The sequence below is a fragment of the Streptomyces sp. NPDC002018 genome (genome assembly GCF_042890865.1).
In the GTDB taxonomy this organism is placed as follows: domain Bacteria; phylum Actinomycetota; class Actinomycetes; order Streptomycetales; family Streptomycetaceae; genus Streptomyces.
This window is the reverse complement of the sequence record NZ_JBIASO010000018.1, coordinates 1-175,048: the sequence shown is the minus strand read 5'-3', so window position 1 is coordinate 175,048 and position 175,048 is coordinate 1. Positions and strand designations below refer to the sequence as shown.

Below are 175,048 nucleotides of genomic sequence, written 5' to 3'. Positions count from 1 at the left end.
GCCGCCACCGGACTCCTCAACCCCATGATCGCCGGAGCCGCCATGGCCCTCTCCTCCCTCTTCGTCGTCGGCAACTCACTCCGACTCCGAGGGTTCAAGGCCTCGTAAAACGGTCCTTACAAGGACTCACAGGCCGGGCAAGGGCTCATCGGCCGGGCGAGGGCTGATGTATCGGGCCCGGGACGATGCAGCCCGCGCCGGGCCCTATGGTCGTCCCATGTCCGCCCCCGACCCCCGCGACCCGCGCGGCCTCGACCTGCGCGACCGCTTCGCCGCCACGCTCCTCGCCCTGCGCGACGACAGCGCACCCGACCCGTACGTGTACGCCGACGACCTGCTCACCCGCTGGGCCGAACCCCAGCGCCGCTACCACACCACCGCTCATCTGCTCGCCGTCCTGGACCACATCGACACACTCGCGGAGTACGCCGACGACCCCGGCCTCGTACGGCTCGCCGCCTGGTTCCACGACGCCGTCTACCGCCCCGACCGCTCCGAGAACGAGGAACGCTCCGCCCGTCTCGCCGAACGCGCCCTGCCTGAGGCCGGTTTGAGCGACGACCGTACGCACGAGGTCGCCCGGCTCGTCCGCCTCACCACCACCCACGCCGCCGGACCCGGCGACCGTAACGGCGCCGTCCTGTGCGACGCCGATCTCGCCGTCCTGGCCTCGGCCCCCGAGGCGTACGCCACGTACCAGGCGGCGGTACGGGAGGAGTACGGATTCGTCCCGGACGCGGACTTCCGCGCGGGCCGGGCGGCCGTGCTGGAGCAACTGCTCGCGCTGCCGGGCCTGTTCCGTACCCCCTACGCCGTAAGGGAATGGGAGCGGCGCGCCCGCCACAACCTCGCGGCGGAGCTGGCGGAGCTGAGGACGGAACCGTAGCCGAGAGCGCGGGCCATGACCGAGGCCGTCGGACCGGAACGCGACCACGGCGGACCTCCCCGCGAGGCAACGCAAGGAAGCACAAGGCAACGCGAGGGCGCGCAAGGCGGCGCAAGGCAACGCGAGGCAACGGCCGACAACGGGAGGCAACGCGAGGGAATGTAACGCCCTACCCCCACGTTGGCACCTGTCATGCCAGACTCCGCCGGTCGACGCTCCCGCATGCCGCTCGCCGTCTACATCCTGGGCCTCTCGGTCTTCGCTCTCGGCACGAGTGAATTCATGCTCTCCGGGCTGCTGCCGCCACTCGCCGACGACATGAACGTGTCCATCCCCACCGCCGGACTCCTCATCTCGGCCTTCGCGGTCGGCATGGTGGTCGGCGCGCCCGTGCTCGCCGTGGCCACCCTGCGGCTGCCGCGCCGTACGACGCTCATCGCCCTGATCTCCGTCTTCGGCCTCGGCCAGGTCGCGGGCGCGCTGGCCCCGACGTACGAGTTGCTCTTCGCGTCCCGGGTGATCAGCGCCTTCGCCTGCGCCGGGTTCTGGGCGGTCGGCGCGGCCGTCGCCATCGCAATGGTCCCGCTCGACGCGCGCGCCCGTGCCATGGCCGTGATGATCGGCGGACTCTCGATCGCGAACGTGCTCGGCGTACCGGCCGGCGCGCTCCTCGGCGAACACCTCGGCTGGCGCTCGGCGTTCTGGGCGGTGGGCGCGGCCTCGGCGGTCGCGCTGATCGGTGTCATGACGCTCATCCCGCGCATCCCGGTGCCGGCCGAGAGGCCGCAGCTCAAGCGGGAGATGACCATCTACCGCGACCGCCAGGTCTGGCTCTCCATCGCCGTCACCGCGCTCTCCGCGGGCGGTGTCTTCTGCGCGTTCTCGTATCTCGCCCCGCTGCTGACGGATGTGGCGGGGATGGACAGCGGCTGGGTCCCGACCGTGCTCGGGCTCTTCGGCCTGGGCGCGCTGGTCGGTACGGGGCTGGGCGGCCGGTACGCGGACGCGCATCTCTTCGGTGTCATGCTCAGCGGTATCACCGCCTCGGCGGTGCTGCTCGTCCTGCTGGCCCTCACCGCGTCGAACCCCGTCGCCGTGGTCACGCTGACCTTCCTCCTCGGTGTCTCGGCGTTCTACACGGCGCCCGCTCTCAACGCCCGGATGTTCAACATCGCCGCCGCGGCCCCCACCCTGGCCGGCGCCACCACCACGGCCGCCTTCAACCTGGGCAACACGGGCGGCCCCTGGCTGGGCGGCGCGGTCATCGACGCGGACTTCGGCTACGCCTCGACGGCCTGGGCGGGCGCGGCGCTCGCGGTGGTGGCGATCGCGCTGACGGCCGTCTCCCTGCGCTTCCACCGCAGGACCACAAGCCGAGTGGTCACGGGCTCCCCCGTCCCCCCGCCCACAGATTCCCCCGCCCCCGTTCCCGCCGCCCTCCCCATCCCCGCGGCCCACGCCGTCCCCGCCCAGTCCCCCGCCCACGACCACACCCCCGAAGCCGCCCACAGACCGTGGCCGGGTCCTGACCGGGTCCCGGCCGGGTCACGGCCGGGTCCTGACCGGGTCCTGACCGGGTCCTGACCGGATCCTGACCGGATCCTGACCAGGACCTGAGCGGCGGACCTGTCAGGGGGTCGGGGTGGGGGTGGGGCGGCCCTTGGGGCGGCGTAGGCCTGCTTCGGTGATTCTGCGGACGAGTTCCTTGGAGCCGATCTCCACCGCGCCCGCGCGCACGACATCGCCGTAGCGGTCCGACGGTACGTCGTAGTGATCGCGTTCGAAGGCGCGGCGCGGGCAGCCGACCGTTGCCGCGAAGGCGTGGAGTTCGTCGAACGAGACATCGCTGACCAGGTGCGACCACATACGGCCGTGCCCCGGCCAGATCGGCGGGTCGATATAGAGGGTCACACGGCCCCCGCCCCGCCGAAACCGCCCGCCCCACCGAAGCCGCCCGGCCCGCCCGGAGCACCGGGATCGCCCGGACCACCTGGATCGCCCAGACTGCCGGGACCGCCCGGGTCGCCCAGGTCGCCCGAGCCGGCCGCCGGGTCCTCCGGAGCCGCGCCGACGCCGCCCGCGGCGTCCCGGCCGCGCAGCGAGCCCACCGCCGCGACCACCACGCCCGCCTTCCCGCAGACCCAGTGCGGATCGGGCCCCAGCTCCGGTTCCACGTCCAGCGCGTGCGGCTCGGCCTCCACCCCCTCGACCTCCGGGCAGACCGGGCAGAGCGGCCAGCGCCCGTACCGTTCCATCAGCGCGTCCTGGACGTCCTGGGCGACCAGCCCCGCCACATACGCGGCGCCCTCGGGCCACTGCTCGACCCACCAGCGCCGGTGCGCCACCGAGTCCTCCACCAGCGACACGACCTCGGCCCGCGCCACATCGCCCGCGATCAGATCGGCCAGCACCAGCGCCCGCGCGGAGTGCAGCGCGCGCTCCAGCGGGTCCACACGGGGAGGTGCCGCGTCCGTGCGGTCGTCGTGCTCACCGCGCTCGTCGCGGTCGTCGGTCCGGTCGTCCATGGGGTCGTCCATCCAGCCATTGTCAGGGACGGCCGGGGGTTGACGGCCGGCCGAAGCCGAAAATATCTTTCAGAGGTGACCCAAGACGTGAAGGAAATTTTCAGCGGGCCTCCCCCCGCACCCGCCGCGCTCGCCGCCAAGGTGCGGACCCTCGCGCCCACGATGACGCGCTCCATGCAGCTCGTCGCCGAGGCCGTCGCGGGCGACCCGGCCGGCTGCGCCGCGCTCACGGTCACCGGTCTCGCCGAGCTGACCGGCACGAGCGAGGCCACCGTGGTCCGCACCGCCCGCCTCCTCGGCTACCCCGGCTACCGGGATCTGCGTCTCGCCCTCGCCGGCCTCGCCGCACAGCAGCAGTCCGGCCGCGCCCCGGCCGTCACGGCCGACATAGCCGTGGACGACCCCATCGCCGATGTCGTCGCCAAGCTCGCCTACGACGAGCAGCAGACCCTCGCCGACACCGCCGCCGCGCTCGACACCGTCCAGCTCGGCGCCGTCGTCACGGCGGCCGCCGCCGCCCGCAGGATCGACATCTACGGCGTCGGCGCCTCGGCCCTCGTCGGCCTGGACCTCGCGCAGAAGCTGCTCCGCATCGGGCTGATCGCCCATGCCCACTCCGACCCGCATCTCGCCGTCACCAACGCCGTCCAGCTCCGCTCCGGCGACGTGGCCATCGCGATCACCCACTCCGGCTCCACCGGGGACGTCATCGAACCGCTCAGGGTCGCCTTCGACCGGGGCGCGACGACGGTCGCGATCACCGGCCGCCCGGACGGTCCCGTGTCGCAGTACGCCGACCATGTGCTGACGACCTCCACCGCGCGCGAAAGCGAACTGCGCCCGGCCGCGATGTCCAGCCGTACGAGCCAGCTCCTCGTGGTCGACTGCCTGTTCATAGGGGTCGCCCAGCGGACGTACGAGACGGCCGCGCCCGCCCTCTCCGCGTCGTACGAGGCACTCGCGCACCGGCACAGCCCCCGCAGTACGAGCCGCTGACCCGGCAAGAACCGCGAAGAACCGCGTACAGGCACAGGCACCCGCACAGGCACAGGCACCCGCACAGGCCCCGCAGCCACACCCGCACAGGCACCCGCACAGGCACCCGCACAGGCCCCGCGGCCACACCCGCACCCGCCGGCTCGGCCGCCACAGCCGCCATCGCACCCCGCCCGCACGGCCGTCGGCACGGCCGTCGGCGCACCCGCACCCGCACCCCCTCACCACGCAGAAAGAGCCGTTCCTTCATGACCTCTCCGTACGGCGAACTCCGCGCGCAGCTCGACACCCTCACCACCGAGGCCTTCCGCCCCGAGCTGGCGGAGATCGACCAGTTGCCCACGCTCGACATCGCCCGGCTCATGAACGGCGAGGACACCACCGTCCCCGCCGCCGTCGCCGCCCAGCTCCCCAGCATCGCCGCCGCCATCGACGCCACCGCCGAGCGCGTGGCCCGCGGCGGCCGGCTGGTCTACGCGGGCGCCGGCACGGCGGGCCGGCTCGGCATCCTCGACGCCAGCGAGTGCCCGCCCACCTTCAACACCGACCCCGACGAGGTCATCGGTCTGATCGCGGGCGGCCCCGGCGCCATGGTGACCTCCGTCGAGGGCGCCGAGGACTCCAGGGAACTCGCCGCCGCCGACCTGAACGCGCTGAAGCTCACCGCCACCGACACCGTCGTCGGCATCTCCGCCTCCGGCCGTACCCCGTACGCGATCGGCGCGGTCGAGCACGCCCGCTCCCTCGGCGCGCTCACCATCGGGCTCTCCTGCAACCGGGGGAGCGCCCTCGCCGCCGCGGCCGACCACGGCATCGAGGTCGTCGTCGGCCCCGAGCTGCTCACCGGCTCCACCCGCCTCAAGGCCGGTACGGCACAGAAGCTCGTCCTCAACATGATCTCGACCATCACCATGATCCGGCTCGGCAAGACCTACGGAAACCTCATGGTCGACGTACGCGCCTCAAACGAGAAGCTGCGCGCACGCTCCCGCCGGATCGTCTCGCTCGCCACCGGCGCCTCCGACGAGCGGATCGAGTCCGCCCTCGCGGCCACCGACGGCGAGGTGAAGAACGCCATCCTCACCATCCTCGGCTCCGTCGACGGCCCCACCGCCGCCGCGCTCCTCGCCGATTCCCAAGGCCACCTGCGCGCCGCGCTGAAGGCCGCCCGCACCCGCTGAAAGACCCGCCGGGCGCTCCCGCACGCCAGGACCGGCGGGCGGCGCCCCACGCACGGGGCGCCGCCCGCCGGTCTCATGAGTCCGGGCTCAGGCGTGTACGTCACCGTCAGGCCTACGTGATCGTCGGGCCTGCGTTCATCGTCGGGCCTACGTTCATCGTCAGGCCTGCTCCAGTACGGCGCCGAGCCGCAGCGCGGTGCCGAGATCGCAGCGTCCGAGATCGATCAGCGGTACGGGCGCCTCGCCCAGGCACGAGGCCGGCACGATCCGCAGCCCCGGCAAGGTCACCCCCGCCACCGCGAGCCCGGCCCGCAGCACCTCCACCGCGTCCTCGGCAGCCCGTACGTGTGCGGCGACCATACGTCGCCCTTCGCTCATGTCGTAGGTAACCATGATTTGTCGTCTCCACGCTCTGTATCTGCTTTCACCACACAGCGTGGCCGTCAGTGGCTAGCCTGACCAGACACGGCAGACCAACACCGCTACGTGTTCCGCAGGAGCCCCTATGCCCCAAAAGCCCAAGCCACTTGATCCGTCGTCATCACCACGCGCCATGCTCGGCGCGGAACTCAGGTATCACCGCGAGGAAAAGGGCATGTCCCAGGGCGAGTTGGGACAGCCGTTGTTCGTGAGCGGTGCGTTCATCGGGATGTTGGAGATGGGCGTACGCAGGATGCAGCCGGAGTTCGCCGTCAAGTTCGACGAGATCTTCGGTACCGGCGAGTACTTCTTCCGCAACTGCGAGGTGCTGAAGAAGTCGAAGTACCCGGACCACTTCGCGGAGGCGGCGGAGGCCGAGGCGACGGCATTGGTGATCAAGGAGTACGCGCCGCTGCTGATTCCAGGTCTGTTGCAGACGGAGGCGTACGCAAGGGCGGTCTTCCGCGCGTACCGCCCGACAGCCACGGAAGAGGAGATCGACGAGTTGGTGGCCGCGCGACTGGAACGCGCCAAGTTGCTCAAGCATCCAACGACCCCCGTCGTTTGGGGGGCATTGGACGAGGCTGTCCTGCGCAGACCGATCGGTGGAACAGCGGCGATGGCGGAGGCACTTCGTCACATCACAGCGCTGATCCGAAGGCACCGAATCATCGTTCAGGTACTGCCGTTCGCCGCAGGTGCGCACTCTGGGCTGAATGGCTCACTCAAGCTGATGGAGTTCGAGGAGGCGCCCACCCTTGCCTATCTCGAAAGCATCGGATCGGGCCAACTGGTGGACGATCCGGCGTCGGTCAGGCGATACGAACTGACCTACGATCTGCTGGGGGCCACCGCATTGTCACCGGGAGCATCCTTGGCCCTGATGGAATCAGTGGCGGAGGATTTCGAGCATGCAGAGCAGAAGTCATGAGTACGACCTCGACCTGGGCGCCGCGTCTTGGCACAAGGCCAGCTACAGCGGCGGGGACGGCGGGAACTGCCTGGAGGTCGCCGAGGGCCTCACCGGTATCGTCCCCGTCCGCGACTCCAAGCGTCTCGCCGGCCCCGTCCTCACCTTCCGGGCGACCGCCTGGTCGGCGTTCCTCACGCAGGTCAAGGCGGGTTAGCCCCGTCGCACCACCATCCACACCAGCACCCTTCCTCCCCTATGGTGGAAGTGTGCTGGAGTGGAGCGACCACGACGTGGACGGGCTGCTGGTCCGCGAGGCCCGGGACCCCACCGTGGAGGAGCGCGGGCGGATCCTGCTGGTGCCCGGGATCATGCGGGGCTGGTGGGCGTTCGAGCGGTGGATGCCGGTGTTCGCGGAGGCCGGCTGGACGCCGCTGGCGATGTCACTGCCCAACCACACCGGTTCCCGTTCGCTGCCCGAGGCGGAGTTCCTGGCGTGCACGCCGGAGGACTACGCGGCCGAGGTACGGAACGTCCTGACGAAACTGGCCCCCTCCATGGGCCGCGCCCCGGTGCTTCTGGGGCACAGCATGGGCGGGCTGGTGGCGCAGCTCGTGGCCCAGAGCTACCCCCTGCGGGCGCTGGTCCTGGTCTCGACCGTGGGGCCCGGCCAGCTCGGCCCGATGCGCTCGACGGCGTACCCGAAGGACCGTCCGGTGACGGTGGACCGGGAACAGGCCCGGGAGGGGTGGTTCCGCCATATCTCGGAGGAGGACCTCGACGTCCTGATGGACCGCCTCACCCCCGAGTCGCCCACCGTGATCAACCACTACAGCAACGGCAGCGTCGCCGTCGACACGGAGGCCATCCGGTGCCCGGTCCTGGTCGTCGGGCCGGAGAACGACCGTACGCCCGTCCATGACACCCGTACTGTCGCGGAGCTGCTGGGGGCGACACCGGTCCTGGTGCCGAACGTCGGCCACGACATGCCGCTCGAACACCAGGGGCTGCCCGCGGCCTCGACGATCGTCGCCTGGCTCGACGCCGACGCCATGCCCTGACCGGCGCCTCAGATCCCCGTCGGCGGGGGCGGTGACGACGGGGACGGCCGGGGCGGGGACGGCCGGGGCGAGGACGGCGGGGGCGGGGACGGCCGGGGCGGGGACGCGTGCGTCGGGGGCGGTGTGGACGGGGTCAGGGCCGGTTCGTAGTGGCGGGTGAAGAGGGTGGCCACCAGGTCACGGCGGCTGCGCACCCCCGTCTTGTCGAAGACCGACTTCAGATGGTCCTGCACGGTGTGCGGTGACAGCCCGGCCAGGTGGGCGATCTCGGCGGTGGAGTGGCCCCGCAGGACGAGCTGGGTGATGTGCCGTTCACGGGCGGTGAGCCCGTACGCGGCGACGATCAGGCCGACGTGTTCGCCGGGGCCCGCCGGTTCGACCACGACGGCGACCCGGGCGCCGGACAGGCCGTCCATGCGCCAGGCGTGCAGCCGCACCTGGCCCCGGGTGCGGCTGTGCACCCAGGAGGTGAGGGAGCTGTCCGCGCCCGGCGCACGGACCGCCGCCGCGACCGCGTAGACGGCGGGAGGCAGGACGTCTCCGGGCGGAGGACCGGAGTCGGAACGAGCCGGTCCGGCGAGCGAGACGGCGGGTCCTCCCGGCAAGACCGACGGTCCGGTGAGCGAGGCCGCCGGTCCGCCGAGCAGGGCGCCGGAAGGGGACATGGTGTCGAACCACATGGGAATGGTGGGCGTCATGTGCACCACCCCGTACTCCTCGTCGAGCAGCACCATGCCCGGGGCCGTCGGTGAGGGGTCGTCCTGCGCCTGGCGGGTGAGATGCAGCCGGCGCAGCGCGTTCCCCAGGGGCTGGGCGAGCGCGCCGGCCAGTGCCAGGTCGACGGGTTCGAAGGCGGGGGCGTCGTGGCCGCGGCCGAGGACGAGGGCGCCCCAGGCACCGTGGCGGTCACGGAGCAGGACCCGTAACTCGTCGCGGAAGCCGAGGGGGCCGGCGATGTCCCGGTAGCGGGGGCTGTGTTCGAGGCGGCCGCCGACCTCCTGGCTGAGCAGGCCGACGGGCACGGGTCTGCGGGCCAGATCGGGCAGGGCGTTGACGTCGCCCTCGCGGTACTCGATGTCGAGCATCCGTGGCATCAGCGCGGCGGGCACGGCGTCGCGGTAGTTGCCGCCGGTGTTCATCAACGTCTCCGGATCGACGGTGATACCGGCCCAGATGTCGAGCCGCAGCGCGGGGACGAGCGCCCCTGCCACCCCGTCGAAGAAGTCCTCGACACTCCGCGCGGACACCGCCGCGCGCACGGCCGCGTCCCGGACTCTGCCGGACCGCGCCATTCCCCCCAAGCCCCCCATACAGCCAGGTTAAGGGCGGCCGGGCGCCTCCGGGGAGGGGTTGCGCGGCGTGGCTCGGCGGCACCGCACGACACGGTCCGCCGGGACTACGGTCCGCCGGGACTACGGCCTGATGATCCACCGGGACCGAGCCCCGCCGCCCTCGGTCCACGCCGCCCTCGGTGCACGCAGCCCTCGGTGCACGCAGCCCTCATCCCGCGCCCTCAGCCCCGCAGCCCTCGGTGCACACCGCCCTCATCCCGCGCCGCCCTCAGTCCACGGGGCCCGGCACCAGGGTCCCGGTGTATCCCCCCTCGCTGCTCCAGCTCAGCTCGGCGGCACCGGTCCTCCTGACCTCCACGATCTCCGGGCAGTAGGCGGCGCCGTCGAAGACCGTGCCCGGCATGGTGTTCTTCCGGGCCACCGGGCGGAAGACCAGGGTGCCGTCCCCACGGACCTGGGGGCCGCCCAGGCCGGCGGTGCATCCGCCGTCGCCCTTGACGAACAGGGTGCCGGTGAGGCTCTCCAAGCGGGGTTCGGGGTCCCCGGAGGAGAGGGCGAGAAGTACCTCGTAGCGGGGTCGCGGGCCCGAGCCGCCGGTGATCTCGCCGCCCCAGGGAGCCATCAGGGCGTACACGTCGTCGGTGGTCGGCTCGGTGGGCGGCGCCGAGGGTGTCGCCGTGGCCGAGGAGGACGCCGTAGCCGAGGACGACGCCGTGGCCGACGGCGGGACGGCCGGCCGGGTGCTCGGCAAGGTGCTCGGCCGGGTGCCGCCGGTCGGGGCCGCTCGCGAGGCCGTGCCGGACGGTTCTGCGGAGTTGGTGATCAGGCCGGCGGTGTGGATCGGCCCGTATCCGTAGAGGGCAGGTATGACGACCCGGCCGCCGAGTGCGGCGCCGCTCCCGAGGTAACCGTCTTCAGCGAAGGCCCGCAGGCGGTGCGACGTCCACGTCCCTCCGTCGCGGGACACCCAGAGGGCGGGGCGGAGCAGTTCGTTGATGACGACGCTGCCCGTGGCCACGAACGTGTCGCCGGACAGGATCAAGTCGTCGACCTTCCCCGAGCCGGGCTTGGCGTCCTCGGGCACGGGCAGGTTTTCGGCCTCGGCCCAGTGCGCTCCGCCGTCCTCGGACCGCAGGAGCATCCCGCGGGCGGGCGGCACGGCGGGTCCGTCGCCCGCGAGATCGCCGCCGTCGGGCGGCGGCGGAACGGCCTCGGCCTCCTCCCCGGTCAGGACCTGGTAGGCGGCGGCCACCAGGGTGTCGCCGCGCACGGCCACATCCGTCAGGGGGCCGATCAGACCGTCCGGCATGGTGCCCGCGAGGTCCCGGACGGTGGACGCGTCCTCGCCGTCGGCCCGGTACAGGGCCGGACGCGTGTTCTCGTTCGGCGCGCAGGTGCCGGTCAGCAGCAGACCCTCGCCGCCCGATGTCTCCACCCGGCCGGTGAATCCGCAGCCCTCCGGCGCGGTGATGCCGGTCCTCTCCCAAGGGCCGTCGGGGGAGGCCAGCCGCCACAGGGGGGTGTCACCGAACGAGGCGTAGGCGTGTGTGCCGTCGGTGTGGACGGTGAGGCTGCCGCCGGCGGCGTCCCGCGGCGGGTCCAGAGGCCGCCAGCTCCTGCCGTCCTTCGAGGTCCAGACCGGGCGGTCGGAGGCGGATGTGGTGGGCAGCGCACCGGAGTTGTCGATGCCCTTGCCCACGACCAGGAAGCCGCCGTCCCAGGCCATCAGGTCGAGGAATTCCGTGTACCAGCCCGCTCCCCGGCTCACCGAGCGGAGATCACCGGTGTGCCAGGTGACACCGTCCGTGGAGTACCAGGCGTCGAGGTTGTACCCGTCGCCGGCCGGGTCGGGGGCGTCGCCCACGGCGACCAGCAGTCCCCGGCCGCCGACCACGGAGCGGGGGTTGAAGTCCGCCCCGCCGTCGACCGCGAGGGCGCTCACCGGGGTGTAGGACCAGTCGTCCAGCCCCGGCCCGTCTCCCCGGTCGCGGAACTGCGTGAACCACACCAGGGCGCCCGCGCCCAGGGCGAGCACCAGGGTGACGGCCAGCGCCGCGATCACGGCCGGACGCGCCGTGCGCCGCTCCATGGCCTCAGCCCTCCCCGCCGCAGCCGGCCTCGGTCACGGTCCCGGTGTCCACCAGTTCGCGGCCCAGTCCGCTCTCCGACGGTTTCAGGTCGTAGACCGGGATGCCCTCGACGCCGCCCGCCGAGCGGAACGGGCCGAGGGCCGTCGTCTTCCTGTCGGTGCCCTGCCGGTATTCGATCTCCAGGGTCCATGTGTACGACGCGGTGCAACTGCGCACGTCGAAGTTCGCGTACAAGGGAGATCCCTTCTTCACGGTTTCCCCGGTGAGCAGTGACCCGCCCTCCTCGCTCCGCACTTTTTCCTTTCCGCCCTCGATGCTGACCAGCCGGTTCTTGTCGAGGTCGAACCGGAGGAAGCTGGGGTCGTCACCGCCACCGCACGAGGTCGTCTTCCGCAGCACCCAGTCGTAGGACACGGTCGTGCTGCGGCCCAGGATGTGCGGGCGCACCGCGCTGATCGAGATGGCCTCGGCGCCCTCGGTGCTGAAGGTCAGGCTGAGGATGCCGTCCTGCCAGGACGCGCCGTCCTGTTCGGTCACCAGGGTGCGCGGGTCCTTCTCGAAGTCGTCGATGTCCAGTTCGGTGATCGGCGGGCCGCCCTTCACCATGGCCGCCGCCGTCACCAGATCGCATCCGTCGGCGGCGGGCCAGCCTGCGTCCGCCTTCAGGCCGCTCGGAGGACCGGCGCTCACCTTGGTCTTGAGCAGGCCGTAGACATCGGTCAGCGCGAGTGTCACCAGGGCCACGGCCACCGGGACCGCGACGGCCGCGATCCGCACCCACCACCGCTTCCACCACGGCTGCGGCGCCGCCGGTGCCTCTGCGCGCGGCCGCCGCGGTGGTCTCACCAGTCTTCTCGCCATGTTGCGCCCCCCTGATCCCCTGGTTCTGTATCTGACCGGAAGAAGAGATGGGGAAACGCCGGAATCCCGGAAATCAGTGTGTTTTTCCGGCTTGTCGGGAGGGCCTGACGGGCACTCAGAATCTGATGCGGGCGGCGACGGGCAGATGGTCGCTGCCCGTCTCGGGCAGGGACCAGACATGGGTCACGGTGCCCGGCCGCGTCATGACCTGGTCGATCCGGGCCAGGGGAAAGGACGCGGGCCAGCTCAGCGCGAAGCCCGAACGCGGGGGGTTCAGCAGCGAGCTGACCGGGGCCAGTCCGCGGTCGTCCGTCGTGCTGTTGAGATCCCCGAGCAGAATGACCCGCTCCAGAGGCTCGGCGGCGATCGCCGCACCGAGGAGGGCGGCGCTCTCGTCGCGCGGGGCCGAGGTGAATCCGGCCGGACCGATACGGACCGACGGGAGGTGGGCGACGTACACGGCGATGTCCCCCTGGGGGGTCCTGGCGGTCGCGCGCATCCCGCGGTCCCAGCCCTCCCCGATGCCCCGCGGCCGGATGTCGACCCGCCGTACGTCGACGAGGGGGAACACCGACCACAGTCCGACCGTTCCCACAGTCGCGTGATGGGGGTGGCCGGGGGCCAGGACCGCCGCGAAGTCCGGCAGGACGGACGGTGTCAGCTCCTCCAGGGCGATCAGCTCGGCGTCCGCGTCGAGCAGTGCCCGAGCGGTGCCCGCGGGATCCGCGTTCACGTCGCTGACATTGTGCTGAAGCACCGTGAGGTCGTACGCGGAGCCGGGACGGGAGACCAGCGGACCGCCGAAGAGAGCGGCCCAGCTCACGGCGGGCAACAGCGACGCGCACAGCACGACGGCCGAACGGCGCAGCAGGGCGACCACCACCAGCACCGGGACGGCCAGCCCGAGCCAGGGCAGAAACGTCTCCAGGAGACTGCCCAGGCGGCCGACGCCGTTGGGTACGGCGGCATGGAAGGTCAGCAGACACGCCACCAGCACGGACGCCAGCACCAGGACACGGTCCCACCGCCCCTGCCCACGCACCCACGACCGCACCCGCGCACCCCGTGCCCCCATACCGCCCTCTCCCCCACCCACCCCACCGGCCCCAGCGGCCACACCGGCCCCGGCCACCTCCGTACGACGACGCCACCCCCCGCCCCCCGGTTCCCACCCCGTAACGCACGGGCCGACGCACCACTCACCACGCGAAGCCGGGGTGACCGCGGTTCAGGTCCGATGGCGGGTATGTCCGCGAGCGCTGCCACCTGCCTTGACCGGCAACGCCCTCAGAAGTTGATGCAAGTTCGTTCCTGCGTGGACGACACGGGTGGCCGAGGGAGGCAAGAAGCCCGCATGGCTCATCGGCCCCTATCGGGTGATGCGCACGGGGGTTTTTGCTTTTCTGATCACACCGCTACCCATGGAGGGGTCACGATGCGCGCACGCTCATAGAGATTTCGGGCAGCTTGATTCTTAAGGTAGGGGCGAATCCGAGCCTGCATCGTGGAGATTGCTTTATCGCACTGCCCTGATTGAACGTGAGGATAGATCTCCACAACCTTGAGCCATGTGGCACATGCGCTTTCAAGATGGCCGATCTCTAATTGACGTTCGGCAAGCATTGAAAGATAGCGAATTCGATTCCTCTTGAAGGAGCTGTGCCGTAGCCTATCGGACTCCTTCAATTCCTTGACCGATCCGCGAATGTCGCCCAGTTCGTAACGAACCTGGCCCGCGTGATAGGTGAGTGAAGAAGGGTTGTAAGAGCCGAACGTCTTCGTTTGAGACTCGGCTTTTTCCATCGCCACTTCAGCCTCTCGGAGGTACATGAGCGCCCTCGTGCGGTCGCCAAGCTGCGCGGATGCGTGTGCTTGCTGCCCGCCAAGAAAGCGCGCATTCGAGGGCCAGCCTGCCGCGAGGCAGAAGCAGCGGCGTCAGCGAGGCGCATAGCAGCTTTTCCATGCCGCAGATCGACGGCTTGGACGCTCATTCCCCGTAGCGTAGTGCAGTAGGTGAGATGGTCTTCCGAAGCCCCTGCTAGTTCTAGCGCTTTTAGGTAATACTGTTGCGCCAGGCCGTGAACCCCCTCGTCAACAGCCATGTATCCGGTGAGGTAGCAGAGATCGGAGGCGGCCGACATCATCGCCTTGCGGACTTCCTCTGTGGCGTCGGCTCGGAGGTAAGGGGCGACCGTATTCACGAGAAATGCCGCTGCCATCGGACGGGCGTGCCGTCCTCCGAATTGGTCATCCAAGTCGGATACGCGCTCCGTCATGGCGATGACCATATTCACATCGGCCATTCCTATGCGCTGGGTCTTTCCAATCTGAACCGCTTCCATGCGGCCCACGACATCCGGCCATCCGGGAACGGTGAGCGCCACGGAGAATAGTCCTGCGCTCAGGATGCTTCGGCGCGAGGGGTCCATGTCTTGCCTCCCGAGGTCAATCAGCCCTTCCACGGTAGTCGGGTGGCTGTTCGACTCTTCCGGGGGCGCTGGAAATCCCGCCTCGGTGTGGGTGATGGGCCGTAGCAGTCTCCGGGCGAGCGCTTCCAGAATCAGCGGTCGGACGGATTCCTTCGGCAGGTGACCACTCAACCACTGGTGGACTGAGGGCTGTTGGTACTTCAGGGGGGTCCCGCGTTCGGTCCCTATGCGGTTGACCTCTTGGGCGAACTGCCTCAGGGTCCATCCGCTCTCGCGGTACAGCCGCTCAAGTCCGGCGTTCGGCTGTCGTGTCGTCAATGGCCCCAACTCCCGTGCTCTGACCGCTTAACGCTCTTAACTCCTGCCGCCTTCCCAACGGTACCGCTGTACGTGGTCGGACGGTTGCCTAGTGCGAGCACGGCCGCCGCAAGAGACGACACCGTAAGGAGGGCCCGGACATGGAGACGCACGTACGAACGGCCACGGGGAACCCCGAGCGGTCCGGCGCGGGAATACCGGCGGGCTACTGGTGCGAAGCGCTCGCGGAAGGAGAGGTGTACGGGACGCGCGAGACAGTCCCGTACGTCCTCGGCACTTTCCAAACGATCTCGTCGAAACTCGCGCTGCGGTGGTTACAGAGCGAGGCCGAGCGCATCGCGGACCGGCTCGACCCCGACCCGGAGCGCTCCGCATGGGTGAAACCGTGGATGCGGGTGGGCACGGTGCCCTTGCCCGACTGTCCTACGGAATTCCGGTTCTGGATCGAGGACCCCGAGAAGCACCAGGCCGCGCGGGACCAGCTCAAGGACGGGGCACCCCTGTCTGTGGTCATCCCTGACAAGGGGTGCCGCTTCACCTTGACTGTCTGGCCCGTGGCCGTGTTCTCGCCCGGGTCCGTCACCCCACTGCCCGCCGATGGCAGACAGTCCACAAGCCCCCGGCCTGGTCACACGAGCCACAGGAAGCCCCGCCGCACGTCGGGGTGGCTCGTCTCCTTTCTGTGACCAGGGCGGGCCACGATTTCCGCCCCCGGCGGGGACCTCCCGGGGCACCGGTACCCCTCACGGCCGGTAGCCCAGGGGGCGGATCGCTCGACCACCGCGCGACGAGCGAGGCGGAGTCGAGCACCCCGGGCCCAACCGCGCAACACGACCGAAGGAGAACAGCCGTGACCAACCTTTTCCACGCCGAGCGCACCGCAGAGCGCGCTCGGGAGATCCTGACGGCCGTTGAGGCCGATCCGGAGTTCGCCGCGTTCAAGGCCGCGAGCCTGCGCTACGACGAGGACTGGACCTGCTTTTCCGGCGGTCCGGTCATCAGCGAGTACGACCAAGCCGATGACGCGGCCCCGCTGTTCACCGAGGGGCTGCGGGCGCTCTGCCTCAAGGCCGCCGTATTCGAGGCGACCGGCGACGAACGCGCGGCAGAAATCCCCGTCGCCGTACCCGTGGACGAGATGACGCACGCCATGATCGCTCAGCCGCAGATCCTCGCCCGGATCACGGCTCGGGTCGGCGCGCAGATCATCCACCAGACCGACCAGGAGCACACCGACTGGACGCGGGACGACTACACCCACCAGGCGTACCGTGCAGCGTGGGGTGAGCCGCCTGCCCGGTACTGGATCGCGCACGACGAGGTGGCTCGACGGCTCGGCATCCTGCGCGGGATGTACGAGGCTGCGGGCTTCCGCAGGATGGGTCTCGCGCACAGCATCACGTTCGAGCCCGTACCCGCGTAGCGGATAGGATCTTTCGTTTGGATCTGGCGAGCCCAGCAAGATCCAAACAAGAGGCCCTAGCTGAGTGCCTGCCGCATGACTGTGAGCGGGTCCAGCTCAGGAAAGTGCTGCCGGACCTGCTGCTGTGCCTGGGAGATCAGGTCATCGAGTAGGACCGGTGCCGCGCCGTACAGCACGTCATGAAGGTAGGACACCACTTCGGAAGGGTCGGGCGGTAGTTGCAGCTCGACCGTCAGCGGGGCGTTTTGGCTCTTGTAGCGCCGTGCGGGCAGACCGACCTTCTCGGGGTGGACACAGACCGGCGTTCCGTCGCTCAAGTACCTATGGCCATCAGCCTTGTTGAACGGGCATTCCGGGGTCGGGCGCTCGAACACGTCGAATTCACCAACAGCGTGGAACCGGGACGGACAGATGCCGCACGCGCGGTGGTGTACGTCGCCGTTCACGAAAGGCTCGGGCATGACCAGAGCCTAGCTCTCACCAGCACCACAGACGCCCGTTTCGTGTCGCACCGCCCCTCCGGGGGGAACGAGCGCCGGAACAGGTTGCGGGATCCGTTGCGGGGCCGCTGGGCGCGTTCAGCAACGGATGAGGGACCAACCCACGGTGCGCACGGTGCAAGGTTCCGCCCGCCCCGTCCGAGTGCTACCCCCCGTGGCGCACGGGCGGGGCGTCCCTTTCCACCCCGCGTAGAAAGTTCAGCCGCACCCGTGCTCGTTCCCTGCGTCGCCGCATACAGCAACGAGCTTGGCCCCCGAGAGTGAGCGGACTCCCGGGGCGCTACTGCTCCCGCCGTTGCGCGACCCGCGAACGCGTGGCGGCCCACCGCCGCTCCCGCGCCTGACCGGACCCGCCCCGGGCCGCGGGCCCGCCCGGTGTGTCACCGTGGCTCGCCCCCGGGCGCCGCGATGTTCGCCCCGTGCGCCCGGACGTCGACCCGGTGCGCTGCGGCTCACCCCGTGAGCCGCAGCGCCTTCCGTACCGCCGGGCTCAGCGGGAGCCGGTTCTCCGGGCCGGGGGTCGCCCGGCCGTCCCGGCCGACTCCGTACCAGCCCTGCATGGTGGTCACGAGGTAGTACCGTCCGGCGCGCGACTCGTCCTCCGTGAGCAGGAAGACGTACTCCTTCCCCTCGCTCAGCGGGGCCGTCTCGGCGTAACCGCCGGCGGCGCCGGGGTACGACAACTGGAGCCGCCCCCCGGGCACGTCGCCCTTGGCCGTCGCCGTGACCTCCACGCGTGCGAGCGTGTACGCGCTGTCCCCGCGCCCGGCCTCCGGGCTCTCCGCCCGGCCGGGCCCGAGCCGGCCCCGTACGATCACGTCGGCCGCCGCCTCCAACTGCTCGGTGGTCCCGTAGTACGACTGGTCCGCGATGGCGCCGCCCCCCGGCGGCCGGCCGCCCGGACCGTCCCCGTCCCCGCCGACGAGAAGCGCGGCGCCCGCGACGACGGCGGCCGTACCAGCGGCGAGAGCCGCCACCAGAACGGCGCGCCGGCCAGGACCCCGGCGCCGGGCCCCGGCCGGTCCCGCCCCCGGTCCCGCCATCGCTCCCGGTCCCCTCTCCGCCCCCGGTCCCCTCTCCGCCCCCGGTCCCGTCTCCGGCCCCGGTGCCGACCGCGATCCCGTCACCGTCTCCGGCCCCGGAACCGGATTGGCCTGCTGGATCAGGGACTTGACGCGCATCACGCCGACTCCTCGGGCTCGGGCTGTACATAAAGGTCTCGGAACGCCTTGCGGGCACGGTGCAGCCGGACCCAGACCGCCGGTCCGCCGCAGCCGAGGACCTCCCCCGTCTCGGCGGCGCTCAGCCCGTCCCAGTAACTGAGCATCAGCACCTCCCGGTGCCGCTCGGGCAGCCGGTCGAGGGTTTCGAGTACGGCGGTGTCCTGCCCGGACGCCGGCGCACGGTCCAGTTCGTCGGAGATGCGCCGGTGCAGTTCGGTCAGGCGCGCCGTCCTGCGGTAGTGATTGCCCAGCAGATTGCGCGCGGTGACGAACAGCCAGCCGCCGCCCGTCTCCTGGCCCGCCGCCATCCGCTCCCACGCGGTCCTGAAGACCTCCGCGGTCAGCTCCTCCGCCGCGCCCCGGTCGCCCAGCCGCCGATAGACATAGGCCGATACGCGCGGGTGCTCACGCGCGTACATGGTCGTGAACCGCTCGGAGCGATCACCGGCGGGCGCACGGCCCCCGTCGCTCCCCGTCGTCCGAAAGGTTTCCACACCTGTCCTATGTCCTGGACCCGGCACATCCTTACAGGGCCCGGCGGACGGGCAGGGGCCCCGGCGGAAACGGACACAGGGCGCGGCGGACGGACCCGGGGAAACGGACACGGGGAAACGGACACGGCGAACAGGTCCGCGCCCGGAAACGCCCGGGAGCGGCACCCCCCGCGGGGTACCGGGCCCGGAAACGCCCGAGGGCGGCACCCCCTGTGGGGTACCGCCCTCGGTCAGGACCGGGTCCGGGGCGCCGGGCTCGGTGAGCCGTCGGCCTCGGCAGAGCCGTGAAGGCTCAGAAGTCCATGTCACCGCCCGGCATGCCGCCCGGAGCGGCCGCGCCGGCCTTCTCCGGCTTGTCGGCGATGACGGCCTCGGTGGTCAGGAACAGCGCGGCGATGGAGGCCGCGTTCTGGAGCGCGGAACGCGTCACCTTCGCCGGGTCGATGATGCCCTCGGCGATCATGTCGACGTACTCGCCGGTCGCGGCGTTCAGACCGTGGCCGACCGTCAGGTTGCGGACCTTCTCGACGACGACGCCGCCCTCAAGACCACCGTTGACGGCGATCTGCTTGAGCGGGGCCTCCAGCGCGAGCTTGACGGCCTGCGCACCGGTCGCCTCGTCGCCCTCCAGCTCCAGCTTCTCGAAGACCGAGGACGCCTGGAGCAGAGCCACGCCGCCACCGGCGACGATGCCCTCCTCGACGGCGGCCTTGGCGTTGCGCACCGCGTCCTCGATGCGGTGCTTGCGCTCCTTCAGCTCGACCTCGGTCGCGGCACCGGCCTTGATGACGGCCACGCCGCCGGCCAGCTTCGCCAGGCGCTCCTGGAGCTTCTCGCGGTCGTAGTCCGAGTCGCTGTTCTCGATCTCGGCGCGGATCTGGTTGACCCGACCGGCGACCTGGTCGCTGTCACCGGCACCGTCGACGATGGTGGTCTCGTCCTTGGTGATGACGACCTTGCGGGCGCGGCCCAGCAGGTCCAGGCCGGCGTTCTCCAGCTTGAGGCCGACCTCCTCGGAGATGACCGTGCCGCCGGTGAGGATGGCGATGTCGTTGAGCATCGCCTTGCGGCGGTCACCGAAGCCCGGGGCCTTGACGGCGACGGACTTGAAGGTGCCACGGATCTTGTTGACGACCAGGGTCGACAGCGCCTCGCCCTCGACGTCCTCCGCGATGATCAGCAGGGGCTTGCCCGACTGCATGACCTTCTCCAGCAGCGGAAGGAGGTCCTTCACGTTGCTGATCTTGGAGTTGACGATCAGGAGGTACGGGTCGTCCAGGGACGCCTCCATACGCTCCATGTCGGTGGCGAAGTACGCCGAGATGTAGCCCTTGTCGAAGCGCATGCCCTCCGTCAGCTCAAGCTCCAGACCGAAGGTCTGGGACTCCTCGACGGTGATGACGCCTTCCTTGCCGACCTTGTCCATGGCCTCGGCGATGAGCTCGCCGATCTGGGTGTCGGCGGCGGAGATGGAGGCGGTCGAAGCGATCTGCTCCTTGGTCTCCACGTCCTTGGCCTGCTCCAGCAGGGCACCGGAGACGGCCTCGACGGCCTTCTCGATACCGCGCTTGAGGGCCATCGGGTTGGCACCGGCGGCCACGTTGCGCAGGCCCTCGCGGACGAGCGCCTGGGCGAGCACGGTCGCGGTGGTCGTTCCGTCACCGGCGACGTCGTCCGTCTTCTTGGCGACTTCCTTGACCAGCTCGGCGCCGATCTTCTCGTACGGGTCCTCGAGCTCGATCTCCTTGGCGATGGACACACCATCGTTGGTGATCGTGGGGGCGCCCCACTTCTTCTCGAGGACGACGTTGCGACCCTTGGGGCCAAGGGTGACCTTGACGGCGTCGGCGAGCTGGTTCATCCCGCGCTCGAGACCGCGCCGTGCCTCCTCGTCGAACGCGATGATCTTGGCCATGTGAAGTGGTCCTCCCGGACTGGGGTGGATTGCTCCGGACCGCGCTGGCGCCCGCGACGGACGGCCTGAGAGCCGTGCGGTTCCTTGCCCCACCGGCTCTTCGGGCCTCACCGACCCGGTCCTTAAGTTGTCACTCTCACTCGCAGAGTGCTAACGCCAATGATTAGCACTCGACCCCTGCGAGTGCAACCTTGCGCGGCCTTCTCACCCCCCGCGAACCCACGGGTGAACACCTTCGCGACCCCTCACGGGTCCCTGGGTGAACGTCTTCGCGACGGGAGGCGGGCGCGTGGATGAACGTCTCCACGACGCCGGAAGGGGCCCGGCGGCGGTGGCGGGGGCGCGGCCCGGCGGGCACGGCCTCACGGACGTACGGGCGCACCTCGGCGCGCGGCACCCACGCGGGCGCCACCTCACGGACGCGCGGCCCCGGCGCACGCCGAACGCACCGCGCGCCGAACGCACCGCGCGGACAACGCACGAGGGGTCCGTATCCCATCTCTGGGATACGGACCCCTCGGCGTGAGCTGAGTGCGTCGGTGGCCGATCGCGCCGGGATCAGACGGCGAGCTTGACCATGTCCGCCTGCGGACCCTTCTGGCCCTGCGAGATCTCGAACTCCACTCGCTGACCTTCTTCAAGGGTGCGGTAACCGTCCATCTGGATCGCGCTGTAGTGGACGAAAACATCCGCACCACCGTCGACCGCGATGAAGCCGTATCCCTTCTCCGCGTTGAACCACTTGACGGTGCCCTGAGCCATGCCTAACTCCCCTATTACTGGCCCTTCCAGGGGGCCACACTTCGCGCCGGAACGCGTCGACCGCGGCTGAATGTATCTGCCCAACTGCCCTCTGCAACAGGTCAATCGGACGAGAATTCTGGGCATGGCTGAACACGCATAGCGACGAATCCACTGCGTTCCCGGGCAAGTCGGGCCGGGCAAAGCGCACCTACCGCGCAAACAACACCACGACTTCGGCTCCATCTTGTCGCGTTCTCATACACGCGCGATCTGGGGAGCGGAGGGGCGTTCCCACACTCTATCGCGTTCAACCATAAAGAATGGCTCCCTCCGCTTCTCTTGCGGAGGGAGCCATACCAGTTACCGGATGCCGTCGTGCGAGGCTCAGCCTCCGGCGACCGCGGGAATGATCGAAACGCCGGCGCCGGCCGGGGTCGCGGTCTCCAGACCCTGCTCGAAACGGACGTCGTCGTCGTTCACATAGACATTCACGAACCGGCGCAACTTGCCCTGGTCGTCCAGGACACGCGCGGCGATACCGGGGTGGCTGGCCTCCAGCGACTGGATGACCTCGGAGAGGGTCGCCCCCTCGGCCGCGACCTCGGCCTTGCCGCCGGTGTACGTACGGAGAATGGTGGGGATGCGGACATTGACGCTCATAGTGGTGTTCTGCCTTCCGTCTTCCGTGACGTCCGTGGGGATCAGTGGGCCAGGCCCGCGTCGCGGAACGCGTCCAGGCTCGGGCGGATGGTGGCGGTCGGGCCCGTCGTCGGCGCCACCGCGTCCAGAGTCTTCAGTCCGTCACCCGTGTTGAGGACCACGGTCGTCAGCGCCGGGTCGAGCACACCGGCCTCGATCAGCTTCCTGGTCACACCGACGGTCACCCCGCCCGCGGTCTCCGCGAAGATGCCCTCGGTGCGCGCCAGCAGCTTGATCGCGTCGACGATCTGCTCGTCGTCCACGTCCTCGACCGCTCCCCCGGTGCGGCGGGCGATGTCCAGGACGTAGGGGCCGTCGGCCGGGTTGCCGATCGCCAGGGACTTGGCGATGGTGTCCGGCTTCACCGGCCGTACGACATCGTGCCCGGCCTTGAAGGCGGCGGAGACCGGCGAGCAGCCCTCGGCCTGGGCACCGAAGATCTTGTACGGGCGGTCCTCCACGAGCCCCAGCCTGATCAGCTCCTGAAGTCCCTTGTCGATCTTCGTGAGCTGCGATCCGGAGGCGATCGGGATGACGATCTGGTCGGGCAGCCGCCAGCCGAGCTGCTCACAGATCTCGTACGCGAGGGTCTTGGAGCCCTCGCCGTAGTACGGGCGGAGGTTGACGTTGACGAAGCCCCAGCCCTCGCCCAGCGGGTCGCCGATCAGCTCCGAGCAGAAACGGTTCACGTCGTCGTAGGTGCCCTCGATGCCGACGAGTTCACCGCCGTACACCGCCGCCATGACGACCTTGCCCTGCTCCAGGTCGTGCGGGATGAACACGCAGGAGCGGAAGCCGGCACGGGCCGCCGCGGCGCCGACCGCGCCCGCCAGATTGCCGGTGGAGGAGCAGGAGAGCGTGGTGAAGCCGAAGGCGCGGGCGGCCTCGACGGCAATCGCGACGACACGGTCCTTGAAGGAGTGCGTCGGATTGCCGGAGTCGTCCTTGATGTACAGGGAGCCGGTGACACCCAGTTCACGGGCGAGATTGTCGGCCTTGACCAGCTTGGTGAAACCGGGGTTGATGTTCGGCTTCGAGGCCACATCGGCGGGGACGGGCAGCAGCGGCGCGTACCGCCAGATGTTGTCCGGGCCGTCCGCGATGCGCTTCTTCAGCTCTTCGGGGGTGCCGCTCGGCAGGTCGTAGGCGACTTCGAGCGGCCCGAAACAGCTCGCACAGGCGAAAATGGGGCCGAGGTCGAAACGCTCTCCGCATTCGCGGCACGAGAGGGCGGCGGCGGGTCCGAGGTCGACGGTGTCGCTGGCGTGGTCGACAGTCTGCACAGCCATGATGGCGAGGCCCTTTCTCCTCATCTTCCTTACGACGCGTTTCGCCGCAAGACGGAATTGGCACCTTCCCCACCGTGACCTCGCGGTCGGCGGGAGGGTTGCCGGGACTTCAACGGGCCGTTCCCTCAGTCCCTCTGGATGAGCGCTATGGCGCCGGACCCTGGGTCCGGTGCGTTTTTTCACCTACCGACCCCGGCATGCGGTGGTCAGTCGTGTTGTTCAAGACTGTAACCGAAGGAGCGGACGGTTGAGATAGTGGTCCGCACCGCGAGATGGATCACGTTCGCCCGGTTCGCGGGCCGCGTCCGAGGATCACGTCAGGGAGTACCGACCGTGCTGGAAGAGGTGGAACGCTGGCTGACCAGGCGTTCCTGGTCAGCGGCCGACCGTACGCTCGACCGGCTCCTGGTGGCGAAGGCCGCGCGCGGCACCACCGTGAGCGTGGTGCTTCCGGCGCTCGACGAGGAGGCGACCGTCGGCGCGATCGTCTCCGTGATACGGCGCGAGCTGATGGAGCGGGCACCGCTCGTCGACGAGCTGGTGGTGATCGACTCCGGCTCCACCGACCGTACGGCGGAGGTCGCCGCGGCGGCGGGCGCGCGGGTGGTGCACCGGGACGCGATCCTGCCGCGGCTGCCCGCGCTGCCCGGCAAGGGCGAGGTGCTCTGGCGGTCACTGCTGGTGACGAGCGGCGATGTGGTGTGCTTCGTGGACGCCGATCTGCGGCACTTCTCGGCGGATTTCGTGTCGGGGACCGTGGGGCCGCTGCTCACGGACGCGGACGTGCACTTCGTGAAGGCGATGTACGACCGCCCGCTGCGGGAGGGCGGCCCCGACGGCGCCCGCGCGGACGCCACGAGCACGAACGGCGTGGGTACGGGCGGGGCGGATACGGGCGGGGCGGACGGCGCGGGCACCGGCGGCGCGGGCACCGGCGGGGTGAGCGGTCAGGGCGGACGGGTGACCGAACTGGTGGCGCGCCCGCTGCTCAATCTGCACTGGCCGCGGCTGGCCGGCTTCGTCCAGCCGCTGGGCGGGGAGTACGCGGCCCGGCGCTCGCTGCTGGAGCGGCTGCCGTTCCCCGTCGGGTACGGCGTGGAGCTGGGCCTGCTCGTGGACGCGCTGCACACGGTGGGCCTGGACGCGCTGGGACAGGTCGACGTGGGGGTGCGGCACCATCGCCACCAGGACGACCGGGCGCTGGGCCGGATGGCCGCGGCGATCTACCGTACGGCTCAACTGCGCCTGTCCCGGGGACACTTGGTCCGGCCGGAGCTGACACAGTTCGACCGGGGCGAGAACGGCTTCGTACCGCGCACCTACTCGGTGGACACGGAGGAACGGCCGCCGGTGCGGGAGATCGCGGAGTACACGTCCGGACGCGCGGCGTAACCACGGATCACCCTACGGATTGCCTACATTGCGCCCTTATGAGGGCAAAACATCTGATTATCTGCCGATTCGTCGGGGTGCTGGTCGGAACGCTGGTGCTGCTGGCGCCGGGGCAGGCATCGGCCATGACGTCCGCACCCCTCCAGGGACCCCCGCGCGCGCCGCTCCAGCCGGTGCTCCATCCCTCCATCCCCTTCCACGAGCTGTTCCACCAGCCCCCGCACGAGCCCCTGCCCGGGTCGCTTCCCGGGCAGCTCGCGGACACCGGAGGGGCCGCCGAACGGCTGTGGCTGCTGGGCGGCGTGGCGCTCGCGCTGACCGGCGCGGGAGCGGTGGCACTGGCCGCGACCCGTGGCCGCCGCTGAGGCGCGCGGGACGGCCGGCCGGTGGCCGGCCGGGGACCCGCCGGGCGCCCGGCCGCCGGGTGACCGCGCCGGTGACCGGCCCCTGACCGGGCGTAGGCCACACCGTCCGTACGTTTGAGCGTTTACATGACGGGCTAGGTTTCGGCACATGGTTACCGAGCCGCCCTCCCGGGCCCAGGTCCCCCCTGCCCCGGCCGTCTCCCGGGCCCAGGTCCTCGTCGCGTCCAACCGCGGCCCCGTCTCGTACACCGTGCGCGACGACGGCACGCTGACCTCCAAGCGCGGCGGCGGCGGTCTGGTGTCCGGCCTGTCGGCCATCGGCTCCGGCGCGGACGCCGTGTGGGTCTGCGCGGCGCTCGGGGACGGCGACCGCGAGGCGGTCCGGCGTACGGGCGGCCGGCTCGACCCGGCCGACACGGGCGGGCAGCGCGTGCGGATGCTGGGGATCGCGCCGGAGGTCTACTCGGACGCGTACAACGGCGTGGCCAACTCCACGCTCTGGTTCGTCCACCACCTGCTCTACCAGACCCCGCTGGAGCCGTCCTTCGGCCCGGAGTTCCGCCTCCAGTGGGCGTCGTACGAGGCTTACAACCGGGCCTTCGCGGAGGCGCTGGCGGACGAGGCCGCGGAGGGCGCGGCGGTCCTGGTGCAGGACTACCACCTGGCGCTGGTGCCCGGGATGCTCCGGGCGCTCCGCCCCGACCTGCGCATCGGGCACTTCTCGCACACGCCGTGGGCCCCGGTGGACTACTACCGCCTGCTGCCCGACGACATCGGCCGCCAGTTGCTGCGGGGCATCCTCGGCGCGGACCGCGCGGCTTTTCTGACCCGGCGCTGGGCGGACGCCTTCACGGCCTGCTGTACGGAGCTGCTGGGCGGGACGGGCAACACCAGGATCGGGGTGCACGGTCTGGGCTCGGACGCCGACTTCCTGCGGGAGCGCGCCCACCGCGCGGACGTGGACGAACGGATCGTCACCCTGCGCGAGCAGATCGGCCGTTCGACGAGCACGGGCGAGGTCCGGAAGACCATCGTCCGCGTGGACCGTACGGAACTGTCCAAGAACATCGTCCGCGGCCTGCTCTCCTACCGGCGGCTGCTGGCCGACCACCCGGAATGGCACGACCGGGTCGTCCATGTCGCCTTCGCCTACCCCTCCCGGCAGGACCTGGAGGTCTACCGCGACTACACCGCCGAGGTGCGCCGGGTGACCGACGCGATCAACGACGAGTTCGGCACGGAGGACTGGTCCCCGGTCGTGATGCACGTCCAGGACGACTTCGCCCGTTCCCTGGCCGCGTACCGGCTGGCCGACGTGGCCCTGGTCAATCCGATCCGCGACGGCATGAACCTGGTCGCGAAGGAGATCCCCGTCGTCTCGGAGCGCGGCTGCGCGCTGGTGCTCTCGCGGGAGGCGGGAGCGTACGAGGAGATGGGCGAGGACGCGCTGGGGGTGAACCCGTACGACATCAGCGCCACGGCGAAGGCCCTCCACGAGGCGCTGAGCATGCCGCTCGACGAGCGTACGGAACGCGCCAAGCGGCTGGCCGCGGCGGCGACGGCGCTGCCGCCGCAGCAGTGGTTCCTGGACCAGCTCACCGCGCTGCGCGCGCTCTGAGGCACCGGCCCCCGGGGCGCCGGCCCCCGGGGCACCGGCTTCCGGGGCATCGGCCGCCGAGGGACCGACCCGCCGACCGCCGGACCCGGGAGGTCGGGCGGCGGCGTCGGTCCGGAGGCCGTCAGTCCTGGGGCCGCGCGTCCAGGGCCTGGGCCAGTGCCGCCAGGAAGTCCACCACCGCGGCGGGGCCCGGGAGCCGGAGATCGGCCCGGTCCGCGAGTTCGGGAACCTCCGAGCCGCTGCACACCAGCAGGCCCGGGTGACCGTCGGAGCGGAGTTTCTCGACCGCCCCGAAGGCGGGCAGGTCGCCCAGGTCGTCGCCCGCGTAGAGGACGGCCCCGCCGCCCACCTCGCGCACGTACTCCAGCAGCGCCGCGCCCTTGTCCACGCCGGGCGGGCGCAGCTCCAGGACCATTCGGCCCGGTTCGACGATCAGTCCGTGGCGGGCGGCGAGTTCGCCCAGCGGCTCGCGCAGGGCCTCGAAGGCGGCCTGGGGGTCGGTGGAGCGGCGGGTGTGGACCGCGACCGCCTGGCCCTTCTCCTCTATCCAGGTGCCGTGCCAGGCGTCGAACCGGTCCAGGAATCCGGGGAGTTCGGCGCGGACGGCCGCGACGCCCTCGTGCGGGGCGGGAGCGCGGACCGTCCCGCTGACGGCGTCCCAGCGCTCGGCGCCGTAGTGTCCGAGCACCACGAGATGCTCCAGACCGGGCACCCCGGCGAAGCCGCCGTAGCGGACGGCGACGCCGGCGGGCCGGCCGGTGACCACCGCGACGGACGCGACATGCGGCGCGAGGGCGGCCAGGGCGGTGACGGCGCGCGGATGGGCGCGGGCCTGGTCGGGGTCGGGGACGATCTCGGCGAGGGTGCCGTCGAAGTCGAGGGCGACGACGGCTTCGCCCGGCCGGGCGAGAAGCGCGGCCAGGCCGTCGGCGCCGGCGGGAGTGGTCGGTTCCGGAAGGGGGACGGGGTACGGGTTGCTGCCCATACCCCGACCCTATCGGCGTACCCGCCCCGACGGTCCGGAACCGATCGTTCCGATGCCCCGCGCACCCGCCCGGACCGCCGCGACGAGGCCACACGCGGCAAGGCCGCTCGCGAGGGGTCCGCCACGAGGGATCCGCCACGACAGGTCCACCACGGGGGATCCGCCACGACAGGTCCACCACGAGGGGTCCGCCACGGCGGCGGCGGTCAGCGGCTCTCGCGGCGCGCGTTCCTGACCCGGCGCAGTCTGTTCACCGTCACCGCGTCGTGCTCCGCCGCGCGCGGATCGTCCAGCAGCGCGCCCAGCAACTGGTAGTAGCGGGTCGGTGAGATGCCGAGCTGCTCCCTGATCGCGCGCTCCTTGGCACCGGGGCCCGGCCAGCCGCGCCGCTCGAAGGCGAGCACGGCGCGGTCCCGTTCGGACAGCCCGGCGGCGCCGCGCGGCTCACCGGAGCCGCCCGCCCCGGTGTCGGGGCCGGCGGGACCGGTGGCTTCGGCGGGGTCGGGTGTGGGCGCGCTCATACCCGTGACGCTACTCGGCGACCTCCGCGGCCGTCGCGTCCCGGGCTATCCGCCCGAGGATGGCCGCCGGGTTGCCGCCGGGCGCGACCGCCTCGCCGATGTGGTCCTTGATGTCCTGGCTGACGCCTCCCCAGGACTTCTTGCCGGACGGATACAGCTCGGCGGTGGGCAGCACCTTCTGGAAGGTGCTCAGCTCCTTGAAGCCCGCGTCCGCCGCCATCGCGTCATTGGCGCTGTAGGTGACCGGCAGCAGGTCGTACTGCCCGACGAAGTCGAGGACGTTCTTGTCCTCGTAGACATAGTCCAGGAACGTGCCGATCTCCTTGGCGTGGCCGTTCTGCCGGAAGGCCATCATCCAGTCGGCCACGCCCATCGACGGCTTGTCCTTGCCGTCGAAGCCGGGCAGCGGCAGCATCCCGACGTCGATGCCCGCCTGCCGCGCGTCGAGCAGCAGCGTGGGATGGCCGTTGAGCATGCCGACCTGGCCGCTGGTGAACGCCTTGAACGCGGTGGTCCTGTCGAGTTTCGACGGGGCGATCGGACCGGTCAGGCCCTCTCCCACGAGGTTCTTCTTGAGCCACTCGAAGGTCTTGATGTTCTGGTCCGAGTCGATGTCGTACGAGTCGTCGGCGTTGTCGATATAGCCGCCCCCGCCGCTCAGCAGCCACATCATGGTCTCGCCCTGCGCCTCCTCGGAGCCCAGCGGAAGCGCGATCGGAGTCGTCACCCCCGCCGCCTTGAGCGCGCGGGCGTCGGACTCGATGTCGTCCCAGTCCTTGGGCGCGCTCACACCGGCCTGGGCGAAGAGCTTCTTGTTGTAGAAGAGCAGCCGGGCGGAGGCGATGAAGGGCAGTCCGTACTGAATGCGATTGACCTTGCCCGCGTCCGCGAGCTGGGACAGGAAGTTCGCCTGTGTGGGTACGGAGACCACTTCGTCCACGGTGTAGAGCTTGTCCTGCTTGGCGTAGTCGGCGTAGGAGCCGATCTGCGCCATGTCGGGAGCCTTGCCCCGCTTGACCATGTCCGCGACGTCCTGGTCGACGGTCTTCCAGGAGCGGACATCGACATCGATCTTGATGCCGGGGTGTTCGGACTCGAAATTCCTGGCCACCTCGGCCCAGTATTTGTCGGATCTGTTGGACGATCCATTGCCGTAGTCGGCGGCGACGAGTCTGAGGGTGACGTCCCCCGAACCCGCCGTGCTGCCACAGCCGGCCAGCGCCATTGTCATACCAAGTGCGGCTATCGCCGCCGTCGCTCCCCGAAAGCGCTGCTGCACAGCTCTGTTCCGCCTCTGTTCTTCAGTGTCGTTCGGCGTTCTTCGGTGTTCGCCGGTGATGCTTCAGTGCCGCTTCGATGCTCTTATGAATCTGTGATTTTCCCCTATCCGGAGGTTTACGGTCCATGTAAGGCCGGTTTCGCTTCGGCAACGTCTGGCCCAAGAGCCCGCGCGGATCCCCTCGCCCTCCGCCGGGGATCCGCCGTTTGTATGGACACGCAACAATCCAGGACAGTGGACTAGACCTTTCATGGGTCCACGCGCGAGACTGTCTCTGTGAGACACGTCATCGCCCTGGATGTGGGCGGCACCGGTATGAAGGCCGCCCTGGTCGGGGCGGACGGCGCCCTGCTGTACGAAGTGCGGCGGGCGACCGGCAGAGAGCGCGGCCCCGACGCCGTCGTGGAGACCATCCTCGGATTCGCGGCCGAACTGCGCGCCTACGGCGCCGAGCACTTCGGCGAGAGCGCCGTGGCGGCGGGGGTCGCCGTCCCCGGGATCGTCGACGCCGAACGCGGTGTCGCGGTGTACGCCGCCAACCTCGGCTGGCGTGACGTACCGATGCGTGAGCTGCTCGCCGAGCGGCTCGGGGGCGTACCCGTCGCGCTCGGGCACGACGTGAGGACCGGCGGTCTCGCCGAGGGACGGCTCGGCGCCGGCCGGGGCGCCGACCGGTTCATGTTCATACCGCTGGGCACCGGGATCGCCGGGGCCATCGGCATCGGCGGCGTGATCGAGGCCGGCGCCCACGGCTACGCGGGCGAGATCGGCCATGTCGTGGTCCGTCCCGACGGCCCCGAGTGCGGCTGCGGGCAGCGCGGCTGTCTGGAGACGCTCGCCTCGGCGGCGGCCGTGAGCCGCGCCTGGGCTGCGGCGAGCGGCGATCCCGGGGCGGACGCCGCCGACTGCGCCAAGGCCGTGGAGTCCGGCGACCCCGAGGCGGTACGGGTCTGGCTCGACGCGGTCGACGCGCTCGCGGCGGGACTGGTCACCGCGCTCACCCTGCTCGACCCCCGCACGCTGATCATCGGCGGCGGTCTGGCCGAGGCCGGGGAAACGCTGTTCACGCCGTTGCGGGCGGCGGTCGAGGAGCGCGTGACGTTCCAGAAGCTGCCCGAGATCGTGCCGGCGGCCCTCGGGGACACCGCCGGATGCCTGGGCGCGGGACTGCTGGCCTGGGACCTGCTGGCCCGGACCGGGTCCACCGCCCCGGGCAGCGAAGCGGCACCCGTCACCACGGCATCACCCGCCACCGAAGCGTCACCCATCACCACAGCACCCCCTGCCACCGAAGCGTCGCCCATCACCACAGCACCTGTCACCACAGCACCTGTCACAGCGTCACCCGTCACCGATGCACCGTCCGTCACCGATGCACCGCCCGCGACCGGATCCCGTGTCGCCCATCCCCCCACCGATCCACTCGCCCCGGAGGTAAGCGCCTGATGGCCGCACGCGCCGAAAGCACCGTTCTCACCGGGGCCAGGGTCGTACTGCCCACCGGAACCGTCGAGGGCGGGCGGGTGATCGTCGAGGGCCGCCGGATCGTGGGCGCCGCCCCGGACGACGCCACCACCCTCGATCTGCCGGGCCACTGGCTGGTCCCCGGCTTCGTGGACATGCACAACCACGGCGGCGGGGGTGCCTCCTTCACCTCGGGCTCCGTGGACGACGTCCTCACCGGCATCCGTACGCACCGCGAGCACGGCACCACCACGCTCGTCGCCTCCACCGTCACCGGTGAGATGGACTTCCTCGCCCAGCGCGCGAGCATCCTCTCCGAACTGGTCGAGCAGGGCGATCTCGCGGGCATCCACTTCGAGGGACCGTTCATCTCCCCCTGCCGCAAGGGCGCCCACAGCGAGGCGCTGCTGCGCGACCCCGACCCGTCCGAGGTGCGCAAACTGCTCGACGCGGCGCGCGGCACGGCACGGATGGTGACGCTCGCCACCGAACTGCCCGGCGGTATCGAGTCCGTACGGCTGCTGGCCGAGCACGGCGTGATCGCCGCGATCGGGCACACGGACGCCACGTACGAGCAGACCGTGGAGGCCATCGACGCGGGCGCGACCGTCGCGACGCATCTCTTCAACGCGATGCCGCCGCTCGGGCACCGCGCGCCGGGTCCGATCGCCGCGCTGCTGGAGGACGAGCGGGTCACCGTCGAGCTGATCAACGACGGTACCCATCTGCACCCCGCCGCCCTGGAGCTGGCCTTCCACCGCGCGGGCGGGAACCGGGTCGCCTTCATCACGGACGCGATGGACGCGGCCGGCTTCGGCGACGGGCTCTACCAGCTCGGCCCGCTCGCGGTGGAGGTCAAGGAGGGGGTCGCACGGCTGGTGGAGGGCGGCTCCATCGCGGGTTCCACGCTGACACTGGACACGGCGTTCCAGCGGGCCGCGACCGTGGACCGGCTGCCGGTCGAGGACATCGTCCGGGCCGTCTCCGCCAACCCGGCGAAACTGCTGGGGCTGGACGACCGGGTCGGCTCGCTGGAGCCGGGCAAGGACGCCGACCTGGTGGTCCTGGACGCCGGCTTCGCGGTCAAGGGCGTGCTGCACAAGGGCACATGGGTGGTCGACCCGCGCGTCGGATGAGTGCGGCGCAGGCGTCGGCAAGCCCTTGCGAGCAGGGGCGGGCCCGGAGGAAAGCGGTCGGTCCGAAGTCTGGGCCAACCGCTTTCTTTTTGACATGATCGCTGCGTCAAATCGGTCGCTCGGTCGCCTCATCGGTCGCGCGTGCGCATACCCCGGGAGTGACGGTGATCCTGACGGTGACCCTCAACACCGCGCTGGACATCACCTACCGCACCCCCGCGCTCGTCCCGCACACCACGCACCGCGTCGGCGAGGTCGTCGAACGCCCCGGCGGCAAGGGCCTCAATGTCGCGCGGGTGCTGGCGGCGCTGGGCCACGAGACGGTGGTGACGGGGTTCGCGGGCGGCCGTACGGGTGATGTCCTGCGCGAGCTGCTGGCGACCACACCACTCTCCGCACGGCCCGGCGCGGGCGGCGGCCCGGGACACGGCGGCCCCGGCGGACACGGCACGCACGACGGCCCCGGCGGACCGGGGAGCCGTCCGGGACGCGGCGCGCCGAGGAGCGGTACGGGCGGTACGGGCCCCGTGCCCCGGCACGGCCCCGCCGAGGGACCGCGTGCGCGCCCGGGACACGGCCCCGGCGCCGCGCCGGGCGCCCCGGGCGGCGGGGAGAGCGGGGCCGGCAGGCCCGGCGGCGGCCCGGCCCACCGGCCCGGCGGGCGGTACGGACACCGGCCGGGCCCCGGCGCGGAACGCCGCTACGGCGCCGGACCCGGCCACGGCGCGACCCGCCCCGTGGACGCGCTCGTACCGATCGCCGGATCCACCCGCCGCACGATCGCCGTCGTGGACGGGACGAGCGGTGACACCACCCAGTTCAACGAGCCGGGACCGACCGTCTCGCCCGCCGAGTGGAACACCTTCCTCCGGATGTACGAGCGGCTGCTCACCGGGGCCGGGGCCGTCGCCCTCTGCGGCAGCCTGCCGCCGGGCATCCATGTCGGCGCCTACGCCGAGCTGATCCGCCGGGCCCGGAGCGCGGGCGTGCCCGTGCTGCTGGACACCAGCGGCGAGCCGCTGCGCCGGGGCGTCGCCGCCCGCCCCGACCTGGTCAAGCCGAACGCCGCCGAACTCGCCGGGCTCACCGGCTCCCGCGAACCGCTGGACGCCGCCCAGGACGCCAGACGCCGTGGAGCCCACGCGGTCGTCGCCTCGCTCGGCCCCGACGGCATCCTCGCGGCCACCCCGGACGGCGTCTGGCGGGCGGCGCCGCCCGTACCGGTGAGGGGCAACCCCACGGGCGCGGGCGACTCCGCCGTGGCCGGACTGCTCTCCGGGCTGGTCGAGCGGCTCCCGTGGCCGGCCCGGCTGAGCCGCGCGGTGGCCCTCGCCACGGCGACGGTGCTGGCCCCGGCGGCGGGCGAGTTCGACACCGGGGCGTACGAGGAACTCCTGCCGCGCGTCACGGTGACGGAGCGACCGCCCGCGTAGCAGGCCGCCCGCGCAGCAAGCACATCGGGCCGGACGGACGGCCCGGGGAACCGGGGAGCACATGCCACTCGTCAGCACCGGCGAACTCGTCACGGCCGCCGCGGCCCGGGGCCACGGGATCGCCGCCTTCAATGTGATCACCCTGGAACACGCGGAGGCGATCGCCGAGGGCGCCGAGCGGGCCGGCGCCCCCGCCATCCTCCAGTTGTCGGAGAACGCGGTGAGGTTCCACGGCGGACGGCCGGGACCCGTCGCCGCCGCCGCGGCGGCCGTCGCCCGCGCCTCCCGCGTACCGCTCGCGCTCCACCTCGACCATGTCGAGTCGGAGGACCTGCTGCGGCAGGCGCCCGGAGCGGGCTTCAGTTCGGTGATGTTCGACGCGTCGAGGCGGCCGTACGCGGAGAACCTCAAGGCCACGGCCGACGCCGTGCGCCGGGGCCACGCCGACGGGATCTGGGTCGAGGCCGAGCTGGGCGCGGTGGGCGGCAAGGACGGTGAACCGCCGCTCGGCGCGCACGCGCCGGGTGTCCGTACGGACCCGGCCGAGGCGGTGGTCTATGTCGCGGAGACCGGTGTCGACGCGCTGGCGGTCGCGGTCGGCTCCTCCCACGCGATGACCCGGCGCACGGCGGTGCTCGACCACGCCCTGATCGGGGCCCTGCGCGCGGCCGTCCCCGTACCGCTCGTCCTGCACGGCTCCTCGGGCGTGCCCGACGAGGAGATCCGCCGGGCGATCGCGGCCGGCATGGTCAAGATCAATGTCGGTACGGCCCTCAACACGGCCTTCACCGGCGCCGTACGGGAGTATCTCGCGGCCCGTCCGTCGACCATGGACCCCCGGAAATACCTCGTCCCGGCTCGCGAGGCGATGGCCGGGACGGTGGCGGGGTTCCTGCGGGTGATCAGTTCTTCGGCGGCGTGACTTCCAGCCAGTCGAGGATGGCGTCGCACTGGTTGCCCTGCTCGCAGGAGATCTTGATGGTGTTCTGACCCGACTGGAGCTCGACCGGCGCCCAGGTGGTCTGCCAGTTCTTCTCCCAGTTGGGATCACTGGAATTGATGAAGTTCTTCAGACCGATCGGATTGGAGTTCGCCTTGCCGTTGACGGTCAGGGTCGCGTTCGCGTCCTTGGCCGGGATGGCGTAGCGCACCGAGAGCGCGTACGAACCGGCCTTCTCGATGTCGGCGGTCCAGGTCACGGAGGCGCCGACGGCGTTGAAGCCCGTCACGTACGAGCCGTTCGTGCCCTCGGCTCCCTTGATGTCCGTGGCCAGGGCGGCCGGCGGCCCGAGCTTGAGGGTGGCCGCGTCCTGCTTGGGGAGCTGGATGCCCTCGGCGGGCTTCTCGGACGCGCCGTCGCTCGGCCGGTCGGCGGGCTGCTCGGAGGCGGGGGCCGACGCGCCGCCCGACGGGGCCGCCTCGTCGCCCTCGTCGTCGCCGCTGGAGAGCAGGGCGACTGTGATGGCGATCACGACCACCACGACCACCGCGATCGCGCCGATCAGCAGTCCCCGGGTGTTGGGGCCGCCGCGTCCGCCGCCGTGCTGGGCGGGCACCTGACGGGTGGCCGGGCCGCCGGAGTGGGTGTCGGGGGCCGTGTGCGGGGCGTTCGGCTGCTGGCCGTAGGGCGCCTGGCCGTACCCGGCCTGCTGGCCGTACTGCGGCTGCTGGCCATAGGCCTGCTGCTGACCGTAGGCCTGCTGCGGCGGGACCTGTGGCTGTCCGTACTGGCGCTCGCCGACCGTTCTGACCTGGTTGTACGACGTCCTGGGCACGCCCGGCTGCGCGGCGGGACCAGGGTAGCCGTAGCCGCCCTGGCGCCGCTGATTGCCGCCCTGCGCCTGTCCGTCCTCGTACAGATAGCCGAACGGATCGTCGTCTTCGGGCGTGCTCGCGCCGTTGTTCCCGGCCGTCATCCCTGAGTCACTCCTTACCATCTCGCCAGCGTCGCCGACCGGCCGAGCCTACCTCGAATGAGCAAGCCTATGGACGGCTCTTGACCGTGGACTGCCACTGTGCGACCCCTGGGTGAACAACGCGTCGCAGCCGTGTCCCAGCCCTGTCCCGGTTGTGCGCCCGACGGCTCCCGGACACCGGACGGACTCCGGGATCCGGCTCGTCCCCGACCGCGCACGGGGCTATCCGGCCCGCCGGTGGACCGTCTTGCGGGAGCGCTTCTCGACATACATCCGCTGGTCGGCGGATTGCAGGACTTCCTCCACGGACATCCCGCACGCCGCCCAGCTGATGCCGAAGCTCGCACCGACCCTGACCGCGCGTCCGTCGACCCTGATCGGCGGAATGATCGCGTTCCGCAGCCGTACGGCGAGGTCCGCGGCGTCCGCCGAGCCCAGGCCGTCCGCGAGGACGACGAATTCGTCACCCCCGAGCCGGGCCACCGTATCGCCGTCCCGCACCCCGGTGGTCAGCCGGTGCGCGACCTCGATCAGTACCGCGTCACCGGTGTTGTGGCCGAAGCGGTCGTTGATGGACTTGAAACCGTCGAGGTCGCAGAAGAGGACCGCGAGGCCCTTCGTCCCGTCGTCGCTCTCGCCGTCGCCGGTGGGCGCGGCCATGTGCACATGGTGGTCGAAGGCGCCGGCCGGGCCGGGGACGCCGTGCGCTCGGCCGCCGCGTCCGGCCTGCTCCTCGTACCCGTCGTAACCGTCATAGCCGTCGTACGCGTCGTACCCGGGCTCGTACAGGACCGTGCCCTCGTACCCGCCGTACGCCGCGTCCAGGGCCTCGACCGCGGTCTCGCGCAGGGCGTGGGGGCGCGAACAGAGCCGGGAGCTGAGCCGGGAGCGCAGCTCGGCGCTGTTCGGCAGGCCGGTGAGCGAGTCGTGCGAGGCCCGGTGGGCGAGCTGGAGCTCGCGGCTCTTGCGCTCCTCGATGTCCTCGACATGGGTGAGCAGGAACCGGGGGCCGTCCGCGGTGTCCGCCACCACGGAGTTGCGCAGGGAGACCCAGACATAGCTGCCGTCGCGGCGGGTGAGCCGCAGCTCGGCCCGGCCGCCCTCGGCGGAGGTGCGCAGCAGCGTCCCGATGTCCTCGGGGTGGACGAGATCGGCGAAGGAGTGGCGGCGCATCGCGGAGGCCGGGCGGCCCAGCAGCCGGCACAGGGCGTCGTTGGTCCGCAGCAGCCGCCCGTGCTGGTCCCCGCCCATCTCGGCGATGGCCATACCGCTGGGCGCGTACTCGAATGCCTGACGGAAGGATTCCTCGCTGGCCCGGAGCGCCTGCTGCTCGCGTTCGAGCCGTACGAGGGCGCGCTGCATGTTTGCTCGCAGCCGGGCGTTGCTGATCGCAATGGCGGCCTGCGACGCGTACATCTGGAGGGCTTCCTGCCCCCAGGGCCCGGGACGGCGGCCACCGCGCGGCCGGTCGACCGAGATGACACCGAGCAGCTCCCTGCCGCCTCCCGACCCGTACATCGGGGCGTAGAGACGGTCCTGGGGGTGCCACTCGTCCTCGAAGCGGGGATCGGGGCCCTCGGTGTACCACTGGGGGACGTCGTCCTCCAGCAGCACCCAGCCCTCGGTGTGCGGTATGAAACGCAGGTCGCCCCAGCTCTCACCCATCGCGAGCCGGCGCTCCCAGGAACCGCGGGAGCCGACCCGGCCGGTGATCAGTGCCTCGGCCGCGGCGCTTCCGGAGAAGGCGGCGACGACGAGATCACCGTCGGCCTGGACGACATTGACGCACGCCAGCTCGTAACCGAGTCCTTTGACGACGCCGTCCGCGACGGTCTGGAGGGTGTCCGCCAGGCTGCGGGCGGTGTTGAGTTCGGCGACGGCCTGGTGCAACTGCCGCAGGGTCGCAAGACGGACATACGGCTCCGACTCGGTCTCCATTGCTCGCTCTCCCCGAGACCTCGACAGCAACTCCTGGGTTCTCATCGGCTCTCGTGTTGCCTTCTCGTCGCCACTGAATCACAGCGAGCTGTGCGCCCGGTACACAGGGTCAGCAAATATTGCACTCTGTGACTCAAGTCACATCATCTGAAGAATGGGAGGAGCGCCTGCTGAAAGCGCTCCCTGGCTTTCTTGAACGCAAATCGGGGTGAGCGGATCGGGGTGACCTGTCACGGCACCGACGGGTAGGGAAGACCGGGGTCGGGCGCTTTGTGAGGCCCGGGAGCCGGTCGGGGGTCGGGGCCCAGGAGGCCGTCCTCCGAAGATCTTACGACGTGCTCCGCGCTTCCGGGGGCCCTCCGGACGATCGGTACTGCCAGGACCCCGGCCCCGTCCGGTCGGCCAGGGCCTAGGACCGGTCCTGGTCCGCAGGCCCGATGCGGGCGGGCGGCGGCGCGGTTAGCGTTCGGCCGTGTCCCAGTTCCAGACGACCCAGTTCCAGACGACCCAGTTCCGGACGAGCGCGTCCGAGCCGGCCGCGGCCGCGGCGGCGACTGCCTCCGGGGCGGCCGAATCCGAGCCGGCCGAGTCCGAGTCCGCCGCGGCCGAGTCCGCCGCGGCCGGGGTGGGCGGGGCGGCCGGGAGCCCGGCGGCCCCCGTTCGCCGCGCCGAGGCCATCCCCCATGCTGAGGGGGTGAGCAACGACGAGTTCCGCGCCGCCCTGTCGCGGCTGGCCGCGGGCGTGGTGCTGGTGACCGCGCACGAACCTCCCCTGAGTGCGACGGAGGGCCCGCGCGGCGAGGACGCCGGGATGACGGCGACGGCCTTCATGTCCGTGTCCCTGGAACCGCCGCTGGTCCTGGTCAGCGTCCGCAACGGCTCCCGCATGGACGACCTGCTCGCCGAACAGCCCCTGTGGGCGGCCTCCCTGCTGACGGAGAGCCAGCGGCACATCGCGGGCCGGTTCGCGATGAAGGGCCGTATCAGCGACCGGCTGCTCTTCGAGGACATCCCGTACCGGCGCGGAGAGGTGAGCGGCGCCCTCTTGATCGGCGGCTCACTGGCGACCCTGGAGTGCCGCACGGAACAGCGGGTGGAGGCGGGCGACCACACGCTGGTCATCGGCCGGGTACTGGCGGCCGAGCTGCCGAGCGCGGAGGGCGGCCCGCTGATGTACTTCAAGGGCCGCTACCGACTGCTCGGACAGAACTGAGGGCCGCCTGTCCGCCGGGGGATCACGACCAGTCGCGGCCCGTGCGGCCCCGTTTCGTCTCCGCGCGCTGCTTCTTCTCCCGCAGCCTGCGCTCATTGATGCCGCGTGGGACCTTCGACTTCCTGCGCGCCCGTGGCGGCGGCGCCGTCGCCTCGGCCAGCAGGGACGCGAGCCGTACCGCCGCGGTCTCGCGGTTGCGCCACTGCGAGCGGTGCTCCGAGGCGCGTACGGAGACCACCCCACCCACCAGCCGGTTCGCGAGCCGTTCCAGGGCGCGGTCCTTCCAGACCTGCGGCAGCGCCTCCGTCTTCGCGAGATCGAAGCGCAACTCGACCTGGGAGTCGCTGGTGTTGACATGCTGCCCGCCGGGCCCCGACGAGCGCGAGAAACGCCACATCAGTTCGGCCTCCGGCAGGGAGACCGAACCACGGATGACATAAGGAGGCCCGGACATACCCCCATGGTCCCGTGTCCACGCCCCTGGCGTCACCCTCTTTTTCCGCCCCGGCGCGCCCGCGTCTCCCGCTCCGTCCGGCCCGCGACGGGCCGCGCCCGCCGCCCTCCCGGGTAAAGAAAGTAAAGAGGGACGGAACCTCCCGGTCCTCTGCCTGCGTTATGCCGGGTGACGGTAACTTCGGGACGACCCGAAGTCCGCACATGACAACGAAAGGGACATCCCCATGGCTGTAAGCCTGTCCAAGGGCGGCAACGTCTCCCTCACCAAGGAGGCACCGGGCCTGACCGCCGTCACGGTCGGCCTCGGCTGGGACGTCCGTACCACCACCGGCACCGACTTCGACCTCGACGCTTCGGCCATCGCGGTGAACGGCGGCGGGAAGGTTGTCTCCGACAGCCACTTCGTCTTCTTCAACAACAAGTCGACGCCGGACCAGACGATCGTCCACACCGGTGACAACCGCACGGGCGCGGGCGAGGGCGACGACGAGGCGATCAACGTCAACCTGGCGGGTCTGCCGGCCGACGTCGAGAAGATCGTCTTCCCGGTCTCCATCTACGACGCCGAGTCCCGCAGCCAGAACTTCGGCCAGGTGCGCAACGCGTACATCCGCATCGTCAACCAGGCCGGCGGCGCCGAGATCGCCCGCTACGACCTGAGCGAGGACGCCGCCACCGAGACCGCGATGGTCTTCGGCGAGCTGTACCGCAACGGCGCGGAGTGGAAGTTCCGCGCCGTCGGCCAGGGCTACGCCTCGGGCCTGGTCGGTATCGCCACGGACTTCGGCGTCAACCTCTGACACGTCCGACACGTTTGACACGTCCCACGTGTCCGACGCGGACGCATCCGACCGAACGCCCCCGCGAGCCTCTCGCGGGGGCGTTCGGCCGTTCGGGGCCCGTCTCCCGCGCATGGCGGCACCGATCGGGCAGGGGCCGGCCGTTCCGGGGAGTGGCGCCGCCAGTCGGCCGGGCCCGCCAGTCGACCGGGGCCGTCAGTCGACCGGGGCCGTCAATCGAGCGGGGGCTTCTCGTCGCCGTACAGCCAGGTGTCCCAGATCTCGCTGAGGTCCCGGCCCGCCTGCCGCTCCACATAGGTCGTGAAGTCATGGGTGCTCGCGTTGCCATGACGGTGCGTCTCCAGCCAGCCCCGCACGATACGGAAGAAGGCCGCGTCGCCCACGGTCTCCCGTACCCGGTGGACGACCATGGCGCCACCCCCGTACACCGGCGGGTCGGAGATATGGGCCGCGGAGGACGGCTCGGCGGGCGGGAACGCCCAGTTCTCCTCGGTCTCGTACGCGTCCTCGAAGCTCTGCCGTACCGGCACCCGCTCGGTGCGCTCCGCCCAGAGCCACTCCGTGTACTCCGCGAACCCCTCGTTGAGCCACATGTCCTGCCATGACTTGGGGGTCACGGAGTTGCCGAACCACTGGTGGGCCAGCTCGTGCACCAGGGTCGCGACGCTGGTGGGACCGGGGAGGAAGGGCCGGTTCTGGGTCTCCAGGGCGTACTGGGCATCGCCCTTCCGTCCGATGATCACTCCGGTGGAGGAGAAGGGATACGGCCCGAAGATCTCCTCCTGCCAGGTGACGATCCCGGGCAGTTCGTCGAGGAGCCGCGCGCTGCCCGCGGCGACGGCGGGGTCGACCGCGGTGTAGATGGGCAGCGGCGCCAGGGCCTTGCCCGCCTTTTCCGGCGTCTCCCCGGCCTGTCCCGCCTGCTTCTCCCCGGCCTGTCCCGGCTTCTTCTCCTCCGCCTTCTTCTCCTCCGCCTTCTTCTCCTCCGCCTGCTTCTCCTCCGCTTTTCTCTCCCCGGCCTTTCTCTCCCCCGCTTTACGCTCCGCCGCCTGCCTCTTCGCCGCTTTCCTCTCCGCCGCCTGCTTCCGCGCGATCCGCTCCGTCCGTTCCGTCTTCTCCGTCTTGTACGGACCGATGGCGACGGTGGTCAGATAGCTGGCCATCGGCTGGGCGCAGTGCCAGACGAAGGAGGTACGGCCGGCCGTGGTGCGCTCGCTCTTCAGCTCACCGTTGGAGACGGCTCGCACCCCCTCGGGCACGGTGATCTCGATGTCGTACGAAGCCTTGTCGCTCGGGTGGTGATTGCCCGGGAACCACGCCATCGAGCCGGTCGGCTCCCCCAGCCCCACCGCCCGCTCGCCCGATCTGAGCCACCCTTCCTCGGATTCATCGGGATCCGTGATGCGCAGCGGTACGCCGGAGTAGTGAACGACCGTACGGAAGGTGTCCCCCCGGCCGATGTCGTCACGCGGCCGGAGCGTGAGTTCCGTACCGGCCCGGTGGAGTGCGGCCTGCTCGTCGTCGACGGTCACGGAATCGACCTTCATCCCCGCGAAATCGAGATTGAAGGCGCTGAGATCCTGGGTGGCGCGCGCGGTGATCTCGGCGGTTCCTTCGAGCCGTCCGGTGGTGGGGGCGTAGTCGAGGGTCAGACCGTAGTGCTGGACGTCATAGCCGCCATTGCCCAGCCGGGGAAAGTAGGGATCCCGCACGCCCGCGGCCCCCGGCCGCCCGTGCACAGCGCCGTCACCGGTGCACCCGGTGAGAACAAGAAGGGTGAGGGGAAGGGCGAGACGCTTGTCCACCCCATGATCGTAGGTCTCCCGCTCAGAACTCGCTGGTGTCGAGCTCGAACCCCAGCGGTTCGGGAAGCGGAACCGTTTCGGAGATCTTGTACGAAACCTTGCGCGAGTACGCCTCACCGACGGGCAGTGTGCACAGCACGGCCTGCCCGGCTTCCCGGTCGATGAGGAGATAGACGGGAATGCCGGCACGGGCATACCCCCGGATCTTCTTGACCCGGTCGTTGTCACCGGTCGAGCGCGAGGTCACTTCGGCGACAAGGAGCATGGAGGCGGGGTCGTGGTATTCGAACTCGTCGGTGAAACTGCCCTTCGGCGCGATCACCAGGTCAGGCACGATCTTTCCGCTGACCGACGCGCCCGGGACAAACAACCCGAGGCCGGTGTAACCGCGCAACCGCGGATCCTTACGCCGTACGGCCACCTGCCCGTTCAGCTCCGAGACAATCTCTTCGTGCTCGCCATCGACGAGAGGTGTCACGTGGATCTCCCCTTCGATCAATTCCACGCGCCACCCCTCCGGGGCAGCCGCATCGAACACGTCGAAGGCCGCTTCGACCGACATGGCCGGGATCCTTCCCTTCACCCGCCTGAGCAGACGCTCATATTCGGGTGCGCCGTCATCCGTTCCGTACGGCTCATACGGCTCGCAGGACTCATACGGGTCGTATTCCGGCTCGTATTCGGGAACAGGCAGTGCCACGACGGACCTCCTTCGCGCAAGCGACACTGCCAGCGCAGCCGCGCGGCGCGAAAGGAAGCCGCGACCCTTCACTCGAACGTGCGAGCGGTGACGTTTCCGCGGTGCGGGAAGGTGACGCGCCGGGCGCCGTCAGATGGTGGTGCGGCAGGCGCGGTGTCCGCGGACGCGGTGTCGGTGAACGCGGGACCGGCCACCGCGCGCGTCCGCCCGCGGCGGCCGTGACACCATCGGCCCCGTGCTCGACATCGGTTACTCCCTCTCCCGCCGCTTTCCCGATCCGCCGCAGACCGACTACCGGCTCGCGGAGGTCCAGGCACTGCGGCACGACCTCTTCTGCGGGGACGTCTATCTCGCGGACACCAAGGCGGACCGGGAACTGTCCACCGCCTGGGGATGGGTGCCGGTGCTCGACTTCGCCTGGGCGCTGTGCGACATCGTCGAGCGGCTCGACCTCGATCCGCGCGGCAGCCGCGCGGCGAAGCCGCAGTACGCCGAGCTGGACTTCACCGAGTCGGCGGACCGCATGCTCTTCCAGCGGCGGTTCGGCTGGGTCGATGTGGAGGCCGACTGGATGCCCGGTGACGAGCCCCCGCTGACCTTCAGCCACCGGCTGCTCCGCCGTGAGGCACGCGACTTTCTGCACGATCTGATCGCGGACCTCGCCGATATGCACGAAGGTCTGGCGGACAACCCGATCATCTGGGACCTCCAGGCCCGCTTCCCCCGCGTCTGACCCGGCCCCTCCCACCGGCCGCCCCCTGCCGCCCCTCCCTGCCGCCCCTCCCTGCGGCCCCGTCTGCCGTCTCCTGCCGCTCCCACCGGCCGCCCCCTTGCCGCCCCCACCTGCCGTTACGTCACGGTCACAGACCCGGCACAGCACCCGCGCATCGTTTTCCGGATTGCCAGGCGTACATCCCGGAACGTCGGGCAGACGAGAAGTGCCGGGGCACCGCCGGGAACGGGTGACCGTTCCCTCCCCCCACAGAGAAGGCGTGCCCCCGGAGCACCACGAAGGCCCCGGCCCATCCCCCCAGGCCGGGGCCTCCGGTCTGTCCGCACCACCCGACTGCCCGGCACCGCCCCGCCGCCCCGGCCCGCCCCCGCTTCGGCTCCCGCTCCGGCACCCGATCCGGCTCCGGCTTCGGGTCAGTCCTCCACCCGTACGCCTATCTGCGCCGCGAACGCCGGTGCCAGATCCAGCAGTTGCGCCGAGCTGATCACCGCTCCCGCCAGCCGGTCCAGACCGCGCGCGATATCCAGCTCCGCGACCGTACGCAGATCGACGTCCTTGAGCCGCGCACCGCTCAGATCGACCCGCTTGAGCACACAGTCCCGGAACTCCACCCGCTCCAGCACCGCGTCCCCGAAGTCCGGCTCGGACAGGACACAGCCGTCGAAGACCACATCCTTCAGCCGGGCCTTCCGCAGATTCGCGTAGTCGATCTTCCCGCCCCGGATCAGCACCCGCTCCAGCACGGCGCCATGGAGCTGCACCCCGCCCAGCCGCGCGTCCACCACCTCCACATCGCGCAGTGACGCACCCGCCAGATCCGTGCCCACCCCCCGGACACCGCTCAGCACGGAATCGATGAACCGCGCACGCCCCAGGGACGTCTCGTCGAGAACGCACTCCCGCAGCGCGCAGTCGATGAACCGGGACCCCGGCCCGTCCTGCCCCGTCAGGACGAGGTCCTTGAACTCCAGCCCGTCGTAATCCCCGTCCGGCTCCAGCCCCCCGCCGTACGGACTGAGCGGCGGCAGCCGCACCTCCGCCCGCCTCGCCTCCATCTGCCTTGTCGGGCCCCCGCCCGCACCGCTCTTCGTCGTCTTCCTCGCCATGTGCCCATGGTGACGTACGGCACTGACAACACGCCGATGTCACATCGAGCTGTCCGGTATCCGTCACAGCGGTGAGAGCCGGAGCCGGTGAGAGCCGGAGCCGGCGAGCGCGAGCCGGCAACAGGCCGGAGCGAGCACGGACAAGCACAGGCCGCAGCGAGCACGTACGGCGGGCACGCGCGGACAGGCACGTACGGACCAGCCCAGGCCGGACCATGAAGGGGACCCACCTCTATGCGTACGCATCCCAGGAAGCACATCACGGTCGTCGGCGGCGGCCTCGCCGGACTCACCGCCGCCGTCACCGCCGCCGAGTCGGGCGCCGCCGTCACCCTCTACGAGGCCCACCGCACCCTCGGCGGCCGGGCCCGCACCGCCGAGGGTCCTTATCTCACCAACGAAGGGCCGCACGCCCTCTACCACCACGGTCCGCACTGGGCCTGGCTGAGCCGACGCGGTCTGCTCGGCCCCATGGCGAGCCCGCCCGCGCGCGAGGGCGTCCGCTTCCGCTTCCACCGCGACGGCGCCCTGCGCAGGACCCCGCCCCTCGGCCTCCTCCGTCTCGCCCGCCACAAGGCCGAACACGCGCCGGTGGACACCGACTTCCTGACCTGGGCCACCGAGCGCGAAGGGGCCGCCGCCGCCCGCGCCGCCGCGCACTACAGCGCGGTCGCCCTCTTCCACCACGACCCCGGATCCCTCTCCGCCGCCTTCGTCCAGGAGCGTCTGCGGCGCGCCGCCGCGCTGCCGCCCGAGGCCCGCTACCCCGTCGGTGGCTGGGGCGAGCTGATCGACCGTATGGCCGGGTACGCCGGGAGCCTGGGCGTACGGACGGAGACGGCGGCACGGATCGACACCGTCCCCGAGAACGGCCCCGTGATCGTCGCGACCTCCCTGGCCGCGGCCCGCAGGCTCCTCGGGGACGACCGGCTGCACGGGACCGGCGGCCGTACCGCGCTGCTCGATCTCGCGGTCCGTACGAGCCGGGGCGACGCGTTCGTCGTGTCGGACCTGGACGCCCCCGGCTGGCTCGAACGGTTCACCGCGCAGGACCCGTCCCTGGCCCCGGCCGGGCAGCAGCTCCTCCAGGGGCACTTCCCGGTCGGCCCCGGCGAGTCGGGGGCCGACGGCATCGCCCGCGCCGAGCGCCTGCTCGACCTGGGGTTCCCCGGCTGGCGCGAACGGACGCTGTGGCGGCGGGACTCGCTCGCGACCGGCCGCACCGGCGCGGTCGACCCGCCGGGCACCACCTGGCGGGACCGGCCCCGTATCGACCGGGGCGACGGGGTGTATCTCGCGGGTGACGAGGTCGCGGCGCCCGGCGTGCTCTCGGAAGTGTCGTTCACCAGCGGGATCGGGGCGGCCTCACTGGCCCTTCGGCAACTGGACCTGCCGGGCGGGGAGAGCCCGGCGGGCCTTGACCTCAAGCACGCTTGAGGACGGACGCTTGTTCGCACACCGTGCCCGCCGGACGAACCGCGCGGGACGAACGCGAGGGAGCCCGCCATGCACGCCGTCCGCCTCCATGCCTTCGGCCCCGCCGAGAACCTCACGTACGAGCGGACCGAGGACCCCGTGCCCGGCCCCGGCCAGGTCCGGATCGCCGTGGCGGCGGCCGGGGTCCATCTCCTCGACACCGCGCTGCGCCAGGGGATGCGGGGCCCGCGGGCGGCCGCCGTGGAACTGCCCACCATCCCGGGCCGCGAGGTGGCCGGTACGGTCGAGTCGCTCGGCGAGGGCGTGGCCGCCGACTGGCTCGGCCGGCGGGTCGTCGCGCACCTGGGCATGGTGCCGGGCGGTTACGCGGAACTCGCCGTCACCGACACCGCCCGGCTCCACGAGATCCCGGCCGGGCTCGACGAGGCCGAGGCCGTCGCCATGATCGGGACGGGCCGTACGACCATGGGCATCCTCCAGTTCGCCGAAGACCTCGGCCCCGGCGACATCGTCCTCGTACCGGCGGCGGCGGGCGGGATCGGCACCCTGCTCGTCCAGTACGCGAAGAACGCCGGCGCCACCGTCGTCGGGCTCGCGGGCGGCCCCGCCAAGGTCGCCCTGGTCGCCGCGAACGGCGCCGACCTCGCCGTCGACTACACCCTGCCCGACTGGTCCGCCGAGGTCCGCGGCCATCTGCGCGAGCGTCACGGCGGCCGGGGCGCGACCGTCGTCTTCGACTCCGTCGGCGGCGCGACGGGCCTGGCCGCCGTCGACCTCCTCGCCAAGGGCGGCAAGCACATCGTCTTCGGCTGGTCGGGCGCGGGGCTGCACGACGGGTCCGCGCTGACGTTCACCGAGGAGGAGCTGGCGGAGCGCGGGATCACCTCCGAGTCGGTGCTCGGCCCGGTGATGCTCCAGAAGGCGGGCGGCGACGTGCGGGTGCTGGAGGAGCGCTCGCTCGCCGAGGCCGCGGCGGGCCGGCTGCGCCCCGCCGTACAGCGGTTCCCGCTCGCCGACGCGGCAGGGGCCCACCGGGCGCTGGAGACCCGCGGAACCGTGGGGAAGGTCGTACTGGAGCCGTAGTACGACGCAAGAAGCGAAAACACCCGATTCATGGTCTTCTGTGCAGAGGCCGGACAGAGATCAGGGAGATCGAGAGATCGAGAGACCGGGAGAGGAGAGAGGGAGAGGTACGGACAGAGACCGGCCCGGCCCCCGACCCCGACTTCGGCTCCGACCCTGCCCCAGGCCCACGACCGGCACGGGCCGGGCCGGCAGGGGTCCACCGGCAGAGGGGTCCACCGGCAGAGATCCATGTGAGGGAAGACCTGGGATGAGCGACCCGGCGAACAGCGACCCGGCGAACTCGGGGAGCCGGCCCGGCTCGCCCGCCGGCCCGCGCCCCCGTCCGGAACCCGGCACCGAGGCCGACACCCACCGCTGGTGGGCCCTGGCCGTGATCGCGACAGCCCAGCTCATGGTCGTACTCGACGCCACCATCGTGAACATCGCCCTGCCGTCGGCCCAGCGCGACCTGGGTCTCACCAACGGCAACCGGCAGTGGGTGATCACCGCCTACACCCTGGCGTTCGGCGGGCTGCTGCTCCTGGGCGGCCGGATCGCGGACCTCGTCGGCCGTAAACGCACCTTCGTCGTCGGCCTCATCGGATTCGCCGCGGCCTCCGCGATCGGCGGCGCGTCCAGCGGCCCCGAGATGCTCTTCCTCGCCCGCGCGCTCCAGGGTGCCTTCGCCGCTCTCCTCGCGCCCTCCGCGCTCTCCCTGCTCACCACCACCTTCACCAGCGGCCCCGACCGCGCCAAGGCCTTCGGCGTCTTCAGCGCGATCGCGGGGGCCGGCTCCGCCATCGGTCTGCTCGTCGGAGGCGTCCTGACCGAGTATCTGAGCTGGCGGTGGTGTCTGTACGTCAATGTCCCGATCGCCGTGACCGCCGTCGTCGGCGCGTTCACGCTCCTCAGCGACCGGGCCGGGAGCCGCGGGGCCCGTCTCGACATCCCGGGCGTCATCCTGGGCTGCGGCGGTCTGGTCGCCCTCGTCTACGGACTCAGCGAGGCCGAGGCCGAGGGCTGGACCGCACCGCTCGTCCTGGGGCTGCTCATCGGCGGTGTCGCGCTGCTGTGCGCCTTCGTGGGGTGGCAGAGCCGCACCACAGGACCGCTGCTGCCCCTGCACATCGTCCGCGACCGCAACCGCGGCGGCTCGATGCTCATCATGTGCCTGACGACCGTGGGGCTGTTCGGGGCGTTCCTGTTCATGACGTACTTCCTCCAGAACATCCTCGGCTACTCCCCCCTCAGGACCGGGCTGGCCTTCCTGCCGATGACCGCCTCGATCGTCATCGGCTCCACCCAGATCTCCGCCAGGCTGCTGCCGTACGTACCGCCGCGGTTCCTGCTGGTGCCCGGACTGCTGCTCGGCGCCGGCGGCCTCTACTCGCTGACCTCCATCGACATCCACTCCAGCTACCCGACGCACATCCTGCCCGGCACCGTGCTGCTGGGGCTCGGCCTCGGTCTCACCTTCATGCCCGCGATCTCCACCGGCACCTCGGGGGTGGCGGCCAGGGACGCCGGTGTCACCTCGGCGACCGTCAACACCGCGCAGCAGGTCGGCGGCTCCATCGGCACGGCGCTGCTCAACACCATCGCGACGACCACCACGAGCGCCTATCTGGCCGTCCGTCTCGCCGCGGCCGAACGGGAGGGCGGGCTCACCCCGGCCGAGCGGACGGATCTCGTGAACACCGGCACGGTCCACGGCTTCACCGTCGCCATCGCCTGGGCGGCGGTCATCCTGGTGGCCGCGGCGATCGTCGCCGCCCTGGTCGTCACCGGCGCCTCCCCCCGCACCCGCGAGGCCGAGGCCGCCAACCCCCCGCCCCCCTGACACACTCGCCACTCCGCCACTCCTCGGCCCCACCCGGCAGCGGCCGAGGCCCCCACGGAGACACGGCCGAAGCGCCCGCGACCGGTTACGTCGGATCCCGAGAATCATCGCGAATCGAGCAGGACAGGAAGGCTCTGACCGTTCCATCCTGATCGGGACTTGTCCGGTGGTGGGAGGGGAACGGCAATGGCACGGCGACTCCGGTTCATCGGTACCAATTCCGGCAACGACGGTTGCCCGACCCTGTACGAGGATCTGAACACCGGGGAGATCCTGGTTCAGGGCGACGCGGTGACCGACCCCGACGATGTGGCGCAGCTTCGGAACATCAAGAATGGAGAAGGGTTCGTGGTCGTGCCCCGTGTCCTGCTGGCGGACTTCGCCCCCAGGGACGTGGAGAGGACGCCCGTGCTGATCGGCTTCAAGGAGTTCGAGGGGATGTTCCGGACCTTCGAGCACACCGCCTGGCGTCTGGAGAGCCGTCGCCGCTACCGGTCCGACGAGGAGACCGAGACGTACCGCCGGTTCTCTCGGGGCGAGGACGCCGGCTGGGACCTGAACGACCCCTGGTGTGTGTCCCGGCGCGAACAGTCCGCCCTGGGAAAGCGCTTCGAGCCGGTGCGTATCACCGACGCCCCGCCCACCCCCGGCCAGCGCTACCTGCTCGACAACGCGCGTCGCAACAGCGCGGTGGGCGAGGACATCCGCAACCTGTGGCGCGCCGAAGCGGAGCGGCTGCGCCTCCCGGACGACGATTTCTGGATCTTCGACTCCCGGGTGATCGCCCGACTGCACTTCGATGACGACGATCGGATGACCGGCGTCGAAGTGGTCACGGACCCCGTGGAGGTCGCCCGTGCCTGCCAGGTCAGGGACGCCGCGTGGCACCGCGCCGTTCCGTACGAGACCTTCGCGGACGAGGTGCCGTCGGCCGGGTGAGCACCGACTTCCAGCAGGCGAGGGTCGCCCTCGGTACGCGGCTTCGTGAACTGCGCACCGACCGGCGGCTCACGGGCCGCCAGTTGGCGGTCCGGCTCGGCTGGCCCCAGTCCAAGATCAGCAAACTGGAGACCGGGCGCCAGACCGCGACGGCTGACGACCTGCTGGCGTGGGCGAACGGCACCGGTCGCCCAGAAGCGGCGGAGGAGCTGATCACCCGGCTCCGGAGCCTGGAGTCGCGCTCCCGTGCCTGGCGCAGACAGCTTTCAGCGGGCCACAGGCCGATTCAGGACACGCTGACAGCCGAGTACGAACGCACGACGACCTTTCATGTCTGGCAGGGCTCCACGGTCGTGGGAGTACTCCAGACCGCCGACTACGCCCGCCACGTGTTCAGGCGCTACGCGGATCTCCATCAGTCCGTGCGCGACACCGAAGACGCCGTACGAGCCCGTGTGAAGCGCCAGGAGATGCTGTACGAGCCGGGCCGCAGATTCCACATCGTGATGTGGGAGGCAGCGCTCCGGGCTCTCGTATGCCCCCCTCCCGTGCTTGCCGCACAGCTCGACCGCCTGGCGGGCGCCCTGGGGCTGGACACCGTCTCCCTGGGCATCGTCCCGTTCGGCGCCTCGCTCAAGATTCCCCCGGCCAACGGCTTCTGGCTGTACGACGACCGGTTGGTGATCGCGGAGGACTGGCACGCGGAGCTCTGGCTGGACGACGCGGACAGTGTCGGCGTCTACCGGAAGGTGTGGCGGACGCTCTCCGACTCCGCGGGGCCGGATACCACCCGGTGGCCGTCATCGGGGATGGCTCCCAGGGCCGGCCGGAGTCCGCTCCGTACGACCGGGTGTTGATCACGGCCTCCCTCCGCGAGATCCCGGCGGAGATCATCCGGCAGACCCGGCCCGGTGGGATCATCGTCTGCCCGTACGCCACGGAGTACGGCGGGAGGCCGTCGTCCGGCTCACCGTCCGGGAGGACGGTAGCGCCACAGGTCCTTTCGTCGGCTCCTCCGCCTTCATGCGGCTCCGACAACAACGCGCCCACCGAACACACGTCAAGGAATACCTGGGCGGCAAGCCATGGCCGGCCGACGGCCGCCGTACGGTCACCTCCCTCTCGCCGGAGCACGTGGCTCCCTGGCTCCCCATGTTCGCCATCGGGCTCCAGACAGAGGGGATGTTCCCCTACCCGGAGCGGTACGACGACGGGAGCTACACGCTCTGGCTCCGGGACACCAAGGTGACCTCCTGGGCATCGATTGACTTCGTGCCCGCGGCAGAGGAGTTCGAGGTCCACCAGTCCGGACCGCGGGACCTGTGGGGCGAGGTCAGGGCTGCCTACGCCTGGTGGAACGAACAGGACCGGCCGGGGTTCGAGCGGTTCGGCCTGACCGTGAGTCCCGGTGGCATCCGCGGTGCGTGGCTCGACTCGCCGGGGCATCCGGTCCCCGCCGTCGGATAGGCGGAGACAGCACCCGCCCGGCCGTGTGTCTCCTGCGGGGCACGCGGCCGGGGCCGCTCGGCGGGCTTGGTCGGGCTGGGGTCTTTCGTGTGGATCAGGCTGAGCCCAGCACGATCCACACGAGAGGCCCTAGCGGTCCGTGGCCAGGTCCTTCAGTGCGTCGTCCGTCAGGCGGAAGACCGTCCAGCCGTCCTGGGGGCGGGCTCCCAGCGACCGGTAGAACGCGATCGACGGCTCGTTCCAGTCCAGGACCGACCACTCCAGGCGCTCGTAGCCGCGCTCCGCACAGATCCGCGCCAGTTCCGTCAGCAGCGCCTTCCCGTGGCCGCCGCCGCGCCGGTCGGGGCGTACGTACAGGTCCTCCAGATAGATGCCGTGCACCCCGCGCCAGGTCGAGAAGTTCAGGAACCAGAGGGCGAACCCCACCGGCTCCCCGTCGTCCGACTCCGCGACATGGGCGAACGCCGCGGGCCGCTCCCCGAACAGCGCCTCGTGGAGCTGCTCCTCGGTCGCCCGCGCCTCGTCCAGGCACTTCTCATACTCCGCCAGCTCCCGGATCATCGCGTGGATCACCGGGACATCGGCGGCGGTGGCAGTACGAATCATGACCGCAGCCTGCCTCCTCCCCGCTCACCGTGTCAGCAGTGACCGAGCGATGGACACCTGATCGGGATCAAGTTCCCACTCACCGTCCTTGATGTGCCACAGGCTGTTCTGGAGCACCCGTCCCAGAGTCCAGGCGCGCGCCCGCTCCCGGTCCAGACCGAGCGTCTCCGTCATCAGATCGAAGCGCCACAGGGTCTCCGCGGCGTCGAAACGGTTGATCAGCGCGGGCATCAGCTCGAACCCGGGATCGCCCGCCAGCGGCGTCGGATCGATCGCCAGCCACGGCTCCCGGTCGGCGGCCATGACGTTCTCGTAGTGCAGATCCCAGTGCAGCAGCCGGTCCCCCGGCTCGCCCGCCACCTCGCGCACCGCCGCCGCGCAGTCCCGCAGCAGCCGCCGCTCGCCCTCGTCCACCAGCGACTTCTCCAGTACCGGCACATCGTCGAGCATCCGCGCCGCGACATCGCCCAGCCCGCGCAAACCCGTAGGAGCCGCGGCCGAGGTCAGCCGCGCCAGCAGCTCCGCCAGAATCCGGACCGCCTCCCGTGTCGGCGTGCCGGTCAGATCCCGGGCCCGCAGCCGCTCCAGCAGCAGCGTGCCCGTCGTACCGTCGTACCGCAGCAGCCGCACCGCCCCGTCGCCGTCCCAGGCCCGCAGCGCCACCGGCTCCCCGGCCGACTCGTCGTCGAGGTGCTGGAGCTTGAGCACCGCCGCCGTACCGTCCGGGCACTCCACCGGGAGCACCAGCGCGCACATTCCGTACATCGAGGGACCGGTACGGCGCAGCTCCCACCGCTCCAGAAAGTCCGCCGCCCGGCCCGGCAGCGCCGCGATGAACGCGCGGCCGGCCTCGCCCAGGAACTTCGACTGTGTTTCCACCAGCTCCACCGGAATGTCGATCACGCTCCCGATCGTAAGGCCGTGCGTGAATCGCCCCATGCGCCGCATTCTCGACCCGGTCCGCACCTGGATCACGAGCGCCCCCGGCACCTATCTCTGGCTGGCCGCCCTCTTCGTCACCACCGTCGCCCTCCATCAGATGTCCCCCCAGTTCGAGAGGGAGTTCCTGCTCCAGCGCTCCACCAACATCCACGAACTGTCCACCGACCCCGTCCGCGTCCTCGTCGCCAGCGCCTTCTGGATCGACGGCGGCACCTGGCTCCCGTGCGCCGTGCTCTACACCGTCTTCCACGCCCCCGCCGAGCACTGGCTCGGCACCCCGCGCTGGCTCGCCGTCGCCGCGCTCGCCCATGTCGGCGCCACCCTCATCAGCGAAGGTGTCCTCGGCTGGGCCATCCACCACGGCCACGCACCGCAGTCCGCCGCCAACACCCTCGATGTGGGCGTCAGCTACGCGCTCGCCGGAATCGTGGGCGTCCTCACCTACCGTGTGCCCGCGCCCTGGCACCTGCCGTATCTCGCCGCCGTCCTCATCTTCTACGGCGTTCCCCTGATCATCGGCCGTACCTTCACCGACCTCGGCCATCTCGCCTCGGTCCTCATCGGCCTCGCCTGCTACCCCCTCACCCGTGCCGACCGGCCCCGCCGATACCTGGACAAACGTACGAGGAGCGGTGTACGAACACCCTCATGACCAGTGCGAACAACGGCGGACCCCCCGGCGGACCCACCGGCAGAGGCAGCGGCGGAGGCAGCGGCACAGGTACAGGCGGCGGCACCGGGCACGGGACAGGGACCGGGACCGGCGGCGGCACCGGGACCGGGCATGGGACCGGGACCGTCAACGGTGGGATCTCCTTCTGGTACGCGCAGGACGGCATCCCGGCCCCACGGCAACCGCTCCCCGGCGACACGACCGCCGACGTCTGCATCGTCGGCGGCGGCTACACCGGCCTGTGGACGGCCTACTACCTCAAGAAGGCCGCCCCGTTCCTCGACATCACCGTCCTGGAAGCCGCGTTCTGCGGTTACGGCGCCTCCGGGCGCAACGGCGGCTGGCTCTACAACGGCATCGCGGGCCGCGACCGTTACGCGCGACTCCACGGCCACGAGGCCGCCGTACGCCTCCAGCACGCCATGAACGACACCGTCGCCGAAGTCGTACGCGTCGCGGCGGACGAACACATCGACGCCGACATCCACCGGGGCGGCGTCCTCGAAGTCGCCCGCACCCCCGCCCAGCTCGCCCGCCTCCAGGCCTTCCACACCGCGGAGACCGCCTTCGGCGAGACCGACCGCACCCTCCACGACGCCCGCGAGACCGCCGAGCGCGTGCGCGTCGCCGGAGCCCTCGGCTCCACCTGGACCCCGCACGGCGCCCGGCTCCACCCCGTCAAACTGGTCAAGGGGCTCGCCGCGGCCGTCGAGGCACTCGGCGTCACCCTCCATGAATCGACGCCCGTCACCGAGATCAGGCCCAAACACGCCGTCACGCCCCACGGAACCGTCCGCGCGCCCTATGTCCTGCGCTGCACCGAGGGCTTCACCGCGAGCCTCAAGGGCGCCCGGCGCACCTGGCTCCCCATGAACTCCTCCATGATCGCCACCGAGCCCCTGCCCGCCGGGATCTGGGACGCCATCGGCTGGGACGGCCGCGAGACCCTCGGCGACATGGCGCACGCCTATATGTACGCCCAGCGCACCGCCGACGACCGCATCGCCCTCGGCGGCCGTGGCCACCCGTACCGCTACGGCTCGCGGACGGACAACGACGGCCGCACCCGGCCCGCCACCGTCGAGGCGCTGCGCGACCTCCTCGTCCGCTTCTTCCCCGCCACCGAGGGCGTCCGTATCGACCACGCCTGGTCGGGTGTCCTCGGTGTTCCCCGTGACTGGTGCGCCACCGTCACCCTCGACCGCGCCACCGGTCTCGGCTGGGCCGGCGGCTATGTCGGCTCGGGCGTCGCCACCACCAATCTCGCCGCCCGCACCCTGCGCGATCTGATCCTGCGGGACTCGGGGCAGGCGGGCCCGACCGAACTGACCACCCTGCCCTGGGTCGGCCACAAGGTCCGTAAGTGGGAGCCCGAACCCTTCCGCTGGCTGGGCGTCCACGGCATGTACGCGGCCTATCGCACGGCGGACGCCAAGGAGGCCACCGCCGCCACACCCCGCACGCATCCCATCGCCCGCGCGGCCGACCGCATCGCGGGCCCCTGACGGCCGCATCGCAAGCCGCTGACGGCCACGGGAGCCGGGGCCGCCGCGGGACCGCCTCCCCCTGGGCCCCTGGGACGGGTCGGACGCGGCCCGGCCAGGCGGCGCCGGATCCCGTGCGCTCACCAGCTCCAGCGGAAACCCGCCGCCGCGTGCTCCAGATACGGGAGGAACCGGTGGACGGACATCGCCCCGTCCGACGACTCGTCCAGAAGGACGGGGGTCTCGCCGAGGCGCCTGCCGTCCGTGTGGTCGTCCCACAGCGTCCACCACACCCGGCGGGGCGGGTGCCGGACGGCGAACTGGACGACGATGTCGACGTTCTCCGCGCGCGCGTGCGCGACCCTGCGGTATTCGAGCGCGGGAGCCGGTCCCGGCCAGAAGGTCACCTCGTACTCCAGTGAGGCCACCTGCCCCGCGGCGAGCGGGCTCGGCAGGGTGAGTTCCACGACGGGAGTGCTGCCGGGGAACTCATGACGGGCGGTGATCCGGGCGCCGCGCAGGACCGTCACCTCGCGGCCTCCCGGTGGCAGCCGGTACGGAAAGACGTCCACGCCGTCCTCGCACGCCGTGATCGCGCGCGTCGTACGGTGGCGCAGCCGACCGCCGTCCGGGCCGATCGTGTGGCACTCGAACACCGAGACCGTACGGTGGCGCTGACGCAGCGGCAGATACTGGGGGCCGCGCAGCGTGTGCGAGACGGACGCTCCCCCCGCCGACACCGGCCCCGCCGCCGACACCGGCCCCGCCGTCGACACGGCCGTCGACACCACCGCCGGGACCGCCGCGGACCCCGGCCCCGGCACCGACCCCGGCACAGACACCAGCCCGGTCACAGGCACAGGCTGCGTCCCCGTCACCGTCCCGGTCACAGGCCCCGGCACAGGCACCAGCTCCGTACCCGTCCCCGTCACAGATCCCGGCACCGGCATCGGCATCGGCACCGTCGCCGGTCCTGGCACAGCCATCGGCAGAAATCGTGCCGCGCGCAGGCGGTCCGCGTCCTCCTCGGTCATACGGAAAGCGCCGATGAACCAGTCGAGGGTCTCCGGGCTGATCACCTCCCCCGCGAGCGCCCTGTGCACCCGGTCCTTCAGCACCCGCGGCAGATCGGTCGCCGTGTCCGGCCGCTCGCCGGTGTCCCAGAGATGGAGCGCGACCACCCGCGCGACGGCGGACTGGCTCACCTCCACCTCGCCGTCGGGGCCACGCCGTGTCCGGTGACCGAGCCGCTCCCACCGGAGGCGGTACCGCTCCCGCCGCACGAGCAGGGTGCGCAGCAGTTCCCCGGCCGCCCGCGTGCCCGCGTGCCCGTTTCCCCCGCCGGTCATGGTTCCGCTCGTCATCCCAGGCCCCCGCCCCGATGAGACACACCTGCGACAGACCGTTGCTGCACTGGTCCGTCGGGTAGTTCCTGCCCGTCTCCGACGGAGGCTATAGGTGAGCGGACCCATGGTTCAGACGTTTACGGCAATACCGGCGCCCGGAGGTCTCAGCGCCGCCGAGCTGAGGGTTTGGGAGGCCTATCCGCGCGGGGCCGCCGTCGATCTGCGCCCGCCGGAACCGCGCCCGGCCGGGGCCACCGTCGTCGGCGCCACCGTCGGCGTCACCGGCATCACCACCGCCGTCGCTCCCACCACCACCGTCGGCGCCACCGGCATCACCACCGCCGTCGCTGCCAGCACCGCAGTCGCTCCCACCACTGCCGTCGCTCCCACCACCGCCACCTCCACCTCCGCCGGGCGGACCGTACGGGCGGAGGTCCTCGCCGCGCTGCTCCAGGGCGGGCACGACCCCGGCGGGGCCGCCGGACCGTATGCCGCGCTGCGGCTGCGCGGCGCCCGCGTGACCGGGTCGCTGTCGCTGGCCGGCGCCGTGCTGGAGGCGGCCACCGTCTCGTTCGCGGACTGCGAGTTCGAGCGGCCCGTGTCCTTCGCGGACGTCAGCGCGCGCGGACTGTCGCTGACCGGCTGCCGGCTGCCCGCGTTCAACGGTGACCGGCTGCGTGTGCAGGGGGTGCTGGAGCTGCGGGACTGTCTCGTACCGGGCGGCGTCCGGCTGGAGCGGGCGCGGGCCGAGACCGATGTGCTGCTGACCGGCACGGTGCTCGGCCGGGGCCGGGACGGTACCGCGCTGGCCGCCGAGGGGCTGTCGGTGGCGGGCGCGCTCGACTGCGACCGGGGCTTCCGTGCCACCGGCGCCGTACAGCTCAGCGGGGCCAGGATCGGCGGGCGGGCACGGTTCGACGACGCCGTCGTACGCAACCCCGGCGCCCACGCGCTGATCATGGACCGTACGGTGCTCAGCGACCGGCTGCTCGGCCGCCGGCTGACCGTGGAGGGCGGGTTCCGGCTCTTCAACGCGGACATCGCCGGGAGCGTGCAGCTCACGGGGGCGCGGCTGCACCACCCCGCCGGTACGGCGCTGGGCGCGTCCGGCAGTACGGTCCGCGGCGGATTCTGGTGCTCGGGGCCCTTCACCGCCCGGGGCGAAGTACGCCTGACCGGTGCGGAGTTGCGTGCCAACCTGAATCTGTCGGGGGCCTCCCTGGGCAACGGGCACGGGCCCGCGCTCCGGCTGGACCGGCTCTCCGCCGGGGACGTCGACGCGCGCGGCCTGACCGTCTCCGAGGGTCCGGCGAGCGCCATAGGTCTGCATGTCCGGGACACGATGGATCTGCGCGGCTGCCGTCTGGACAGCCTGGACCTCTCGCACGCGCGCATCGGCGTGCTCGTCGACGACCCCGGCCACTGGCCGCGCCGGCTCGGCCTGGACGGTCTGGTCTACGAGGCGCTGAGGCCCGTCCTGCCCGCGCGCGACCGGCTGGGCTGGCTGCGGCGCGACCCCTCGGGCCCGCTGTCGCAACCGTACGAGCAGCTCGCGGACTGCTATGCCCGCCTCGGCCGGCCCGCCGAGGCGCGCCGGGTGCTGTACGAGGCCCAGCGCGGACGCCGCGGGCCGTTGCCGCCGCCCGCCCGGCTCTGGGACGCGGTACTCGATCTCGCCGTGGGCTACGGATACCGGCCGTGGCGGGCGCTGTGCTGGCTGGTGCTGCTCGTGGCCACGGGGACGGCCGTGTTCGGCACCGTACGGCCGGCCGCGCTGGATCCCGGCAGGGAACCCCGCTTCCAGCCGGCCGTCTACACGCTCGATCTGCTGCTGCCGCTGGTCGACCTCGGGCAGGAGCGCGCGTACCAACCGCTGGCCGGCACCCAGTGGTTGGCGTACGCGCTCGTCGCCGTCGGATGGGTGCTCGCCTCGGCCGTGGCCCTGGGCCTGGGCCGGACCCTGTCCCGCGCCTGAGACACAGGCGCGACACAGCGGTGGTTCCCTCACGGGACGGGACCCGGTGCCTCTCCCGGCACCGCACGGCGACCGGCCGTCCCCGCTCCGACCCCGGAAGGACGAGATGCCCGAGAACGACGGCCAGGACCACGGGCGCGTGGCCGGCCCCGACCTCCGCGCCCTGTACGCGCGCGACGGCAAGGGCCCGCTCGTACGCGGCGACCGCATAGCGACGGAACACGGAACAGACAGGACAGATGGAACGGCCGGAACGGCCGGAACGGCCGGAACAGATCGAACGGCCGAGGAGGCCGGAGCCGTGGTGCTCGGCATGGCCTTACGGAACGGCCGGGAGACCCTGCTGCTGACCGGCGACGAGAATCTGGAGACACCACCGGACCGACCGGTGCCGGGCACGCACCACGACGGCGCGGACGACGACGGCACAGGCCACGACGGGGCGCAGCACGACGGCACACACCACAGCGCGCACGGCGGTACGGGCGCCAAGGCGCACGGCGGTACGGGCGCCGACGCGTCCGACGGTACGGCCAACAGCCAGGCCGAGGTGGTCCGTTCGGGGCCGGGGCCCGTCGAACGCTGCGCACCGGGGTCGCTGCACCGCGCGGAGGAAGTGGCCCCCGGCCTGCCCGCCGCCTTCGAGCGCTGTCTCGCCGAGGCCGGTCAGGAAGGCGCGTTCATCGGCACCCTGATGGATGGGGTGGGCCGCGACGGACACGAGTTCTGGCTGATCGGCGGTGCCACCCGGGACCTGGTCGGACAGGGGCCGGCCGCCCGCCCGAACGACCTGGACTTCGCGGGTACGGTCGGGCCCGCCGGCATGCGGCGGCGCATCGACGCACAACAGGCGGCGGGCGATCTCGGTGACTATCTGCTCGCCCTGAGCCCGCAGAGCCTGGTCGTCTCCCTGGCCCGCCCCGAGGACAGGGGCGCCAGGATCCTGGAGTACAAGGCGCTTTCGGTGACCGGCTTCCGGTTCCCCGCGTACGGAGCGGATCTGCCCGAGGACGTCCTCACCCGCGATCTGACCATCAACAGCCTGTACTACGACCACCGTCGTGAGATCGTCGCCGACCCCACGGGCGCCGGGGTCGCCCATCTGCGCGCCCGGCCCCCGGTCCTCGCCACCCGTAACCTGGAACGCGGCCCGGCGCAGCGGGCGCAAGTGCTGCTGCGCTTCCTGAAGTTCGCGCTCCGGATGCCCGACGCCGACACATCCGCGTTCACCGACTGGGCGGCGGAGCTGCCCGGCACGCTCCCGGCCGAGCTGTCCCCGGCGGACTGGCGTGCGCTGCGCGGCTCGTGGAAACGCTCTGTGGCCCCGCAGGACCGCGAACAGGCCGTACGGATCGCACAGGACCTCGGTCCGGTGGCGTACACGGTCGTGGACCAACTCACCAGGCCCCCCGAGCACCCGCCCACACCCACACCCGTGCCCACACCCGCACCCACATCCACCTCCGCACCCGCACCCGCACCCGCACCCGCACCCGCACCCGTATCCACCTCCGCACCGCAACCGCAACCGAGACCGGCACCGGCACCGGCACCGGCACCGGCCCAGCCGGAAGGGGACCTGGCATGACAGCGACACACAGCCCGCTGAGCAACTGGGTCGTGGACGCGATCCCGACGGCCGACGCCCTGACCCCCGACACCATGGGCGACAACACCATGGGGGACGACGGCATGGGGCACGACACCATGGGCGACAACGCCATGGGAGCCGGCACCACAGGGGACACGCCCACGCCCGATGGCCCGCGCTGGCGGGCGGACGGCTGGATCAACGACGGCGACGAGCGTGCCGACGCCCGCCGGATGCCCCGCTTCGCCGACGGCTGGCAGCGCCGCTCCCTGACCACCGAGGACGGGACCCCGGCCCTGGGCCTGGTGCACCCCGCGTCCGGCACGGCCGTCCTGGAACTCACCGAGTCCGGGGAGCCCGTCCCGGCGACCGAGGAGACCGCCGCGGCCGTGTCCGCCCTCGAAGAGCGCTGGCCGCCCGCACAGCTCACCCGATACGAATCCAGCGTTCTCGCAGAGGCCGATCCCGCGCTGCGGTACTCGCTGCTGACCCGGCTGGTCTCGGAGGGCGATCCCCGCCCCGACAGCTTCCACATCCTGCCGTGGGAACGGGTGGAGAACCTCGTCGACGAGGTCACCGCCACACTGCGCCGGGGACCGGACGCGCTCCCCGCGGTCTCCCCCGCGATCCGGCTGCGCCACCATTTCGCCCCGGCCGGCTCGCGGTTCACCGCCTCCCTGGAACAGCTCGACGCCGGGCTGCGCGCCGCCGATCCGGTCGTCGCCCGGGTCGGCGCCACCCGGCTGTGCTCACGGCTGGCCACCCTCCGGACCGACCGGCTGCCCGACACCACCCGGCTGCGTCTGTCAGGTCTGCTCCTCGCCCTGCCCACCGTCCATCCGTTCCTGCGCGGTGCGGCACGGATCGCGGCGGCCCGTCTGGGAATTCCGCTCTCCGGTGAGGGTCGCTTCGACGACCGGTCCCTCATCGACGAGTTCTTCCGTGACGGGGGCTTCACCTCGGGTCCGCCCGCGATGCTTCCCACCGATCTCGCTCCCGCGGCCGGGAGCGACGACGAGGCCCGGCAGGCCGAGGCGCGGGTGGTGCGCGAACCGTTCACGATCCGGCTGGCCGTCACCTCCACCGGGCGGGCGGAGATCGAGGTCGAGGCACCGCTGACCGAGACCGCGGCGGAAAGCGTCGCCACGAGCTACGGGGTGCTGCTGCTTCCCGTGCGGGTGCTCGGCGTGGTCGGCGGCACCGACTTCTACGTCCTGATGGAAGCCGACGAGGATCTGCTGCTGGGCGAGCTCGACCTCCCGGTCGGCCGGGGGCGGTTCGTCAGTGTCGACCAGTCCGGGCCCCCCGTGGGCCGGGCCGAACTCGCCTTCCTCGGCGTGGCGGAGGTACGCGCCACGATGCGGGCCCTGCCCACCCGTTCGGACCGCGAGCGCTGGCTGGACCTGGTCGGCACGCTCCCGGCCGGCCACCCCGTGCGTACCGCGGTGGAGGAGGAGACACAGAGATGACGACAAGGACGCCACCCGCCACGGCCGGGAGCCCCGACGGCACGGCGGAGGACCCCTGGGAACTCCTCAAGCGCTATCTGGAACCGGACACCCGGCCGCGCAAGCGGGACGCCAAGCGGCTCAGGGCCCGGATCACGGCGGTGAAGAGCCCCGTGGCTCCCTGGCTCACCGCTCTGGTGCGGGCAGGCGACGAGACGTCCTTGCGGCGCGTGTACGCGGAGCGGGCGCCCTTCCACGAGGTGATGGCCGACTGGCAGGCACGGACGGAGGCCTCCACGACGGCCCGGCAGAACACCTCCACGACAGCCCGGCCGGGCACACCCACGACAGCCCGGCAGAACACCTCCACGACGAACACCTCCACGACGGCCCGGCTGCGGGAGGTCTCCGGACTGTCGGACGTCTTCGGCGCGGACGAGCCGCTCGGGCTCCACGCCGTACGGGTCATGGCCGGTCTCGCACTGGAACTGGTCACGGCCGACCCCGAGGAATCCCGGCTGCGCACGGCCCTCGTCTGGTACGAAGCGGCCGGCTCGTCGCCGGTCTCGGCGCGCGTGGCATGGACCCCGGAGGCGCTCGCGGACGGGAACGAGCGGCTGCTCGCGGTGCTGAAGCGGCTGGTGGACGTCGCGGGGGAGGAGGCCGCCGGCGGAGCCGCGTACACGACGGCCGTCGTGCTGTACCGGCTGGCGACGGGCTCGATGCCGGGGCGCGGGCGCGAGCCGGTGAGCGTACGGGTCCTCTTCGACCTGGGCGGCAGGGGCGCGGTGGGGCAGCTCCAGGCGACCTATCTGCCCGGTGGGCCGACCGCCCTGGTACCGCACCCGGAGACGATTCCGCTCTTCTCCGGCGACGCGGCGTTCCGCGGCGCTCTGGACGTGGCCTGGACGCTCGCGGGGGCGGACCGGCTCTGGGGCACGGTGCTGTGGACGGTGCAGGACATCGGCGTCGTGGAACAGGACCCCACGCCACAGCACATGCCGCAGCACATGCAGCAGCAACCGCCGCAGTCCCCGAACACGCCCCGCACACCACCCACACCACGCACACCACGCGCACTCCGCGCACTTCGCGCACCCCGCACACCACGCGCACTCCGCGCACTCCGCGCACCCCGCGACGGTGGCCCGGACGTCGCGAAGGCCGCGGTCGCGGACCCGCGGACCGCTTCCGGCACGTCCGCCCTGGCCACGCTGCACGAGACCCTCAGCTATGTGGAGGGCCCCTCGCTCGGTGCCGCCTTCGCCGTGGTGCTCCGCGAGATCCGGCGGATCAGACCGCCCGCCCTCACCCCGCGCACGACTCCACGCTGGGCGGGCACCTGGCTCTGGCAGGCCGTCGCGCCGACGCGGCTGACCCTCCTGAACGCCGTGACGGGCGCGGTCGACGAACAGGGCGTGCTGCGCCCCGTCGGCGGCTACCGGGTCAAGCTGGAGGCGGCCCGGCGGACGGCACGGCTGGTGGTTCCCTCCTATGACGGGGAGGAGGCGCGACAGGCCGCGGAGCGTCTGCCGGAGGGGGTACGGCCGCAGATCGTGCCCGTACTGCACTGGCGTCAGGCCGCCCGCAAGGCGCGCCGCCGGAGCACCCAGGCGATCCTCAAGGCGGTGACGGTCCCCGCGCTGATCGCGGCACTGGTGGCGGGCGGCCTCTGGTACCAGGCCAGAGGCGCCGCGGAAGCCGAGCGCACCCAGAAACAGGCCCGTGCGCTGCTGAACGACGCGGTCGCGGCCCGCGATTCCGATCCCGCGCTGTCCCTGCGTCTGGCGCTGGCGGCCGAGCGGCTGGACCCGTCGGAGGCGAACCGTACGGCCCTGCTGGAGACCCTCCTCGTCAGCCGCTACCGCGGCGAACTGCCCACGCGCGCCGACCAGACCACGCGGACCGGTTCGGGGGAAGCACGGACCGGCTCCGGGGAAGCACCGACCGGCCCCGGGAAAGCACCGACCGGCTCGGGGGAAGCGCCGGCGCTCCACGCCCTCGGCTACACCAACGGCGGTCGCACGCTGCTCACCAGGGACGCGGAACGGATCACCGCCTGGGACGTGGCGGGCCGACGCACCGTCTCCTCCTTCGTACCGGGCCCGCGCCCCGACTCCGAGCTGTTCTACCGCACGACAAGGGCGGTGCTGGAGCCCGACCCGACGAGCGCGACCGTCGTGGTGGGCACGCTCACCAAGGGCGCGGAGCTGTGGACGTTCGACAACCCCGCGCGTCCCCGCCGTCTGGCCGCGCTCCCCCTCCCGGGCGTGCTGGACGCCCGGTTCAGCGGGGACGGGGAGACCCTCGTCACGATCAGCTCAGCACCGGCCCTGGAGCTGGATCCGACGGCGGACGAGCCGGACGTGGTGACGCTGTGGGACACCTCCGACCCCGCCCGGCCGAAGAAGCTCGCGCCCCTTCCGCCCCGGGAGGAGGGAGCGGACGAGGTGTGGGGGGTCGCTCTGGACGCCACGGGGAGCAGGCTCGCCGTCGCGGAGCAGATCCAGGTGGATGTGTACGAGCTGGGCCCGCACGGTGAGGCGGAGCGGCTCACCCGGATCGACCCGAACGCCTCGCAGGCCAAGGACCATCTCCGTCCGTCCGGTGGCGGACAGATCAACCCGACGGAAGATGTCGCGTTCTCCGCGCGGGACAACAACATCGTCTACACCGCGACCTCCCGCCCGCTGGCCGCCGGCGCCGGTCTCGCGGACAACTTCGTGAACGCCTGGGACCTCACCGAGGGGAAGGGGAGCCCGTACGAGCTGGCGGCGGTGTACGAGGGCAGCATCCAGGTCGTGCCGGGTCCCGCCGGAGGCGTGGCGACCTACGCCGCCGACGGTTCCGTGATCGTGAGCAAGGAGGTGCGGATCCATCCGGACGGCACGGAGCAGAAGAAGACCCGGCCGCGCACGCCGGACCAGGACCAGAACCCGGGTCCCGCGACGCGGTTCGCCTACAGTCCGGACGGAAAGACCCTGGCCACCTACGGCACCGGGCGGACCGTACGGTTCTGGGACGTCGCCGACCGGCGGTGGACACCGGACGCGGCACCGCTGATCGACGCCGAGCACGCCGCGTACAGCGCGCGCACCGGGGTGCTCGCCGTCGTGGGCCATCGCAGCCGTGCCGTCGGCGCCCCGAGGGAAGTGGCCCTCTACGACACGGCCAGGGGTCTTCCCTACGGGCTGCTCGGGGTGCTGCCGCAGCGCGCCGAGACCGTTGCCTCGCTGGCCTTCAGCGCCGACGGAACGATGCTGGTCGTGGGCGGTTCGGACGAAAGCCGACAGGGCGGTGGGGGGACGCCGCCACCCTCGGACGAGCCGGCCGGCCAGGTGTTCGGGAATCCCGGCGACGCGCTGTACGAGGACGGGGCGGCGGAACAGGCCGACGGGACGCGGGACGACGGCGCGCAGGACGGTGTGATCATCCGATGGGACGTCCGCACCCCGTCATCCCCCCGGGCGCTGCCGGGCACCCTGCGGACCACCGGGCCCACCGTGACATCCGTGGCCGTCAGCGACGACAAGCGGGTGATCGCGGCCACGAACGGCAGCGGACAGGCCGTGGTGTGGTCGGTCGCCGGGGACCGGGTGTCCGGGCCCGTCGTGCCGGCCGTCTCCGGCGCGCTTCCTTCCGAGGACGGCGGCGGGGACGCCATGACGGAGGCGGGCTCCCAGCTGTCCCTGGGGGCGCGCGGAAAGCTGCTCGCGATCCACAACGGCCGCGGCGAGGTGTCGCTGTGGAATCTGGACGATCCGTCCCGGCCCCGGAGACTGTCGGCGGTCTCCGCCGCCGGCGACGGCAGCCCGCGGCTGAGCGCCGACGGCACCTCCCTGTGGGTGCGCGAACAGCGCTGGGACCTCTCCGACCCCCGGAGACCCGAGCCCCTCCCAGCGCTGCCCGTGCCCACCGGTCGCACCGGCCTGCGCCTGACGGAAGCGGGCCCCTGGGGCGCGCTCCTCACCACCGAGGACCGGGACTCGTCCCTGTGGTTCGTACGCCCGGGAATGGCTCCCGTATCCCTCGGCACCAACCAGTTCTACAAGCCCGTGCGCGCCTTCGCGATGGCACCCGGCCAGGTCCTCCTGGGCAACTTCGAGTCCGCCCGCGTGATCGACGCCTCCGCCACCGTCCGTCTGGCACAGGACCCCCGCCGAGCGGCCTGCGACCTCGTGGGCACCGGCCTGACCCGAGCCGAGTGGAAGACCTACGTACCCTCGTCCCCCTACCGGAAGAGCTGCGACTGACCACCCGGTCCCGCGCTTCGACGGCGCTTCCGGCCAGCCACGCCCCGGCCTGGTACGCCGCGCCCCTCACCCCATGCACTCCGCATGCACTGCGCATGCACGGCTTCGCGCGCGGTGCAACAGTTGATGTACGAAGACGGAGCGGACCGAGCTCACGGAGTTCCCCATGTCAGAGATCCGGTCAGATCTTGTCCTCTCGGAGTCGGCATTCCATGCCGTGATCAACGCACCGATCGAGCGGGTCGACATCGCGAAGTGGCTGTTCGCCCTGCCTGAAGCCGAGTACCAGCGCTGTGCGCCCCCGGACCACATCGCGGCGGGTTACACCACGACGGATGACGGTCAGCCGATGTCGATCAATGTCGAGATGATCGGAACCGGCCTTACGATCCAGCATTACGTGGCGGAGACAGCCGGAAGAGACCATTGCCACATGGTGTCGACGTCCGACGTGTTCACCCCCAACGGCCCCAGCAAGGTGCAGGTGATCTGGGACCTCAGCGCGAAGCGGACCGACGACACCCACTGCGAGTACACCAACTCCGTGATCGCGCACCCCACCGACGAGTTCCTGGTCTTCCTCAAGGAACACGGCGTGTCGTTCGAGCAGGCCGCGAAGGAGCGTCAAGCCGCGGGCAGCGACCACAACAGGCGCGAGACGCCGCTCTACGCGGCGAGTATCGAACGGGCCGCTCTCACGACTCAGCCCCAGTCGTGATCCCCCGGAAGTAGCACCATGTTGTGGGCACCCAGAATGTCCACCAGCTCATGCAACTTCTCGTCCGGCCAAGGTGCCGGCCTGCCGCCCTTCTCCCCGTAGGCGAGCCCGGCAAGGCCCGCCGGAACGACAGGCCGGCCGGAAGCCCGTGCCGCGGGGGAGTCAGTGGGGGTTCGTGCCGCGGATCTCGCGGACGAAGTCCGCCACCGCTGTGCCGATGCTGTGGGGGTTGTCCTCCTGGACGAAGTGCAGGCCGGGCACGGTCACTTCGGTCTGGTTCGGCCAGGACCGGCAGAACTCGCGCTGCGGGCCGATCAGGATCGCGCCGGGTTCCGCGTTGACGAACAGTTTGGGCACGGTGGACCGGGCCAGCCACCGGCCGTAGTCCTCGACGGTCTTCACCACGTCACGGGGCTCACCGTCGATCGGCAACTGGCGCGGCCAGCTCAGCGTGGGCCGGCGGCTTTCCCCGGGGACGCGGTAGGGCTCGCGGTAGACCGTCATCTCCTCCTGCTCCAGTTCACGGAGGACCGCCCTCGGCAGCACTTCCTCGACGAACAGGTTGTCGGTCAGCACCATGGATTCGCCGGCGTCCGAACGGAAGCCCTGGAAGGTCCCCCGTGCGGGTTCCCGCCAGTCCTCCCAGCGCATGGGGGCGACGATGGCTTCCATGTAGGCCAGCCCCGCCACCCGGTGCTGGTGGTGGAACGCCCAGTCGAAGCCGAGTGCGGAGCCCCAGTCATGGAGGACAAGTACGGCGTTGTCCCCGATCGCGAGGTGCTCCCAGAGCGCGAACAGATGATCCCGCTGTTCGCGGTAGGAGTAGCGGTCCGGACCGGAGGGGTGGAGCCTGCCCGAGTCACCCATGCCGACCAGGTCGCAGGCGATGAGCCGGCCCATTCCCTCCAGGTGCGGCATGACGTTGCGCCACAGGTAGGAGGACGTCGGATTGCCGTGCTGGAACAGGATCGTGTCGCCTTCTCCTTCATCGATATAGGCCATGCGGACGCCGTTGATGTCGGCGAACTTCTTCTCTGCGTAGGGGCGGATCGTCATTCCCGGGTCTCCTGATTCCTGGATCTCCTGGTGAACGGGACAGCGCGGTTTCGGTGACCGCGGGCCGGGGCGGCCGTGACGAGAGTCCGCGACGCGGCGGTTCGGCCGGCGCGAACGGTTCACTCGATGCTGATGTCGGTGAGGTCGACGGTGATGCCGGGGCTGGACAGGGTGCGGCCGTCAATGACGGGCAGCACGTAACGGTGCGTCGGGAAGACGAGACCGGCAACGGACCGGTGCGCCTCGGCACGGTGGACAGCCGCGCGGCCGCCCACGACGAACGCCGCGTAGTCCTGACGCCGCAGCAACCCGGATCCGTCGTAGTAGAAGGTCTGTTCCGTGCTGTGAGTGGCGATGTGCGGGGGGAAGGTCACATGGAGCCGTCGCCACTGCTCACCTGCCTCCTGCCAGGGGTCCAGCTCCCGGGTCCGTACGCCCGGCAACGTCAGCAGGTGGGGAGTGGTGAGGTAGTTCCACAGGCCGTACCCGCCGAAATACAGCACGTGCAGCTGGTCCCAGGGGGTGGTGCGGTCGTGGCCCGCGTAGGCCTCCCGCGGTGCGTGGCGTTCCCGGAGGACGTTTCCGTCCCGATCTTCGACGGCGACGCGGTCGGGGGTGAACACCCCGCGCAGCCCGGGGGCGGTGAAGTCGGTGAAGACCAAGTGCTGCCGGTGCACATCGACGGCGACGCCAACCTTGGACAGGGTCCCTTCCTGGCCGCGTGACGCCCACATCGGACCGCCCATGTCGACCGTGGCGTAAATCGTCGTGGCGTCGCTCCAACGTCGGAGGCCCCCGTGAGCCTCAAGTACGAAGTCCAGCAGTTTCGTCATCTTCGAACTCGCCCTTCGATTCAGTGTTGTGCGTGGGGGTGGTTCGGAGCGGTTCCGGCGCGCGGAACCGGACCGTCGCCCAGATCTGTCGCGCCGTCGGCGCAGTCCGTCGCCGTCTGCCGTGTGCTGGTCATGGGCTGCGCCCGACGTGGCGGTGGTGCGCGCACGAGTCCCGCCCTAGACGGTGAGGACCACGCGGAAGCGCGCGTCCCCGCCGATCATGTGGTCGAACGCCGCGGTCGCTTCGCTGAGCGGCCGGGTCTCGGTCATCGCCCGCACTCCTTGGTTCACGGCGAATCGGAGGTTGTTCTCGTTCTCGATCGCACTCCCCGAGAGGGACCCGCGTACCTTCACGTCATCGAAGATCAGCTGCATGGGGGTGACCTTGACCGGTTCGTCGGACGCTCCGACGACCACGAGTTGTGCGCCGCTCGCGAGGCCGCCCAGCAGGGGGGAGATGTCGCCGCCGGCAGCTGTCGCGATGACGACCTGTGCGCGCCCCAGCCTGACGAGTTCCTCTCCCGGATCCGTCGCGGCCGAGTCGATGTAGTGGTGCGCACCGAGCTCACGGGCGAGCGCCTCCTTGGCGGTGCCACGTGCGATGGCGACGACTCGCAGGCCCATCTTGGCCGCGTACTGGACACCCAGGTGTCCGAGGCCGCCGATGCCCTGGACAGCCACCAGATCGCCGGCCTTGGCGTTCGCCTTGAGGAGCGCGTTGAAGGTGGTGAATCCCGCGCACAGCAGCGGCGCGGCCTCGACCGGGGTCAGCTCGTCCGGGATCGCCACGAGAGCGCTCGCCCGCGCGTGGATCACTTCCGCGTAGCCGCCGTCGACGGTCATTCCGGTCCACGGCTGGTTGGTGCACGCGACGAAGTTGCCCAGCCGGCAGGGCTCGCAGACACCGCAGTGCCCGCCGAGGAACCCGATCCCGACCCGCTGCCCCGTCGACCACCCCTCCACGCCGGCCCCGAGCGCGTCGATCACCCCGACGACTTCGTGGCCCGGAACCCGAGGCGTCTGGGCGGGATCGTGCGGCCGCACGCTGAAGCTGTCGGTGTGGCAGATCCCGCACGCCTCGACACGAAGTCGGACGTGTCCGGCGGTCGGCTCGGCGAGTTCGCGCACCGCTGGTCGCAGTGAACCGTCGGGGGCGACCTCGATGACCTTGTAGGTGGACATGGCAGTGAAACCCTTCCTGGTCGGATGAACCTGTGTTCGGCTGTGATGAGTTCGCAGGCGGGCAGGATGGTCGGCCATCTTGCGGCCGAGTCGTCGAGAAGCGGCGTTCGCTCAGGCATCCGTCGGCGCAGGGCATGGCGGACCGAGGCGTCAGCCCACGCCTGTGCTCCGCCGGGTGTTACCGCGGAGAGCCGGCACCGGTGCGGGCCGATCAGGCGTCGTCCGCCGCCCGGGTCACCGGCTGTCCGGTGTCCGTTGCCGTCGGCGCCACTCGCGGACGTGCTGGGGCGTGCCGCACCGGGCCATGTCGTGCCAGACCCGGGTGCCGCTCTTGGACCGGTCGTAGAAGACCACGAGGCACGCCGGGTTTCGGCATACCTTCAGGCGGCGCAGCAGGTCGTGCTCCTGTGCGAGCAGCAGCTCCGAGCTGACCGCCGAACGCAGCCAGTTCGCACCCGCGCCTTGGGGCAGCAACTCGAAGCGGCCCGCGTTCCACGAGACCTGCAGCGGTGCCGACAGGGCCTCTGCTGAAGGGGGCGCGTCGCCGAGCAGACCGCGGACGTCCGCCCGTAGCTGTTTGACCGACCGGATGGTGCCCGTCTTCGCCGTGATCGGCGGCACGGTGGTGCCCGGATGACGTGCACGCCACTCCCGCAGCACGGAGTCCATCCATGCCTGCGCCGACGCCGGGTCGTCGAGCATCTCCATCTCGCTGAAGGCCGAGGGACCGAAGGAGTTCAGCAGAGAGTGGGTCAAGTGCAGTTCGGGTGGGGCGGGCTCGACGCTGTAGCGTTCGATGGCCTCCCGCCAGACGATGTCCATGCGTAACTCCTCGACGGTCGGGCCCGCTCGGCCAAGGCCTGGTCGGACCCGGTACCGGCTACGAAGCGGAGAGCAGTTCAGCTACGGTCTCATTGATGAAGGCGGCCGCCGGTCGGGCCGGCTTGCCGAGAAGGACGTGCGTATCGCCGTGCACCTGGCTCATGATTCCCTCCCGCGTGAACTGATCGAGGCCGAGCAGAACGGCGACCTGCAACGGCGGGAGTCCGAGCCCGGTCAGGAACGACTCGTTCTCCGACTCCGCGCGCTCGTGGTGACGCACTTCGCGGCTCACCGCTGTTGAGATCAACTCGGCCACCTGGGACATCGACACCGCGTCGGGGCCGGTGAGCGTGTAGGCACGCCCGGCGTGCGCCTCCGGTCCCTGCCGAAGCAGGGAGGCGAAGACCTCGGCCACATCACGGGTGTCGACGAACGTGCAGACACCGTCGGCGCTGTTCCCTCCCCAGGCGTCCTGCGGGATGAATTGCGAGGCGATGCTCACGATGGTGTCGATGAAGGTGGACGGTCGAACCAGGGTCGACGGGATGCCCGAATCGGCCAGATGGCCCTCGACCGCGCGGTGCACGTCAAGGATCAGATTCTCCGTGCCGGTGTCGACACCCTCGCAGGAGAGTTTGACCAGATACTCGACTTCGGCCGAGGCCGCGGCGTCGATCAGCGCGTTCTCGTCCTGCACCTGCGTCGGCGAGCCGCCGAGGCCCACGAACACGCGGTCCCCCTTGCCGAAGCCGCCCACGAGCCGGCCGGGATCGGTCAGATCGATCTGGAAGAACTCAAGCCCGTCCTGGTGTCCGAGCCGTTCGGCGGCGCGCTCGGCGTCACGGGTGAGCACACGCACCTGATGGCCCTGCCCCAGCAGCTCTCGCGTGATCTTGGAACCGACCGTGCCGGTCCCGCCTGCGACAACGAAACTCATCTCTGTTCCTCCCTCGGGGAACCCCCGTGCTGTTATCACCATTCAGCTTATGCCAATAACGGCGTGGATGCACGCCACCCGAGCGAGGAAGCATCGGCGGCCCGCCGCGCCAGCCGACCAGCACGCCCGCGCGACTCGACTGCTCCGGTCGCCGTCAACCCGGCGAACCATCGGGCTGACCCGGGCCTCTGGCCTCGGGCTGTCACGGGGTGGTCCGTCCGAGGGGTGATCGAAAACGCGAGAAGCGCTCCGTCCGCATCGAGGCGAGGGCGGCGGCCGGACGGTGGTCGCCAGGCCGGGCGCGTGCGACCCGACCGTCTCCGGCCTCATCGACATTTTGGCCGCGGTCGGCCCGCAGGCTCTGACGCGATCCGGTCAGCACGGGCCGAAGTGCGCAGCCCCCGCACCTCAGCACCACCCCGACCGGAGCAATAGGGTGGGTGTGGGTGGTTTGCGTGCGACGGCCGCATAGGATGCGGCGCCGGAGCCGCATAAAGGTCGCGGTGCCGGCCGTGCCCGTGCGAGGTGCCACCTTCGCCGTGTCTCTGGGCGCACCGGTGGCCACGGGCGACGCACGGTTCCTTGCCCGTTCGGCCACCGCCCGGCCACCGGAGCTGTCCCGACGAGAGCGCCCACACAGGCCTACGCGGACCGGAAACCCGGGAGATCACAAAAGGCCCAGACCGGAGCATGTCCGACCTGGGCCTTCACGGAGCCCCCTGTCGGATTCGAACCGACGACCTACGCATTACAAGTGCGTTGCTCTGGCCAACTGAGCTAAGGAGGCGTGCCCGAGCAGTGTAACCGCCCCGGATCGCCTCCCGGCCAGGAATTTCGCCAGGGCCGGAGTACTGACAGATCGGGAATCGCCAGGTAGCGTCACCTGCAGTTCACCCAGGTGGACTAGACCCATCCTCCGCCCTCCGGCGGGGGAACCATTCCTTTACTCGGATCGTCCGGCACGTTCCTGCCGGTGGAGGGACACATCACCATGGCAACTGTCTCGTTCGACAAGGCAACCCGTGTCTACCCGGGTTCCACGAAGCCCGCCGTCGACCAGCTCGAGATCGAGATCGCGGACGGCGAGTTCCTCGTCCTCGTCGGTCCCTCCGGCTGCGGCAAGTCGACCTCCCTGCGCATGCTCGCGGGTCTTGAGGACGTCAACGGCGGCGCCATCCGCATCGGTGACCGCGATGTCACGCACCTGCCGCCGAAGGACCGGGACATCGCCATGGTGTTCCAGAACTACGCGCTCTACCCGCACATGTCCGTCGCCGACAACATGGGCTTCGCGCTCAAGATCGCCGGCGTGAACAAGGCGGAGATCCGCAAGAAGGTCGAGGAGGCCGCGAAGATCCTCGACCTCACCGAGTACCTGGACCGCAAGCCGAAGGCCCTCTCCGGTGGTCAGCGGCAGCGTGTCGCGATGGGCCGCGCCATCGTGCGTGAGCCACAGGTGTTCCTCATGGACGAGCCGCTGTCGAACCTCGACGCCAAGCTCCGTGTCTCGACCCGTACGCAGATCGCGTCGCTCCAGCGCCGTCTCGGCATCACCACGGTGTACGTCACCCACGACCAGGTCGAGGCCATGACGATGGGCGACCGGGTGGCGGTCCTCAAGGACGGTCTGCTCCAGCAGGTCGACTCGCCGCGCAACATGTACGACCGCCCGGCCAACCTCTTCGTCGCCGGCTTCATCGGCTCCCCGGCCATGAACCTGGTCGAGGTCCCGATCACCGACGGCGGTGTGAAGTTCGGCAACAGCGTGGTGCCCGTCTCGCGCGAGGCGCTCGCCGCCGCCGCGGACCGGGGCGACAAGACCGTGACGGTCGGCGTCCGCCCCGAGCACTTCGACCTCGCGGAGGAGAGCGGCGCCTCGGGCGCCCTGTCCAAGGACGCGCCGGCCGGTCTGGCCGTCACCGTCAATGTCGTCGAGGAGCTGGGCGCCGACGGCTATGTCTACGGCACCGCCGACCTCGGCAGCGAGAAGAAGGACATCGTCGTCCGCGTCAACGGCCGCGCCGTGCCGGAGAAGGGCGCCAAGCTCCACGTCGTGCCGCGCGCCGGCGAGACGCACGTCTTCTCCACCTCGACCGGTGAGCGCCTGACCGACTGAACTCACGGAGTTCACGGAGTTCACGGAGTTCGGTGACTTCACTGACCGGCTGAATCGGCCGAGTCTTCGCGCGGCCCCGCACCACGGTGCGGGGCCGTTCGCGTAGGCGCCGCGCGTCGGGTGTCGATAAATACCCTGACACACAGGCCATTTCGGACAGGCCCGTCAACCCTTGATTCGAAAAGGACGATCGACCATCCCTCGGGAGAGTGACTAAATGTCGCCAAATCATCACTGGCCGCTACGCTCGCCTGCGTGACCCACTCAGCCCGCCGTATCGGCCGAACTCTCGCTCTCGTACTGCCCGTCGTCCTGGTGCTCTCCGGGACCCTCGCGGTCGCCCGTGTTCCGTGGGCGTCCAGCACATCCGAGTCGCAGGTCCTGACCGCCTCCTCGGACACCGCCTCGGTGCGGGCCAAGTCCCGTACGCCCCAGGATATTCTGCGCGAGCAGCTCCTCGTGGAACTTCAGGAGAAGGATCCGGGCATCGCCCTGACACATCTCCAGCGGCAGGTCGAGGAGCGTCCGTCGCTCGCCAGGCACTGCATGTCGATCGCACGGGCCCTGGGCCGGGCGGCCGTGGCGACCTACGGTCCCACCCGCGCGCAGTCCTTCTCCCGCCCCGTGTGCGACACGTCGTTCGCGTACGGCGTCTCCCAGCAGGCCGCCGGAAGCTGACGACGGGATTCACTGCTGAAGGCCGGCCGCACGCCGGCTGATCCCCGGTCGCGGCCCCCTCGCCGTTCCGTCCCGCCTATCGTTCACGGCATGCATACGTTTCCGACGCAGGCCGTGGTCCTCGCGGGCGGCCAGGGGTCGCGGCTGCGCCCGTACACCGACGACCGTCCCAAGCCGATGGTCGAGATCCCCGGCACGGGGACCCCGATCATCGGCCACCAGCTCGCCTGGCTCGCCGCCGAGGGCGTGACCGACGCCGTCGTCTCGTGCGGGCATCTCGCCGAAGTCCTCCAGGAGTGGCTGGACTCGGCCGATCTTCCGCTGCGTGTCACCACCGTGGTGGAACCCGAGCCGCTGGGCCGTGGTGGCGGTCTCAAGTACGCGGCCGCCAAGCTCCCTTCCCCCGAGCAGCCCTGGTATGCCACCAATGGCGACATCTGGACACGTTTCTCCCTGCGCGAGATGGCCGCGTTCCATGACGAGCGTGACGCGACGGCGACACTCGCCCTCGCCCGCCCCCGGATCCCGTGGGGAGCCGTCGAGACCGACGAGTTCGGCCATGTCCTCGACTTCATCGAGGCGCCCCCGTCGCCTTATCTGATCAACGCGGGTGTGTATGTGTTCTCCCCGCGCTTCGCCGAGTTGCTGCCGGAGCGCGGCGACCATGAGCGGACGACGTTTCCCCGGCTGGCGCGCGAGCGCAGCCTCGCGGGCTTTCCGCTGCCGCACGGGGCGTACTGGCGGGCCATCGACACGGCGAAGGACCTCACGGAGGCCGCCAAGGAACTGGCGTCGGGCCGCTGACACGAGCACCGCCCACACGGGCACCGTCCACACAAGTACCACCCACACGAGCACCGCCCACACAAGTACCACCCACACAAGTACCGCCGACATGAGCGCCGCCGGTATGGACGACGCCCCGGTCCCGACCCGCGTACGGGGTCGGGACCGGGGCGTCCAGTGAAGGTCTCCGTCTGCACACAGCGGTGAGCGCCGAGCCGGCCCGCGTCGAGCGGGTCGGTCGCCCACTCCCCCTCAGCCGAGAAGGCCGCCGATGGGGTTGTGGTTGCCGCCGCCCCCGCCCGAGGACGAGCCGCCCGTGCTGGAGCCGCCGCCGTCGCCGCTGCCCGCTCCCGTGCTTCCGTCACCCGCGCCGCCGCCGGTCGTGGACGGTCCCTGGCCGCTGGAGGACGGCGGCGGGGCCTGCTGGGCCGTCTGCGGGGGCTGCCGGCCCGTGCCCTGGGTCTGGCTGGGCGCCTGCTGCTCGTTCTGGCCGGTGCCGGCCGCGCCGCCGCCCGTCTCGGGGACGGTGCCGTCGCCCGTGGCGGGCTGCTGCGCCTCCGGGGTACCGGACCGGGTCGCGGACGGCTCGGAGCGCGGGCCCTCCGCGGTGCCGCCGCTGCTGGGCGTGCCGGACGCGCTGCTGCCGCCGCGGCCCGGCTTCTGGGGCAGCGGTTCGCCCGGGAGCTGGTTGACCGGGTCGACGTTGGGTCCCGGCACGGTCACCATGTCCGAGGACCGTACGGCTCCGCCGAGGACCGAGCCGATCAGCAGCGTGAGACCGATGACGACGGTGGCGACCACGGTGCCCCTGCGCAGTACGCGACGGCGCAGGTCCCAGAGCTCGGAACGCGGTCCGAGCGTGCGCCAGGCCTCGCCCGCGAGCCGTCCGTCCAGGGAGTAGACCGGGGCGCCCGCGATGATCAGCGGGGACCAGGCGGCCAGATAGATGATGTCGGGCGCGTCGTACGCCGGAACGGTCCGCCAGCTCACGGTGAGCAGCAGCGCCGCCGAGAGCAGCGCGCCGAAGCAGGCGGCGACCCGCTGCCAGAGCCCGAGGACGGTGAGTACGCCGGCCACGATCTGGAGGAAGGCGACGCTCAGGCCCGCGCCGACCGGATGGGAGAGCGCGAAGTCCCGCAGGGGTTCCGCGAGCGCCCAGGGGTGCAGGGAGTTGAGCCACTTGACCATCGACCCGCGCTCGCCGCCGTCGAAGTAGACGGGGTCGCAGAGCTTGCCCATCCCGGCGTAGATGGAGATGAAGCCGAGGAAGACGCGGAGCGGGAGCAGCACCACACCGAGGTTCATCCGGCGGCCGGGGTAGTACGCGTGCCGGACGCCCGCGTCGGCGGCCCGGTGGCTGGTCGCGCCGTAGCGCCGGGTGTGCGGCCGGTCGTCGTCGGTGTCGGGGTAGGGCTCGGCGTACGGCTCCAGATCCAGGTCCGGATCCAGGTCCTGATCCAGGTCCGCCCGCGGATCGAGTTCCTGCTCGTGCGTGTCGTACGCGCCGACCGCCCGCCGCATGGGCGGCAGCAGCGGGGTGACACCGGTCCGGGGAGCGGCCCCGGTCCCGGCACGGGAGCCGGCGCCGGAACCGCGGCTCTGGCCGATGACGGGCGTCGGCCGCGTGGTCTCGTCGTCGAGGTCGAGCCGCGGGATGACCTGGGTGACGCCGGTGTCGTATCCCCTCTCCGGCACGCCGGGCCGCCCGGACACGCCGGACACCCCGGGAACCCCGGACCCGCCGGGCACGCCCGGCACCCCGGGCCGGCCGGCCGCGGACCGCACATCACGCGCGTCGCGGTAGCCGCCGCCCGTGGGCGGCACGGAGGAGTTCCGTACGGCCTGGAGGAGCCCGGTCGCCCCGGGGTCGCCCGGGGCGGACTTGCCGCTCCAGACGACGGGGGCCCTGCGACGGCCTCCGCCCCCGCCGGAGGCGGCGCCGCCAGTGGCGGGGAAGCGCGCGGTGTCCGCCGCACCGCGCGCGGGGCCGGTGCGCTGGGGCGATGCGAGCTTCACCCGGAAGCTGGCGTGGTTCACGATGACCTGCGCGGGATCGCAATCCACCTTGAGCATGCTCAGCGGGGGCTGATCGTCGAACCCGGGCCGGGGCGTTCTGGTGTCCACACTCATCTAACCGAGTGACTTGTGTTTAGGACACTGCCTTGACGCGCGCGAAATGTCCGAGACCCGTCAAGATCATCGGGCGCACCCGCCCGGACCCCCGCCACACCACGCCGCGAAGCGACGCCCGGGGCCCGGGACCCGGAACGGCCCGGGACCCGGAACGGACAGGCCCGGGCCCAGAACCAGACAGCCCGGGGCCCGGGACCGTGAGGGCTCAGGCCCGGCGGCGGGCCGCCTCGTACAGCACCACTCCGGCCGCGACCCCCGCGTTCAGCGACTCCGCGCCGCCCGGCATGGGAATCCGTACCCGGAAGTCACAGGTCTCGCCGACCAGCCGCGACAGGCCCTTGCCCTCGCTGCCGACGACGATGACGACGGGCCCGCCGAGCGCTTCCAGATCGCCGACCTCGGCCTCGCCGTCCGCCGCGAGCCCGACGACCACCAGACCGGCCTTCTGGTACGACTCCAGGGCGCGGGTGAGATTGGTCGCGCGGGCGACCGGCGTACGGGCCGCCGTTCCCGCCGACGACTTCCAGGCACCGGCGGTCATCCCCGCGGCGCGCCGCTCCGGCACCACCACCCCGTGGCCGCCGAAGGCGGAGACGGACCGCACGACGGCGCCGAGGTTGCGCGGGTCGGTGACCCCGTCGAGCGCGACGATCAGCGGGTCCTCACCGTCGTCGAAGGCCGCCGCGGCGAGGTCCTCCGGGTGGGCGTATTCGTACGGCGGGACCTGGAGGACGAGTCCCTGGTGGTTCAGGCCGTTCGTCATCCGGTCCAGCTCCGGCTTGGGGGCCTCCATGAGATGGATGCCGCCGCGGTCGGCCGCGAGCTGGAGCGCCTCACGCACGCGCTCGTCGTTGTCGATGAACTGCTGGACGTAGAGGGTCGTCGCCGGTACGCCGTCGCGCAGCGCCTCGAAGACGGGGTTGCGGCCGACGACCATTTCGCTGGTGCCCTTGCCGCCGCGCCGGGCGATCTGGCGCCGGGCGGCCTGCTTGGCCTTGGCGTTGGCGGTGCGGTTCTGGACATGGCCCTTGCGGGCGGACGCGGGCGGCGTGGGGCCCCTGCCCTCCAGCCCGCGGCGTCGCTTGCCACCGCTGCCGACCTGCGCGCCCTTCTTGTTGGACGTGCGGCGGTTCCTGCGCTGGCTGTTCCCGGCCATGACCTACCTGTTTCGTTGCTTCAGACTGCTTGAGAATGCTGGGGACCGCTCGATTGGTGCGGGATGGTGCGGACTGCTTGCTGCGGACTGCTTCTGCTTTCCCGCCGCGGACTGCATGAGCCAGCGTACGGAAGGACGCAAGTGTGCCGCCCGGAGGGACCGGGCGGCACAGGGATCGGTGGGCGTCAGCGCGGTCCCAGCGTCCAGCGCGGTCCCGACGGTCCGTCCTCGATGACGAGTCCGGTCTGCTGGAGCTGGTCCCGGATGGCGTCCGCCGTGGCCCAGTCCCTGCGTGCGCGCGCCGCCTCGCGCTGCTCCAGCACGAGCCGTACGAGCGTGTCGACGACACCGTGCAGATCCTCACCGCGGTCGGCCTCACCGGCCCAGTGCGGGTCGAGCGGGTCGAGTCCGAGGACGCCGAGCATGGCCCGTACCTCGGCGAGCCGGGCGACGGCCGCCTCCTTGTCGTCGGCCGCGAGCGCCGAGTTGCCCTGCCGTACGGTCGTGTGGACGATCGCGAGCGCCTGCGGAACGCCCAGGTCGTCGTCCATGGCCTCGGCGAAGGCGGGCGGGACCTCGTCCGCGGCCTCGACGACTCCCCCGGCCTTCTCCACGACGCGCTGGACGAAGCCCTCGATCCGCGCGAACGCGGACTCGGCCTCGCGCAGCGCCTCCTCGCTGTACTCGATCATCGAGCGGTAGTGCGGGGTGCCGAGGTAGTAGCGCAGCACGATGGGACGCCAGTGCTTGACCATCTCGGAGACCAGCACCGAGTTGCCGAGCGACTTGGACATCTTCTCGCCGCTCATGGTGACCCAGGCGTTGTGCACCCAGTACCGCGCGAACTCGTCGCCGTACCCCTTGGCCTGCGCGATCTCGTTCTCGTGGTGCGGGAAGATCAGGTCGATGCCGCCGCCGTGGATGTCGAAGACGCTGCCCAGGTACTTGTGGGCCATGGCCGAGCACTCCAGGTGCCAGCCGGGCCGGCCGCGGCCCCAGGGCGTCTCCCAGCTCGGCTCGCCGGGCTTGGTGGCCTTCCACATCGCGAAGTCGCGCTGGTCGCGCTTGCCGGTCTCGCCCTCGCCCGAGGGCTGGCGCAGATCGTCCAGGTCCTGGTTGGACAGCTCCAGATAGTCCGGGAAGGACCGGACGTCGAAGTAGACGTTGCCGTCCGCCTCGTACGCGTGGCCGCGCTCGATGAGGCCGCGCATCATCTCGATCATCTCGGTGATGTGGCCGGTGGCGCGGGGCTCGTAGGTGGGCGGCAGGCAGCCGAGGACGTCGTAGCCGGTGTTGAAGGCCCGCTCGTTCTCGTACCCGATGGCCCACCACGGGCGGCCCTGGACGGCCGACTTGGCGATGATCTTGTCGTCGATGTCGGTGACGTTCCGCACGAACGTCACGTCGTAGCCGCGGTAGGTGAACCAGCGGCGCATGATGTCGAAGTTCAGCCCCGACCTGATGTGCCCGATGTGTGGCGCGGACTGCACGGTGGCGCCACACAGGTAGATCGAGACACAGCCCGGCGTGAGCGGGTTGAAATCACGGATCTGCCGGGCGCCGGTGTCGTACAGCCGAATAGTCACGCGACAAGGGTAGTGCGCCGGGGGTAGTGCCCCGCGACCCTTTGGGCCACGGGGACACAGAAGCGTGACGTTCATGCCCGTCCGGCAAAGTCCCCGGTCGAATTTCGCGATGTTTGCGAGGTTTGGTCCGATCGGGTCAACCGGTCCTCGCCGACGGTCCCTGCCGGATCCCGGCCGGATCCCGGACGGTCCCGGCTCGCGGCCCGGGTCGCGGCCCGGCCGATGCGGAGGCGGTCCCCGTCGTACGGGTGTGACCCCCGCCTCCCGGAGGTGACCCCGCCCTGCGGACGCGGTCCCCGCCGTACGGGCGTGGTCCCCGCCGGTTCCGGACCGGTTCAGATACGGCCGACGACCTTGCGCGGGGTGATACGGACGACCACGCGCGGGGCGTCCTCGCTGGACGCCGGGTTGAACTCCGCGTACGGCTTGCCGGTGTACTTGAGGGACAGCTCGTTGATCAGTTCCTGGCCGCCCTCGGTGGTGAGAGTCGCGGAGCCGCGGATCTCGGCGTAGAGGTACGGCTCGTCGGCGGGCTGTACGACGATCGAGACCCGGGGGTCGCGCCGGAGGTTCTGCTCCTTGCGGCGGCCGACGGTGGTGGAGATGAGCACGTCGTCGCCGTCACGCTTCACCCAGACCGGCGACACCTGGGGGCTGCCGTCGGGCTGGATGGTGGCGATGTCGACGAAGACGGGGCCGTCGAGGAGTTCCTTGAGCTTGTCGGAGAGTGCGGCTGCCATGACTGCCTTTCTGATGCCTGGTACTCGATGCCCGGCCACCGGCGCGTGCGCACGTGGTGCCTGGCGCGCGTGGTGCCCGGGTACGCGCGCGTGGTGCCCGGCGCCCGACCTGATGCTGACGGGCTGACCTGGTACTGACTGGTGCTGATCTGACGCTGGTGCTGATCTGACGCTTCTGACGCTCCCTCAGCCCGGAGGCCCCGGAAGCTGACATTCCCTCAACCCGTACCCCCCGCAGCCTATTTCGATCAGCCGGTACGGGCCACCGGCGCTCAGCCGGTACGGGCGCCCCGCTCAGGCGGTACGGGCGACCAGCGCCGTGGCGATCGCGGCCAGCCCTTCGCCACGGCCGGTGAAGCCGAGCGCGTCCGAGGTGGCCGCGGACACCGCGACCGGAGCACCGACGGCCGCGCTGAGCACCTTCTGCGCCTCGTCCCTCCGCTTGCCGATCTTCGGCCGCGGACCGACGACCTGCACGGCGACATTGCCGATCGTGTAGCCCGCGTCGCGCACGATCCTGGCCGCCTCCGTAAGGAGGGTGAGCCCGGAGGCCCCGGACCACTCCGGGCGCCCGGTGCCGAAGTGCGCGCCGAGATCGCCGAGGCCGGCGGCCGAGAACAGCGCGTTGCAGGCCGCGTGGGCGACGACATCCGCGTCGGAGTGCCCGGCCAGACCGGGGCCCTCGCCCTCCCAGAGCAGCCCCGCGCACCACAGCTCGCGGCCCTCCTCGAAGGCGTGGATGTCGGTGCCGATGCCCACCTGCGGCAGGAGCACGGGCCCGGAGTGCCCCGGGCCGGCCGCGCCCGAAGGCCCGGGAACCTCAGAAGCCATCGTTGGCCCTCCTCCGGGCGAGAACCGCCTCCGCCAGCACCAGATCCAGCGGCCTGGTCACCTTGAACGCCTCCTCGTGTCCTGGCACGACCACGACGGGCGCGCCGAGCCGCTCGACCATACCGGCGCAGTCCGTCGCGCCCTCACCGACCGCCGCCACCGTCTCGTGGGCGCGCTGGAGCGTGGCACGGTCGAAGCCCTGCGGGGTCTGCACGGCACGCAGCAGCGCCCGCTCGGGCGTGGCGACGACCGGCTCGGGCTCGCCCTTCCCGCGCGGCTCGACCTGTTTGACGGTGTCCGCGAGCGGCAGCGCGGGCACCACGGCCGGCGCGCCGTCCCGTACGGCCTCGACGACGGCGTCCACGGTGTCGACGGGCACGAGCGGCCGCGCCGCGTCATGGACCAGCACGGCCGTGATGGAGTCGGGCAGGGCCTCGATACCGAGGCGTACGGACTGCTGGCGCGTCTCACCGCCGGGCACGACGAGATAGTCGGTGCGCCGGGGCAGCGCGTGCTCGTCGAGGAGGTGTTTGACCTCGGCCGCGCCGTCGGGCGGTGCGACCACCACGACCAGCGAGACGGCGCGCGAGGCGGCCATCGCGCGGACGGCGTGGATCAGCATCGGTGTGCCGCCCAGCGTGCGGAGGGCCTTGGGGGCCCCGGGGCCGAGCCGTACGCCCCGGCCTGCCGCGGGGATCACCGCTGCGGTGTGGTGGGGGCGGGCTTCGTCTGACATCGGTTGCCCTCCGGCAGGTTTGTTTCCTCGGCCGACATGGGTATGGCCACACCGTGCCGGGCGCGATGCCTTGACCGGACCCTTCCGTGACAGACGGTCGAGACGGATCGCACCGGCTGCCCCGGGGACGGGCATGCCCGGATCCGCCCCGGGCAGGGCGGAATCCCGGGTGACGGCCCGGCGAGTCCCCGCGCACGAGGGGTGTGAGACCTCGGGTACGGGGAGCTCAGGGACCGCGGAGAGCTGGTGCACCGCGGACCGCGGGACTGGTTCTCCGGGACCGGTCCCGGGGGCGGTGCAGAGGCACCTGGGCACGGGTGTACGCGTACGGGGTGTACGGGTACGGGGGATGTGGGCCGGATGTCGTACGAGGTGCGGGTGTACGGACATGCCGCAGCGCCCGGCGACACAGCATTTCCCTCATAGCTGGTCAGCGGGCACCACGGCATTCACTGCGTTGTACGGCATGCGCCGCCGGCACACGGCGGCGTCATGATTCAGGACGCGAGTACCTCGTCGAGCAGAGCCTCGGCCTTGTCTTCATTGGTGTTCTCCGCGAGAGCCAGCTCGCTGACAAGAATCTGTCGTGCCTTGGCGAGCATGCGCTTCTCACCTGCGGAGAGTCCACGCTCGCGCTCCCGACGCCACAGGTCGCGCACCACTTCAGCGACCTTGATGACATCGCCGGAGGCGAGCTTCTCGAGATTTGCCTTGTAGCGACGGGACCAGTTCGTCGGCTCTTCTGCGTACGGTGCCCGGAGCACCTCGAAGACCCGGTCCAGCCCGTCCTGACCGACCACATCGCGCACGCCGACGAACTCCGCATTGTCCGCCGGTACACGCACTGTCAAGTCGCCCTGAGCGACCTTGAGCACCAAGTAGGTCTTGTCCACGCCTTTGATCTGGCGAGTTTCGATGGCCTCGATCAGCGCGGCCCCGTGATGGGGATAGACCACGGTGTCGCCAACCTTGAACGTCATGTGACAGGTACCCCTTCCGTGGCTATCCAGGGTAACACGAGAATGGCATCTTCTGAATGGCGTTTTCGCAGGTCAGGACGGTTCTCGGGGCTTGACAACTGCGCCAGGAACGTGCTGCGGACGGCTTCCGGAAGGAGGTATTCGCAGGTCGGAGCGGCTGCGCGGGCGCACGGAAACGCGCCCGTTACCCATCGCGCAACACCCTCAGGAGAGGATGAACGTCCCGATTTGCCGGATTTCAGGTGTCAAACTTCCCGTAGTCCGTTCGGATGTCGATCACTCGTACGGATGGACATGGGAAAGATTTGAATTTGATCACCCCGTGGCCCCTGGGCGGTATTAGCAAGGAATGTGCGGTGCGCGGAGGAATTGATCACCGGCATTATGTGAACGGCGTGCGAAACGACGGGATCGAGCAGGAAATCGGATACGGAATCCGGGTCCGCGGTCCGGGTCCCGAAGGGCACGAGGACCGGCCGGATTCAGCCTCCGGATACGGGCTGGACACGGCACCGGACGGAGCCCGGCGCGGCGCCCGGCGCGGCACCTGATACCGGGCCTGGTACGGGGCTGGCACGCGTCCTGATACGGGCGGGAGGACCGGCCACGACGGGCCCGCAACCGCGCGGGAAGGACCCCGGGAAGGACCCGGGGAGAGCTTCGAAACGGCCTGGGGAGGGCCTCGGAACTGCCCGGGGAGGGCCGGGAGCGGCTGGAGGCGGGTCGGGTGCGGGGCGCCGACGACGGCTCGGTAACCTAGGCCCGCTGAAAGCCTTCAGTCCGCATCGGGTTCTCAGCGTTGTCCAGCACCGCGTTGTCCAGCACCGACCCCCTCCGTCCGTACGTCCTAGGAGTTGCCGCCGCCGTGAGCCGCAGCCTTCGACGCGGCGTCCTCGCCGCTTCTGCCCTCGTGTTCTCGCTTGCCCCGCTCACCGCGTGCGGCGCCGGCAACAACGCGCAGACGCTCGGCGTCAAGCCGGACAACGCCGCGACCTCCGTCGGCGACATCTCCATCCAGAACGCCACGGTGATCACCCAGCCCGAGGCCGACGCGGAGGGTCCCGCGGTCGTCACCGGCACGGTCTTCAACAACGGCAGGAGCGGGCAGACCCTCGACTCGGTCGAGCTGCCCGGTACCGGCGCCGAGGTGAAGCTCTCGCCCGCGAAGGGATCGGGGCCGATCACCGTACCGGCCGGCGGCTCGGTCCAGCTCGGCGGCAAGGGCAACGCCTCCGCCGTGATCGAGAACGGGCGCGAGGCCGCGAAGAACGGCGACGCGCAGCAGGTCGTCTTCACGTTCAGCGAGACCGGCGACGTGGCTCTGCGCGCCTTCGTCTTCCCGTCGAACACGTACTTCAAGGGCGTCGGCCCGAGCGCGCTGCCGTCGCCTTCGGCTTCCGCGTCGCCCTCCCCGGGCGCGTCGGAGTCGCCGGTCGGATCGGTCTCCGGGTCCCCGTCGGGCTCCCCGGCCGAGGGCCAGTCCGGCGAGGCCGGCACGCCCGCCGGGTCAGGGCTGGAACCCGTCACGAACCCGTCGGACTCCGCGTCCGCCTCCACCTCGACCCAGCACTAGGGTCTTTCGCGCGGTGGCGGGCGGTTCCGGGCACACCGGATCCGCCCGGCCGGCGTGCGCCGACCGGGGCCTTCACCATGGGGGCCCTGCGAGGAGTCGTGGTGAGGTGATCGGCGGCCGTGTCGCGACACCGGCCGTACGACCAGCGCCCGTAGTCACGAGCGGCGCCCGTACCAACCTCGGCCGCGCGATCGGGTACGGGACCGGTGCGATCGGCGGCCGATGGCCGGACGGTTCCGTCCGGCCGACATGGGGGGCCGGGCCGGTTTACGGCTCGAACTTGTAGCCCAGTCCCCGCACCGTCACCAGATAGCGCGGAGCACCCGGGTCCGGTTCAATCTTCGCGCGGAGACGCTTGACGTGAACGTCGAGGGTCTTGGTGTCGCCGACGTAGTCCGCGCCCCAGACCCGGTCGATGAGCTGCATACGGGTCAGCACCCGGCCCGCGTTGCGGAGCAGCATCTCCAGCAGGTCGAACTCCTTGAGCGGGAGGTCCACCTTGCCGCCGGAGACCGTGACGACATGGCGGTCCACGTCCATCCGGACCGGCCCCGCCTCCAGCGCGGCCGGCGTGACCTCCTCCGGCTCGCCCCTGCGGCGGAGCACCGCGCGGATACGGGCGACCAGCTCCCGCGAGGAGAAGGGCTTGGTCACATAATCGTCGGCCCCTATCTCCAGGCCGACGACCTTGTCGATCTCGCTGTCCTTGGCGGTGACCATGATCACCGGGACATTGGACCTGCCGCGAAGCTGACGGCAGACCTCGGTGCCCGGCAGGCCGGGCAGCATCAGGTCGAGGAGGACGAGGTCGGCGCCGTTGCGTTCGAACTCGTCGAGCCCCGCGGGCCCGGTGGTCGCGATCGCGACCTCGAAGCCTTCCTTGCGGAGCATGTAGGAAAGGGCGTCGCTGAAGGATTCCTCATCCTCGACGACGAGCACTCGGGTCACGGAAGGACCTCCGGGGCAGGAAGCACGGTCGGGGTATCCAGCTCAAGGCCGGTATCGGTGTCGGTGTCGGAGTGGTGGGCGGTCCGGTCGTCTTCGTCCGGGCCGTTGAATGTGCGATCCCGTACGGCGCCCGCCTCGGGCAGCCTCAGGGTGAACGTGGAGCCCTGACCCTCGGAGCTCCATACGGTGACCTCCCCGCCGTGCGAGGCGGCCACATGCTTGACGATGGCCAGGCCGAGCCCCGTACCGCCGGTGGCTCGGGAGCGGGCCGGATCGACGCGGTAGAACCGCTCGAAGATCCGCTCACGGTCCTTCTCTGAGATACCTATTCCCTGATCGGTCACGGCTATCTCGATGAGGTCCCCGCCGGTGGCGGAGACCCGGTGCGCGGCGATACCGACACGCGTACGGGCCGGGGAGTAGTTGACGGCGTTCTCGACGAGATTGCCGAGGGCCGCGGCGAGCTGGCCGCGATTGCCCCACACATGGAGATGGACGGTGCCGCCCGACGCCATGGTGATCTGTTTGGTGGACGCGGCGTGCCGGGACCGGTCGATGGCCTCGGCGACGAGTTCGTCCACGCGTACGGGCTCGGCGTCCTCCAGCGGGTCGTCGTTCTGCACCCGGGAGAGGTCGATGAGCTCCTGTACGAGATTGGTGAGCCGGGTCGCCTCGATCTGCATCCGGCCGGCGAAGCGGGTGACCGCCTCGGGGTCGTCCGAGGCGTCCATGACGGCCTCGGAGAGCAGAGAGAGCGCACCCGTGGGGGTCTTCAGCTCGTGGCTGACATTCGCCACGAAATCCCGCCGTACGGCTTCGATCCGGCGGGCCTCGGTGAGGTCCTCGACCAGCAGGAGCACCAGACGGGAGCCGAGCGGGGCGACCCGCGCGGAGACGGCGAGCGCCTCGCCCCGGCCCGTACCGCGCCTGGGCAGATCGAGCTCCACCTGCCTTATCTCGCCGTCCCGCCGGGTGTCCCGCGCCATGTGGAGCATCGGCTCGACGGCCAGCTTGCCGCCCCGGACCAGGCCCAGCGCGTACGCCGCCGAGCTGGCCTTGACCACGGAGTCGCTCTCGTCCAAGACGACGGCGGAGGAGCGCAGCACGGAGAGCACGGTGTCGACGCCCGGAGGCAGCACGGCGTCCGTGTGCAGGGAGGTGCGGGTGGGTCGCGCCTGGTCGCGTTCGCTCCAGCGAAACGCCAGCATGGCGATCACGCCGGTGCACACCCCGGCGATAGCGGCCAATGCGGCGACCGCCGCGTTCACGTCCATGCGACCAGCGTATGCGCGGCCCAGGACACTCTCCCAGCGGTCGAGGTGTCTCCTCCGACACTCGTCGCCCAGAGTTCACCGAGGGGATGGGAGCGGTTCATTTGTGCGGGAGGCGCCCGTCGCGCAGCGGACAGAACGTGGGAATGTGGGGGGCCACACCCCCTGTCGTACCACCGGTCACAGCCCCGGTCGCACCATCGGTCACAGCCCCGGCATCAGCCCCCGGGCTCCGGGCAGAAACGTCAAGAGAGGGACAACCCCATGCGGGACGCGTACCACGAGGAACTGGACTCGATAGGCGAGGACCTGGTCGAGATGGCCCGGCTGGTCGGTTCCGCCATCGGCCGCGCCACGACGGCCATGCTCGACGCCGATCTCAAGCTCGCGGAGAGCGTGATCGCCGCCGACCAGCGGGTCGACGACCTCCAGCACGACCTGGAGGCCAGAGCCATCGCCCTGCTGGCCCGGCAGCAGCCGGTCGCGACCGATCTGCGGATCGTGGTCACCTCGCTGCGGATGAGTGCCGACCTGGAACGGTCGGGCGACCTGGCGCAGCACGTCGCCAAGCTGGCCAGGCTCCGTTTCCCGCAGTCGGCCGTGCCGCACGACCTGCACGCGACGATCCTGGAGATGGGCCAGCTCGCGCAGCGGCTGATGGCGAAGACGGCTGAGGTCATCATCACCAAGGATGTCGAGCTGGCCCTTCAGCTCGAACAGGACGACGACGAGATGGACCTGCTGCACCGCACGCTCTTCCAGCACCTGATGGACGACCGGTGGAAGCACGGCATCGAGACGGCGGTCGATGTGACGCTGCTCGGCCGCTACTACGAGCGGTTCGCGGACCACGCGGTGGCGGTCGCCAACCGGGTCGTCTATCTGGTGACGGGTGAGCACGCGGACGAGATCCAGCCGGCGGAGACCCCGGTCGAAGGAGCGTAGGCGACGCGAGAGCACCGTCACCGAACCGCGCGGAGCCGGGCAGGCCCCCGGCCGGAGACGGGCGGGGCGCGCGCGGGCATGGGCGGGGCGCGCGCGGCGGGAGAGCCGACGTGGGCGGCCGGGCGCAGATGCCGGCGGCGAAATCCGAGGCACCGGCCGGGGTCGGACACCCGTGCCGTACCGGGGGCAAGGGCCAGTGGCAGATGCCGGCCCGGGTGCACGCGAAGGACGGACCGGCGCACGGCGGTGTTTGCGCGGATGCGCCGGAGATGCGCCGTTGATGCGCCTGCCGGGGAGGGCATGCAATGGGACAGGCGCCATCCGTGCGCGCCTTTGAGGAGGATCCCATGGCCGATTCCCCTACGACCGACCCCCGTCCCGAAGCCCCGGCCGAAGCGCTGCACCTGCCCGTACTCGGCGCCTGCGGCTGCGGCTCGGGCTGCGGCTGCGGCTGCCAGTCGGGCGGCTCATGCCAGTGCGGCGGCGGCTGCTAACCAGCCACGACGCGAAAGATACGCGCGAGCGAAGGGCCCCGTCCGAACCCCGGCCGGGGCCCTTCGTACCGGTGCCACCGAGACCTCCGGCGCGTAGGCCCGCCGATGCCCGTAGCGCACCCGTAAGGCCGTGGCTTCTTCGATCACCGGTGAGAAGCGCACATGGTGAAGACCGGTGATACAGAAGCCGCATAGTCACGGTGAACAGTTCGGACAAGACCTTCTCCGAACTACGGGATCCAAAGTTGATTGGATAAGAGGCCCGTGAGACATTGGCTTCCGAGATCTAGTTAGCTCTAGATAGCTCGCGAAAGTTCTAGGAGACTAGAACGACCGAGGACCTGGATCCGGCGGCAACCAGATCCAGGCCCTCCAGCAGTCAACGAGCCCGGTCGCCTACGAGCAGACCGGGCTCGCTGCGTGCACAGCGCCCGATCTCGACCGTTCTCGCGCGTGACCCGCTCATCGAGCGGCCTGCATCACGCCGGTAGCGATGGTCACCAGTAGGCCGACACCCGCAAGCCAGACCTGCCACTTCTCGGCGCCGGTCCACCTACGAGGCCTGTCCTTCTCAAGACTCACCTCTACCACCTCCCTTCTTCCTCCGACCGGCCCGCTGCTCGGGCCGGCGCCTTGGAACTCGCGTGCCCGCACACGGAGTTCAAGGGAGGTTCAGGTAAGGCGCGATCAGCATACCGGTCGCACCGACAACGACCGAGACTCGCGAGCACTCTTGACACCGGCCCCAGATCTCTTTCACAGCCCGGGGACGGCCCGAGCCCGCCAAAAAGCCCCCTTCCCGCGAAAAACCGCGGGGAGGGGGCTTGCTGACGTCGGGTTACTTCTTCTTGCCCTGGTTCTTGACGGCCTCGATCGCGGCGGCCGCCGCGTCCGGGTCGAGGTAGGTGCCGCCCGGGGTGAGGGGGTGGAAGTCGGCGTCCAGGTCGTAGACGAGGGGGATGCCGGTGGGGATGTTCAGGCCCGCGATGTCCTCGTCGGAGATGCCGTCGAGGTGCTTGACCAGGGCGCGCAGGCTGTTGCCGTGGGCGGCGACCAGGACCGTACGGCCGGTGAGCAGGTCCGGGACGATCGCGTCGTACCAGTACGGCAGCATCCGTACGACGACGTCCTTGAGGCACTCGGTGCGCGGGCGCAGCTCGCTCGGGATCGTGGCGTAGCGGGCGTCGTCGCTCTGCGAGAACTCCGTGCCGTCCTCAAGGGCGGGCGGCGGGGTGTCGTACGAGCGGCGCCACAGCATGAACTGCTCCTCGCCGAACTCGGCGAGCGTCTGCGCCTTGTCCTTGCCCTGGAGCGCGCCGTAGTGGCGCTCGTTCAGCCGCCAGGAACGGTGGACCGGGATCCAGTGGCGGTCCGCGGCCTCCAGCGCGAGCTGCGCGGTGCGGATGGCGCGCTTCTGGACGGAGGTGTGCAGTACGTCGGGCAGCAGGCCGGCGTCCTTGAGCAGCTCACCGCCGCGGACTGCCTCCTTCTCGCCCTTGTCGGTGAGGTTGACGTCCACCCAGCCGGTGAACAGGTTCTTCGCGTTCCATTCGCTCTCGCCGTGGCGGAGGAGGATCAGCTTGTACGGTGCGTCGGCCATGGGCCCGAGCCTAATGGACCCGCCCGGAGCGGCTGGAGGCCCTGTCGGGATTGGCCGCAGCGATCAATTGACTGGCGTCTGCCGGGCTCCCGTACGTAAGGTGCCGTTGACTGCTCGGCCACTTACCGGCCGTGCGAGCCTGCCGTGCGAGGGGCCGTCCCTTCGCCCAGGCCCGCGCAGGTCGCGGGCCGCGCGGGTCCCGTAACCATCCGGTGCACGCGGGCCACGCGGTCCCACGCCGCCCACCCATGTCGTCCGGCCCCTGATCGGGCCGCTGAACCGGCCGCCCGGCCCCGCGCCACGGCCTCGGGGGAAACGTATGTCCGTCGCCATGTCGATGGCCGGTGTCAGACGCGCCGTACGGGAGAGCGTCTCGGGACTGCCCCGGGAATTCTGGTGGCTGTGGACGAGCACACTGGTCAACCGGCTCGGCGCCTTCGTCGCCACCTTCATGGCGCTCTATCTCACCCTCGACCAGGGCTACTCGGCCTCCTACGCCGGTCTCGTCGCCTCGCTCCACGGACTCGGCGGGGTCATCTCGTCCCTGGGCGCGGGGGTGATGACCGACCGGCTCGGCCGCCGGCCGACCCTCCTGATCGCCCAGGTGTCGACGGCCGCCTCCGTGGCGCTGCTCGGTTTCATGCGGGACCCGGTCTTCATCGCGGCCGTGGCCTTCCTGGTGGGCATGGCCTCGAACGCCTCGCGCCCCGCCGTGCAGGCGATGATGGCGGACATCGTCAGGCCCGAGCACCGTGTGCGCGCGTTCTCGCTCAACTACTGGGCGGTCAACCTGGGCTTCGCGATCTCCTCGGCGGGCGCGGGCTTCATCGCGCAGTACAGCTATCTCGCGGGCTTCCTGGGCGAGGCGGCGATGACGCTCGCCTGTGCCGTGCTGATCTTCCTGAAGCTGCCGGAGTCCCGGCCGGAGCGTACGGCCGGTACGGGGAAGGCGGGGGCGGGAGCCATGGCTTCGGGTACGGACATCGGGCTGGGGACCGTCCTGCGGGACGGCCGCTTCATGGGCGTCGTCACCCTGTCCTTCGTCGTGGCGCTCGTCTTCCAGCAGGGTTTCGTGGGTCTGCCGGTGGCGATGGGCGCGGACGGTTTCACCAGCGTCGACTACGGGACGGCCATCGCGGTCAACGGCGTACTGATCGTGGTTCTACAGATACCGGTCACCCGCTACATCCAGCACCGGGACCCGCGCCGGCTGCTGATCCTGTCGTCGGTGCTCGCGGGATACGGCTTCGGGCTGACGGCGTTCGCCGGGTCGCTCGCCGTCTACGCGCTGACCGTCTGCGTATGGTCCCTGGCCGAGATCGTCAACGCCCCTACGCAGACCGGGCTGGTGGTACGTCTCTCCCCCGTGCACGGCCGCGGCAGGTACCAGGGCATGTACACCATGTCCTGGTCGGTGGCGGGCCTGGTCGCCCCGCTGATGTCGGGGCTGATCATCGACCGGCTCGGCTCGGGGTGGCTGTGGGGCGCGTGCGCGGCACTGGGGACGGTGGCGGGACTGGGGTACTGGCTGCTGATGCGGGGCCTGTCGGAGGACGAGGGGAAAGCGGAGCGCACGGGGATCGAGCGAACGGTCACGGAACGGACGGTCACGGAACGGACGGAGGCGGAGCGAACGGAGGCGGAGCGAACCCGCCACGAAAGCCCTGCCGCTCAGATGTGACCGAAGGACAGGCAGGCCGCGAGGTAACGGTCGGCGAGACCCTGGTTCTCGCGTCCGTGGGACACAAGAGACCACCGAACGGTCTTCCCTCAGCGAAAAAGGGGACAGCCGACACCAACCAATGCCCCATATGCCCCTGTTTGGCGACCTGTTGAGGGCACTCGGGGCCGGGCACTCGGGAGCCGGTCATGTGTCCTCCGTAGCGATACCCCGTCCCCGTCCGCCGGGACGTACTGACGACCCACCCGGACCCGCCCTCCTTCCGAATGCCCCCGCCCGACCCACCACCCACCCACCGTCCGCGAGCCGGGAAACGACCGGTCAGGCCACCGCACCTCCCCCGGGGACCCCTTCCCCCGGGCCGCCCCTCCCACGAAGCCGCAGTTGCGACGGAGGGGCGGGGGTCAAGGGTGGAGCGCAGCGGAATCGGCGCAGCCGACGCGACGAAGGAGCGCCCTTGACGCCCGCCCCTCCGTCGCCAAACTCAAACCAGAGGGGCGGCCCCACCCGAGACGAAACCACCCGAACAGGGACCCCTGCCGCGAGTCGCCCGCACAACTCACCCCCGTGCTCATGTTCGGCGTCACTCGCCCCCGATACGGGCAGGGCGCGCGGCTCGTTGTGCCTGGCGTAGGGACGTAGACCGTCACCCCGCACCGTCACCCCGCACCGGCGGACCGCCGCTTCGACGCGGATCAGCCATGAGTGGGACCAGCGGTGGGAGTTGGTGACGACCTCCGTCACACAGAGGCGGGCGTCGTCGGCGAGGCCGGGGTGGTCGGTGATGCGGAACAACGACCTGGCGTGGCATCGCCCAGGGCTGCCGAGATCCGAGCGCACCCCAAGGCGTGCCCCGGCGACGGCACTTCGGCCTCCGCGTACCGGCCCATTCCGGTGCCTCAACCGGATGACAAAAACAGACGGTGACACCGACAGACGGTGACGCCGAGAGACCGTGACCCCGACAGACCGTGACATCGACAGACCGTGACCCCGACAGACACGACGCCGAGCACAGAACAGCTGAGCACGGAACAGAGGAAGTGACATGCCACCCAGGGACAATCCGACCGCCCGCCAAGCACGCCTCGGTGGGGAGTTGCGGAAGCTACGGCTCCGTGCGGGCAAAGCGGCCCGCGAAGCAGCCGGCTTCCTCTCGACCGATCAGGCCAGGATCAGCCATATCGAAGCGGGTCGTATCGGTATCAGCGAGGAGCGGGTCCGCAGGCTGGCGGTCTTCTACGCCTGTGACGACTACGCACTGATCGACGCTCTCTGCGCCATGACGCACGAACACCGCGGTCAGTACTGGTGGGACGAGTACCGGGGCATTCTCGCTCCCGGTTTCCTCGATGTCGCGGAACTCGAACACCATGCGAAGTACCTGCGGTATCTGCAACCCGTCACCTTCCCGGGCATCCTCCAGACAAAGGAATACGCGCGAGCGCTCTTCGACAGCGTGCTTCCGAAGCTTCCCCCCAAGGATGTGGACGCACGGGTGGAGCACCGCACGAGGCGGCAGGGAATTCTGGCGCGCGGAAATCCTCCGGAAGTGGAGGCCATCGTGCATGAGGCTGCCCTGCGCATGCGTATCGGCGGGCGGAAGGTCGCACGTCAGCAGCTTGAACATCTCATGGAGGTGTCCGAAAAGCCGGATGTGATGCTCCGGATCATTCCGTTCACCAATGAGGATTTCATCGATCTCACCCAGACCGTGCTCTACACCGGAGGAACCGTCCCGCAACTCGACTCGGTCCATATCGACAACCGCTTCGGCGGACTCTTCGTCGATGCGGAAACCGAGCTGGAGAGCAATCGAACACTGCTCGACTTCGCCGAGCAGGCCTCTCTGGAACCCGCCGAGTCGCGCAGCTTCATCCATCACATCGCACGAGATCTGTGAGAGCCCGAGGAATGAGCAGAGAGATAAACTGGCAGAAGTCATCCTTCTCCGGCGAAGGAGCCCAGTGCGTCGAGGTCGCCGAACACGGCGGCCGGATACAGGTACGCGAAAGTGACGAGCCGAATGTCGTCGCCACCACGAGCCGAGCCAATCTCGCGGCATTCATAGCGGGCGTCAAAGCGGGCGAGTTCGACCACTTCGCCGATTGACCTGTTCCGCCGACGCCGACACCGACGCCGACGCCGAGGGCCCCGGGCCCCTCACTCCACGAACGAGGGGCCCACGGCGCAGGCCACGAATACAAGCGCTCCGGCCCACGCTTGCCGCCGAGCTTTTCGTAACGATAACGTCGCGGTGCGTGGCCATCTCGGGGTACTTCCTCGGCATCGGCTGCCCAGGGCGGCACAACTCTCCTGGCTCCTGGTCCAGTTAAGAGAGACAGCGCGGCCGACAGCCCAGGGTCCTGCAGAACGGGTGAATTCATGAACGTACAGCTCGCAGTGCCTGTGATCGACACCCATGTCTTCCTGCGCGACGGGGACAAGCTCCTGCTCTCGCAGCGTGGCGGGCCGTACGGGTACGGGCGGTGGCACGCGCCGTCGGGGAAGCTCGACCAGGGGGAGACGCTCAGGAGCGGGGCCGCGCGGGAGTTGTACGAGGAGACCGGCGTACGGGTCGATCCCGGGCATCTGCGCCTTGTGCACACCGTGCACCACCGGCAGTCCCCGGAGACCGAGCGGATCGGGTTCTTCTTCGAGGCCAGCGAGTGGGAGGGCGAGCCCGAGAACCGGGAGCCCGAGAAGTGTCTCGATCTGCGGTGGTTCTCGGTGCACGAGCTGCCCGAGGACATCATCGAGTACCCCGCCGCCGGGCTGTACGGCTACCTCGACGGCGGGACCACGCTCACCGAGCACGGCTTCTCCGCAGACGCCGACACCGACGCCGACGCCGACGCCGGGAGCCGTAGCGGTAGCCGGTAGCGGTGTCCGGGGCGGGCAGGGTGGGCCGGCGGGCGGTGGCTTGTGAGGGACGGCAGGTGGAGCGCATGCCGTGCTTCCGGGCGGATGCCGGACGTACAGTCGATTCATGACAGTCCACGTCACCATGCTTCCGGCAGCGGTCACGCCGGGCCTTGAGCAGTCCAGTCGCATCACCTCCTACGAGGATCACGACGGGGTGCGCTACCGATACCTTCTGCATGACAGCGGGGCCCTGGTCGTGAGGCGTATGCAGTCCGATGAGGAAACCGTCACCGAGGTCGTCTACGGGCCCTCGGCCTGGGAGGGCGTGCAGGGGGACGGATCGATCCAGCCCCATATGTGAGCCGGCCGACCGGCGCCGACCCGGCCGACCGGCGCCGACCCGGCCGACCGGAAGCAGCCCGGCAGACCGGTACCAGACCGTTTAGTACCAGCGCGCCTAGTACGTGCGGAGCCCGTACCCGTACCCCCGCGCTCGTACCTCGCCCCGTACCCCTGCTCGCGCCCCGCGCCCCGCGCCCCGCGGCCGTCGGCGTCAACTCACGCCGCGCTGCGCCTCGTACAGATTGCGCGGCCTCAGGTCCTCGGGACGGCCGTACGCCTCCAGCCGCGCGCGCAGCTCGCCCGTGAAGTCCGGTACGTCGATCTGGTCGAACTCGCGGACCTCGCTGATTCCCGCCGTGACGCTGTACGGAGCGATCTCGTCGATCTTGATCAGGCCCGCGCGCCCGTTGGTGACGGTGACGTTCCAGTGCGCGAACCGCGCCCCGTACAGCGGGCCCGCGATCGCGTCGCCGCCGTGCCGGCCGTCGTTGGTCACCGTGATCTCCGTCCGTACGTTGGCGAACGGCATCCCCCGGTGCGTGTCGAACGTCCCCATCTCCATCAGCCCGCGTGACCAGACGTTGTAGCTGGACAGACCCTCGACATTGATCCCGTGGAGCTGGGTGCCCGCCGGCGCCGGGGCCGTGCGGCGCTCGATGACGAAGTCCTCGATCAGATTGTCGTGCGAGCCCTCGCGGCAGTAGTACGGATGGTGCACACCACGGCCCGCGACCCGCGTCCGGCTCAGGGTGCAGGCGGACGCGGCGATCAGCCCGAAGCCGTTGTCGACATGGCGTACGACCACGTCGTCGGCCCAGCAGTCGTACGCGCACTGGAACGCGACCCCGTTGTACCCCTTGTCGAGCAGATGCGGGGACTGCGGCGTCTCGACCGCCTCCAGCGTCAGCCCCTCCACGCCGGAGCCGGTCAGCGGCGTGACGAGCGTGGTGAGCCGAGGGTCCCACTCCGGGCGTAGGTCCAGCGGGAGCGGACGTTCCAGGGTGATCTTCCTCCCGCGTACGGCCGTGACGCGCACCGGCCACTCGTACGGAACGTAGGACGTCAGCTTGGTCATGGCGTCCCAGTCGTACGCCTCGGTGCCGGGGCCGCCGCCCGCCATGTGCTCCAGGAGGGTGTGGTCCGCGTCGTTCACGAGCCGCAGCAGGACGAGCTGTCCGCGCCTGAGCCCGGAGGCGTCCTGGACGGTCACGGTCCGGTCGCCGCGCCGGGCACGGCCGACGCCGGTGAGGGTCCGCCACTCGTCCCGCTTGTTGCCCGTCCAGCCCTCGAAGGGCCAGGCGCGCTCCTTGACGGCGGTGGTGAGCGTGTTCCAACGCTCCTGCGGACAGAGCCAGATGAGACCGCCGGCCCATGACCAGCTCGATTTGTCACCGCCGTAGCGGCTGCCGTAAGGGCCGATCAGCTCGGTGAGGTTCTTGGTCGCGTACAGCGTGGTACGGCCGCTGCCCGCGCCCCGCAGGACGACATCGCTGTGGCCGATCCGGATCACGTCGTCGATCCGGTAGGTGCCGGGCGGGATGGTGACCGTGCCCCCGCCGCGTTCTCCGGCGGCGGCGAGGGCACGGTTGATGGCGGGGGCGTCGTCCACCGAACCGTCGCCCTTGGCGCCGTACGCACGGACATCGGCCACGACGCGGTGGCGGGGGAAACGGTCGGCGCCCGCCCGCTGCCCGGCCTTCCCCACGTACGGGATCTGGGGGTGGGTGTACGGCGACTCGGCGAACTCCCGCCAGAGCGTGGACGTCCGGGCGGATCCCGCAGATCCGACGGACCCGGCTGATCCGGCGGACCCGGCGGACCCGGCAGATCCGGCGGTCACCCGTGCCCCGTTCGCGGCGGCCGCGGCGCTGCCGCCGAGAGCGGCGCTCATCGCGCCGGCCGCCGCGACACCGACGGCACTGCCGAGCAGGGTCCGCCGACCGAGCGGGGTCCGCCGACCGAGCGGGGTCCGCGGGCCGACCGCACGCGCGGCCCGCTCCTGCGGCTCCGGCGGCCCTGGCTGTTCCTTCTGCTCCCGCTGCTCCCGCGACTCCACGATCCCGCCTCCATGTATGTGAACGACGTTCAGGTGTGCGTGTGGAGGTGAGCATGCCACGGGCTTGGCCGCCCGGGAAGACGCCGGACGCCGAGTGCATCGAGATCAGGAGGAAGGGGAGGCCTGGGTCAGATGCGCGAACGCGTCCAGATTCCGGGTGGACTCGCCCCGGGAGACCCGCCAGGCGTACTCCTTGCGGATCGCGCTCGCGAACCCCAGCTCCAGCAGGGTGTTGAAGGAACCGTCCGCCGCTTCGAGCACGGAGCCCAGCAGCCGGTCGACCGCGTCCTCGGTGACGGCGGCCAGCGGGAGTCTGCCGGTCAGATAGATGTCCCCGAGCCGGTCGACCGCGTAACTCACCGCGTACAGCTTGAGGTTGCGCTCCAGCAGCCAGCGGTGCACACCCTCGGCGTTCTCGTCCGGGCGGCGGATCACGAAGGCGTTGACGGAGAGCGTGTGGCGGCCCACCAGGAGGGAGCAGGTGGTGGAGAGCTTGCGGGTGCCGGGGAGGGTGACGACGTACGAGCCGGGCGCCGGGCTCTCCCACTCCAGCTCGGCGGCTTCCAAGGTCTGTTCGATGACACGCGCGGGGTCCCCGGCGGACCGCTGTACGTCAGCCATGGTGCGAGCGTACGCGACGGCGATGATCGTGCAGGGCGGCCAGATACACCTCCGCCGTCGCCGAGGCCGCCGCGTCCCAGCCGAAGGACCCCGCGTGGCGCGAGGCCGCCGCGCCCATCCGGCCGACCAGTTCCGGGTGGTCGACGAACTTCCGCAGCGCCCGCGCGTAGGCCTCCGGATCGTGGCCGGGGACCAGGAACCCGGTCTCCCCGTGCCGTACCGCCACCGGCAGTCCGCCCACCGCCGCGGCCACCACCGGGGTCCCCGCCGCCTGCGCCTCTATGGCGACAAGGCCGAACGATTCGCTGTACGAGGGCATGACCAGCACGGACGCCGCACGGAACCAGTCCGCCAGCAGGTCCTGGCCGACCGGCGGCCGGAACCGCACCACATCTGCTATCCCCAGGCGCGCGGCCAGCTTCTGGAGCCCTTCCGGCCTGGCCAGACCCGTACCGCTCGGACCGCCGACGACCGGCACGACCAGCTTCCCGCGCAGCGACGGGTCCTGGTCGAGGAGGACGGCCACGGCCCGCAGCAGCACGTCCGGGGCCTTCAGCGGCTGGATACGGCCCGCGAAGAGCGGGATGAAGGCGTCGGACGGCAGACCGAGGCGGGCACGGGCGGCGGCGCGGCCGTCCCCGGGACAGAAACAGTCCAGGTTCACCCCGGGGTGGACGACGGCCGCCTTCCCGGGCTCGGCGTCGTAGAAACGGACGAGGTCACCGGCCTCCTCCGCCGTATTGGCGATCAGCCGGTCGGCGGCGCGCACGATCTGGGTCTCGCCGATCACCCGCGCGGTGGGCTCGGGGCTGTCGCCCTCGGCGAGCGCGGCGTTCTTGACCTTCGCCATGGTGTGCATGGCGTGGACGAGGGGCACGCCCCAGCGGTCGGCGGCGAGCCAGCCGACATGGCCGGAGAGCCAGTAGTGGGAGTGGACGAGGTCGTAGTAGCCGGGGCGGTGACCCGCCCAGGCCTGCATCACACCGTGTGTGAAGGCGCAGAGCTGCGCGGGCAGTTCTTCCTTGGCCAGACCCTCGTACGGGCCGGCGTCGACATGGCGTACGAGCACCCCGGGGGCCAGTTCCACGACGGGATCCAGACCGCCGACCGTGGCCCGGGTGAAGATCTCCACCTCGATGTCGATGGCGGCGAGACGCTTGGCCAGCTCGACGATGTAGACGTTCATACCGCCCGCGTCGCCCGTACCCGGCTGGTGCAGCGGGGAGGTGTGGACGCTGAGCATGGCGATACGGCGGGGCCGACGGTGCTGGCCGGGGAGCCGGAGGCGGGGGGTTCGCGTCGGTCCTACGAACGTGCCGGCGATACGGGACACGTACTGGCTCACGTCTACGGCCTCTCGCTCGGGGAGCCGCTTTGGGGCACGGCAAAGAGAGGGTGTGCGAAGCCCTCCGAAGGCCGTCAACAGCGGAATGGGCTCCTTCATTTCCGCCGCCGTTTCCACTTTGCCAAATCATTACGGTGGACGGCTCAACCCTGCCGGGCACCGAGGGGTGGGGGGCCTGCCGTCCCACTGCCGTGGCGGGCGGCCTCCCGTCGCCGCGCGCCCTCCCGTCGCCGCGCGCACTGCCGTCGCCGCGCGCACTGCCGTCGCCGCGCGCACTGCCGTCGCCGCGTGTCGTTCCGTCGCGACGTGTCGTTACGCTCGTTCCCATGGTGCCCCCGCTCCCCCCGTCCCGCTCGTCCCGCCCGGTGGGCACCGTGACGCGTGGCACCACGCACCAGAACCGGCTGCGCCGTATGGACCGCTGGATCACCGCCGTACACGGACCCGCGCTGCGCCGCTCGGTGAACGCCCCCGTCGTGGTGGACCTGGGGTACGGCGCCGCCCCCTGGACGGCGGTCGAACTGCTGCTGCGGCTGCGTACGGCCGATCCGCGTACCCAGGTCGTCGGGATCGAGATCGAACCGTCCCGGGTCGCCGCCGCCCTCCCCTACGCGCGTGACGGCCTCCGCTTCCGGCACGGCGGCTTCGAGATGCCGCTGGACGGTGGTGGCGTACGGCCCGTGCTCGTACGGGCGGCCAATGTGCTGCGGCAGTACGAGGAGGGCGAGGTCGCCGCGGTCTGGGCGCGGCTGTGCGCGCGCCTCGCGCCGGGCGGGCTGCTGGTGGAGGGGACGTGCGACGAGATCGGCCGTCGGCATGTCTGGGTGGCGCTCGGCCCGGAGGGACCGCGCACGGTCACCTTCGCGACCCGGCTCGGCTCGCTCGACCGGCCGTCCGATCTGGCGGAGCGGCTGCCCAAGGCGCTGATCCACCGCAATGTGCCGGGCGAGCCGGTCCACGCGTTCCTGCGCGACTTCGACCGGGCGTGGGCGGCGGCGGCTCCGTACGCGTCGCTCGGCGCGCGGCAACGGTGGGTCAGGTCCGTACGGGAACTGGCGGCCGACTGGCCGCTCGTGGACGACGCGCGGCGGTGGCGACAGGGCGAGGTGACGGTGAAGTGGGCGGCGCTGGCGCCCCGTTCGGGTGCGGCGGCGGTCCCGGGGGACAGCGCGGGTGACCGGCGGGGGTGACCGGCTGGGGTGACCGGCGCGGGTGACCGAATGTGACAGCGGGAACACCACGAGGTGCCCGTTCGTCCACAGTGGGGTGAATGAGTCCTGTGAGGTGCGGGACGCCTCTGTCCCTTTGCCGGAGGACATGACACGATCGCGGCGGCGGCAGTACTTGCTGACGGTACGTCGGAAAAGAACACAGAAGGACAGAAAGAGACCGAGAAACACCGAGAAGCACGGAGAAGGACCAAGAGGGGCGGAAGAAGCAACGGAAGCGCGCGTCCCACGCTTTGGCTGCTTCGAGGCACCTCGAAGGCGCGCACGTACGCAGGCACCCCAGGTGCCCACGTACCCCAGGTGCCCGAGTACCTCAGGCGCGCCAGGCACCTCAGGCGCCGCGAACGCCTCGGCTGATGGATCGACCGGGTTGGCTCGGAAGGGGAGTTTGTGAACCGACGTCGCAGTGCCGCTGCCGCGATCACCGTGGTGTGCGCCCTGGCCGTCCTGATGTCGCCGGATCTGCTGAACCGCGCGTACGCGACCCCGATGCCGCCCCCCGCGCCGGTGGTCCCCCTGGCCGTGCCCGCTGCTCTCGCCGCGCCGTCCCCGCCGGCCGTTCCCCCGCCGCCGGTCGAACTCCCGCCGGGGGTCTCGTCGGTCACCCGGGACGGGAAGTCCCTCGACGACCTCCGCAAAGAGATAGAGCGCCTCTACCAGAAGGCCGCGTCCGCCACCGACGCGTACAACCTCGCCGACGAGCAGGCCAAGAAGCAGTCCGCCGAGGTCGTCTCGCTGGCCGAGGACCTTGTCCAGGGCCAGTTGCGGATCGACGCGCTCAAGGACCGCGCGGGTGCCGCGGCCCGCGCGCAGTACCGCGGCGGAGGGCTGCCGCCCGAGGCCCAGCTCATACTGACCGACGACCCGCAGCTCTTCCTCGACGGCGTCGGACGCATCCAGCAGGGCCAGAAGGCCACCAAGGACCTCATCGCCGAACTCACCACGGCGCAGGAGGACTTGAAGGCGTACACCTCGGACGCGAGTACGCAGTGGGACCGGCTCGAAGCCAACCGTGTCAAGAAGGAAACGGCGAAGAAGGAGATCACCAAGCAGATCTCCGCCGCCAAGAAGCTCGAAGCGAGTCTGGAGAAGGAGGAGCGGGCGCGGCTGGCGCAGTTGGAGAGCGACGCGGCGTTCCGGGCGCAGTCCGCCTGGCTGGGCTCGGGCGCGCTCACGGAGATCAACCGTCAGACGAGCGCGACGGGCAAGAAGGCGATCGCCTTCGCGACGGCGCAGATCGGCAAGCCGTACGTGTGGGGCGCGGAGGGACCGTCCTCGTACGACTGCTCCGGGCTGACCTCGCAGGCGTGGGCGGCGGCCGGCCGGCCCATCCCGCGCACCTCGCAGGAGCAGTGGCGGCTGCTGCCCCGGATCCCGGTCGAGGACATGCGGCCCGGCGATCTGATCATCTACCACCAGGACGCCAGCCATGTGGGGATGTACATCGGCGACGGCGCGATCGTGCACGCGCCGCGGCCGGGCCGGAATGTGACGCTGGCGGGCGCGGGCTCGATGCAGATCCTCGGGGTCGTACGCCCGGACAAGTAGGGCGATAGCGGCGGTAGCGGCGATGGCGGGGAAAGCAGGGAATGTCCTGTTTACGCCACCGCCTCCCGGCGGGGGCGCACACCCCGCGGGGGCGCACACACCCAGCAGGGGCGCACGCCCGGCAGGCACGCACGCACGCCCGGCAGGCACGCACACCCGGCAGGTACGCCGCACACCCGGCAGGCGCACACCCGGCGGGGCGCATACCGGACTCGCGTCGGGCCACAGGGCCGCGTCTGGGGTGCTTCATGGCTGTTCGACGGCATATACACGGGTCTTTCCCGCATGCTCCCCGTGTGACATGACCCATGTCCGGACGGGCGGCGACCACGCCCTTACGTGATGTATGTCATGGCCATCGATGCCCGAATCGCACCGGATGCGGTGTGGCGGACGGCATATGACGGTGGCTCTTCATCGCCGTGGCATTCCACTGGGGTGCGCGCTACCGCTATGGTCCCCGTCTGGTGGAGCGTCGATCGTCGTTCCATCGCGCCCTCGGGGGGAGGGAAGGAAACCCAGACCGATGCCGACACCCGTCCCGGTACCCGTACCGCGGCAACGCACAGGTTCGACCGTGGAGTGGCAGCCCACCGCCGAGACCGCCAAGACCGGCGATCTCATACTGCTGGTGATCGAGGACGACCCGGCGGGCACGTTCACCGCTCCGGAGCTGCCGGAGGGGGCCGGTACCCGCGTCCGTATCCGTACGGCCCGTAATCTCACCGAGGCCGAGCGGCTGCTCACGGACGACATCCACTGCATCCTCGTGGACCTCGCGCTCCCCGGGTACGGCGACAGCGACGATCTGGCCCCGCTGAAGCACGTACTGCGGCTGGCGCCCCGCCATGCCGTGCTCGCGCTGGCGGCGGAGGGCGATGTCGAGCGCGCGGCGGCGGCCGTACGGGTCGGCGCCCAGGACTATCTCTTCCGCGGCGAACTGGACGGACGGCTGCTCAGCCGCGCCATCCGCTACGCGGTCGAGCGCAAGCGCGCGGACATCGCACAGCGCCAGCTCACCGAGTCCCGGCTGCGCGCACAGGAGAACGCCCGACTGGAACGGGGTCTGCTGCCCACTCCCCTGCTCCAGGGCTCGGACCTGACCTTCGCCGCCCGCTACCGGCCCGGCAGATCACGGGCCCTGCTGGGCGGGGACTTCTACGACACGGTCCGTACGCCGGACGGCACGGTCCATGTGATGATCGGGGACGTCTGCGGCCACGGGCCCGACGAGGCGGCGCTCGGTGTGGAGCTGCGGATCGCCTGGCGCGCGCTGACGCTGGCGGGCCTCTGCGGCGACCGGCTGCTCTCCACGCTCCAGCAGGTCCTGGAGCACGAGCGGGAGAGCGAGGAGATCTTCGCGACGCTCTGCACGGTCGACATCACGCCGGACGGGAGACGGGCCGGACTCTGTCTGGCCGGTCATCCCTCGCCGCTGATCACCCGGCACGGCCGGGCGGCGCAGTTGCTCCCGTACGAGGAGGGCGGCCCGGCACTGGGGCTGCTGCCACGTGCCCGCTGGCCGCGTCGGCAGGTCGAGCTGGGCGGGACGTGGAGTCTGATGCTGTACACGGACGGCCTGATCGAGGGACGTGCGGCGCCCGGTGCCTCCCGGCGTCTCGGCCAGGAGGGCATGGTCGAGATGATCAACGCGCAGCTCGCGCGGGGGCTGGACGGCGACGACCTCCTGGAGGCGGCGGTCGCTCAGGCGCGGGAGCTGAACGGCGGGGAACTGACCGACGATGTGGCGGTGCTGCTGCTGGGCCGCGGCGGCACATGACCGCGGGGACGGGCCGGTCGTACTCACTCCCCGTGAGGTGCGCGAAGGAACCTGCCGGTCGCGACGAGCCTGCCGTCGCCAATGAGCCCGCCGCTCGCCAATGAGCCCGCCGTCGCGAACGAGCCCGGCGGTCGCTTCAGCGCCCGCCGTTGTACGGACCGTAGGGGCCGTCGCTGCTGGAGCCGCCGCCACGGCGTCCGCCGCCGCCGGAGATCTGGTGGACGGCCGGCCGTACGTCGACCATGAACACGATCGTGGCGACCAGCCCGGCGATCTGGAGGAACAGCATCGGCACGATGAGGTTCACGGCGACCGTGATCCCCAGAATGATGACCCAGAACTTCTTGGTCTGCTTGTCGGCGGCCCGGTAGGCGTCCTCACGGGCCGTCGCGGAGAGGAACAGCGCGACCACGGCGAGGACGAGCATGGCCAGATTGAGCAGCCAGAGGAATGTGCCGAAACCCGAGAGCAACATGCTGACACCGCCTGCCTGATAGGTGGGTGACCCAGTGAGTGGAGGGGATACCTCACGGCCCGTACGCCAAGGTACCCGGACAACGGACCGGACACCCGTGAGGTGCCCGGCCCGTTACCTTCCCCGCAGACCGCAGACCGCAGACCGCTGGCCACTGGCCGCAGACCGTTGGCTACTGGCCGCCGCCGCTGTCCGATGGCCGCCGACCGCTGGCCACCGGCCACCGGCCACCGGCCGCTGTCCGCCGGGGTGACGTCTCGCGGGTTGTGTCGCCCGCGGGCGTCCGTCCTGTGTCGCGGGATTACTTGGCGGACGGCGGGGTGTTCTTCCTGGCCGTCGTCTTGCGCGGGGTGGCCGCGGTGGCCGGAGTGGCCTTCTTGGCCGTGGCCGGCTTGGCGGTGGTGGACTTCGCCGCGGCGGGCTTGGGAGCGGCCTTCGGCTCGCTCTTCGGCGCCGGCCTGGGCGCGGCCTTCGTCTCGTTCCTCGGGGCGGCCTTGGGCTCGCGCTTCGGCTCGGGCTCGACGGCGACGGCGATCTCCGTGAGCTGCTCGGCGCCCTCGCCGCGCCAGGTCCGTACGGTCTGCTCGCCGCGCTCGGCGACCTTCTCGTACGTCTCCCGCGCCTTCACCGCGTACTCGGCGGCGACACCGAGGCTCCGCAGCGCCAGGTCCTGGGCGCTCTCGCCCAGCTTCTTCAGATCGGTGTCCAGCGATCCGAGCACCTCGCTGACCTTGGCCTGCACGGTCGCCTGGGCTTCCTTGGCCTGGATGGTGACCTTGTCCTGCACGGCCTTGGGGTCGGAGTTGCGTACGGCGTCCAGCCGCCCAGGCGCCTCGGCCCGGAACTGCTCGATCAGGCCCGGCACCTTCTTGGCCTTCTCCACGGCGATGTCGGCGGTGCCGGCCGCGAAGTAGAGGGGCGTCGGGTCGGTGAGGGTCTTGCGCAGGTCATCCACGATGGCCATGACTGGTGTCCTCCCGGGATCAGTTCAGTGTGAGGGTTCTGCGGGTGACGTGGCGGCACCACCATCGGCCGTGGGGCCGTCAGCGGCGGTGTCCTGGAAGCCCCCGGCGGCGGCGACGTCCGCACCGGCCGTCCGCTCCGTGGTCTTCCTGCCGTCCGTTCTCTTCTTGCCGTCCGTACTCTGCGTACTCTCCGTACTTTCCGTGTCGAGCGCGTTCTCCTTGCGGAACGACTCGTAGATCTGGAGCAGCACCTGCTTCTGCCGCTCGTTTATCGAGGGGTCGGCGAGGATGACGGCACGCGTCTCCAGCTCCTCCCGCTCCCGCTCGTCCAACATCCCGGCCTGCACGTACAGCGTCTCGGCGGAGATCCGCAGCGCCTTGGCGAGCTGTTGCAGGATGTCCGCGCTCGGCTTGCGCAGCCCGCGCTCGATCTGGCTCAGATACGGATTGGACACCCCGGCGGCATCGGCGAGCTGCCGCAGCGACAACTGCGCACTGCGCCGCTGCTCGCGCAGATACTCGCCGAGATTGCCGACGTTGAGTGATGCCATACCCCCATGCTGCGCGCCGCCGCTAACTATTGCAAGCGCATGCTTGCAATAGTGTTCCGCGGCACACCGGGGCCACGCCGACCATGCGGCGAGTTCGCCGAGGCCGTCGGGGAAGTCGTCTCCATTGACGCCGGCTCCTGGGCAGGCACGCGCTTCGCCGACAAGCGCTGCACGCTCCGGGAGACGCCGGACGGCGCGCCCGTCTCCGTCGCGGGCGGCGGGCGCGACCGGCGCGGGCCGGGGTCAGGGGCTTGTGCCGGGGTCAGGGCTTGTCAGGGCTTGTGAGGATGACGAGTTGCCGGGTCGCCCGGGTCATCGCGACATAGCGGTCGACCGCTCCTTCGATGCCCTCACCGAACGCCTCCGGATCGACGAGGACGACCAGGTCGAATTCGAGCCCCTTCGACAGCTCCGGGGTCAGTGACCGGACGCGGGACGTCGCCCGGAAGGCGAGATCGCCGATGACGCAGGCGGTCCCGTCGGCATGTGCGGCGAGCCAGGTGTCGAGGACCGCGCTCAGATCCGCGGTGGATCCGTGGACGACGGGGACACCGCCGCCGCGGACGGAGGTCGGCACATTGGCGTCCGGGAGCACGGCCCGGATGACCGGCTCGGCCTCCGCCATGATCTCCTCCGGTGTGCGGTAGTTGATGCTCAGGGAGGCCAGGCTGATCCGGTCGAGCCCGACCCGCGCGAGCCGTTCCTGCCACGACTCCGTGAACCCGTGCCTGGCCTGGGCACGGTCCCCGACGATGGTGAAGCTCCGGGAGGGGCACCGGAGCAGCAGCATCTGCCACTCCGCGTCGGTCAGTTCCTGGGCCTCGTCCACGACGATGTGTGCGAACGGGCCGGCGAGCAGGTCCGGTTCGATGCCGGCCGGCGCGCTCTCGTCCACCAGGGTGTCCCGCATGTCCTGTCCGTGCAGCATCGTCATCACCCCCTCACCGTCGTCGTCCGCTTCGAGCAGGGCGTCGACGACCTTGGTCATGTGCTCGCGTTCGGCGGCGACAGAGGCCTTGTGCCGGCGCTTGCGCCGTGACACCTCCGGGTCTCCGAGCCGCTGCCGCGCCGCGTCCAGGAGCGGCAGGTCGGACACCGTCCAGGCCTGGGCGTCCCCGCGCTGAAGCCGCTGGACGTCGTCGGGGCCGAGCCAGGGAGCGCACATCCGCAGATAGGCGGGCACCGACCACAGGTCGCCGACGAGGTCGGCCGCTTCGAGCAGCGGCCACGCGCGGTTGAAGGCCGTGAGCAGTTCCCTGTTCCGCAGCAGGGACTTACGGAGCAGGTCGGCCGGGGCGTCACCGTCGTGGTTGTCCACCAGGATCGTGAGCAGCTCCTCCCAGACCTGGTCGCGCGCCTCGTTGTGCGGGGTACCGGGTTCCGCCGCCTCGAACGCCACGGCCCAGTCGTCGGCGCTCAGCCAGATGTCGGACCAGTGGGTGGTGACCGTCATCCCCTTGGCGGGCGGTTCCTCGTAGAACCTGACGGCCTTCTCGATCGCCTTCACCAGACGCGCGGACGACTTCAGGACGGCCACGTCCGGGTCGGCCTCGACCGCCGCCGCGGCTCCCTCGGCGACGAGGTCCCGCAGGGTGCAGATCTGCACGCCCTCCTCCCCGAGGCTGGGGAGGACGTCGGAGACATAGCCCAGGTAGGGCTGGTGCGGACCGACGAACAGCACACCGCCCCGGCGGTGACCGAGGCGCGGGTCGGAGTAGAGGAGATAGGCGGAGCGGTGCAGGGCGACGACGGTCTTCCCCGTACCCGGACCACCGTCCACGACGAGAGCGCCGCGGGATCCCGCGCGGATGATGGCGTCCTGGTCGGCCTGGATGGTGCCCAGCACATCGCGCATCCGCGACGACCGGTTGCCGCCCAGACTGGCGATGAAGGCGGACTGGTCGTCGAGCGCGGCGTGCCCGGCGAACCCGTCCGAGGTGAACACCTCGTCCCAGTAGTCGCCGATCCGGCCGCGGGTCCAGCGATACCTGCGGCGGCTCGCCAGACCCATCGGGTTGGCGTGGGTGGCTCCGAAGAACGGCTCGGCCGCGGGGGAGCGCCAGTCGAGCAGCAGCCGACGGCCCGTGCTGTCCGTCAGGCCGAGTCGTCCGACGTACACGGGCTCGGGGTCGTCCGCGCCGACCATGTGTCCGAGGCACAGGTCCAGCCCGAAGCGACGCAGTGCGCGCAGGCGAGAGGTCAGCCGGTGGATCTCCAGGTCCCGGTCCATCGCCTGCCGGCCCGCGCCCCCGGGGGCCTTGCGCTCGGCATCGAGGCGCTCGGACAGTTCGGCGATCGACTGCTCAAGGCACTCCGCGACGGCCGCGAAGTGCTGCTCGTCGCCGGCGATCAGCGTCGGGTCGGCCTTGGGGGAGAGACGGTCGGGAAGGTCGAACGCGCTGGTGGTCAGGGGGTTCACGGGAGAAGCTCCGATCTGAGGTCGCTCGCGACCGTCGCGCGCGGCAAGGCATCCGGGCCGCCGGCCGGGGCCCGGCGGACTCCTCGTCCGGTGGCACGCACACGGGCGGCACGGGTGACACGGGCGCCCAGGCGCCGCGTGCCCGTGACCGCACCGCGAGTCCCACCAGCGGTTCGACGCCCGCGCGCGCGACCCGTACCTCGACACACATGACACACGTCGACACACGTCGACAACAGCACACGCACGTCGGGACTCCCCGTTTCCGCAGGTTGGGCCGTTGGTCCGGTTCGGCGGTTCCGGCCTCGGTCGGCGATTCTGCGGCATGACCCGGGTCTTGCCGCAAGCCCCCCTCTGCGCTATACGTTGAACATGGAAGGGGTGGGTGCTCCCCCTTTCCCTTCATCCTCTTGATCCCGTTCATTGAGCTGCTCGTCCGCTCTGGACGGACCACCCCCTCGCGAAGCGACGGCGCCCCGCGCCGCGTGTGTCCGTGACACGTTCATGGTGGGGCCCGCCGAACCGGTCAGGATTCGAGAAGCGCGGTTGCCCGAGCCGCGGCTAGCGTCGCGGCCATGGCCGTCACCGTACGAACGGCCGACGGCGACCTCGCCGGACCCGCGGCTTCACCGGGCCCACGACTTCAGGAGTGACCATGACCAGCTCTTCCACCCAGGGAATCAGGACCGTGCTGCACCCCGTCTCCGACCTGGCGGCGGCCAAGAAGGTGTACGCGGCCCTGCTCGGCGTACCGCCGCAGGCCGACGGGTCCTACTACGTCGGCTTCGAGGCCGCCGGCCAGCACATCGGGCTGGTGCCGGGCGGTGGACCGCAGGGCATGACCTCACCGGTGGCCTACTGGCACGTGCCGGACATCGCGGCGAAGCTGGCCGAGGTGACCGCCGCGGGTGCCACCGTGAAGGAGCCCGCGCACGACGTCGGTGGCGGCCGCCTGGTGGCCACCGTCACCGACCCCGACGGCAACGTCCTCGGGCTCCTTCAGGATCGCGCCGACGGACAGCCCGGCCCGCAGTAACCTGGCTGCCACCCGGACCGCTCGGCCGGGCCGGGCCGCATCCGGGACGTGTGCGTGATCGAGGACGGAGTCGAGGTCCTCGGGATCGGGGCGCCGCGTTCTGACAGGCCGACACGCCGACAGGCCGACACGCCGACACGTGCGTCCTCGGGATCGACGCGCGGCCGACGACAGCGGGTGACAGCTTCGGCGCGCGCACCGGCTTCGGCCCGCGCGCGCCGGCCGCCCCGTACCGCCGGTTCCGCGTCCCCCCGCGCCGTATCAGGTCCTGGCGCGAGGTGACCGGGCTGCCCGGCCCCGAGCCGATGCGCGACGGCCGCTGTCCGGATCGAGCCGGGCGCCGCCGACGGAGACCGCGAAGGCGGCCCCGCCCAACAGATGGAGAGACGATGAGCATGGCCACGAGGACGGACACGCGGTCGGCTGAGCCGCACGTCGCCGACAGCCACGATCTGATCCGCGTGCACGGCGCGCGCGTGAACAACCTCAAGGACGTCAGCGTCGAGATCCCGAAGCGCCGGCTGACGGTGTTCACCGGCGTCTCCGGCTCGGGCAAGAGCTCGCTGGTGTTCGGCACGATCGCCGCGGAGTCGCAGCGGCTGATCAACGAGACCTACAGCGCCTTCGTGCAGGGTTTCATGCCGACGCTGGGGCGGCCCGAGGTCGATGTGCTCGAAGGGCTGACGACCGCGATCATCGTCGACCAGCAGCGGATGGGTGCCGATCCCCGCTCCACGGTCGGCACCGCCACCGACGCCAACGCGATGCTGCGCATCCTCTTCAGCCGGCTCGGACAGCCGTACATCGGCTCGCCCAACGCGTTCTCCTTCAACGTCCCCTCGGTCCGGGCGAGCGGTGCGATCACGGTCGAACGCGGTGCCGGCAAGACCGTGAAGCAGACCTTCACCCGCACCGGCGGCATGTGTCCGCGCTGCGAGGGCCGGGGCACGGTCTCCGACATCGACCTCAGCCAGCTCTTCGACGACTCCAAGTCCATCACCGAGGGCGCGATCACCGTCCCCGGCTACAAGGTGGACGGCTGGTGGACCGTGGGGATCTACGTCGAGTCGGGCTTCCTCGACCCGGACAAGCCGATCCGCGACTACACCGAGACCGAGCTGCACGACTTCCTCCACCGCGAGCCGACCAAGGTGAAGGTCAACGGCGTCAACCTCACCTACGAGGGGCTGATCCCCAAGGTCCAGAAGTCGTTCCTCTCCAAGGACCGGGAGGCGATGCAGCCGCATATCCGGGCGTTCGTGGACCGGGCCGTCACCTTCACCGCCTGCCCCGAGTGCGACGGCACCCGGCTGGCCGAGGCGGCCCGGTCGTCGCGGATCGGCGGGATCAGCATCGCCGACGCGTGCGCGATGCAGATCAGCGACCTGGCCGCATGGATACGCGGCGTCGACGAGCCGTCGGTGGCGCCGCTGCTCGCGACGCTGGGGCAGACCCTCGACTCGTTCGTGGAGATCGGGCTGGGCTATCTCTCGCTCGACCGGCCGTCGGGCACGCTGTCGGGCGGCGAGGCGCAGCGCGTCAAGATGATCCGCCATCTCGGCTCCTCGCTCACCGACACCACCTATGTCTTCGACGAGCCCACCACGGGCCTGCACCCCCATGACATCCAGCGGATGAACGGCCTGCTGCTGCGGCTGCGGGACAAGGGCAACACGGTGCTCGTGGTGGAGCACAAGCCGGAGACGATCGCGATCGCCGACCATGTCGTCGACCTCGGCCCCGGCGCCGGTACGGCGGGCGGCACCGTCTGCTTCGAGGGCACCGTCGAGGGGCTGCGGGCCGGCGGCACCCTCACCGGCCGCCACCTGGACGACCGGGCCACGCTCAAGGAGACGGTACGCAAGCCCACCGGCACGCTGGAGATCCGCGGTGCGACGGCGCACAACCTGCGCGACGTCGATGTCGACATCCCGCTCGGCGTGCTGGTCGTCGTCACCGGAGTCGCGGGCTCCGGCAAGAGCTCGCTCGTCCACGGGTCACTGCCCCACCGGTCGGGGGCCACCGGCGCGGGTGTGGTGTCGATCGACCAGAGCGCGATACGGGGCTCACGGCGGAGCAACCCGGCGACGTACACCGGACTGCTCGACCCGATCCGCAAGGCGTTCGCCAAGGCCAACGGCGTGAAGCCGGCACTCTTCAGCGCCAACTCCGAGGGCGCCTGCCCCACCTGCAACGGCGCCGGCGTCATCTTCACCGACCTGGCGATGATGGCTGGTGTCGCCAGCACCTGCGAGGAGTGCGAGGGGAAGAGATTCCAGGCGGCGGTCCTGGACTACCACCTCGGCGGCCGTGACATCAGCGAGGTGCTCGCGATGTCGGTGACCGAGGCGGAGGAGTTCTTCGGCGCCGGTGACGCGCGTACGCCGGCCGCGCACCGCGTCCTCGGCCGGCTCGCCGATGTCGGGCTCGGCTACATCAGCCTCGGCCAGCCGCTCACGACGCTGTCCGGCGGCGAGCGGCAGCGGCTCAAGCTGGCCACCCAGATGGCCGAGAAGGGCGGCGACCGGCCCGTCTACGTGCTCGACGAGCCGACCACCGGCCTCCACCTCGCCGATGTCGAGCAACTGCTCGGCCTGCTCGACCGGCTCGTCGACTCCGGCAAGTCGGTCATCGTCGTCGAGCACCACCAGGCGGTCATGGCGCACGCCGACTGGATCATCGACCTCGGCCCCGGCGCCGGCCACGACGGCGGCCGGATCGTCTTCGAGGGCACCCCCACCGACCTCGTCGCCGCCCGCTCCACCCTCACCGGGGAACACCTCGCGGCCTACGTGGGCGCCTGACCGGGACGGTGCCGCCCCTGACCGAGACGGTGCCGCCCCTGACCGAGACGGCGCCGCCGGGGAAAGCCCTCGTCCACGAGCGCGTTCGCCTGGGCGAGGGCACCCGGCGGGGCGGGCGGGGCCCTGCGCGGTAGCTCGGACTGGGCGGGCGGGGCGCTGTGCGGTGGGCGAGGGGCGGTCTTCCCTGCCCTGCCGGGGGGCGGATCGTTGGGCCGGTGCGTCCCGGCGATCACGCCTCCTGTCCGGCGATCGCGTCGAGCCGCGCGATCGCGTCGGCCGGGAGTTCGAGGGACGCCGCGGCGACGTTCTCGCGGAGGTGTGCCACCGAAGAGGTGCCCGGGATGAGCACGGTCGTCGCGGACCGCTGGAGCAGCCAGGCGAGGGCCACCTGCTGGGGCGAGGCCCCGAGGCGGGCGGCGACGCCGCTGAGCGTCTCCGACTGGAGCGGGCTGAAGCCGCCGAGCGGGAAGAACGCGGCGAACGCGATGTTCTCGGCCGCGCACCGGTCGACCAGTGCGTCGTCCTGCCGGGCCGCGATGTTGTAGAGGTTCTGGACGGTGACGACGGGCGCGATGGTCTGCGCCTCCGTGAGCTGCGCCGAGGAGACACCGCTGAGTCCGAGGTGGCGGACGAGCCCCTGCTCCCGGAGTTCCGCCAGGGCGCCGAACTGCTCCGCGAGGGACCCCTCGGAGGTGCCCTCGGCCGTGCCGAGGCGGAGATTGACGGCATCGAGCACATCCAGACCGAGGTGCAGCAGATTCTCGCGCACCTGCGCCTTGAGGTCCTCGGGCTCCAGCGACGGCCTCCAGGAGCCGTCGTCGCCTCTGCGGGCACCGACCTTGGTGACGATACGGAGGCCGGCGGGGTAGGGGTGCAGGGCCTCCTTGATGATCTCGTTCACGACGACGGGACCGTAGAAGTCGCTGGTGTCGATGTGCGTGATACCGAGGTCGACCGCCTCGCGGAGCACCGCGACGGCCTGATCACGGTCCTTGGGCGGACCGAAGACGCCGGGACCGGCGAGTTGCATGGCGCCGTAACCCATCCGGCTGAGGGTGAGGTCGTCGGCGAGCGTGAGCGTACCGCCGGGAGGTGTGCTGGTCATGGTGCCTCTTTCGTCACGGGGCAGAAGCCGCTCCGGATCGTCCGCTCCGGATCGTCACGGATTCCCCTACGCCGACTCTGCGCCTCCGCCGGCCCGGGTGGGAGTACCCCGGCGTTCCTGGGACCCGCACGGCCAGTCACCCGCAGCCGGAGGAGAACCGCCCCCGGGCGTGGTGGAGGGGCGTGCGATGCTGGGCGGGTGACACCCGAGGACCTCGTCAGGCTGCGCCGGGCGCGGGACACCATGGACCGTGACTACGCGCTCCCGCTCGACGTCCCCGCGCTGGCGCGGGGTGCCCTCATGTCGACCGGCCACTTCTCCCGCAGCTTCCGTGCCGCCTTCGGGGAGACGCCGTACAGCTATCTCATGACCCGCCGCATCGAACGGGCCAAGGCCCTGCTGCGCCGGGGCGATCTCACGGTGACGGAGGTCTGCTTCGCGGTGGGGTGTTCGTCGCTGGGTTCGTTCAGCTCACGGTTCACGGAGCTGGTCGGCGAGAGCCCCAGCGCGTACCGGGCACGCGGCCATGAGGACGGCGCCGGGATCCCGGCGTGCTTCGCCATGATCCTCACGAGGCCGGTCAGGAACAGGGAAGCGAAACCCGCCGTCGGCTCGTAGCGTGACTGCCATGGACATCAGGCTCTCCCACTGCTTTCTCGCAGTTGACGACCACGACAAGGCGCTCGTTTTCTACCGGGACGTGCTCGGGCTGACCGTGCGCAGCGATGTCTCGTTCGAGGGGATGCGCTGGGTGACGGTCAGCCCGCCGTCGCAGCCGGACATCGAGATCGTCCTCGAACCGCCGATCGCGAGTCCCAACGCGTCGGAGGCCGACAAGCGGGCCCTGACGGATCTGCTGGCCAAGGGCCTGCTGAGCCGGGCCGTGTTCGCGACCGACGACTGCGACGCCACCTTCGAGCACATCAGGGCCTCCGGCGCGGAGGTGATCCAGGAGCCGATCGACCAGCCGTACGGCGTACGCGACTGTGCCTTCCGCGATCCGTCCGGCAACCTGCTGCGCTTCAACCAGCCCAACAGGCGGTAGTCCACCGCAGGTGATCCGGCCGCCGTGATCCACCGCAGGTGATCCGGCCGCCGTGATCCACCGCAGGTGATCCGGCCGCCGGTAGTCGGCCGCAGGCGGTCCGGCCGCAGGTAGCCGGCCGCGGGTGATCCACCGCAGGGTGATCCACCCGCCGGGGGTCCACCCGCCGGGGGTCCACCCGCCGGGGGTCCCGCCGGGCCCAGCACGGCCCCCTGGGCCACCGGCTCCTCGCCCGCCGCTCAGCCCGCCCCGTCCGGCGCACCCGGCAGCGACTCGACGGGCCCCGCCCGCCAGGCCCTCGTGCGCGCGGTGGCCGGGGCGTCGCCGCTCCGTCCGGCCACCAGCACCTCCACCCCGTCCAGCAGTCGCTCCAGACCGAACGTGAACTCCGCGTCCGGCGCGTCCACCTCGTCCATCACGCCGCCCGCCAGCAGCCCGGCCACCGCCGGATAGCGGTCCGGGTCGGCGAGCCTCCGCAACGTACGCGCATAGCCGGCCATCACCTCCTCGGCCGACGCGCCACTCGCCTCGACGGCCGCGTCCAGATCCGCCATCAGCGTCGCCTCGGTCCGGACGAAGCCGCTGACCAGCAGGATCACCGACAGCTTGGTGCCGTCGTCCAGCCCGGTGCCGTCCAGGGCCGTCAGGCCGCGCTCCCACCACGCCACCATGTTGGGGGTGGCGGGCGGACCCGAGATCGGGATGCGCAGTCCCCACAGGTTCCGGTGGAACATCTCGCGCTGGCCCCGGGCCCACTGGGCCAGCGCCTCCCGCCATCCGGTGCCGGGCGGCGGGGCGGGCGGCGGGGCGCCGATGGCCACCTCCTGCATCAGGATGTACAGCTCGTCCTTGGCCGCGACATACCGGTAGAGCGACATCGTCGAGACGCCCAGCTCCTTGGCGACCCGCCCCATCGAGACCGCGCCCAGCCCCTCGGCCGCCGCGACGCCGACCGCCGCGTCGACGATCCTCGACAGGCTCAGACCGGGCTTGGGTCCCTTGGACGGACGTTCGCGCAGCCCCCAGGCGGCCTCGATGCTGGCGGGCAGTCCCGTACCGCCGCCGCTCTTCTCCGTCATCGCCGTCGCCCGTCCGTCATCGCCGTCGCCTCGCATCTCCTCGGCCCCCTGCTTGACGTCCATCCTAGTAATGCGTAACTCTTACACAGCAACGTGTATGTCATACGCAGTAATGGCGCGCAGGGCGCCCGACCGCGCCGTGGCGCCGCCGAACGGGGGGCTCATGAAGCGACAGCCGGCCATCGAGGCGACCGGCCTCGAAAAGTCCTACAGGAACGGAAAGGCACGGGTGCGTGTCCTGCGCGGGATCGATCTCCGGGTCGGCCCCGGCACGGTCTTCGCCCTGCTCGGTCCCAACGGCGCGGGCAAGACGACGGCGGTACGGATCCTCACCACGCTCACCGAGGCCGACAGCGGCACGGCCCGGGTCGCCGGGTACGACGTCGTCGCCGACCGGCGCCGGGTGCGCGGCGCCATCAGTCTGACCGGGCAGTTCGCCGCCGTCGACGAGAGACAGACCGGGGAGGAGAACGTCCGCATGATGGCCCGCCTCAGCGGCCGGTCACGGAGGGACGCCCGGCGCCGCGCCGCGGAACTCCTCGACCGGTTCGGTCTCTCCGCCGTGGCCGGCCGTCCGGCCGCCACCTACTCCGGCGGTATGCGGCGCAGGCTCGATCTCGCCGCGGGCCTGGTCGGCGAACCGGAGGTCGTCTTCCTCGACGAGCCCACGACCGGTCTCGACCCGCGCAGCCGCCAGGAGTTGTGGCAGGAGGTACGGGCTCTCTCCGCGCGGGGCACCACGGTCTTCCTCACCACCCAGTATCTGGAGGAGGCCGACCAGTTGGCGGACCGCATCGCGGTCATGGACCACGGCAGACTGGTCGCGGAGGGCACGGCGGACGAGCTGAAGAGCCGGGTCGCGGGCCACCGGCTCGATCTCGTACTGACCGGTCCCGAGGCCTATCTGCGCCTCGCGTCCCGGGCCGGGCACCACTCCCCCGAACATCTCACCCTCGGTCTGCCGACCGACGGGACCGCCGCCCATGTGCGCGCGCTGCTCGACGAGATCGACCCGGACGGCACGGAGGTGGCGCGCTTCACGGTCCACAGCGCCACGCTCGACGACGTCTTCCTCACGCTGACGGGCGAGCCGCGCCCGGACACGGCCCACGGCCCGGACGCCACTCCGCGCCCGGACTCCACTCCGGGCCCGGACACCGCCCACGGCCCGGACACCGCCCCGCGCCCGGACACCACCCCGGGCCCGGACACCACCCCGGGCCCGGACACCGGTCCGGTGACCGGCAAGGAGGCCACCCATGTCTGACGCGCTCAGGTTCTCCGTCACCGCGCCGGTCGCCCATTCCCTCACGATGGCCGGCCGCGGCATCCGTCTCAGCAGGCGCAACCTCGACGCCGTCATCACCTCGATGCTGCTGCCGGTCATGCTGATGCTGGTCTTCGTCTATTTCTTCGGCGGTGCCATCAACACCGGTACGGAGTACGTGACCTATGTCGTCCCCGGCGTCCTGCTCCTCTGCGCCGGATTCGGCTCCGCCACGACCGCCGTGGGCGTCAGCGAGGACATGAAGGGCGGCATCATCGACCGATTCCGCTCGCTCGACATCGGGGGCATCCCGATCCTGGCCGGACATGTGGTCGCGAGCGCCGCCCGCAACCTCGTCTCGACGGCCCTCGTCCTCGGTGTCGCCTTCCTGATCGGCTTCCGCCCGTCCACCACCGTGCCCGGGGCGCTCGCGGCGGCGGGGATCCTGCTCGCCTTCATCGTGGCGGTCTCCTGGCTCTCGGCCGTGGTCGGACTGCTCGTCAGGTCGCCCGAGGCGGCGGGCGGCTTCACCTTCTTCATGATGTTCCTGCCCTATCCGAGCAGTGCCTTCGTGCCGGTCGACACGATGCCGAGCTGGCTCCACGGCTTCGCCGACCACCAGCCGGTCACCCCGGTGATCGAATCGCTGCGCGGTCTGCTGCTGGGCTTCCCGGTGGGCTCGACGCCCTGGGTCGCGCTGGCCTGGTGCGCCGGGACGCTGACCGTGGCCCTGGGGCTGTCGGGCGCACTGTTCAGGGCGCGTACGGCGTGAACGGGTGCCCGGCATGAACCGGGGCCTGGCGTGAACCGGGGCTCGGCGTGAACGGGTGAACGCCCCGCCACGCCGCGGCCCGGGAAACCACGCCCCAGCCCCGGAAACCGCGTCAGAAGACGTCCGGCGACCAAGGGCGCCTCGCCGTACGGAACAGCGTCTCCGCCACCGCCGCCGCGCCCGGCCGCTCCTCGCTCACCGCGCCGAGCGCCACAAGCCGCTGCGCGGACGCGTCACCCAGGTACAGCGCACCCAGTTCCCTGACGTCCAGGACGAGATCGGGGGACTCCGTGGTCGTCACACAGGTGGCGCCGGCCGGTGAGGCCTCCAGCCGGAACCGGCCGGCCGCCAGCTCCGCCCTGTCGTGGATGTCCAGGACGATCGTGCCCGGCACGGCGTACGTACGGGCCTCCAGGGCCCGTACGGCATCGAGGATCCGTACCCACAGGAAGTCGGCCTGCGTCACGATCCGTGCCGCGCGCGGGTCGGGCAGGAACTGGGGCAGCAGATCGTCGGGGGCGCGGTGCCCCGTCCTGACCGTCGTGATCCAGTCGATCGAGCAGACGAACTGCCACAGGGCGCGCTCCGCACGCGGTGTCACAGCTATCAGCTTCCGCACGGTCGCGGTGTTCTTCGGCTGCTTGCCGTCGCCCCACACATCGTCGGCGGTGTAGGTGGCCAGGCCCTCGACCTCACCCGCGGCCGAGCGGTAGACGGCGTAGAAGGGCTCGCTCCAGGGGTAACCGTTGGGCGCCTCCCCCGTATTGATCTGCCACCAGCGCCCGTCACGGTCGGTCGCGCCGGGCTGGGTCGGCCGGAAGCGCTCATGCAGTTCCGGGCCGATCTTCCGGACCTCGGCGGCGTCCGCCAGATCGATCCTGCCGCCGTCGACCGGGCCCGACCAGCGCGGGTCGAGGCCCGTACGCGGCACATCGATCTCCCACTCCGTGGTCCAGGCGGCGGGGCCGAACCCGTACCGCCCGTAGATCGGGTATTCGGCGGAGATCAGCGTGGCGACGGCGTCGCCCCGCTCCTTCGCGGCCGTCAGATCGGCGGCCATCATCCGGCCGAGCAGCCCGCGCCTGCGGTGGGTGGGCGACACGGTCACATTGGTGACGGCGTCGGCGGACAGCACGGCCCCGCCGACCACCGTCAGCTCCTGAGCGAAGGACCGGAAGGTCGCGACGCAGCGCCCGTTGTCGAAGGCGCCGCGCGTACGGTTCAGATCGCTGTGGGCGAGCCGCCCCGCCAGCACCTCGTCCGCGGCGACCGGTGACCTCAGAAATCCGGTGTCGAGGGCTCGGTTCCAGTCGGGGAACTCGGATTCGATGACGGTACGGACCTCAAGGCTCATGATCCGCACGCTAAGCGGTACCGGTGTCCCGCCGCATCCAGATTTTCACCTCGACGTCGGCCTCAACCGACGGCCTCACACCGTCGGCCTCGAACTCGACCTCGACCCCGGCCTCGGTGCCGACCCCGACCCCGGCTCCGGCCTCGGTGCCGACCCCGGTGCCGGCCTCGGCCTCAGAACGCCGCGCGGACCTCGCCGACCTCCACGCCGCCGCCCAACAGGGGCGCCCTGCCGATACGCCCGACCACCTCGGCCTCCACGCCCAGCAGTTCGAGCGCCCGTGCCAGCACGGGGCCTAGCGCCCGGACGCCGCCGTCGTCGATCTTGAGGGCCAGCGCCCTCCCGTCCGCGAGGGCCACCGCCTGGACCGCCTCCGCGCCCATCTTGGAGAGCGTGCCCGGCACCTCCCTCATCAGCCAGGTGTCCGAGCGGCGGGTACCCGCCACATACTCCGGGTGGGCACGCATCGCGTCCGCCACCCGGCGCTCGGCCGTACCCGGCGCGGCCAGTACGAAGTGCCGGAAGGCACGGGCCAGCCCGGTCAGGCTGACCGCCATCAGCGGTGCACCGCAGCCGTCCGTGCCCACCGCGGGAACCGGCTCGTCCGCCGCCTCCTCGATCACCGTGAGCACCAGCCGCTGGAGCGGATGGTCGGGGTCCAGATAGCTGTCCTTGGGCCAGCCGTTCAGGGCGGAGGCCGCCAGCATCGCCGCGTGCTTGCCCGAGCAGTTCATCAGGATCCGGTCACGCGTCCCGCCGCCCGCGAGATATGCCTCGGCCTCCACCCGGTCCAGGGGCAGATCCGGCGGTGTGCGCAGATCGCTCTCGGTCAGCCCGTGCTCGGCGAGCATCGTGCGCACGAGATCGAGATGGAACGCCTCTCCCGAATGGCTCGCCGCCGCCAGCGCCAGCCGTTCCCCCGACAGATCGAGACCGGCCCGCAGCACGGCGGCGGCCTGCATCGGCTTGTTGCTGGAGCGCGGGAAGACCGGCGCGTCCGCGTCACCGAGCGCCAGCTCCACCCGCCCGTCCGCCCCGAGGAGCACCAGCGAGCCGCGGTGCCGCCCCTCGGTGAAGCCGGATCGTACGACCTCGGCGAGGACGGGCGGGACGGCTGCCGGCGAGTCGGCCGTGGGTATGGCCGGCGGTACGTCGGGGGTGCTGGGTGTCATCGTCGGCCTTCCGGGACAGTGGCGACCCGCCAGGAAGAGCCGACGGCGTGATGGGGCGGCCGTCGGCGGTCTCGGTGGGCGGGTCTTCTTCAGATGGGCGGGTGCTTCAGGGTGCTTCGGGTGCTTCAAGTGCTTCAGCGGGTGCTTCAGGTGCCTGTGCTTCAGCGGGTGCCTCAGGTGCCTGTGCTTCAGGTGCTTCAGGTGCCTCAGCGGGTGGTTCAGGTGAGCAGGTCGTCCACCTGGGCTTCTCCCTCACGGTACCTGCGCGCGATCTCCGCACTACAGTTGTTCGCCGTCTGCTGGAGCTGGTGACGGCGGCGCGAGAGCTGTTGTTCGTTGCGGATCAGCCGGGCCATCGCGGCGTGCAGTTCCTCGTCCGTGCGGGCCTCCAGATCCGACAGCTCCACTTCCGCGAGCGTCTCCGCGGCCAGCGCGCGGTACTCCGCGCTGCGGGGAACGGAGAGCGTGACATGACGGGCGGAGGTGCGGTGCCGCGAAGGAGCGTCGGTGAGGATCTCGGAGAGCCGGTCCAGCAGCGGTGTCTCGGGCGCGGTACGGCGGGCCAGCTCGGCCCGCAGGATGTCGATGCGCCCCTGGAGGAGCCGGCGCAGATAGCTCAGATCGGCCTCGTCGCGCTGGGAGTCACGCCGCAGCGCGCGCAGTTCGGGCAGCCGGAGCACGGTGAAGTCGTACGGCCGTGGCGCGGGCAGCGAGCCCTCGCCGCCGGTGCGCTGGACGGGCGGACGTGAGCCGCCGGGGCCGGGGCCGGGGCCGACCACGCTGTCCGGGTCCGGCCCCGGGCCCGGACCCGTACCCGTTCCCGAAGGGGCCGCCGAACTCGGCCCGGAACCGGAACCCGACTCGGAACCGGAACCGGAGTCGGAGTCGGAACCGGGAACAGCGCCCGGGTCCGTCACAGAAGCGGCGACCGGGCCGCTGCCCGTCCCCCTCGTCGTACAGGTCGTGCAGGCCGTCGGTACGGAACCGGGCGGCTGCCCGGCACCAGGTGTGCTCATCGCGTGCTTCCCCTCACTCCACTGGGGGGAGACCATGGCCCTCGCTCCGCTGGAAACCCCCCATCCCTCGTCGGCGCGCTAACCGACGCGCCGCCTTGTGCATCGTGCCACTCCTGCACCGGAGCATGCGGGCACTCTGCACCCGTTCGGCCCCCGATAGGTTGGTGCGTATGCGTGCGGTGGTGCAGAGAGTCGACGGCGCGAGCGTCGTCGTGGTGACGGAGTCCGGGACCGAGACGGTCGGCTCGTTCACGGGCGAGGGGCTGTGTGTGCTGGTGGGAGTGACCCATGAGGACACCAAGGAGCAAGCGGAACGGCTCGCCCGGAAGCTCTGGTCGATACGGATGCTGGAGGGCGAGAGATCCTGCTCGGAAGCGAACGCTCCCCTGCTGGTGATCTCGCAGTTCACCCTCTATGGGGACGCCCGCAAGGGGCGCCGCCCCACCTGGAACGCGGCGGCGCCGGGCCCGGTGGCCGAGCCGCTGGTCGAGGAGGTGGTGGCAGGCCTGCGGGCGCTGGGCGCGCGGGTGGAGACGGGCCGCTTCGGAGCGGACATGAGGGTCTCGCTCACGAACCACGGCCCGTTCACGGTCGTACTGGACATGTGACCGGGCTCAGGCCCACGACCAGCCGCGGCTCAGGCCACGACGTGACCGGGCTCAGGCCGCGACTCGGGCCACGACCACACGTGACCGGGCTCAGGCCTCGACCACCGCTTCCTGCGCCGCCGCCGTGTCCCCCGCCATCAGCTCCGCGTCCACCGGCACATTGCGCTTCACCAGCGCCAGCGCGATCGGCCCCAGTTCGTGGTGGCGCGCCGAGGTGGTGATGAAACCGAGCTGGCGCCCCTCGGCGCCGTCCGCCGCGAGACGGACCGGCGTACCGTGCCCCGGCAGATGGACCTCGCTGCCGTCGAGATGCAGGAAGACCAGCCTGCGCGGCGGCTTCCCCAGGTTCTGGACGCGCGCCACGGTCTCCTGGCCCCGGTAGCACCCCTTCTGGAGATGGACCGCGCTGCCGATCCAGCCCAGCTCGTGCGGAATGGTCCGGTGGTCGGTCTCGAAGCCGAGACGCGGCCGGTGGCCCTCGATCCGCAGCGCCTCGTACGCGAGGATCCCGGCCAGGGGCCCGTGCGACGCGGCGAAGGACTCCAGGTCGGCCCGGGGCAGGAAGAGATCACGGCCGTACGGGGTCTCCCGTACGGCCACACCCCCGGGCGCCTCCGCGATGGAGCCCGCCGGGAGATGGACGACCGCGATGTCGTCCGTACGGTCGGCGACCTCGACCCGGTAGAAGAACTTCATCGATTCCAGGTAGGCGATCAGCGCCTCCCGTGTACCGGGCTCGACATGCGCCCAGACCGTCTCGCCGTCGTCCACGAGATAGAGCGCGTGCTCGATATGGCCGTGCGCCGAGAGGATCAGCGCTTCCGTGGCCCGGCCGGCGGGCAGCTCGCTCACATGCTGGGTGAGCAGCAGATGCAGCCAGCTCAGCCGGTCGTCCCCGGTCACGGTGACGACTCCGCGGTGGGAGAGGTCGACCAGACCGGTGCCGTCGGCGAGGGCGCGCTGTTCACGGAACAGATCGCCGTAGTGCGCGGCGACACCTTCGTCCTGTCCTTCGGCGGCGACGGCTCCGGGCAGCGACAGCAGAGGGCTCTTCATGCCTTCAGCCTACGACTCGGCCCGACTTGGCCGCAGTGCGCCCGGTGCGCCCGGTGCACCCGGTACGGACATGGCCGCGGTGTGGGCATGGCCGCGGTGGGCATATCCCGATGCGGACCTGGCCGCGGCCGCGGCAATGCGCCCGGTGCATCCCCGGTGCATCCCGGGTGCGCTACGCGTCGCCCTTCGCCGCGTGCGCGGAGCACGCCCGGCAGCGGCCGAAGATGGCGAAGTGCTTCATGTCCGTCGTGAAGTCGTACGTCTCGCTCAGCTTGGCGGTGAACTCCGCGGCGACCTCGACATCCGCCTCGATCACCTCCGTACAGTCCCGGCAGACCATATGGATGTGGTGGTGCCGGTCGGCGAGGTGGTACGTCGGAGAGCCGTGCCCGAGATGGGTGTGCGAGACCAGCCCCAGCTCTTCCAACAGCTCCAGAGTGCGGTAGACGGTCGAGATATTGATCCCGGAGGCCGTCTTGCGCACCTCGGAGAGGATGTCGTCCGGCGTCGCGTGTTCGAGGGTGTCGACGGCTTCGAGAACCAGCTGGCGCTGAGGCGTCAGCCGGTAGCCACGCTGCCGCAGGTCGCTCTTCCAGTCGATGCTCACCACGCGTCCAGTGTAGGCAGGGGCGCGGGTGATCGTGGCGCACTGCCCGAAGAAGGCGTTCTGCCGGGCGGCCGGGGCGTCCGGTCGGCCGGTCGGCCGGCAGACAAGTAGCCCGCCGGCCGACGGGCTACTTGAAGAAGGCGATGCCGTCGTCCGGCAGGTCACCGAGGTCCTTGGCCCACGCCTCGACCTGGTCCGGGCTCACGACCTTCTTCAGATGCGCCGACATGTACGGGCGCAGCGGGATCTCGGGGGTGGACTTCTCGCCCACCCACATGAGGTCGCCCTTCACATAGCCGTAGAGCCGCTTGCCGCCGTTGTAGGGACCGGAGGCCGCCGTACGGGCCACGGCGTCGGTGACCAGGTCGATCTGCGGTTTCTGGGCGGCCAGCTCGCCGTACCAGATCTCCACGACGCCCTGGTCGCGCACCATCACGACCTCGACCTTGCGCTCCTTGTCGATCCGCCAGAAGCCGGACTCGGACTCGATCGGCCTGATCTTCTTGCCCTCGGCGTCGAGCGCCCAGGTGTGCGAGACGTACTCGATGAAGTCCCTGCCGTCGTGGCTGAAGGTGACTTCCTGGCCGAAGTTGGCCTTCTCGTCACCGGGGAAGTCGAAGACGCCGACGCCCTCCCAGTTCCCGAGGAGGAAGACGAGGGGAACAAGGTCCGGGTGCAGGTCGGACGGGATCTCGATCATGAGCAGCTCAGTCGATCTCTAGAGGTGGGGCGGTGACGGTGAGGGGGCCGGCGGTGGCGCGTGACACGAGGGCGGGCGACGCTGTGCCGGGTGAGGCGGTGACCGGACAGTGCTCAGCGCTCAGCGCTGGCCCTGGTACAGCTTCTTCACGGTCAGACCGGCGAAGGCGAGCGTGCCGACACAGACGAGGACCAGCAGGGAAGTGAAGAAAGCCTCAAGCACGGGGTGCTCCTCGGAAGCGCGGTAGGGGCGGGTCTGGGGCCGTGGGGCCGGGCCCCAGCCTAATGGGTGGTGGCCCGGCCCTCTCGGTGAGGTGCTTCGGTGAGGTGCTTCGCGCTCAGCCGAGGAGCTGGTTCCGGGGCGGATTACAGTTCGGCATATGCATTCCGCGAAGAAGCTCGTGATCAAAGTGACCGCCGGGGCCGATGCCCCCGAGCGCTGTTCCCAGGCCTTCACGGTGGCGGCGGTGGCCGTGGCCAGCGGGGTGGAGGTCTCGCTGTGGCTGACGGGCGAGTCCGCGTGGTTCGCGCTGCCCGGCCGGGCGGCCGAGTTCGAACTGCCGCACTCGGCGCCGCTGCCGGATCTCATCGAGTCGATCCAGGCCGGGGGGCTGATCACCCTCTGCACACAGTGCGCGGCCCGGCGCGACATCGAGGAGAAGGATGTGATCGAGGGGGTGCGCATCGCCGGCGCGCAGGTCTTCGTCAGCGAGATCATGCCGGACGGCGTACAGGCGCTCGTCTACTGAGGGGCTCAGGGGCTGAGGGGTTGAGGGACGTGCGCTACGTACGGCACGGCTCGCAGCGCGGTCCACGCATCGGGGCGTACGGGTCCGTCCGGCGGGCGCCGCTTCCTCGCCGCGTCCCGCGCCGCTGATCGCCCCGCTTCCGCCGGGGCTACTTCCTGCTGTCTCTCCGCTGCGGTTTCCTGCCGTCCAGCTCGTCCCACCACTCATCGGACTGAGGGTCCCCGGACGGGTCGTCCCACCAGCGGTCGTCCTTGCCGCGCGCGTTGCCCACCATGGCCGCGATCGGCGGAATGACCATGGCGACAACGCACAGGGCGACAGCGGCCGGAACAGACCAGAACCGCACGAATCCCCAGGCGGAGACGAAGAGGACCAGGCATCCGCCCATCAACAGGAAGTACCGACGACGGCGTCGCGTGTACATACCTCCAGCGTACGACCGAAACACGTGTGCGCGCCCGGCCCGGCACCGTTCTCCGAGCGGACGGCCCACACGAGAGGCACGCACGAGGGGCCGCACCCGGCGCGGGTGCGGCCCCTCACACGACCATGTACCGATGTAGCGATGTACCGATGTGCGAATGCGGGCTCAGACCGCGATCGCGACCTCCGAGAGGCCCCCGGTCTGCGCGACGACCGTACGGTCCGCCGTGGCACCGGGAACGAGCGCGCGAACGGTCCACGTGCCCTCGGCCGCGTAGAAGCGGAACTGCCCGGTCGCCGAGGTCGGGACCTCCGCGGTGAACTCGCCGGTCGAGTCCAGCAGGCGCACATAACCGGTGACGGGCTCGCCGTCACGGGTCACGGAACCCTGGATGGTGGTCTCGCCGGGCTTGATCGTCGAAGCGTCGGGGCCGCCGGCCTGTGCTCCACACATACTGTTCAGTCCTCCAGGTCCGGACGGGGATTACTTGTTGGCGCCGAGCTCGATCGGCACACCGACGAGGGAGCCGTACTCGGTCCACGAGCCGTCGTAGTTCTTGACGTTCTCGACACCGAGCAGCTCGTGCAGCACGAACCAGGTGAGCGCGGAACGCTCACCGATACGGCAGTAGGCGACGGTGTCCTTCGTCAGGTCCACCTGCTCCTCGGCGTACAGCTCCTTGAGCTCGTCGTCCGACTTGAAGGTGCCGTCGTCGTTGGCGTTCTTGGACCACGGGATGTTGCGCGCGGACGGGATGTGGCCCGGACGCTGCGACTGCTCCTGCGGGAGGTGCGCCGGGGCGAGCAGCTTGCCGCTGAACTCGTCGGGCGACCGCACGTCGACCAGGTTCTGCGTGCCGATCGCGGCGACCGCGTCGTCACGGAAGGCGCGGATCGCGGTGTTCTGCGGCTTCGCCTGGTACGTGGTCTCCGCGCGCTCCGGAACGGCCTCGACCAGGTCGCGCGAGTCCAGCTCCCACTTCTTGCGGCCACCGTCGAGGAGCTTGACGGAGTCGTGGCCGTACAGCTTGAAGTACCAGTACGCGTAGGACGCGAACCAGTTGTTGTTGCCGCCGTAGAGGACGACCGTGTCGTCGTTGGCGATGCCCTTGGCCGACAGGAGCTTCTCGAAGCCCTCCTGGTCGACGAAGTCACGGCGGACCGGATCCTGGAGGTCCTTCTTCCAGTCGATCTTGACGGCGTTCTTGATGTGGTTCTTGTCGTAGGCCGAGGTGTCCTCGTCGACCTCGACAATGACCACCTTCGGGTCGTCGATGTGGGCCTCGACCCAGTCGGCGTCTACCAGGACGTCGCTGCGGCTCATGCTGTTCTCCTCCGGGGCAGTGTTCGGCGGGGTCGTGCGGTGCTGCGGGGCGGCTTCCGGGCATGGCCACGCATGGGACGGAAGCCGGCGTTCGGCGCGGGACCGGCCCTGAGATACTCGAAGGGCCGGAGGAAAACGGGACGTGGAAGTCCCGCTCAGACAGGGCGACAGAGCATGGCGGCGACGCGGCACAGGTCAACTGCCCGCCGCTTCGTGAAGTCCGCCTGCTGCCTCATACGTCCGATCGTAGGGACGTTCCGGCAGACATGTCACCGGCGTGTCACATGGTGAGACAGGATCATCCACTCAATGAGACAAGTGTGCCGGTCGTACGATTCCCGGGGCTCGACCCGGCACTTCCACCGGTAGGCCTCCTGCGGAGCGGACACCGCCGTCTCACCATCCGGCCACCCGGTCATCCGGCCATCCGGTCATTCCCGAGCACGCGGCCGTGCGGCCACGCGAGCAGGCGGCGGCCATGCGACCGGACGGCGACCACGCGTCAACCACGCGGCACGGCTCGGACCAGCCCTCAGCCCGCGAGCGAGACGTCCGTCCCGCTGCCGGAGAACTGGAGGCCGCTCTCCGAAGCGGTGACCTTGTCCAGCTTGATGGTCGACGGCAGTCCGTCGATCTTGAGGTCGTAGTCGACCACGTCCCGCACCTGGTCGTTCAGGCCCGGCACCGGCAGCTCGGGCAGGGTCTCGGCACGCAGCCGGACCGTGTCGCCGCCCTCCAGCGACACCGTGCTGTACGCCGTGACCGTCTGTCCGTCCAGCAGCGCCCGCACGGTGGACGGCATGTCGATGCCCGCGCCCTCCAGCACGTCCGCCAGCCGTCCCGAGAGCTTGACCTGCCCCTTGGCGGCCCGGTCGGCACCCGCGTAGCCGACGCTCGCGCCCTTCGGCGCCGACTTGGCCAGGTCCGCGTACGAGATGCGCGCCGAGCCGGCGGCCCGGGAGGCGGTCGCCTGGGAGAAGCTGCTGTCGAACGTGACGTCCCTCAGCTCGGCCCTGACCTCGGTCACCGCGACCTGGTGCCCGTCGGCGGTGGCGTTGACACCGCCGAGGCTGATGTCGACCTCGTCCAGCGAGGAGCCCACGACCTGGGTGAGGAAGGGGAAGCCCTTGATGGAGACCTGGGGCTCGGAGCTGAGTCCCTGGCTCGACCTGATCCTGTCGGCGACCTGGCCCTCGGCGAAGTACACCGCCGCACGGTCGGCGGCGACGAACAGCCCGCCGAAGACCACGACGAGTATCAGCAGAATTCGCAGTGCGCGCATTGCTCGGTGTCCCCCACCTTGTAGGTGCCTGGTCGTTCACTGATCGGATGCCGACTACTGATCGCCTTTGATCGCTTTCGATCGTTCTGGCTTCCCTGACGACCGTGTGAGCGTAACGCCCGTCGGGCCGAGGCAGCCGGACTGATCGACGTACGGGGAAGACCCACGGTTCCCGGACCCACCCGCCGACCCACCCGCCGGGGCCGCGGCCTGACCCATCCGTCGGGGCCGCCGGACCGGGGCCGGTGCGGTCACCCTCGGACCGCACCGCCCGCCGGTCAGCCCAGCACGCGGCCCAGCAGATAGACGGCCGGTGCGGCGGCCGTGAGCGGCAGCGCCACTCCGGCGGTCATATGGACGAAACGGGACGGGTAGTCGTAGCTCGCGGCCCGCAGTCCGATCAGCGCGCAGACCCCGGCCCCGAGGCCCAGCAGCGTGCCCGCGCCGCCCAGATCCGTCATTCCGCCGACCACCGCACCCGCGCCCGCCGCCACCAGCAGGGAGACCACCACGGAGGCGGCTCCCGGGAGCGGCAGCGCGCGCACCACGGTCGTGGCGGCCACCGCCGCCCCGCCCACGACCACCGCGTCCGGCAGGGCCGCGAGATGTCCGGTGGCGATGATGGTGAGCGCGGCCGAGACGACGGTGGCCATCAGGCCCTCCATCCGCTCGTCGGCGCCCGCGCGGCTGCGCAGTTGCAGCACGACCGTGAGCAGCACCCACACACCGAGCGTGCCGAGGATCGCGGCCACGGCGTACTCGTCGGCGACGGCGAGCAGGGCGACATCGGCGGTGATCCCGCCGAGGAAGGCGAGCGCGATGCCCTGGCGGGCCGGCCACATGCCGTTCAGCCGGAACCAGCCCGCCGCCGTGACCGCCTGGAGCAGGACCAGCGGGACGAGCAGCGCGTACGGTCCGACCGCCGCGCCGCCGGCCAGCAACAGCCCGAGGACGGCGGTCAGCCCGGCCGGCTGCATGCCGGGCGGGATGATCGGCGAACGGCCCTCGGCACGGGCGCGCTGGGCGTCGGTGATCCGGGCGTTGCCCATGGTGGTCGGCGCGCTGTAGCCGTCGGCGCCGGGGGCCGGTGCGGGGGTGGCGCCGGGGGCGGGTGTGAAGGCGGGACCGCTGGCCGCCTGCCCCTGGCCCGGTCCCTGGCGAAGTCCCTGGCCCTGCCCTTGGCCGAGTCCGTGCCCCTGGCCAGGTCCCTGGCCCTGCACCGGCCCCTGGCCCGTTCCCTGGGGCGGGTACGCGGCCGGACCGGGCGCCGCGCCCCCCGTCGCCGGTGACTCGGGCGGCAGCGGATAGGCGCCCTGCACCGGCAGATACGCCGTCTCGGCGGCGGCACCGCTCTGGTGCGCCTGCTGTTGGTGCCTCTGCTGCTGCGCCTGCTGCGGGTGCGCCTGCGGATACGCCTGAGCCTGCTGCTGCTGCTGCCCGTACGGATCCTGGCCGCCGCCGTGCCCGCCCTGCCCACCGCCGTGCTGGTCCTGCTGCCACTGGAGGCGCGGCTGGTACTGCGTGTCCCAGGTCTGGCCCTCCCAGGTCTGCGCGGCGCCCGGGTCCTGCGGCGGCTCCTGATACACGGGCTGCTCCCCAGACCCCGGCTGCCCAAACCCCGGCTGGGGGGACTGCTGCTGCTGAGGCAGTGGGTTGCCGTACTGGTCGTACGCGACGGGGGCGCCCTGGCTCCGGTCGTCCGCGCCGTACCGGCCGTGCCGGCCCTGCTCGCCGTACGCGCCGTTCCCCCCGTACTGACCGTACGGATACTGCTGATCGTTGCTCATGTTCTGCGGTTCACCCTCCTGCGAACGGCGGAAGCACCTCGACCGTGCCGCCCTCGGCAAGCCGTACGGTCTCATGGCCACGCGTTCCCACGGGGTCACCGTCGACGAGGAAGGAACACCTCTGGAGCACCCGCGTCAGCTCGCCCGGGTGCCTCGACCGCACGGCGTCGAGCGCGTCGGCCAGGGTCTCGGCCGTATACGACTCCTCGGCGATTCCCGCCGCGGCCTTGGCCGCGGCCCAGTAGCGGATCGTGCCCGCTGCCATAGCGGCACTCCTTTCGTCGGCCTCCATGATGGCCGACGACGACGGCCGCCCCGGGTCCGGCCCCGCCGCCCCCGCGGCCCCCGCCACGCCGGGCTCCGCCGGCCCCGCCGGATCCGGGCGCCCCCGGTCCTCGTCCGTCAGCCACGCCGCGATCCGGGTGAGGAGCCCCTCGTCCGCGGCGTTCTCCGCGTGTCCCATACCCGCTTCCAGCCACAACTCCGCAGGTCCCGCCCCGGCCGCCGCCGCGGCGGCCAGCATGCGCGGATGATCCAGCGGGAAGTAGGGGTCGCGGTCGCCGTGCACGACCAGCAGCGGGGTCGGCGCGATCAGCGGGACCGCCTCGACCGGCGGGAGCGGCACCGGATCCCACTCCCGGTGGTGGATACGCGTATGCAATCCGTAACGTCCGACGAGCCGTCCGGCGGGCCGGGTCACCACCCAGTGCAGCCGCCGCATCGGCGCCGTACCCCGGTAGTACCAGCGTGCCGGAGCGCTGACGGAGACCACGGCATCGGTCCGCGCATCCGTGCGCCCCCTGTGCAACGCGGCATGCCGCAGCACCACGGAACCGCCCATCGAGAAGCCGACCGTCACCACGCGCGTATGGCCGAGGGACCGGGCCCATTCCACCGCCGCCGCCAGATCGAGCACCTCGCGGTCGCCGACCGTGGACCGTCCGCCGGAGCCCCCGTGTCCACGGAACGAGAAGGTCACCACCGCCGCACGCTGGGCGAAGACCCGTGCGGCCCGGCGTACGGCCGGCCGGTCCACCGACCCGGTGAAGCCATGGGCGAGCACGACGGCGGTCCCGCAATCACCCGGGATCTCACGGGCGAAACCTGCCGTACACGGCTCGTACACCGCCTCGATGGGGACCCCGTCCACGGTCCTGAGCACCGTGCGCCGGGCCCCCGGCGCGGTAGATGAATCAGATGATCTGCCAGATTGACCAGATGACGCGGCGCACATGTGGGTTATTCTGCTGCGAAGAGGATCCGGGCAACGTAGCCCCCGGGTCCTTTTGTGTTTCCGGTCCGTTGTTACAGACAGATGACACGGCGGTACCGGGCAGTACCAAGCGGTAGTACTGAACGGTGCGGTTCGAGGACCGCGCCCCAGCACCACCGAGCAGTGCCGCATACGTCCTCGCAGGGACCGAGGAGGAACCGACGTAATGGGCAAGCGAACCGTGAACGACCACAGTCCGACAGGGCCGACCGGCGGACTGACCGTGGCAGGTGAGCGGCGATGAGTTCTCTGCTGCTCCTGACCAACGCACTCCAGCCCTCGACGGAGGTGCTGCCGGCACTCGGGCTCCTGCTGCACAACGTGCGGGTGGCCCCGGCCGAAGGGCCCGCACTCGTCGACACCCCTGGTGCCGACGTCATCCTGATCGACGGCCGGCGCGACCTTCCGCAGGTGAGGTCGCTCTGCCAGCTCCTGCGCTCCACCGGGCCCGGCTGCCCGCTGATCCTCGTCGTGACCGAGGGCGGGCTCGCCGCCGTCACGGCCGACTGGGGCATCGACGACGTGCTGCTCGACACGGCGGGTCCCGCCGAGGTCGAGGCACGGCTGCGGCTCGCGATGGGCCGCCAGCAGATCTCGTCGGACGACTCCCCCATGGAGATCCGCAACGGCGATCTGTCGGTCGACGAGGCCACCTACAGCGCGAAGCTCAAGGGGCGGGTCCTCGACCTGACCTTCAAGGAGTTCGAGCTGCTCAAGTACCTCGCGCAGCACCCCGGCCGGGTCTTCACCCGGGCCCAGCTCCTCCAGGAGGTCTGGGGCTACGACTACTTCGGCGGTACGCGCACGGTCGATGTGCATGTACGGCGACTGCGCGCCAAGCTCGGCCCCGAGCACGAGTCCCTGATCGGGACCGTGCGGAACGTGGGCTACCGCTTCGTCACGCCGGAGAAGGTCGAGCGGGCCGCGGACGAGGCCAGGCCGAAGGCGACAACGCCCGAATCCTCCCGTGACGAGCCGCGCGACGACCCTCGTCACGGCTCCCGCGACGGTTCCCGTGCCGAGCCGCGGCACGAGAAGGCGGAGGAGAGCGGGCGTACGGTTTCGGCCACCGAACCGGACCGGGTGCGGGAACCTGCCGTACGGCCTGCCAAGCGGTAGGTCACCCCGCGTAGACTGCCGCGCGTGGCCAAGGTGACGCGGGACGATGTGGCACGACTGGCGGGTACGTCGACCGCGGTCGTCAGCTACGTCATCAACAACGGACCCCGGCCGGTCGCCCCGGCCACGCGCGAGCGGGTGGTCGCCGCGATCAAGGAGCTGGGCTACCGCCCCGACCGGGTCGCCCAGGCCATGGCCTCGCGGCGGACCGACCTGATAGGGATGGTCGTGCCGGACGCCCGGCAGCCCTTCTTCGCGGAGATGGCGCACGCGGTGGAACAGGCCGCGGCCGAGCGCGGGAAGATGGTGCTGGTCGGGAACTCCGACTACCGCGACGAGCGCGAGGTCCACTATCTGCGGGCCTTCCTCGGGATGCGGGTGTCCGGGCTGATCCTGGTCAGCCAGGGTCCGAGCGAGCGTGCCGCCGCCGAGATCGAGGCCTGGGACGCCCGGGTGGTGCTGCTGCACGAGCGGCCCGAGGGCATCGACGACGTGGCGGTCGTCACCGACGACATCGGCGGCGCCCAGCTCGCCACCCGTCATCTCCTGGAACACGGCCACGCGTATGTGGCGTGCCTCGGCGGCGTCGAGTCCACACCGGTCGTCGGCGACCCGGTGACCGACCATGTCGAGGGCTGGCGGCGGGCGATGCTGGAGTCCGGCCGGTCGGTGGAGGGACGCCTCTTCAAGGCCCCGTACAACCGCTACGACGCCTATGTGGTCGCGCTGGACCTGCTCTCGGGCCCCGAGAGACCCCCGGCCATCTTCTGCGCCACCGACGACCAGGCGATCGGCGTGCTGCGGGCCGCGCGCGAGCTGCGGCTCGATGTGCCGGGCGAGCTGGCGGTGGCGGGATTCGACGACGTGAAGGAAGCCGGCCTGACCGATCCGCCGCTGACGACGGTCTCCTCCGACCGGCCGGCGATGGCGCGGGCGGCGGTGGACCTGGTGCTGGACGACGGACTGAGGGTCGCCGGATCCCGGCGGGAGCGCGTGAAGCAGTTCCCCTCGGCGCTGATCGTGCGCCGCTCCTGCGGCTGCGCCTGACACCTGCCCGGCCGGTCTTCCGTCCGGCCGGTCCTTCGTCCCGCGGATCTTCTGTGCGGCCGATTCTCGCGGGCCCGGAGACGCCTCATCCCTGCCGTCGGCCCCCCGTCTTTACATGGGGCATACACGGTTTTGTTGGGCTTCTCAGATCGTCCTCAGCCGCTTCTCATCTCGCGCGCCGACAGTCGATTCCATGACCGACTACTACCGCGGCAGCGGCGACGCAGACAGCACGCAGCAGCAGCCCACCGGAGGGTTCCCGGGCCCGGCCTACCCGCCGCCGCCCGCGTACGGTCCCCCCGCACCGCCGGCCCACCACGGCCACGGCGGTACCGCGACGGCACACCACAGGGGCAGGGCCAAGGCCCCGGTCGCCCTCCTCGCGGCCGTGGCGATCGCCGCCGCGATCGTCGGGGGCGGCACGGCGACCCTGGTCGGGCGGTACTCCGGCGACGGTACGAGCACCGGCGGCACGATCGTGAGCGGGACCACCGTCTCGCAGAGCAGCAAGGGCACGGTCGCCGGTGTCGCCCAGGCCGTCTCCCCGAGCATCGTCGAGATCACGGCGACCTCGGACTCCGGGCAGTCCACGGGCTCCGGCGTGATCATCACCTCCGACGGCGAGATCATCACCAACAACCATGTCATCGCCGGGGCGTCCACGGTGAAGGTCCGGCTCAGCGACGGCAAAACCTACGACGCCCGGGTCGTGGGCACCGACGCGGACAAGGACCTCGCGCTCATCGAGCTGGAGGGCGCGAGCGGCCTCAGGACGGCCACGCTCGGCGACTCGGGCCAGGTGCGGGTGGGGGACGAGGTCGTGGCGATCGGCTCCCCCGAGGGCCTGACCGGCACGGTCACCAGCGGCATCATCTCGGCCCTCGACCGGGACGTGACCGTCGCCAAGGACCAGGACCAGGGACAGCAGCAGCAACAGCAACAGCGCGGCGGCGGGAACTGGCCGTTCGAGTTCGGCGGGCAGCAGTTCAACGGGGACACCGGGTCCTCGAAGACCACGTACAAGGCGCTCCAGACCGACGCCTCGCTCAACCCGGGCAACTCGGGTGGCGCGCTGATCAATATGAACGGCGAGATCATCGGCATCAACTCCGCGATGTACGCCCCGAGTTCGTCCTCGGTCGACGGCGGCTCGGGCGCCGGGAGCGTCGGCCTGGGCTTCGCCATCCCGATCAACACGGTCAAGTCGGACCTCGCCACGCTCCGCGGCGGAGGCACGAGCTGATCCGTCCGCGGAGAGCGCCCGTCGGCGCCCCCGCGGGCGTGCGAGGCTGATAGGGCACCGATCCGCGCCCCGGACCCCGCGGGCGGGCCGCACGGACCCCGCGGGGCCGGCGAGACCGACGAGACCGACGAGACCGACGAGACCGACGAGACCGACAAAGGTAGGAGCGAGATGAGTCCCGCCGAAGGCGATCCCCAGAGAATCCTGATCGTCGACGACGAACCCGCCGTGCGCGAGGCCCTCCGGCGGAGCCTCGCGTTCGACGGGTACGGGGCCGAGGTCGCCGTCGACGGTGTCGACGCCCTCGCCAAGGCCGCCGTCTACGCGCCGGACCTGATCGTCCTCGACATCCAGATGCCGCGCATGGACGGCCTGACCGCCGCCCGCCGGCTCCGGAGCGGCGGATCGAAGGTGCCGATCCTGATGCTGACCGCCCGCGACACGGTCGGCGACCGGGTCACGGGACTGGACGCGGGCGCCGACGACTATCTGGTCAAGCCCTTCGAGCTGGACGAGCTGTTCGCCCGGATCCGCGCGCTGCTGCGGCGCAGCTCGTACGCGACAACGACCGGCGACCTGCCGGGCCACGATGTACTCGCCTTCGTCGATCTGCGGATGGACCTCACCACCCGCGAGGTCACACGCGGCGCCCGGCGGGTGGAGCTGACCCGTACCGAGTTCACGCTCCTGGAGATGTTCCTGGCGCACCCCCGGCAGGTGCTCACCCGGGAGCAGATCCTCAAGGCCGTCTGGGGCTTCGAGTTCGAGCCGAGCTCCAACTCGCTGGATGTGTATGTGATGTATCTGCGCCGCAAGACGGAGAGCGGCGGCGAGCCCAGGCTGGTGCATACGGTCCGTGGCGTCGGATACGCGCTGCGCTCGGACGGTACGGGAGCCCCGGCGGCCTCCGGACCCGCGCCCGGCATCGGAAGCGGAAGTGGAAACGGCAGCGGAAACGGAACCGGCGGCCGCAGCGGAAACGGCAGCGGAAGCGGAAGCGGCGGCCCCCGGTGATCGCTCCGGTCCGCCGGTTCCGGTCGCTGCCCCTGCGCTCCCGGCTCGCGCTGCTGGTCGCCACGGCCGTCGCCGTCGCCGTCGCCGCGGTGGCCGTGACCTGCTGGCTGCTCACCAGTACCCAGCTTCCGAGCGAGCTGGACACCTCGCTGGAGAACACCTCGGCCCCGCCCACCACCATCCAGGAGGCGCTGACCGACTGCGCCAACGGCATCGCTCCCGAGGGCACGAGCGGATCCGGTTTCGCCTATATCCAGGTGATCCTGCCCGGCGGCACCCGTTGTGTGGCCCGGGACTCGGAGCCGGTGAGGATCCAGCCGGAGGATCTCGCGGTCGCCGACGGCTCCGAGCACAGCTCCCTGCACGACAGCACCACGGACAGCGGCACCGAGGTCCGCGTCTTCACACAGCGCGAGGTCCTGCGCTCCGGCGCCCAGGTCGCCGTCTCCGTGGCACGGCCCCTCACCGAGATCAACGCGGCCCTGAACCGGCTCGCCCTGCTCCTCGTCGCCGTCGCCGGCGTCGGGGTCGTGGGCGCGGGCGCGGCGGGTCTCTGGGTCGCCAGGGCCGGGCTGCGGCCGGTCGACGGGCTGACCCGCGCCGTCGAGCATGTCGCCCGTACCGAGGATCTGACCGTCCGTATCCCCGTCGAGGGCGAGGACGAGATCGCCCGGCTCTCCCGCTCCTTCAACTCCATGACCGCCGCGCTGGCGTCCTCCCGCGACCGTCAGTCGCAGCTCATCGCCGACGCCGGGCACGAGCTGCGGACCCCGCTGACCTCGCTCCGTACGAACGTCGAACTGCTCGCCCGCAGCGAGCAGACGGGCCGCGCGATCCCGCCCGAGGACTACAAGGCGCTCATGGCCTCCGTCACGGCGCAGATGACCGAACTGGCCTCGCTCATCGGGGACCTCCAGGAACTCTCCCGTCCGGACGCGGCCGATCCCGGCCCCCTCCAGGTCGTGGCGCTCCACACCATCGTGGAGAGCGCGGTCGAACGGGCCAGGCTCCGCGGCCCCGATCTGACGGTCTCCGCGGATCTGCGCCCCTGGTACGTACGGGCCGAGCCGGCCGCGCTCGAACGGGCGCTGGTGAACGTCCTCGACAACGCGGTGAAGTTCAGTCCGCCGGGCGGTGTGGTGGAGGTCGCCCTGAGCGAAGAGGGTGAGCTGACGGTACGCGACCACGGCCCCGGCATCCCCGCCGACGAACTCCCCCATGTCTTCGAGCGCTTCTGGCGCTCGCCCTCCGCCCGCGCCCTCCCCGGCTCCGGCCTCGGCCTGTCGATCGTGGCCCGTACGGTCCAGCAGACGGGCGGCGAGGTGGCCCTCCGCCACGCGGCGGGCGGCGGCACGGTGGCGGCCATCCGTATTCCGGGCGCGCCGACCCCGCCGCCGGAAAGACTCTGACGCGCCACAGCCCACCGGGCCGTGGAACGGTGCGCCGCGTCCCGGGACGCCGTTCCAGGCACCGGTGATATTCGCAGGTCAGAGTGCGTTTAACCGTTCCAGCGTCCCGTTCTCCCCGTGGCCGATTGCGTACAGGACCGTGGGCCACGAAAGCTGTGGCCAGACAGCAGCACCGGCCGGGGAAGCAGCGTCGCCCAGCGACCGCGCCCCTCGCCGGAACCAACCCGTACGGGGAGAAGAACCATGCGCAAGCACCGCATCCGCACCACCGCCCTGGCCGCCACCGCCCTGGTCGCCGCGTTGTCCCTGACCGCCTGCCAGGACGCGACGGGCGCCGGGGCCGCCCGGAACGCCGCTTCCTCCACTCCCGTGGGCGACGCGGACACCGCGTCCGGAGCGGCGTCCGGCTCGTCCGCGAAAGACACCGCACCGGACACCTCCCACGCCTCCAACGCCTCGAACACGTCCAAGGGCTCGGGCTCGGGCGGCAACCACACCGCCGGCACCGGCAGCAGCGCCGACTCCGGCAGCGGCGCCAACTCCGGCAGCAGCGCCGGCACCGGCACCGGCGACAAGAGCGGTTACGGCCAGGTCTGCGGCGCCAACGACATCGTGTGGAGCACCAGGTCCGAGAGCCAGGCCGGCGGATACATCCTGGTCATCGCGAAGGCCAGGCCGGGTATCACCTGCGTCCTGCCCGCCGCGCTGCCGACGGTGGCCTTCGGCTCCGACGGCACCCAGGCGGGCCCGGCGGAGCAGGCCGTCGGTGACCAGATCACGCTGCGCCGGGGAACGACCGCGTACGCCGGGGTGAACCCGAAGACCACCGTGGAGAACGGCGGCAAGGAACTGGACAGCATCATCGTCGCCATCGGGAACGACGACCCGAACCCGGTCTCCCTGCCCGTCGGCACGATCACCGTCGAGGACCCGATCGTCACCAACTGGCACACCTCGGCGGCGGACGCCGTTCCCTTCAGCTCCTGAGGGACCGCGTCAGCTCCTGAGGGACCGCGCGGCCGCCGTCCCCGGACCGCCCCGCGCCGGCCCCCGCCCCAGCCCTGGCCTTCCAGGGGGCAGTCTCAGTGGGGGATGTTGTCGATCAGTTCGCGGGCGCCCTGGCGGAGCAGGGTGACGGCCACGGACGTGCCCAGGGTGGCCGGATCGAGCGGGCCCGCCCACTCGTGGGCGTTGAGGACGGTCTTGCCGTCGGGGGTGAAGACACAGGCGCGCAGGGAGAGGTCCCCGTTGCGCTGGGCCTTGGCGAACCCGGCGATGGGTGAGTTGCAGTGGCCCTGGAGGACATGGAGGAACATCCGTTCCGCCGTGGTCTCACGGTGGGTGTCGGGGTCCCCGAGGCCGCTGACGAGGTCTATGAGGTCGGTGTCGTTCTCACGGCACTGGAGGGCGAGGACCCCCGCGCCGATCGGCGGGCACATCGTCTCGGGCGAGAGGATCTCGGTGATCACATCGGTGCGCCCGATGCGTTCGAGACCCGAGACGGCGAGCAGGATGGCGTCGGCCTCGCCCGCGGCGAGCTTCTCCAGCCGCCGGTTGGCGTTGCCGCGGAACGGAACGCACTCCAGATGCGGGTGCGAGGCGGCGAGCTGCGCCACGCGGCGCACCGAGGAGGTGCCGATCCGGGTGCCGGCCGGGAGTTCGCCGAGCGTGAGACCGCCGGGGTGGATCAGGGCGTCGCGGATGTCGTCGCGCTTGAGGAACGCGGCGAACGTCGTGCCGGCGGGGAGCGGGCGGTCCGCGGGGACGTCCTTGACGCAGTGCACCGCGAGGTCCGCCTCGCCGGAGAGCAGCGCGGCGTCGACCTCCTTGGTGAAGGCGCCCTTGCCCTCGACCTTGCTCAGGTCGCCCATCCACTTGTCGCCGGTGGTCTTCACCGGGACGACCTCGGTCGCGATGCCCGGGTGGAGCGCGGCCAGCTCGGCGCGGACGCGCTCCACCTGGGCGAGGGCCATGGGCGAATCGCGGGAGACGATACGGATCAGCTCAGGGGCGGACATGGCGCCCACGATAGACCGTCCTCGGACCCGCGGGAGCCGCCGGATCCGTCCCCCGGGCGGTCCGCCCGCCCGGGGGTCGCACCGCCGGCGCGGCCCCGGCGCCGGGCCGGCCGGGCCGGGCGTGGCCCCCCTCCGGGGTCAGCCGTTGTGGCGGATCAGGGATTCCACCAGGCCGGGGCGGGTGGCGGGAAAGTCCAGCGGTACGATCCCGAGCCCGCGCCAGCCGCTCGCCTCCGCGCCGTCGAGGAACGTGTGCACCTGGGGATTGAGGCGGTCGGAGTTCCAGCGGGGCGGCAGCAGGGCGGCCGTGCTGACGTAGTTGACGAACAGCCTGCCGGGCTGCTGGGCGGCCTTGCGGAAATGGGCCTCGATCTTGGGGTACTTGGCGCCGGGCTCGGCCTGGTAGTCGTCCTGGATGTCGAACAGCGCGCCGTCCCCGTACCGCACACCGGGCAGGCCGCCGTTGTCCGCGAGCAGGACGACCCGTCCGCGCGCCTCACCGAGCGTGGGCAGCCCGCCGTCGAGCCGGAAGAGGGAGCGCCAGCCCTTCCCGTCGAGGTAGGTGTCGAAGATCCGCCGGAACTCGGCGTCGCTCTCCGCGGAGTACTCCTGCTTGACCCGCATCAGAACGGTCTCGGAGGGGTGCGCGCGCAGGAAGTCCCGGCACGCGCCGAGCACATCGTCGAAGTTCAGGTTCTGGTAGTACGCGGCGTGGTGGATGCTGAAGGCGTTGTCGAACGCCCGGCAGCGGACGTCCAGGAACCGGATGCCGCTGTTCAACTGCGCGGCGATACTCGTGTTCTGGCACGCCACCCACAGCCCGCCGGTCTGGGCACCGGAGTTGTGCGTACCGGGAATCGTCAGCCGCTGTACGGGGGTGGTGTCCCCGAAACCGCTCATCCAGTCCTGTGGGGCGAACGCGCGCCGCTCTCCGGCGACGGCGGGCGCCGAGCCGATGAGGGCGGTGGCGGACACGGCGAGGGCGCCGGCCAGAAAGCCCCGGCGCGTACCGGTACGGGTGCTCATACGAGGGTGCCTCCGTCTGCTGTGGGGGGTGGCGGGGGTGAGCCCTCGGATTATGTCCGGTACACGTCACACGCGGAACACGGCGGGCTGAACGCGGACACGGTGGGTGGAACATCGGGGCGAACGGCCGGGGCGGCGGGCCGCCGCAACGCGAAGGGCGGTGGACCGAAGCCCACCGCCCTGCGCCGGCGCTCCCCGGGAGACCGGACCCCGGAGACCGGAGCCCGGAGACCGGACCCCGGCCCGCCGGGGTAGCGCCGTACTACGCCTTACTACGCCGGTACTACGCCGTACCGCCTACCTCAGGATCGTGATCCGGTCCGCCGCCGGGGGCGCCAGCGGGGACTGGGCCGTCGAGTTCGCCGCGAGGTACGCGTTGAACAGGTCCAGGTCCGACGGGCCGACCAGCTTGTTCTTGCCCTCGGCGAGAACCGCGAAGCCGTCACCGCCGCCGCCGAGGAACTCGTTCATCGCGACCCGGTAGGTCTTCGCCGGGTCGAGCGCCTCGCCGTTCAGCCGCACCGAGTCGGTGAGGACACGGTCCGCGCCCGTCTTCGTCATGTCCAGGGTGTAGGTGAAGCCCTCCGACACCTGGAGGATCTTCGGCGAAGCGGCGTTCGAACCGCTCACCTGCTGCTGGAGCGCGGTGACGATCTGGGCGCCCGTCAGGTCCAGCACATTCATCATGTTGGTGAACGGCTGGACCGTGAAGGCCTCGCCGTAGGTCACCACACCGTCGCCCTCGGCGCCCGACGCCGCGTAGACCAGGTCGGCCCTGATGCCGCCCGGGTTCATGAAGGCGAGCTGCGCGCCGCCCTTGTCCGCCGCCGCCGTGCCCGCGAGCTGGGCGTCCGCGATCACATCACCGAGCGGGGACTCCGGGCTCGTCGCGCCGCGGCCGTTGATGTCCGCGGAGATGAAGCCCTGCGGGGTGTTGGAGATCGGCGCGGCCAGCGTGTTCCAGCGCGCGATCAGGTCGGTCATGTCCTGCGCCTTGGGCTGGTCACGGCTGACGACGTGGTTCGCCGACTTCACGCTGGTACGCACGATGTCGCTGGTGCGACGGTCGTAGGTGAGCGTGGTGTCCGTGTACAGCTTGCCGAACGACGCCGCCGAGGTGACCAGCCGCGGGTTGCCGGCCGGGTCCGGGATCGTACAGGCGTACGCGTTGTGCGTGTGGCCCGTGACCAGCGCGTCGACCTGCGGGGAGATGCCCTTGGCGATGTCGACGATCGGACCGGAGACACCACCGCCGGGGGCGGGGCTGTCACAGTCGTAGTTGTACGAGGAGGAGGCCGGCAGACCGCCCTCGTGGATCAGCGCGACGATCGACTTGACGCCCTGCTGCTCCAGCTCCTTGGCGTACTTGTTGACCGTCTCGATCTCGTCGTGGAACTTGAGGCCCTTGACACCCTCGGCGGTCACGATGTTCGGCGTGCCCTCCAGGGTCACCCCGATGAAGCCGATCTTGACGCCGTGCTTCTTCCAGATCTCGTACGGCTTGAGGACCGGCTTGCCGGTCTTCTCCGACGTCACATTGGCCGCGAGATAGGGGAAGTCGGCGCCCTTGAACTTCTTCCCCTTCTCATAGCAGCCCTCGGTCGGGTGGCAGCCGCCCTTCTGGAGACGGGTGAGTTCGGTCAGGCCCTCGTCGAACTCGTGGTTGCCGACGGCCGTCACATCGAGGTCGATCTTGTTGAGCGCCTCGATGGTCGGCTCGTCGTGGAAGAGGCCGGACAGCAGCGGGCTCGCGCCGACCATGTCACCGCCCGCCGCGGTGATGGAGAACTTGTTGCCCTCGCGTGCCTTGCGCAGCGAGGTCGCCAGATACTCGATCCCGCCGGCGGGGACCGCCTTGGTCGTGCCGTCGGCCTGCTTCTCCGTGACGTTGCCGGACGAGCCCGCGGGCGGCTCCAGGTTTCCGTGCAGGTCGTTGAAGGAGAGGAGCTGCACCTGGATCAGGTCGTCCTTGTGGTGCCCCTTGTTCCCGTCCTGGCTTGCCACGGCCGGCATCGCGGAGGCGAGCGCTCCCACGGTGGCCAGCCCCGCGGCGGCGGCGAGCAGCCGCCGTGTCACGCGCTTCTTCTGCGGTCTCGCTGACGTCGGTGACATCGGTGACATCGGTCCCCTTGTGGATCGAACGTGTGCCTGAAGATTCTTGAGGGTATTGAGAATCATGAAAAGTCCGGAGTCCTGCTAAGGACTGCGAGCGGCAGCCTAGGGTCAACGCGCGTAGCACGACAGGGGGTCCCGGGTTACAAGGTGGTTGCCTTTGCGGGAGCGGAAGCCGTCGGGCTCCTGTCCCCCACTTGTCGCCGTATCCGCCTCCGTCCCGCCGCGGGTGCGCCTCCGCCGTACCCTCGATCCATGACTGACGCAGCAGCCCGCGAGCCCGGCCGGCAGATCCAGACCCTTGACGCGCTCACCCCGGAGCAGGCCGAGGACGTCCTCGACCTGCTCGCCGACGCCCTCGCCTCCGACGGGGTGCAGGCCGTCTCGGAGCAGGGCCGGCTCCAGTTGCGCGGTGGACACCGGGACGGCGTACGGCACTTCCTGCTCGGCGTCGACGGTGGTCTCGTCGGATACGGACAGCTTGAGGACACCGACCCCGTCGAGGCCCCGGCCGCCGAACTGGTCGTACGCCCCGGCTGCCGCGGCCAGGGGCACGGCCGGGCGCTGGGGGTCGCGCTGCTGGGCGCGTCCGGCAAGCGGCTGCGGGTGTGGGCGCACGGCGGCAAGTCGGCCGCCCGGCATCTCGCCCAGGTGCTCGGGCTGACCCTCTTCCGTGAACTGCGCCAGTTGCGGCGGCCGTTGGGCGCGCCGGCCCTTCCCGAACCGGTCCTGCCCGCCGGGGTCACGATCCGTACGTTCGTCCCCGGGCGGGACGACGCCGCCTGGCTCGCGGTCAACGCCGCGGCCTTCGCACACCACCCGGAACAGGGCTCGCTGACCCAGCGCGACCTGGACGACCGGACGGCCGAGCCGTGGTTCGACCCCAAGGGCTTCTTCCTGGCGGAGCGCGACGGCGAACTGATCGGATTCCACTGGACCAAGGTGCACGCCGAGGAGCAGCTCGGGGAGGTGTACGTGGTGGGCATCAGGCCGGACGCGCAGGGCGGCGGTCTCGGCAAGGCGCTCACCGCCGTCGGGCTGCGCCATCTCGCCTCGCAGGGGCTGCCGACCGCGATGCTGTACGTGGACGCGGACAACACGGCGGCGGTGACCGTGTACGAACGGCTCGGCTTCAGGACGCACGAGGTGGATCTGATGTACCGCACGGAGTCCTGAGCGACGCGCCTGCCCCACCGCCCGTACCGGCCTCCCCCACCGACCCGGCACGCCCGCACCCACACCCACACCCGCACCCGCACCCGCACCCGGCATCCTTCACACCGTGCGCCGGGCCGGTGACCCCGCGCACGGGACGCTCGCGGCGCTCGCCCCGGTGCGCCTCGCGCTCCCGCCATGCCCGAGCGCCCCCGATCCGCTCCAAGAAGCCCCGGGGAGCCGCGTCCCGCTTTCCTTCACGTCATGTCACCGTTACCGGTCATTCAGAAGGTCTTGCGACTCTCTCTGAATGCAGCCCGCTCTGCCCCCCACACCGAACGGCAGGATTCGACTGGCCCCTGCCCTCTCCGACGCGCCGGTCGTCCCCTCTGCGCGGAAGAATGGGGACATGAGCCAGCAGCCCGCCGAGGTACCGGTACAGCACCCCCAGCCGTCCGTCGGTTTCATAGCCGCCCACCGGCCCCACGCGGTCGCCACGGGCGGATCCGACCTCGAACCCGATCTGGACTCCGATCTCGACGACTACGAGGAGGACAGCGACCACGAGGGCGACGATCTGCCCCAGGGGCGCTTCCTCGACCGCGAACGGAGCTGGCTCGCGTTCAACGAACGCGTTCTGGAGCTCGCCGAGGACCCCGCGACCCCGCTGCTCGAACGGGCTAATTTCCTCGCCATCTTCGCGTCCAACCTGGACGAGTTCTTCATGGTCAGGGTGGCCGGTCTCAAGCGCCGTATCGCGACCGGGGTCGCCACGCGCTCCGCGTCCGGCCTCCAGCCCCGCGAGGTCCTCGATCTGATCTGGACCCGCTCCCGCGAACTCATGGCCCGGCACGCCGCCTGCTACCAGCAGGACGTGGCCCCCGCCCTCGCCGACGAGGGCGTCCACATCATCCGCTGGCCCGAGCTGACCGACAAGGAGCAGGCGCGCCTCTTCACGCTCTTCCGCCAGCAGATCTTCCCGGTGCTGACCCCGCTGGCCGTGGACCCGGCGCACCCCTTCCCCTACATCTCGGGGCTCTCGCTCAACCTGGCCGTGGTCGTGCGCAACCCCGTCAGCGGGCACCGCCACTTCGCGCGGGTCAAGGTGCCGCCGCTGCTCTCCCGCTTCCTGGAGGCCTCGCCGCAGCGGTACGTGCCGCTGGAGGACGTGATCGCGGCCCATCTGGAGGAGCTGTTCCCCGGGATGGAGGTGCTGGCGCACCACATGTTCCGGGTCACCCGCAACGAGGACCTGGAGGTCGAGGAGGACGACGCCGAGAACCTCCTGAAGGCCCTGGAGAAGGAGCTGATGCGGCGCCGCTTCGGCCCGCCGGTCCGGCTGGAGGTCGAGGAGTCCATCGACCCGTACATCCTCGATCTGCTGGTCCGCGAGCTGAAGGTGTCCGACTCCGAGGTCTATCCGCTGCCCGGACCGCTGGATCTGACGGCGCTCTTCGGGATCTCGCGGCTGGACCGGCCCGAGCTGAAGTACCCCAAGTTCATAGCGGGCACCCACCGCGATCTCGCCGAGGTGGAGTCCGCCTCCGCACCGGACATATTCGCGGCCCTGCGCGAGCGCGATGTGCTGCTGCACCACCCGTACGACTCGTTCTCGACCTCGGTGCAGGCGTTTCTGGAGCAGGCCGCGGCCGACCCGGACGTCCTGGCCATCAAGCAGACCCTGTACCGGACCTCCGGCGACTCGCCGATCGTGGACGCGCTCATAGACGCGGCCGAGTCGGGCAAGCAGGTCCTCGTCCTGGTCGAGATCAAGGCGCGCTTCGACGAGCAGGCCAACATCAAGTGGGCGCGCAAGCTGGAGGAGGCCGGCTGCCATGTGGTCTACGGCCTGGTCGGGCTGAAGACGCACTGCAAGCTCTCCCTGGTGGTACGGCAGGAGGGCGACATCCTGCGCCGCTACAGCCATGTCGGTACGGGCAACTACCACCCCAAGACGGCGCGGCTGTACGAGGACCTCGGGCTGCTCACCGCGGACCCGCAGGTCGGCGCCGATCTGTCGGACCTGTTCAACCGGCTCTCGGGCTACTCGCGCCGGGAGACCTACCGCCGGCTGCTGGTCGCCCCGAAGTCGCTGCGCGACGGACTGATCGCCCGTATCAACAAGGAAGTCGCGCACCACCGGGCCGGACGCCCCGCCTATGTCCGTTTCAAGGTCAACTCGATGGTCGACGAAGCGATCATCGACGCCTGTTACCGGGCCTCGCAGGCGGGGGTGCCGGTCGACATCTGGGTCCGCGGCATCTGCGCGCTGCGCCCGGGGGTCGCCGGGCTCTCCGAGAACATCCGGGTCCGCTCGATCCTGGGCCGCTTCCTGGAGCACTCGCGGGTCTTCGCGTTCGGCAACGGCGGAGAGCCCGAGGTCTGGCTCGGCAGCGCCGACATGATGCACCGCAATCTCGACCGGCGTATCGAAGCGCTGGTCCGGGTCACCGACCCGACCCACCGCGCGTCCCTCACCCGGCTGCTGGAGACCGGGATGTCCGACGACACCTCCTCCTGGCACCTCGGCGCGGACGGCAACTGGACCCGGCATGCCACGGACCAGGACGGCCGGCCGCTGCGGAACATACAGGAAATGCTCATAGACGCCCGGAGGCGCCGGCGTGCAGCACCATGAAGTGGACACCGACCCCCTGGCCGCGGGCCGTGCCGCGGGCCTTACCGCCGGCTTCGCCGCGGGCGTTCCCGTGGGCGACACCGACCGTCTGACGGCGGGCGACGTCCTGGCCGGGTATCTGCACGCGCGCGCCGGGGACTTCCTGCGCGGGCTGCGGATGTACGGCGAGAGCGGCTCGGACACGGCGGCGGCCGAGGCCGCGGCCCGTACGCTGCGCGGCGCGGCGCGCAGGATCGGCGGCGCACTGCACACGTTCCGTCCGCTGCTCGATCCCGTCTGGGCCGATCAGCTCCGTACGGAACTGGGCTGGCTCTCCGGCACCCTGGCCCAGGAGCACGCCTGTACGGGCCGGCTGCACCGGCTGCTCGGGGCGCTGGCCCGGCTCTCGGGCGCGACGGCCCCGCCCGCCGCGACCGCGACCGGCGCGACCGGCGCGCGTGCGGAGGGCCGGCCCGACGGGCCACCGTCCGGCACGCTGACGGTCGGGGCGTCCCGGGCGGGAGCGCTGCTTGACCGTCAGCTCACCCTCGCGCGCACGCGGGCCCACTCGGCGGCGCTCCAGGCGCTCGGTTCCTCGCGCTTCCACGCGGTGGCGGACGCGGTGGCCGTACTGGCCTCGGAGGTGCCGCTGGCGCCGATGGCCGCCGCCCCGGCCGTGGAGGTGCTGGCCGCGCCGGGTGAGATCACGGAACGGCGGCTGCTGGACGCGGTGGCCGCGCTGCCGCTGGCGCGCGCGGCTCATCCGTACAACGCGGAGGCCCTGATCCACGGGCTGGCCACCGCCTCGGAGGGTGAGGCGCAGGACGCTCCCTGGCACCAGGTACGGCAGTTGCTGCGGCTGCACCGGTACGGGCAGGAGGTCTGGTGCGCGGGCGGCGCCCCCGATCCGATGCTGCTCGGCGCGGGCCAGGCCCTGGACCGGCACCGGGACGCGGCGGAGGCGGCGGCCGCCGCGGCGAACGCGGCCCGTACCCCCCGGATCGCTCCCGCGACGGCGTACGCCCTGGGGGTGCTCCACGCGGACCAGCGCCTTGAGGTGGAGGCGGCGCGTTTCGCCTTCCAGCAGGTGTGGCAACAGATGTCGGTGGCGGCGACCGCACCGTGACCGGGCACGACGGGACCCACGACCACGGGACCAACGACCACGAGACCCACGACCACGACCACGCTCCCGGCCCCGGACACCAGGAGCACGCGTCCGGACATCAGGAGCACCCGTCCGGGCACGAGACCGAGTACGCGTACCGGTACGAGAGCGACGACGGCGACATCGACAGCGACGGCGACAGGGGCGAAGCCATGGCGGAGGCGGCGGCCGGGCACCACGGGCGGAACACCGTGCTCGCGGCCGGCTGTGTGCTCTGGCGTCATCCGCGCGACGGCCACGGCGGCCCCGAGATCTGTCTGGTGCACCGGCCGAAGTACGACGACTGGTCGCATCCGAAGGGCAAGCTCAAGCGCGCGGAGGACACCCTGGCGGGGGCCCTGCGCGAGGTGTACGAGGAGACCGGCCACCACTGTGTCCCCGGCGCGCGGCTCGGCACCGTCAGCTATCTGGCCCAGGGCCGCCCCAAGCGGGTCAGCTACTGGGCGGCGGAGGCCACGGACGGCGCCTTCACCCCGAGCGACGAGGTCGACCGAATAGTGTGGCTCGCCCCCGCCGCGGCCCGGGACCGGCTCACCCAGCCCCGGGACCGGATCCTGGTCGACGCCCTGCTGGACGCGCTGCACACGAGCTGATTCCGGCCATCACCGCCGCCGGACCGGCACCGTACGGTCTCGTTCGGTCTCGTTCGGTCTTCAACCGACGACTGAATCAAAAATGATCAGCCGTCGGCAGCGGCAGAAAGCGTCCCGAGGGCGGGCGCGATCCTTCAAAAAACAGGTCGGCACCGTGCCGTATGCCACGGTTCACTTTCCGTTCACCCCTCCCCGTCGGCGGCTTCACCTGATCTGCCTAATTTCGGGCTTACACGGTGACGGTCCGAGTGCCTCACCGACCACCCCGACACACGCCGCCGTCAACTCGCAGGACCGGCGGCTCTTGGAAGGAACACCCGAAGTGAAGCTTCAGCGCAAGAACGGGCTGCGTGCCACCGCGCTCGGTGCCCTCGCCGTCTCCGGCGCCCTGGTTCTCACGGCGTGTGGATCGGACGACAACACCGGCGCCGGCGACGCGTCGACGAAGCCCACCGCCGCGACGAGCGCTGTGTGCGAAGGCGCCGAGGGCCAGCTTCTCGCGTCCGGTTCCAGCGCGCAGAAGAACGCCATGGACCTCTGGGTCAAGAACTACATGGCCGCCTGCACCGGTGTGGAGGTCAACTACAAGTCGTCCTCCTCCGGCGAGGGCATCATCGCCTTCAACCAGGGCACCGTCGGCTTCGCCGGCTCCGACTCGGCGCTCAAGCCCGAAGAGGTCGCCGACTCGAAGAAGATCTGCCAGGGTGGCCAGGGCATCAACCTGCCCATGGTCGGTGGACCGATCGCGATCGGTTACCACCTGGAGGGTGTGGACAGCCTCGTCCTCGACGCCCCCACGCTCGCCAAGATCTTCGACAGCAAGATCAAGAGCTGGGACGACGCCGCCATCGCCAAGCTCAACCCCGACGTCAAGCTCCCGAAGAAGCCCATCCAGGCCTTCCACCGCTCCGAGGACTCCGGCACCACGCAGAACCTCGGCAAGTACCTGGGCGCGACCGCCGCGTCCGACTGGAAGTACGAGGCCGAGAAGAAGTGGCCCGCCCCCGGCGGTCAGGCCGCCTCCGGCTCCTCCGGTGTCGCCACCCAGGTGAAGCAGGTCGACGGCGCGATCGGTTACTTCGAGCTCTCCTACGCCACCTCCCAGCAGATCTCCACCGTCAAGATCGACACGGGTGCCAGCGCCCCCGTCGAGGCGACGTCCGAGAACGCCTCCAAGGCCATCGCCGCCGCCAAGATCAAGGGCACCGGCAAGGACCTGGCCCTGGAGCTGGACTACGCCACCAAGGCCGACGGTGCCTACCCGGTCGTCCTGGTCACCTACGAGATCGCCTGCGACAAGGGCAACAAGGCCGAGACGCTTCCCACGGTCAAGTCCTTCCTGACCTACACCGCCAGCGACGAGGGCCAGAAGCTGCTCTCCGAGGCCGGCTACGCCCCGATCCCCGCCGAGATCAACGCCAAGGTCCGCGAGACGGTCGCCTCCCTCTCGTAGTCCCCGGCACAGCAGGTGACGGCAGTCGGCCCGGCGTACCGCTCCGGGCCGGCGGCCGTCCACCCATCCGGTGCACCGCCGCCAGGGGAGCGACCCCTCCCCCACACAGACCGGAAAGATCATGGCCTCCACCACACCCATAGACACCCCACCGGCTCCACCGCTCAGCCCCCGCTCCGGCACCTCCACGGGCCGCGCGGGCGACAAGATCTTCTCGGGCCTCTCCAGGGGCTCGGGCATTCTGCTGCTCGTCATCATGGCGTCGATCGCGGGGTTCCTGACCTACCGCGCCGCCATCGCCATCTCCAAGGACGAGGGCAACTTCTTCACCACGTTCGACTGGAATCCGGCCGGTGATCCGCCGGTCTTCGGTATCGCGGTCCTCCTCGTCGGCACCCTCGTCAGCTCGATCGTCGCGATGGTCATCGCGGTCCCGGTCGCCGTCGGCATCGCGCTGTTCATCTCGCACTACGCGCCGCGCCGGCTGGCCACGCCCCTCGCGTACGTCGTGGACCTGCTCGCCGCCGTGCCGAGCATCATCTACGGCCTCTGGGGCGCGCTCGTCCTGGTGCCGTATCTCGACGGTCTCAACATCTGGCTCGACCAGTACTTCGCGTGGACGTACATCTTCGACCAGACCCAGCCCGGCGTCGCCCGCAACATGCTGACCGTCGGCATCCTGCTGGCGATCATGATCCTGCCGATCGTGACCAGCGTCAGCCGGGAGGTCTTCCTCCAGGTCCCGCGGATGAACGAGGAAGCGGCCCTCGCCCTGGGCGCCACCCGCTGGGAAGTCGTGCGGCTCTCGGTCCTGCCGTTCGGACGCTCCGGTGTCATCTCCGCCTCGATGCTGGGCCTCGGCCGCGCCCTCGGCGAGACGATGGCCGTCGCCACGGTGCTCTCCCCGAACTATCTGATGTCGCTCCATCTGCTCGACCCGGGCGGCGGCACGTTCGCCCAGAACATCGCGGCGAAGTTCGACGAGGCCAACGAGGTGGGGCGTGACGCCCTGATCGCCTCCGGCCTGGTGCTCTTCGTCCTCACCCTGCTGGTGAACGGTGCGGCCCGGCTGATCATCGCGCGCCGCAAGGAGTACTCGGGGGCCAACGCATGAGCCACGCAGCCGTCCAGGACAAGCAGACCCCGGTGCCGCCCACGGGCAACGGGCAGAGTCTCAGCAGCCGTGGCCTCCCCCGCTGGGCACCGGCCGGCTTCGCCGTCGTCGCCGTCCTGCTCTGCGCGGGCATCGGAGCCGCCGCCGGTCTCGACAGCAAGGTCCAGTGGGGCCTGATCGCCGTCATCGTCTTCCTCGTCGTCTCGTATGTCACCACCTCGGTGGTCGAGAACAAGCGCCAGGCCAAGGACCGCCTCGCCACCAGCGTCGTCTGGGTGTGCTTCGTCCTCGCCGTGATCCCGCTGTTCTCCCTGCTCTGGACCACCATCAGCCGTGGTGTGAAGGTCCTCGACCCGTACTTCCTCGGCCACTCCATGGCCGGTGTCCCCAGCGCGGAGCCGGGCGGCGGTGTCTACCACGCGCTGATCGGCACGCTGGAGCAGGTCGCCATCGCCACCGTGATCGCCACGCCGATCGGTCTGCTGACCGCCGTGTATCTGGTGGAGTACGGCAAGGGCGCGCTGGCGAAGGCCGTGACGTTCTTCGTGGACGTCATGACGGGCATCCCGTCCATCGTCGCCGGTCTGTTCATCCTCTCGATCATGCTGATGACCCATATCCAGCCCTCCGGCCTGATGGGCTCGCTCGCCCTCACGATCCTGATGATCCCGGTCGTGGTCCGCTCCACCGAGGAGATGCTCAAGCTCGTACCGAACGAGCTGCGCGAGGCCGCGCTGGCCCTCGGCGTACCGAAGTGGCGCGTGATCCTGAAGGTCGTCCTGCCGACCGCGATCGGCGGTATCACCACCGGGGTGATGCTCGCCATCGCGCGTATCGCCGGTGAGACCGCCCCCGTCATCCTGCTCGTCTTCGGCAGCAAGCTCATCAACTCGAACCCCTTCGAGGGTGCCCAGTCCTCGCTGCCCTTCTACATCTACGACGAGTACAAGGCGGGCGAGGTCGCCTCGATCGACCGCGCGTGGGCCGCGGCCCTGGTGCTGATCGCCTTTGTCATGATCCTCAACCTGGTGGCGCGCGGTATCGCCCGCTGGAAGGCCCCGAAGACCGGCCGCTGAGGCCCGATATCCGGCTCCGCCGCACGGGGCCACGAAAGAAGCAGTGATTGACATGGCCAAGCGAATCGACGTCAGCGGACTCTCCGCCTACTACGGCTCCCACCGGGCGATCGACGACATCTCGATGACCGTGGAGCCCCGCTCCGTGACGGCCTTCATCGGACCGTCCGGCTGCGGCAAGTCCACCTTCCTGCGCACGCTGAACCGGATGCACGAGGTCACGCCCGGCGGCCGCGTCGAGGGCAAGGTGCTCCTGGACGACGAGAACCTGTACGGCGCGCATGTCGACCCGGTCGCGGTGCGCCGTACGGTCGGCATGGTCTTCCAGCGCCCGAACCCCTTCCCGACGATGTCGATCTTCGACAATGTCGCGGCGGGACTGCGGCTGAACGGCCAGGTGCGCAAGAGCGAACTGGCCGACGTCGTGGAGCGCTCCCTCAAGGGCGCCAACCTCTGGAACGAGGTCAAGGACCGGCTGAACAAGCCCGGCTCCGGCCTCTCCGGCGGCCAGCAGCAGCGGCTGTGCATCGCCCGCGCGATCGCGGTCGAGCCGGATGTGCTGCTGATGGACGAGCCGTGCTCGGCGCTCGACCCGATATCGACCCTCGCCATCGAGGACCTGATCGGTGAGCTGAAGGAGCGCTTCACGATCGTCATCGTGACGCACAACATGCAGCAGGCGGCGCGCGTCTCGGACCGTACGGCGTTCTTCAACCTGGCCGCCGTCGGGCAGCCCGGCAAGCTCATCGAGATCGACGAGACCGAGCGCATCTTCTCCAACCCGTCCGTGCAGGCCACCGAGGACTACATCTCGGGCCGCTTCGGATAGGGCGCCAGAACCGTCCTGCGGTGCTGCATGGCGGTGCCACCGCACGACGAAGGGCCCGCCCCCTCTCCCAGGGGGGCGGGCCCATTTCGCGTCAGCCGAAGGCGAGGTTGACGGTCCAGAAGCTCAGCGCGGCCACCAGCGCCGCGGCCGGCATGGTGATGAACCAGCCGAGAATGATGTTCTTGGCGACTCCCCAGCGGACCGCGTTCACCCGCTTCGTCGCCCCGACCCCCATGATCGCCGAGGTGATCACATGCGTGGTCGAGATCGGCGCGTGGAACAGGAACGCCGAGCCGAACATGATCGACGCGCCGGTCGTCTCCGCCGCGAACCCCTGCGGCGGGTCCAGCTCGATGATCTTCCGGCCCAGCGTGCGCATGATGCGCCAGCCGCCCGCGTACGTACCCAGGGACAGCATCACCGCGCAGGCGATCTTCACCCAGACCGGGATCGCGTCGCCCGAGCCCTCCACATCGGCGATGACCAGGGCCATCACCACGATGCCCATCGTCTTCTGCGCGTCCTGGAGACCATGCCCGAGCGCCATTCCGGCCGCGGACACGGTCTGGGCTATCCGGAAGCCGCGCTTGGCCTTGTGCGGGTTCGAGTTGCGGAAGATCCACAGGATCCCGACCATCACCAGATAGCCGACGACCAGACCCACGACCGGGGACACGAACATCGGGATGACGATCTTCTCGACCACCCCGGACCAGATCACATCCGTACCGCCGGCCAGCGCCGCGCCCACCATGCCGCCGAAGAGCGCGTGGGAGGACGAGGAGGGCAGCCCGTAGTACCAGGTGACCAGGTTCCAGACGATCGCACCGACCAGCGCGGCGAAGAGGATGCCCATCCCCCGCGCGCCATGCGGCGTCGCGATCAGGCCCTCGCTGACGGTCTTGGCGACCCCCTGGCCCAGGAACGCGCCCGCGAGGTTCATCACCGCGGCCATCGCGAGGGCGGCACGCGGGGTCAGTGCCCGGGTGGACACCGAGGTCGCGATGGCGTTCGCGGAGTCGTGGAAACCGTTGGTGTAGGTGAAGCCGAGCGCGACACCGATGGTCACGATCAGTGCGAAGGTGTCCACGTGGTTCAGGACTCCTTGACCGCGATGGTCTCCACCGTGTTCGCGACGTGCTCGAACGCGTCGGCGGCCTCTTCCAGCACATCGACGATCTGCTTGAGCTTGAGTACCTCCATCGCGTCGTACTTGCCGTTGAAGAGATGGGCCAGCAGCTTGCGGTGGATCTGGTCGGCCTGGTTCTCCAGCCGGTTGACCTCGATCCAGTACTCGGTGAGGTTGTTCATCGTCCGCAGATGCGGCATCGCCTCGGCGGTCAGCTCCGCCGCCCTGGCCAGCACCTCGATCTGCTGCTCGACGCCCTTGGGCAGTTCCTCGATGTTGTAGAGGACGACCAGGTCGACGGCCTCCTCCATGAAGTCCATGATGTCGTCGAGGGAGGACGCGAGATTGTAGATGTCCTCGCGGTCGAAGGGCGTGATGAAGGAGGAGTTGAGCTGATGGAAGATCGCGTGGGTGGCGTCGTCGCCCGCGTGCTCCGCCGCCCGCATCCGCTCCGCGATCTCGGCCCTGGCGGAGGAATCCGCCCCGAGGAGTTCCATCAGGAGTTTCGAGCCCGTGACGATGTTGTCCGCGGACGCGGCGAACATGTCATAGAAGCTCGTCTCCCTGGGGGTCAGACGAAATCGCACCTGGGGTCCTCGGGTTACATGGAATTCGGTCACGGTGATGGTAGGCGCATCATCCGGCCACTGCTAAGCGGCAAGTCCCAAGTGTCGCCCATCAGACAAGGTGATAAGCACAGGGCCCTGCCCCAAGGCCCACAGACGGGTACCATATACCCACGAGGGGTATACCTGCCTTTTCGGACAGACCGCGGCGGATCGCAGGCAGTGCGCCGCCGAGCGACGACAAGCACCACCGAGCACCACCGAGCACCGCCGAGTACCGACAAGCACCGCCCAACCGCGGACAGAGCGCTGGAACACAGCGAACACACAGCAGGAGGACGCGATGACGACCACCGAGGCGGCCGGCGCGGCGACGAGCGACGCGCCTTCCGCCATCACCGACCACGACCGCGGTGTGCACGGGTACCACAAGCAGAAGGACGAGCACCTCAAGCGGCTGCGCAGGATCGAAGGGCAGATCCGGGGCCTGCAGCGGCTGGTCGACGAGGACGTCTACTGCATCGACATACTGACCCAGGTCTCCGCCTCGACGAAGGCGCTCCAGTCCTTCGCGCTCCAGCTCCTGGAGGAGCATCTGCGCCACTGCGTGGCCGACGCGGCGGTCAAGGGCGGGGACGAGATCGACGCGAAGGTGGAGGAAGCGACCAAGGCGATCGCCCGGCTGCTCCGCACCTGAGGCCGCGCCCGGCGCCGTTTCCGGCGCCGCATCCGGTGCCGTGTCCGACGTCACCCGCACACCCCGGCACCCGCGCACCCGCGCACCCGACGTCAACATGTGTCCGACGTCACCTTTTTGCCCGACATCGCCCTTTGTGTCCGATGTCACAGGGGCGGCCCCCTGGGGCGCGAGAAGAAGAACGGACCGGGCGGGGCGCGGCGGGGCCGCGCCCCGCCGCCGGCCTCACTCCCAGGGGGGATCCCCGAGCAGCGCCCGTTCCTCGGCGGAGTCCCCGAGCAGCGCTCCCTCGGACTCCCCGAGCAGCGCTCCCTCGGACTCCCCGAGCAGCGCCCGCTCGGCCGTCACGTTCAGCACCTCGTCGATACGGTCCGGGCTGAGCCGGTCCTCGTCCGCGGCGGACGCCGCGATCATCAACTCACCGCACAACTCGATCTCGGCGAGGGCCACGTGGTCCTGGACGGTCGCCGTACGTAACAGAGCCACGTGCTATCACCTCTTCCTGCCGGTGTCGACTTCCTAGCGTAGGGAGCGTGATACACACCGCGCATGGCACGTCCGGACCATTTCCGCCTTGGTCCTCCGTGGTTACGGCTTGATCCGATCTTGCCGATCCGCGGTCCGGCCGCCTCGGGGGCGGTTGGGCCGGCAGCGCGCGTTCCCGGGAGCGCGCGTTCCACAGGGGCCGGTACCCGGCAGGCGCCCGGTGCCCCGCGGGAGTCCGGCACCCGACGCGAGCCCGGCGCCCGGCGGGAGACCGCGCTCAGGCCTTGATCTCCCCCGCGAAGATGTCGTCGGACGGCGGCAGCGTGACGGAGACCGCGGCCCCGAATGCGTACAGCAGTGTGGTCGACGCGACATCGACCGTATGCCCCTGATTGACATAGCTGAACTGGTGCCTGACCTTGCGCAGTCGCCCCGCCTCGTCCAGATACGCGTCGAACGGCACCGCGTCCTCGCCGAACCCCTTGGCCGCGGCGGCCAGCGCCCCGCGCGCGTACGGCGCCGCCGACCGCGCGGCGCCGCCGATATAGGTGGTGCCCCGGTAGTGCCACACCCGGGTGCCGGCCAGATCCTGTTCCCCGACAAAAGCCACATCCCGGGCGGCGCGCAGCAGTTCGGCCGCCGTCAGCGGATCGGTCGCCCCGCCCGTGACCAGGTTGCCGTCCTCCAGGGTGGCCGAATCCACCCTGACCCACTTGTCGGCGGGCACCCCGGCCCCGCGGTTCTTCATGTACAGCGCGGCGGGCGAGAGCAGTTCGGTGATGGGCCGGTGCGCGTCCGCGCCCGCGGGGTCCTCCGGCAGCACGACCCTGAGCCGCCCCATCCGCCGGACGAAGTCGTATCCGCCCTCGCCCCGGATGGTGACCCGGGTGCCGCCCGCCGCCATCTCCATGGACGTACGGGCCTTCGAACTCCCCGCCGCGAGCAGTACGTCGGCCGCCCTCAGCACCGCTCCGGGATCGCGGCTCGGCCGGTCGTCGGCCCTGGCCCCGCCGCCTGCCGAGCAGCCGGCGGTCGTGGCGGCGATCCCGGCCACGGCCACGACGGCGAACGCCACGCTCCAGCGTCTGTGCTGCCGCACCACCATCGCCTGCCAACCCCCAACGCCTGGCCGTCGCTTGTCCGAAGCTCACCCGCTCCGGATAACGACGCCCCGCGTCCCCCGTCACGCCGGGCCCTGTCACGAGGCGGGAACACCTCGGTACGGTGGAGTCCGTGTGCGAGCAAGACACTTCCGGTCCCCCCACCGCCACTTCACCCCCCGCCTCTTTATTTCACCCCATATCACCTCACATCACCTCGACCGTGGAACGCGGTTCGTTCTGCCTGGCCCGCTGCTCGTGCGGCTGGACGGGCCCCGCCCGCCGATCCCGCGACCGCGCCCGTACGGACGCGGCGTCCCACCCGCCACAGAGCTGAAGCGGAACCATCTATTCCGGAACCGTCGGCCACTGAGGCACACTCCCTCCTCAGGAGGTCGTCATATGGAACGGCGCACTGTGCTCACCGCCGCGGCGGTCGCCCTCACGGCGGCCGTCGCGTCCGCGTGCACCGGCGGCGACAGGGGCGGAGCCGGCGGTACGGGCGGCGACAAGGGCGGACCGCCCGCCGGGACCGGGCCCGCGACCGGGGGAACGGGAAGGCCGCCGGGCGGAGCGCCCGACTGGGGCGCCCTGGGCCGGGGGCTCGACGGAGATCTCGTACGGCCCGGCGACCAGGCGTATCCGACGGCCAGACAGCTCTACAACACCCGGTTCGACTCCCTGAAGCCCGCGGCCGTCGCGTACGCCGCGGGCGAGGACGACATCAAGGAGTGCCTCGCCTTCGCCAGGGCCCACGGCACCCCCGTCTCGATCCGCGGCGGCGGCCACTCGTACGCGGGCTGGTCCAGCGGAAACGGCCGGCTCGTCATCGACATATCCAAGCTCGACTCCCTCGACCACGCGGTCACGGACGGGACCGTCGGCGCGGGCGCCCGGCTCGGGGACGTCTACCGCACCCTCGCCGGGCGGGGCCTCACCATCCCCGCGGGCTCCTGCCCCACCGTCGGCGTCTCCGGTCTCACCCTCGGCGGCGGACACGGTGTGGCCGCCCGCGCGTACGGTCTCACCTGCGACAGCCTCCTCTCCGCCACCCTCATCACCGCCGACGGCCGGCGGCTGACCGCCGACGCCGAGCGGAACAAGGACCTCTTCTGGGCGCTGCGCGGCGCCGGCAACGGCAACTTCGGCGTCGTCACCGAACTGCGCTTCCGTACGCATCCCGCGCCCACGAGCGTCTCGGCGTTCCTGAGCTGGCCCTGGTCGAAGGCCGCGACCCTGCTCGCCGCCTGGCAGCGATGGGGTCCCGACCAGCCCGACGAGATCTGGTCCTCGCTCCATCTCTCCGCGGGTCCCGGCGGCGCCGCCCCGACCGTCTCGCTGTCGGCCTTCTCGCTCGGCGACGAGGCCGGTCTCAGGAACGCGCTCGACCGGCTCGCCGACGGCGCCGGCGGTCCGGGCCCGGCACGCTCCTTCTCGCTGCGGCAACGCGGCTATGAGGACGCGATGCTGGTGTACGGGGGCTGTTCGGGACTGGACGAGGAGGAGTGCCGTCTGCCCGGTACGACCCCCGGCCGCAGCGCGCGGGGCGCGCTCCAGCGCGAGACCTACGCCGCGGCCTCGGACTTCTACGACCGGTCCCTCTCCCCCGCCGGGCTGCGCGCCCTCGTCGCGGCGGCCGAGGCGTTCACCCGGCTCCCGCCCGACGGGGGCGGGGACGGCGGCGGGGGCAGCGGCGGCTCCCTCGCGCTCACGGCGCTCGGCGGGGCGGTCAACCGCGTCGATCCGCTCGCCACGTCCTTCGTCCACCGGCGCTCACGGATCCTGGCGCAGTACATCGCCGCCTGGCAGCCGGGGACCTCCGGGGCGGCCCAGCGCGCCTGGCTGAGGAACACCCACGGATCACTGCGCCGGTACGCGTCGGGCGCGGCGTACCAGAACTACAGCGACCCGACCCTGACCGACTGGCGTTCGGCCTACTACGGCCCCGCCGGGGACCGGCTGACGCGGCTGAAGAAGCAGTACGACCCCGACCGGCTGTTCGATTTTCCGCAGGCGCTCTGACCGCCCGGTGCCGACCGTCCGACGTCGCCCGTACGGCCCACCGAGGTGGCCGTACGGGCCGCCGGGCGATGGTCTGTAGATAGCAAGAGGGGGCACACCCGGCATACCCGACTCCCAAGGGCGTACCCATGGACCGATACGGACCCCGGATAGCCACGCTCACCACGGCCACCGTTCTCCTCGTCGCACTCGGCGGCCCCGCCGCCACCGCGGTGGACCGGCCGAAGGAGCCGAGCGAACTCACGCTCATCAACACCGGCGTGGGCCAGGTGCTGGCCGACGAGAACGGCAATCCGCTGTATCTGAGGCTGGCCGACAAACCGGACAGACCGTCGTGCACCGGAAAGTGCGCCACCAATTGGCCGGCGGCGGTCGGCTTCCCGACCAAGGCGGCGGGCGTCTTCGGCGAGACCGCGCAGACCCCCCTGAACGCGGCCAACAGCGATCAGCCGCATGTCATCTACAACACACACCCGCTGTACTACTTCAAGAACGACCGGCCGAACGAGCCGAAGGGGCAGAACGTGGACGGCTTCAGCCTGGTCTCGGCCGACGGCAGAGCGGTGACGAACCGGAGCGGTACGGCGACCTCGCCCCTGCCGGAGCCGTCGGCCGCGCGCACGGCCTCGTCCACGTCGAAGGCGAAGCCCCCGAAGGCGTCGGCCGCGAAACCGCCGAAGGCGCCGAAGCCGCCCGCGACCTCCTCGGACGGACGGGTGCCGGGACCCCGGGCGACCCCCCGGTCGCCGTCACGGAGCACCCCGCGGGCCCCCGTGGCGACCGCCACCCGGGCGCCCGCGACCCGGCCGATCCCCCCGGTGGCCCCGGTGGCGCCTGTGGCGCCTGTGGCGCCTGGGCAGCCGACCGGCGGTACGGGCGCCGGCACCGGAACGGGCACGGGAACGGGAACGGGCACCGGGAGCACCACCGCCACCGGCCCCTCCGTCGGGGCGCTCCAGATCACCCCGTCCGGCGCGGCCCGGGGCGGCGCGGATCACCTGACCGCCGTCGACTCGGCACGCCGGACCGGCGCGGCCGAACTCACCCTCGCCATCGGCGCCACCGTAACGGCCGCCCTCGGCATGATCCTCGTGGTGCGCCGTCACCAGCGCCGCGCCACGGGTGGCCACCACTGACCGGAACGGCGGGGCCCGCGGGCCCGGACCGTACGGCGCGCACAGCACACACCGGACCCACGGCACACAGGGCGCGCGGGCCGCGCGGAGTGCGCTCAGCACGCCGAGCGAGCAGGACGAACAGGTTGATCAGGACCCTCTTCGTCCTCGCCGCCCTGTGCGCCGTGGCCGCTGTCCTGCTGCATCTGCTCCCGCAGCGGCCCGCACCCGCGACGGACACCGCCGAACCCCGCCTGGTCAAGGTCACGGACCCGCCCTCCGCCCCCGTACGGCTGCGCATCCCGGTGCTCGGCCTGACGGCGGACGTGCTGCCGCTCGGGGTCGACGAGAACGGCGCGCTGGACGCGCCGGGATTCCGTAACGCGATGAAGGTCGGCTGGTACGCCCTGGGCCCGCGCCCCGGCGAACGCGGTCCCGCCGTGCTGGTCGGCCACCGGGACGCCCCGGCCAATCCGGGCAGCGTCCCGGTGCGGAACGGTCGCGACGACATCAAGAACGCCGTCTTCGCCAAGCTCGGCCGGCTGCTCCCCGGAGACCTGGTCGAGACGGAGCTGGGAGACGGGCGGCGGCTGCCGTTCCGGGTGACGGCGGTCGACACGTACCCGACGAAGAAGTTCCCCACGGACCTGGTCTACGGCCCGGTCCCGAACTCGCAGCTACGGCTGATCACCTGCGGCGGCGTCATCGACGCCCACGGCCACTGGGATTCGAACGTGGTGGTCAGCGCGGTGGCCTCACGCTAGGGTCTTTCGTTTGGATCTGGCTGGGCGCCGGGATGGCCGCCGGGACCGCCGGGTGACGGCGCACTCGGCGGCCTCCGCGTCCCCCGGCCGTGGTGGCCGGCAGGGGCACGCGGCCGGCGGTGTCAGGCCGCGAGGTTGTTGTCGTCGGGGCGCGGCTCGGGGATGCCGAGCGGCCGCGTCCCGCCGACGGCGCCGCAGCCCGCCGCGCGGTCGGCCTCGCGCGCGGCCCGTGACCGTACCGCCCAGCCGACCCGTGCCGAGCGGGAGACCGCGGAGACGACCGGGGTCAGCAGGGCGAGCGCGAGGGGGGTGAGCAGCAGGGCGACGGCCGTACCGAGCGCGAGACCGCCGATCACGTCCGTCGGGTAGTGGACACCCATGTACACCCGGCAGAAACCTTCGACGAGGGCCAGCCCGATCGCGACCAGGCCGAATCTGCGGTGGGCGACGAAGACCCCCACCCCGATGGCCATCGCCATGGTGGCGTGGTCGCTCACGAACGAGTAGTCCGTCTTCCCCGCCACCAGGACCTCCAGGCCCTTGTGGTCCAGGAACGGTCTCGGCCGCTCCACGAAGCCCCGGATGGGGATATTGATCAGCACCGCCACCGCTGCGGCCAGCGGCGCCCAGAGGAGCCCGGCGACGGCGGTGACGGAGTCCTCGGCCGTTCCGCTTCTGCGCACGCTCCACCAGCACCAGAGCACGATGAGCACCAGTGCGGCCATGATCCCGTACTCGCCGACGTACTCCATGACCCGGTCGAACCACGTCGGTGCGCTCTTGGCGAGCCCGTTGATGTCATAGAGCAGGCTGACATCGGGGTTCGACCCATCCAGTGCGAGTCCAGCCATCTGCTGCGGCCCCTTGCCTTGTCGCCCGGCGCGCCGCATCTCCGTGCGCGCTGCCTCTACCAAACCCCGTGGTCAGTACGGAACATGCCGCGTGATCAATACCCGCGGCTGTCGTCCAGGGAACGGCCTTCTCGGCGTCTGCGTTCCGCTCTCCACCGAACGATCACCATGACGTTATCGAAGAGTGACTCGTCGCCCCAGTTCAGAGGGGCACATGGGCGGATAGTTCCGGCCACTCGGGGGGTCGGCGCGGGGCACCGGCCGGGTCTGCGGGGGGGCCGATCGGGTCGGCCGACGGGGCCCTCGGGGGGCGGGCCCGGCCGGGAGCAGGCCAGCGCGCCGGCCGGCCGCCTGGAGCCGGGCGGGGTAGCCGGAGCGCCGGGGACAGGTCGTCGGGAGAGGCATCGGGGGGGGCGGGTCGCCGGGGACGGAGCAGCCCTCCGGGCCGATCGGTGTCAGACGGCCGGCCGACTCTCCGGGAGATCCGTCGGCAGCGATTTCGCACCGTCCTCGGTGACCCGGGTGGCCCCGAAGTAGTCCGGGGTGTCGATCTTGTCGAACCGGATCACGGCCCCGGTGTACGGCGCGTTGATCATGTACCCGCCGCCCACGTACAGCCCCACGTGCCGGATCGCCCGTGAATTCGTCAGATCGTCTGAGAAGAAGACGAGGTCACCCGGGAGCAGCTCGTCACGCGAGGGATGCTCACCCGCGTTGTACTGATCATTGGCGACGCGCGGCAGCTCGATCCCCACGGTCCGGTACGCGGCCTGGGTCAGCCCGGAACAGTCGAACCGCCCGTCCTGCTCCGCCGTACCGTTCCCGCCCCAGAGGTAGGGCGTACCGAGCTTCTGCTGAGCGAAGTAGATGGCCGCGGCGGCCTGCCGCGACGGCTCGACCCGCCCGACGGGCCGGGCGAAGCTCTTCTCCAGCGTCCGGATGACCTTGACGTAGTTCTGGGTCTCCCGGTACGGCGGAACGCCCCCGTACTTGATGACGGCATAGGCGCCCGCGTTGTACGCCGCGAGCATGTTGCTGGTCGGGTCGCCAGGCACGTCCTTGACGTATCCGGCCAATTCACAGTCGTACGAGGCGGCGGAGGGAATCGCGTCGGCCGGGTCCCAGATGTCCCGGTCCCCGTCGCCGTCCCCGTCGATCCCGTGCGCCTGCCAGGTCCCGGGGATGAACTGCCCGATGCCCCGGGCGTCGGCGGGACTCTGGGCGGTGGGGTTCCACCCGCTCTCCTGGTACAACTGCGCGGCGAGCAGCGCCGGGTTGATGGCGGGGCAGTAGTTGCCCCACTTCTGCACGAGCGGCTGATACGCGGCGGGCACGGCCCCCTTGGCCAGCCCCACGGCCCTCCCCGACCCGCCGACCAGCCCGGCGGCGGCGGAGTAGGTCCCCACGACGAGCAGAGCCACAAAGCTCATCCCCGCCCCACCGACAGCGCCCACGACCAGCCATGCCTTACGCACCGTCAAACACCCTCCGCGTCAGGGCCACAGTCGCCGCCCAGTCTAGGCGCGGAGCCCCCGGATCAGGAGATCCCGACGGAGGACGTCGGAAGAGCCCCCATGGATGACCAGAACTCGTCGTACACGTCGGGCCGCGAGGGGTACTCGCCCGCGCGCTGCGGGGTGTTCGGCTGAGTCGCCGGGTCGGGCACGGCGGATTCGGTGAAGCACGGGGTGGTGATGGAGAAGAAGAACTGGCCTTCGCCTCCTACTGCCACCCTCATACGGAAGTCCTCCGGTGTAGATGCGTAAATAGCGGGAACTTCGCTACTCGCGCGCACACTGGTGATCCGATACCCGCGCGTAGTCCAGTCACGTTCCACAACCCCCAGCAGACTTCCACGTCGCTCCTTGGAGACGATGGTCATGACCGCGATTCGGCGCTTTACTGAACCAGCCCCCAGGGAATCATTTTTGGAGTCGGTACAGATTCTGTGGTTCGAAGGACCGTGGTTCCATCGCAATTCCGGACTGATACCCATGAGCGTTTGCTGCATGATCGCATCAGCCTTGCCAGCAGCCTGCCGCATATTCATGTCGGGCGTCTTCCCTTCCGGGTCATGAGTGTCGGCACGAGCGCCACATCCGGCCGCCACGGCAAGCACGAACAGTGCGAAGAAGATGCGCAGGCTCGTCATCGGCGCTCCTGGGTACTGATCTCGTGGCCCCGGCCGGCAACAATCAAGGCGATATTGTCGGCGGACTCTTCGTCCTCGTCCGGATTGAAATAGTTGGTGTGCGCCGTGAACCCGCCCAGGTCGCCCACAGGACGCGGCCCGTCCTCGACCCGGAATCGGCGCGCGCCGAACGCCTCGTGCGCCGGATCCGTGCCGAACCAGATCTCCCGGTCGTCCGCCTGCGCGTCCTGCGCGAGATACGCCGCCGCGCCGCCGCCCAGCCCTCCCAGCGCCGCCCCCACAGGGCCGCCCGCCGCCGCCCCCACCATCGCCCCGCTCACCGCACCCGTCGCCATGCCGCGCGCCTCGATCCTGGCCGGCATCGCCGTCACCGGATCGTTCTCCGCCGCGCCCACGAACACATGCTTCCGCCCCACCCCCAGCTCATCGGCGGAATCCGCGCCGGTCCCCGGGCTGCCCAGCAGCACAATGTCGTCGGCGCCCGGAATCCCGCCCTGCCGCTGCGCGGCCTGGCCGACCGTGAGCGAACCGTACGAGTGCCCGATGGCCGTCATATGCGGGTCCTCGTTCCGGTTCGTCGCCGAGACGCCGGACATGAATTCGTTGTACGCGACCGCCCCCACCCGCGCCTGATCCGCGAACATCACATCCGTATTCCCCGTGACATCGGCGGCGGAAAGCTGCGGCGCGTCATACCCCAGCCAGACGACCGACGCGCTCGACGCGTCGTACTCGCGTGCCCCCACCGCCGTGTCCCGCGCCCGTCTCAAGTCGTTCCTCGCGAATTCCTCGTCCAGCGCCGTCCCCAGCCCCGGTACATACACCGAGACGTTCCTCGCCCGGTCCGGATCCCCGTAGGAGACGATCGCCCGCCCATTCCCCTCCTCCCCGATCCCCAGCAGAAACATCGGCGGATGCCCGCCCGCCCGCAACTGCTCGTCGATCGCCCGCAGTCCCGCCAGTCTCGTCTGCGATCCCTCGTCCCCCACCCGCCCCTCCAGCTTTCCGATCAGCAGCGCCAGGTTGTCCCTGTTCGCCGCGTCCCGTACCTCCGCCGGGATCCCGTCCAGGTTGCCGATCTCGTCCGGATAGACCGCCAGGTACTCCTCCCGATGCTCCTGCGTCAGGCCGTCCCACCACGCCTTGCGCTCGGCGGGGGATCTGTCCGTCGGGATGGAGTCCTTGAGGTACGCGTCCGCCAGCCCCCGCACCACCGTCGCGTCGCCGTGCGCGTCCGCCCACATCGCGTCGGTGGTCCGCAGCCCGTCCCGGGCCGTCAGCTTCACGAGCGTCGCCGCGTAGCGCGCGTCGATCTGGTTCGCCTCGCTCACCGCGCTCGCGATCGTGTCGGCGATCTCCCGCGCCCTCGCCGCATGAGGATTCGGGGCCGTCAGGGCCGGCGGCGTGGACAGCAGGGGCGGCAACGAGCTGCCCTCGGCCGTCCCGCCCGGCAGCCTCTCCCGTGTGATCAGGTGCTCCCCCGCCGCCGGATAGCTCACCGAACCGTCCGCGTGGACCGTGAACTTCAGGCCGTCCGCGTCGTCCAGCGCCGCCCGCAGCCTCCGCTGAGTCCCCCTCAGCTCCTGGGCGAGACTGTTCAGGGTCGTACGGACCAGACCGCACTCCATATAGACGTACTGAAAGTTGCGGCTCAGCTCGCACAGCCGCGCGCTCGCCGCCTCCGCCGCCTCACCCTCCTGTGTGGCCTGGAGGCCCGCGAGGAGCTGCTTGTCGATACGGTCGCGCGCCGCGTCCGCGCGGTTGCTCACCCTGCCCCAGCCGTCCGCCGCGCCCTCCAGCTCGGAGCACTTCAGCTCGCGCAACTGTGTCCAGGTCAGCGCCCCTCTCAGGCGCACGCCGCCACCCCCGGGCCCGCTCACCGCGCGCCCCCGCCCGCTCGCGCCCCGGAAGAAGCCCCGGAGGAAGCGAAAGAGGCGAGCGAGGAGCTGATCGCCGCCTCGTTCTCGCCCTGGTCCCGCGCGACCCCCCGCAGATGAACCGCCAGGCCCTCGCACTCACCCATCGCGATCTCGATGCGCCGCTCCCACGACATACGCACCGTCCGCAGCACCGCCGCGGCGCCCAGGCCCGCCGTACCGGCCGCCAGTCCCTCGTGCGCGTCGGCCAACTCGCCCCGCACCAGGCCCATATGGGTACGCAATGCCTCGGCCGCCCCGGCCGCCCGTGTCCAGGGGCCGCCGCTGTGCCGCAGCCCGCCGGTGCGTGGCGCCGGTACACCGCCGGCCTTGTCGGTCATGTGGGCCATGTCAACCATGTCGACCAGCCGCCGCCCGCCGCCCGCGTACGCCCCGCCGCCCTCATCCCCACCCGGTCCCGCCGGTCCCGCCTGCCCCGCAGGTGCCATCCGCCCCGCCGGCCCCGCCTGCCCCGTGATCCCCGCCATGCCGCTCTCGCCCCTGTTCCTCACCGGGATGTCGACGGCACCCTCCCAAAAGCGGGGCACACCGCCGACCCACTCAGGAACCGGGCACACGGGCCCGTACGTATCGCGAAGGCGCCCGCGGACCCGGGCGGTCCTGCGGTTTCCGTGGACGGCCGTCCGGCGGACGGACGGCTCGGCAGCGGGCGGCAAGTTCACCCGTACGGTTGGCGCGGAACAGAGGGGTCGTCAGCTCCTCGACTCCCCGACCACGGGAGCGTCCGCGAGGGGACGTGGCCGTAAAGGTGTAACAACGACAGTCATTGCCCGGAGTCACGCTCCGTGATACACAGAGTAACCATACGCGTACGCACATGTCCGATCCACGCCAGGTGAGGGCTGCATGATCGGTCATATGTGCGGGGATCGGGTAAAGAGAGCCGCCAAGCGGCATACGGGAGCGGTTCCATCAGCGAAGATAGAGCGTGACCCATGCCATGGGGGCATGGGCGTGAACAACCCAACAGGGGCGGTGAGTTACATGTACCTGGCGGCCGAGAAGGGCGACATCACCACCATCATCGGTGGCATCGCCCCGAACTGGGGGCCTTTCGGGACTCTGGGGAACGAGGCCCGCATCATGATCGAGGTAGTGATGGCCGTGGCCATCCTTCTCTGCCTCGGCATCGCGATCTGGGGTGCGGCCAAACAGCGGATCGGAGCGACCGCGCTCAGGGACACGTTCAGCGCGGAACAGGGCAAGGGGCTGATCGTCGCCGGGCTCACCGGTGTCTTCATCATCGGCTCGCTGGGCACGCTTTTCACCATCGTGTACGGGATGGCCGTCTAGCCGCCGTCCCCCCAGTCCCCGAACCCGATTCCCAGTCCCTGAACCCGAATCCCAGTCCCCCGAACCCGAGCCCTGACCCGAGATCCCGATCCCGAGTCTCCTTCCCATCTTTCCCAGCTTTCCCATCAGTCCGTACCGGGCGTGCCCGGACCACCTTCAACACCACCTGTCCGTCGCACCCACCGGCTGAGGTTGCGTCTCCCTGATGTCGAGTCACCACACCGCGCCCGCGCGGCCACCAGCACGGCTACCGTCGTACTACGCGGACCACGCGGAACCGCGCACGGCTGAGGGGGCGTACACGGCATGAGCTTCGGCGACGAGCACGGCTACGGCGGCGACTCGGGCCGTACGGACGACAGTTTCGGCGGTACGGGCCAGACCCGTACCCGCCTGCCCGACGGCAGGGGCGGCGACATCTACGGCGGCGGCCCCCGCCGCCAGGCCCGCGGCTCCTCCCGTTCCCTCATCACCGTGGTGGGCGTGGTCGTCCTCCTGATCGCGGCCATCGCCTTCGCGAACCGCGGCGGAGACAACTCCACCGACGGCGGCAAGGGCACGGGAGGCCCGGCCGCCGACCCCACAGCGGCGTCGGGCGTGAAGCCGGTCAGGGGCAAGAACGGCACGATCCCGTCCGGCTTCGCGCAGAACGAACAGGGCGCGGCGAGCGCGGCCGCGAACTACGCGGTCGCGCTCGGCTCGAACGGCATGTTCAGCCAGGACAGCCGGCACAGCATCCTCGACACCGTCTACACGCCGGACGCGGCGAACAGACTCAAGGGTTCACTGGACGCCGCGTACACCGCGGAGTTCCTGGAGAAGCTCGGCCTGGACGCCAATGGCACCCCCCCGCAGGGCAGCACCTTCGTCTCCCGGACGATCCCGGTGGGCACCAGCGTCGAGAGTCTCGACGACGACAGCGCGAAGGTGTCCGTCTGGTACACGGGCCTGATCGGGATGTCCGGTCCCGACTCGACAGACCCGGTCAGCACGACCTGGAAGACCTGGACCTTCGATCTGCGGTGGCTGGACAGCGACTGGAAGATCGCCGCGGAATCGCAGAAGGACGGGCCCGCCCCCGTCCCCGGCGACGTGGCGGCCTCCACCGCGGACGAGATCAGCAAGGCTGTCGAGCAGTACGGAGGCTTCACGTATGCCAGGTAGCTCCCGACACCGCGCTCGTTCGGTCGTCGCCGCTCTGACGGGTGTTCAAGCCGTCCTGTTGCTGCTCGCGGGGCGCGCGGCGGCGGCACCGACACCCACGCCCACCCCGTCCTCGACGGGCGGCCAGGGCGACTGCGATCTATTGAAGGGACTCGTCAAGGAGTACTGCGAGAACGGCGACACGGGCACCGCCCGGTCCGGCCCTCCCAGCACCCCGGACGCCCTCGACCCCCTCTCCTCCCTCGCCCGCGGCTGCGCCGACGCCGCCGCGTGGATCGTCGGCAAGCTCAGCGAGGCCGTGAAGGAGACCGCCAACGTCGACTTCACCAACACCGCCTTCCTCCGCCAGTACGCCGTCATCTTCGCCGCCTCCACCGTCCTCACCCTCGTCATCTGGCTGCTCGCCGTCGCCAAGCGCGCCATCCGCGGCGTCCCGCTGACCACCGCGCTCTCCGAGGCCATCGGCTTCCTCTGGCTGACCGTCCTCGCCTCCGCCTTCACCCCGCTCATCCTCTACACGATCGTCTCCGCGACCGACGGGGTCACCGAGGTCATCGCCACCTCCACCGGCGGCCAGACCGATGCCTTCTTCGGCGGCTTCGCCGAAGCCCTCAAGAAGGGCGACGACATCGGCGGCGGCCCGATCATGCTGATCGTCGTCGCCCTCGTCTCGATCCTCGCCGCCGGCATTCTCTGGCTGGAACTGGTCATCCGGGCCGCGCTCCTCTACGTCGGCGCGCTGCTCGGCACCGTCGTCTACGCCGGGCTCGTCGACAAGAACATGTGGGGCCATGTCCGCCGCTGGGCCGGCATCATGATCGCCGTCATCCTGGTCAAACCTGTGATCATGATCGTCCTCGGTCTCGCGGGCGCGCTCTCCGCCGACGACGGCCCCGACGCGTTCTCCGCCGTCGTCTCCGGCCTCGCCATCATCCTGCTCGCGATCTTCGCCTCCGCGATGATCTACCGCTTCGTGCCCGGCTTCGGCGACGAGATCGCCTCCTCCCGCACCAACAGGAAGCAGGCCACGGACGGTTCCCAGGCCGCCGCCCTCATCAGCTCGCCCGCCGCGCTCGTCTCCCAGGGCATCAAGACCCACAGCAGCCGCACCCACCAGCAGCAGGGCGCCGGCGGCGGAGGAGGCGGCCGGCCCGCCAACCCGGTCTCCGGAGGCGTCGCCGCGCACAGCGCCCGCACCTCCGGCGGCGGCACGGGCGGCGGAAGCGTTCCGACCGCCGCGCCCCCGCCCCGTAGCGGCAGCCCCACCAGCGGCACCCCCCACAGCTCACGTGGTACAGGTACCGGCACCGGCAACAACAGCACAGGAGGTGGAGGGCGTTGACGACCCAGGCTCACCCGATCGCGCCCCGCCGTACGTATCTCATCGGCCGCGCCCGGCCGAACGCGATCGTCGGCAAGAACCGCGAGACCGGCGAGATCGCCCTGATCATCGCCGGCGCCTTCCTCGGCATGATGTGCGGGCTGCTCGTGCCCGTCCTGCCGCTACGGATCGTGACACTCGCGGGCTTCCCGCTCATCGCGCTGGCCGCCGTCTACGTGCCGTACAAACAGCGCACGTTCTACAAGTGGTACGAGATCAACCGCAGCTTCAAGCGCACCCTGCGCGGCGGCACGGTCTACCGCTCGGCGGCCATGGAGGCCGGGACCGCCCTCGACGGCCGCGAGGTCGAGATCGGCCCGCCCCCCGGCATCGGCCGCATCAACTGGCTGGCCGCGCCCTTCGGCCCGGACGAGATCGCCGTACTCCTGCACGCCGACCGCCGCACCGTCACCGCCGCCATCGAGATCGAGGGCCCCGGCGTCGGACTGCGCGACAGCGAGGACCAGGAAGCGCTCGTCGACCGCTTCGGCACGCTCCTCAAGCACGTCGCCAACGGGGACGGGTTCGTCACCCGGCTCCAGATGCTCGCCCGTACGCTGCCCGCCGACCCCGACGCGCACGCCAAGGACGTGGCCCAGCGCGGCGACTCCGCCGCCCCGGACTGGCTCCAGGACTCCTACGACCAGCTCCAGTCCATGGTCTCCACCTCCAGCGAGCAGCACCGCGCCTATCTGGTCGCCTGTATGCACTACACCCGTGAGCTGGCCGCCGAGGGCCAGGCCATGGCGCGCGCCGCCCGCCAGGCCGCCGGTACGAGGAAACTCGACCGGGACGCGGGCCTCGCCGTCGTCATGGCCCGTGAGCTGACCGACATCTGCGCCCGGCTCGCGGAGGCGGACATCCGGGTACGGCAGCCCCTCGGCCAGAGCCGGCTGGCCTCCCTCGTGCACTCCATGTACGACCCCGACCACCCCATCGACCACATCCAGGCCATGACGAAACGAAACGCCTGGCCGGCCGAGCTGGACGCGATGGAACCGACCTATCTCCAGGCCAAGACCCGCGAGTCGTCGACCCGCGCGCCCTGGTGCCACTCCACCGCCTGGGTCAAGGAGTGGCCCATGACCCCGGTCGGCGTGAACTTCCTCGCGCCCCTGCTCGTCCACACCCCCGATGTGATCCGTACGGTCTCGGTCACCATGGACCTCGAACCGACCGAGATCGCCATCGAGCGGATGCTGACCGAGAAGACGAACGACGAGGCGGAGGCGAGCCGCGCCGCCAAGATGAACCGCACCATCGACCCGCGCGACATCGCCGCGCACGGGCGGCTGGACCAGCGGGGTGAAGATCTCGCCAGCGGAGCCGCCGGAGTCAACCTCGTCGGGTACATCACAGTGTCGTCCAGGACACCCGAGGCCCTGGCCAGGGACAAGCGGACGATCAGGGCCTCGGCCGGCAAGTCGTATCTGAAGCTGGAGTGGTGCGACCGTGAGCACCACCGCGCCTTTGTGAACACCCTGCCGTTCGCGACCGGCATCCGCCGCTAGCAGCCGTTCCCTCCCCCGTCCCAGCCACGCTGACAGCCGACGAGCCGAAAGGGGCCTTGTGGTGCGAGATCCGCTCTCCGTCCTCACGGATGCCTTCACCAGCTTCCTCTTCGGGAAGGTGGAGACGACCCGGCTGCCGGTCCGTACGTCAACGGGCCAGGCCCAGGCCGTCTATCTGCCCACCGCGGCCCCCGGCCTCGGTGACTCGGGCGTGATCATCGGCCGTGAGGTCTACAGCGGCAAGGGCTATATCTACGACCCCTTCCAGCTCTACGGCCAGCAGCTCCCGGCCCCGCACTGGCTGGTGCTCGGCGAGTCCGGCAACGGCAAGTCGGCGCTGGAGAAGACCTATGTCCTGCGCCAACTGCGTTTCCGTGACCGTCAGGTCGTCGTACTGGACGCCCAGGGCGAGGACGGCGTCGGCGAGTGGAACCTCATCGCCCAGGAGCTGGGGATAACCCCCATCCGGCTGGACCCGATGGCCGCGCTCGACGGCGGCATCCGGCTCAACCCGCTCGACCCCTCGATCACCACGACCGGTCAGCTCGCCCTGCTCCGTACGATCATCGAGGTCGCGATGGGACACGGCCTCGACGAGCGCTCCGGCTTCGCGCTCAAGGTCGCGCACGCCTACGTCAACGGGACCATCGTCGAGCGCCAGCCCGTCCTGATGGACATCGTCGAGCAACTGCGCCATCCGAAGCCCGAGTCGGCCCAGGCGATGAACGTCGACCTGGACGACGTACGGGCCTGGGGCCTGGATGTGGCGCTGGTCCTGGACCGGCTGGTCGACGGTGACCTCAGGGGCATGTTCGACGGGCCGACGACGGTCGGGATCGATCTCGACGCCCCGCTGATCGTCTTCGACCTCTCGCACATCGACCGCAACTCGATCGCGATGCCGATCCTGATGGCGATCGTGGGCGTCTGGCTGGAGCACACCTGGATCCGCCCCGACCGCAGGAAGCGCATCTTCCTGGTCGAGGAGGCCTGGCACATCATCAACTCCCCGTTCGTCGCCCAGCTCTTCCAGCGGCTGCTCAAGTTCGGCCGGCGCCTCGGACTCTCCTTCGTCGCCGTGGTCCACCATCTCTCGGACGTCGTCGACGGAGCCGCGGCCCGCGAGGCCGCGGCCATCCTCAAGATGGCCTCCACACGAACGATCTACGCCCAGAAGGCCGACGAGGCGAGAGCGACGGGCCGGGTCCTCGGGCTCCCCCGCTGGGCGGTGGAGATCATCCCGACACTCACCCCCGGAATCGCGGTCTGGGACGTCAACGGCAATGTCCAGGTCGTCAAGCATCTCGTCACGGAGGCCGAACGGCCGCTGGTCTTCACCGACCGGGCCATGACGGAGAACTCCGAGGCCTCGGACGCGGCGGACGCCGCCGACGCCCTGGCGGCGGGACTGCCCGAGGACATGCGGGCCGCGGAGTGGGAGGCGGAGCAGCGGGCGATCCTCCTGGAACGGCAACGGCAGTTCAACGAGTCCTCCGAGTCGACGGTGGCGTGAGATGTCGCGCCACCACGACGGGCAGGGCCGGGGCCGGGGGCCGGGCCAGGGATACGAGGGGTACGGCGGCGGCGGAGAGACCCGCGGCGGTGTCCCCGACGGGCTCCTGCTGGGCGTGCTGGGGTTCGTACTGGGGCTGTCGCTGCTGGTCTGGACGGCCACCGGACTGGCCGGGCTCTTCACGCACGGGGCCTGGCCGGAGGGCGTGACGTACGGCCGTACGCCGCTGGCGATGCGTCAGCTCGTCGCCGCGCCCCACGACATGGCGGGCGCCTGGCCGGACACCCCGGCGTCGCAGCTCTCGGGATACGGACTGTTCTGGGGACTGCTGATAAGCCAGCTCATGGTGCTGATCGTCATCACGGTGTTCGTCCTGGGGGTGATTGCCCGGTACCGGGCCGTACGGGCACGCCGCCGCGAACTGCTGCGTGACGAACGGGAACGGCAGGCGCGAGCCCAGGAGCACGGGCAGGAGCACGGGCACGGGCACGGGCAGGACCACAGCCTCGAACACGGGCGCGCGCACGGGTACGGATACGGCCAGGGGTACGGCCAGGGGTACGGGTACGGCCACGAGCACGGTCTCGAACACCAGCGTGACCAGGCCGTGAGCGGCCACGCGACGCTCGGCAAGGAACCGGTGCCGGGTGTCGCCGCGACGACCGGACCGGGCCCCGGCTCAGGCCCCGTCCCCGGAACGGCACCCGGTGCGGGCGCTTCCCCCCGGACGGCCGCGGCCGAGTCCGCACCGGCCCCCGAAACCCAGGCCCACATCGCCCACGGACGGCCACAGGACCGGCTCCATGCCCATGCCGAGCCCCAGACCCAGGCCCTGCCCCACTCCCCGCCCCAGAGCTGGGCAGCGGGCCCTTCTCCGGCCGCCGCGGCCGCCCCGCCCTCATCCGTGCCCACCACTCCCGGGACGGGCCCCAGGGGCCCCGCAAGCCCCACGGGCCTCGCAGCAGGCCCAGCAGGTCCGGCGGGCCCAGCAGATCCGGCAGCCAGCATGGAGACGGCCGGGCTCGCCGCCCTCGTCCCCGTGCCCACCGGTGTCCCCGCTCCCCGTACCCGGCCACGCGTACGGTACGGCGACCCCCACACCCGTAGACCCGCCTCCGTCCAGGCCGTCCTGGACGCGGCAGGACCCGCGCTCGTCGTCACCTCCGACCCGACGGTGTGGGCGGAGACGAAGGACGCGCGGGCCAAGCTCGGCCCCGTCCTGCTCTACGATCCCGGCCATCTCTGCGACACCCCGGCCCGACTCCACTGGTCCCCCACCGCCGGGTGCGAGAACGCGGACACCGCGGCCGCCCGCGCGACCGCGCTGCTCGCCCCCGTACGCCCGCACGCGCTGCTCGACGCCGCCATGGCCGACACCGCCGAAACGCTCCTGCGGTGCTGGCTGCACGCCGCGGCCGTGGACGGACGGCCGTTCAAACAGGTGCACCGCTGGGCCCAGGGCGGCAGCGCGCACGAGGCGGTACGGATACTGCGCACCCACCCCAAGGCCACCTCGGGACTCGCCGGTCTCCTGGAGTCCGCGCTCACCGCCCACCCCGAACGCCGCGAAGTGGCACAACAGTTGACGGCCCGTGCGCTGGCGGCCCTCTCCTCGGTCCATATCCGGGACGCCTGCACTCCGAACCGAACCGATTCGCTCACGCTGGATTCTTTTGTGAACGAGGGGGGCACTCTCTATGTGGTGGGTGAGCCGATCGAAGATCCGCGCTCCCGCCCGGGTGCGATGCCTCTGCTCACCGCACTCACCTCAAGCGTGGTCGAGCACGGCCGCCGCATGGCCGCACGGTCATCTGACGGTCGGCTCGACCCACCAATGTCACTCGTCCTCGACGATGTCGCCGCCGTGGCTCCGCTCCCCCAGCTTCCCGAGGTGCTGGCCACCGGTCAGCAGCAGGGGCTGCCGGCCCTCGTCCTGCTGCGCTCACGGCAACAGGGACGCGACCGCTGGCCCCACGCCGACATCCAGGCCCTGGCGGACGAGGCATAACCCTCGCCTTCCCGGCCGCGTCCGGCCCATGCGCCCAAGGACCGGACGGAGTGGGCAAGAGGCCGAGGCCCCGACGGGACACCGGAGCCGCCAGCACGGCCAGGGGGCCAGGACAGCAAGGCAGCAAGGCAGCAAGGACGGGGCGGGGACGGCGGGGACGGCCAGGGTCGCCCCTACGGACGCCCGGAGCCGGGCCCGCCGGACGACGCGCCGTACAGCTTGAGGAACGCCCGGACCCCGCTCGCCACAAAGCTCTCCGCCTCGTCCGCGCTCACCCGCACGGCGCCGAAGAACGACTCCAGCGTCAGACCCCCGACGAGCAGGGTCAGATGCCGTGCCGCCACATCCGCGTCCTCGATGTCGAGCAGTCCCTGATCGGCCAGTGAACCGAGCCACCTCGCCAGTTCCACGCGTGCCGCCCGGGGCCCGACGCGCTGCCACTCCTCGATCACATCGGCCGGCATCCGCGGTGCCTCGGTGATGATCTGCCGTACGAGGGCGAAGTGTTCGGGGTGCTTGGCGTTCTGGCCGACCCATTCGCGCGCGAGAGCGAGCAGGTTCTGCTCGATGTCCGCCGTCCTCCCGAAGCGCTCGAAGTGCCGTGCGAAGAGTTCGGCCAGACCCTCCGTCACGGAGGCGGCGCTCTCCAGGAAGACCGTGCGGAAGAGCTCGTCCTTGTCGGTGAAGTGGTTGTAGATGGTGCGCGTGGAGACACCTGCGGCGGCGGCGATCGCGTCGATGCTCGCCCGTGTGTATCCCTCCTGGCCGAAGACCGCGCGTGCGCCGCCTTCGATGGCCCGGCGCTTCTCCAGCAGCCCCTTGCGCGGGGGCTTCTCCGCCGTACCGTCCGTCCGGGCCGTGGCTCGCTCCGGCATCGCACCCTCCCAGAAAACTACAACGATCATTGCAATCATTGCCATGCACGTTGTACTTTACCCATATGTCCGACGCGATACAGGCACCGCGGGCCCCCTCCCACGGAAGCCCCGAGGAGTCCGTCATGTCCACCGATCCGATCCGCCTCTCCGTCATCATCGGCAGCACCAGGGAAGGCCGTCTCGGCCCGACCGTGGGCGACTGGTTCACCGCCCGCGCCACGGCACACGGCAACACCGAGGTCGATGTCATCGATCTGGCCGACGCCGAACTGCCCTCGGTCCACCCCGACTGGGGTACGGAACCGACACCGGCCCTCGCCGCGCTGACGGCCCGTATCGGCGCCGCCGACGCGTTCGTGGTCGTGACACCGGAGTACAACCACAGCTTCCCCGCCGTCCTGAAGCACTTCATCGACCTGCACCGCGAGGAGTGGCAGGCCAAGCCGGTCGGCTTCGTCTCGTACGGGGGTGCCGGGGGCGGGCTGCGGGCCGTCGAACAGCTCAGGCTGGTCTTCGCCGAGCTGCACTGCGTGACCGTGCGCGAGACCGTCAGCTTCCACAAGGTCACCGGAGAGGTCTTCGCCGCCGACGGCCCCGCGCATGACCCGGAAGGCGCCGCCGGCGCCGCCAAGGCGATGCTCGACCAGCTCGACTGGTGGGCACACGCGCTGCGGACGGCCCGCGCGGCACGCCCGTACGGCTGCCCCAGCACCAGGAGCACGCACTGGACGCTCCGGCCGTGCCGCCCCGCGTGGGGCCGGTAGTCTCTCCCGAACAGACGCCGAGCGACCCGCGGAGCAGCCAGTGATCCGAGACCTGTACAACGTCCGGCCGCAGCCCGTGGAGGGCGGTCCCACACCGCTGACCGACGAGGAGGAGCGGCGCGCGCGGGCTGTGCTGTTCAGCGACCTCGGCAACCAGATCGCCGACCGGGGCTGGGTGCGGTTCCCCGCGTACTCGCCGGAGGAACGCCGCCGGCTGGTCGATGTCGCGCACCGCCTCAGCGCTCACTGGGGCCGGCGGGTGTTCGTGGAGGCCGAGGACCAATGCGCCATGAGGCTCTATCTCGACGGACACGGGACACAGCCCGCGCAAGCGCTGCCGCCCCACGCATAGGGCTGCCGCAGTCCCGAAACACCCCCTAGGGACGCTTGATCGCCATCTCCACTTCCTTGGCGAGCGGATCGTGCTCGAACGGTATGACGGTCCCGGTCGGTACGAACCCGAGCTTGCGGTAGGCGGCCTGCGCCCGCGGATTCGCCTCATGGACATAGAGCCGTACCCGGGACAACCGCGGCTCCTCCCGCGTCCAGGCCCAGTCCAGTGCCTCCGCGACCAGCGCTCCCAGCAGTCCGCTGCCGCGATGCTCGGGTCGCACATACACACCCACGAGATGTCCTTGCGCCTGGGCGATGGTGCTGCCGAAGAAGTCGCTGCTGCCGGCCGCCTCGATCAGTACGACCACCGAGCCGGACCAGCTTCCGTCGGGAGCCTCGGCGATGAACTGCCCCGAGCTGGTGCCGAACCGGGGCGAGACGCCGGCGGCCCGCTGCTGCCAGAACAAGTCGGGGTGGGCGAGACCCTGCTCGTACGTCTCCAGAAACGCCACCGGCGCGGCCGGGTCCTGGAGGGCGTCCAGCCGGATCTCCTTGACCTTGGCCCATTCCTCGGCCTGTACGGCTCGTATCACATGGTTCCTATGGTTCATGCACCGATACTCCGCGCACGTGCCGCCCCTCGCAAGGCGGTTTAAATGCCCTGAACGCAGAAATGCCCCGCACCATAACGGTGCGGGGCATCCCCACAATAATTGTTCGGCGGCGTCCTACTCTCCCACAGGGTCCCCCCTG

153 protein-coding genes, 1 tRNA gene, 9 pseudogenes and 1 riboswitch are annotated in these 175,048 nt (G+C 71.0%); of the genes and pseudogenes, 84 read left to right on the top strand and 79 right to left on the bottom strand.

The genetic code is table 11. The features are described from left to right. Positions 1-217 precede the first annotated feature (217 nt). Both ACFYYH_RS26615 and ACFYYH_RS26610 read left to right on the top strand, forming a co-directional pair. Positions 218-886: a hypothetical protein gene (locus tag ACFYYH_RS26615; RefSeq protein WP_388555831.1), complete on the top strand. Its 669-nt coding sequence runs from the start codon at positions 218-220 to the stop codon at positions 884-886. Positions 887-1,108: 222 nt separating this feature from the next. Beyond that, on the top strand, positions 1,109-2,470 hold the full coding sequence (locus ACFYYH_RS26610) for a Cmx/CmrA family chloramphenicol efflux MFS transporter (RefSeq protein WP_388555855.1): 1,362 nt from the start codon (positions 1,109-1,111) through the stop codon (positions 2,468-2,470). A 45-nt stretch (positions 2,471-2,515) separates the two neighbouring features. Here the strand turns inward: ACFYYH_RS26610 and ACFYYH_RS26605 are convergent, their stop codons facing one another. Next, positions 2,516-2,797 (bottom strand): DUF4031 domain-containing protein, encoded by a 282-nt coding sequence (locus ACFYYH_RS26605; RefSeq protein WP_388555829.1) that lies wholly within the window; start codon positions 2,795-2,797, stop codon positions 2,516-2,518. Between the two features lie 182 nt (positions 2,798-2,979). Continuing rightward, positions 2,980-3,411, bottom strand: a pseudogene (locus ACFYYH_RS26600) (hypothetical protein); the annotation flags it as partial. Between the two features lie 75 nt (positions 3,412-3,486). On the opposite strand from ACFYYH_RS26600, the gene ACFYYH_RS26595 reads away from it, so the two are divergent. Both ACFYYH_RS26595 and murQ read left to right on the top strand, forming a co-directional pair. Then, positions 3,487-4,407 carry a MurR/RpiR family transcriptional regulator gene (locus ACFYYH_RS26595; protein ID WP_388555826.1) on the top strand — a complete coding sequence of 307 codons (921 nt, stop codon included), beginning with the start codon at positions 3,487-3,489 and terminating at the stop codon, positions 4,405-4,407. Positions 4,408-4,655: 248 nt separating this feature from the next. Then, positions 4,656-5,588 carry an N-acetylmuramic acid 6-phosphate etherase gene (murQ, locus tag ACFYYH_RS26590; protein WP_388555823.1) on the top strand — a complete coding sequence of 311 codons (933 nt, stop codon included), beginning with the start codon at positions 4,656-4,658 and terminating at the stop codon, positions 5,586-5,588. Between the two features lie 159 nt (positions 5,589-5,747). On the opposite strand, the gene ACFYYH_RS26585 is transcribed toward murQ, so the two are convergent. After that, a complete protein-coding gene (locus tag ACFYYH_RS26585; protein ID WP_388555820.1) occupies positions 5,748-5,981 on the bottom strand; it encodes a hypothetical protein in 234 nt (77 codons plus the stop codon). Positions 5,982-6,093: 112 nt separating this feature from the next. Here ACFYYH_RS26585 and ACFYYH_RS26580 point away from each other — a divergent pair, with 112 nt between their 5' ends. The 3 genes from ACFYYH_RS26580 to ACFYYH_RS26570 are packed head-to-tail and all read left to right on the top strand — an operon-like array spanning position 6,094 to position 7,979. Then, positions 6,094-6,939: a helix-turn-helix transcriptional regulator gene (locus ACFYYH_RS26580; RefSeq protein ID WP_388555817.1), complete on the top strand. Its 846-nt coding sequence runs from the start codon at positions 6,094-6,096 to the stop codon at positions 6,937-6,939. Then, complete coding sequence (locus ACFYYH_RS26575; protein ID WP_388555814.1) at positions 6,920-7,135, top strand: DUF397 domain-containing protein; 216 nt, start codon at positions 6,920-6,922, stop codon at positions 7,133-7,135. The genes ACFYYH_RS26580 and ACFYYH_RS26575 overlap by 20 nt, the downstream gene beginning before the upstream one ends. A 52-nt stretch (positions 7,136-7,187) precedes the next feature. Continuing rightward, positions 7,188-7,979 carry an alpha/beta hydrolase gene (locus tag ACFYYH_RS26570; protein ID WP_388555811.1) on the top strand — a complete coding sequence of 264 codons (792 nt, stop codon included), beginning with the start codon at positions 7,188-7,190 and terminating at the stop codon, positions 7,977-7,979. A gap of 8 nt (positions 7,980-7,987) precedes the next feature. Here the strand turns inward: ACFYYH_RS26570 and ACFYYH_RS26565 are convergent, their stop codons facing one another. The 5 genes and pseudogenes from ACFYYH_RS26565 to ACFYYH_RS26545 form a co-directional block, all read right to left on the bottom strand. Beyond that, positions 7,988-9,289 (bottom strand): helix-turn-helix transcriptional regulator, encoded by a 1,302-nt coding sequence (locus ACFYYH_RS26565; RefSeq protein ID WP_388555808.1) that lies wholly within the window; start codon positions 9,287-9,289, stop codon positions 7,988-7,990. Positions 9,290-9,539: 250 nt separating this feature from the next. Then, the gene (locus ACFYYH_RS26560) at positions 9,540-11,360 is read right to left on the bottom strand and encodes a hypothetical protein (RefSeq protein ID WP_388555805.1); all 1,821 of its coding nucleotides are present in this window, start codon (positions 11,358-11,360) and stop codon (positions 9,540-9,542) included. Positions 11,361-11,364: 4 nt separating this feature from the next. After that, positions 11,365-12,222 (bottom strand): hypothetical protein, encoded by an 858-nt coding sequence (locus tag ACFYYH_RS26555; protein ID WP_388555803.1) that lies wholly within the window; start codon positions 12,220-12,222, stop codon positions 11,365-11,367. Positions 12,223-12,337: 115 nt separating this feature from the next. Further along, the gene (locus tag ACFYYH_RS26550; RefSeq protein WP_388555801.1) at positions 12,338-13,297 is read right to left on the bottom strand and encodes an endonuclease/exonuclease/phosphatase family protein; all 960 of its coding nucleotides are present in this window, start codon (positions 13,295-13,297) and stop codon (positions 12,338-12,340) included. 332 nt (positions 13,298-13,629) lie between these two features. Next, positions 13,630-14,969, bottom strand: a pseudogene (locus ACFYYH_RS26545) (tol-pal system YbgF family protein). Positions 14,970-15,109: 140 nt separating this feature from the next. Between ACFYYH_RS26545 and ACFYYH_RS26540 the strand changes: the two are divergent. Both ACFYYH_RS26540 and ACFYYH_RS26535 read left to right on the top strand, forming a co-directional pair. Further along, positions 15,110-15,655 carry a hypothetical protein gene (locus ACFYYH_RS26540; protein ID WP_388555798.1) on the top strand — a complete coding sequence of 182 codons (546 nt, stop codon included), beginning with the start codon at positions 15,110-15,112 and terminating at the stop codon, positions 15,653-15,655. A gap of 164 nt (positions 15,656-15,819) precedes the next feature. After that, the gene (locus tag ACFYYH_RS26535) at positions 15,820-16,392 is read left to right on the top strand and encodes a hypothetical protein (RefSeq protein ID WP_388555796.1); all 573 of its coding nucleotides are present in this window, start codon (positions 15,820-15,822) and stop codon (positions 16,390-16,392) included. 56 nt (positions 16,393-16,448) lie between these two features. Here ACFYYH_RS26535 and ACFYYH_RS26530 read toward each other — a convergent pair whose 3' ends face one another. Further along, positions 16,449-16,853, bottom strand: coding sequence for a hypothetical protein (locus tag ACFYYH_RS26530; RefSeq protein ID WP_388555793.1), 405 nt, complete (start codon positions 16,851-16,853; stop codon positions 16,449-16,451). 302 nt (positions 16,854-17,155) lie between these two features. Between ACFYYH_RS26530 and ACFYYH_RS26525 the strand changes: the two are divergent. After that, positions 17,156-17,236: pseudogene (locus ACFYYH_RS26525) on the top strand (CGNR zinc finger domain-containing protein); the annotation flags it as partial. 108 nt (positions 17,237-17,344) lie between these two features. Here the strand turns inward: ACFYYH_RS26525 and ACFYYH_RS26520 are convergent. The 6 genes from ACFYYH_RS26520 to thrC all read right to left on the bottom strand — a co-directional run bounded on the left by ACFYYH_RS26520 (position 17,345) and on the right by thrC (position 23,256). Next, the gene (locus ACFYYH_RS26520) at positions 17,345-18,073 is read right to left on the bottom strand and encodes a hypothetical protein (RefSeq protein WP_388555790.1); all 729 of its coding nucleotides are present in this window, start codon (positions 18,071-18,073) and stop codon (positions 17,345-17,347) included. Further along, positions 18,073-18,609: an RNA polymerase sigma factor gene (locus ACFYYH_RS26515; RefSeq protein ID WP_388555787.1), complete on the bottom strand. Its 537-nt coding sequence runs from the start codon at positions 18,607-18,609 to the stop codon at positions 18,073-18,075. The genes ACFYYH_RS26520 and ACFYYH_RS26515 overlap by 1 nt, the downstream gene beginning before the upstream one ends. A gap of 292 nt (positions 18,610-18,901) precedes the next feature. Further along, complete coding sequence (gene groL, locus ACFYYH_RS26510) at positions 18,902-20,524, bottom strand: chaperonin GroEL (protein WP_388555785.1); 1,623 nt, start codon at positions 20,522-20,524, stop codon at positions 18,902-18,904. 558 nt (positions 20,525-21,082) lie between these two features. Further along, positions 21,083-21,286: a cold-shock protein gene (locus tag ACFYYH_RS26505; protein WP_005315736.1), complete on the bottom strand. Its 204-nt coding sequence runs from the start codon at positions 21,284-21,286 to the stop codon at positions 21,083-21,085. Positions 21,287-21,652: 366 nt separating this feature from the next. Further along, positions 21,653-21,928, bottom strand: coding sequence for a ubiquitin-like small modifier protein 1 (locus ACFYYH_RS26500; RefSeq protein WP_365972430.1), 276 nt, complete (start codon positions 21,926-21,928; stop codon positions 21,653-21,655). Between the two features lie 41 nt (positions 21,929-21,969). Next, the gene (gene thrC / locus ACFYYH_RS26495) at positions 21,970-23,256 is read right to left on the bottom strand and encodes a threonine synthase (RefSeq protein ID WP_388555782.1); all 1,287 of its coding nucleotides are present in this window, start codon (positions 23,254-23,256) and stop codon (positions 21,970-21,972) included. Between the two features lie 17 nt (positions 23,257-23,273). Continuing rightward, a riboswitch (SAM riboswitch) is annotated at positions 23,274-23,401 on the bottom strand. Positions 23,402-23,589: 188 nt separating this feature from the next. Here thrC and ACFYYH_RS26490 point away from each other — a divergent pair. From ACFYYH_RS26490 to ACFYYH_RS26480, 3 genes are all read left to right on the top strand, one after another. Then, complete coding sequence (locus ACFYYH_RS26490; protein WP_388555779.1) at positions 23,590-24,648, top strand: glucosyl-3-phosphoglycerate synthase; 1,059 nt, start codon at positions 23,590-23,592, stop codon at positions 24,646-24,648. A gap of 38 nt (positions 24,649-24,686) precedes the next feature. Continuing rightward, entirely contained in the window at positions 24,687-25,013 is a 327-nt protein-coding gene (locus ACFYYH_RS26485; protein WP_388555777.1) for a hypothetical protein, read from the top strand. A gap of 148 nt (positions 25,014-25,161) precedes the next feature. After that, a complete protein-coding gene (locus ACFYYH_RS26480; protein WP_388555775.1) occupies positions 25,162-26,631 on the top strand; it encodes a trehalose-6-phosphate synthase in 1,470 nt (489 codons plus the stop codon). Between the two features lie 121 nt (positions 26,632-26,752). Here ACFYYH_RS26480 and otsB read toward each other — a convergent pair whose 3' ends face one another. From otsB to ACFYYH_RS26465, 3 genes are all read right to left on the bottom strand, one after another. Next, entirely contained in the window at positions 26,753-27,616 is an 864-nt protein-coding gene (gene otsB, locus ACFYYH_RS26475) for a trehalose-phosphatase (RefSeq protein ID WP_388555772.1), read from the bottom strand. 206 nt (positions 27,617-27,822) lie between these two features. After that, positions 27,823-28,137, bottom strand: coding sequence for a DUF3263 domain-containing protein (locus ACFYYH_RS26470; RefSeq protein ID WP_388555770.1), 315 nt, complete (start codon positions 28,135-28,137; stop codon positions 27,823-27,825). Positions 28,138-28,147: 10 nt separating this feature from the next. Continuing rightward, positions 28,148-29,368 carry an extracellular solute-binding protein gene (locus tag ACFYYH_RS26465; RefSeq protein WP_388555767.1) on the bottom strand — a complete coding sequence of 407 codons (1,221 nt, stop codon included), beginning with the start codon at positions 29,366-29,368 and terminating at the stop codon, positions 28,148-28,150. Positions 29,369-29,731: 363 nt separating this feature from the next. Between ACFYYH_RS26465 and ACFYYH_RS26460 the strand changes: the two are divergent. The 5 genes and pseudogenes from ACFYYH_RS26460 to ACFYYH_RS26440 form a co-directional block, all read left to right on the top strand. Further along, positions 29,732-30,607, top strand: a pseudogene (locus ACFYYH_RS26460) (ROK family protein); the annotation flags it as partial. Positions 30,608-30,861: 254 nt separating this feature from the next. Then, a complete protein-coding gene (gene nagA / locus ACFYYH_RS26455; RefSeq protein ID WP_388555764.1) occupies positions 30,862-32,016 on the top strand; it encodes an N-acetylglucosamine-6-phosphate deacetylase in 1,155 nt (384 codons plus the stop codon). 200 nt (positions 32,017-32,216) lie between these two features. Continuing rightward, a pseudogene (locus ACFYYH_RS26450) lies at positions 32,217-32,405 on the top strand (PfkB family carbohydrate kinase); the annotation flags it as partial. 345 nt (positions 32,406-32,750) lie between these two features. Next, a pseudogene (locus ACFYYH_RS26445) lies at positions 32,751-33,449 on the top strand (1-phosphofructokinase family hexose kinase); the annotation flags it as partial. 61 nt (positions 33,450-33,510) lie between these two features. Next, positions 33,511-34,371 carry a ketose-bisphosphate aldolase gene (locus tag ACFYYH_RS26440; protein WP_388555761.1) on the top strand — a complete coding sequence of 287 codons (861 nt, stop codon included), beginning with the start codon at positions 33,511-33,513 and terminating at the stop codon, positions 34,369-34,371. Here ACFYYH_RS26440 and ACFYYH_RS26435 read toward each other — a convergent pair. Together ACFYYH_RS26435 and cdgB are read right to left on the bottom strand one after the other, a co-directional pair. Beyond that, positions 34,352-35,365, bottom strand: coding sequence for a CBM35 domain-containing protein (locus ACFYYH_RS26435; protein ID WP_388555759.1), 1,014 nt, complete (start codon positions 35,363-35,365; stop codon positions 34,352-34,354). The genes ACFYYH_RS26440 and ACFYYH_RS26435 overlap by 20 nt on opposite strands. A 222-nt stretch (positions 35,366-35,587) precedes the next feature. Next, entirely contained in the window at positions 35,588-37,303 is a 1,716-nt protein-coding gene (gene cdgB / locus ACFYYH_RS26430; protein WP_388555756.1) for a diguanylate cyclase CdgB, read from the bottom strand. Between the two features lie 625 nt (positions 37,304-37,928). Here cdgB and ACFYYH_RS26425 point away from each other — a divergent pair. Beyond that, on the top strand, positions 37,929-38,516 hold the full coding sequence (locus ACFYYH_RS26425) for a flavin reductase family protein (protein ID WP_388555852.1): 588 nt from the start codon (positions 37,929-37,931) through the stop codon (positions 38,514-38,516). Between the two features lie 22 nt (positions 38,517-38,538). Here the strand turns inward: ACFYYH_RS26425 and arfB are convergent, their stop codons facing one another. Next, on the bottom strand, positions 38,539-38,970 hold the full coding sequence (gene arfB, locus ACFYYH_RS26420; protein ID WP_388555753.1) for an alternative ribosome rescue aminoacyl-tRNA hydrolase ArfB: 432 nt from the start codon (positions 38,968-38,970) through the stop codon (positions 38,539-38,541). A 226-nt stretch (positions 38,971-39,196) separates the two neighbouring features. On the opposite strand from arfB, the gene ACFYYH_RS26415 reads away from it, so the two are divergent. Then, complete coding sequence (locus ACFYYH_RS26415) at positions 39,197-39,772, top strand: TerD family protein (protein WP_388555750.1); 576 nt, start codon at positions 39,197-39,199, stop codon at positions 39,770-39,772. A gap of 212 nt (positions 39,773-39,984) precedes the next feature. Here the strand turns inward: ACFYYH_RS26415 and ACFYYH_RS26410 are convergent, their stop codons facing one another. Both ACFYYH_RS26410 and ACFYYH_RS26405 read right to left on the bottom strand, forming a co-directional pair. Next, complete coding sequence (locus ACFYYH_RS26410; RefSeq protein ID WP_388555747.1) at positions 39,985-41,577, bottom strand: M1 family metallopeptidase; 1,593 nt, start codon at positions 41,575-41,577, stop codon at positions 39,985-39,987. A 22-nt stretch (positions 41,578-41,599) separates the two neighbouring features. Continuing rightward, positions 41,600-42,277 carry a Uma2 family endonuclease gene (locus ACFYYH_RS26405; protein ID WP_388555744.1) on the bottom strand — a complete coding sequence of 226 codons (678 nt, stop codon included), beginning with the start codon at positions 42,275-42,277 and terminating at the stop codon, positions 41,600-41,602. A 235-nt stretch (positions 42,278-42,512) separates the two neighbouring features. On the opposite strand from ACFYYH_RS26405, the gene ACFYYH_RS26400 reads away from it, so the two are divergent. Further along, positions 42,513-43,010: a hypothetical protein gene (locus tag ACFYYH_RS26400; RefSeq protein ID WP_388555741.1), complete on the top strand. Its 498-nt coding sequence runs from the start codon at positions 42,513-42,515 to the stop codon at positions 43,008-43,010. 413 nt (positions 43,011-43,423) lie between these two features. Here ACFYYH_RS26400 and ACFYYH_RS26395 read toward each other — a convergent pair whose 3' ends face one another. After that, positions 43,424-44,116 (bottom strand): pentapeptide repeat-containing protein, encoded by a 693-nt coding sequence (locus ACFYYH_RS26395; RefSeq protein WP_388555738.1) that lies wholly within the window; start codon positions 44,114-44,116, stop codon positions 43,424-43,426. 234 nt (positions 44,117-44,350) lie between these two features. Here ACFYYH_RS26395 and ACFYYH_RS26390 point away from each other — a divergent pair, with 234 nt between their 5' ends. From ACFYYH_RS26390 to ACFYYH_RS26360, 7 genes are all read left to right on the top strand, one after another. Further along, positions 44,351-45,553, top strand: coding sequence for an NAD(P)-binding protein (locus ACFYYH_RS26390; RefSeq protein ID WP_388555735.1), 1,203 nt, complete (start codon positions 44,351-44,353; stop codon positions 45,551-45,553). 69 nt (positions 45,554-45,622) lie between these two features. Beyond that, positions 45,623-46,636 carry a zinc-binding dehydrogenase gene (locus ACFYYH_RS26385; RefSeq protein ID WP_388555732.1) on the top strand — a complete coding sequence of 338 codons (1,014 nt, stop codon included), beginning with the start codon at positions 45,623-45,625 and terminating at the stop codon, positions 46,634-46,636. 250 nt (positions 46,637-46,886) lie between these two features. Further along, positions 46,887-48,458 carry an MFS transporter gene (locus ACFYYH_RS26380; protein ID WP_388555729.1) on the top strand — a complete coding sequence of 524 codons (1,572 nt, stop codon included), beginning with the start codon at positions 46,887-46,889 and terminating at the stop codon, positions 48,456-48,458. 186 nt (positions 48,459-48,644) lie between these two features. Next, complete coding sequence (locus tag ACFYYH_RS26375; RefSeq protein ID WP_388555726.1) at positions 48,645-49,397, top strand: DUF6879 family protein; 753 nt, start codon at positions 48,645-48,647, stop codon at positions 49,395-49,397. After that, a complete protein-coding gene (locus ACFYYH_RS26370) occupies positions 49,394-50,254 on the top strand; it encodes a helix-turn-helix domain-containing protein (protein WP_388555724.1) in 861 nt (286 codons plus the stop codon). Before ACFYYH_RS26375 ends, ACFYYH_RS26370 begins: the two co-directional genes overlap by 4 nt. Beyond that, entirely contained in the window at positions 50,149-50,646 is a 498-nt protein-coding gene (locus ACFYYH_RS26365) for a protein-L-isoaspartate O-methyltransferase (protein ID WP_388555721.1), read from the top strand. Before ACFYYH_RS26370 ends, ACFYYH_RS26365 begins: the two co-directional genes overlap by 106 nt. A gap of 23 nt (positions 50,647-50,669) precedes the next feature. Next, positions 50,670-50,864 carry a hypothetical protein gene (locus ACFYYH_RS26360; RefSeq protein ID WP_388555718.1) on the top strand — a complete coding sequence of 65 codons (195 nt, stop codon included), beginning with the start codon at positions 50,670-50,672 and terminating at the stop codon, positions 50,862-50,864. 129 nt (positions 50,865-50,993) lie between these two features. Here the strand turns inward: ACFYYH_RS26360 and ACFYYH_RS26355 are convergent, their stop codons facing one another. Both ACFYYH_RS26355 and ACFYYH_RS26350 read right to left on the bottom strand, forming a co-directional pair. Further along, positions 50,994-51,470 carry a GNAT family N-acetyltransferase gene (locus ACFYYH_RS26355; protein ID WP_388555715.1) on the bottom strand — a complete coding sequence of 159 codons (477 nt, stop codon included), beginning with the start codon at positions 51,468-51,470 and terminating at the stop codon, positions 50,994-50,996. 24 nt (positions 51,471-51,494) lie between these two features. Then, positions 51,495-52,409 carry an aminoglycoside phosphotransferase family protein gene (locus tag ACFYYH_RS26350; protein ID WP_388555712.1) on the bottom strand — a complete coding sequence of 305 codons (915 nt, stop codon included), beginning with the start codon at positions 52,407-52,409 and terminating at the stop codon, positions 51,495-51,497. Here ACFYYH_RS26350 and ACFYYH_RS26345 point away from each other — a divergent pair. After that, positions 52,408-53,064: a rhomboid-like protein gene (locus ACFYYH_RS26345; protein ID WP_388555709.1), complete on the top strand. Its 657-nt coding sequence runs from the start codon at positions 52,408-52,410 to the stop codon at positions 53,062-53,064. The two genes, ACFYYH_RS26350 and ACFYYH_RS26345, sit on opposite strands and share 2 nt — an antisense overlap. Beyond that, entirely contained in the window at positions 53,061-54,590 is a 1,530-nt protein-coding gene (locus ACFYYH_RS26340) for an NAD(P)/FAD-dependent oxidoreductase (RefSeq protein ID WP_388555706.1), read from the top strand. Before ACFYYH_RS26345 ends, ACFYYH_RS26340 begins: the two co-directional genes overlap by 4 nt. Positions 54,591-54,709: 119 nt before the next feature. Here ACFYYH_RS26340 and ACFYYH_RS26335 read toward each other — a convergent pair whose 3' ends face one another. Further along, positions 54,710-55,933, bottom strand: coding sequence for a hypothetical protein (locus ACFYYH_RS26335; protein WP_388555703.1), 1,224 nt, complete (start codon positions 55,931-55,933; stop codon positions 54,710-54,712). Between the two features lie 106 nt (positions 55,934-56,039). Here ACFYYH_RS26335 and ACFYYH_RS26330 point away from each other — a divergent pair, with 106 nt between their 5' ends. The 5 genes from ACFYYH_RS26330 to ACFYYH_RS26310 all read left to right on the top strand — a co-directional run bounded on the left by ACFYYH_RS26330 (position 56,040) and on the right by ACFYYH_RS26310 (position 65,900). Continuing rightward, positions 56,040-57,890 (top strand): hypothetical protein, encoded by a 1,851-nt coding sequence (locus tag ACFYYH_RS26330; RefSeq protein ID WP_388555701.1) that lies wholly within the window; start codon positions 56,040-56,042, stop codon positions 57,888-57,890. A 106-nt stretch (positions 57,891-57,996) separates the two neighbouring features. Further along, positions 57,997-59,478: a hypothetical protein gene (locus tag ACFYYH_RS26325; protein WP_388555699.1), complete on the top strand. Its 1,482-nt coding sequence runs from the start codon at positions 57,997-57,999 to the stop codon at positions 59,476-59,478. Then, a complete protein-coding gene (locus ACFYYH_RS26320; protein ID WP_388555697.1) occupies positions 59,475-60,950 on the top strand; it encodes a hypothetical protein in 1,476 nt (491 codons plus the stop codon). The genes ACFYYH_RS26325 and ACFYYH_RS26320 overlap by 4 nt, the downstream gene beginning before the upstream one ends. Further along, a complete protein-coding gene (locus tag ACFYYH_RS26315) occupies positions 60,947-65,182 on the top strand; it encodes a WD40 repeat domain-containing protein (RefSeq protein ID WP_388555695.1) in 4,236 nt (1,411 codons plus the stop codon). The genes ACFYYH_RS26320 and ACFYYH_RS26315 overlap by 4 nt, the downstream gene beginning before the upstream one ends. Before the next feature lie 166 nt (positions 65,183-65,348). After that, entirely contained in the window at positions 65,349-65,900 is a 552-nt protein-coding gene (locus ACFYYH_RS26310) for a hypothetical protein (RefSeq protein ID WP_388555693.1), read from the top strand. A 162-nt stretch (positions 65,901-66,062) separates the two neighbouring features. Here ACFYYH_RS26310 and ACFYYH_RS26305 read toward each other — a convergent pair whose 3' ends face one another. From ACFYYH_RS26305 to ACFYYH_RS26280, 6 genes are all read right to left on the bottom strand, one after another. After that, positions 66,063-66,956 carry a haloalkane dehalogenase gene (locus ACFYYH_RS26305; protein WP_388555691.1) on the bottom strand — a complete coding sequence of 298 codons (894 nt, stop codon included), beginning with the start codon at positions 66,954-66,956 and terminating at the stop codon, positions 66,063-66,065. A gap of 119 nt (positions 66,957-67,075) precedes the next feature. Beyond that, positions 67,076-67,789 (bottom strand): hypothetical protein, encoded by a 714-nt coding sequence (locus tag ACFYYH_RS26300; RefSeq protein ID WP_388555689.1) that lies wholly within the window; start codon positions 67,787-67,789, stop codon positions 67,076-67,078. A 177-nt stretch (positions 67,790-67,966) separates the two neighbouring features. Further along, positions 67,967-68,971, bottom strand: a complete 1,005-nt coding sequence (locus tag ACFYYH_RS26295) for an alcohol dehydrogenase catalytic domain-containing protein (protein WP_388555687.1) — start codon at positions 68,969-68,971, stop codon at positions 67,967-67,969. Between the two features lie 234 nt (positions 68,972-69,205). Then, positions 69,206-69,793, bottom strand: a complete 588-nt coding sequence (locus tag ACFYYH_RS26290; protein WP_388555686.1) for a CGNR zinc finger domain-containing protein — start codon at positions 69,791-69,793, stop codon at positions 69,206-69,208. 58 nt (positions 69,794-69,851) lie between these two features. Continuing rightward, positions 69,852-70,730 carry an NmrA family NAD(P)-binding protein gene (locus ACFYYH_RS26285; protein WP_388555684.1) on the bottom strand — a complete coding sequence of 293 codons (879 nt, stop codon included), beginning with the start codon at positions 70,728-70,730 and terminating at the stop codon, positions 69,852-69,854. 713 nt (positions 70,731-71,443) lie between these two features. Continuing rightward, positions 71,444-71,517 (bottom strand) — tRNA-Thr (locus tag ACFYYH_RS26280). Positions 71,518-71,721: 204 nt separating this feature from the next. On the opposite strand from ACFYYH_RS26280, the gene ACFYYH_RS26275 reads away from it, so the two are divergent. From ACFYYH_RS26275 to ACFYYH_RS26265, 3 genes are all read left to right on the top strand, one after another. Continuing rightward, complete coding sequence (locus tag ACFYYH_RS26275) at positions 71,722-72,846, top strand: ABC transporter ATP-binding protein (protein ID WP_388555681.1); 1,125 nt, start codon at positions 71,722-71,724, stop codon at positions 72,844-72,846. 255 nt (positions 72,847-73,101) lie between these two features. After that, a complete protein-coding gene (locus ACFYYH_RS26270; protein WP_388555678.1) occupies positions 73,102-73,524 on the top strand; it encodes a hypothetical protein in 423 nt (140 codons plus the stop codon). Positions 73,525-73,614: 90 nt separating this feature from the next. Further along, positions 73,615-74,328 carry an NDP-sugar synthase gene (locus tag ACFYYH_RS26265; RefSeq protein ID WP_388555676.1) on the top strand — a complete coding sequence of 238 codons (714 nt, stop codon included), beginning with the start codon at positions 73,615-73,617 and terminating at the stop codon, positions 74,326-74,328. 234 nt (positions 74,329-74,562) lie between these two features. Here ACFYYH_RS26265 and ACFYYH_RS26260 read toward each other — a convergent pair whose 3' ends face one another. From ACFYYH_RS26260 to ACFYYH_RS26230, 7 genes are all read right to left on the bottom strand, one after another. Next, positions 74,563-76,440, bottom strand: coding sequence for a DoxX family membrane protein (locus ACFYYH_RS26260; protein ID WP_388555673.1), 1,878 nt, complete (start codon positions 76,438-76,440; stop codon positions 74,563-74,565). A 208-nt stretch (positions 76,441-76,648) separates the two neighbouring features. Beyond that, positions 76,649-77,599 (bottom strand): 23S rRNA (guanosine(2251)-2'-O)-methyltransferase RlmB, encoded by a 951-nt coding sequence (gene rlmB / locus ACFYYH_RS26255; protein ID WP_388555670.1) that lies wholly within the window; start codon positions 77,597-77,599, stop codon positions 76,649-76,651. A 185-nt stretch (positions 77,600-77,784) separates the two neighbouring features. Next, positions 77,785-79,185 (bottom strand): cysteine--tRNA ligase, encoded by a 1,401-nt coding sequence (cysS, locus tag ACFYYH_RS26250; RefSeq protein WP_388555667.1) that lies wholly within the window; start codon positions 79,183-79,185, stop codon positions 77,785-77,787. Between the two features lie 335 nt (positions 79,186-79,520). Beyond that, on the bottom strand, positions 79,521-79,925 hold the full coding sequence (locus tag ACFYYH_RS26245; protein ID WP_388555664.1) for a PPOX class F420-dependent oxidoreductase: 405 nt from the start codon (positions 79,923-79,925) through the stop codon (positions 79,521-79,523). Between the two features lie 294 nt (positions 79,926-80,219). Next, positions 80,220-80,756, bottom strand: coding sequence for a 2-C-methyl-D-erythritol 2,4-cyclodiphosphate synthase (gene ispF, locus ACFYYH_RS26240; RefSeq protein WP_388555661.1), 537 nt, complete (start codon positions 80,754-80,756; stop codon positions 80,220-80,222). After that, positions 80,746-81,492, bottom strand: a complete 747-nt coding sequence (ispD, locus tag ACFYYH_RS26235; protein WP_388555658.1) for a 2-C-methyl-D-erythritol 4-phosphate cytidylyltransferase — start codon at positions 81,490-81,492, stop codon at positions 80,746-80,748. Before ispD ends, ispF begins: the two co-directional genes overlap by 11 nt. A 497-nt stretch (positions 81,493-81,989) precedes the next feature. Further along, positions 81,990-82,472: a CarD family transcriptional regulator gene (locus tag ACFYYH_RS26230; protein WP_003953493.1), complete on the bottom strand. Its 483-nt coding sequence runs from the start codon at positions 82,470-82,472 to the stop codon at positions 81,990-81,992. A gap of 865 nt (positions 82,473-83,337) precedes the next feature. Between ACFYYH_RS26230 and ACFYYH_RS26225 the strand changes: the two genes are divergently transcribed. Then, a complete protein-coding gene (locus ACFYYH_RS26225) occupies positions 83,338-84,045 on the top strand; it encodes a DUF461 domain-containing protein (RefSeq protein ID WP_388555655.1) in 708 nt (235 codons plus the stop codon). Between the two features lie 267 nt (positions 84,046-84,312). Here ACFYYH_RS26225 and ACFYYH_RS26220 read toward each other — a convergent pair whose 3' ends face one another. Further along, a complete protein-coding gene (locus tag ACFYYH_RS26220; protein ID WP_046498012.1) occupies positions 84,313-84,993 on the bottom strand; it encodes a response regulator transcription factor in 681 nt (226 codons plus the stop codon). After that, positions 84,990-86,267: a sensor histidine kinase gene (locus ACFYYH_RS26215; RefSeq protein ID WP_388555652.1), complete on the bottom strand. Its 1,278-nt coding sequence runs from the start codon at positions 86,265-86,267 to the stop codon at positions 84,990-84,992. Before ACFYYH_RS26215 ends, ACFYYH_RS26220 begins: the two co-directional genes overlap by 4 nt. 261 nt (positions 86,268-86,528) lie before the next feature. Between ACFYYH_RS26215 and phoU the strand changes: the two genes are divergently transcribed. Both phoU and ACFYYH_RS26205 read left to right on the top strand, forming a co-directional pair. Then, a complete protein-coding gene (gene phoU / locus ACFYYH_RS26210; RefSeq protein ID WP_388555650.1) occupies positions 86,529-87,209 on the top strand; it encodes a phosphate signaling complex protein PhoU in 681 nt (226 codons plus the stop codon). Positions 87,210-87,556: 347 nt separating this feature from the next. After that, on the top strand, positions 87,557-87,703 hold the full coding sequence (locus ACFYYH_RS26205; RefSeq protein ID WP_388555648.1) for a hypothetical protein: 147 nt from the start codon (positions 87,557-87,559) through the stop codon (positions 87,701-87,703). An 838-nt stretch (positions 87,704-88,541) separates the two neighbouring features. Here ACFYYH_RS26205 and ACFYYH_RS26200 read toward each other — a convergent pair. Continuing rightward, positions 88,542-89,303, bottom strand: coding sequence for a phosphoglyceromutase (locus ACFYYH_RS26200; protein WP_388555645.1), 762 nt, complete (start codon positions 89,301-89,303; stop codon positions 88,542-88,544). 331 nt (positions 89,304-89,634) lie between these two features. Between ACFYYH_RS26200 and ACFYYH_RS26195 the strand changes: the two genes are divergently transcribed. The 5 genes from ACFYYH_RS26195 to ACFYYH_RS26175 all read left to right on the top strand — a co-directional run bounded on the left by ACFYYH_RS26195 (position 89,635) and on the right by ACFYYH_RS26175 (position 94,210). Next, positions 89,635-90,984, top strand: a complete 1,350-nt coding sequence (locus ACFYYH_RS26195) for an MDR family MFS transporter (protein WP_388555850.1) — start codon at positions 89,635-89,637, stop codon at positions 90,982-90,984. 1,048 nt (positions 90,985-92,032) lie between these two features. Next, positions 92,033-92,887: a helix-turn-helix domain-containing protein gene (locus ACFYYH_RS26190; protein WP_388555642.1), complete on the top strand. Its 855-nt coding sequence runs from the start codon at positions 92,033-92,035 to the stop codon at positions 92,885-92,887. 11 nt (positions 92,888-92,898) lie between these two features. Further along, a complete protein-coding gene (locus tag ACFYYH_RS26185) occupies positions 92,899-93,096 on the top strand; it encodes a DUF397 domain-containing protein (RefSeq protein ID WP_388555640.1) in 198 nt (65 codons plus the stop codon). Between the two features lie 273 nt (positions 93,097-93,369). Further along, entirely contained in the window at positions 93,370-93,867 is a 498-nt protein-coding gene (locus tag ACFYYH_RS26180) for an NUDIX domain-containing protein (protein ID WP_388555638.1), read from the top strand. 106 nt (positions 93,868-93,973) lie between these two features. Next, on the top strand, positions 93,974-94,210 hold the full coding sequence (locus ACFYYH_RS26175; RefSeq protein ID WP_388555637.1) for a hypothetical protein: 237 nt from the start codon (positions 93,974-93,976) through the stop codon (positions 94,208-94,210). A gap of 192 nt (positions 94,211-94,402) precedes the next feature. Here ACFYYH_RS26175 and ACFYYH_RS26170 read toward each other — a convergent pair whose 3' ends face one another. From ACFYYH_RS26170 to mshA, 3 genes are all read right to left on the bottom strand, one after another. Next, positions 94,403-96,082: a glycosyl hydrolase family 28-related protein gene (locus ACFYYH_RS26170; RefSeq protein ID WP_388555848.1), complete on the bottom strand. Its 1,680-nt coding sequence runs from the start codon at positions 96,080-96,082 to the stop codon at positions 94,403-94,405. Positions 96,083-96,352: 270 nt separating this feature from the next. Continuing rightward, the gene (locus tag ACFYYH_RS26165) at positions 96,353-96,868 is read right to left on the bottom strand and encodes a YbjN domain-containing protein (protein WP_388555635.1); all 516 of its coding nucleotides are present in this window, start codon (positions 96,866-96,868) and stop codon (positions 96,353-96,355) included. Then, positions 96,861-98,213, bottom strand: coding sequence for a D-inositol-3-phosphate glycosyltransferase (gene mshA / locus ACFYYH_RS26160; RefSeq protein ID WP_388555633.1), 1,353 nt, complete (start codon positions 98,211-98,213; stop codon positions 96,861-96,863). The genes ACFYYH_RS26165 and mshA overlap by 8 nt, the downstream gene beginning before the upstream one ends. Positions 98,214-98,539: 326 nt before the next feature. Here mshA and ACFYYH_RS26155 point away from each other — a divergent pair, with 326 nt between their 5' ends. The 3 genes from ACFYYH_RS26155 (at position 98,540) to ACFYYH_RS26145 (ending at position 102,770) form a co-directional block, all read left to right on the top strand. Then, on the top strand, positions 98,540-99,403 hold the full coding sequence (locus ACFYYH_RS26155; RefSeq protein ID WP_388555631.1) for a class I SAM-dependent methyltransferase: 864 nt from the start codon (positions 98,540-98,542) through the stop codon (positions 99,401-99,403). A gap of 429 nt (positions 99,404-99,832) precedes the next feature. Next, positions 99,833-100,990 carry an NlpC/P60 family protein gene (locus tag ACFYYH_RS26150; protein ID WP_388555630.1) on the top strand — a complete coding sequence of 386 codons (1,158 nt, stop codon included), beginning with the start codon at positions 99,833-99,835 and terminating at the stop codon, positions 100,988-100,990. Positions 100,991-101,516: 526 nt separating this feature from the next. Next, on the top strand, positions 101,517-102,770 hold the full coding sequence (locus tag ACFYYH_RS26145; protein ID WP_388555627.1) for a PP2C family protein-serine/threonine phosphatase: 1,254 nt from the start codon (positions 101,517-101,519) through the stop codon (positions 102,768-102,770). 136 nt (positions 102,771-102,906) lie between these two features. Here the strand turns inward: ACFYYH_RS26145 and ACFYYH_RS26140 are convergent, their stop codons facing one another. The 3 genes from ACFYYH_RS26140 to ACFYYH_RS26130 form a co-directional block, all read right to left on the bottom strand. After that, complete coding sequence (locus ACFYYH_RS26140; protein WP_388555624.1) at positions 102,907-103,245, bottom strand: DUF2516 family protein; 339 nt, start codon at positions 103,243-103,245, stop codon at positions 102,907-102,909. 301 nt (positions 103,246-103,546) lie between these two features. After that, complete coding sequence (locus ACFYYH_RS26135) at positions 103,547-104,209, bottom strand: hypothetical protein (RefSeq protein ID WP_388555621.1); 663 nt, start codon at positions 104,207-104,209, stop codon at positions 103,547-103,549. 24 nt (positions 104,210-104,233) lie between these two features. Continuing rightward, positions 104,234-104,761: a helix-turn-helix domain-containing protein gene (locus ACFYYH_RS26130; protein ID WP_388555618.1), complete on the bottom strand. Its 528-nt coding sequence runs from the start codon at positions 104,759-104,761 to the stop codon at positions 104,234-104,236. Between the two features lie 84 nt (positions 104,762-104,845). On the opposite strand from ACFYYH_RS26130, the pseudogene ACFYYH_RS26125 reads away from it, so the two are divergent. Next, positions 104,846-104,977, top strand: a pseudogene (locus ACFYYH_RS26125) (GNAT family N-acetyltransferase); the annotation flags it as partial. Positions 104,978-105,023: 46 nt separating this feature from the next. Here the strand turns inward: ACFYYH_RS26125 and helR are convergent. Beyond that, on the bottom strand, positions 105,024-107,180 hold the full coding sequence (gene helR, locus ACFYYH_RS26120; protein WP_388555615.1) for an RNA polymerase recycling motor ATPase HelR: 2,157 nt from the start codon (positions 107,178-107,180) through the stop codon (positions 105,024-105,026). Between the two features lie 655 nt (positions 107,181-107,835). Here helR and ACFYYH_RS26115 point away from each other — a divergent pair. Together ACFYYH_RS26115 and ACFYYH_RS26110 are read left to right on the top strand one after the other, a co-directional pair. Continuing rightward, entirely contained in the window at positions 107,836-108,216 is a 381-nt protein-coding gene (locus ACFYYH_RS26115) for a VOC family protein (protein WP_388555613.1), read from the top strand. 389 nt (positions 108,217-108,605) lie between these two features. Beyond that, entirely contained in the window at positions 108,606-111,020 is a 2,415-nt protein-coding gene (locus ACFYYH_RS26110) for an excinuclease ABC subunit UvrA (protein WP_388555611.1), read from the top strand. Between the two features lie 229 nt (positions 111,021-111,249). On the opposite strand, the gene ACFYYH_RS26105 is transcribed toward ACFYYH_RS26110, so the two are convergent. Further along, the gene (locus ACFYYH_RS26105) at positions 111,250-112,125 is read right to left on the bottom strand and encodes an oxidoreductase (RefSeq protein WP_388555609.1); all 876 of its coding nucleotides are present in this window, start codon (positions 112,123-112,125) and stop codon (positions 111,250-111,252) included. A 198-nt stretch (positions 112,126-112,323) separates the two neighbouring features. Between ACFYYH_RS26105 and ACFYYH_RS26100 the strand changes: the two genes are divergently transcribed. Continuing rightward, positions 112,324-112,743: a helix-turn-helix transcriptional regulator gene (locus ACFYYH_RS26100; RefSeq protein ID WP_388555607.1), complete on the top strand. Its 420-nt coding sequence runs from the start codon at positions 112,324-112,326 to the stop codon at positions 112,741-112,743. Between the two features lie 10 nt (positions 112,744-112,753). Beyond that, on the top strand, positions 112,754-113,170 hold the full coding sequence (locus ACFYYH_RS26095) for a VOC family protein (protein WP_388555604.1): 417 nt from the start codon (positions 112,754-112,756) through the stop codon (positions 113,168-113,170). 239 nt (positions 113,171-113,409) lie between these two features. Here the strand turns inward: ACFYYH_RS26095 and ACFYYH_RS26090 are convergent, their stop codons facing one another. Beyond that, positions 113,410-114,249, bottom strand: coding sequence for a TetR/AcrR family transcriptional regulator C-terminal domain-containing protein (locus ACFYYH_RS26090; RefSeq protein ID WP_388555846.1), 840 nt, complete (start codon positions 114,247-114,249; stop codon positions 113,410-113,412). A gap of 163 nt (positions 114,250-114,412) precedes the next feature. On the opposite strand from ACFYYH_RS26090, the gene ACFYYH_RS26085 reads away from it, so the two are divergent. Together ACFYYH_RS26085 and ACFYYH_RS26080 are read left to right on the top strand one after the other, a co-directional pair. Beyond that, entirely contained in the window at positions 114,413-115,516 is a 1,104-nt protein-coding gene (locus ACFYYH_RS26085; protein WP_388555601.1) for an ATP-binding cassette domain-containing protein, read from the top strand. Then, positions 115,509-116,288: an ABC transporter permease gene (locus ACFYYH_RS26080; protein WP_388555599.1), complete on the top strand. Its 780-nt coding sequence runs from the start codon at positions 115,509-115,511 to the stop codon at positions 116,286-116,288. The genes ACFYYH_RS26085 and ACFYYH_RS26080 overlap by 8 nt, the downstream gene beginning before the upstream one ends. A 112-nt stretch (positions 116,289-116,400) precedes the next feature. Here the strand turns inward: ACFYYH_RS26080 and ACFYYH_RS26075 are convergent, their stop codons facing one another. From ACFYYH_RS26075 to ACFYYH_RS26065, 3 genes are all read right to left on the bottom strand, one after another. Continuing rightward, positions 116,401-117,642, bottom strand: a complete 1,242-nt coding sequence (locus tag ACFYYH_RS26075) for a GNAT family N-acetyltransferase (protein WP_388555597.1) — start codon at positions 117,640-117,642, stop codon at positions 116,401-116,403. A gap of 173 nt (positions 117,643-117,815) precedes the next feature. Then, a complete protein-coding gene (locus ACFYYH_RS26070; RefSeq protein ID WP_388555596.1) occupies positions 117,816-118,814 on the bottom strand; it encodes an asparaginase in 999 nt (332 codons plus the stop codon). A gap of 218 nt (positions 118,815-119,032) precedes the next feature. After that, a complete protein-coding gene (locus ACFYYH_RS26065; RefSeq protein ID WP_388555844.1) occupies positions 119,033-119,593 on the bottom strand; it encodes an ABC transporter substrate-binding protein in 561 nt (186 codons plus the stop codon). Positions 119,594-120,000: 407 nt separating this feature from the next. On the opposite strand from ACFYYH_RS26065, the gene dtd reads away from it, so the two are divergent. Next, the gene (dtd, locus tag ACFYYH_RS26060; protein ID WP_388555593.1) at positions 120,001-120,438 is read left to right on the top strand and encodes a D-aminoacyl-tRNA deacylase; all 438 of its coding nucleotides are present in this window, start codon (positions 120,001-120,003) and stop codon (positions 120,436-120,438) included. Positions 120,439-120,528: 90 nt separating this feature from the next. Here the strand turns inward: dtd and ACFYYH_RS26055 are convergent, their stop codons facing one another. The 3 genes from ACFYYH_RS26055 to ACFYYH_RS26045 all read right to left on the bottom strand — a co-directional run bounded on the left by ACFYYH_RS26055 (position 120,529) and on the right by ACFYYH_RS26045 (position 122,801). Continuing rightward, entirely contained in the window at positions 120,529-121,494 is a 966-nt protein-coding gene (locus ACFYYH_RS26055; protein ID WP_388555590.1) for a YgfZ/GcvT domain-containing protein, read from the bottom strand. A 172-nt stretch (positions 121,495-121,666) separates the two neighbouring features. Then, entirely contained in the window at positions 121,667-122,104 is a 438-nt protein-coding gene (locus tag ACFYYH_RS26050; protein ID WP_388555587.1) for a Fur family transcriptional regulator, read from the bottom strand. 124 nt (positions 122,105-122,228) lie between these two features. Next, positions 122,229-122,801 carry an FABP family protein gene (locus ACFYYH_RS26045; RefSeq protein ID WP_388555584.1) on the bottom strand — a complete coding sequence of 191 codons (573 nt, stop codon included), beginning with the start codon at positions 122,799-122,801 and terminating at the stop codon, positions 122,229-122,231. A gap of 379 nt (positions 122,802-123,180) precedes the next feature. On the opposite strand from ACFYYH_RS26045, the gene ACFYYH_RS26040 reads away from it, so the two are divergent. Next, positions 123,181-123,549: a DsrE family protein gene (locus ACFYYH_RS26040; RefSeq protein WP_388555581.1), complete on the top strand. Its 369-nt coding sequence runs from the start codon at positions 123,181-123,183 to the stop codon at positions 123,547-123,549. Positions 123,550-123,697: 148 nt separating this feature from the next. Here the strand turns inward: ACFYYH_RS26040 and ACFYYH_RS26035 are convergent, their stop codons facing one another. The 7 genes and pseudogenes from ACFYYH_RS26035 to ACFYYH_RS26005 all read right to left on the bottom strand — a co-directional run. Continuing rightward, entirely contained in the window at positions 123,698-123,973 is a 276-nt protein-coding gene (locus tag ACFYYH_RS26035; protein WP_388555578.1) for a DUF3099 domain-containing protein, read from the bottom strand. A 165-nt stretch (positions 123,974-124,138) separates the two neighbouring features. After that, positions 124,139-124,426, bottom strand: coding sequence for a DUF1416 domain-containing protein (locus ACFYYH_RS26030; protein WP_093594878.1), 288 nt, complete (start codon positions 124,424-124,426; stop codon positions 124,139-124,141). A 30-nt stretch (positions 124,427-124,456) separates the two neighbouring features. Then, positions 124,457-125,296 (bottom strand): sulfurtransferase, encoded by an 840-nt coding sequence (locus ACFYYH_RS26025; RefSeq protein WP_388555575.1) that lies wholly within the window; start codon positions 125,294-125,296, stop codon positions 124,457-124,459. A 532-nt stretch (positions 125,297-125,828) separates the two neighbouring features. Continuing rightward, positions 125,829-126,578 (bottom strand): DUF2993 domain-containing protein, encoded by a 750-nt coding sequence (locus tag ACFYYH_RS26020; protein ID WP_388555572.1) that lies wholly within the window; start codon positions 126,576-126,578, stop codon positions 125,829-125,831. Between the two features lie 278 nt (positions 126,579-126,856). Next, a complete protein-coding gene (locus ACFYYH_RS26015) occupies positions 126,857-128,365 on the bottom strand; it encodes a hypothetical protein (RefSeq protein WP_388555569.1) in 1,509 nt (502 codons plus the stop codon). Between the two features lie 10 nt (positions 128,366-128,375). Beyond that, the gene (locus tag ACFYYH_RS26010; RefSeq protein ID WP_388555842.1) at positions 128,376-128,630 is read right to left on the bottom strand and encodes a MoaD/ThiS family protein; all 255 of its coding nucleotides are present in this window, start codon (positions 128,628-128,630) and stop codon (positions 128,376-128,378) included. Positions 128,631-128,765: 135 nt separating this feature from the next. Then, positions 128,766-129,599: pseudogene (locus tag ACFYYH_RS26005) on the bottom strand (alpha/beta hydrolase family protein); the annotation flags it as partial. A 279-nt stretch (positions 129,600-129,878) separates the two neighbouring features. Here ACFYYH_RS26005 and ACFYYH_RS26000 point away from each other — a divergent pair. From ACFYYH_RS26000 to ACFYYH_RS25975, 6 genes and pseudogenes are all read left to right on the top strand, one after another. After that, positions 129,879-130,757, top strand: coding sequence for a response regulator transcription factor (locus ACFYYH_RS26000; RefSeq protein WP_388555566.1), 879 nt, complete (start codon positions 129,879-129,881; stop codon positions 130,755-130,757). A 24-nt stretch (positions 130,758-130,781) separates the two neighbouring features. After that, complete coding sequence (locus ACFYYH_RS25995) at positions 130,782-131,804, top strand: LacI family DNA-binding transcriptional regulator (RefSeq protein ID WP_388555563.1); 1,023 nt, start codon at positions 130,782-130,784, stop codon at positions 131,802-131,804. Between the two features lie 193 nt (positions 131,805-131,997). Next, entirely contained in the window at positions 131,998-133,047 is a 1,050-nt protein-coding gene (locus ACFYYH_RS25990) for a S1C family serine protease (RefSeq protein WP_388555560.1), read from the top strand. A gap of 171 nt (positions 133,048-133,218) precedes the next feature. Beyond that, a pseudogene (locus tag ACFYYH_RS25985) lies at positions 133,219-133,935 on the top strand (response regulator transcription factor); the annotation flags it as partial. A gap of 122 nt (positions 133,936-134,057) precedes the next feature. Further along, a complete protein-coding gene (locus tag ACFYYH_RS25980; RefSeq protein WP_388555557.1) occupies positions 134,058-135,470 on the top strand; it encodes a sensor histidine kinase in 1,413 nt (470 codons plus the stop codon). A gap of 243 nt (positions 135,471-135,713) precedes the next feature. Then, positions 135,714-136,457, top strand: a complete 744-nt coding sequence (locus tag ACFYYH_RS25975) for a hypothetical protein (protein WP_388555554.1) — start codon at positions 135,714-135,716, stop codon at positions 136,455-136,457. Between the two features lie 95 nt (positions 136,458-136,552). Here the strand turns inward: ACFYYH_RS25975 and hemC are convergent, their stop codons facing one another. The 3 genes from hemC to ACFYYH_RS25960 form a co-directional block, all read right to left on the bottom strand. Continuing rightward, positions 136,553-137,488 (bottom strand): hydroxymethylbilane synthase, encoded by a 936-nt coding sequence (hemC, locus tag ACFYYH_RS25970; RefSeq protein WP_388555551.1) that lies wholly within the window; start codon positions 137,486-137,488, stop codon positions 136,553-136,555. 138 nt (positions 137,489-137,626) lie between these two features. Next, on the bottom strand, positions 137,627-138,514 hold the full coding sequence (locus ACFYYH_RS25965; protein WP_388555548.1) for a phosphatidylinositol-specific phospholipase C: 888 nt from the start codon (positions 138,512-138,514) through the stop codon (positions 137,627-137,629). A gap of 297 nt (positions 138,515-138,811) precedes the next feature. Further along, complete coding sequence (locus tag ACFYYH_RS25960; protein WP_388555546.1) at positions 138,812-140,626, bottom strand: bifunctional metallophosphatase/5'-nucleotidase; 1,815 nt, start codon at positions 140,624-140,626, stop codon at positions 138,812-138,814. 255 nt (positions 140,627-140,881) lie between these two features. Between ACFYYH_RS25960 and mshD the strand changes: the two genes are divergently transcribed. The 8 genes from mshD (at position 140,882) to pstB (ending at position 150,631) form a co-directional block, all read left to right on the top strand. Then, positions 140,882-141,802 (top strand): mycothiol synthase, encoded by a 921-nt coding sequence (gene mshD / locus ACFYYH_RS25955; RefSeq protein ID WP_388555543.1) that lies wholly within the window; start codon positions 140,882-140,884, stop codon positions 141,800-141,802. A gap of 388 nt (positions 141,803-142,190) precedes the next feature. Further along, the gene (locus ACFYYH_RS25950; RefSeq protein ID WP_388555540.1) at positions 142,191-144,419 is read left to right on the top strand and encodes an RNA degradosome polyphosphate kinase; all 2,229 of its coding nucleotides are present in this window, start codon (positions 142,191-142,193) and stop codon (positions 144,417-144,419) included. 70 nt (positions 144,420-144,489) lie between these two features. Then, entirely contained in the window at positions 144,490-145,524 is a 1,035-nt protein-coding gene (locus ACFYYH_RS25945; RefSeq protein ID WP_388555840.1) for a CHAD domain-containing protein, read from the top strand. Between the two features lie 194 nt (positions 145,525-145,718). Continuing rightward, positions 145,719-146,159 (top strand): NUDIX hydrolase, encoded by a 441-nt coding sequence (locus ACFYYH_RS25940; protein WP_388555837.1) that lies wholly within the window; start codon positions 145,719-145,721, stop codon positions 146,157-146,159. 322 nt (positions 146,160-146,481) lie between these two features. Beyond that, positions 146,482-147,612, top strand: coding sequence for a phosphate ABC transporter substrate-binding protein PstS (pstS, locus tag ACFYYH_RS25935; RefSeq protein ID WP_388555538.1), 1,131 nt, complete (start codon positions 146,482-146,484; stop codon positions 147,610-147,612). 121 nt (positions 147,613-147,733) lie between these two features. Then, positions 147,734-148,726: a phosphate ABC transporter permease subunit PstC gene (pstC, locus tag ACFYYH_RS25930; protein WP_388555536.1), complete on the top strand. Its 993-nt coding sequence runs from the start codon at positions 147,734-147,736 to the stop codon at positions 148,724-148,726. Further along, a complete protein-coding gene (pstA, locus tag ACFYYH_RS25925) occupies positions 148,723-149,802 on the top strand; it encodes a phosphate ABC transporter permease PstA (protein ID WP_388555533.1) in 1,080 nt (359 codons plus the stop codon). Before pstC ends, pstA begins: the two co-directional genes overlap by 4 nt. A 52-nt stretch (positions 149,803-149,854) precedes the next feature. Beyond that, a complete protein-coding gene (gene pstB, locus ACFYYH_RS25920) occupies positions 149,855-150,631 on the top strand; it encodes a phosphate ABC transporter ATP-binding protein PstB (protein ID WP_388555530.1) in 777 nt (258 codons plus the stop codon). Positions 150,632-150,722: 91 nt separating this feature from the next. Here pstB and ACFYYH_RS25915 read toward each other — a convergent pair whose 3' ends face one another. Together ACFYYH_RS25915 and ACFYYH_RS25910 are read right to left on the bottom strand one after the other, a co-directional pair. Then, the gene (locus tag ACFYYH_RS25915; protein ID WP_388555527.1) at positions 150,723-151,721 is read right to left on the bottom strand and encodes an anion permease; all 999 of its coding nucleotides are present in this window, start codon (positions 151,719-151,721) and stop codon (positions 150,723-150,725) included. Positions 151,722-151,726: 5 nt separating this feature from the next. Continuing rightward, positions 151,727-152,347: a DUF47 domain-containing protein gene (locus ACFYYH_RS25910; RefSeq protein WP_388555525.1), complete on the bottom strand. Its 621-nt coding sequence runs from the start codon at positions 152,345-152,347 to the stop codon at positions 151,727-151,729. A gap of 322 nt (positions 152,348-152,669) precedes the next feature. Between ACFYYH_RS25910 and ACFYYH_RS25905 the strand changes: the two genes are divergently transcribed. Then, positions 152,670-153,023, top strand: a complete 354-nt coding sequence (locus tag ACFYYH_RS25905) for a metal-sensitive transcriptional regulator (RefSeq protein ID WP_388555522.1) — start codon at positions 152,670-152,672, stop codon at positions 153,021-153,023. A 225-nt stretch (positions 153,024-153,248) separates the two neighbouring features. Here the strand turns inward: ACFYYH_RS25905 and ACFYYH_RS25900 are convergent, their stop codons facing one another. Then, positions 153,249-153,509: a hypothetical protein gene (locus ACFYYH_RS25900; RefSeq protein ID WP_388555519.1), complete on the bottom strand. Its 261-nt coding sequence runs from the start codon at positions 153,507-153,509 to the stop codon at positions 153,249-153,251. Between the two features lie 277 nt (positions 153,510-153,786). Then, positions 153,787-154,614, bottom strand: coding sequence for a hypothetical protein (locus tag ACFYYH_RS25895; RefSeq protein ID WP_388555516.1), 828 nt, complete (start codon positions 154,612-154,614; stop codon positions 153,787-153,789). A 397-nt stretch (positions 154,615-155,011) separates the two neighbouring features. Between ACFYYH_RS25895 and ACFYYH_RS25890 the strand changes: the two genes are divergently transcribed. The 3 genes from ACFYYH_RS25890 to ACFYYH_RS25880 all read left to right on the top strand — a co-directional run bounded on the left by ACFYYH_RS25890 (position 155,012) and on the right by ACFYYH_RS25880 (position 158,510). After that, positions 155,012-156,631 carry an FAD-binding oxidoreductase gene (locus ACFYYH_RS25890; protein ID WP_388555514.1) on the top strand — a complete coding sequence of 540 codons (1,620 nt, stop codon included), beginning with the start codon at positions 155,012-155,014 and terminating at the stop codon, positions 156,629-156,631. Between the two features lie 128 nt (positions 156,632-156,759). After that, the gene (locus ACFYYH_RS25885; protein ID WP_388555511.1) at positions 156,760-157,767 is read left to right on the top strand and encodes a hypothetical protein; all 1,008 of its coding nucleotides are present in this window, start codon (positions 156,760-156,762) and stop codon (positions 157,765-157,767) included. A gap of 125 nt (positions 157,768-157,892) precedes the next feature. Then, positions 157,893-158,510: a sortase domain-bontaining protein gene (locus tag ACFYYH_RS25880; protein WP_388555508.1), complete on the top strand. Its 618-nt coding sequence runs from the start codon at positions 157,893-157,895 to the stop codon at positions 158,508-158,510. A gap of 122 nt (positions 158,511-158,632) precedes the next feature. Here the strand turns inward: ACFYYH_RS25880 and ACFYYH_RS25875 are convergent, their stop codons facing one another. From ACFYYH_RS25875 to ACFYYH_RS25855, 5 genes are all read right to left on the bottom strand, one after another. Next, positions 158,633-159,361, bottom strand: a complete 729-nt coding sequence (locus tag ACFYYH_RS25875; RefSeq protein WP_388555505.1) for a phosphatase PAP2 family protein — start codon at positions 159,359-159,361, stop codon at positions 158,633-158,635. Positions 159,362-159,816: 455 nt separating this feature from the next. Then, entirely contained in the window at positions 159,817-160,791 is a 975-nt protein-coding gene (locus ACFYYH_RS25870; protein ID WP_388555834.1) for an NlpC/P60 family protein, read from the bottom strand. A 107-nt stretch (positions 160,792-160,898) separates the two neighbouring features. Beyond that, positions 160,899-161,513 carry a hypothetical protein gene (locus ACFYYH_RS25865; protein WP_388555503.1) on the bottom strand — a complete coding sequence of 205 codons (615 nt, stop codon included), beginning with the start codon at positions 161,511-161,513 and terminating at the stop codon, positions 160,899-160,901. Continuing rightward, positions 161,510-163,369, bottom strand: coding sequence for an alpha/beta hydrolase (locus ACFYYH_RS25860; RefSeq protein WP_388555500.1), 1,860 nt, complete (start codon positions 163,367-163,369; stop codon positions 161,510-161,512). Before ACFYYH_RS25860 ends, ACFYYH_RS25865 begins: the two co-directional genes overlap by 4 nt. Before the next feature lie 20 nt (positions 163,370-163,389). Further along, positions 163,390-163,770, bottom strand: coding sequence for a hypothetical protein (locus tag ACFYYH_RS25855; protein WP_388555497.1), 381 nt, complete (start codon positions 163,768-163,770; stop codon positions 163,390-163,392). Between the two features lie 664 nt (positions 163,771-164,434). Between ACFYYH_RS25855 and ACFYYH_RS25850 the strand changes: the two genes are divergently transcribed. From ACFYYH_RS25850 to ACFYYH_RS25825, 6 genes are all read left to right on the top strand, one after another. Next, positions 164,435-164,743 carry a hypothetical protein gene (locus tag ACFYYH_RS25850; protein ID WP_030353484.1) on the top strand — a complete coding sequence of 103 codons (309 nt, stop codon included), beginning with the start codon at positions 164,435-164,437 and terminating at the stop codon, positions 164,741-164,743. Positions 164,744-165,049: 306 nt separating this feature from the next. After that, a complete protein-coding gene (locus ACFYYH_RS25845; RefSeq protein WP_388555494.1) occupies positions 165,050-165,907 on the top strand; it encodes a hypothetical protein in 858 nt (285 codons plus the stop codon). Beyond that, positions 165,897-167,249 carry a hypothetical protein gene (locus ACFYYH_RS25840; protein WP_388555491.1) on the top strand — a complete coding sequence of 451 codons (1,353 nt, stop codon included), beginning with the start codon at positions 165,897-165,899 and terminating at the stop codon, positions 167,247-167,249. The genes ACFYYH_RS25845 and ACFYYH_RS25840 overlap by 11 nt, the downstream gene beginning before the upstream one ends. Further along, the gene (locus ACFYYH_RS25835; protein WP_388555489.1) at positions 167,246-168,799 is read left to right on the top strand and encodes an SCO6880 family protein; all 1,554 of its coding nucleotides are present in this window, start codon (positions 167,246-167,248) and stop codon (positions 168,797-168,799) included. The genes ACFYYH_RS25840 and ACFYYH_RS25835 overlap by 4 nt, the downstream gene beginning before the upstream one ends. A gap of 61 nt (positions 168,800-168,860) precedes the next feature. Next, on the top strand, positions 168,861-170,312 hold the full coding sequence (locus ACFYYH_RS25830; protein WP_388555487.1) for an ATP-binding protein: 1,452 nt from the start codon (positions 168,861-168,863) through the stop codon (positions 170,310-170,312). A 1-nt stretch (position 170,313) separates the two neighbouring features. After that, on the top strand, positions 170,314-172,320 hold the full coding sequence (locus tag ACFYYH_RS25825; protein WP_388555484.1) for a type VI secretion protein: 2,007 nt from the start codon (positions 170,314-170,316) through the stop codon (positions 172,318-172,320). Between the two features lie 173 nt (positions 172,321-172,493). On the opposite strand, the gene ACFYYH_RS25820 is transcribed toward ACFYYH_RS25825, so the two are convergent. Beyond that, positions 172,494-173,240 carry a TetR/AcrR family transcriptional regulator gene (locus tag ACFYYH_RS25820; RefSeq protein WP_388555482.1) on the bottom strand — a complete coding sequence of 249 codons (747 nt, stop codon included), beginning with the start codon at positions 173,238-173,240 and terminating at the stop codon, positions 172,494-172,496. Positions 173,241-173,320: 80 nt separating this feature from the next. On the opposite strand from ACFYYH_RS25820, the gene ACFYYH_RS25815 reads away from it, so the two are divergent. Beyond that, entirely contained in the window at positions 173,321-173,962 is a 642-nt protein-coding gene (locus ACFYYH_RS25815; protein WP_388555479.1) for an NADPH-dependent FMN reductase, read from the top strand. A gap of 40 nt (positions 173,963-174,002) precedes the next feature. Then, on the top strand, positions 174,003-174,314 hold the full coding sequence (locus tag ACFYYH_RS25810) for a hypothetical protein (RefSeq protein ID WP_388555478.1): 312 nt from the start codon (positions 174,003-174,005) through the stop codon (positions 174,312-174,314). 25 nt (positions 174,315-174,339) lie between these two features. Here ACFYYH_RS25810 and ACFYYH_RS25805 read toward each other — a convergent pair whose 3' ends face one another. After that, a complete protein-coding gene (locus ACFYYH_RS25805) occupies positions 174,340-174,906 on the bottom strand; it encodes a GNAT family N-acetyltransferase (protein ID WP_388555476.1) in 567 nt (188 codons plus the stop codon). Positions 174,907-175,048: the final 142 nt, after the last annotated feature.

Bases quoted from the DNA above. Each gene is read 5' to 3' on its own strand.
- ACFYYH_RS26345 (WP_388555709.1), top strand. From the start codon at position 52,408: ATGCGCCGCATTCTCGACCCGGTCCGCACCTGGATCACGAGCGCCCCC.
- ACFYYH_RS26300 (WP_388555689.1), bottom strand. From the start codon at position 67,789: ATGACGAAACTGCTGGACTTCGTACTTGAGGCTCACGGGGGCCTCCGA.
- ACFYYH_RS26550 (WP_388555801.1), bottom strand. From the start codon at position 13,297: ATGGGGGCACGGGGTGCGCGGGTGCGGTCGTGGGTGCGTGGGCAGGGG.
- ACFYYH_RS26055 (WP_388555590.1), bottom strand. From the start codon at position 121,494: ATGAAGAGCCCTCTGCTGTCGCTGCCCGGAGCCGTCGCCGCCGAAGGA.
- ACFYYH_RS26350 (WP_388555712.1), bottom strand. From the start codon at position 52,409: ATGGGGCGATTCACGCACGGCCTTACGATCGGGAGCGTGATCGACATT.
- ACFYYH_RS26415 (WP_388555750.1), top strand. From the start codon at position 39,197: ATGGCTGTAAGCCTGTCCAAGGGCGGCAACGTCTCCCTCACCAAGGAG.
- ACFYYH_RS25890 (WP_388555514.1), top strand. From the start codon at position 155,012: ATGGAACGGCGCACTGTGCTCACCGCCGCGGCGGTCGCCCTCACGGCG.
- ACFYYH_RS26180 (WP_388555638.1), top strand. From the start codon at position 93,370: ATGAACGTACAGCTCGCAGTGCCTGTGATCGACACCCATGTCTTCCTG.
- ACFYYH_RS26470 (WP_388555770.1), bottom strand. From the start codon at position 28,137: ATGAGCGCGCCCACACCCGACCCCGCCGAAGCCACCGGTCCCGCCGGC.
- ACFYYH_RS26165 (WP_388555635.1), bottom strand. From the start codon at position 96,868: ATGGCTGACGTACAGCGGTCCGCCGGGGACCCCGCGCGTGTCATCGAA.
- ACFYYH_RS26070 (WP_388555596.1), bottom strand. From the start codon at position 118,814: ATGACACCCAGCACCCCCGACGTACCGCCGGCCATACCCACGGCCGAC.
- ACFYYH_RS26340 (WP_388555706.1), top strand. From the start codon at position 53,061: ATGACCAGTGCGAACAACGGCGGACCCCCCGGCGGACCCACCGGCAGA.
- ACFYYH_RS25870 (WP_388555834.1), bottom strand. From the start codon at position 160,791: ATGAGCTTTGTGGCTCTGCTCGTCGTGGGGACCTACTCCGCCGCCGCC.
- ACFYYH_RS26305 (WP_388555691.1), bottom strand. From the start codon at position 66,956: ATGACGATCCGCCCCTACGCAGAGAAGAAGTTCGCCGACATCAACGGC.
- ACFYYH_RS26095 (WP_388555604.1), top strand. From the start codon at position 112,754: ATGGACATCAGGCTCTCCCACTGCTTTCTCGCAGTTGACGACCACGAC.
- groL (WP_388555785.1), bottom strand. From the start codon at position 20,524: ATGGCCAAGATCATCGCGTTCGACGAGGAGGCACGGCGCGGTCTCGAG.
- ACFYYH_RS26485 (WP_388555777.1), top strand. From the start codon at position 24,687: ATGAGGGCAAAACATCTGATTATCTGCCGATTCGTCGGGGTGCTGGTC.
- ACFYYH_RS26330 (WP_388555701.1), top strand. From the start codon at position 56,040: ATGGTTCAGACGTTTACGGCAATACCGGCGCCCGGAGGTCTCAGCGCC.
- ACFYYH_RS26585 (WP_388555820.1), bottom strand. From the start codon at position 5,981: ATGGTTACCTACGACATGAGCGAAGGGCGACGTATGGTCGCCGCACAC.
- ACFYYH_RS25845 (WP_388555494.1), top strand. From the start codon at position 165,050: ATGAGCTTCGGCGACGAGCACGGCTACGGCGGCGACTCGGGCCGTACG.
- ACFYYH_RS25960 (WP_388555546.1), bottom strand. From the start codon at position 140,626: ATGTCACCGACGTCAGCGAGACCGCAGAAGAAGCGCGTGACACGGCGG.
- ispF (WP_388555661.1), bottom strand. From the start codon at position 80,756: ATGGCTTCTGAGGTTCCCGGGCCTTCGGGCGCGGCCGGCCCGGGGCAC.
- ACFYYH_RS26315 (WP_388555695.1), top strand. From the start codon at position 60,947: ATGACGACAAGGACGCCACCCGCCACGGCCGGGAGCCCCGACGGCACG.
- rlmB (WP_388555670.1), bottom strand. From the start codon at position 77,599: ATGGCCGGGAACAGCCAGCGCAGGAACCGCCGCACGTCCAACAAGAAG.
- ACFYYH_RS26500 (WP_365972430.1), bottom strand. From the start codon at position 21,928: ATGAGCGTCAATGTCCGCATCCCCACCATTCTCCGTACGTACACCGGC.
- ACFYYH_RS26145 (WP_388555627.1), top strand. From the start codon at position 101,517: ATGCCGACACCCGTCCCGGTACCCGTACCGCGGCAACGCACAGGTTCG.
- ACFYYH_RS26130 (WP_388555618.1), bottom strand. From the start codon at position 104,761: ATGGCATCACTCAACGTCGGCAATCTCGGCGAGTATCTGCGCGAGCAG.
- ACFYYH_RS26575 (WP_388555814.1), top strand. From the start codon at position 6,920: ATGCAGAGCAGAAGTCATGAGTACGACCTCGACCTGGGCGCCGCGTCT.
- pstC (WP_388555536.1), top strand. From the start codon at position 147,734: ATGGCCTCCACCACACCCATAGACACCCCACCGGCTCCACCGCTCAGC.
- ACFYYH_RS26320 (WP_388555697.1), top strand. From the start codon at position 59,475: ATGACAGCGACACACAGCCCGCTGAGCAACTGGGTCGTGGACGCGATC.
- ACFYYH_RS26520 (WP_388555790.1), bottom strand. From the start codon at position 18,073: ATGCGCGTCAAGTCCCTGATCCAGCAGGCCAATCCGGTTCCGGGGCCG.
- ACFYYH_RS25905 (WP_388555522.1), top strand. From the start codon at position 152,670: ATGACGACCACCGAGGCGGCCGGCGCGGCGACGAGCGACGCGCCTTCC.
- ACFYYH_RS25805 (WP_388555476.1), bottom strand. From the start codon at position 174,906: ATGAACCATAGGAACCATGTGATACGAGCCGTACAGGCCGAGGAATGG.
- ACFYYH_RS25885 (WP_388555511.1), top strand. From the start codon at position 156,760: ATGGACCGATACGGACCCCGGATAGCCACGCTCACCACGGCCACCGTT.
- ACFYYH_RS26010 (WP_388555842.1), bottom strand. From the start codon at position 128,630: ATGGCAGCGGGCACGATCCGCTACTGGGCCGCGGCCAAGGCCGCGGCG.
- ACFYYH_RS26565 (WP_388555808.1), bottom strand. From the start codon at position 9,289: ATGGGGGGCTTGGGGGGAATGGCGCGGTCCGGCAGAGTCCGGGACGCG.
- ACFYYH_RS26015 (WP_388555569.1), bottom strand. From the start codon at position 128,365: ATGAGCAACGATCAGCAGTATCCGTACGGTCAGTACGGGGGGAACGGC.
- dtd (WP_388555593.1), top strand. From the start codon at position 120,001: ATGCGTGCGGTGGTGCAGAGAGTCGACGGCGCGAGCGTCGTCGTGGTG.
- ACFYYH_RS26355 (WP_388555715.1), bottom strand. From the start codon at position 51,470: ATGATTCGTACTGCCACCGCCGCCGATGTCCCGGTGATCCACGCGATG.
- ACFYYH_RS25850 (WP_030353484.1), top strand. From the start codon at position 164,435: ATGTACCTGGCGGCCGAGAAGGGCGACATCACCACCATCATCGGTGGC.
- ACFYYH_RS26045 (WP_388555584.1), bottom strand. From the start codon at position 122,801: ATGATCGAGATCCCGTCCGACCTGCACCCGGACCTTGTTCCCCTCGTC.
- ACFYYH_RS25855 (WP_388555497.1), bottom strand. From the start codon at position 163,770: ATGACCGACAAGGCCGGCGGTGTACCGGCGCCACGCACCGGCGGGCTG.
- ACFYYH_RS26440 (WP_388555761.1), top strand. From the start codon at position 33,511: ATGCCACTCGTCAGCACCGGCGAACTCGTCACGGCCGCCGCGGCCCGG.
- ACFYYH_RS26175 (WP_388555637.1), top strand. From the start codon at position 93,974: ATGACAGTCCACGTCACCATGCTTCCGGCAGCGGTCACGCCGGGCCTT.
- ACFYYH_RS26000 (WP_388555566.1), top strand. From the start codon at position 129,879: ATGAGTTCTCTGCTGCTCCTGACCAACGCACTCCAGCCCTCGACGGAG.
- ACFYYH_RS26115 (WP_388555613.1), top strand. From the start codon at position 107,836: ATGACCAGCTCTTCCACCCAGGGAATCAGGACCGTGCTGCACCCCGTC.
- ACFYYH_RS26140 (WP_388555624.1), bottom strand. From the start codon at position 103,245: ATGTTGCTCTCGGGTTTCGGCACATTCCTCTGGCTGCTCAATCTGGCC.
- thrC (WP_388555782.1), bottom strand. From the start codon at position 23,256: ATGGCTGTGCAGACTGTCGACCACGCCAGCGACACCGTCGACCTCGGA.
- ACFYYH_RS26615 (WP_388555831.1), top strand. From the start codon at position 218: ATGTCCGCCCCCGACCCCCGCGACCCGCGCGGCCTCGACCTGCGCGAC.
- ACFYYH_RS25895 (WP_388555516.1), bottom strand. From the start codon at position 154,614: ATGGTGGTGCGGCAGCACAGACGCTGGAGCGTGGCGTTCGCCGTCGTG.
- mshD (WP_388555543.1), top strand. From the start codon at position 140,882: ATGACTGACGCAGCAGCCCGCGAGCCCGGCCGGCAGATCCAGACCCTT.
- ACFYYH_RS26530 (WP_388555793.1), bottom strand. From the start codon at position 16,853: ATGCCCGAGCCTTTCGTGAACGGCGACGTACACCACCGCGCGTGCGGC.
- pstA (WP_388555533.1), top strand. From the start codon at position 148,723: ATGAGCCACGCAGCCGTCCAGGACAAGCAGACCCCGGTGCCGCCCACG.
- otsB (WP_388555772.1), bottom strand. From the start codon at position 27,616: ATGGGCAGCAACCCGTACCCCGTCCCCCTTCCGGAACCGACCACTCCC.
- ACFYYH_RS25875 (WP_388555505.1), bottom strand. From the start codon at position 159,361: ATGGCTGGACTCGCACTGGATGGGTCGAACCCCGATGTCAGCCTGCTC.
- ACFYYH_RS26275 (WP_388555681.1), top strand. From the start codon at position 71,722: ATGGCAACTGTCTCGTTCGACAAGGCAACCCGTGTCTACCCGGGTTCC.
- ACFYYH_RS26205 (WP_388555648.1), top strand. From the start codon at position 87,557: ATGGCCGATTCCCCTACGACCGACCCCCGTCCCGAAGCCCCGGCCGAA.
- phoU (WP_388555650.1), top strand. From the start codon at position 86,529: ATGCGGGACGCGTACCACGAGGAACTGGACTCGATAGGCGAGGACCTG.
- ACFYYH_RS26230 (WP_003953493.1), bottom strand. From the start codon at position 82,472: ATGACGTTCAAGGTTGGCGACACCGTGGTCTATCCCCATCACGGGGCC.
- ACFYYH_RS26310 (WP_388555693.1), top strand. From the start codon at position 65,349: ATGTCAGAGATCCGGTCAGATCTTGTCCTCTCGGAGTCGGCATTCCAT.
- ACFYYH_RS26335 (WP_388555703.1), bottom strand. From the start codon at position 55,933: ATGACGAGCGGAACCATGACCGGCGGGGGAAACGGGCACGCGGGCACG.
- ACFYYH_RS25965 (WP_388555548.1), bottom strand. From the start codon at position 138,514: ATGAGCACCCGTACCGGTACGCGCCGGGGCTTTCTGGCCGGCGCCCTC.
- ACFYYH_RS26560 (WP_388555805.1), bottom strand. From the start codon at position 11,360: ATGGAGCGGCGCACGGCGCGTCCGGCCGTGATCGCGGCGCTGGCCGTC.
- ACFYYH_RS25820 (WP_388555482.1), bottom strand. From the start codon at position 173,240: ATGGCAATGATTGCAATGATCGTTGTAGTTTTCTGGGAGGGTGCGATG.
- ACFYYH_RS26035 (WP_388555578.1), bottom strand. From the start codon at position 123,973: ATGTACACGCGACGCCGTCGTCGGTACTTCCTGTTGATGGGCGGATGC.
- ACFYYH_RS26395 (WP_388555738.1), bottom strand. From the start codon at position 44,116: ATGGCGAGGAAGACGACGAAGAGCGGTGCGGGCGGGGGCCCGACAAGG.
- ACFYYH_RS26375 (WP_388555726.1), top strand. From the start codon at position 48,645: ATGGCACGGCGACTCCGGTTCATCGGTACCAATTCCGGCAACGACGGT.
- ACFYYH_RS26135 (WP_388555621.1), bottom strand. From the start codon at position 104,209: ATGGCCATCGTGGATGACCTGCGCAAGACCCTCACCGACCCGACGCCC.
- ACFYYH_RS26105 (WP_388555609.1), bottom strand. From the start codon at position 112,125: ATGACCAGCACACCTCCCGGCGGTACGCTCACGCTCGCCGACGACCTC.
- ispD (WP_388555658.1), bottom strand. From the start codon at position 81,492: ATGTCAGACGAAGCCCGCCCCCACCACACCGCAGCGGTGATCCCCGCG.
- cdgB (WP_388555756.1), bottom strand. From the start codon at position 37,303: ATGGAGACCGAGTCGGAGCCGTATGTCCGTCTTGCGACCCTGCGGCAG.
- ACFYYH_RS25975 (WP_388555554.1), top strand. From the start codon at position 135,714: ATGCGCAAGCACCGCATCCGCACCACCGCCCTGGCCGCCACCGCCCTG.
- ACFYYH_RS26265 (WP_388555676.1), top strand. From the start codon at position 73,615: ATGCATACGTTTCCGACGCAGGCCGTGGTCCTCGCGGGCGGCCAGGGG.
- ACFYYH_RS26200 (WP_388555645.1), bottom strand. From the start codon at position 89,303: ATGGCCGACGCACCGTACAAGCTGATCCTCCTCCGCCACGGCGAGAGC.
- hemC (WP_388555551.1), bottom strand. From the start codon at position 137,488: ATGTCCGCCCCTGAGCTGATCCGTATCGTCTCCCGCGATTCGCCCATG.
- ACFYYH_RS26025 (WP_388555575.1), bottom strand. From the start codon at position 125,296: ATGAGCCGCAGCGACGTCCTGGTAGACGCCGACTGGGTCGAGGCCCAC.
- ACFYYH_RS26080 (WP_388555599.1), top strand. From the start codon at position 115,509: ATGTCTGACGCGCTCAGGTTCTCCGTCACCGCGCCGGTCGCCCATTCC.
- ACFYYH_RS26385 (WP_388555732.1), top strand. From the start codon at position 45,623: ATGCACGCCGTCCGCCTCCATGCCTTCGGCCCCGCCGAGAACCTCACG.
- ACFYYH_RS26020 (WP_388555572.1), bottom strand. From the start codon at position 126,578: ATGCGCGCACTGCGAATTCTGCTGATACTCGTCGTGGTCTTCGGCGGG.
- ACFYYH_RS26245 (WP_388555664.1), bottom strand. From the start codon at position 79,925: ATGGCAGCCGCACTCTCCGACAAGCTCAAGGAACTCCTCGACGGCCCC.
- arfB (WP_388555753.1), bottom strand. From the start codon at position 38,970: ATGTCCGGGCCTCCTTATGTCATCCGTGGTTCGGTCTCCCTGCCGGAG.
- ACFYYH_RS25990 (WP_388555560.1), top strand. From the start codon at position 131,998: ATGACCGACTACTACCGCGGCAGCGGCGACGCAGACAGCACGCAGCAG.
- ACFYYH_RS26085 (WP_388555601.1), top strand. From the start codon at position 114,413: ATGAAGCGACAGCCGGCCATCGAGGCGACCGGCCTCGAAAAGTCCTAC.
- ACFYYH_RS25840 (WP_388555491.1), top strand. From the start codon at position 165,897: ATGCCAGGTAGCTCCCGACACCGCGCTCGTTCGGTCGTCGCCGCTCTG.
- pstB (WP_388555530.1), top strand. From the start codon at position 149,855: ATGGCCAAGCGAATCGACGTCAGCGGACTCTCCGCCTACTACGGCTCC.
- murQ (WP_388555823.1), top strand. From the start codon at position 4,656: ATGACCTCTCCGTACGGCGAACTCCGCGCGCAGCTCGACACCCTCACC.
- ACFYYH_RS26285 (WP_388555684.1), bottom strand. From the start codon at position 70,730: ATGAGTTTCGTTGTCGCAGGCGGGACCGGCACGGTCGGTTCCAAGATC.
- ACFYYH_RS26260 (WP_388555673.1), bottom strand. From the start codon at position 76,440: ATGAGTGTGGACACCAGAACGCCCCGGCCCGGGTTCGACGATCAGCCC.
- ACFYYH_RS26170 (WP_388555848.1), bottom strand. From the start codon at position 96,082: ATGAGCGCCGCTCTCGGCGGCAGCGCCGCGGCCGCCGCGAACGGGGCA.
- ACFYYH_RS26155 (WP_388555631.1), top strand. From the start codon at position 98,540: ATGGTGCCCCCGCTCCCCCCGTCCCGCTCGTCCCGCCCGGTGGGCACC.
- ACFYYH_RS26505 (WP_005315736.1), bottom strand. From the start codon at position 21,286: ATGGCTCAGGGCACCGTCAAGTGGTTCAACGCGGAGAAGGGATACGGC.
- ACFYYH_RS26215 (WP_388555652.1), bottom strand. From the start codon at position 86,267: ATGGACGTGAACGCGGCGGTCGCCGCATTGGCCGCTATCGCCGGGGTG.
- ACFYYH_RS26195 (WP_388555850.1), top strand. From the start codon at position 89,635: ATGTCGATGGCCGGTGTCAGACGCGCCGTACGGGAGAGCGTCTCGGGA.
- ACFYYH_RS26465 (WP_388555767.1), bottom strand. From the start codon at position 29,368: ATGACAATGGCGCTGGCCGGCTGTGGCAGCACGGCGGGTTCGGGGGAC.
- ACFYYH_RS26325 (WP_388555699.1), top strand. From the start codon at position 57,997: ATGCCCGAGAACGACGGCCAGGACCACGGGCGCGTGGCCGGCCCCGAC.
- ACFYYH_RS25950 (WP_388555540.1), top strand. From the start codon at position 142,191: ATGAGCCAGCAGCCCGCCGAGGTACCGGTACAGCACCCCCAGCCGTCC.
- ACFYYH_RS25940 (WP_388555837.1), top strand. From the start codon at position 145,719: ATGGCGGAGGCGGCGGCCGGGCACCACGGGCGGAACACCGTGCTCGCG.
- ACFYYH_RS26030 (WP_093594878.1), bottom strand. From the start codon at position 124,426: ATGTGTGGAGCACAGGCCGGCGGCCCCGACGCTTCGACGATCAAGCCC.
- nagA (WP_388555764.1), top strand. From the start codon at position 30,862: ATGGCCGCACGCGCCGAAAGCACCGTTCTCACCGGGGCCAGGGTCGTA.
- ACFYYH_RS26390 (WP_388555735.1), top strand. From the start codon at position 44,351: ATGCGTACGCATCCCAGGAAGCACATCACGGTCGTCGGCGGCGGCCTC.
- ACFYYH_RS25865 (WP_388555503.1), bottom strand. From the start codon at position 161,513: ATGACGAGCCTGCGCATCTTCTTCGCACTGTTCGTGCTTGCCGTGGCG.
- ACFYYH_RS26185 (WP_388555640.1), top strand. From the start codon at position 92,899: ATGAGCAGAGAGATAAACTGGCAGAAGTCATCCTTCTCCGGCGAAGGA.
- ACFYYH_RS26090 (WP_388555846.1), bottom strand. From the start codon at position 114,249: ATGACGGAGAAGAGCGGCGGCGGTACGGGACTGCCCGCCAGCATCGAG.
- ACFYYH_RS25825 (WP_388555484.1), top strand. From the start codon at position 170,314: ATGTCGCGCCACCACGACGGGCAGGGCCGGGGCCGGGGGCCGGGCCAG.
- ACFYYH_RS26190 (WP_388555642.1), top strand. From the start codon at position 92,033: ATGCCACCCAGGGACAATCCGACCGCCCGCCAAGCACGCCTCGGTGGG.
- ACFYYH_RS26110 (WP_388555611.1), top strand. From the start codon at position 108,606: ATGAGCATGGCCACGAGGACGGACACGCGGTCGGCTGAGCCGCACGTC.
- ACFYYH_RS26295 (WP_388555687.1), bottom strand. From the start codon at position 68,971: ATGTCCACCTACAAGGTCATCGAGGTCGCCCCCGACGGTTCACTGCGA.
- ACFYYH_RS26480 (WP_388555775.1), top strand. From the start codon at position 25,162: ATGGTTACCGAGCCGCCCTCCCGGGCCCAGGTCCCCCCTGCCCCGGCC.
- ACFYYH_RS26540 (WP_388555798.1), top strand. From the start codon at position 15,110: ATGGAGACGCACGTACGAACGGCCACGGGGAACCCCGAGCGGTCCGGC.
- ACFYYH_RS26380 (WP_388555729.1), top strand. From the start codon at position 46,887: ATGAGCGACCCGGCGAACAGCGACCCGGCGAACTCGGGGAGCCGGCCC.
- ACFYYH_RS26040 (WP_388555581.1), top strand. From the start codon at position 123,181: ATGCATTCCGCGAAGAAGCTCGTGATCAAAGTGACCGCCGGGGCCGAT.
- ACFYYH_RS26435 (WP_388555759.1), bottom strand. From the start codon at position 35,365: ATGACGGCCGGGAACAACGGCGCGAGCACGCCCGAAGACGACGATCCG.
- ACFYYH_RS26555 (WP_388555803.1), bottom strand. From the start codon at position 12,222: ATGGCGAGAAGACTGGTGAGACCACCGCGGCGGCCGCGCGCAGAGGCA.
- ACFYYH_RS26075 (WP_388555597.1), bottom strand. From the start codon at position 117,642: ATGAGCCTTGAGGTCCGTACCGTCATCGAATCCGAGTTCCCCGACTGG.
- ACFYYH_RS26580 (WP_388555817.1), top strand. From the start codon at position 6,094: ATGCCCCAAAAGCCCAAGCCACTTGATCCGTCGTCATCACCACGCGCC.
- ACFYYH_RS25815 (WP_388555479.1), top strand. From the start codon at position 173,321: ATGTCCACCGATCCGATCCGCCTCTCCGTCATCATCGGCAGCACCAGG.
- ACFYYH_RS26290 (WP_388555686.1), bottom strand. From the start codon at position 69,793: ATGGACATCGTCTGGCGGGAGGCCATCGAACGCTACAGCGTCGAGCCC.
- ACFYYH_RS26610 (WP_388555855.1), top strand. From the start codon at position 1,109: ATGCCGCTCGCCGTCTACATCCTGGGCCTCTCGGTCTTCGCTCTCGGC.